This window comes from Virgibacillus sp. LDC1, assembly GCF_025792345.1.
GTDB lineage: Bacteria > Bacillota > Bacilli > Paenibacillales > Paenibacillaceae > Paenibacillus_AQ > Paenibacillus_AQ lautus.
This window is the reverse complement of the sequence record NZ_JAOXLZ010000006.1, coordinates 1-230,686: the sequence shown is the minus strand read 5'-3', so window position 1 is coordinate 230,686 and position 230,686 is coordinate 1. Positions and strand designations below refer to the sequence as shown.

The following is a 230,686-nucleotide window of genomic DNA, read 5'->3' as shown; positions in this document are numbered from 1 at the left end:
TCTTGTTTAAAATTATGTTAATCGAAGACGACGTGACCCTATTCCATGAAGTGCAGGAGCGCCTTGCGCAATGGTCGTATGACGTTTACGGCGTCCGCGATTTCAGCGCCGTACTTCAGGAATTTACAGCGGTTCAACCCGATCTGGTCATTATCGACATCCAGCTGCCGAAGTTTGACGGGTTCCATTGGTGCCGAATGATTCGCTCCCACTCGAACGTGCCGATTATCTTCTTGTCTTCCCGCGATCATCCGACCGATATGGTTATGTCCATGCAGCTTGGAGCCGATGATTTCATTCAGAAGCCGTTCCACTTTGATGTCCTGATTGCCAAGATCCAGGCCACTCTGCGCCGGGTATACAATTACAACACCGAACGGACCGAGCTAAGAACATGGCGTGGAGCCACCGTCGAATTCGGTAAAAATACGATTAGCAGCCCTCAGGGGACCGCTGAACTGACTAAGAATGAAATGTTCATTCTGAAAATCCTTATGGAGCGAAAGAATCAAATCGTCAGCCGGGAAGATCTGATCAAAAGCTTATGGGACAACGAGCATTTTGTCAGCGATAATACCTTAACGGTCAACGTCAATCGGCTGCGCAAGAAGCTGGAGCCCCTCGGTCTTGATCCTTACATCGAAACGAAGGTGGGACAAGGTTATATCGCCACGGAAGAGGCCCATGCATGATGATGGTCTACATCCGGGAAAGACTAAGCTGGATTCTGTTCTTCCTGTTTCTGCAGCTGCTGTTTCTGTTCATAGCCGCCGTGGACTCCCAGATCCCTTTTCTGTCCATCCTCTATATCGTTTTTTTGTCGACATTGTTCTTCATCGTGTTTCTGGTCGTCAGATACAACCGGGAAACCAAGTTCTACAAAAGCCTCCGGGCGTGGGATGACACCTACGATTTAGCCGCCATCAGCGAACCGGAGCGTCCCTTTGAAGCGATTGCCATGGATATTCTCTCCCTTCAGACCGAGCGCTTCAAGAAGGAATCCTCCACGCGTCTGACGGAGATGCAAGGGGAGAAGGACGAGCTGTTATCCTGGATTCACGAAGTGAAAACGCCGCTCACCACCATGCAGCTGATGATCGAACGCATGGAAGATGAGACGTTAAAAGCGCAGCTCCAGTATGAGTGGCTCCGCATCCATCTGCTGCTTGACCAGCAGCTGCACCAGAAGCGCATCCCCTTTATCCGGAATGATCTGTTGATCGAGGTAGCCGCGCTGGAGCCGATCATCTTCCAGGAAATACGTGCGCTCAAGTCCTGGTGCATGCAGAAGGGCATCGGATTTGACGTTTCCCTTGAGGTAACGGAAGTGCTCAGCGATGCGAAATGGCTGGGCTTTATCGTCCGCCAGCTGTTGACCAACGCGGTCAAATACAGCAACGCTTCGGACATCATCATCGAGAGCGATCTCAAGGATGATCATGTCAGGCTCACCATCCAGGATGCCGGACGCGGCATTGATCCGAAGGACATGCCCCGGATTTTCGACAAAGGCTTCACGTCAACCACCTCGCATCAGGACAGCGCCGCAACCGGCATGGGGCTCTATCTGACGCAAAAAGTAGCCGATGCCCTGCTGATTCGCATCCAGGTGGAATCGAAGCCGGGGATCGGCACCACCTTCACCTTGATCTTTCCGAAACGGAATGATGTCGTAAGCATTACCGGCATGTGACAACAATGTCACATGCTTTTGAGCTTTGTTCGGCGAATCGAAGGAAAAGGCCCCTCGACTCCTTTATGATAAGGACAGATAACAAAGGAGTGAGTGAAATTGGCAATTCTTGAAGCAAACCAAATTCATAAAAGCTACGGCAACAAATTCAATAAACAGGAAGTGCTGAAGGGCATCGACATCCGCGTGGACAAAGGCGAGTTCGTCAGCATCATGGGCGCTTCGGGCTCAGGGAAAACCACGCTGCTGAACGTGCTCTCCTCGATCGATAAAGTAAGCCTCGGCAGCATCAAAATCGAGGGCAAAGAGTTTACGGGCCTCAAGGAGAAGGAGCTGGCGGAGTTCCGGAAGCACCATCTGGGATTTATTTTTCAAGAGTACAATCTGCTGGATACACTAACTGTCAAGGAAAATGTACTGCTGCCGCTCTCCATTAAGAAGGTATCCAAAAAGGAAGCCGATCAGAAGTTCCAAAGAATCGCGACCGAGCTTGGCATCTATGAGCTCAAGGATAAATATCCCAACCAGATCTCGGGAGGACAGAAGCAGCGGACCTCCGCGGCCCGTGCATTCATCCATGATCCGAGCATTATTTTTGCGGATGAGCCGACGGGAGCGCTGGACTCGAAGTCTGCATCCGATCTGTTGAATAAGCTAAGCGAATTAAATCAGAAGATCGACTCCACGATCATCATGGTTACCCATGATCCCGTGGCCGCCAGCTATTGCACTAGGGTGGTCTTCATTAAGGACGGACAGATCTACACCCAGCTGAACAAGGGCGAGCAATCCCGGCAGGCCTTCTTCAATGACATCATCAAGACACAAGGCGTGCTAGGCGGTGTTCAGCATGAACATTAATTATCTGATCTACCGGAATTTGAAGAAAAATATCAAGAATTATTATCTGTATGTATTTGCGCTCATCTTCAGCGTGGGTCTGTACTTCGCGTTTGTCACGCTGCAATATGATCCGGCGATGGATGAAGCGAAAGGCTCCGTTAAGGGGGCGGCTGCGCTCGGCGCCGCCTCCGTGCTGTTAGTAGTCATCGTGGCGATATTCCTGCTGTATGCCAACACGATTTTCATTAAGCGGCGCAGTAAAGAGATCGGACTGTTTCAGCTCATCGGACTGACCAAAGGCAAGATATTCCGAATCCTTAGTGCAGAGAACCTGATTCTGTATTTCGGCTCGATGGTCATCGGCATCTTTGCCGGCTTCGCGGCTTCACGGTTAATCTTGATGATTCTGTTCAAGGTCACCGGCGTTGATACCGAGGCGGCTCTATCCTTCTCCAGCGAGGCGATGATCCAAACCATCATTGTGTTTGCCGTCATCTACGTGCTGATTATGATCATGAATTATACGTTCATCAAAAGACAGAGCATTCTGTCCCTCTTCCACGCGGTATCGACAACCGAGAACCAAATTAAGAAAATGTCCTTCGCCGAAATGTTGTTCGGATTGCTCGGCATCGGACTCATACTTCTCGGTTATTATGTGTCGACCAAGCTGTTCAGTGGTGATTTCACCACCATGAACGAGCTGTTCATGGCTATGATCCTAATCTTGGGATCGGTTATCATCGGGACTTATCTGTTCTATAAAGGGTCGGTCAGCTTTCTATTCAACGCCATCCGAAAGAGCAAGGGCGGTTATTTGTCCCTGAACGATGTGCTGTCCCTCTCCTCCATCATGTTCCGCATGAAATCGAATGCGCTACTGCTGACCATCATTACGACCGTATCCGCACTCGCGATCGGACTACTGTCACTCAGCTATATTTCTTACTATTCTGCGGAGAAATCGGCCGAGCAAAGCGTGCCCAACCATTTTGCGGTAGCGGACCAGAAGAATTTTTCTGCCTTTATCCGGGCACTTACGGATGAAGATATCGAATTTAAGAAGACCGAACGGGACGTAATCCAGGTAAATGCGGACCTATCCGACATTATCGGGGCCAGCCTGGAGATATCTGGGCAAGTGGATTCCAGTTCCATGATCATCCCGGTAATCAGTGATGCCAGCGTGAAGGGCAAGGATGTTTCCCCCGGAGAGACGCTGTTCACGGGATATAGTGACGCGATCCAGCAATTTATGGCGATTCAGACCACAGGAGAAATTGAACTTATAAGCCCTAAACAAAGCTTTAAGCAGAAGCTGATCGGCTTGGATAAGGAAGCCTACGTATCCTATTATTATGCAAGCGGCGGGCTGCCGACAGCAATTGTGGATCAGACCGTATTTGATAAGCTGGCTCAGGATTTGGATCCGAAGATCCAGAAGAAGACTAATGTCTATCTCGGCATTGATATTGTGGATCCAAACGCTGTAGATCAGGCCAATCAGATCTTTAAGAGCCTCGGCATTAGCGAGGAAACAGGGAACCTCTCTCAGACTGAAATGGCCTTCAACCAGAAGAGCAATATGGGCTTGATGATGTTCATCGTGGGATTCCTGGGACTTACCTTCCTGATTACTTCAGGATGCATCCTGTACTTTAAGCAGATGGATGAAGGTGAAGAGGAGAAGCCGAATTATACCATTCTCCGGAAACTGGGCTTTACTCAAGGAAACCTTCTGAAGGGGATTCAGATCAAGCAGCTGTTCAATTTCGGCATTCCGCTGATCGTCGGGTTGTCCCACAGTTACTTTGCCGTTAAATCCGGCTGGTTCTTCTTCGGAACCGAGCTGTGGCTGCCCATGGTCATGGTTATGCTGCTGTATACGGCGCTGTATTCCATATTCGGATTGTTATCGGTCATGTTCTATAAACGGGTAATTAAAGAAGCGTTGTAAGCGAGGTGCATGGTTGGGCCCAGAGATGATTCGGGTTCCATCCATGCATTTTTCGTGTGCAGGTGTAAAAAACCATAGATTACCATTCCAAAGCTTTACAGCTCTTCTGCAGCTTCCGGATATATACAATCTGACCGATATGATAGGCATTGTGTGTAGCAGCATTGCTCACGATCTCCCACCACTTGGCCGGCTCCGGAAATCCGTTCACTACCTGCTCCAGCTTGCTCTCTGTCAGCAGCTCCTGCCACTGTAATAAGACCGCTATCAACCGGTCTCTCAACTCTGTAAAGGTTGCGTTATCCGGAATGATAAAGCTTTGATGATTGTCTCCAATCGAGGGCACGGCATCGATCCGCGATTCGCGGTACCGGGACTGCCACGTTTCATTCCAATACAGCAGATGCTGTATGATCTCGACAATGCTGTGACTATCGTTGGCAGGTGTCCAGAACGCTTCATCCTCGGTCAGATGTTCCACGGATTGCTGGAATGGGATATGCCAGCTGGGATCATTCGCATTCGCTAACAGTTGATTCATTAGAACATCATTTGCATGCGCCATGGGTCATTCACTCCTTCATAGCCTTGTAACAAGCAGCATCACAAATCATGACTAATTTTACTATAGGTTGAAGCTCTGTGATTCGCAGAAAATGATTAAAACCATTCTTTCTGGGCTAGTCATGTCAGCAGAAGGAGTCTACCTTACATGGAACAAGTCCAAATAATACTGCGCCGTTGGCGTATCATTCTTGAAACGCAGCTCGATCTTCTCCCCGCTTCCCTTGCATAGGCCCACCGTAATCTCAAAATAGCTAGCCCCGTGCATCGCATCAACCGGACTTGCATGATGGTCATCCTCCGTCACCGTTGTCCGCTCGTTGATGGATAGAATCCGTTCGCAGCCAAAAGAAGGATAGGTCTCGTGCAATATATCCTGAAGTGCTGATCGGATAACCGGGTATAACTGCTGCAGCATGGCCTTCTCGAGCTGCTCCTCTCTAGGCTTTCCTTCTGGTTGTGCATGCGCTGGGCTTTCCGAGGCTGAGATGAGGAGGCCGCATAGAAGGAGCAGACAGAAGGTTAAACTTGACTTCACGTGCATTCACCTTTTTCGTTTTCTACTTAGGATTTCCTTCCTCATCTTATTTAGTCCACCTTGCCTATCTGTTCATGACTACACAAAAAAGACTGCCGCAAAGGCAGTCTTTCCTCCGTTTATATGGTTGATGATTGCACGACAGCATGCCCGTCGTTTCCGTCTTTTTCTGTTTTCCCAACCAAGAAGTGATACAGTACAATACCCGCAGCAAGTAGGATCGCCATCGCGATGTACATGCCCCGGAAACCGACAAGCGGCGTCAGGAAGCCGAGAATAAAGGGACCGAACCCGATGCCTACATCTACGAAAATATAAAAGGTCGACGTCGCAAGTCCGATCCGGTGAGCCGGTGAACGCTTGATGGCTAGCGCCTGAGCGCTGGACTGCGTCGTACCGTAGCCCAGACCGACGAATACGGCCGAGAGCAGCAAGGTCGGACCATGATGGGCTTGACTGAGCAGCACCATGCCAATCGCGAACGAAAGAATCGCGGGGTACATCACCACGTTGGCCCCTCTCTGGTCAAACCACCGGCCCGTGAACGGTCTCGACAGAATGACCACAATGGCATAGACAATAAAGAAATAACTGGCTACTTGAGCCAAACTGATCTGCCCGGCAAAGATCATGAGGTACGTTAAAATGCTGGAATATCCGAAACCCATGACGAAGCTGACCAGCGAAATCGGCAGTGCTTTCGGTTCAATAAAGTTGGATAGCTTCAAGCCTTGCAGATCCTTCTTTTGTTCAGCGGTCAGCATCAGTTTCGGTATATTCATAAAGAATGCGGACAGCAAAGAGAGAACACCCAGTACCGCGCACAGCGTGAAGTTAGCCGTCATCGAAGCATGTTCGTTAATCATCAGGCCAATAAAAGGGCCTATGGCCGATGCGATAATGATACTCACCCCATAATACCCCGTGCCTTCCCCCCTTCTGGAGTTCGGTATCAGGCTGGCGGCAATCGTGCCTGTAGCCGTTGAAGCGAGTGCAAAGGCCATACCGTGGAAGAACCGGACAATGAGCAGCACGCTCAAGCTGTTTACGATGAAATATAACCCGATAAGAACGCTGAAGGCGATCAGACCGGTAAAGAGAAGTTTATTGCGCCCGACCCTCTCAATGATGCTGCCCCCGATCAACCGTCCAATCAATGCGCCCACGACAAAAATGCTGGAAGCCAGGCCAGCCATTCCTGTTGATGCATGAAACTCATTTTTCGCATACGAGGACATAATCACCACTAATAAATAAAAACATAAAAAGAGCAGGAAGTTGACGCCAAACACAATCAAAAAATCCTTGCTCCACAATCGTTCTCGCGAGTCTGCTTGCTCCAAGTTAATCACCTTTTCTAATAATGTTGTCTCTGACCGTCTCCATCACACGGATAACCGTGGCCTGATCCTCCGTAGAGACGCCTTCCATAATCTCCTGTTCATATTGGTCGAACACCTTGCGGACTTGCTGGACAACGCCAGCTCCCGTCTTGGATAACTGAATGCGCTTCTCCCGTTTATCACGCACCGGAATTTGCTCCACATAGTCGAGTTTGATCAGCGCGTTCACGGTTCTGGTAACCGTGGGCTTCTCCACGTACAGCATTTTGGATAGCTCCACCAAAGTCATCGACTGGTAAACATCCAGATAGTACATAATGGACCACTGGGCATAATACAGGTTATAGTCTTCAAGCTTTCGGTTCAGCTCATTGACGAAAGGGCGATACAGCGTAAAGTATTTATGGAAAAAATGTCTGTGGGCGTCCATACGAGACCTCCGTTCAAAATGGTTACCTTAGGTAACTATTTATTGATTATAAAGAAGATCTTTTGCCTTGTCCATCCCAATTGATTTCCAATTACAAGTGCTAGCTGCTTGCGAATCAGCATAACGACGCTTATTCTCCCTGTTTCAGAAGTGATCTATTTGCTTCTTGCCGCCTTTCGGGAGCGAACATCGAACAACAAAAAAATCGCCCTTGGGCGATGGAAAACAAGCCAGCCATCTAAGGACGATTTTATGCAAGTGGATTGATAAGGTTCTAGCCAATATCACTGATCGAATCGGAGACAGTCCCCGACACATCGAACAGCCTGCCCATATAATCACTCAGCAGAATACCATCCGGGTCCAGCTCTTCCCGAACCGCACGGAATGCTTCCCACATCGGATACAGCTCCCTCAGGTGGGCAGCCTCAAGATGATGCATTTTTCCCCAATGCGGCCGGCCGCCATACCGGAGAAAGATGCGCTCCATCGCATGGAAGTAGTCTTCATACGGCATGCCTTTGTACATATGAATCGCAATGTAGGCGGAATCCCGGCCATAAGCGGGGCTTAACCAAATATCATCGCTCTTGGCATAGCGGCATTCCACAGGAAAATGCACGTGAAACTTGCCACGCGACAGTTCTGTACGCATGTCTTCAATAACCGCATTCATCGACTCTGCCGGAATGTTATACTCCATCTCGTTGAAACGAACGAGCCGCTGGGTCGCAAACAAACGATGGCTGTAATTCACTTTACGCCCGAGCGGAACCTGTGACGCCGAGAAACGGCTGACATACGGACTTGCCTTCGGTACCATCCGGCAAAGCTCCGAGATTAGACCGAAAAGGGTATTCTCCACCAACACTTCACTGATATAATCCCTGACCCGATGTTCCGTCACTTCTTGATCCGTCTTATTCATCAGCTTGATCTGGCACGGCTCCGCATAAGGGAACCAATAAAACTCGAAATGGCGGTTCTCCTCCGCTAATCGAGCCTGCTGTTCCAAACACTCGTCGAGGGTTACTCTCCGGCTTTCATATTCGATTTTGTAAGCCGGCTCCAGCCTCAACGTCACTTGCACGATAATGCCGAGAGTACCAAGGGAAACCTGCAGCGCCTTGAACTTATCGGGGTGCGACTCCCTACTGCACTCCAGCACCTCGCCTGTACCGGTCACCACCATAAGTCCGACAACCTGCGTTGATATATTCCCGAATTCCCGGCCCGTACCGTGCGTCCCCGTACTAATAGCCCCCGCAATGGATTGCACATCAATATCGCCGAGATTCTCCTGTGCCAGCCCATGCTGGAACAGCAGCTCGCCGAGCAGCTTCAGCTTCGTCCCCGCCCACACGGTGGCTGTTCCGGCTTCAGCGTCGACATGGACCAGTCCCTGCATGGCGTCCAGGGAGACCAGGCAGTCCTCGGATGCAGCAATGGGAGTAAAAGAATGTCCTGAGCCGGCCACTCGCAGCCGCCTGCCCTCCTGCCGGCACATCTGGACCATCTTCACGACTTCCGGAATGGATGCAGGATACAGCACCGTTCTTGGATTGGTTCGTACCGACCCTGACCAATTGGACCATTGGACCTGCTTCATAGAAAACACTCCCCCATTCCACGGTAGGTGGCATATTCACCCACGATACGACCTTGCGACACCGCATACAGCAGCTTGAATCGTTCGCACAGTTCCCCGGCCTTCGCATGACGGAAGAACACCGGATCTCCCAGGCCGAGCTTCACATGGGCAGGCAAGCGCAGCGGCGTTTGCACCTCACCGGCGCCCTCCAGCGAGAACAGCTCCAGTCCTTCAGGCAAATAAGGCTTCGCCAGCTTATCCTTATCCGCTGTTCCCGATGCCGTGTATCCCCCGCCCATACAGGTCACGATCCCTGCCTTCGGTATGCGCACCACCTCTATGGCATAAGCTGCTGCCGGCTTATAACGGAATGACGCGTAATGGTCGAACAACCCCGGCGCATAGAAGCCCGATCCGGCCGTAATCTCGGTTACCCACGCTTCCTTCCGGGAGCTGTCCAAACTTCCGGTTCCCCCTGCATTGACGAAACGGAGCCGGATTCCCATCGCGTTAAGCCGCTCCACAACTTCCTGCCTCCGCTTGGCAATCTCGATGATAGACCGGCTCTTCAGCCACCGGACCATCGTATTCTTTACATATTTTCCGGCGGCATGATCACCCACGCCCGCTACCTGAGCCTCGTAACCCATGATGCCGTCCAGACGAAGCCAAGGGGAGCGGATAATCCGTTCTACAATGGGATACATGCTCTCCCACGAATCGACGGGCGAACGCCATACACCGAAGTGGAGGCCGGGATAATGAACCGACATATCCAGATCGATGCATAGCGGAGTAACGGTTCTCTGTTGTTTGGCGAACTGTTCGATGTGCTCAACATGCTCCACACTGTCCACCATGAAGGTAATCGACCGACCTTCGCTGACCAGATTCACGAGGGATCGAATGGCTTCCGGCTGCCACTGCGGATAGCCAAGCAGCAAATCATCGAAGCCCTGCCCTGACAGAAATACGGCTTCCGCTGCGGTATAACACATAATCCCTTGAAACATGGAATCCGAATTCAGGATACGATGCAGCACGTCCACGGAGCGGATCGATTTGCTGGCCAGCCGTACCTTCTTGCCCCCAGCAGCCTGCGCAATCGCCCGTGCATTGTCATCCAGCATGTCCAGATCCACCAAGGCGAACGGCCTCGGGATTTCCGCGAATATCTTTTTATAATACTCGTATGTCGACATCCCTCTATCAACACCTTCCCGTTTCCCCTCACGCCTATGCCACATGATATTCTCGAAGGTTGCGGATTATCCTTCTGCGTACAACCATCAACACAAATAAAAAAGAGCCCAGCCGGTGGTTGGCTGAACTCCCCTTCTAATCTACTGCACCCTGTCTCAAAATCCTTGAGCTGCTTCTGCAGCTTGCCGCAGTCCCTGCTCGATAATCTCCTCACTCCGGTCGCGGAATTGATTATGCCCTTCAATCACAAGGGTCGTCACGTTCGTGATGCCGAATACATTCAGGTGATTCTTAACGAAGCTTACCGCCATCTCGGATGTGTCTCCTTCCGCATATACGCCGCCTCTAGCATTCAACAATGCCGCCTTTTTATCGGATAAGAGCCCCACCAAGCCTTGTTCCGTATACTTGAAGGTTTTGCGCGGATGGTGCATGTAGTCCAAGTACGAATGCAGAACGGCGGGAACGGTCAGATTCCATAGCGGAAATGCGAACACGACCTTGTCTGCGGATATGAACTGCTCCAGATGTTTTGTGACAATATCACTCATCGCCTTTTCTTCGGGTGTAAGGTCCATTCCCATAGCAGACTTGAAATTCCCGTTTATCATCACATCATCCAAGTACGGGATATGCTCTTTATACAGATCCACTTCAATTACCGTATCCTTCGGATGGGCCGCCTGATAGCTCTCCAGGAATGCGTCGTATAGTCTCCCCGTTACGGACCCTTGGCGGTTATTGGCTTTGATAAATAAGGTCGTTGTCATGTAAATCTCCTCCATAATGTATGATAATGTTGCATGAAATGCTTAATTTGGACTTTCCAATCCAATCCCCTTGGACTCTCTTTGACCGAACTGAACATAATAGAACAGCATGATGGCTATCAGCAGCACAGCCAAAGCGAGGTAGATGTTGCTATAGAGATTCCCCTCCGTGTAGAGATGGACGGGATTCCAGTGGATGCCGGACTTGATATCCAGCATCTTGCCGTACACGCCTGAGGCCATGCCTGCCGATATAAAATTCAGCATCTGCATCAGTCCCATCCCGACTCCCGCTTGTTCCTTGTGCAGGCTGAGCGAAACGGAATTGGATAACGCAATCATCACAAACGTCTGCCCCACATGTCCGAAGATTAAGAAGACCGCGATCAGAACAGGCGATATGCCAATGAAGGTAGACAGCAGCGCAAAGCATGCCAGCAATAATCCGACGGCCACAAGGAAGAGATACGTGTTCCCCCTCCCGTCCGCAAGTCTTCCGCCTGCCTTACCCAGCAAGGCTGATGCGATTGCAGCCGGTACCATGACAAACCCGATCCACCCCGGTGAAAGCCCCTGCACCTCCGACAATAACAACGGACTTAGAAAATGCAGAGAGAACCCGATGCCGCTGACGATAAACATCACGATTAAGCGGATGGTATAGCTTTTGTTCCGGAATAAGCCCGGATCTACAAACGGTGCGGCAGCCGTGCGAATGCGTATGATCAACAGCCCTATAGCCAGCACCCCAAGAAGAGGCTGCCACCAGGATCCGTTCGTGACGCCAAGCAGGAGAAAGGTGACCGCCGCCGCTAACAATCCGCCTCCTAACCAATCGAATGGGCCGGAGGACTGAAGTTCTTCTTCCTTCAAATATTTCCGATATAAAGGAATCGTAATTAAGATCAGCAGCGGAATACTGAATAACCAGCGCCAGTCCGCAATACTGGCTACAAGCGAAGACACAATGGGACCCAGCGCACTGCCGATGGACAATCCCACGAATGCCGTAGCCATAGCCGAGCCCCTTCGCTCGGGTGCAATGTAGCGTACCGGAATTAACATCGCCGTTGCCGGAATCGCCGCAGCTCCGACGGCCTGCAGACATCTGCTGACCAGCACCATCCAGAACACCTGCGAGAACAGGCCGACCAGCGATCCGACCGCGAACAGGAGCAGTCCGATCGTAATCAGATTTCGAAGTTGAATCCGCTCCGTGAGCTTCCCATAGAGGACCGTTCCGACGCCATAGATCAAGGAGTATGAAGAACTGACCCAGCTGACTTGAGCCGTCGTCAGGCCGAATTCCTCCCGCATGTCCGGGAGCACGAAGTTAAACATCAATCCGCTCATGGCGGACAGACATAATGTGAACATCACGACGCGCATTAATCTCTGTGTTTCCATCTCCTGAACCACCTCTCATTACCTTGTTATGAATTCGATAGGCAACCATATTGACCGTCAGTACTTACTGACATGATGCTTGAAAAAAATACTAGGGAGTTAACGCCCTAGCAAAAATCCGTACACTTTCCTCGATAAAGGCATCCAGTGTCACGGAAGAGAAGAGTTCCTCCGAGTCGAGCTCATTCATAAACGCCCCGAAGTTCATCATCATGAACGAAATGGCCCGCAGCTCCGGATCCCCTGCGATCACTTTGCCCTTCTCCGTCATCACGGTAAAATACTTCGTCAATACATCCATGTATTGTTTGGGATGTTTACTGGTAATCTCCCGCAAGCCCGGTAAATTATCGTTCTCCTTCACGCTGATCGTGATCAGCTTCCGATTCCGAATCATCAGCTCGTGATACGTCCGGCTGATAAGCAGCAGGTCTTCGCTTAAGTCTCCTACCAGCTTCTCTTCAAACAGCTTTGTCATTTCTTGACCATAATGATAGCGTTCAAAAGCCGTTTCCAGGAGGTTCTGCTTGCTGCCGAATTTACGAAACAAGGTTTTCTCGCTTAAGCCGGCAGCCGTAGCGATTTCCATCGTGGTTACCCCGTTGTAGCCCTTCCGAGAGATGAGGTCGATCGCGGCCAGCAGCAGCTTATCATCCGTGGTCAGGTTGTCACCATGCTCCATGAAGGCCCTCCCTCTTTCTACAGGAATGTCAGTACTTACTGTCATTTGATGAGCTTATCATATTCCTCTTGGGTATGCTCTGTCAAGCATTTAACAAAAAATAGCCCCCTTTCCCCCGGCATCTTCTTCTCGTTGCTCTTATCATGGCAGTTGATCGTATAATGAGAAGGACATTTGTCCAGAAGACAAAGGAGCAACCCAACGACATAGAGGGGGCTTCGAATGGTATCCGCTATGAATAGATCGCCCGGCTAAAACTTTTTTCTCAAGTTCTTGTAACGAATCGGCCACGGCCCAGTCATATAGGCAAGGAGGTGAACAGGTGGCGGATTTGCACCAGATATACCATCAACACTTTCAAGATGTGTATCTGTTCCTGCTGTCGCTTAGCAGAGATGAACATGTTGCGGAAGAACTCACACAGGAGACGTTTTTCAAAGCGCTGAAGCATATCGATTCGTTTCAAGGTACGTGCAAACTAAGCGTTTGGCTCTGCCAAATCGCTAAACATACATACTTCTCCTATCTTGATAAGCAAAAGCGATATGAGCCGGCCCCGCAGGTCGAGCACAGCAGCGATTTGGATATCGCATGGCAAACCATCGATAAAGCAGAGGCTTTCCGAATCCACCAGATTCTGCACTTGATGGACGAGCCGTATAAAGAGGTGTTCACGCTGCGGGTATTCGGGGAATTGTCTTTTGGCGAAATCAGTCAGCTGTTCGAAAAAACCGAGAGCTGGGCAAGAGTCACCTTCTTTCGAGCCAAGCAAAAAATTCAAAGCCTGTACAAGGAGGAGAACCGACCGTGAGCCGAGTTTCGTGTGATATTATTCAGGATTTGCTGCCCTTGTACTATGATGATGTGTGCAGCGCGGACACCAGGGTCCTGGTAGAAGGGCATCTAGCGGATTGCCCGGATTGCCGTGAGGTGCTGAGCCATATGAGTTCCCCTATGCCCTTGCCGGCCCAAACAATCGAGCAAAACAAACAGGAGGGAGCCGGTTTGCAGCAAGTTGCCGCCCAGTGGTCGCGCACCAAGTGGATCTCGTTTTCCAAGGGTTTATTGATTACTTGCCTAGCGGTTGGACTCCTGTTCCTCGTGTATGTCGGTCTGTTCAAATGGAACATTACGAGCGTGCCTACCCGCGTTATGCAAGTATCCGATATCAGCCAGCTGAAGGATGGGCGCATTGTCTATCATGTGAAGATGACCGACGGCTACAACGTCAATCAAGCTAGCATCGACTCGGATGCCGACGGAAACTTGTATATGACACCCAAGCGTCCCATCATCAAGTCGAAAAAGTTCGCGAATATGGGATTATCCAACATGTACTATTTCAATGATATTAAAGAGCAGAATGCCTATGAGAAGAGCTTTGGCGAAGGCGTTCAGATCAAGGCCCTTTATCTGGGGACGCCGGATGACCGGATTCTCATCTGGGAACAAGGCATGGAGCTGCCTGCGGCAAGCGAGTCCGTCGAGATGCAGTTTAATAGCGAGGAGATTGACAGCAAGAGACCGCCAGGGTAGCCCTTTGGGCCCCGAAGCGGTCTCTTGTTGAACCTCAAACCGTCGTAACAAATCTATGCAATAATCTCCACTCGATCCAAGCGTAGACCGAGCCGACCACCCCGAACAGAATAACTGCGGTGCTGACATGGAGCTCATATTCCTGTATGAATCGAACCTGATAGAATTCGTAAAACAGGAAAGCCCCAGCCCCGGCCCATAGCACGGCATACAGCAGAGCATACAGGATGAGAGAAGCCCTAACCCGTCGAATCATGCCGATTAGCCACGACAACGGGAGCGCGATCACCGGATATAGGATCGATGATAAGAAGATCGGGATGATCACCAACACCAAACCCATATTACGAAGGCCGTAATATTCCGTCGTTGCAATCTTATATCCTTCGATATACTCCAAGCCTACGATCGCACCGGTAAACATCCATATAAATACGAACCACAGCACAAAATATTTGGCCACCCGCAAGATGTACACCACCTTGTCCGTTTAAGTCATAAACGGTAGGGTCCGAAAAAAAGTTACGTTTATTTCCGTTTCATCGCAATAAAAGTGCTGCCAGCTTACTCCGCAGGTTCACCAGCCGCTTCCCAGCGGTCGATTTCCTTGCGCACCCGAGGGGCGACTTCCGTTCCCAGCAGTTCAATGGCCCGCATGACTTCATCATGAGGCATCGTTCCGACGGGCACGTGCAGCATAAAGCGGGTAATGCCCACATGCTTGCGCAGGTGAATGATTTTTTGGGCGACCGTCTCCGGGTCCCCCACATAGAGCGCACCTTCGAAGCTTCGTGCCGCATCGAATCTTGCGCGGTCATAGTATCCCCAGCCCCGCTCCCGTCCCAATACATTCATGCTGGCTTGGGTGGATGGGAAGAACTTGTCCGCTGCCAGCTCGGTTTCTTCCGCAATGAATCCATGGGAATGCGAGCCGATCGGCAGCTTCGATACATCGTGCCCGGCATGAGCTGCCGCTTCTTTATACAGCTTGACCAGCGGCGCGAACTGCAGGGGACTGCCGCCGATAATCGCCAGCACCAGCGGCAAACCGAGCAGGCCTGCCCTTACGACCGATTCCGAATTGCCTCCGCTGCCAATCCACACCGGCAGCGGATTCTGAACCGGCCGCGGGTAGACGCCTAAGTTATGAATCGCAGGGCGATGCCCGCCCTGCCAGGTTACTTTTTCCGACTCGCGGATTTTGAGCAGCAGCTCCAGCTTCTCCTCGAACAGCTCATCATAATGGCTCAGATCATAGCCGAATAACGGGAACGATTCGATGAACGAACCTCTGCCCGCCATAATCTCGGCACGGCCGTTCGAGATGGCATCCAAGGTGGCGAAATCCTGAAACACCCGCACCGGATCAGCGGAGGACAGCACCGTCACCGCACTGGTCAGCCGAATCCACTTCGTCTGCGACGCAGCCGCAGCGAGCACAACCGCAGGCGAAGATGCCGCATAATCCTTACGGTGATGCTCGCCTACCCCATACACATCCAATCCCACCTGATCAGCCAGCACGATTTCCTCAACAACCTCGCGCAGCCGCTGTGCATGGCTCATCACTTCGCCTGTCGTCACATCCGGCCAAGTCTCTACGAACGAGCTAACTCCAATCTCCATCATGATTTCCTCCTATTATGCTTTGCCGCAGGGTTAGAACTGCAGGCAAAAGATTATCGCTTTTTCATGCCTTAGGACAGTCAACATCGTTATCTATCATTCAATTATCTTTATATTGAACTTTTAACAGGGATTTTTCAAGTTACAAGTTAACTGATAACGAGAATCCTAGTGGATTCGATGCATAAGAAATTCAAAAATGGCCGGCATCCATGCGGATTCCGGCCATTTCATGTTTCCTTTTAACCCTGTATTTGAGCTTGGCTTATTGCTTTGCTGCCAAGTATTCCTCCAGGCGATCCCAAGTTTGGGTAATGCCTTCTTCCATTCCCATATCCAGCACGGTTTTGAGAGCCTCCGGAGAATCGTACACTGCCCGGTTGATCAGCTTGGTCTTCCCATCCTGCTCCACAAAGGTCATCGTAGAGATAGGGGCAGGCATTCCCTCAGCAATGGTGCCTTCTGCATCGGAAAAATAATCGATAAGAACAATTTTCTCCGGCTCTTCGATCTCCTGGTACACCGATTTGCCCCAGGATTCCATGCCGTAGAAATCCCCCTGGTTCTTATCCAAACACTTCATGCAGTAATGCCACGAGCCGCCCGGACGGAAATCCATATTGGATACGGTAACCTCCCATCCACGAGGCCCCCACCACTGCTTAAGATGCTCTCCATCCGTAAACACCTTGAATACCAGCTCCCTAGGTGCATTAAACTCACGCTCCAATACAAGTACTTCCCCTTCAACCCGCGTAATCATTTGGTTTGTCATTATCCATTCCTCCTCATATTAGGTGTTAATCCTGTTTCTTACCTGTTCCTTCCGATTGCAGTTTCTCTAAGTAGTTATCCAAGTTGTCAAAGCGCTCGTTCCATATGCTTCGGTAATTATGGAGCCAATGGTCCAGTTCTACAAACGGCTCCGACCGCAGCATGTAGTTCCGCCGGTTCGCCTCCGCCCTTACCTCCACCAGCCCGGCTTCCAGCAGCACCTTCAGATGCTTGGAGGCTTGTGGCTGCCGAATATCAAGACGTTCAGCGATTTCTCCAACCGTTAAAGGCCCCTTCAACAAGAGATCCACAATACGAAAACGGTTCGGTTCGGCTAAAGCGTTAAATGTTGTTAGTTCCATCTTGTTGTGATGACTGGTACAGACCCGCTGCTATAGCGTTTACGGTGATGGTCTGTTCTCTCTGTCCATGTCACCATCATCACCTCTTTTTTTTGCTGATTTAATGGTGCCGTACTTCCTGATAACAATATACCACGATAGGAATATTCCTGTAAAGGAATATTTAAATATTTCTTTAATTTTTTTTCACAACACAAAAAAAGCAATAAACGCGGGGCTTTACTCGGGCCACGTCTATTGCTTCTTGTTTTTTTATCCTTCGTATTCCTTACTTAAAAAACACCTTGTCTACATTATATTTGGCCTTGAATTCATTAATGATATAGGTTTCATAGATCTCTCGATGAACGGCGTCTTCAATGACGCAGACCTCGATTCTTGTCACCTCATCCCGATGCTCCTTCATCGGAGAGACGTTATCTTCAAAATGCTTCTTGATCCGCGGTCTTAGCTTTCTTGCTTTGCCAACAAACAGGAGTTCCTCCTTGCTGTTGTAGAACATGAAAATCCCGCCCCGATCTCTTGGAATCAGGTGAAAATCCGTAAATCCGTAAATGTGGCTCAACTCCGGAGCAGCCTGCTTGGTAATTGTAATGTCCACCTTGGGAATGGTTATATTGATCACGACTAACGCTCACTTCCTCAATTCATATATTGATCTAAATCGTATCACTAATCTGCTTATTTGCCCATGCGGGAAATTTAAGAGCACCCCTCTCTAGGCATCCGCATAGGATGGAAACTAGGTATGACTAATAACGATGGGGGTCTTTTTCAATATGAGCATTCAATATCCCGGACACCAGGAACAAACCTTGTATCAAGCTGAACCCAACATGATGCACAACATCAAATCGGTTCGCGATCATATTCACCGTCTTTGCAAGCAGCATGCGAATCAGATGGTTCGCGTCGAAACGCTCGACGGTGATGTTTTTGAAGGGACGATCATGCATTGCGAGAAGGGGATTCTGTATTTGAGTCTGTCCGGCTACGAAAACCAGCGCGGCTTCGGCCCCGGTTACTACAATAATGTCATCCTGCCCCTTGTCCTCTTCGAATTGCTTGTCATCACGCTGCTGTACACCTAAACCCATATAACCCGATTAAGGAGTGAACCCAATATGGCATTTATGCCGCCGCAAGGACCTCAGGGACCACTGCAAGGGCCCTTATCCCCGCCTCCAACCACGATCCCCCAACAACCTATGGCGAGTGCCTTTGCTGTTGACCCGGGAGCGATCAGAGGATGTTTGTTTCGCATCACCTATATTTGGCCGAGATTCGGGCCCGGCTTCTGGTTTTTTCCGACCTTCGTCGGCCGCACCTCGGTCGCCGGTTTCCGATGGACAGGAAGAAGATGGGTCTACTCGGGGTTCGATTTAAGAAGAATCCAGTCGTTCACCTGTTTTTAACCCTAATATTTAAGGGACGGAGTCGGCAGGTACGTTCAATGGCCCCAATGATCTGCCCGCTCATCACGAGAGTGCCCCTTCGGCGCTCTCGAGTTCTTGCATAATGGACAAGCTTTCCTCAGTAGAGGCTTCCCTTTTCAGGGTATCCATTTTCCCCAAAAAATAAAGTTCTTGATTATCCTCCGACAACATTAAATAATATGTAACAGTCCCTCTTTAAAACCGATAATGGAGATTGGGATTATAAATTTAACCAACACAGCAGAAAGGTTGACTTGAACACCATGGATCTATCGCAACACGCTACTGGGAAAAAAGGCGCCAGAGAGCCCTTTCCCATCTCTATACTGTCTCTCACCGTTGGCGCTTTTGCCATTGGCATGACGGAGTTCGTTATCATGGGAATACTCCCTAATGTCGCGGATGATCTGAATGTCAGCATTGCATCGGCTGGGCAGCTGATTACGATGTACGCTCTCGGGGTAGCCGTAGGAGCCCCTATTCTAACGGTTCTAACCCACCAAATACCACAGAAAAAACTGCTCCTGCTGCTCATGGGCCTGTTTATTCTGGGTAACGGCATTTCGGTCTTCGCTCCGAGCTATGCCGTTCTGATGGGTGCCCGAATGCTGACCGCGCTGACGCACGGTACTTTCTTCGGTGTGGGAGCTGTCATCGCTTCGAACCTGGTGCGGCCGGACAAGCGTGCCGGGGCGGTGTCCATCATGATGGCCGGATTAACGATAGCCAATATCATCGGGGTTCCGATCGGCACCTTCATCGGCCAGACGATGGGCTGGCGTGCTTCATTCGGCGCGATTGCCGTTATGGGGGTGTTGGCATTGATCGGCATCCTGATCTTTATTCCGAAGCTACGGCAGGAACAAGCTTCAAGCATCGCTCAGCAAATTACAGCCCTTATCAGACCACAACTCCTTCTCTTCCTGCTGATCGGAGCGCTTGGCAACGCCGGCCTGTTCGCCGTCTTCACTTATATTGCGCCGCTGCTGATTGAGATCACCGGCTTTGCCGAACCCAGCGTCACCTGGATTCTGATCCTGTTTGGTATCGGCGTAACCGTCGGTAATATCGTGGGCGGAAGACTGGCCGACTGGAAGCTGCTGCCCTCCATTCTCGGCGTTTACTTTGCGACGGCCGTCATTCTGACCATCCTTACCGTGACGATCCATAACCCGGTCACGGCTGTACTGACCATCGTGTTGTGGGGTGCTGCTTCTTTCGCCGTTATGCCGGGAATGCAGGTGCGTGTAATGAGTCTGGCCCAGTCCGCTCCCGCTCTTGCCTCCACCGCAACCCACTCTGCGGGCAATCTCGGAAATGCAGCGGGGGCTTTTATCGGTGGGTTGGTCATTACCCATCTAAGCTTAACGGCCCTGCCTTGGGTGGGCGCTGGATTGGTGGGACTCGCCTTCATTCTGGGAGCAGCCTGCTATATGTATGAGCGCAAGGCCGTAACGGCTAATGCTTAATTTCCAATAGCTGCAAAACTCTCGTTGCCATACGGAGCACGAACCATGTTGAAAAGGCGTAACCGGACATTGCACCCCGGTTACGCCTTTATTTATATATTCATTTATCCCTCTGCGATTACAGAGCTTTGATCTCCAGCAGCTCGTACTTGACGATACCCATCGGCGCCTCCACGTTGACTTGATCGCCTACCGCTTTGCCCATTAGTGCTTTGCCAAGCGGACTTTCATAGGAGACCTTATTGTTCAATACGTCTGCCTCGGCGGGTCCTACGACCTGATATTCAAGCTTCTCTGCAAACTCGATGTCGTTCAGGACGACATTCGAACCAACATTCACCGTTTTCGAGCTTACATGCTTGGCGTCGACAATCCGGGCGCTGTTGAGTGTTTTTTCCAGGATGATGATGCGCGTTTCCATAAACGCTTGGTCGTTCTTGGCCGAGTGGTACTCGCTGTTCTCCTTCAAGTCACCATAGCTGATCGCGAGCTTGATCCGTTCCGCTAACTCTTTGCGTTTTACATACTTGAGGTCATCAAGTTCTTCCTGGAGTTTATCATAGCCCTCCTGGGTCAAGATCAGTTCTTCTGCCATGTTCATCACATCCACTTTTTAATTTCTTATTTCTAGTGTACTCTTTATTTCGAAAATAAGCGAAAACTTTCTGAAAATCGATGGATGGAATATTTGGAATTTAATTACAATGACGGGGTTGCCTCTGCCAAGATTAAACCACTTGGACAGCTACATGAAGGATTATTTTGAACAAATCAGGATCGTTGTATACCCCGAGTTAGAACCATAATAGCCCCTGATTTCTCCACAAAGAGAACCAGGGGCTATATTAGATAGATAGAATGCCGTGGCCTATCGGCACGTGCATCTTACGAACTCGCTTCGATATCAGCCTTCAACGCTTCATACTGCTCCATCAGCTCACCCATAATGGGATGCTCACCGGCAATGCCGGTATATTGGGAAGCCGTGTCGCTTGCACCGATATCCCGGACCGATGCTTGCAGCTCCACGCTTTCGGGATCTTCCGGAACATCGAACATCAGAGCCGCTGCCATGGATTTCGCCAAGCTCTTGTACGCAAGCCCGCTTTCGAATGCCAGCATCGCTGGCGACACCAGGCGGTCGCCCGGGGACAGCTTCCGGATCGGAGAGCGGCCTACGCGGGACACCTCGTCAGTTAGTGCCGGGTTGCGGAACCGCTCCAGGATGGTATCGATATAAGCTCCATGCTCGGAAGGGTTGAAGCCGTGTTTATGCACGAGCGCAGCTCCCGTCTCCTCCAGCACAGCACGGACATGACTCGCTACCTCTTCATCCTTCATGGCGTCCTGGATCGTCTCATAGCCTTTTAGAAACCCTACATACGCGGCCGAGCAGTGTCCGGTATTCACCGTAAACAGCTTGCGCTCGATGTACGGCTCCAGACGGTCCACGTAGTGAATGCCTTCCACAGGGACATAATCCTCAAACATCTGCGAGCGATCCACCGCCCATTCATAGAACGGCTCCACCACGACCTTCAGACGGTCCTCATGCTGCTGCAGCGGCACAATCCGGTCTACGGCCGCATCCGGGAAAGCCACGCGCTGGTCGGCCTTCTGCTTCGTCTCGTCATCAAGCTTCCCGTAGACGTGCTCTTTCAGCTGCGTACTGCCGCCGATGGCATTCTCGCATGCAATAATATGAAGGGGGGCAGCAGACTCCGCTTGCAGCCGAAGCTTCAGCCCCTCGGCAATAGTGCCGGCGATAAACTTCAGAATGTTCACGCCTACCGCAGTCGTCACGAGATCCGCTTCCGCTACTGCACGTGCGGCAGCTTCGGGCTCCGAGGCGCTGTTGAGTGCGGTGATGCCTTTAACGATCGTGGTCTCCTGCCCTTCGCTGGCCAAGGTGACGGGATACTCCCCGCGTGCTTTCAGCTCCGATACCAGCTCTTCGTTCACATCGATAAAACAAACCTCATAACCGGCTTGTGACAGCAAGAGCCCTATAAAACCGCGCCCGATGTTACCTGCTCCGAAATGGACTGCTTTCATGCGCCCATTCCTCCTTCGAAGATCGCCAGAATCTCCTCTTCGCTGGAAGCGTTCATCACCTTCTCAATGCTTTCGTCATCCGTGAAGATCATCGCCACATTCGTCAGAATCTCCATGTGATCACCGCCGGCAGCCGCAATACCAATAACAATAAACGCAGGCTCATCCCCTCCGAAATCTACGCCTTCCGGGAAGCGGACGATCGACAATCCCGTGGAGAGGACCATGCCTTTCGCCTCTTTCGTGCCATGGGGAATCGCGAGTCCTCCGCCCATATAAGTGGACGCAATCTCTTCGCGTTCCAGCATTTTATCCACGTAATCCTCGGATACATGGCCTGCCTGTACAAGCAGATTTCCCGCCATGCGGATGGCTTCGCTCTTGCTGTCAGCCTTTGCGTTCAGTATGACTTTATCTTTGGACAGTATGTTATTCATGTTGATCTCCCTCTTTCTATGGTCTGTGATTGAAAAAATGCTGAAGCTCTTCCGCCAAATAGGATCGGATTTCTTCCTCGCTGCCCCGCTCCATCAGCTCAATCAGCTCGGAGTGAAGCAGCATTGCGCTGATTTCACTGAGCACCTCCAAGCTCTCCTTCGGAAGCTGCTTCGGTGCCAGCATCAGCAGAATGACACCCGCCTCCGCCCCGTCCTCCAGCGGCGCTCGGTGCGCCAGCCGGAACAAGGTTAGAGACGGCCAGGAAATATAGCGGCTGCGCGTATGGAACAAGGCCAGCGTCGTATCCGGAATGAGCTGGGTGCCCATCCGTTCGCGCTCAAGCAAACGCTCCTTCACCTTCTCCGCATCACGGACAGCCCCGCGTTCAACCACCTTAGCCAAGGCTTCGTTCAATGTGCCCTGCAAATCATCCTGCCGATTATCCAGGTGGTATACATGGAAGCCACCCAAAAGCGTTACGATCTCGTTCATCAGGGCAGCCTGCATGCGTAGACGCTCGAATGATGCGACCCTATGCTCTACCTCGATTCGCTTATCTGCAGCCATGCCTCCGGCCGGTGTCAAGGATGTGCTCTGGATGAATTGCAGCAGCGCCTCTTTATCATCCGCCGTGAGCAGCGGACTTAATCTCACATACCGATCCTTCGGCAGCGGAAGATCAATGGTCGAAATAATGAGATCATATTGCTCCTTCGGTATCCGGGCCGCTTCATACCACGAGACGTTGCCGAGCACCTCAATCTGCGGCATCTCCTTATTCAGTCGTGTCCCGAGAAGCCTTGAGGAGCTAAGGCCGCTGGAACATACCAGAATGGCCTTCAAATGGTGCCCCAGCTGGTTCAGACGTTCGCTGGAAGCACCGAAGTGCATAACCAGAAACCCGATTTCTTCATCCGGGATGGTCAAACCCAGCTTCAGCTCGTCAACCGAACGACGGACGATTCCAAACAGCTCCTCATAATCCTTCCGAATCGGGCTCAGCAAGGGATTCCGGATCCGGGTCCCTTCCCGAATCCGTTTCATGGCAGCCCCGATGTGTTCCACCAGACCTGCCCGCAGCGTGCGGTCCTCCTGATACGGAATGCCGGTGCGCCCCTGAACCCGTTCGATAAGACGTTGGGCGATCTCCACCATCTCCACATCCGTGTGAGCCAGTTCGCTGACCTCGGACATGTCCTTCGCAGATTCGAACAAATGAGCGATATATTTCATTTCAGGATCGTGAAAGTCAATCTTCAAGGTTTGGCCAAGGCGACTCGCGAAAGCCTTTGCCTCCTCCACTGAAGCGGAGGATTTGCCATATCCCGCAATATCCCTTGTCTCTATGCTCCGCCCCTGCTTGATCCTGTTTACGGAAACCGATAACGCTATGAGCATGGCAGTATAGGCACTTTCGCTAAGCCCCTCGGTCCAATCCCAGTTCATATCCCATAAACATTTCTCTACATCCAGCAGCACCGGTTTATCAATCATGGAGAGCAGACGGGCGGTCACAGGCTCGCTTTGATCACGATATCCATCCCCGACAAGATCGGAATAATCCAGATATTCCTCAACAAGCCGACAAATCGCCGATCGCCTTACACCTTCCGAGCCTTCAATCTCGATACCATAGCCTCTGCGGCGAATAAGGTTAAGATTAAACCGCTTCATCCATGGCTCCAGCTCATCCAGGTCATTACTGACGGTCGGCACGGTGACCTTTAAACTATGAGCCAAAGCAAACAGTTTGATGGGTTCATTCGCCTCAAGCAGGGCGCACAGCATAAGGATTTTGCGCTCTTCCACGGAATAATCGGCCGGCTTTCCTGCAAGCAGGCGCTTCCGCAGCTGAGCCATCTCCCCAAGCGTCTCCTCTTCCAGCCGGATACCCGTTCCCGACTTTTTATGAAGCAGAACGCCCGTACCCTGCAATTCCTTCTCAATCTCCTCCATTTCCCGGTGAACCGTCCTGACGCTGACCCCGACCTCAGCGGCTATTTCTGCAGCCGTCATGCCCTCGTTCCTGCTCATCAGGAGCAGAAGGATTTGTCGCTGGCGGGCAGTGATGTGTCCCAGACGCATGGCCCCCTTCTTCATGAAATGAAAGACAACGCCGGCGTAATACGCCAGCGTGTCATATGGTTTTAGGCTTATGTTAGTCTTTGAGTCGTTCCACCAGCTCATCATATCTCGGACTCTTCAGGAAGTTGTCGATGGAGATATGCTCCGCATTCGGATTCTTCGCGATGGCCCGCTCGGTGAGTGTCTTCTGGGTAATGACGATATCCGCGTCATCCGGTATTTCACTGACCGCCGAGTTCACAACCGTAATGTCGACGCCCGCTTGCTGCAGTTTCTTTCTTAATACCGAGGCGCCCATTGCGCTGGAGCCCATGCCGGCATCGCAAGCAAACACGATTTTATTCACATTCTCTTTGTCCAGATTAGCTACAGCCGCCGAAGCAGGGGCGACTTGGTCGTTCATGCCGCCGGTTTTCATTTCTCTCATCTTGGCGGATGCTTCTTCCAAATTCGGCTCTTCTTCGGTCTGTTTGCCTGTTTTTAGCAGTAATGCCGCTACAGCAAAGGAGACCACCGTTGCAACAATAACACCGGCCAGGACCTCAATCAGACCACCTTTAGGCGCCATGGCGAAGTAAGCAATGATGCTGCCCGGCGACGCAGGGCCCACCAATCCGGCTCCAAGAATCTGGAAGGTGAAGGTGCCGGCAACACCACCTGCAATAGCAGCCAGGATCAGAACCGGCTTCATCAGAATATACGGGAAGTAAATCTCATGAATACCGCCCAGGAAGTGAATGACAACCGCCCCCGGCGCGGAAGACTTGGCAGATCCGCGTCCGAAGAACCAATAGGCAAGAAGAATGCCTAGGCCCGGACCGGGATTCGACTCCAGCATATACAGAACCGATTGGCCGATACGTGCTGATTCCTCTGTGGCGATCGGACTGAAGATCCCGTGGTTGATCGCATTGTTGAGGAACAATACTTTCGCAGGCTCAACAATAATGTTGACCAGCGGAAGCAGGTTGGCATTGACCAATACGTCAACACCGGCTGACAGCGCTTGGGTAATGCCCTGTACAAGCGGCCCGATTCCGGTGTACGCCACCAATGTGAGCGCGCCGCCAATAATGCCGAGCGAGAAGTTATTCACCAGCATTTCGAAGCCGGATTTGATTTTGCCTTCAATCAGCTTATCGAATTGCTTCAATACCCATGCAGCCAGCGGACCGACAATCATAGCCCCGAGGAACATCGGAATCTCCGCTCCGACGATAACCCCGACCGTGGCAACCGCGCCGATAACCGCACCGCGTTTGCCGTGGATCATCTGCCCGCCCGTGTAACCGATCAAGAGCGGGAGCAAGTACTTGATCATCGGGTCAACCAGCGATCCCAGATTCTCGTTCGGGAACCAGCCGGTCGGGATGAACAGAGCCGTAATCAGACCCCAAGCAATAAACGCGCCGATATTCGGCATCACCATACCGCTAAGGAGACGGCCGAGCTGTTGTACCCTTACGCGAATGCCTTTGGAAGCGTTTGTATTTGTCTCGTTGGACATCGTATAGACCTCCTAGTCATATTTGAAAATAAATCGGAATGTTGTTGTGTCGCTATCATCTGACATCTCTATGTTAAGTCAGCCCGGCAAAAGGCTCAACGAAAGGAAAAGCGGGTTTCGTCAAGAATATTGTTGACAACTTTTAAAAGGATCATGTCGTTTTTTTGAAAATACCGCTGCACCGCGGTTTCATTCGTAGAGCAAGCCCAGCCCTTGATTCTGTAATTTCCAAGCTTTCACGCCTAAGCCACGTAATTTCACGGATTGCGTACATCCCCGTCATAAGTTCACAACATTCCTTCGGTAAACTGAACCTCATAACGGATAACAGCGTGAATCCGAACTTACAACGATGGAGGTTTTCCCGCAAAATGAACACCCCAGCAAGAAATCACATCGGCCTATCGATGTTTACTATCATTCTGTTGGCTTTGCTCGGTGTGCCCCGCGTGATTGCCCATGATTTGCAATGGGTCGATCCCCATGGGTTCATCAACCGGCTGCTTGTCTTTATTCCCCCGATCATCTGGATTCTTTATGTACTCGGGAAGCCACATAGCGTAAAACATCCTTCTGTACCCTTAATGGTCATCGGCGCAGTCTATGGATTGCTCTTGGGCATTACCCATCAGCTATTGTGGAATATGGCATTCGAAACGCCGCCGACCCTGGGCGGCAACCTGGCTGATCTACCGGCAGCAGCTAACAGCTTTCTGACCAGAGCCTTTGCCTTCATCAGCAGCATGGTGACAGGTACGGTGGTCGGCATCGTCTCAGGTATGGTAGCCACGGTGCTTCATCCGCTGGTGAAGGGGCGATCAAGACGCTAACCATGAACGGGTCGATACAAAAAAAGAAGCGTCGAGAATCTCTCGGCGTTTCTTTTTCTTTAGCATGCTTTATGCTTCTACACAAAATGAGATAACACGAACACAGCCGGCGAATTCCAATAGATGGCCACCTCGTTGGTAGAATAGCTGTCCATCACATCGGCAAAGGAGGCTGCGGGTGCCTTGCCGGCCAAGTGCTCACGCGCGTAATCGTCATGAAGTCCCTTGTTCGGACCGCCAGAGAGTAGACCCGGGACTGGATCTTCCACGCCATCGCCTTCGGAAGGACGATGATGCGGGTGCAGGATTGGCATAGCCCCATACCCTGTTACGTAGCTCATCCCCACCACGTTGGCCCCGAACACATAGTGTATGTGCTCGTGCACATGACGCTCATAGTCTTCAGAGCCAGACAGTCTTCCCGCCACCAGCAGGAGCATCGCATGATTCAATACCACCATATTGCTGCCCCAAATATATTGATCCGGCAGCAGCGAGATCCCATAACCGTCCCGAGCACTGACAGTGGCAAGCGCATCCGCACGCTGAAGCAGGCCCGTCATCAGTTCCTGCGCGAGCTCGGGCTCTTCTTCCCGCTCCGACATCAGATAGGCGAAGGTTCCATAGCCGCCCATGTCCGCCCATCCCAATTCGTATTTTTCGAAAGAGTCCTGCTTGGCTAAAGCTTGAAAAGCCTCATGATACCTCGCCTCCCCCGTTGTACGGTATAGCTCTGCCGCGGCCCAGTACCGTTCATCCTCATCCTGGGCGTCACCGTACTCACCTGTAGCGATATCAGCCGGATTGCGGAAGCCCGCCGCGTTCGGATGTTCCTCCAGCCATGCCCAAGCGCGCTCCGCTGCTCTCAGACAGCTCCCAGAGAAGGTTTCGTCGTAGGGAGAATATACCCGCGCCGACATCGCCATGGCTCCGGCAAAACAACCGGTTGCCGTTGCGGAGATTGGCGACAGGTACAGCGGGGCCGTATCGTCTTCCGGCATCACGTCTCCCGCCGGAAACCGCAAGGTGGTGAGTTTATGGAACACGCCTCCCGATGCCTCATCCTGCATGCGCTGCATCCATTCCAGCTCATACCGGCATTCATGAAGCACGTCCGGCAGGCGGCCGTCGCTTTCCGGCAGTGGGAGCGGCTGAGCAAACGCCTCCGGGTAAAACTCGAAAGCCAGCAGCAGGTCGGCTACCGCTTTGGCACCAGGCACGACATACTTGCCATAGTCGCCGGCATCATGCCATCCACCCCAGGCATCCACCTGTCGCGATTCGTCTCCATGAACGAAGGCAGGCGTAAGATGACATGCTCCGTGATGCCAGGGTCCGGCATGCAGCTCATCGAGTTTCGCCCCGCAGCGGAAATAATAAAACGCTTTCAATAACGCGCGGTGCGCATCCTCGTATACCTCGTCGGCTATGACAAAAGGAACGGACGCTTGCCCATTCTCCGCCTCGATCCGATAAGTGCCTGGCACTGCCCATGCGGTGAAATCTCCCCGGCTTACGATCTGCCCGCTGGCAGCATCCTCGATGGCCGGAGAGGTTTGCCCCTGCCAAACCACCTCGCCATTCAGGGAATCGACGACGTGAAACCGACCGCCCTGACCGGCAATAACGGCAATCTTGGCGTCCCGGCTCCGATAACCCAACTGGTTAACGGCAATGCCGTTTTGCTGTACGTGCTCCTTGTTCATCTCCTCTGCTCATCCCTTCCGATTGTCGATTCGAAATTTCCATGCTTTACAACTTCGATAGCTATGGTCATTTCCCTCTTATCCGCTGATAAATAGAACTGGAATGAAAGCAAGCCCTTCCTGCCGGTGAGGAAGAGCTTGTCTCTCATGTTTTCATCTTGAGTTCATCGTGTACTTACGATCACGTTTGTCCATCCGCTTGTGTTTGCAAAATATAACCCTTTCCCCGGATGCTTTCAATGTCCAGAATGCCTCGCGTCTTCTTACGCACCCGATAGATCAGCGCATTCAGCTCCTCGGAGCTGACATCGGGCACTTCATCCGTTCCGCAGCTTCGCTCGGGCCAAATGTATACCTTAAGCTGATCCTTGGACACGAACTGCCCCTGGTGGTTGACCAGCAGCTCCATGCATTTGTACTCTTTTTCCGAAAACGCGTACACATCCTCGCCGTATACCAGCTCCTGCTTGAAAGGATTCAGCCTAAGCCCGCCGGAGGCCTCAACCGCCGCGAGCTGCTTGATCAGCGGGGTAATGTCCATCGTCTCATCCATGCTGAGGATGGAGAAGGACAACACGATCAGATCTCCAGCGAGTACAATGGTGTCTCCATGCTGAAGGGGAATTTCATCATGGGGATCCAGCCGTTTCTGATTGACGAAGGTACCATGCTTGCTGTTTAGATCCTTGATGCTGAACTTCCCGTTTCGATACAGCAGCGCTGCATGCCGCCGGGATACAAAAATGTTATCAAACGCGATATCCGGATCAAAATGCTGGCCCTTGCGGCCAAGCACTGTTATGGGTTTGGTCAAAGCTATGACGTCTCCACGTTCATAGGGGTTCCCCCGCTCCACCATCAAAAAGGAGGATTTGTCCATCATGCTCCCTCCCGTTCTTATTATAACTGCTCATTGTGTTTATCAGTTCGCTATTATGGAATTGTTATGGTCCAGCTATTGAGTATGCGCCCAAAATCACTAAGATTTAGGAAAGAAGGATTTAAATAGAGAACTTAAATAGAGATATAGATAGAGATAAATATAATCTACTACTGCATATTGTATACGATTTTGGGGGATTGGATCATGCGAAAACTAAAAAGATGGAAGAAGATCATACTGTTTGTTCTTGTGCTGTTTGTATTTCTGTTTGTAAATAATACATCCCTGTTCACCAAAGACCGGGACGCCCAGCCGCTGCTGCTGGCGCACCGCGGGCTTGGCCAGACCTTCTCGATGGAAGGCATTCAAGCTGACACTTGCACCGCCTCCCGCATCTATGTGCCGGAGCATGCTTACCTGGAGAATACCATTCCGTCCATGAAAGCCGCATTCGAAGCAGGCGCCGATATCGTGGAACTGGACATCAAACCAACCAAGGACGGCCAGTTCGCCGTCTTCCATGATTGGACCCTGGAATGCCGCACCAACGTGGAGGGCTCGGTCAAGGATTATACCATGGAGCAGCTAAAAAACATAGACATCGGGTATGGCTACACGGCCGATCAGGGAGCAACTTATCCTTTTCGGGGAAAGGGATTCGGGCTGATTCCGTCGTTAGACGAGGTATTAGAGTCATTCCCTGACGGCTCATTCCTGATCCATATCAAAAGCACCGACCCCGAAGAGGGAAAACTCCTGGCAGAGTATCTCTCCGGACTGCCGGTGAAGCGTCTCAGCCAGCTGACCGTTTACGGAGACGATGAGCCGATTCGTGCTTTAAAATCACAGCTTCCCTCCCTGCGCGTCATGTCGATGGGTACGCTGAAGAGCTGTCTCGTATCCTACGCCGGAGCCGGCTGGAGCGGTTACCTTCCATCGGTTTGCCGAAACACCCAGCTGCATATACCGGAAAAATATGCCCGTTACTTGTGGGGATGGCCGGATAAATTTCTGAACCGGATGGACAGCATCAATACACGCGTCATCCTCGTCGCCGGGGACGGCGGCTGGTCGGAAGGCTTTGACTCCGCAGCGGATTTGGAGCGACTGCCGGAAGACTACAGCGGCGGGATTTGGACGAATCGGGTCGACGTTATCGCCCCCGAGCTGACCATCAAGAAGAATGAATAATCGAAGGGTCCCCTATGTCATTCAACTCATCCATACGGGCGTGTTGATAACCCGCGTAAACCGGAATATCCGCCCGCTAAAAAGCTCCTGCCCCGCTGCGGGGCTTTTTTTATTTTCACGGGGTGAAAGGCAAAGTTTTTGGGACGTTTTTACCGATTACTATTAATAGGGGTCTTTTAGCCTAATTACATACTAGAATCATTGAATATATAGGAGTTGATATTTTGGCCAGGGAAACAGAGAAAAAAGGAATGGCGTGGTTTAAGAGTGCCCGCTCGAATCAGAACCAGCCCGAGAAGAACAGTACCGAACAAGAGGATATTGCCGTAGCGGCAGAAGAAGATGCGGCTTATTCCGCGGAGCCTGAACTGCCCGCTGCAGAAGGAAACAAACAGCTATTCTCCAAGGATAACCAGGACAAGATCGGCCTCGATGTCATTGTTTCGATCGAGAACATGCTGAAGGAACGGCAACTGCTGACCTATAAGAATAGAGGCCTGGAGGATCAGCTCTTTACCGCGAACGAAACGATCAACCGGTATAAGCATGAGCAGATCAAGAGAGATCAGCTGGTTCAGGAGAAGAACAAGGAAATCCGCGAACTCGAGAACGTGCTGACTAACAAACAGATGACCTACGACCAGCTGCTGGAGGATTACAAGGAATACCAGCTAACGTCGAACCTGGCGTATGAGAAGCTCTCCAACCAGTTGGAAACCGAGACCGCCAAGTACAACAAGCTCTATGAGGAGTCTAACAATACGCAATATCAGAGCATGCTCAAGATCAACTCCCTTGAAGAGAAGGTCCGGGAGCTGGAGATTGCCAACCAGAAGTACGCGGAGCAATACCAGAACATTCTGGATGATAAAGCCAAGCTGATGCAGACCATCAATGATTTTACCGAGAAGATGTCCTTCTCCTTCTCACCGAAAACCACGGCTTCCAATACACCATCGGAATAATCATACCCGCATGAACAGCTAGAGAAAGGGGGGGCCATCATGTCAGAATCCTATGGCAAAATCATAGAGCTGCTGGCGATCGAGAGGGATACCGAAGCATTCGGTCTACGAATCAACCTATCCCTTATAGAATCGGCGGAGCTAATATGGTTAACCGATAACGAAACCATAGCGAATATAACAGCCGTGTCGGAGTTCGACGGGGTTCATAAATACCGATTATCCTTGCATACCGCATGGGATGCAAACAAACAGCAGTACATAGGTTCCATTACGCGTACATATCGTGATCATAGTGAGCGGTTTTCATTTGCCTGCTCCGTTCATTTCAGGAACGAATTAGAGTCCATCAAGAAGATCCGACATGTAGATGACTTGCACACGCTGCCCTTCCTGTCCACGCATCGATCCGAGGCGGATCAGCCCGAGGAGATGCAGGCCGAAGAGCACATAAAGACCTCTCGTTTCGCAAGGAAACGGCGCCATCTTCCGCTTAAGCTGGTAAGCGCCGTCATGATGAGCTTGATTTTTGTTGTATTATTAAGTTCATTTAACTACTCATATCCCGGTGACATACGTCCTCACCCTGCAGTAACGGCCACTGCGGAAGCAGAGACCGTCATCCAATTGCTTGCCGAGAACCGGAGCGCCCTCATCGCGAAACCCGTGGCAGCCTTGAGGGCGGAAGAAGCGGAGAGCAAACCGAAGGATATCAACCCCTCTGCCTCCCTTCCGCAGCTGGAGCTGGAGGATTTCATCTCGTTCGGCCTGCCCAAAGGCTACGTAGCCCTTACTTTCGATGATGGGCCATCCAAGCACTCCATCGATATTATGAACGTCTTAAAAAAATACAAGGTTGGCGGAACGTTCTTCTTCGTTGGCACCAACGTGAAAAAGCATCCCGACTATGTCAGGGCCATCCATGCGAACGGATACTCCGTCGGCAGTCATTCCATGACCCATAGCCAGATGCCAAGCCTTGCCTATGAACAGCAGCAGGCAGAGTTGACCCGTGTGGCCAACCTCATCGAGCATATTACCGACGAGAAGCTGGTCCTCTTTCGCCCGCCCTACGGGGCCTTTGACGATCGGACCGAGGCGTTAAGCCGGCAGCAAGGCAGTAAAATGGTGCTCTGGAACCGGGACCCCGAGGATTGGCTGACCCGCGACGAGGATAAAATCCTCGATTATGTCCAGCATATCGAGGCTTCCGGCTCCATCATACTCCTGCATGAATCGCAGGCTGTTGTGGACGCCTTGCCGAAGATTATTAAGCACCTGCAGGATCAGGGGCTCACTATCGTCAGTTTGCAATAATCAACCTATGCCTTAAGAAAAAACGTCTATCGGCGAACTTTCTCAGCAGACAGACCGCATTTAGTGGAAGTTTTTCTTGCGAGATAAGAATGGTTAGCCTCTGAAGCTTAATAAAAGGCCGTACCCGTTGTTCTGTAAACATCGGGTACGGCCTTTTATTATGGATAAACAAACGATGGTCCGAGAAGCTATAATTATTCGTCCCCCGGCCTTCTTAAAGGCTTTAGGAACAAAAGCGTAGAATAAGTATGTTCGAGGTGAACCTATGACAACCTGGATTTCTGACCGCAAGAAAGCCATTCTTGCTATCATCGCCGTTCTAGCTTTTACCGGCATCGTCTTCATAGCCTACTCTATCATCCACAGCAAGGAGAATCCCGACGTGACAGCAGCGTTCATTGAAGAGCATATGACCAACGATAATGGTACCATTGCCACCTATCTCAAGCCCGCTTCCTCCGAGCACCCGGACATCGTTGCCGGAAGGGAAGCTTTATCCGAGTCACTTGGGCTTTGGATGCAGTACGCCGTCATATCCGGTGATCGATCACGGTTCGACGATAGCGTCCAGCTTCTCATCACCTATTTTCTCCATCAGGAGCCGGAACCCTATATCCGGTGGAAGCTTACGCCGGACGGTGAATCCGAGGTAACGACCAATGCGCTGGGTGATGATCTTCGAATTCTCGACGCCCTGCTGAAGGCGTTCAAGCGCTGGAGCGATGAAGAATACCTTCAATTGGCACAGGAGATCGGCTCCACATTGCAGGCCTCCGCTCAAACTCAAGGATATTTAGTCGATTATCATGATTTTAAGCGAAATGAATCGGCAGCCGTGTTGAGCCTGGTCTACGCGGACATATCGGCACTGCGCGAAATGCAGAATAACGGAATCCTGTCCCGCCAAGAGTATGAGCAGTATCAGGATCTGCTCTCCCACATGCCTTCCGACGGTGTATTCTATCCCAAAACCTATCAGATCGGCTCCGGTCAATATGAGTATGACGCATCGGTCAATCTGATTGACCAGCTGATCGTTGGCATCCATCTGGCGGAGATGGATCAGCCGCCCAAGGAGCTCATGCAATTCCTGAAGGGAGAATTCCAGCAGAATCAGCAGCTGGTAGGCCGCTACAACCGGAAGACACGAAAGCCCGACGCGGCATATGAATCACCTGGCGTTTACGGCCTGGCTATTATCCTGGCGATGAAATCGAATGACCTCCCTTGGGCCCGGCAATTGCATGATCGAATGATCCAATTCCGAGGCCAAGATCCCTCATATCCAGGAGGGTATGTGTTTGATGGGAATACGCATGCTTTTGATAATCTGTTTCCTCTGCTCGCGGAGACGCTGTTAGAACCAACCGTGAAATAATCGCTCGTCGCTGGAACCTCTAGCGTCTTAACAGACTCTCGATGAGCATATACACACCCGTAAAGATTACAATGATATAGGTGAATATTTGGAATGCGTTCTGGTTATTTATATCTTTTTAACAAATTCCGATTTCAATTTCATAGCCCCGAATCCATCGATTTTGCAATCGATATCGTGATCGCCATCGACCAAACGTATATTTTTCACTTTCGTGCCTATTTTCAATACAGAGGAGCTGCCTTTTACTTTAAGATCTTTGATGACCGTTACGGAATCGCCGTCAGCCAAGACATTTCCGTTCGCGTCTTTGATGACCTTCGTATCTTCATCATGCTCCGCTTCGGACCCCAAGGCCCATTCATGAGCGCATTCCGGGCAAACCAGGAGGTTCCCATCCTCATATGTATATTCAGAATTACATTTCGGGCAATTCGGCAAAGTAGACATCGTTTCGTGTTCTCCATTCGTTTTATACTAACTATACCCTATATTAGAAACCTATGCTGGCCAAGTACTTGTCTTACACGAGGACTATTTCTTCCCGCAGACACCGTAGAAGAACATATGAACGATTCCCTCCAGGAAGCCGTCCATATCATCACTTTGCTGGGCCATAGCCAGAATCGATTCATATTGATTCATGAACAGCTGAATAAAAGCCAGGACTTGGTCCGTCGACACCTCCGGTGAAATCTCACCGCTGTCCTTGCCCTCCTCAATAATCTGGATGGTGAGCGGAATGGCTTTGTTCCTGTACTGCTCCTCCATATAACGGGCCAATTCTTCGTCATCGATTAACAACTCTTTGATCAATCCGGGCGGGAAATCACTGTAGGACTCCTTCTCCAGAAAAATAATGTGCTCGATCTTCTCCTTCAAGGAATGGCCTTCGCTCATATATTCCTCAAAATCCCGGATCGCCTTATCAAAATAGTTGCGAAATACCTCGCGTAGCAGCTCCTCCTTGCTGCCGAAGTAATTATAGATCGTCACCTGCGATACCTTGGCTGCCTTGGATATATCGGCAATCCGAATCCGCTTCAGCTCCGAGGCTCGGACCAGTTCCAAGGTGGTTCTCATAATCTTCTCTTTGATCAGATTCGCTCTTTTCTCAAAACCGTTCATTTCCCTTCATCCTAACTCCTAAGATTAATTATGTAATTAATGAAATTTATACGTAAATTAATTTCATAAAATCATTGACGATACCGCAAGCCAGGTATATTATAACATATGAAATATCCGATCTATAATATTTCATTTTTTATTTTCCGGAGGTGGCGGCATGTTAACCGTTCAACATTTGACGAAGACATTTTCCAACGGAAGGGGCATCTTCGATGTATCATTTTCGGTCGAGCCGGGCGAGGTTTTTGGTTTTTTAGGGCCGAATGGCGCCGGAAAATCAACGACGATTCGGCACATCATGGGTTTTATGAAGCCGGATCAGGGATACGTCAAGGTGAATGGACTAGATACCTGGAGGGAACAAGGGAAGTTTCAATCGGATGTAGGATATCTGCCAGGAGAAATTTCCTTTATCGAAGGGATGACCGGAAAGACCTTTCTGGATTTCATGGCCGATATGCAGGGGATCCGGGACTTGTCCAAGCGGAATCAATTGATCGATCGTCTACAATTCGATGTTCAGACCCCGATTCGTAAAATGTCCAAAGGAATGAAACAAAAGGTCGGGATCGTCGCTGCCTTCATGCATAATCCCAAGGTCATTATCCTGGATGAGCCCACTTCGGGACTCGATCCGCTGATGCAGAAGGTGTTTATTGAGATCGTTCTTGAGGAGAAAGCCCGCGGTACAACATTCTTGATGTCATCCCACAGCTTTCAGGAAATCGAGAGAACCTGTGACCGAGCCGCCATTATCAAGGACGGGGGCATCATAGCCGTTAAGGACATCCATGAGCTGCAATCCATGCAGCGGAAGCTGTTCGAAGTCAACTTCGTGCATCCAAGCGATGCCGAGGCCTTCCGGAGCTCGGGGCTGCTTATCGAATCTTATGAAGGCAATCGGGTGAGGGTAGCCGTCCAGGGCAACTACGATCAGTTTATCCAAGAGACGGGCAAATACCCTGTGCGCAGTATCGACGTCTTCACCCAGAACCTCGAGGATATTTTCATGAACTATTATGATCGGAAGGGGATATCGGAATGAATGTCACCTTATATAAACAGATGATGAAAGTCAATATAAAAAGCTTGATGAACTACGCTTTCGGGTCCGCTTTCTATATCCTCCTGATGTTCTGGTTATATCCCAGCATTGCCAAGAACACAGGAGCCATCGATGATCTGGTCGCGTCGATGCCGGAAGGCGTCGGAAAAGCCTTCGGCCTCAATGGCTTCGGTACAGCGGAAGCTTTTATCTCCGGGGAATATTACGGATTAATTCTGGTTCTTATCCTGGCTATCGTCTGCGTGCAGCTGACGACCCAGCTTATGGCCAAATTGGTCGATCAGGGCTCGATGGCCTATTTGCTGTCCGCCCCGACGACAAGAGGGAAAGTGGCGCTCACGCAGGCCATGGTTATGACGAGTGGGCTCTTCCTTATCTTGGCTGTCACGACGTTGGCCGGATTCGCCGGAAGCGCTTGGCTGCTGGGGGATTCCTACGAATTTAATACCGCCCGATTCATCCAGATGAACGCAGCGGCGTTCCTGCTCTTTTTTGCCATCTCCAGCATCTGTTTTCTCGTGTCCTCGCTCTGTAATGACGAGAAGAAGGCACGAAGCATTTCCGGGTTGATTACGTTTGGGTTCTTCAGTCTGGATGTGATCAGTAAATTCAGCGAGAAGATCGAATGGATGCGCAACCTTACCCTCTTCTCTCTCTATCAGCCTGGTGATATCGTAAACGGGACGGGGGATTTCACGGTAACCTCCCTCGTGTTAGCCGCCATCGGCCTCATCGCATTCGGTTTGGCCGTCGTGTTATTTCGAAAACGTGATCTGCCGCTGTAATCCAGCATATGTATTTGTACTGAAAGACAAGAAGGGCACCCTAATTGGATGCCCTCTCTATATTTATTCTGCTAGTATTCTATTATTCGCTTCCCCCGTGATAATGGACTTTGCCTGCTCCAATGCCGAAACGACCTTATCGCACCATAGATCAAACTCTTCGTCTTCCCTCTGATGCTCCGGATGCGCTAATATATAGTCCACCGTCTGCTTGATTCCTTGATCGGCGCGAGTGGTTGCTACGAAATCGGGCACCAGCCGCTTCAGCTTGCTGTTATCGAACACAACGGTATTCGCTTTGTCTCCCAATAACGAGCCGCGGAAGTCCTGCGTGCTCGTGGCATCCAGGAACTCGGAAGACACATGGACCGCGTTCAACTGCACGCCAAGGGCATCGGCAATCATTTGGTATATTTGATTCCAGGTGAGCGACTCATCCGATGTGATCTGCACCGACTCCCCAATGGCATGGATATTGCCCAGTAAACCAATGAAGCCTTTTGCAAAATCCGTGTTGTGCGTCAACGTCCACAGCGACGTTCCATCCCCATGAATGAGGACGGGTTTATTCTCCAGCATCCGCTTCACGACCTGCCAGCTTCCTTGGCTGCCGTGCACGCCGAGTGGAATGGACCGCTCATCATACGTATGGCTAGGCCTTACGATCGTTACCGGGAAGCCATGTTCCCGATACTGCTTCATCAGATAGTCTTCGCAAGCGATTTTATTCCTGGAATAGGCCCAGTATGGATTGGATAAAGGCGTGCCTTCCGTAATGCGATAATCGGATAGTGGCGTCTGATAGGCGGAAGCGGAGCTGATAAAGATGAATTGCTTGGTTTTGCCCGCAAACAGACGGTAATCTCTTTCCAGATCGGCCGGTTCAAAGGCAATGAAATCAGCCACCACATCAAATTCAAGATCCTGAATCAGCTGTGCTACACGACCCTCGTCATGGATATCGGCTTGCAAAATATGTGCACCTTCCGGCAGAACGTCATTTCGATTTCCCCGATTCAACAGGTAAAGCTCGCACCCCTGTTCCAGCAGTTGCCTCGTAATCGCCGAGCTGATCGTTCCCGTTCCTCCAATAAACAGCGCTTTCATAACCTGCACCTCCGGTAGCAATAATGAGAAGACTGCAACTTGACCTTCTATCCCTTACGATAGCATGGGCACGGGTGCATTACAATTTCCAAAAGGTTTGGACCGTACAGGATTTTTGCGCAGAGGGTGGAGTAGGAAGCATTGCAGAGGTCGTGCGTGAACCAGCATGAAGGCGAATGTATAAGCTGTTGTGACGTGCAGAAAGACTCCCGTCTGTTCGCGGCAGGAGGAAGTCTTTTCGTTTTCATAATATCGCATTCATTCTTATGTTATTTCACCCACTTATGCAGCAGTGGACCTTCCTCTCCAAAGACAGGATCCGTATCCGGCACAGGCACGCTTCGGATTTCGTTGATCGCCTGGGCCCGGTCCGTCGGGTTCCGCTCCCTCATATTCGGCGTATTCCCTTCGGGATAGGCACCGATCACTTCGAAGTCGGGCGTACTGGTAAGCTTCATATGTGCAGTGCCCGCCGGCAGGACGATCACGTCACCTGTAGCAAGCTCCAGCCGCTCCCCTGCATCGCCGCCCACAAGGACCGTCGCGCTTCCGGATCGCACGCCCAGGACTTCGTGCGTATTGCTGTGATAATGATGGTAATCGTATACGCCGCCTGACCAGCTGCCGCTCCAGTGATGCCGGTTAAAGGCTGCCTCCAGCCCGCTCGGGTCATCCGCGAATACCCCATTGTACACAATGACGGGCAGATCGGGATTGTTGGGAACCTCTCCATCATCATTCACGAAAAATGATCTGACATGTACCTCCACGACTATCCGCTCCTTTCGACTCATTGTTCACTCGTGTACCAGTACCCGGGCCGAGCGGGTCTCAAACCATATTCTTGCAAGAAAATTCCCGTATACGCCCCCATAAATGGGAAGGAATCGTCCCCGATTCTCTGTATTAGATTCACTAGTGCTTTAGTCTGGAAAAAGTGATTGCCAACCCAGAACCTGGAACTATATTATAGAATCACGAATCCAGCGAAACAGCTGGATTACAGTATTCATCAAAACAAGGGGGAACATGCTTGAAACACAAATTAATCGTAAAAATGATGACCACAGCGGCATTGCTGAGTGCTTGCGCCTTCCCAGCGTACGGAGCTCCGACATCGCTTAAGGACATCTCCAATTCCTATGCAAAGGATGCCATTCTGGAGCTGGTCGACAAAGGAATCATCAACGGGAAAGGCAATGGCACGTTTGATCCTACCGGTAAGATTCACAGACAGGACTTTGCCATTATCCTGGCCAAGGCGTTGTCCCTGGATGTATCATCGGTTCCTCCGTCACCAACATTCAGCGACATTCCGGCCACTCATTATTCTTACACATTCGTGGAGGCTGCAGCCAAAGCCGGCTTAATCAAAGGCCAGGGAAATGGGGAATTTGGCTTTGGTGAGAACCTGTCACGCCAGGATATGGCCGTCCTGTTCATCCGGGCTCTCGGCGTAGATGCAAGCGGAAAGGCTGCCGAGCTGGGTAATTTGAATTTCAACGATGCAGCCTCGATCTCAAACTACGCCAAGGATGCCGTTGCTGCGGCTATCGAGCTGCAGTTAATCAATGGCCGCACGGACGGCTCGTTTAATCCTGCAGGCAGTGCGGACAGGCAATCCGTGGCCTTAGTGACAAGCCGTTTCCTAAAAGCCAAGGAAGAGCTCCCTCAAACTCCCGATCCGGCCCCGAAGCCAGGCAATCCAACACCTCCTCCATCCACTGAAAAGCCTGTGCCACCACCATCTACCAACAACAATTCCGGCGGCGGCGTTCCTACCGCTCCAAGCAATCCGGGCACGCCCAGCCAATCCGATACGACACCGCCTACGGTGACCATGGTTTCAACCTCTCCGGTCATGACTGATCTGCACGTCGTCGTTAAAAGCTCCGAATCAGGCACCGTGTATCTCGTTCCCGCTTCACAGACGGCCAATACCAAAGCCCAACTGGAATCCTTGGTTGCCCAGAAGCTCGCTAACAAGGCAACCGTCATATCCGCCAATGCGGAAACCGCCATAGCTACCACCCATTTGGCCGTGGGCGACTATAAAGTCTACGCAGTGGATTCTGCAGGCAACGTATCTGCGGCTACCTCTACAATCGTGCTGCAGGCACGGGTTATGGAACAGCCTACCCTTTATTTTTCCGATCAACGCACCCTTGTATTTGCCTATAACGAAAACCTGAATCCTCTGTTCGTTCCTGCGGTTGAAGACTTTTCCGTCTATACCGAGGATGGAATTCTAAAATTCCCGAAAGCCATAGAACGTGTACGCATCATAGAGAATAAGGTGGAAGTCACGCTTGCGGAGACGTTGCCGCTGGGGAGATCCGTTAAGGCAGCTTTTAACCCTCTTGATTCTGGTGCATCAGTCCGCAGCCTCACGGGGAAAATTTCCCCCGTCGTAGGTCCCGCATCCGTTACCTATTTGCCGGACAACGTAAAGGAAATGCTGGACGATCTGATTGAGGAAGCCACGACACTCATGGAAAGCGCCGAGATCGGAAACACGTTGGGCAAATATCCGCAACATGCGGTCGAAAGCCTTAACGGGGCGATTCAATTCGCTTCTTCCGCAGCTGAAAATCCGGATGCAACGCCCCAGAGTCTCGCTGAAGGTTATAACGGTCTTTCTTCCTTTATGGGAGTTTTCCGGAGCCTTCAGGTTAAGCCGTTAACGGTATCGCTTGCCCAAGACGCATCCTTTGTTCTCAACCCCAAAATACAAGGCACCCATACCGTTATTTCCGGTTATACAAGCGTGGATGATACCTATAATAAACGGAGCATCCAGAAACTGATCCAGGTCAAACGTGACGGAAGCAACGCACAGATCGATTATCAATACAACCAAGGCAAATTAGAAATGAACATACTTCAAGACAATGAAGTTGTCGGCCATATCGAGATCGAGTCTTCGGATCCGTCCCTTGTACAGGTATCGGGCGAGTCTCCAAACGGTATAACGGTTAAACCGATCTTTGGCGCTCAGGAGAACTCCACGGCATCGCTTCGCTTTAAAATCATCGAGAGCGGCAAGGAAACCGGCAGCGTCGAATTGCCTGTTACATTCGACTTTACGCCACCAACGGTGACCCAAGCCACCTATGACAGCAGCCAGGGAACATTTACCCTCATGTCAAATGAACTTGTCTACTCATACAGTGACACGATTCCTTTGTCGATTCTTGTTGACTACTCAGGAAATAATGATTTTAGCAGCAACTCAATCGATATTTTCCCATTAATCCTTGGGGAGGATTTCATGTACAACATCATCAACGACAGAAGTGGAATCAGCATATCCCTTACCCCGAAAGGAGTAGCGAAACTGTCCACTCAGCTCCCAGGAGGAACGTTCCGACTTACCATCAATGGGATGAGTGATTTGGCAATGAATTGGCAGATGCGGATCGTATACGTTCCTGCTCGATAATTGCCTGCACCGGGTATCCATGTATGGAACGGGTCCTTTGTTATCCTGAGAGAACTGCCGCGGATCCAGCGTCTGGAGCCGCCCGGCGGATACCTGGCTATTCCACCTAAAAAGTCTTCTCCCAGCGTCACGTCCTGATATTCCACAGCCATAGCCTGATATGTCATCATACACGCTGCTGCTCTAAAGTCTGTTTTAACCGATTCAGCTGCCGAAAATGATGACGGTAGTGCATCTCGATGAGCAAAAACCACTCTTGGGCATGCAATCCTCCGAACCTCGGATGGGGGACGGTATGCAGCAGGGATGCTTCACCTAGCTTCGGCTCGGTTTGTCTCATTCGTTGGATGACGGTATCCAAACCTTGCATCAACTGCTCTTTGGTTGCAGGCTGCTCCGGCGTATATTGAGGAGACGGCGGAACCTGAATGCGGATCGGTGGGAAACTGCCCTGTTCGAATATCGCCATACCTTGTTCCGTTTTACCCGTTGGAGAGGCGGGTGCATCCCCGGTCGGGTTTAAACATAACTCAATATTTCGCAGATGCATGGATAGCGCAGATTGAATCAAGTGCTGATACATTTGCCCGATGGACCACTCGTCCGCTACCTGTCTGTACTTTAGCTCCTCCATGCTGAAGCCATCCAGCTCCTGCAGATAAACCTGCACCGTCTCTTCAAACCGCTGCAAAACTTCCGTTGTATTCATATCAACCACTCCCTTAATCGTCTTTGTACCCAATATATAAAAACGCTACTGACAACGTCATGTCAGTAGCGTTTTAACATCTTTTCCGCTTCGTTGCGGATCCGGTCACGGAAGGATTCCGGCTCAAGGACAACGACATTCGATCCCCAGCCGAGCACCCACTGCATGATCTCCTCCGGCCGGCGAATGCGAAAGCTCACAAGCAGCCCGTCCTCGCATTCTTCCACTGTCTCCATGTAATAATTGCCTGCTTCCTTAACTCGATCCGCAATCTCGGGATTTACCAGAATCCGAACCCACAGGTTACGGTCATCTGGAGGTCGATAGTCCTCCAAGTTAAAATGCGGCGGCATCTCAAAACGCTCCTCAAGGACCCTTAGTTCCTTCATACGGGACAGCCGAAAATGACGAATGCCTTGCCGGAGGTCACACCAGGCAACTAATGTCCATGAACCTTGAAGAAATGCCAGCCCATAAGGAGCTGCCGACCGAAAGCTCTTTCGGTCGCCTTTGGAATCGGGCATTTTCTTCACATAATGGAATTCAACCTTACGCTCTTCCAGTATGGCGCGGCGAACCATTCCAACATAATCCTTCTCTTCCCCTGAAGTTGCCTTGTTACCGGGAGTAATCAGCCGCATGGTCTTCCGAACCCGGGAGGCATCTGCACGGACAGGCTCCGGCAGAATAGACTCTATCTTTTTGCGGGAAGCCTGAGCTTTCAAACCATATCCTGCGTCAAAGCGTTGTTCGATGAAATCCGTTCCGATGAGCAGTGCCACCGCTTCCTCCGCCGTGAACATGACCGGCGGCAGAAAATACCCCGCCATTAACGAGTATCCTTGCCCGGGAGCTCCCATCACGGGTACACCTGCTTCGCTAAGGGCCTGAATATCCCGGTAGATGGTCCGGACGCTCGTCTCGAATATGGATGCCAAATCTTCAGCCCGCACAACCTTACGCTGCTGAAGCTCAAGCACGATAGCCAGCATCCGATCTGTTTTGTTCATGCTGCTGAACCTCCCGTTCCATGATGAAAGCCTGTAGTCTAGTTCGTTTCCGTTCCTGCGGAAGTTCTGCCAGAATAGAAGGTGTGGCTTAAACCTTTCCCCAGTACACCTTCGTCTCGTAATCAAAAAACACGCAGCCATCCTGCTCATTCCGTTCAAATATCGTGCGCAGTTCGTTCATCATCGGATCATAGCTCGGATGCCCCGGCAGCGGAGCGTAAGAGGATGAGTGCAAACGGCCGCATAATCCCTCATAATCAAACGTCTGCCGATTGAAGAATTTTGCCTCCTTCATGTCCCCTGCCCGGAAAAAAGCAGCCAGCGTTTCGTGCGCAATGTTCTTCTGATCCACTTCTTTATAATCGGTGCCATAGGTTAGGAGCAGCTGCTCATACGCTTCCAGGAACGGCGTTCCCTGCGTGAGCCTGGAATTCCATATCAGGGCAACCTTCCCGCCCGGTCTCAGGATCCGCCGGAACTCCGATTGGGCGGCGTCACGGTCAAACCAATGAAAAGCCTGGGCGCTCACGATATGATCCACCGATTGATCAGGCAGTCCCGTCGCTTCGGCTGAACCCGAGACCATTCGAAAGCCGGGCTCGCCTCCAAGGCCCGATTCGGCAGCTTCCCGCATCGCCTGATTGGGCTCCACGGCCGTAACGCGGCTCCCCCGTTTCAGCAGCAGCTTCGTGAATATCCCCGTCCCTGCGCCAATATCGGCGATCTCACCATGAAGTTCCACGGTGTCATACAGATAATCCATGACCTCCTGCGGATAACTCGGGCGAAACTTCGTGTACGAATCGACGCGATTCGAAAACCGTTCCTTGCTGTTCATCCTAAACCACGCTCCCATCCAAGTTATAAGCGAAATCCAGACTATGATTAACACAGTTTCATTAGATGAAACTCGATTTCATTTTCAATTCCATTTTATAATAACACTCGCTTAGTAGCCAGCATTTATTGTTGGGCAAGGCTTCCGCCAATTCATGTCATCCTGCACCAGCAACAAAAAAGCCCGATATCATCTGGTTACAGACTCAGGGCTCATACTCGCTCAGCTTCCCTTCATAGATCAGCTGCAGGCGCTCGCTTTGGCGGAAATCGTCCGGCGTCACCAAGGCGGGCAGCTTATCCCATAGTCTGACTCCGGACCGCTGCAGAATCTCCGCCACGAATTGCGAACAGAAGTAGGAATTGCTGAATTCGATCGGTTCCTTTAGCGCGATGCCCAGGACGCCCAATATATTATAAAAATATTTTTTGTCCTTTCGGATAAAAGCCTGCAGAACGCGCTTCATTTTCGCGATGTCGCGTTCCGATACCTGAAGCTCATAGATGACGCACGTCGTGTTGGGATATTTGCTGAACGTTCCCGTCTTCAAATCCTCCTTCACGAACCCGCCGTTCAGAGGGTTGTTCGGATTCTTTCTCCCGAAGCTATATAACTCCGACAGCTCCCGGTTAAAGGATATCGAAGCGTGGTTGTAAGGTGCTCTCGTGTAGCCCTGAATGACTTTCGTAAAGAGCGTTCCGGTATTGGTAAGCAGTATAAAGACCGATTGATCGTCTACCATTTACGAAATTTCCCCTTATTCATATTGAATTATTCCTTCATAATAACATATGATTCCTTTAGTAGAACAAGAATGATACCCGTGACAAGTTGGTGATGATAGGCATATGGACAGCTCGCTTTTAACCTTAATCCTGATATTCTCCGTCTTATCGGTCATCCAGCTCCTCTATTACGTGATGAGCAAGACGCAGCCGAATATCGACTATACCGAAGTCGGATTTCGCATCAAAACCTGGTGGGGCATGCTGGTCATCTTCTGCTTGGCGACGCTTCTGAATCCGGTGGTTTCCCTGCTATCCCTTATGGTGTTAACCTTCTTTACGCTTAAAGAATATTTCTCGATGATCAAAACACGAAAAGCCGATCGTCGCTTATTTCTGTGGGCGTATTTAACCATACCGGTCCAATTCTATTGGATCTACATCGAATGGTACGGGATGTTTATCGTGTTTATTCCGATCTATGTATTCCTGGTGCTGCCGCTTCCGCGATTGATCAATAAAGGCACTGTGGGATTTATGCGCAGCGTCAGCTCAACCCAATGGGGCCTGATGCTCATGGTGTTCGGTCTCAGCCACCTGGCCTATTTCCAGTTTGCCACGCCCCAGTATGGAGCAGGGCTGGTGCTGTTTCTCGTCGTCTTAACGCAGCTGAACGATGTGGTGCACACGATCGCCTCCCTTTATTTCGGCAAACGAAGAATCGTGCCGACCTCGAACCCGAATCTGACTTGGGAAGGCTTTGCCTGCGCGTTTATCGTAACCACCGCGAGCTCCTATCTCATCTATCCCTATCTGACGCCGCTCAGCCCGACATTTGGCCTTCTGTCCGGCATGCTGATCAGCCTCGGCGGCTTCTTCGGCAGCTTGACGGTTTCGGTGCTGAAGCGCGATTTGTTAATCGGGGATGACGGGCGATTCGATGCCTTGAAAAAAAGCTATTTGAGCCGGGTCGACAGCCTGACCTATACCTCACCGATCTTTTTTCATTTCATCCGTTACTTTTACGACTTTATGTAGTTACGTGCCAGACAACCTCTCTCTCAGGTGCAGCACGAGGCGCTGCAACCTTTAGAAGCCATAACCATGCGAGCTTAGGCTCAACTTGGTTATGGCTTTTTTCAATGCACGAAATCCTCCTATTAGTACGATACCCTTGAATCCTTGTTCTCCATGGGCTACCATGCCAAATCGCTTTAGCCTCCTAAAATATAGAAAGACGAACCAAAACAGAGACTGCTCTCGAAAAGCATCTATGTATTCGTTTTCTTGCTCCATAGAGCGGTTTTACATTTATGAGCCAATTACGATAGTTTATTACATAGAGTGTCATATGGATTTATATGTAATTAAAGGTTTTAAATGGATGATATTACCCCTTTAAACCTGAATTTTATCCCTTGACATTGCTTGCTATAGAAACAGCGCATACCTAATCCAAGTCCCATAGAGTAGGCGCACCATACTGGTCTTCATTACAAAGAGAGACAGAGAAGAGAGGAGTGAGGAGTTTGCAGTACTTTTTTTATGGATTAGCCGGCGTATTTCTCGTGTTTCAAACCCTGTATACGTTCATCCCGCTGTTATGCAGCAAGGTGAAGAAGCTGAATCCCGATCTCGCCGAAAAATCAATCTCTGTGCTCGTCCCCGCTTACAACGAGGAGCTGACGATCCGGAATTGCATCGATGCCATGGCCGGCTTGCATTACAGCAACTATGAAATCATGATCATCAACGACGGCTCCAAGGACGGGACGTTATCCGCGCTTGACGAACTCCTGGATTTGGAGCCGGATGCCAGGATGGCAGACCGTAAACTGACTTACAAGCCCATAAAAGGATTCTATCGCTCGAGTCGATACCGCCATATTTACGTTATTGATAAGGTCAATGGCGGGAAAGCGGACTCGCTGAATGCGGGCATCGATTATGCCGCCTCCGATATCGTGATCACCTTGGATGCGGACAGCATGCTGGAAGCCGATTCGCTCATGTACGTGAATCAATATTTTCACGATGACGACATCATTGCGCTGGGCGGTACCGTCAAAATTGTACAAGGTGCCGTACGGAACAAGAACGGTGCCATCGTTGAAAAGTTTCGCGGAAGAGGGCTCATTAAGAGCCAGATCATCAATTATACGCACGGCTTCTACGTCCGCAAGCTCACGCAATCGTATTTTAATTCCATCGTGGTGATTTCAGGCGCCTTTGGCGCCTTTTATAAAGACGTTCTCGTTCATGTTAACGGCTTCCGCAGCACGGTGGGGGAGGATATCGACATTACGCTGAAAATTCACGAGTACATCAAAGCCAATCAGTTGAAGAAAAAACTCGTCTACGCCCCCGAAGCGGTATGCTATACCGAATGTCCGGAGAATCTTCCGAATTTCTATAAGCAGCGCATTCGCTGGCAGAAGGCGTTCATTGACTGCATTCTCATCTATTGGTCCAGGCTGTCCCGGAAATTCAGCGTCAGCGTGAGCCTGTTCTTTGCGATTGACGGATTTATGCTGGGGACGCTCTCGGCGTTTACCACGATATTTTATCTGGGGCAGACCCTGATCGTTGGCGGGAACATCCTGCATGCGATCATCTTCCTGCTGATGAGCGTGCTGCTGAATGCCGCACAGATCATCATCGCCCTGTACTTATGCCGTAAATATGGCAGCACCTATACATTCTCCGATTATGTGAAGATGTTCTTGTTCAGCCAAGCGGAGCTGTTAACCTATCGAAATTTGCTGCTGTACATTAACATTGCGGGGACGTTCAAATATTTTGACAATGATGAGGGCTGGGGCTTCGTGGAGCGCAAAGGCGTAGCTGCCATCAGCCAGAACATTGCCGCAGGATCGAATTAACTTATGGTGAAGGAGGCTGCCTGAAACAGCATGGTTCCCAATAAAAGAATTATCTATGTCGATATTCTAAGAATTCTATCCATTGTTGCCGTCATTATCCTGCACTACACAGCGGAGGTGCTCACCAGCACGAATGATTTCCATTCCTCCTCCTGGTGGATCAGCAACGGGTTCAACTCCATATCCCGCTTTGCCGTTCCGGTCTTCTTCATGATTAGCGGAGCAATGATCCTGCGCACAAAGATTACATCCTACCGGGAGTTCTATACCAAACGCGTCGTACCGCTGCTCATTCCCCTTCTGACCTGGTCGCTTATTTATGGCTTGTACAATCAATACTATCTGATGCGAAGCAAGCTGAATGCCTATGAGTTCGTTGTTGACTTCGGCTATCGGCTGCTGACCGACCGGAATTATGTGCATCTGTGGTTCCTGTACGCCATTATTGCCATCTATATGACGGTGCCGCTGATGAGCAAATTCATCAAATCCTGCAGCGAAAAGGATCTGCGGTATTATCTGCTCCTCTGGTTCATCGTCAGTATCGCCTATCGCTTCATCTCGGATGCCGTATTCCGTGCAACGGATCAATACATCAACATTCCGATCATGAACATCCCGTTCTTCATGGGTTTCCTCGGCTATTTTATCCTGGGATACTATCTCTTCCATTTTGAGCTGCCGCTCAAAGCCAAAAACATCCTATACAATCTGGGCATCATCTCGTTTTTTATCACGCCGGTGGCCACCTATTTTGTCTCGCTGCGCAGCGGTGTCCTGGACGAGATGTTCTACGGGAACTATTCCGTCACCACTTTCTTCATGGCTGTCGGGTTGTTTATCTTCTTCAAGGAGAAGGAAGCGGCGATCAGCGATCACGTGAACCATAAAATCCAGAAATTGATCAGCTCGGTCTCCCGGGCCAGCTTCAGCATCTATCTGATTCACCTGCTGGTCGAGATGATGTTATCCGGCCGAACCGAGGTCGAGGCCACGTTCCTGGAAGCCTCCCTCAGTCTGATCGTGAATATCTCCATTATCTTCGCCATCAGCTACATCACCGTCAAGGTGCTGAACCTAAGCAAAACGGCAACCTACATTCTATTCGGCGGGCGGGGTTAAAGGACGATGCGAATAACGATATATACGAAAATATTCATTGTGGTGCTGCTTGCAGGTATGGGTCTCTATTTCTATCAGATCTCCGCGGCGGAAGACCGGAAAATCACGGCAGTATATGTGGAGGCCTGGCAGGATTACCGAAACATCAAACTATCGGAGAAAGGCGTGGATATCGCGTTTATCGCTTTTGCCAAGATCAAAGGAACGGATCTCTACTTCCATGAAGACAGTACAACCAACAACCAGATCAAAGAAAACGTCAAGCAGTTGAAAGCGGCGAATCCGAAGACCCAGATGGTCCTGGCCGTAGGCGGTTACGGGGCAGACGGCTTCTCCGACGCTTCGCTGGACGGCAACCGGTACCTCTTCACCGAGAGCATTATCAACCTGGTCAAGGAACTGGACCTGGACGGCGTGGATATCGACTGGGAGTATCCGGCGTTCCATGCCTGGAATACGCAGAAAGCGCGCCCGGAGGATACGAAGAATTTCACCAGTCTGATGAAGGAACTGCGGGAGAAGCTCTACAGGCTGCCTCACAAGAACAAGAAATATCTGCTGACCTTTGCTTCCGGAACGCAGGACTGGTACTTCCAGAACGTCGAGGTCAAAAAAGTGGAGAAATACGTGGATTACATCAACGTCATGACCTACGACCTGACAGGCAAGTGGTCCGACACCACAGGCTTTAACTCCAATCTGTATGGGGACAGTCAAAGGAAATCCAAACACTCCATTGATGGCATCATCTCGATGTATCTGGACCATGATATCGACAGCAAGAAGCTGCTGCTCGGCGTGCCTGCTTATTCGTACGGCTGGAAAAGCGTCAAAGAAGCCAAGGGTACCAAGGACGGCCTCTTCGCTCCCGGAACGCCTATCGACATCGACAAGGTGAACCTCAACTACAAGCAGATCGAGAAAGCCTACCTGAACAAAAATGGCTTCACGCGTTATTTCGACAACAAAGCCAAAGCCGCCTACCTCTATGATGGCCATACCTTCATCAGCTACGAGGATAAAGAAGCCTTGAAGGAGAAGGTGTCCTACATCCAGAGTAAGAATCTCGGAGGCGCGATGGTCTGGCAGTACTCCCAAGACGCGGAGGACGGCATCGTGAAGTATCTGGCGGAGCATTTGAACGAGAGGCAGCAAGCCGCCAAACGGTAACATACGGTGCCTGCCATTAAGCTCGGTCGCCCCCGTTGGAGGAGTGTAAATCCTGCAGCAACCCCTCCATACGTGAAAAAAGCCGGTGATCATCGCCATCGTATGCGGATCATCGGCTTTTTTATATGCAGCAAGACTCCCGCGGTGCTTACCCCCGGTCGTATCAAGGGGAGGGGTTGCCTTCGAACAGCATTAACGCCTGTTCAGGATCCCCAAATACTCGATCCAAGGCCCCACGTCATTCCGGTAGCGTTCGGCCAAAACCCGCACGATTTGAGACGTATGCGTTAAATCGTGCACCACCCAAGTCGACAGCAGCTCTCTCAGTTTCACCACACCGAATGCCGGGTGCAGGCCGGTCTGCTCGAGGCTAGGCTCGAATTCCATTAGTACCTTGAGCTTAGCCAGATTGTCAGCACGGATGGCCTTGAATGCCTGCAGCTTATCATCGATGGATCGCTCCGTATCCTCGTTTAAGTGAGCGTAACGGTCAAAGGGCGGGAACGGTTTGCCCTCGCCTTCCTGCAGCATGAATTCGAGCCGTGGTATCCAATTGGTCCGCTCTCCTTCAATGAGATGCTCGATCACTTCCATGGCATTCCAGGTGCCTTCCCCTTCATGGCTCTTAAGCCATCCTTCTGATAAACCGGATAACATGTGCTCCAGGGTGACAGGCGTTCGCTCCAGAATCTCAACGGCTTCCTTGATGTCAAAATTCATAAATCCTCAGCTCCCTTTCCATCCATTTCATATTCACCGTGCCACATCCAATGGAAACTCGAATCGTCTCGAATTAATAACGTAATCGATCTATTCTTAGTTCCACATGAATCCGTATCCTATATTTCCGTTTATCACACTTCACCAGTGATTCTTACAGCCTCTATGTGACTATATCGATTAAAATAAAGGGCTTTGTCCTTTTTGATCCATCTGATCACGATATGACAGAAGATAAAGAACCATAACAGACCTGTAAGAAAAACCACTCCAATTATAAAGAGGTTAGCTAGAAGATCTTCACCCATTTGATTAGAAAATATCTTCGACAATGCCGAACATAATAAAGGCATATAAACAATGCTGTAACGTCGGCTGAAGCTTCCTAACCCATTCCCCTTTTTCGGAAGTAATCTCATGCGAACGATCTTAGAGCCCACCGTATTTCCTTTCCAAATCACAGGGATAACGACCATAACCACAAAGAAAACAATGGCAAAGATGATCTCGTCAACAAGTACTCCTGGTCTCTTTAGCAGCCCGAATATAAAACTGGTTATCACTCTGGCAAAAATAATATTTAGAAGAACCTCCATGAGTTGGGCACCAAAGGTTGCTTTTCTCTGATTGTTAAAGAAATGGCTTTGTTCACTAAGGGTTTCCCTCGATGGAATTAACGCCAACAACATGGGAGCGAGTATAAAGCCAACGACAGTCCCCACCGTATTCGTCAACAAATCATCTACATCAAATATACGATAGGGGCATTCAAAATAGCCAAACAAAGCGGTTCGTTGAGTTATTTCAAAGAAAAGTGAAACACCAAATCCAATAAGCGCAGCATGAAACCATTTCGCTTTCCCCATAAACAAATACCTCAGAAAGACACCTAAAGGAAACAAGAGCAAAACATTAAAAAACATTTGATAAAAGGCCCGCGTTGTTAACAAATCGATATAACTTGAAGGGACCGTCCAATGAAATCCACTTTCACGTTGAATATCCCGTATAAATTGAAAAGGGCGATTTTGAATGAAAATCGTGCCGGGATCGATCGAAGTACAATTGCTCCGAGCACTGGGTATTGGAAAAATCACTAAGAAGAAAGCACTTAATCCATAAAAGATAAAACTTAAGATAAGTAATGTTTTCCAAAAGCTAAAGTACCCATGTTTACGATATTGATAAACAGCCCAAGGGAGCGTCAGAAAGAACGCTAATAAAAAACATATGGAGAGTGCAATGAAAACAGGCAATACATAGGCTTGCATTTCTTTCTCCCTTTCTAAAAGCAACTCTTCTCTTTTTATAAGTATTTCCAAAAGATTGAGCTGGCAATACCTTACGATCTATTTCACCAATGGGCACGAGAGCGTAAAATTCGATATTGACTTGGTGTTAACACCAAGTTGTACGATATTATGGCAACGGATTCCCTGTTGCAGAAAAGAGGTGAACGTATGGGAGACACATTCTCTATCAAACAAGTGTCTGAACGAACCGGATTGACCGAGGATGCCATTCGCTATTACGAGAAAATCGGGCTCCTCCCCTCTCCCAAAAGGAAAGATAACGGCCATCGTGTCTATCACATAGAGGATGCCGAAATGATGGAGTTGATCACGTGCCTGAAGAAGACCGGCATGTCGCTGGAGGATATGAAAGCCTATGTGCATCTTCCCTTTAAGGAAAATATTCAATCCGTTCCGGAACTGAACGCCATGCTCCAGAGTTACCGTCAGAAAATTACCGATCAGATTTCGGACCTGCAGCGCATACTGCAGTTCATCGACGACAAGTTGAACCATAATCAGTCCCTGCTTAAACCCGATAGGGCAACCAGCGAAGAATCTTAAGTAAAGGAGATATACACATGACACCTAAAAGAAATAATAGCGTCGCCCTAATCACGGGCGCAAGCTCCGGCATTGGCTTGGAGCTAACCAAGCGATTGTTATCCGAAGGCTGGCAGGTCCTCGCTTTGATCCGTTCTGCCTTTCCATCCGACGATTCCCTTGTACAAGAGGGCCTTAGATCACAGCAGCTGAGAGTATACACGGCCGATTTGTCGGATTTCATGGATCTCCAAGCCTCGCTGGATCAGATCAAGAAACACGAGGATCATATCGACCTGCTGTTTAATAACGCAGGTGTCTCCTTTGGCGAGTTATCCTACTCTAAACAAGGGCGCGAGATGCATTTTGAGGTAAACTCCGTGGTGCCATATGTCATCTTGATGGAAATGAAAGAGCTTCTAGAGAAGGGCAGCCTCAAGACGGTAATCAATACGTCTTCGAATGCGTTGTTGTATCTCAAACGGTTCGATCACCATACATTGGCGTCCCCTGCCGGGTTCAAGAAGCTGACTGGGCCTTATGCGGCGAGCAAATTAGCCCTATCGTTGTGGACTCAGGAGATCGCCACTGCCGTACAGAAGGATGGCATTACGATCCGAAGCGTCTGTCCGGGAGGGAATAAAACAACCATGACCAAAAACGCCGGGATGCCAAAATTTATGATCCCGATCCGTAACCTGTTCTTCTCCCATCCCAGTCAAGGAGCTTCACGTCTGTATGAAGCAGCGCTAGGTCAATCCCGACAATCGACGGGGGTCTTTCTCAACAAGGGTAAAGCAACGCCTTTGAAATTCTCAAGCCAAGGTGCAGAACTGCTTAGCACGATAGAGCTAATCTATAAGCAGGCGTTTGCAGCCATATCTTAAACCCATGCAGCAGAGTTAATGATGTTTTCAGCCCATCTCATGAAGGCCTGTTATCGGGTTTGCTGCCATTCCTCCATGAATCGCAGCGTGTTGCGTGCGTGATAATCGGCTAAATTTCGAGCAAATGCCTGATCCGGGAATCCACGGTGAAGCAGCTTCAGGCCGCCCGAGGTTAATGAGATATAGTGATGCAGACGGTAAAATAACATCCGATTCGGATCAAGTCCATCATGTCGCAAATACCGGTAATGCTCCCCGAATCGAAGCTCAAGAAAGGTATGCTCATGCTCGATGTCGAAGAATTGCGCACCTTCAATATCAATCAGATAGGGCTCTAAACGGTCTGTCACCAGGATATGATCGGGTCCCAGCTCGCCGTGGATAAAGCCATATCGCTTGCGGGAATCTATCCTGGATTCCAGCTCATGCAATACAGCGAGCAGCCTGTCGTGATTCTTCCGGATACTCTCGTTATGCAGGACGATGTAGGACAGCTGTTCCTTCGCATTTTTCAACTGCACATGATGGCATCGTTCCCGTTGATTCCCGCTTTGATCGGGCTTTCCATAGTTCTGTCTGTGGTTTGCATGCATGCGTTCGATCATGTGACCCAACCGTCCGAAGACCTCATCCTGAACCCGTTGATCCGGGTGCTGAAAGTAAGCTTCCGCCTTCTGTCCTTCTATATATTCAACAAGAGCATAGTCAAACGGGTAACGGTCCTGTTCCGTGTGAAGATCATATAGAGCAGGCGTAGAAATACCATGATCCCTTAACCATCGGTTATTGCTTTCGAACGAATGGCCCCCAAAGGACCGTTCCTGCATACTCCCGTTCGCTATTTCTTCCTGAAAATAATTCTTCGTCAAATCCCACACATACAACACGCATGGGAATCCATTTTGACATTGGATCCTATAGACAACCTTTTGCGCCCCGCCATGCATCTTCGTTACATCCGCCACCACATAACCGGTACCCAAAACCTTCCCGACATACTCCTGTACATCTGTTTCATCGAGGTGACAAGTCCAACTCATGAAACCACGCTCCATTTCATTTGTTTTTGCCGGCTCCCCCACTCTATGGCATTTCCGGGCAAAAATATAGACTGTTTCTTTCGGTTCTGCTATGATGTTGGATAAGGTCTCGAAAAAAATAGCCACGCGATTTATAGCCCTTGGACACCGGTCCAAGGGCTTTTTTGATGCATCTCGACTCATGAATGATGAAAAAGGCCAAGCAAGGTAATTCTTGCTTGGCCTCGTTGAGGTTCTTGGAGCATTCCTGTACCCTTACGTCCCGCAAAAGGTTCGGTAAGGACGGGACAGCTCAGGCACGATCGCATATTCCGTCTGTTCCGGGGAATGCGCATATGGATCGGACAGCGCGTGGAGCAGCTGCTCCATCACACTGTAGTCCCCTTCCTGCTCCGCTGCTTCCAGCGCTTCCTCCACCCGATGGTTCCGCGGAATGACCGCAGGATTGCTGCTGCGCATCAACTGATGGGATTGTTCCTTCGATTCCTGCTGGCTGTCAAGTCTCGCCTGCCAGCGCTCATACCAGGAAGCCAATTCCGGCGTGCCGTTTAGAGGCGTATCCTCCAGCTTGTCAAACGTTAACGCACGGAAGGTATTGGTATAGTCCGCCTGATGATCTTTCATCATCTTAAGGAGATCTTCGATCAGGGATTCGTCATCCTCCTCTTCATGGAAGATTCCCAGCTTGGCTCTCATGCCTGCAAGCCACTGCTCGTGATACAGATCAGTAAAGGCTCCGATCGCACCCTCGGCCAGCTTGACGGCCTGCTCCTCTTCTTCATGCAGCAGAGGCAGCAGGGATTCGGCCAATCTTGCGAGATTCCAAGCCGCAATATACGGCTGGTTGACATAAGCATAGCGGCCTTGGGAATCGATGGAGCTGAATACCGTATTCGGGTCAAAGGTATCCATGAAGGCACAAGGGCCATAATCAATCGTTTCGCCGCTGAGGGTCATATTATCGGTGTTCATCACACCATGGATAAATCCAACGAGCTGCCACTTGGCGATTAGAGCGGCCTGACGCTTGATGACCTCCTGAAGCAAGATCAGATAACGGTTGGCGCCGTCACTAAAGTCAGCCTCCGGGTAATGCCGCTGCAGAGTGTAGTCCGCCAGAATCCGCAAATCCTCGGTTGTGCCCGCTCCCCTTACATATTGAAACGTCCCCACTCTCACATGACTTGAGGCCACACGGGTCAGAATCGCACCCGGCAGCTCTCTCTCACGAGTGACAGGCTGGCCGGTGGATACCACCGCCAGGCTGCGGGTGGTCGGAATCCCCAGCGCATGCATCGCCTCGCTGATGATATATTCGCGCAGCATCGGACCCAGAACCGCTCGACCATCGCCTCCACGGGAGTACGGCGTCCGGCCTGAGCCCTTAAGCTGAATATCCATACGCTCACCCTGCGGCGTGATTTGTTCACCCAACAGAACCGCACGGCCGTCGCCCAGCATCGTAAAATACCCGAATTGGTGCCCGGCATATGCCTGGGCGAGCGGCTCGGCCCCTTCGGGTATCTCGTTGCCCCCGAGCATCGCTGCACCCTCTGGGCTCTTCAGCCCCTCGGCGTTCAAACCTAAAGATGCCGCCAGCGGCTCATTAAGGATTACCAACTCCGGTGAGCGCACAGGCGTGGGATCTTGTTTGGTAAAAAAGGACTCCGGCAGCTCGGCATAACTGTTGTCAAAATTCCATCCTATATCGATCATGGCTTTCTTATGGGTCATGGGATCTCCTTCTTCAAGCAGGTTGATGATGACAGTATCTACTTATTATTTAAACACAAGTCGCTCTTTGTAGGGTTTACTGAAGGAAATTTATTATTCTGCTGGTTTAAAGCTACGTTTCATGCCATAAGAAAAACGTCCATCGACGTACTTTCTCAGTAGTCAGACCGCATGTAGCGGAAGTTTTTCTTGCGAGATAAGGATGCTAAGCCTCGGATGTTTATACTTTCTTATCTCTTAAGAAAAACGTCTATCGACATACTCTCCAAGCAGAAGGACCGCGTTTAGCGGTAGTTTTTCTTGCGATATCAGGCAGCAGATCCTCCGAAATTTATACGTTCTGATATCTTAAAAAAATCGCTGTCGAGAATGCCTCGACAGCGATATTGCTCCTACCAATCCGGATATTAATCCCGATTCGCCAGCTTCGCCAGCAACCGGATAATTTCGATATATAACCATACGAGCGTAACCAACAAACCGAAAGAGCCGTACCATTCCATATATTTGGGTGCACCTTGCTGTGCTCCCTCTTCTATAAAGTTAAAATCGAGTATGAAATTCAGGGCAGCAATGATGATGATTACAACCGAAATTCCGATGCCGATCGGGGTGCTGTCATGCAGGTAAGGCACCGCCACACCGAAAAGGCCGAGAACCATACTAAACAAATATACAAGCGCAACGCCGATCGTTGCTGCAATGATCCCCTTTTTGAAGCCTGCGGTCGCCCGGATCAGACCTGTTTTATAAGCTAGCAGCATACCCAGGAATATGCACATCGTCAGTAAAGCCGCTTGCAATGTGATTCCATAATACAGATATTCATAGTGTGCGGATAATGCCCCGAGGAAGAATCCCTCCACAATCGCATAGATCGGTGCCAAGTAAGGCGCTGCCTTCGGCACAAAACTGATGATCAGCGCCAGAACAAAGCCGCCTATTGCTCCCCCGATCATGAACGGGAATACATCATACCCATTAAAATACATAACCCATGAAATGACCGCCGCCCCGATCAGCAGCGCGAGCAGCATGAACGATTTGTTCACCGTTCCGCCAATCGTCATCGTTTCCTGGCCGTTGTAATACCCACTCTTCTCAAATGTTTCTTCGTTTAGTGTCGGATTTCCACTGCGCCCTATCAATTAAATGCCTCCCTAACTTTCTTTTTTGTAACCATTTTAGCACAGGTTGGAATATTTTAGGATACGAAAAATATTGCATTACGGATGATCCGAATATGGGACCAATCCAAGGAGGAACTCTATGGATGAAGCCGATAAAATCCGTAGATCTGAAAGTCATGACGATCTTCTTCTGCAACCCACACCATTAGTCTTTTTTTTGCAACACATCGAACTTGCCTTTTGTTCCCGCAAACATCCATAAATGCAAGGATGGCTTCGTCCACTAGGTAATTTACTTTAACGATAAACAAATTGATGTGAAGGCTCCCAACGATGTTATTCATCAGACGATAAATCTCTTCACGAAGCTTTTTATTGACCTCTTCAGCTTCACGCTGAATAGCTGTAAGCAATACATAATCGATTCTTAAGCGCTCCCCATAGAAATATGCCTGATTCTCATCATCCAAAGGTTCTAACAACACATTCAGATATTGCATTCTTTGTGCACCTTATCCTTTAGCTAAAGTTAAATTAGAGATACTTGGATGTATAAGATCATTTTAGTGTATATAAGCACTTTTTACAATGAAATATCGAATATTATATTCTGTTTGTTCCCATACTACTTCTTTAATCTGGAATAGAGGTGGTAAAAGATGCTCCTGAAAATGATAGGTGAACGAATCAAGCAGCTTAGAAAAAAACAGGGAATGACACAGGAGGAATTAGCAGAGAAGGCTGGGATTAACGCCTCTTACATAGGAACGGTAGAACGTGGGGAACGAAATATATCCATTGAAACACTGGAAAAGATCATCGAGGGACTAGGAGTATCGTCAGCAGCTATGTTCCAGTTCCATGAGATAGAGAGTCTGGATACCGCAAGTGAGAAGGCAGCGGTCCTAGAATCCATTAGCTCGCTGCTTTATTCTCGTACATTGGCTGAAAATAAGCTGCTCTTTCGTGTACTTAAAGATATCGTGGATACGATGGATCATCGGGAGAACTAATATAAGCCCCTGCTTTACATATAATAGAAAAAGCATCTCCTACTCAGGAGATGCTTCATTCTTTTTACGAATCCATTAGAAGTGTGAAAAGTGGAAAACCCATGCTTATGTTATTTTTGCAATCCGCCAATAAATGCCTCAAAGTTCGTAGCAAGACGGGTAATCTTGTAATTATTAGCCTTGTCCACATGGATAACCTCGGGCTCCCCGTCATTTCCGGATGAACGGTAATCGAGCATCACAACCTCGGACTGGGAAGGACAATCGCAAATGACCACGCCAATCTCAGGGTATCCGCCATTCTCGATCATAAAGCGGCTGCCCAAGCTTCCGCACAATGATTTTTTCTTCTCTCGTCCGATGCCCAAAATGCCTGTGATTTCAATATAATCCTGCGCTCCACCCCCGATAGGGAATTTCCGGTTCCGGGGAATCCCGCCATTATGTAATTTCATCGCTTGAATATAAGATGCTGGCAGCTTGAAGACCAGTGTTTCCTCCACAGATTCAATCAATTCATCCGTAGGCGGAGCCAACACGTATTGGTCTGCCTCAAGCGCGCTATCATCCCAGAAATCCAGCACGTCGGGGTCTGTATAAGACACCGCAGTGGACTCCTTAACAGGTTTCGGAGCCGTTTTGTTCCGAATCCATTCCAGAAACTCCAGCGTATCCTCATCGCCGGGATCCAGGTGATCGGCCACTTCAAACGCTTTCCGAGCATCTTCATACCGCTCCAAATAGTAATAAGCAAGGCCAATGCGGTAATGCCACAAGGGATCATCCTTGCCCTCTTCTTGAATGGATAGGAATTGCTCAACCGCCTCTTCATAACGTTCGAGATTGTTCAGCGCCCTGCCCAAGTGACTGATCAGCTCATAATCCCGCTCTTCCTCAGGAATCTCCGTAATCGCATCCACGATTTCTTCAAACTCGTCCTCTTCGTGCCACTCTTCCAGCTGCTCCAAAAGCTCCTCATTCATCGTTCATGCCTCCCACTCTAATCATCCTTTCTGAGATTATACCATTCCAGCATGGCCCTCTCCAGCATGGAAGCCAGAGAACTGATCAAGTATATGCTGGCAAGCGCATACCTGCGGTTTATTACGTTCAATGCAAATACAGAGGGCACCATATGGTGTCCTCTGTATTCGTGCTAATCTTTATTTGGATTGACCTAACATGTTCATCAGAACGATTACGGCCTCTGCTCTCGTGGTTTGAGCGCTTGGATTAAAATCGCCTGCGCCTATTCCCTTAACAATACCAAGTTTCTTCAGCGCTTCAACAGAGCTTTTCGCCCAAGCAGGAATAGCCTTGTCATCTGAAAAAGAGGTTGTGGGGATGTCCTTGGTGGATAGCTCGAGCGCATTCGCAATCATTGCTGCCATCTCTGCGCGCGTCATTTTTGCATTTGGACGGAAAGAGCCATCCTGATAGCCTCGAATAATGCCAGCCTGGACGGCCTGCGAAACTGCCTTCTTAGCCCAATCCCCGATCCACGCTGTATCTGTGAATATTAACTCCGCTCCTGCATCTGTCGACTTCAGCGCATTCATCAGCATGACGGAAAATTCTGCACGCGTCACGGTGTTGCCTGGCTTGAACGTTTCATCCGGATATCCCGTCACGATACGCTCACGTACCGCTTCCTTAATGCTGACTTCGGCCCAGTGTCCCGAAATATCGGTAAAGGAAATTTCCGTTGTCGGGTCTGTTGTTCTGTCGACTACGGGCATTCCGTTTGCTTTATTTACTACGAGTGCTGCATACTTCGAAAAGTGATTGACCTCTACGGATATATCATTCGCCTGTATCATGCCGCCCTCGACTTTCACCCATGCCTTTTTCACTCCATCAAAATAAAAGACGGCCGCTGTTTGATCGCTCTTTAAGCTTGCAGCGTCGTAAGCTAAAGTCAGTTTGACGGGTTTGCTAAAGTTCCCCGAGACGTTTGTTAGAACGTCAAACACCGGGCTTGCCAAAACCTCGTTATTCTTTAAGAGAGCTTCGGTATTTCGTATTTTCTCTATCGATAATTTTAGCTCCTGAGATGTGGCGCCTGCCGGAATGGAGATGATGATTTCTTTCCCCAGGCTAACCAACCCAGGTCTTCCTGTTGGCAGCGTGATTTTTCCATCGGATGAGGTTACTGTATTGTCCATGGGTGCCGTTGGCGTAGACGAACCGCCATCGGTGGATGTACCTCCCCCATTAGAAGAACCACCACCGGTAGAAGAACTATTCTCACGGGTCACAGTGATTGTATAGGTTCTCGTCGATTGATCGCTTGCCGTTACAACAATCGCTATTGTATTCGATCCTACGTTCAGCAGTATATTGGAACTTGCTTGCCCGCTTATTACTAAATTACCGTTAACCGTAATCGTGGCATGACTATCGAGTGCAGTCGCGGTCACGGTCAGCGTGGAAACGGAATTAGGCACGCTTGACGTGTACACTTCAGTTCCAGAAGCAAAGACAGGACTTAGGGTCCCGTTTGATAACGTCATGCTGCTCAAATCCGCAGAGGCTGCCACCGTGAAGACTGCGTACGAATTGGATTCCGTCGTGCCCAACCCTGCATTCCCTGCGTAATCGGTCACCCCTGAGTTATCAAGCGTGATGGTATTCGTCGCCGCGTTTACATTGGAATTCGGCGTGAGCGTTGCTGTCCATGTCATATTGTCAGATGAGCTAACGCTGCTTAAGACACCGTTTGCCACCGTCAGGTCCCCATTGGTGAACCCACTCACCGCTTCCGAGAACGTTATGGTCACCAATGAAGTTTCTCCGATCGATAACGCCGTGTCGGCAACTACAATGGTGGCGGTCGGTCTCTGTGTATCGATTGCGTAATTGTTCGAATCGGTGGTACCCTTACCCGCATGTCCTGCCGCATTCTGGACGCCCGTGTTGTCGAGTGTAATGACATTGGTTGCAGCTGTGATGCCGGTGAATGGCGTCAACGTCGCCGTATACGTGATATTGTCGGACGTGCTCAAACCGCTTAATGTGCCATTCGCTACTGTCAGATCTGCTAGCGTAAAGCCTGTTACCGCTTCTGAGAACGTAATTGTTACCTGCGAGGTTTCGCCCATCGATAACGCCGTGTCGGCAACCACGATCGTGGCCGTCAGCTGCGTCGTATCAATCGCGTAATTGTTGGAACTAGTGATACCTGCTCCCGCATTTCCCGCCATATCGGCCACGCCCGAATTATCGAGCGTGATCACATTGGTTGCATCTACGATGCCAGAAGTTGGCGTCAACGTCGCCGTCCAGGTGATCCCGCCATCGGAGGAGTTCACGGCACTCAGCGTACCGTATGCCACCGTCAGATCTGCATTCGTGAAGCCACTTACCGCTTCCGAGAACGTAATGGTCACCAATGAAGTTTCGCCGTTGGATAACGCCGTGTCTGAAACTACAATAGCAGCCGTTGGTCTCTGTGTATCGATTGCGTAATTGTTCGAATCGGTGGTACCCACTCCCGCATGTCCTGTCGCATTCTGGACTCCCGTGTTGTCGAGCGTAATAACATTGGTTGCATCTGTGATGCCGGTGACTGGCGTCAACGTCGTCGTATACGTGATATTGTCGGACGTGCTCAAAACGCTCAATGTGCCATTCGACACCGTCAGATCTGTATTAGTGAAGTCTGTTACCGCTTCCGAGAACGTGATGGTTACCTGTGAGGTTTCGCCAATCGATAGTGTGCTATCGGCAACCAAGATCGTAGCTGTCAGCAGAGTCGTATCGATCGCATAATTGTTGGAGCTGGTGGTACCCGTTCCCGCATTGCCCGCCATATCGGCCACGCCCGAATTATCCAGCGTGATGATATTGGTTGCATCTCTGATGCCAGAAGTTGGCGTCAACGTCGCCGTCCATGTGATTCCGCCATCGGACGAGCTCAAGGCACTCAGCGTACCATTTGCAACCGTCAGATCTGCATTAGTGAAGCCTAATACCGCTTCCGAAAACGTAATAATCACCAATGAAGTTTCGCCGATGGATAACGCCGTGTCTGAAACTACAATAGTAGCCGTTGGTCTCTGTGTATCGATTGCGTAATTGTTCGAATCGGTAGTACCCGCTCCCAGATTGCCAGCCGCATTCTGCACGCCCGTGTTGTCGAGCGTAATAACATTGGTTGCATCTGCGATGCCGGTGACTGGCGTCAACGTCGCCGTCCATGTGACCCCGCCATCGGACGAGCTCATGGCATTAAGCGTACCGTTTGCCACCGTCAGATCTGCTAGCGTAAGGCCTGTTACCGCTTCCGAGAACGTGATCGTTACGTTTGAAGTTTCGCCAATCGATAGCACGCTATCGGCAACCACGATCGTGGATGTCGGAGACGATGCATAGACTATGCCGGTCGGCTTGAGAAACACCAGCCCCGCTACAATAGATACGATTAGAGATAACAGCCCTATTTTCTTGGCAAAATACATAATATTCCTCCCCTAATGTGTGGTTTTGTTTCTTGATCTATCAAATGATGTACATACCGGATATATCGCGGTTCACGCCATATTCCATAGGATGTGAACTACCTGTATCGACAAAATCTAACCGTCCTTCTAAATGTATATCGTCCATTTCTTTCAAAATCGTGACTCCTGTCATGAACATCGTCATTTTACATACCCATATCATTAAAATGACAGCTCCTATCGCTGTTAACGGAATATTCCCACGCTTAAAAACCAAAACACTGACATACTGCCGTCAGTCATCGCAGCTCATAATAGCTATAAAACCAACCATAACGGGTTATAGGAGGAAAATAAATGATGAGTACACACCCAACATTGCGAGGATTTGCGACCATCAGTTACTGGGCGGACGATATGGAAGCGGCAAAGGCTTGGTATTCGGATCTGCTGGGTATAACACCTTATTTCGAACGTTCGGGACCCGATGGTCAACTGGCCTATGCCGAATTTCGGATTGGAGACTACCAGCACGAGCTGGGTCTCATCGATCGCCGTTTTGCCCCTGCACAACCAACGTCCGGCCCCGGCGGTGCGATCATGTACTGGCATGTCGATGAGATAGAAGCCACCCTCAGCCAATTAAAATACATGGGTGCTGTAGAGTACGAACCTCTCGTACACCGGGGAGAAGGATTCATCACGGCATCTGTCACGGATCCATTCGGCAACGTGCTGGGAATTATGTACAATGCTCATTATTTAGAGATAGTGAATTCACGAAGCCGGGGGTGACCCAAAAACATGGAAATCGATAAGACGGTACACGTGCAGACTCGGCAGGATTGGCGGAAGTGGTTAAGCGATCACACGATATGAGGACCGAATCTTTTATACGTTGTGTATTCATCAACCGATTTACGGTTATAGTTATCTAAGGGCTTTTTCGTTCATGAATGTACCGATCCATATCTTTGGATTCAGATTATAATGGATGAGTATATGATAGATGTACGGTGGGAGTCTGTATATATAGATATTCGAATATATCGTAGAAGAGGTTAAAGATGAGTGAGAAGCATTTTACAGATTATCCTTTAAGTGAAGAGATTGTGAGAGCGCTCCATAGTTTGGGCTATGAGACACCAACAGAGGTTCAGACAAAAGTCATTCCTGTCGTGCTTAAGAAGAAGGATCTTGTTGTTAAATCGCAAACCGGCAGCGGCAAAACAGCTGCCTATGGAATTCCGCTCTGTGAGCTAGTGGATTGGAACGAGAATAAGCCGCAGGCATTAATCTTAGCGCCAACCCGCGAACTTGCGTTACAAGTCAGCGAAGACATTACGAATATTGGGCGCTTTAAGCGGATTAAGGCGACCCCTCTTTTTGGGAAGCATCCTTTTCATATCCAAAAGGCCGAGTTAAAACAAAGAACGCATATCGTTGTAGGTACACCTGGGCGTGTGCTGGACCATATTGAACGTGGCACGCTATCGCTAGAGCGGATGGCCTATCTCGTTATTGATGAAGCCGATGAGATGTTAAATATGGGCTTTATTGAGCAAGTTCAGTCGATCATTCAAGCCCTGCCTCGTGACAGGGTTACGCTGTTATTCTCCGCTACGTTTCCTGAGGATGTGGCCAAGCTGGCACGCAAATATATGGACAATCCTGCCCAAATAGAGATCGAGGCGAGCGGTATTACAACGGCAACGATTGAACACGCTCTTATTCAGGTGAAGGAGGCGGACAAGCTGGCATTGCTTCAGGATCTACTCATTGTTGAGAGTCCTGACAGCTGCATTGTTTTCTGCCGTACACAGGAGCATGTGGACAACCTATTCAGAGAAATGGCTAATCTCGGTTACTCATGTGATCGTATTCATGGTGGGATGGAGCAGGAAGAGCGATTCGAGGTCATGCATGCGTTCAGAAGGGGACAATTCCGTTACTTGATTGCGACCGATGTAGCCGCCAGGGGTATCGATATCTCGAATATTACCCATGTTATCAATTACGATATTCCACTTGAAAAAGAAAGCTATGTTCATCGGACGGGACGTACAGGTCGTGCAGGCAAGACGGGTAAAGCGATTACCCTCGTCACGCCGAAGGATCTCAAACGATTAGCCGAGATTGAGACGTATATTGGATTCGCGATTCCGAAAATAAAGGCTCCCTCCGAACAGGAAGTGGATCGCCATAGAGAAGATTTTGAACAGAAACTAAAATTTAAGCCTGAACCGAAAAAAGATAAGCGTGAGCAATTAAACAAGCAAATCATGAAGCTTAACTTCAATGGCGGCAAGAAGAAAAAGCTAAGAGCCGTAGACTTTGTTGGGACGATTGCTAAGCTTGACGGGGTAACTGCAGACGACATTGGGATTATTACGATCCTCGATTTTGTGACCGATGTTGAGATTCTGAACGGTAAAGGACCGCTTGTGCTTGAAATGATGCAAAACACGACGGTCAAAGGCAAACTGCTAAAGGTGCGCAAAGGGAATAAATAAAAAAGTTGAATTTGTCATAACAAGGGTGATCTTAACATTGTGCTGAGGTCACCCTTCTGTATGGGACTCGTGTAATCATTTATTTTCACAAATTTTTACAATTGATAGTCATATAGGATTAACAGAAAAATTTAGATACTGCTTTACTCTCCTACCTAAAAATAAGGAGCAGTGATAAGCTGCTCCCCCTTCTATTAATCTCAATTAACTCTGATCAAACAACATACTCCGCCATAATCTGCTCAATATCGTATGGAGTAACCCCATGTTCCACCGAAAAGATCGCTTCTGCCTGATCCGCTGCATCTACCGTCTCTCCTCTTGCTTTGGCATGCAGCATGAATAAATCGTAGAGGTCGGGTTTCCGTAGGGTTGTCATGGCTTTGCCCATCAAAACCATCCCTTTTTGATTCCCCTCTACATTATTGTAGTAGTGAGGATGTCTCGTCAGAGACAGATCGGTCCAGATGACCGTACGCTCCACCAAATCCAGGATGACCGGAATGGCGATCTGTGTATCTGCAGCGACATCGATTTTATTGGCCACCGTCGAAGGCTCGAATATCTCGCCGGAACCGGGTTTCTTGCGCATCATCCAGCCTACGAAGCACTCCGGCAGGTTGCAGTACGGTTGACTTGTATACGAATGAAGGGTCGCCACAATATAACGTCCGCCGTACTGGACGATGGATGGAATATGCAGATCAATGAATTCGCATGCTCCACAAGGAGCCGACACGATATCTCCGCTGTGTACGGCCTGGTATTTAGAAGATCGCAGATTCGTGTAAGAAATATGCTCAACATACTGCCAATCTTGATCATACATGACAGCGGACAGGTCAATATCCACGCGGCCCGTAGGCTCCCCGTCAACGCGTCCTTCCTTCCACCAGCTGAAGAAACGGATGGTATCCCCCTCCGTCATCGGCACGCGGCTTCCCCGAACAATTGTATGCAGCGTTTTGCTTGCCGATCTCTGGGAGAACGGCACGTGATAGTCCTTCAATCGTTCATCGACATAAACCTTCCCCAAGAGCGGCAGTGCGGAGAACCGCTGGATCAACACTTGTTCGCATAGCTGCACGATGTCCCGACATGCTGCTTCATCGATATCCGGGAGCGTATCGGGTACGGCAAAGGCTTTGGCCACGTTTCCTTTCGGAAAAAAGACGCGCAGCTCTTGAGGCTCATGACGGCGGGCAAAATGATTCTTCACTTGCAATAGTACCGGCGTCGATACTTGATTCGCGACCTCGCCAAATGCCAGCACGACATACTCCGTATGTTCGGTTGACCGCAGTAACTGATCCAATCTGCGTGCAAATTCGCCCGGGCGCTGCATCAACAAATCGATCAAATTCCAGGCTTGATTATATTGAAATGCAAGTTCAATACTCCCGTTATACGTGGTAAAGGGCTTGTTATTGCGCAAAATATCAAAAGCTTCTTCACAATGCATATATCGGTGCTTGTATTCGGATGGATGCAGGATTTCGCCTAATCGAATCCAGCGGTCCTTATATCTCAGCATATCCTCGGTTATCGGATGGCATCGCTCCAACAATCCGAGCAGCAGTCGTCTCTCGCGTCGCTTAAATTTGCGGAAACGCGTTGTCTCTGCCAGACTGACATCTCCATCTGACCAAGCCACAGCCAGACGAAGGACATCGGTTGCGGTTTTAAAATAACGTCCGATCCGCTCGATGTTCGCCTTATCATGCTTCAACAACGAAGCTGCCACGAATCCCGCATTCTCTTTGAACGGAATCTCGGACGGGAGAATGGCATCCAGTTCATCGGGATCCGCAAACTCGATAACAGCCTCAATATCATCTTTATCTGTCTGGGAGATGGCCCCCTTGGCTTGGATAAGCTGGCGTATCATGGCATAAAAATCCTCTGTGCTTCCAAGATCTATCACTTTCAGATTGACCTCATCCAGCAACGGAGGTCTTTCGGCAAGCTCATACTCAGGCAATTCCCATGTAAGATAATGATAGATGGCATTCAGATAGAGCTCCGCATCGTCCTCATCCATTACCTGCATTGGGAAAGCAGGATACATCGGTTCATATTTCACGTGTGCACCTACCAGCACCCTTAAATCGTCAATCAGTGGTTGATAAAACGCTTCGAACTGCTCCTTGGACAAGGTGCGCACCGCGTGTAATAGTGGATATGAAAACGCAAATCCAAGGTGTTCCATGTTTTTTATGGCCGCTGCCAAATAAGCTTTCGATAGCCGACCCGAGCCTTGGTCTTCATTTACAATCAATTTGTTCGCTCTTCGCAAATAAATGGTGTTAATCATCATAAAAGAGTCCAGGAAAGCCATATCCCTACTGGTTTAAGGAGTAAGAAGGAAGGAATATGATAGCCTGGACGCCTCCTCTCATAATAGAACTCCCTCAGGAAAGCTGTGACCCTAGGTTCGCCAAATGAAATAGAAGGAAGGATCGCAATAGCCTGAAGGCCAAAGGTTCAAAGTCCACGACCTCAAATCTTTGATGAACCCATCATCCCATACCTGATAGCCCGCCAACAGGGCGAAAGTATTACGACTTTGGAAAATGAGCGCCGAATTTGATCAGGAAAGACTGATCCATCGACTGGATGTCGCTGTATGACTCTGGATGCGAAATAAGATGTTTGATCAGGCCCGGGTGCGCAAAATGATCGTTCAAGCTCTCGTCGGTCATCGGAGGCGAAAGACACTGAGCTAAAATTTGAGGTTGTAGGTGCCCATGTGCCTTGAGATTGAGATTCGGTTACAACTCTCCCTCAAGAAAACGGATGAGGTACGATTCAGGCTGCGCGAGGAACTCGGTAAAGCTGCATAAATCGGCGTACGTCTGATGCTCCACATCGTAACAACCGATCGATCCTTTTTTCTTCGGATTCCATACGAGCTGCAGATCGGAGTAATTGTCAATGTCGGCTGACAGGCGCAGCAGCTTTTGCCGGGCGACTTTCATCTCGACCGTATCCGTCAGTGCAAAGAAGTCGATATACCCGATTTCATATTCATTCTGCGATAGCTCAAGCCGCAGCTGGTCTCCTGCCAGAAAGCGAACGAGTTCATCGGTCAATTTATATTTTTTCAGCGCATACTTCTTGTTCTCTATACTATGAAATTCGGCCGGCTCCAGCGATTTCAAGTAGTCCGCCAGGGCGGTATCTTTATTACTCACAGCAATCGTATAAGACCGTTCCCCATCCTTTTCCGCTATCGTCACGTCCGCGCCTCGCTCAATCAAATACTTAACCATGGCTAGATTCCCCATCCGCACAGCAACGGTTAACGGAGTCGCTCGATAAGGATAGACCATATCGGGCTGATTATAATTGATGTCCGCCCCATGATCGAGTAAATAATCGATGGTCTTATAGTCATGATCCGACACAGCTTGCCGCAGCACGGCGCTCCCATGCAGCTTGAGATCCAATCCCAGCTCTTGAATGAGCGGGATGTTTTTTTTGTTGCCGTAATAGGCCTGTGAATACGCGCCTGACCCGGTCTGATTGAGCTTATCCAATTCGGCGCCTTGCGCTGCGATATACCGAACGATATCTTCCTTTCCATAGCGAACAGCCTTTAAAAAAGCCGGATTATGATGGACATTCAGGTTAACGCCGTGCTCGACCAACAGCTTTACAACATCCATTCGCTGGGAGATCAGCGCCAGATCGAGCGGGCTTAGCGTCGTATATTTGCTTAGTACGATACCTTCTTCTATATTCCAACCAGCGGCGATTGCATCCTGCAATGCCGGAATTAGATGTGCATGGCTATTTCCGGCAGCTCCTCGAATTTGCCGATATCTTTCAGAACGATCATCTATACTCTCCCTCCCTGAGTAACGTGACTACCCCTTATGTATGAAATCATGCCAGGCAGCTCCAGACATAGTTGAGCAACTTCGCCTCATCATCACGATGGAGTAGGGTCTAAGCACCCTTTTGATAATAACCATTGCTCCATAACGGAAAATGCCAGCCCTGCATCCTCTTCATAGAAGACGGCTACCTCTTGCTGATAAGCATAATTGAATCGTACATATCCGCCCAGTTCCCGGTAGAACAAGCTGCATGTATATTCGTTTTCCACAGACAGATCCGACGGAAAGGACGCTTGACACATACCGGCTAGCTCAGGCAATGACAGCCCATCCTGCCCAGGAGGGAAGCGTAAGAAGATATGACTCCGCTTACCCGTCCACGGTTCATAATAAACGGCTTCCTCTTGGCTGCGCCCATACACCTGACGATATATTTCGTCCAGAACTTCTGCGTACAGGCCTTCATCGTCCTGCTCCCGTGACTGCAGCGAAATCGCCTGGACAAGCTCCGCATGCCGAGGCAGCCAGAGCAACTGAGCCGTCTTAGGATGCACGGCCAAAAAATCACCATCCACCGTTGTGCCTATTGCGATACACTCTGCAATCTGCTGCTCGGTAATCGGGCAGTCTTCGCCGTGCTCCCATAACCCGTACTCGGCAAAAGGTTGAAGCACTTCCATATCTGGCAGCTGGACATTCATCCACCCGCGGTAAGTCCCTTCGCCGAATCGCTGCAAAAACTTGGCGTAGCCCGGTGGATAAACAGTTGCTCCCTCTCTTCCAAACACTTGATTTTGGCCATCCGACAGCGGCCTTGGTTCCGATACGATGTACATGATCACTCCTCCTGTTTTCAAGCAGATTTTCTTCCGCCAATGAACCTCGATTCGCATGATCCTAAGCTGATTGGGTGCGGAAGCAACGGCTTCTCCTATTATTCCATAATTTTCAAATGGTGACGATATCCCCTTTTCCGCTCGCCCGATTCCCTTCCCCATATTTATGACACGTGTCATAAGGATCTCTTTACAGGTGTGAATGTTGCGTCAAACGGATCGATTCTACAATGAAACTACAAGAGAACCTAAGATGAAAGAGGGATACGGAGATGGAACAACGAAAGGACAGAATTCGCCTGCTGGACATTTTGCGAGGCTTTGCGATCCTCGGAACGCTCGGGACGAATATTTGGATCTTCGCGCATGCGGGGGATCTTCGCTACATTACAACCTTTGATCATTCCGGTTGGTGGGGAGCGGACGATCTTCTCCGGATGGTCGTCTTGTTCCTGGTGAACGGGAAGCTGCTCGGACTGCTGACGATCATGTTCGGCGTCGGTCTGGAAATGAAGTATCGGCAGGCCAAGCGGAAGGGAAAACCGTGGCCGGGCGTTTATTTGTGGGCGGTCCTGTTTTTGATCCTTGAAGGCCTGCTGCATTTTATATTGGTCATGGAGTATGACATCTTAATGAGTTATGGAGTTACCGCCATCATTGCGGCCTTTATCGTAAAGGGCGGCGACCGGCTCATTGCCCGCACGATGAACGTGATCGGCAGCGTCTTCGTCATTGCGATCCTCGCCCTTGCGGGGCTGATGCTGGCGAGCGGCGCAGAGGTATCGCTGGGCAGTTTTCATGATGTCGCTGTTCTTTATCAGGAAGGCACTTGGTTGGGGCAAGTTCAATATCGGCTGGCGAATTTCCTCCCGCTGCGAGCGGAGGCCATCCTCGTCATCCCGACGAACGTGTTTCTGTTCCTGCTGGGCGTTCGTTTCATGCGCGCAGGCGTATTCGCCCCGGACGAGAACGGCAAAAGACTGCGGAAAAGGCTATTCAAGCTGGGCCTATATGTCGGCGTGCCGCTCAACCTGCTCATATTCGTTCCCGGCGGCGCTTTCGATTTACCGGTACGCTATTTATTCGCCCCGCTGATGTCCATGGGGTATATAGCAATCATCGCGAGAATGATACAATATGCGAAATGGGAATGGCTGTGGCGCCGTCTGGAAAACGTCGGAAAAATGTCGCTGAGCTGCTACGTGCTCCAGAACATCATCGCATCGGCCGTCTTCTACGGCTGGGGCTTAGGGCTTGCCGGCAAGCTGAATTCGGCCGCGATTATCGCCGTCTGGCTGCTGATCTCCGCACTTCAGCTCGGCATGGCGTCCTTGTGGCTTCGCGGCTTCAAGCTGGGGCCCATGGAGACCGTCCGCAAACAGGCAGTAGGCTTATTCGAATCAAAATAGCCGGATTGGGGGCTAGATATGTTCTATAAGTTGTACCCGAGGGACCAGATCAAAAATTATTTGCTCATCGATGTCGTACTGACCGTATTTTTATGCTACTGTGTGTTTCGTTCAGATACGGCGCTGGGACTGTGGGGCAGCCTCTTGCTGCTCCTACTGTACTTCGTTTCGTTTTATTTCGCGCTGTGGTGCCGCGGCGGCCTGCTGCTGGCAGCCGTGCTGTCCGGTCTGTCGGCGATTGCCGTGTTCGGGGTGTATACCGAGCCGAGCGTCCTGATGTTCGGGATCGTTTTTGCCGACTTGCTGGGCCGGTCCAAATCCAAGGTACACATCGCCATCGGCAGTGGGGCCATTGCCATATCATACCTGCTTGTGTTCCTCATCCGGCAGGAACCGCTGCTCGAAACGTCCAACGCCATTTACCTTCCGGTCATGATCATTCAGACGGTATACCCGATCGTCATCTACATCAAGGAGAAAGCAAAAAGCCTGCAGGGGGAGCTGGACGAAGCCAACGAACAGATCGCAAAGTATATCCAGCAGGAGGAGCGGCAGCGGATCGCCAGGGATCTCCACGATACCTTGGGACAGACCCTCATGATGATCAAAATGAAGAGCGAGCTGGCGACGAAATGGGTGGATAAGGATTCTGCCCAAGCCAAGCGAGAGCTAAGCGAGATTCTGGATACCACCAGAACCGCCCTGAAGCAAGTGAGGGAGCTGGTATCCGATATGAAGTTCGTCTCACTGCCAAGCGAGCTGGAGCATTCGGCCAAGCTGCTGCATACGGCGGGCATTGCCCTGAGTATCGAGGATCTGGAGAAGCCCCCGCTGTTATCCAGCGTGGAAGAAACGATGCTTGCGCTCTGCATCCGGGAAGCCATGACCAATATTATCAAGCATAGCCGGGCTAAGCGGTGCACCATCAGGCTGGAAACGAAGGACCATGTCTACGGAATCCATATCGCGGATGACGGCATTGGGTTTACGGGGCAAGGCGACGGAAACGGTATCCCGTCGATCATGGAGCGGATGAAGACGCTGGGCGGGTCCTCCGCCATCGTCCCGTCACCTGAGGGGGGCACCAGGGTGTCCCTGAAACTCCCGCTTCGCCGGCATGAAAAGGAGGACGCTTCATGATTCGAATCGTCATTGCGGAAGATCAGAAAATGCTTCGCGGCGCATTCGCCTCACTGCTTAATTTCGAAGATGACATCGAGGTCGTGGCCGAGGTGCCCGACGGGCAGCGAGCCTGGGACGCGATCCGGCAGCATCAGCCGGACGTGTGCCTGCTCGACATCGAAATGCCTCATATCAGCGGCCTGGAATTGGCCGAGTCCATACGTCAAGCGGGTCTGCCCTGCAAAATCATGATCGTCACGACCTTCGCCCGCCCGGGTTATTTGCAAAAAGCGATGGATGCGCAGGTAGAAGGCTACCTGTTAAAGGACGAGCCGATCGATTTCTTGATCGAAGCCATCCGGCGGGTCATGAAGGGCGAGCGGGTTGTGAGCACCGATCTGGCGGCTGCGCTCTTCATAAAGGAAGAGAACCCGCTCAGCGAACGGGAAATCGAAATGCTTCGCTTAACCAAAGAAGGCATGACCACCGGCGATATCAGCAAAGCGCTGTTCCTGACGAGAGGAACCGTACGCAACTACCTCTCCTCTGCCATACAGAAGCTGGAGGCCGATTCCCGGCAGCAGGCCGTGGCGATCGCTGAGGATAAAGGATGGCTGTGAACATCTTCGGACGCCAGTGCACCTTGTTTATGACTTGAAGGAGGAGATCGGAATGCACGCTTTGGCCCAAACGGTAACCAGCGTACCGTGGCAGCGGTTGACGACCGCCTATGGAAGAGGAACGGATATTCCACGGCTCTTGGAAACAGGACAATATAAGGAATTGGCCAACCTGATCGAGCACCAAGGGACCCTGTGGCAGACGACGCCGTGGGCCCTGCTTATGCTCCTGCGGGTGCTTGCCAAACAGAAACCGGAGCAGGTCTCTTCGGAGGAAATGGAGCTATACTTATCCATAGCTTCAGCCATAACCATGGAATATATGGATTCGACACAAACGGTTGAGACGATGGATAAGCTGCTGGACGAAAAATACTTATGGCCAGAAGACGATGAAGAAGACGATTTGCGATGGGAAGAAGAGGAGCCACCGGGCTATGAAGCGGAGGCCTTTATCAGTTATTATAACTTCAGTTATGTACTGCTGCAGGAAGCGGTTCCTGTTTTCAAAACGATTATGAACGGCAACGATCAGCATGCCGACACCATTTCGGAGCTGCTGGCACTGCTTGAGCCGGAAGGTGCGGGTATATAGAGGCATACAGTTTCAGTAAAAAGCCCGGGCGTCCGGTACAGACACCGGGGAATCATACTAGAACAGTCCAGATTTAAACCATTTTTAAACGGAACTGCCCGTTCGTTTTAACCTTGATCCGTTACGATAAAAGAAATTGGCAGAATCAAGGGAGCGAACGTATGAGAGTATTGGAAATATTGTTAGTGGCATTCTCCGTTTTGGTGCTGATGGTCTTACTGTTCCGTAACATAATCAACCGGAAGGTTGGTGCTACAGCCAGCATCGCTTGCGGTTTACTGTTGGCCGCGCAGCTGCTGTTTGAAGGGTATAGGTGGCAGATGATTCCGACCTATATCGTCACCGCTTTGCTCCTTGCCTTTGTCTTATTCAGACGCAGAAAAGTCGGGCATCCGCTGCGTTACACGATATTGGCCCTATCTATTGTTTTGCTAAGCTTATCGGTTGCCTTATCGGTGCTGCTGCCCGTCTTTCATTTACCTAAGCCTTCAGGCGAGTTCAGTGTGGGGACGGAAATGTTCCATTTTATCGATGCCGACCGGGAAGAAACGTTCACCGAGCAGAAAGGCGACAAGCGAGAGCTTGTCGTTCAGGTATGGTACCCCGCTGCGGAATCTGGCCGGAGCGGCGAGAAATCTGCAGTGTTCCCTAAGGACAGAGAGCTCTTCCAAGCCTATATGCAAGCTTATTCCGGATATCTGGGACTTCCCGCTCCTGCCCTCGACTATTGGAAATACAGCCGGGCCAATGCATCTATCAATGCCGATCTGCAACCCGCGGACAATCCGTATCCGGTGGTGCTGCTGTCACACGGCATGGGGGTCGGCAGAATTTTACATACGTCGCAGGCTGAACATCTTGCCAGCCACGGCTATATCGTATTCGCCGTCGATCATACTTACAGTACCGTTATGACTTCCTTTCCGGACGGGCACGTGACCGGATTCCTTACGGAACAGTCTCAGGAGCGATTATTTGAAGACAGCCGCGCCATTTTAGATGTGTGGAACAAGGATACAGCATTTATTGTGGATCAGTTAGAGAAGCTGCATTCAGGCGCCATAGCCAGCAAATTCAAGGGAATGCTGGACATGGATAACATCGGCATGTTGGGTCATTCCTTTGGTGGAGCAGCAGCCTTTGAAGCCGTTTATTCCAACCCGCGGATCAAAGCCGGTGTGAATATGGATGGCACGTTGTTCATCACGAAGGACCGGAATGACATGAAGAAACCATTTATGTTCATGGAATCGGAAGATTTTATGCATGTGAACGAGCAGCAGGCGAAGTACCGCAAAACCCCAGCCACAGATGCTGAGCTCAAGGAGCTCCGGTTAACGCGAGAACAATTCGACACCATTCTGGCGAATCGGGAATCGGAACTGAAGCTGATGGACCGCCTATCGCAACAAGGATATGGACGGACCATTTATATCGAAGGAGCCGGACATTACAATTTCACCGATCTTCAGCTGTACTCCCCCCTTATCCGCCTGACCGGCATGACCGGAAGCATGAATGGAGCAAGGGGAGCGGAGATCGTGAACCGCTACGTGCTGGGATTCTTCAACCAGCATCTGCGTGGAATCGAGAGTAAGCTTCTGATCGGTCCCACTGAGGACTATCCGGAAGTGAAGTATCCGAACTCGGCTTTTCAAGGAGAATAGATGAATGAGAAACGCTCTTCGTATAACGGAGGGCGTTTCTTTATGGGTTTAGCTTTTAACAACCGCCCTCCCCTCCCATCATTCGTCCGGATTTTCATTTATGTGAGCAATTCATGCAAAATGCAACAGCCAATGTAGAGTTCTTGTAGAGATTTGCGTGATACAATTTCCATCAAATTCAGACCTACCTTATGGAGGAAAAATAACAACCGAGTAAAGACTATTAATTCCTTTAATAGGTTAGAGATCAGAGAAGAGAGGATGGGGAAATTGATCAAGCTTTTCAAGAAAAAACAGGCAGCATTATTCCTGAGCAGTATCCTGATCATTGGCGGTTTACCGGCAGGATTAGCTCCGAAAGTCGTGAGTGCTGCTGAACCGGTGGAGGCTTTAATCACCACATCGAGTGAAATCACCAGCTACAATTATATTGAAAATACAACGAAACCACTGGAAGTAGTTATAGATCCGGCAATTACGGTTTATGACTCGACGTACACTTTGGAAGCCGCTACAGTGGTTATTAAGAATTTCCAAAACGGTGATCAATTAGATTTCGATGATACTAATAAGATAACCGGGCTCTATAATGAAAAGAATGGTATTTTGACATTAAGCACCAATGCGTCGGCACAGTCTTCAGTTCAAGAATATACGGAGGCTTTATCTAATGTCAGATTCTCGACAACCTCCAATGTAACGACTGACAGAACAATTCAGTTTACGCTCGGAGATGCTCTTCCTTATGAAGCTAACGGACATTTTTATAAATATGTTAATAAAAAAACGTCAATTACTTGGGATGCGGCAAAGGCCGAGGCCGAGGGAAGTGAACATTTTGGACGGAAAGGGTATTTGGTTACTATAACGAGTGATCAAGAAAATACCTTTGTAAAGGAAAAGACCTTAGGTATCGGTTGGCTTGGTGCAAAAGATATCGAGCGGAATGCGGGTGTCCCTAAAAATACGGGCGACTGGCGTTGGGTAACGGGACCGGAAGGCTTGGAGAATGGCGGGCAAGGTACGCAATTCTATCAAGGTTATACAGGCAGCGGACAAAATATTTTATATACCAACTGGGATGCTGGCGAACCAAATGACTACGGTGGAACAGAATTCGTTGCCCATATCTTCGGACCCGGAACTCAAGCTGGGAAATGGAACGATTACTCCCCAACAAATAATACGGTAACTGGATACATTGTTGAGTACGGCGGCATGCCAGGTGATAACAATGTTCAGATCAGTGCCGAGAAGACCCTCTCTTTTGTAAATGTTACCGAGCTTACAAAAGCAAAAGCGGCAGCTGATCAATTAAAAGAAGAGGACTATGCTGAGACCGAATGGCTTGAATTCGAAAAAGCTTTGGAAGCTGCCAATACGGTCCTTAAAAATCAAAGTAAAACCCAAGGCGAGGTAGACGCAGCCCTGAAAGCGCTGAAAGATGCACAAGAGCAGCTGAAGCCCCGTGTAACAATCACGGAGCCGAGCGGCGATACAGTATATGTGGCAAAGCCTGAGTTTGAGGGGGTAGCCGCACAAGGCGCAAACGTCACAGCAGCTGTTTATGATAAAGACGGCAACCTTATCGGTACTCCTCAGGTCCAAGTAAATCCGGACGGTACATGGAGCTTTGCACCGGATCAAGAGCTGCCTGATGGCGACTATGTGGTTGAAGTGACTGCTGAAAAGGACGGCAAGACAAGCACGGAAAAGAAAAATGTGACGGTAGATACCACAAAACCGAATGTACAGATCACTGAACCAAGCGGTGAGAAAGTCAACGTGGCCAAACCGGAATTCAAAGGTATAGCTGACAAGGATGCCAAGGTCATCGTTGAACTGACAGATGAGAGCGGTAAGGTAATTGAGACCCGCGAAGTGGAAGTAGACAGCAATGGAAATTGGAGCTTCACTCCGTCCGAAGACTTAAAAGACGGAAAATATACCGTCAATGTAACGGCAGAGAAAAATGGCAAGGTGTCCAAAGACTCCAAGGTCGTTACGGTAGACGCAACAGATGAGTCACAGTTATCGGGTCTAGAACTAAAACGTGGGGATGGAACACCGATTGCGATCTCTCCAGCCTTTAACGGGGGAGTGACCCATTATCAGGCTTCGGTGACCCAAGATGTTTACAATACAACCGTAACGCTGGCGACTTATGACCCGAACGCCACGATCGAAATCTCGCTTAATGGCGGGGCATGGCAAGGAATTCCTAACGGCTCTGCAAGTGATGAATTGCCGTTAGCATTCGGCACCAATACGATTGTTGTGAAGGTAACGGATTCCCAAGGAAATGTGACGGAATATACGCTGACCATCACCAGAGGGTCCAATGACAATAATAATAATGGAGGCAACAGCGGAGGCAGCACAACTCCTTCTACGCCGCCTACGACTACACCACCTCCTGTAGACTCTGGCGTGAGCACGTCCGTTAACGGTAACGACGGTGGGTTTGCCACAGGGAAAACAACCACTTCGGAAGGTAACAAGCAAACTTCTGTACAGGTAAACAGAGATAAGCTTGGCGATATTTTATCGAATGGAACAGGTCAGAAGCTGTCCATTCAATCTCCGAATGACGGAAATATGCAGGTTGATGGTTTAACGGCTGCGGACATTCGTTTGTTAGCCGATAAGGGAGCAAGCCTTGACATCGGAAATCCGTTAGCCATCTATCCGGTGCCTAGTAAGCAATTGGACTTAAATTCAGTGTCCGGACAGCTGGGAAATGCGGCACTCAACGATATCGCTGTTCATATCGATATTAAGCGCTCCTCGGAGACTGTGAGAAACAATGCCAAGAACAAAGCAACATCGGCAGGCTACCAGCTGCTGGTTGATCCGGTCGACCTGGAAATGACTTTTAGCCAGAATGGTAAGACCGTAAAATCCGGACAATTGAACGGATACGCTCCTAAATATATCGCTCTTCCGGAAGGTATCGACCCGAATCGAATTACGACAGGCGTTGTGGTCAATCCGGATGGATCGGTATATCATCTGCCAACTGTAGTTACTAAGATTGGGGATCGTTATTACGCGCAGATTCATGATTTGCGCAGCAGTGGTTCGTACTCGGTTATCTGGAATCCGCAGGATTTCGATGATGTGAGAACTCACTGGGCTCAAACGGAAGTGAACAACATCTCTGCTCGCCTTGACCTGCAAGGAGATGGTGGCAATACGTTCGCTCCGAATCGAAATGTGACCCGGGCTGAATTTGCGGAGATTGTTGTATTGGGACTTGGCCTAATGCGTCAGGAAGAGCCAAAAACAACATTTGACGACGTTACGGCAACTGCCTGGTACCGCAATGCGATCTCGATTGCCAGTGAATTCGGCATCGTACTCGGTTATAACGACGGCGCGTTCCGTGGTAACCAGACGATTACAAGAGAAGAAGGAATGGCGATGATCGCTCGAGGTTATCAATTGATCAAGCCAGGCCATGCAATTAGCGAAACCGAAATTAGCAGACTGCTCGCAGGCTATGAAGATGCGTTCCAAGTAGCAAGATGGGCCCGACCTTCCGTAGCAACCCTGCTGTCAACAGATATCGTCCAAGGAAGCGGAGATAAGGGCTTGACTCCGAAATCCACGATGACGCGGGCTGAAACGGTAGCCTTGATGCAGCGTCTGCTGCAAGTTACGAATTTAATCGATTAAATCAATAAGTATGAGTCTATGACCGGCAAGAGGCACTTTGAAAAAAGTGACCGCTTGCCGGTCATTTTTTTCAGTAATTAAATGCCCTACTAGGAGGTAGATTATGAACGTTTCACTTGCTATGCTCATTAGGCGTAAGCTAACCGGTACCGACTTCATCGGGTACGTAGTTTCGCAAATGGTCGATGCGATTGCGGGCGCTGCTATTCTGTACGCCATCATCGTCTCAGCGGGCATGCCCACAACGGAGCTTCATGCGTACCCCAATTCCATGAATCAACGGCAACACGACAAGAAAGCCGGCATCGGCCCTCGAATAAAGGGCGCGATGTCGGCTTTTAACTTAACGGCCAAACTCTTTATTGAATATTTTATCGTGAGCCTCCGCAACTTCCGGGGCTACCGAGTTGATGGCTGTTACCAGTATATGCTTTCCGCCTACAGGTCCGAAGGCTCTCGTCTCAAATCCGAAAGTTCCGCCGGCATGCCCCCAATAGGATTGCCCGTCCGAAGTTTTTCCTTCGTAAATCCCTAGGCCGAATTTACCTATAGGTGATTCTACTGCCGTGAGCATCTGGTCCATCATCTCTTGATTCAGAAGCTCGCCGCCCAACAGCGCACTGAAGAAGGTGGTCAGATCCTTGACTGTTGAAACCATGTCACCCGCTGCATTTGCCCATGATTGATTCATTTCAGTCAAGTCATACATATGACCTGATCTGTCCATATTATATCCTCTGGCATGCTTACCCGGAATATAGGAGCTGTTTTCCATAACGAATGTCTCCGTCAGCCCGAGCGGCTCGATGAACCGTTTCCTGATCTGCTCCGCATACGTATCCCCGGTGACCTTCTGAATAATTTGACCGGCTAGCAGTGTATTGGTGTTGGAATAGTTCCAGCCTTTCCCTGGCGCATATACAGGCGGCTTTGCAAGTGCCAAGCGGAGGAGTTCGTCAACGGCATAATAACGGAATGGATTTTGAGGCAAGGTCATGTCTCGCATATCATCATCTGTATAGCTCGCAATTCCGCTTGTATGGTTCAACAGCTGACGAATCGTAATTTGGCTGCCGTCATACCCGTTCCCCTTTACGACCCCCGGCAGCCATTGTTCGACCGAATCATCCAGGTTTAATTGTTTCTCCTCAGCCAGCTGCAATACAACGGCAGCGGTGAACGTCTTCGTAATGCTCCCAATCCGGAATGAAAAATCCGGCTCTACTGGGCCTGGTACCTCGTAGCTGGCTGTACCGGTGGCATAAGACCAAGGTTTCCCGTCCTTTAGCCCACCTCCCACGACACTTGGGACTTGTTTATTGGTTACCACCTGATCCATGACGTGTTTGACTTCTTCCCTTCGCTTGCTTTTCTTTTCCTCCTCCGTGAGTTCCTTTTTGGCTTCTACTGCGAATTCAGACGCTAAAATTTCAGGGATATATTTATCCGCATCGCCCAGTACATTGATATTGATCGAAATGGTATGTTGACCGCCTTCGGTTCCGCCTGCAAAGTTGGTAAATCCGGGAATGCCGCCGCCATGTCCCCATACAATAGTTCCGTCCGGCAGCTTTGTTTGGTGTATGCCAAGCCCATACTTTCCAAGAAAGGAGTCGGCCGTGCTGGTCAACATTTCCTTCAGCATCTCCGGTGTCAACAGCTTACCGCCCAATAAGGCGCGGAAAAACGTGGTCATGTCTTCCCCGGTCGAGATCATCTCTCCTGCGGCGTTCGTAAACGATGGGTTCAGCATGGTGATATCCACTAATTGATCCCCTGTGTTCAGGTAGCCGCGGGCATTTTTCTTCGGAATATCCGCCGAGCTGCCGGGAAGGAACGTTTCTTTAAGTTGAAGCGGTTCAATAATTCTTTTCTTCATCTGCTCCGTATACGTTTCCCCGGTGACCTTCTGGATAATAAGCCCCATAATAACCGTATTCGTGTTTGAATATGACCAGCCTGTCACGGGCTTTTGCTCCAAGGCTAGGTCAATTAACTGTTTGGCTGTATAATTATTTCCTGGATTTGTAAGTAATTGAGTCCTGAGCTCAGGAGTCAAATAGTCTGGAAGTCCGCTTGTATGATTCAACAATTGGCGAATCTTAATCTTATTTCCATCAAATCCATTACCGTGCACAAGCCCCGGAAGCCATTTCTCCACCGTATCATCGAGGCTTAGCTTTTTTTCGCCGGCAAGCTGCAAGGCAACGGTAGCAACAAACGTCTTCGTTGTACTTCCGATCCGGAAAGCGGAGTCGGCGTCTACCTTATGGTTCCTTTTGATATTCGCTTCACCGGAGGCATATGACCAGCTCGCCGTTCCTTTCTTTACAGTAACAATAACGCCCGGAATATGGTCGGCATTGGCAGCTTTATCGATTGCTTGCTGGGTTGGTGTCTTAACTGCCGCATGTACAGTTCCATAAGCGGGGAATACCAGTGTACCCGCCAACATGGCTGTTAGAGTAAGCGCAGCTCCTTTTTGCGTGGTGAATGATTTCATAATGCATCGCTCCTATGATTTTGGAATGTTGTGTTCTTCACTCCTTCACCCTACCCCCGAGGTTGTTAAATCGGACAGTGATAAAACCGCCAAGCTTTGGATGACATCGTACTTGGACCTGTCACATATCCCGTATGACAAAGTGTCAACGGTTCATGTGACGTGCCGGCTGCAGCCAAGTTCTAACAACCTCCTCCATTGCTTGACGGATCGAGAAGTTATGGTGCATGATAGGTCTGAATTATTTGGAAATTGGTTTGCAAATAAATACAAGCAGGTGTACATCATCCGTGTTCTCCCTAATGAAAAAATGGTTCTGGTATGATTGGTTACTTGTAGCCATACGAACACTTTGGCTGGTTATTATCGTAAGCACTGCTATTGTCAATCCGTCATTGATCCATGCGCCGGTTTGGGTTGTACTTTCTTTTGCTCTGGCTCTTTACCTCATTCCCTTAACGGTACGCTATAGAAAAGAAGAACGGTATCTTGCAGTCGAAGTCACAACAGCAGGCTTGTTCCATCTCTATTTGGCCTACGCAGCACCGGAATTGTTGTGGTCTTTCATTCTATTCGTGATGATTATCAGTTTGACGAGCAGTCGAAGAAGCTATGTGTGGACAGGAATCCTCTGTGGAATCATATTCCCGATCTTGAACGGTTGGATGGCTAGTCGCCTCCCGTATGAGTATATCGTTAACTGCAGCCTTGGTTTTGCCATCGGCTTCGCGTTTAATATATTAATTCAGTCCCATAAGCAATCCCGAATTATCCAAGAGCAGAAGCTGCTGCTGGAGCAGCATATTAAGCGGATCGAGGAGCTTACGCTGATGGAGGAGCGCAGCCGGCTGTCACATGAGCTGCATGACACGATCGGCCATTCGCTTACCTCGCTCATCGTCGGCGTCGAATCACTCCGATCATCCGTACCGGATTCGCAAATCGAGAGAATTGATTCGCTTGTCGGTATCGCACAGCACAGTCTCGAGGATATCCGAAAGCATCTGCACAAGCTCTCTCATACCACGTTAAGCCATTCGTTAAGTGAGTCGCTGTGGCAGTTAAGCGATTCGTTTATGAAATCGACAGGGTTAACTATCCATTTCCGTGTGATCGGAAGTGAGACTCTCGTTATGCAAAAAATAAACTTTAGTCTATATCGCTGCCTTCAAGAGTCTCTAACCAACGCCGTTCGGCACGGCCAGGCGAGCGTGATAACCGTTCAGCTGCATTTCGATAGTCAGCAGCTTCGATTACAGATCGAAGATAACGGCATTGGAATGGATAACATCCAATTCGGTTTTGGGCTCCATGGGATGAAGGAACGCCTTGAATTATTTAACGGCACGCTGTCCGTCCATTCCGGGTCTGGGCAAGGCACTATCGTCATATGTAATATTCCGCTGCAGACTGAGCCAGTACATGACACGATCCGTCTGCTGATCGTTGATGACCAGACGATCATCACGGACAGCTTAAAGCATAATTTGGAACAGCATGCCGAGTTTATCGTTGTAGGTAAGGCTGGGGACGGACGGGAAGCATTGGAGCATTGTGAACGAACCCAAACGGATATCGTGTTAATGGATATTCGAATGCAGGGAATGGGCGGACTTGAAGCTTTACTTGAGATGAAACAGCGATGGCCTAATATGAAGGTTGTGCTCATGACAACGTTTGAGGATTCCTTGCAGGCTGCAACTGCATTGGAGCACGGGGCGGAAGGCTACATCCTGAAGTCAGTTCATCCGCGGGAAATGAAGGAAGCCTTGAAACTTATTTATAACGGAGGAACCTGGATCGACCAATCGGTCGCCGCACAAGTCTTCGAAGAGATGAAGCGTCAACGTGAGCAGCTGGAACGAATCGGCTCAAGTCAGGAAAACTACCCATACGGGCTTACGAAACGCGAGATGGAGATTCTGGAGAATCTCTCGAGCGGACTGCGCTACAAGTCGATCGCCGCCAAGCTATTTTTATCGGAGGGAACGATCCGTAATTACTGCTCGATTCTCTATTCCAAGCTAGGCGTCAATAACCGGGAAGAAGCCATACAAATGGCGCGCTCCGAGAATATCGTGTAGGTGCCATCTATACAAAATCTATGCATGCTGGGCTCGGGCCTTGACGGCGATTCTATGACGGGTCCTGACGATATGGGCAATCAAAAAAAGAGCGTTCCCCATTTAAGGGGAACGCTCTTTCAAGTCATCGGAATTATTTCAAACCCAGTACTTCAAAATCATAAATCCGCGCTGCCGTATCCCCGCCTTGTGTCGCCTTCTCTATTTGAAGACGCACATACTGTGCGGAGGTCAGTTCGATGGCATGGCTGCTGATCGCTTTCGTATTGTCCTTGACCGATACCGCATCCTTCCATTCCTTGCCGTCCAAGCTTACCTGAATGGAGAATGCCCGCGTGTTGAACGCGGCCGGCTCGCTTCCGGCTTCGGCATGCTTGATCACGAATTCGCTGATCTTATGCTCGGCTCCCAAGTCCACCGTCAGCCAGTGAGGCCCGTCTCCGACAGCACACCACTTGGAAGCGGCATTACCGTCCACCGCAAATGGAGGTGCTTCCTTCTCGTTCACGAAGCTGGATGCTGACGTTTTTTTGCCAAGGGCAAGGTTGCCAACGCCATTCTCCGCTTCCCGTGTAACCGTAATGAGCTTCTTCCGAACCAAGTCCTCGCCAACGCTATTTGTAGCGGTTAGCGTCACTTCGTACGTTCCTTCCTCCGGATATGTTACTTTTGGATTCTGCTCCGTGCTGGACGCTGGCTGTCCACCCGGGAAGCTCCAGCTCCAGGATTCCGTTACTTCCGAGGAAAGATCCGTGAATTGTACCGTTTCTCCTGGTGCGATCAGCGTTTTATCCGCCTCGAAGGCTGCAACCGGCTTCGGATATTCCGGCCAGTCAAAGGTTATCGACGATGCTTTTCCTTGTTCGTAATGACGGTTTACCGGAATCACGACCATTTGGGTTGCCTGCTCTTTCAGCTGCCGCTTCATTTCCGGCACATAATATACGGTATTCCCCGTCATGCCCATCAACTCGTACTTGCCGTCCGGATGAACACGGTATACCTGGTAATACATGACGTCCTCTTCCTGTTTGGGTGCCTTCCAAGACAAGCGCGCATCACCATAGATCCCGTCGCGGAAATCGTTGTCGATGACCTTCAAATCGGTCACCGCGTGCGGTTTCTTCGCCTTGTCGTTCACCTGCGTAACCGCCAGACGGCCGATGTTGGCCCGATAATCCGCCTGATCCGCCGCGGACTCGAATTGGAGCGAGATTCCGGCGATCGTACGGCCTTTATACTTGTTCAGCTTGACGCTACCCTGCTTCCAATCCTGATTCGCACCCGTGGCAGTCCACTTGCCAGGTTCGAAAAATTCGTACCGATCCGGCGCATCGGAGAATGCTAAACCAATCTTCACCTTGGCGTCCTTTGCATTGTCCGCATAGACGAGCGATACTTCGGTCGTCGCTTCTACCGGGATATTCGCCTTATACAGCTTAACATGGGTGGAGGAGTCTTTGCTTACGGCACCCACCACTTGAAGGGAGCTGCCTCCGTAGTAGGATTTGCTGAAATCAAATCCAGGCTTGAGGGCCTCGCCTTTACCGCTTAGCTCCGTGATCCAGCGCCAGGTTGGCAAAATATCCTGCAGGCTCCGATTGCTCCAGTCGCTGCTTCGCATCACTTTGCCGTCCACCGCAAACATGTGGCCGTTTCCGGTATTGAAATGGGTGACGAATTCGGAATCGGTGAGCACGGTTTTGGCAACCACATCATTCGCAATCCCTCTCCATGCGAGCGGATCGGTTCCTTCAGGCTGCGAGGTATTGGCCGGGTTCATTCCGGGTCCTACCCAGAAGATCTGCTCCTTTTTCAAATACTCCTCATGGGTCTCGGAGCTGTTGAACGCCCAATCGGGGCGGTAAATGCCGAGGGAGGTCGTAGCTTTCTTGCCGTCCGGAAACACAACCGGCCAATTGAACTTGCCTTCGTAGCCGTTCGCCTCCACATCGATGCCAGCGTAAAGATCATACGGGCTGCGGCCAAGCTCGGCCGCTTTGGCCGGGGAGTTCAAGAACGGAGTGATGTAATCGTATTTGCCGTTCTTCTCGTCTTTGAACTGCCAGCGGAAATCGATAAACATATTGTCGGAAACCCGCTGATTTCCCTTTTGGAAGAACATCTCGTTCTTGTCCGTCAAAGCCCCCTGCCACTTCACCGGTCCCTCCTTGATCATGGAATCGTACCAGATCACTTCCATGCCCGGCGCTTTTTTCTGCTGAAGATACGTTAAAAATTGGGCCATCTTGGCGGCATCCTCCGGCGTTCCGCCCTGGGTTTCCTGATTGATGAACCAGCCGTCAAATCCGTAATACGTAGCAACCTCAATCAGTTTGTCTGCAACCGGGAACGATCCGTCCTCCCGCTGCTTTAACAGATCATGCATCCATTGGATCTTGCCCCCATGCTCGGTTTGCGGCAAGAAAACGGTTCCAAAAACAGGTACACCATTCTTGTGGGCCGCGTCGATCACGTCAGCGCTTGGCGGAACGATCAATCCTTCGCCTGCCGAGCCGCCCCACATCACCAGCTTGTCGATATACTGCCAATTACTGAACGTATAGGTGTGGAACTTCTCCGAGCCTTGGGATGGAGCTCCGCTTGTACTTGGATACATGGAAGCAATCGATAGAACCTTCACTTCCTCCTTGGCATTACTGTTTACCTTATTGCCCTGGATACGCTGATCTTCCAGCTTCACCGTTCCCCGGTTAAAAAGTGCATCTTTATCCGTGGACGGCGACCATTCCAGCAGCGTGTTCGGATACCAATATGATGAGTATGGCTGTGCTGCTTCGGCTTCTCCAGCAAAACCTGCCAGGGACGCTGCCAGCACTGCTGTGCTCATCCATACCGTCATTTTCCGTTTCCACTGGGCTTTCGTTAAATAATCCGGTTTGATTCGTTTCAATGGAATAACCTCCTATATTTAAAGTTTCAAGGAATGACAGAGAGAAACGGCCGTGAAGACCAGCCGTTTCTACCCCTCATACCTTTTTGACGGATTACTTGTTTTGAGCTTTCCACTCATCAAACTGCTTTTGAGCTTCAGCGATAACTTTGTCAATACCAGCATCCTGGAACTTTTGTTTTGCTTTTGGCAAGTATTCTTCAGGATCGATGGAGCCGGTATACAGGGCAGGAATAAATTCCTTCGCTACGTTCGTGATAGCCGCAACCTCCGTTTTTACCGGAGCCGTGTCAAAGTTAAAGCCGAATGTAGGAGCTACTACAGCGGAGCTGTTAAACTTCTCGAACGCTTCCCACTTGTCTTTAGGCTCACCCTCATGAAGGTACGTCAGGAACATATTGCCGAGCGCAAATCCAGGCATGGCATAGCTCTCCTGCATAGCAGGCATATCCTCGATGTACGGCTCCTCAAGCTTCTTGTAGTGCGTACCTTCCAAACCGTATTGAATCATATTCCGGAGCTTCACATCGGTGTTAAGCAGGTTCAAGAACATCATCGCCCGCTCCGGATTTTTGGAGTACGAAGAAATCGCCATCATCGAGCCCGCTGCGGAGCTGGTGTAAATGACTGGATCGTGCATCGGTCTTGTCACAATGTCATATCCCGCGTTTCTGGACCAGCCGAGCTCCGCGTATGGCTGCGTAATCTCGCGGTCCACGAGCCATTTGCCGGTTTTGATGTTATCAATACCATCCAGCGTCGCTACGTCCTCGCGCACATAACCCGCTTTATAGTATTTGCGCATCGTGGTCAGCGCCGATTTCAGTTCAGGTGAATCCAGCAAATTCACAAATTTAAAGTCTTTGGTGTCCAGGTACATACCGATCGGAATTTCATCGCCAAGCGGGAAGTCGACCGGCAAGTACGGCTTAAAGCCTTTCGGTACGGCAAGCGGCGTAATATCCGCAGGCTCGTTCTCTTTAATCGTTTTCAGAAGCGGTTCGAGATCCTCAAGCGTCGTTACATTGGAAATGTCCAAATTGTACTTATCCAGATATTTCTTATTGAAGCGCCATACAAACTGCTGTGCCAGTTCCTTGTTGGCCGGGATGCCATAGTTCACGCCGTTGACCTTCGTTCCTTCCAAGAAACGGGGGTCCAATGTTTCCTTAATGCCTTTTCCATACTGATCAAGCAGGTCATTCAGCGGCTTAAACGCGCCCTTCGCGGCATTTGGAAGATAATCGAACGCCCATGAGCTTGTGAAGGCAATATCATAATTCTCGCCGGAGCTTGTAATCACCTGCATCCGCTGGCTGTAATCGCCCCAGTCGATCATACTGATCTCGATTGTTGCATTGATTTTTTCCGTCAAATATTTATTGATCTCCTCTTGAACCACGGGAAGATCCTTCTGGTTAGGCCCGATCATGTACATTTTCAGTTTGACCGGATCCAGCTTGGAAACATCAACCGTGCCGTCGCTCTGAACGGCTGCCTCTTCCTTCGCAGGCTCGCCGGAATTAGCGCCTTCCTTGCTGCCGCAAGCCGACAATACAACCGTCAGCAGAAGCACAAGAGCAAGGGACAGTATAGAAACCTTTTTCTTAAACATGTGTTTTTCCCCCTGTATCACTTAATGGTTAATGCTATATTGGCACCGCTTACACACTTGGAACATCAAAGCCGGATTTCTCCGGCCGTGTGTGATGCGGGTACAACCTTATGAAATTAGCCTTTGACCGAGCCTACCGTCAGGCCCTGGACAAAATATCGCTGGAAGAACGGATACGCCATAACAATCGGCAGCGTCGCCAATACGACCATCGCCATCCTTACCGTCTCTGTCGGCAGGCCGGCTGCTGCATCAAATGAACCGATATTCTGCGCATTCTGTGTCAGAAAGTCCATATTCTTCTCAATCTTCATGAGCATGAACTGCAGCGGTGGTGTCGCCTGTGGATTGTTGTAATACAGCAAGGCGTTAAACCAGTCGTTCCAGTACCCCAAAGAGCTGAACAAACCAATCGTTGCAATCCCCGGCAGCGAGACCGGCAGCACAATTCGGATAAAGGTCAGAAACTCGCCGGCGCCATCGATTTTGGCGGACTCGATAATTTCATCCGGAATCGTCGTTTGAAAAAAGGTTCTCATGACAATGATGGAGAACGCGCTCAAGGATAAAGGAAATATCAACGCCCAGATCGTGTTTTGCAGATGCAGGAACTGGGTCATCACGATATAACCAGGTACCATACCACCCGAGAACAGCATGGTAAAGAATGCGAGGAAGCTGAAAAACCCTCTAAATTCAAAATTTCGACGGGACAATGCATAAGCATAAGTCGTAACCAGCGCCAGACTCACCAGCGTCCCCAGTACCGTGACCAGGAGCGTTAAGCTGAACGAGGACAGCAGCTCGCCTCCCGTTTCGAAAATATATTCGTACGCCGCCGTACTGAACTGACTCGGCAGCAGCCTGAAGCCTTCCAAGACCAGAGTCTGTTCGTCGGTCAAGGAAATAATAATAACAAATAGAAACGGAAAGATACAGGAGAACGAGAAGATGCCGATCACGATATTGAAAATCGTATTCCACAATGGGGAGATGGCGTTATAGTCTCTCTTCTTTGAACGCTTTGCCGGCTGATTCGCGGTTTGCGTTGATAGCTGCGTCATGAACGGTACACCTCCCTCGGATTAGAAGATCGCATGATCTTTTTCAATTCGTCGAACGATATAATTGGCGACTAGAATCAGAACCAGCCCTACAAGCGATTGGTACAAGCCCGCTGCCGTACTCATTCCGATGTCCCCCATATTGATCAGTCCGCGGTAGACGAAGGTATCGATAACATTCGTTACCGGGTAGAGAGCACCCGAGTCTTTCGGAAGCTGATAGAACAATCCGAAATCGGAACGGAAGATGCCCCCGATTGCCAATATGGTCAGTATGATCATCAGCGGCTTCAAGAGCGGAATCGTAATGTACCGCGTTTGCTTCCACTTGTTGGCTCCATCGATAACAGCTGCTTCATAATAAGACTTGTCGATCCCTGTAATAGCTGCCAGGTAAATCACGCTGTTATAGCCCACGCCTTTCCAGATGCCGACAAAAACGAGAATGAAGGGCCAATATTTAGCTTCGGCGTACCAGCTGATCGGCTCTCCCCCGAAATAAGTGATGATTTGATTCAACGTCCCTTTGTCTACGCTCAAGAAGGTGAACGCAAAATAACTGATGATAACCCACGACAAAAAATGCGGCAGAAACATGCCGGTCTGATATACCTTGGCCGTCCGCTTGTTGACAAGCTCGCTTAGCATGATCGCAAAGCCCACCGCAATGATCAGGCCCAGGATAATAAAAGCCAGGTTGTACAGAATCGTATTCCTCGTAATGATATAGGCATCATTGGTTGTAAACAGATACTCGAAGTTTTTGAACCCTACCCATTCGCTGTTGAACACGCTGGCGAAAAACCCGTCCGGGCTTATACGGAAGTCCTTAAAAGCAAGAACGGTGCCGAACATGGGCAAGTAAGCAAAGATAAGAAACCATATGGTTCCGGGCAGTATCATCAACAGCATAAACCGGTTGCGTATGACCTTTTTGATGAACCCCGACATGAACACTCCTCCTCTTCCCTGTTAAATACAAGTGATGCGACTGTTGTAGAAGATCCCCCATGATCTTTGTCGATGCAGCTATTCTATCACTCGCCCTTTAACTACTATCATTGTGCCAAGTAAGCGCTATCGCGCTCAAGTTGAAAAATACTAGAACGGGATGGATAAATTAAAGAATCCCCTAAAAACAACAAAGAACAGGCCAAAGGTTATCCACCTTGAGCCTGTCGCAAATGGTTTATTGTTGATTTAGATCCGATACATGGACCTCATTTCAGTTGGAGACACGCCCGTATATTTTTTGAACTGCCTGTAAAAGTACGAGCTGTCCGTATAACCTACGCTGAACGCAATATCCGCCGTCTTTTGATCCGTATGTAAAAGGAGCTGCGTGGCTTTCTCGATGCGGTACTGGTTCAAATAATCCGAGAAGCTTGCGCCGACCTCCTGCTGAAAGAGCTGCCCCAAATAATTCGGATGCATCTGCAGCCGCTGGCTCAGCGTCTTCAGGGAAAGCTCTTCCGGATAATGGTGCTGCACCTGCTCCACTAGGAACGAGACATGCAGGCTGTAGCCCTGATCCGCTTCTTCCAGGCGCGTAAGGCAGCGTTCGACGATACGCCATACATGATTTCGGAGTCCCTGGAGCGTATTAATCCGGTGCATTGGCGTAAATACCTCGCTGTAATCGGGATTTTTCTCCATATCCTTCGCCGCGATCATCAATTGGACTGCCGCGTTCAAGCAGGTTGCCCGGGGTACCGTCTGCTCCCCGCTGCCACCGCCGAGAACGGACTCGATATAAGCCTGCAAGGAGGGGACGTCCCCCTCGATCAACAGCTTTGCAAACGTATCGGGACGAGCGGACGGCGAAGAAGCCTGAACGGTCTCCGGTTCCGCAGGCGGACTGAAGAGGGTCATGTCATCTCCGGCAATCAGGCAGGCGTTGAAATGGCCCTTCGCCTTCCTGTAGCTCTCCTGAATGTCTTTGAAATCATTGAAGCCCGCATTTCCTTCGGAGCACCACATGCGCAAGCCGGTCAACACCCGCAGCTTGGCCATGGCATTTCTCATGCCTTCCCGCGCCGCATCCTTCCGTTCATTCATCGCAACCGACATCACAACGATGTCGTCATCGGCATCAGGGAAACAGATCACCTCATGATCTCCCCCAAGCTCTTCCGAAAAAGCCCGGCAAAATTCATCGGCTAGACTGGTCAAGCGATAGAGCTGGGATACCGGGCGTTCGTCGGATATAAGCCGCAGAACGTAAACCTGGTAGGAGACATAATTCAGCGGAATTCCGAGAAGTTCGGCTCTTTGCTTTAATTCCGAGCTTTTGATTTCGCCGTTGACCCATCGCTGCAATATATTGCTGCGCAGGATCTTCCAATCCTCCTCGGAGCGAAACCGTTTCAATTCCTCGCGCTCCCAGTCCCCTCGGATATGCTTAATGGTCGCTTCCAGCTCCTCGATGTTGATCGGCTTCAAAATATAATTCTGAATGCCGAGCGTGATCCCCACCTTCACATATTCAAATTCTTCGTACCCGCTGAGCACAATGAATTTGGTGCGGGGATGCATTTCCTTTACCTTCTTGATAAGCTCGAGTCCGTTCATTCTTGGCATCATAATGTCCGTGATCAGCAGATCCACGGGCTCTTCCCTCAACCGCTCAAGCGCCTGCAACCCATCGTTGGCCGAACCTGACACATGCAGGTCGTAATTCTGCCAATCCACAATGGTGGCCAACCCCTGAGCGATCAAAGGCTCGTCATCAACAAAAAATACCTTCCTCATGTCGTCTCCCCCTTGCGAACCATCGGTATTTCCATGCGGACCTCGGTTCCCTGTCCCTCCGTGCTGTTTATGGCCACTCCGTAATCATTTCCGTAATTCAGCACGATTCGTTCATGCACATTCATGAGCCCGATCGAACGGTAACCCTTGTCGGGAGGCTGGAGAACCTTGTCCAGCGTGCCGCGGATTTGGGTAAGCTTTTCCTCCGGTATGCCCGTTCCATTATCCGATACGATGATCACGACCCGGTCCCCTGCCCGGCGGGCACGGACTGAAATTTTATTGTTATCTTCCAGCGGGCGAAACCCGTGAACGATATAGTTTTCCACGATCGGCTGGACCAGCAGCTTGATAATGCTGACACTTTGAATTTCTGGATCCACCTCGATTTCCGTCTCCAGCCGTCCGTCATAGCGGATGCGGAACAGGTCGAGATAAACAGAACACATGTCCATTTCCTCTTCAACGGTAACCACCGTGCTTTTTTTCACCATGTTCTTGAACATGACCGACAAGCTGTATATCATTTGCCCCACTTCCTTCGCCCCTTCGAAATACGCCTTCATGCGAATGGATTCGAGCGTATTATATAGAAAATGAGGGTTGATCTGGGATTGCAGGGCGACCAGCTCCGCATTTTTTTGCTTGATTTCCGAGGTATACATTTTATCGATATATTGCTCCAAACGGTCGCCCATGTCGTTAAACCGGCGGGAAATCTGCTGGAGCTCATCTTCGCCGGACATCTGAATGCGCGTCGACAGATCGCCTTCGCCGATCCGGTTCATCGAGCGGATAATCCGCTGCACTTTTTTGGAGAACTTTCGAATGATCGTAAACGTAATCGCAAAACTGGCCGCCATAAACACAAGCGTGACCAGGATCAGTCCGGTTCTTAAACTCTCCGTGCTCTCTTTGATCAGGGATTGCGACACAATCCCCACCACCGACAGGCCCGCGTTGCCGACATTCAATATGTTCACTTTAGAGGGTTCGTCCAGCTCCACCCAGTCCCCGGCTTTTTCCTGCTCCAAGTGGTAGGGATAGGTTTGACCGTAGTACTCATCCTCCGAATCGTAAATAACGGTTCCCTGTGCATTCAACACCAAAATCCGGCCTTTTACCGAAGCTCGGTTCTCCAGCCAAGATGAAATTTGCCGGGCGTCGAACTCCACATTCATCATCCCCACCCGATTCAGGGTCCACGGGTCCTTCAGCTCTCTCGAATAGGAATATGATCTAGGACCGGAACCTCCGGATGAACCCGAAGACTCGTTTTGAGGCATGGTATCCCAGCTGTGCTGCTCCCGGCGGGCAAACCAGGTCTCCCACTTGTTCTTGGAACCCGCTTCATTATTCAACTGCTGATTGGTCCGGCTGATATGCATGTAAAAATTGTTCGGATAGCTGTAGATCGACACGCTTCTGGCGCTTGACTCCTGCTCCAGGTAGTTTTTCAGCAAGGTATTAAAAGACCGTAAACGCTGCTCTCCCGTCCTGGTGTATAAATCCAGCCGATATTTCAGGTAACTCTCATATTCGTTGTTCAAAAAATAGATCAGCTCATCGCTCAGCGTGGCATCTCCATATATCTGCTGAAATATATTCTGTATGCCCTCGTACTGCCGGCTCAAATAAATATTCAGAACATGCGCGGATTTGAGATTCGCATCGGTCTGCTCGCGGAGTATGCGCTGCGTCTGATATTGATAAACCAGGGTTGCCGCAATCGCGAACAGCACGATCATGACGGTCGAATACAGCACAACGATTTTGTTGAACATTTTTCGCTTTAGATGATTTAAATAGAATTGGCGCAGTCTGAAAATATGAAACACACCCTGTTCTATAATGGTCACTTCGGCACCCAGTGTACACCCTTTCCGTAAACCCGGCAATTGAAATTTGCATCTTGATGAACAAGCGCCGTTTGACTAGAACAGCATTAACGGACTACGAAGGGTACGGGGGGCGACATGGCGTTCGTTCTGACCGAACGCGGCAAGGAACCCCTATGCTGCGAATTGCATTGAACAGCCAGGCCAGCTTATGCGCATGGATAGGCACGGGACCGCTGCTTTGAGGTATCGTCCATCTATTATGGACTAGAGGAATGCCCCGCTATATGTTGAATATCTATAAGGAAAAGAGTAGGAGAAGCGCCAAAACGTTAATAACGAGTTAAATCAAATAAGAGCCGAGGATAGACGAATGAAACTTCAATTACTATATAATGAATATCTTAATATTAAATTCAATAGAGGATTACCGTCCGTTCAAACGGACGGCTTTGAATACGGCCTTCTTGAGGATGACAGTGCAGCGTTATTCTTTGCCGAACGTAGCGTTGAGGCCTTTGTGGAGTGGGCGTATGAATTACAGCCAAGGGACCCCAATTATGTTGCGAGTCCGGACTGGAAGCCTGTGCTCTCGGACTCCTATAAGCAGCTGGATGTCTATGATGAATTGGTATTCTATTATTTGTTGTTTACGATCAATGCGACGACGTCCATTGCCAAGCTCAACCCGTATAATGCCATGAATGATATGATGAAGCACTACTGCTTCTTTCAGCTGGCCCAATTGACGGATGCCTCCAGGTTGAACGAGGAACAGAGACAGCAATTAAGAGATTTTTTCTTCTTTTTCTACCTATACGCGCACCCGGTGAATGAGGAGACCCTCTACGCCTTTTCATTCCGCGGGCTTGATTTGGTCCATACGAAAACCAACATTCATGTTGAGCAATATGTAACTGCTTATCACGATTACTACAGCAAGCATCACGACAAGTACAGAGATCAAATATCCATCGATCCACATCAAATCCAAACCTGCAAAAGCCTTACACTGGAGCTGTTAAGGTCCATCGAGGGCAAATCGGCCAAGCTGGAGATGCCCCTTGAAGAAGGGCTAGAGGCTGTATTGCAGCTGATTAATGACGTGGATGGTTTAATGCATATGTACTCCGAAAATAAAACAACATTATTCGGTATGATGAGAGACTTCCTCTCGGACAATCGCTCAACCCCCTATCGCGATCATTGTTTCCGTATGCTGCTTCAGAATTATGTCTGTTATATCCTTTATTTTAAGTTTGATGAAATTCATCATTTGGTGGATTATTTTAAAGACACGCCGGTATGGTGCGAGAGAATGATTAATTCCCTTTTTACGGATGCTATCTTTATCCAAAAGATCATGCGGCAACACCGGATCGACATTGCCGAGTATGAGAATGTGATCGCGTTCTTTAATGAGGAGGCGCGGAGGATTTATTTGTAATCCAATAGCAGGGGGAGAACCGACGCATGGAAAAGGAATTCATACTGACACATAAGCTGCTGACCCTGCTCGATTCCGAGTATCGCTGGTTCACCCTTGCCGAGATTGAAGAGCAGATTGGCGTATCGGACAAAACGATCCGTAAAATTATCGATGAAGCCAAGGAGGAGCTTCCTCCTTCGATTCATTTTGAGATTTCGCGTGGAAAAGGCGTCATTCTCCACTATGATAAACGGAATGTCGCGATTGGCGAGGTCATCTCTTCCATGTACAGGCAGAGAACCCTCTACCAGCTGCTCGATGTGCTATTTGCCGAGGGAGGGCGCTACTCGCTGGAAGAGCTGGCCGACAAGCTGTATATGAGCTCTTCTTCGCTGAAAAAGCTGATTATCCGGCTGAACAACCATGACCTGAAGCGATACCATTTGCGCATCGCATATTCCATGCCTGAGGTCAAAGGCAGTGAAATCGGTATCCGTTATTTTTACTGGAAATTATATTACGATGCCTATGAATTCTCCGGCTGGCCATTTGCCGACATCGACCAAGCCCAGATCCATGAGTATATTACGACGATCGAGTCGGAGAATGACATCGTGTATTTCCTGAACGCCAAGCGGAGCTTGTCTTTTCTGGCGGCGATCATGATTACCCGAGTGCTGCAGGGCAAATATGCGGATGTTCCCAACGGGCACTATGACTGGGAGAGCAGCATGCTTCACGCATCTGTTGCCGCATTGGCCAGAGCGCTGGAACAGCGGTACGCCATTCATCTGCCGCTGGACGAAATCCGGTTTCTGCAAGCCATGTTCAGCTTGGGCCAATACAATTATTATGATGATGCGAAAGTCAGCGCGATGATATCGAGGGAGAAAGCAAGCCTAGTGGAAATCGGGGAGGAAAAGTATCGACTCCTCAATCATTTCCTCATGCTGGCGCTTGCCGCGTTCCCTGCGATTGATATGAACGACCGGTTCATCTGGGAAATCGGCGATTTCTTCGAGAAGCTGCGGCTAGAAAATGCGCTTCCCGATCTGATCGCCATTTCGGCAAGCAGCTTGACGGAATATGTTCAAAGGGATTGCCGGCCCATGTACCAGAGCGTAAAAAGCTGCATGCTGGAATGGAGCCAGCGCTACCCGGGCATTCAGTATAACGACTATCATCTGACGAAGCTGACGCTGTTGATCAGCTCCAGCCTGCGCTATAACAGCAAAAAGGCTTTCCTGCTGATCGGCGAGGAATTCTCCATCCGCCATTACGTCGCCAAGCTCATCAAGAATGAAATCGGTGACGAGCTGATCATCAACACCTCCATTATGGAGGGGCTTACCGATGAAATGATTCGAAAACACGGCATCGATTTTGTGATCAGCACGTTTCCTGTCGAGCTGAATGCGGTACCCGTGGTCATCATTTCAACGATACCGACCAAACGGGATTTGGAAAATATCCGCAAGGAATTAATGCAACCATGAGACCTCATGGTTGCATTTTTCCGTTAGGCTCCGTAACTTTCTGGTCTTGGTTATCCCTCCGATTCTGACTATGATGAAGGCAGATCAATAATAAAGCGCTTTCTCAAGAGGGAGGCCAGTAAGCAGGAGGAGCAAGATGAGCATACATTTGGGAGCAAAGCAGGGAGAAATCGCTGAACGTGTGCTGCTGCCCGGCGATCCGCTGCGGGCGAAGTTTGTAGCAGAGCACTTTTTAGAGGAGGTATATTGTTACAACGAAGTGAGGGGCATGTACGGGTACACCGGCCTTTATAAAGGAGTTCCCGTTTCGGTCCAAGGTACAGGAATGGGCAACCCGACCATGAGCATTTATGCGACGGAGCTGATTCAGGATTACGGGGTTAAACAGCTGATCCGCATCGGTACGTGCGGGGCCATGCAAAAAGAGCTTCAGGTACGCGACATCGTACTGGCTCAAGCCGTATCCTCGGACAGCAATCTGATGGAAAAAATATTTTATGGCTGCAATTACGCGCCAACAGCCGATTATGACATGTTAAGCAAAGCCCATCGACTGGCTCAGGAGAAGCAGGTGAATGTCTTTGTCGGCAATATCTATAATTCCGATGAATTCTATAGAGAAACGTTGGACCGTCTTCATAAATTTATGGACTTCGGCGTGCTCGCGGTTGAGATGGAAAGTGCCGCCCTGTACACGCTGGCTGCTAAATACGGCGTCAGGGCCCTGTCCATATTGACGGTAGGCAGCCATCTGCTGACCAATGAACGTTCGTCCCATCAAGACAGCGAGAAATCCTTCCACGACATGGTCGAGGTCGCGCTCCATACCATCTTAGCGGACGAATAGGGATTGCTTGAAAACAAACTATGCTCTAGGGGGAAAAATCAATGGGAATCAAACGCGGATTTAAATATGATTTTTCGTTGTTGGCCATTTTGTTGATCCCGATTGGGATCGCAATCAACTTTGTCGGCGCGCAAATTATACTGCTGCTCAAGCTGCCGATTTACCTGAACACCATCGGGACGATTCTGACGGCCATGATCGCCGGTCCTTGGGTCGGTATGATTACGGGGGCCAGCACCAATCTTGTTGTCGGCATAACGAACCCGGTCTCGTTCGCATTTACGCCTGTACAAATGGCCGTCGGTCTAGTGGTCGGCCTGCTCTCCATGAGAGGCATGTATACGAAGCTCTGGAAAGTCATCTTGTCCTCATTCGCTGTCGTACTGACCGTTCTGATCGTGGCTTCTCCAATCCAGGTGCTGATGTTCGGCGGAGCGACAGGCAACTCTTCGGATGCCGTGGTTGCTACATTCCTGGCCTCCGGTCAGCAGATCTGGACAGCGGTATTCTCAACCAAAATCCTGGTGGAAAGCGTCGACAAAATCATCAGCAACGTCGTTGCCTTTGTCATCGTGATGAAGATGTCCCCAAGATACTTGTCCAAGCTCAATTACGGTGCAGCTTTTATCAAAAAGAAATGACGTGTAGTCCGTAATGGATACGCTTTCATAAAGGAGGGGTTCTTGTGAATAACGAACGGTCCTTATTGAGCCGTCTTTATCCAACAACCAAGTTTATGATTACCATGGCTTTATGCATGGCAGCATTTATCGTGCCCGGCTACGGGTTCAGTTACGCCGTCCTGCCGATTTGCATGGTGCTGGCCTACTTTGCCGGCAGCTTCAAGGAATTTTCCAATCTGGCGATCAAGGCACTGCTGATGATTGTTGTGTTCATCTTTATTCTGCAGAGCTTCTTCTATCCCGGCAACGACATTCTGTGGAGCTGGAGCATCTTCTCTATCAAGCGGGAAGGACTTGAATTCGCCCTGTTCCTGACATCCAAAATCGTGGCGGTGGCATCGGCCTTCATTCTGTTCTTCCGCATCACCAAGGTCAAGGATCTGGTCCATTCCCTGGAACAGATCGGCCTGCCGTCCAAAGTAACCTATGTCATCTTGTCCACCTTGCAGCTCATTCCGGAGATGAAAAAGCTGACCCACGTCATCATGGATGCCCAAAAAACAAGAGGCGTTGAAACCGAAGGCAAGCTGCTTGTCCGCATGAAAGCCTTCCTGCCGACCCTTAGCCCGCTCATTCTCGGTTCCGTGGCCAGCACGGAGGAACGGGTACTGACGCTGGAGTCGAGAGCCTTCTCGGCCAATGTCAAAAAAAGCAGCATCTACAAACTGGAGAAAACAAAGCATGACCGGCTGGTTCGAATTCTGCTGGTCGTACTGCTTGCCATCTTAATCGTCTGGAGAGTTGCGCTATGAGTATCATTACGATCAAGAATCTATCCTACCAATATCCGATCAGTGAGACCGATGCACTTAAGAACGTGAACGTAACGATCGAAAGAGGCAAGCTGTATGCGCTGATCGGGGCCAACGGAGGCGGAAAAACGACCCTGTGCAACGTCATTCGCGGGTTTATCCCCCACTTCTATAAGGGAGATCTGCGCGGCGAGGTGCTGATCGAAGGCAAGGATATCCGCGAATGGGAAATGGGCGAGCTCTCCCAAAAAATCGGCTATGTGTTCCAGAATCCTTTTACACAGATCAGCGGCGTGAAGGATAACGTGTTTGAAGAGATTGCATTTGGCCTTGAAAATCTGGGCATGGAGCCCGGACTTATCCGGGAGAAGGTGGATCAGGTCATCCACATGCTGGAGATCGATTATTTGCGGGACAAAAACCCGTTCGAGCTCTCCGGCGGCCAGAAGCAGCGGGTTGCGCTCGCCTCCATCATCGTCATGGAGCCGGATGTGCTGGTTATTGACGAACCAACCTCGCAGCTTGATCCGAAGGGGACGGAAGAAGTGTTCAAGATTATTGAGCTGATGAAGAAAAAGGGAAAAACCATCATTCTCGTCGAACATAAAATTGAGCTGATTGCTGAATATGCCGACAATGTCATTCTGCTGAGCGAGGGTGAAGTGGCGATGCAAGGCAGCTCACAGAAGATTCTTACCGATGAGCGCGCCCTGGCATTCGGAGCCGCGCTTCCCCAATATTCGCTGTTCGGCCTGGACATGCGCAAACGGGGGATGGATCTCGGCAGCATCCCCTTAACGGAAAAGGAAGCCCTCGAGGCCGTGCAGACATGGATGAAGAAGGGGGTTAACGCATGAGCTTTCTGACTTTGACGAATGTTTCCTATGCCTATCCGAACGGCTACAAAGCGGTGGATAGCGTCAACATGTCCTTCCGAAAGGGGGAATCCGTTGCCATTGTCGGCCAGAACGGGGCAGGGAAAACGACCACCGTCAAGATGATGAACGGGCTCCTCAAGCCTTCTGAGGGAGATGTCGTCATCGACGGCTGGAATACGCGGGATTATACCACCGCGCAAATATCGAGAAAGGTCGGCTATGTGTTTCAGAACCCGGACGACCAGATCTTTCATAACGATGTGTACAGCGAGATTGAATTCGGCCCCCGCAAGCTCGGCCTTCCGGAGGAACAGGTCAAAGCGAACGTCATGAAAGCGGCGGAGCTGGCAGGCGTCGTCCCGTTTCTTAAGGACAATCCGTACAATTTGCCCTATTCCATGCGTAAATTCGTAACGATTGCCTCCGTCATTGCGATGGATTCCAGCGTCATCATTCTGGATGAGCCGACGGCAGGCCAGGATCTTCCGGCTATGGCGCGGCTCGCCCATCTGATCGAGGCTTTAAACCAGGAAGGAAAAACCATTATCACCATCACGCATGATATGGAATTTGTCGTGAACAACTTCCATCGGGTCATCGTCATGGCGAACCGCCAGGTCATTGCGGATGACGACAAGCGGGCCATCTTCTGGAATCTGGATGTACTGGAGCAGGCGATGCTGAAGCAGCCGCATATTAGCAGGCTCTGCCACTCCCTGGATATCGGCCATAACATCCTGGCGATACCGGAGCTTGCGGACGAGCTTGCCAAGCATAAGTGATGGAATAAGGGAGTGACGATATGGAGCAGGTAAAGCACATCTTGTTGGATGTGGATACCGGCGTGGATGATGCCCTGGCGCTCATCTTTGCCGTAAAATCCAATAAGCTGCATATAGAAGGCATTACAACGGTGTTCGGCAATGTGGACGTGAAGCAGGCGACGGAGAATACGCTCCAGGTGCTCGAATTGGCGCAGCCCCGGTACGAAATTCCCGTTGCTATGGGAGCGGACGCCCCTTTATTTCGCCCTCGCCGCGAGAACGTAACCGCCATTCATGGAGCCAACGGCCTGGCCGGATATGAACTGCCGGAGGAGGCGCGCCAATCGCCGGTGAACGAGAGGGCATCTGATTTCATCGTGCGGAAGGTACGGGAACAGGCACATGACATTACCCTGGTATTCACGGGCAGGCTGACCAATCTGGCGGTGGCGCTCGCCAAAGACCCGTCGATCGCGCAGAAAGCCAAGCTGGTGCTGATGGGAGGCGCCATCAAGGTGCCGGGCAATATAACGCCCGTATCCGAAGCCAACATCCACGGCGATCCCGAAGCGGCGCACCGGGTGTTCGAGTCCGGGATTCCGATTACGATGGTAGGCCTGGACGTGACCGGAAAGGCCAAGTTCGGCGAGGCTCATTTTCAACAGCTTATGAACGGTTTCACGGATGAACAGGCAGAATTAAGAGCATTCATGCACCATATATTCACCTTCAGCTTTGAGGCAAGCGACCGCTTGAACGAGGGCAGATATCGGCTGATGCATGATCCGCTGGCGCTGGCTGTCGTCGAGGACGCTTCCCTTGTGGAGATGGAGGATTATTACGTCTATATCGAGACAAAGGGACTGGTATCTTCCGGTGCAACGCTGGTCGACTTCAGGCGTCCGCAGTCACGGACCAATGCCTCTGTCTGCATGCAGGTCCGTGAAGAGGCATTCCTACAGCATTACATTCGCACGGTGCTGTCATAACCGTCAAAGGAAGGAGCATGATTAATGCATCGAATCGTATTGGATGTGGATACGGGCGTGGACGATGCGCTGGCGATTGCCTATGCCGTCCGCTCTTCGGCTCTCGATATCCTGGGAATAACGACCTGTTTCGGAAACGTTCCGGTAGAGTACGCCACTCGCAATACGCTCCATGTGCTGGAGCGACTTGGCGCAGCCGGAATCCCTGTCGCCATGGGGGAAGCCGCCCCCTTGTTCCATCCCTCTATCAAGTCTTATCCCGTCCAGTTTCATGGCGAGAATGGACTCGGCAACCTAGCATTCCCCGATCCGGGAGCCAAGCCGGTCTCCACGTCCGCCGCGGCCTTTATGGTGGATCAGGTCCGGCGATATCCGAAGCAGGTAACGCTGATCTGCGTCGGCCCATTGACCAATCTGGCTGGGGCCATTCTGCAGGCGCCGGAGATATCGTCGTTGGTCCGTCAGATTATCATAATGGGCGGAGCCGTGGGCGTGCCGGGCAACCGCCGGATGCATGCGGAAGCGAATGTATACTCCGACCCGGAAGCGGCCCAGCTCGTCTTCCAATCCGGAGCTCCGATTATGCTGGTCGGCCTGGACGTGACCATGCAGACCGAGCTCAGTCTGGAGGATATTCAGCGCTGGAGAGACCTGGATTTTGACCTGACCCGCTTCTTGGCCGACATGACTTCCTACTATATCGGAGGCTACCGGGAAGCCTATGGCGACCGGACCGGCTGTGCCCTGCATGATCCGCTGGCGGTAGCCGTCGCGATCGACCCGAGCCTGGTTGAGGTTCAGCCGATGGTGCTGCAGGTCGATCTGGAAGGCATTCACTCCTATGGCAGAACCATTGCCGATCTGCGTCCGCGTTGTACCGCTCGGCCGAACGTCAACGTCTGCACCGGTGTCGACGCCAAGCGGTTCCAGGAGCATTTTATGAAGACCTTGATGAAATAGCTGCAGCATAAGGAGTGAACGCCGGGTGCGTTTCACTCCTTTTTTGATGAATGATCTATCCCCGCCTAAAACCCGAAATAATGGGACACAACCAAAAAAATGGTACCTATCCTTCTGATTATGAAATTCGATAGAATAAAGATGTTCTTAGGTGTAAGCGTTTTCCATTACGCGCATAGTCTGGGAGAATCCATAATGATTAAGGGAGGGTATTTATGAGGCGATCTTACATTACGGAAAGGCGGTTTAGGCAAAAGGGATTGAGTTTGTTCTTGGCGGTCCTGATGCTGGCTGGCATCGGTCTATGGCCGACCTCGAAGGTTCAGGCAGCTGAGGCTGCCGGGACTACCATTACCTCAATGTCTTACTTTTCGGCAGCAGACGGGCCTGTCATCACAAAATCAGGGGTTGATCAGGCTAGCTACGGTTTTGTCATGCCGATCTTCAACGGAGGCTCCGCCACCTGGAATGATGTTGCCCAGGACCTGGGAGTAAAGGTGAAAGTAAATGGCAGCTGGGTTGATATCGACAGTGTCAGCAGCTTTGTCTATAACCAGAATTGGGGTCACTGGAACGACGGCGGCTTTACCGGCTATTGGTTCACGCTCTCCGCAACGACCGAAATTCAGCTGCACTCCAAAGCCAATGGGGTCACGCTTGAATATTCACTTGTCTTTCAAAACATCAACAAAACAACCATCACGGCGATGACCCCGACGCAAGGCCCGCAAATTACGGCAGGTTTTACGGGCGGTGCCGGCTTTACCTATCCGACTTTCAACCATGATCCCGCCATAACCTATGCGGCCGTAGCGGATGATTTAAAGGTGTATGTGAAGCCTGTAAACAGCAGCCAATGGATCGATATCGACAACAATGCAGCCAGCGGCTGGATCTACGATCAGAACTTCGGCCAATTCACCGACGGAGGCGGCGGCTACTGGTTTAACGTAACGGAATCGATTAACGTCAAATTAGAGTCAAAGACCTCTTCGGCTAACATCGTATATACCATCACCTTTAATGAGCCCGTAAGAAATTCTTATGTGCTTACGCCTTATGAAGGAACGACCTTTACAGCCGATGCGAGCGGCGCTATCGGCATCCCACTGCCTAAAATTGATGGGGGTGCGCCAATCGGCACCGAGCTTGGCAATTTCGTATACCAGATCCATATCAACGGGCAATGGGTGGATTTGGACAATTCGAGTCAGAGCGGATTTGTATATGCCGCTAATGGCTACAACAACATGTCTGATGCCAATCAGTGGGGATATTGGGCCGACCATATCTATGGCCTGTGGTTTCAGCCGATCCAGGAGGATATGCAGATCCGTATCGGCTATCCGCTAAATGGGCAGGCAGGTGGAAGTGTGGGCAGCAATTTCGTCAACTATACTTTGATTGGCAACCCGGATGCTCCCCGCCCGGATGTAACCGATCAGGAGGATATTCCGATCGGAACGCCAAGCGACTCGGCCATCGAGGGCATGGATCTCATCTGGCAGGATGAATTTAACGGAACTGCGCTCGATCTCAGCAAATGGAATTATGAAACAGGTTATTATCTCAGCGACGATCCCAATACCTGGGGTTGGGGCAATTCGGAGCTGCAGCATTATACCGATCATGCACAAAATGTTTATGTGCAGGACGGAAAGCTTAATATCAAGGCCTTAAACGAGCCAAAATCCTTCCCGCAGGATCCAAATCGGTATGCACAATACTCCTCCGGCAAGATTAACACCAAAGATCATTTCTCCCTTAAGTATGGCCGAGTGGACTTCCGTGCAAAGCTGCCTACAGGCAACGGCATCTGGCCTGCGCTCTGGATGCTTCCGCAGGATAATGTGTATGGGACATGGGCATCCTCCGGTGAAATCGATGTGATGGAAGCAAGAGGACGCCTGCCTGGCGCGACGAGCGGCGCCGTACACTTTGGCGGGCAATGGCCGACGAACCGGCATCTTTCCGGCGAATATCACTTCCCTGAGGGGCAAACCTTTGCCAATGACTATCATGTCTACTCGGTCGTCTGGGAAGAGGACAGCATTAGATGGTATGTGGATGGCAAGTTCTTCTTTAAAGTAACCCGGGATCAATGGTATTCCGCAGCGGCGCCGAACAATCCGAATGCTCCTTTCGATCAGCCGTTCTACCTCATTATGAATCTGGCGATCGGCGGGACCTTTGACGGCGGCCGGACCCCGGATCCGTCCGATATTCCTGCAACGATGCAGGTGGACTATGTGCGTGTGTATAAAGAAGGAGAAGGCGGCGGCCAGAATCCGGGAAACGTGCCCGTTACCGGCGTAACGGTGAATCCAGCCACAGCACAGGTGGAAGTCGGGCAGAGTGCTCAATTAAACGCCAGCGTGGCACCGTCCAATGCAACGAATAAGCAGGTCACCTGGTCCGTTTCGAGTTCCAGCATCGCATCCGTGAGTCCGAGCGGTCTCGTGACAGGGCTTGCCCCGGGTACGACAACCGTCACGGCGACGACCGCTGACGGCAATAAAACAGCCAGCGCTACCATTACCGTTGTGCAGGCACCATCCACCGTGATTGTCATCGGCGATGAGGTGAAGGGCCTGAAGAAAATCGGCGATGACTTGCTGTTCTATGTCAATGGCGCGACCTTTGCCGATTTACACTATAAGGTCAATCATGGCGGGCAGCTGAACGTAGCCATGGCCCCAACGGGGAACGGCAGCTATACCTACCCTGTCAATAACTTGAAGCATGGGGATACCGTCGAGTACTTCTTTACCTATAACCCGGGGCAAGGAGCACTGGACACCCCTTGGCAGACGTATGTTCATGGGGTAACGCAAGGAACGCCGGAGTAACCCGGTAAGTCCGGGCGAACATGTAAATGGTTGAAAAACCGGTGTCTGCTCCGGGTTGCAAGTGCGCAATATCCAATAAATCAGGGCTCTCTCATCCATAAGAGGGCCCTGATTTTATGGAAATGGATTCAATACGGCAATTGCTTGCCCTATAACCCCTTTTATTTTGAAATTGAATTTTCTGCATACCACTTTCTTAATAGATTAATATGCGCTTGATGGTATCGGTTGTGGTCAGCCATATGCCATAATCCCCAGCGAATGGTTGCTTGCTTTTCATTCTCATGACCAAAGGTGACAACTCGGTCTAGATCATCATCTTGTAATTGGGTGCAGGTGTCTTTCAACATGTTTAACACATCTTCATACTCCGATATCAGGGTGTTGAGAGCCTTGCCTTTGACCATCGGAAGTCGGTTACTCGCATCAATCATGGGGCCATATTGTTCTTGTAAAGATTGAGGAAGAGGCTCCCCTTTCATTCGGTACACCCAATTCAAATCAACATACAGGATATGTCTTATTAATTGGGCGGTACTATTAAAGCTGCCATTGAGCCCCCTGTAATCGACTTCTTCCTGCGTCATCCCCTTCGTGATCAGTTGAAGTCGCTGGTTATTTTCTTTCACAGCCGAAAACAGCATGCCCACGATCGGTGACATATTCGCTTCCCCTTGTAAATCGCACAACATCGGGCTTTTCCTCCTTCCATATGGGTCTACATATAAATAAACTCGCTCTCCTTCATCCGCCATAAATATTCATATATCCCAGAACGCTACACCAAAGTTTCGAGGCCAAGTATGGAGGAAATTTTCAAACGGGTCCAGACTTATTGGTTTGGTACCAACCATAGGACCAAACCATACCAACAAACGGGCCTGCAACTAGCTTTATACATAATACGACGATGACCCACATCATAGGAATCACTTTTAGACTATCCATGTAAACTTCTTTACTGAACCCGCGTTCCAATCCAATAATAATCGGCGCGATCGTGTTTACTGAAATAATCGATATGATCAATAAAAATAATATACCCTCTTTTCCGTTTCTAGGCAGTCTTGTCTCTACGTACTTCTGGTTTGCCATCCCCTATCATCACCCCTCCAAGTAAATGTATCACCGTGTTATTTTAGCGATTTAGGGGTCTTCTTCATAAGTGAACATTTGATAACCTTTGATTTGTTCGGAGCCTATTTTCTGGATTTCTACGTCGAGGAGGCCCGAAGGATCTATTGGTAACGTAGCGGCTCTCTTTTCATAGAATTCGTTGATTTATGTTTCCCTTGCTGCCCTGTTCTCCCACTTCTCCTTCAAAGCTTTCAAGTCCTCAACAAAGAACCTTAGCAAATTGGGTCTTCTTCTTACTGCCAGCGGGTGATAGGTAAAGCCGATCGGTACCTCTTGGAACTCGTGCCAGCTTCCTCGAAGCTCCTTGACGGTGGCATTCTCCTTCTGCGGGAATAATCCTTCGGCCACGGCATTCCCAAAGCCAAATAGTACTAGCGGCTGCTTCTGAAGGATCTGCGACTGCAGATGCGGAAGACATGCCGCTCGGGTTGCAGGTTTATCGTAAGCACGGATTGGCCGGCGTTTCAGCAAATAGGTGACATAAACCGTATGTATATCCATACCCGCTTCCCTCATGCCGAGTTGGAGGGTTTCCCGGGTACCGCATAAGAACTCATTTCCTTCCCGGTCCTCCCGGGCTCCCGGATTATCCAGGATCATCATCAGCGAGCCTTGCGGATTGCCTTCCCCCCAGATGACGCGATTCCGCTGTTTGAACAGTTCGCAGCGCTCACAATCCTGAATACCTTCGGGCGCTTGCTCTTCCGGCAAGATGATGCAGGGATGATCCATTTCCGTAGACATGCCCATCCTTCCTTTCTGTCGCATGCAATGGTTCCATTATGCCCACCTAATGTAAAAACTTGCCTTCAACTATATACGGACTACCTTATTGTGTTGAAATCCCACTACTATCTCGGCAGAAACAAAATGGCTTTGAACACGTCAAGCACTCGGTATTCCTTCTACGTTAATTCTTCAAACATCATACCCAGAACCTCCCATTTCGCCGGACATTTCGGAATTTGGTGAAATAGTCCGGCGCTCCGATTCCGGTTTTCAGCCGTTTTCACCGTGAGCGCCGTTTTCGCTTCCCTGGAACTGAATTGCTTCCGTTTGCTGTGTAACTCCTTTTTGTATAGGCTGGGTGAGTGGCCTCGCGCAGCTGCCCCTATTTTGTATACTACTTACCATCAATCTTCAATTTTCGGTACGTATCGAACGCCACCATAGGCATTTGCAACGAACCCTGATAGCAGTCGCCCAGGAACTGAAATACCGCGCCTTCGGTCCGCAATCCTAACACCTGCTGGATTTCCTTGAACCGAATCTTTGAATCCATTCCTAAATCCACCATCTGTTGCTCCTGGTAATCCCTCAGATCGTTTTTTTCTTTCTCACTCCGGTGATAGTACGCCAAAAGCTTCTGAATCACTTCGTATTGAGTCTTTACCCGCAGCGTTTCGGACATTTCATTCAGTTCGTCCCGCAGTTCTCATGTCGTCATCTGTAGGTCGATGACGTCCTCTAAACGTTAAGCATGGTATGGTCCAAAGGATGATTATCCGAGAACAAATCCCGATTGTGCTTGAGCATTTCCGTTATGACATCCGCCACCGCGGCTGCATCGCATACGCGGACAACGGCATCGCCAAGATACCCCTTATGCATCGCACCCCGACTTTCAAGGACCTCATCGACTTTCCAAAAATGCTCCGACCACGACAACCCGCAATGTCTGCGTGAAGGTACGGGGATTTCCGTCCCATCCGGTAACACCGTGTACAGCTTCTCATGGTCATCCGTTAACCTGCCCGGTATGTCCACCCACTCCTCGACGCCATGAATAAAGGTGTTGCGCTTTAAATCGACACCCACTAACAAAATCGTCGCCTTGCGGTCAAGCAGCTTGCCCCAAGCGGATCCCCTAGCGCATGGCGTATCGAAACGATGATCGTCACTTGTGAACTCTTTGGAATCCCGACCTAATGCTGCCACGGAATGCGTGGGGTGCAGCGAACGCACCACATCCGGGCGTTTTCGAAAAAGCTCCGGCAGGACTCCGACACAAGATGGGGATTGGTCCACGTAAAATCTTGGATTATCCGCATTGATATAAGACCACGTGTGGGTGGGCAGCACCAGCAGCCCCTCTTTCATATACGCTGTTAGCGCATCGAGGACCGTGTCCGCGCCGCCTTCGACCGGCCCCATACTCTTCATGGAAGAATGGACCAACAGCGTCCCTTTGCCGTCAATGCCCAGCTGCTCTAATTGCTTCATTATGCTTTCCAATGTGTGCATATTCTTCTCCTCCTGGGCCAGGATATCAAAAACTGGCTGTCATAACTTTTATTGAAGATACGTCCATGATAAAGAGGACTGGGAATATTTTCAATGTTTCTATGCATATTGGTTCTAACGTTCCAAGCTTGGCCTCTTTGCGCCTAATCGGTTACAAATACTTTCTTCTATACATCAAGGTAATCTGATCCGCTATGTATTCAGCGCTATGCTCGGTACCATCCTTAATCCACCACATAATAATCCCGAGAAGGGATGATGCCACAATATCAACGGAGGCAACCCGACTCGTGGAATTGATGTTTCTAGCGTCTCTGCGCTGTTCTATCGTATTTTTCAATAGGTTCGACAAGTGAGTTTTGAAGCCCGTATGCTCAACCAATACGGCGAAAATTTTCCGGTATTCATAAAAATAATTTAAAAATGTAATCAGCTGCTCCCGTTCGTTTCGGCTCTTCACTTGTAATAGCGGCTCGACTTTCATGGACAGGTCGTCAAAGATCTCATGCACGATCTGGCGCAGCAAGTCGTTAATATCCTCATAATGCAAATAGAACGTGGCACGATTTAGGTCTGCACGGGTTGCAATTTTTTGAACGGTCAATTGGGAAATTTCCTGATTGTCGGCCAGTAATGAAAAAACGGCCTGTTTCAGCATCTTTTTGGAGCGAATGGCTCGTGGATCCACTCTTTTATGTTCAGCCATGTCATCCCTCGATTATCGTTTATTTGTCACTTCATCGACCAATCTTCCCATACTGTCGTTTAGTTGACAGTTTCAGCCGAATTGTAAATAGGAATCACTCTTCAATGCTGATAAGATATATTTTATTGACACTGTGTCGAAAAAGCAATGAAGAGAGGACAGCAGCCATGCAAGAAGACATAAAGAAAATAAATAAAGGGATATTACTGACCATCTTAATCCTTGGTTGTTTCTTATCCACGCTCAATCAGACGCTATTAAATGTCGCCTTAAGCAATCTAATGGATGTATTTAATGTCACGGCAGCAACGGTACAATGGATTTCAACGGGATTTATGCTGGTCAACGGGATATTGATCCCGATTACGGCCTATTTAATGAAACGCTTTACTACGCGGCAATTATTTATAAGCGCCATGTCGTTTCTATTAATCGGTTCGATCATTTGTGCGGCGGCGCCCAGCTTTATTGTGCTCTTGTTAGGACGGATGATCCAAGCAGCCGGTGCCGGCATTATCATGCCGCTCATGATGGGTGTTGTGCTCGCCATCTTTCCCGTTGAAAAACGCGGCAGCGCTATGGGGCTGCTGGGGCTGGCCATGATTTTTGCTCCGGCCATTGGGCCGACGCTCTCGGGATTTATTGTCGAATACCACTCTTGGCGCTGGTTATTTATCGGTCTCATCCCGCTTGTCATCATGGTCATCGCATTGGCATTCAAGTATCTCGTCAATGTATCCGAAACAGCCAAGTCGAGGCTTGATGTGGGAAGCGTTCTATTATCAACCGTCGGATTCGGCTTTATTTTATACGGCTTCAGTAGTGCAGGCAGTAAAGGCTGGGACGATGTAATGGTCATCTTATCCTTATGCATCGGGATCGTTGTAACGACCCTATTCTGTATTCGACAAGTCAAGTCCGATGATCCACTGTTGAACCTCTCTGTCTTCAAAAATAAAATCTTCACATTAACGTCTCTTATTAACGTACTAGTCACGATGATGATTTACGCAGACATGATCTTACTGCCTATTTATCTGCAGGATGGTCGGGGTTTTACAGCATTCGATGCAGGACTGCTTTTATTGCCGGGTGCGCTTGTAAATGCACTGATGTCACCCGTCACCGGTAAATTATATGACCGTTTCGGTGCGAGACCGCTGTTCATCATTGGTTTGCTGTTTATTATTCCATCCATGTGGGCGGTAACAGATTTATCGGAGTCAACAACGTATATGTATTTGATGATTCGTACCATTTGCCTGCGAATCGGATTAAGCTTCATCACCATGCCACTCAATACGGCCGGACTCAATGCGCTGCCTAAACATCTCGGTACGCACGGTACAGCCGTGAATAATACTGTTCGCCAAATTGCCGGTGCCATTGGTACAGCCGTCGTGATTACGATTTATACCGTGCAGGCAACCAGCCACGCAGCGGATGTGATGCAGAACAATCCTACAACGACTGCTGAGCTCCTTAAATCCCTTACATCCATTTTAGGGGCAAGCGACGCCTACTACTTCATGATGATTCTCTCCGTGATCGCATTGGTTATAACATTATTTATGCCTATGAAAAGCAAGACCATGATCGAACGAAAGCAAGCTCTATAAACCAAAAAAAGCTCTTCGAAGCCCGCCTGCATGCGAGAATCGAAGAGCTTTTCTTAGTGGCTTCTCAAGGCGTGCTCGATTCGCTTATCCGGCATGAACCAGATTACGGCAACAAGTACGAAAAAGAAGCCGGATATCCAAACACTCACATAAGCGGTCAAGGCCGCAGTCAAGTAGAGTAAAGGAGATAGTTTTCCCTTCCAGTCTTTTCCTATCGCTCCAATGAATGAGGAATCGCCGGAATGCTGGTTCATAATCATGCGCTGAAGCAGCCAGTACGAGAACGCCGCTAGCAATAAAATAATCCCGTACAGCGCCGTTGGAGTAGGTGCAAAATGGCTTTCCCCCATCCAAGCTGTCGTGAACGGCACAAGGGATAGCCAGAATAAGAGCAGCAAGTTGAGCCACATCAACCGTCCGTTCATCGTTCGAACCATATGCAGCAGATGATGATGATTGTTCCAGTAGATGCCGACATATACGAAACTGAAAATATAACTAATAATTTTTGGTCCCAGTTCAACTAGCGCATGCCAGTCATGGCCTTCCGGCACTTTGAATTCCAGCACCATGATCGTAATAATAATGGCCAACACACCATCGCTGAATGCTTCCATCCGATTTGCTTTCAAATCGTCTCACCTTTTCCCCTCGCATCATATGTCTCTTATTCCATTATAGAGATCGTTTGTCCTGAGTCTACCTACTTTTCACCTGAATTTTGGTTTGACCCTGCAAGGTTAGAAATGTGTAAAATTTTTCCCATTGGCATCTGTAAGCACCTCTATTTCGCTTTTAGTTTTTCAAGGTTTTGCTGGTGAAACCCCTTCGCAATGAACCAGACTGCTAAACTCATTTCATAAACACCCACAGGCAGAGCAAGGAAACCTTTTGCAGCGGAGAGAGGTTCGATCAGACCGAACATTTCTAATAGACCGGCTGCGAATACGAGTGCTGCTGTAATCATACCAAATAGCGCTAACGGTCTTGGCACCAAACCTGTTCTAAAGAGCAAATAACTATACAATGCCGTATTGATACCCAGCATAAAATTGGGGCCTAACGTCGAAGTCCAACGATGGAAAGCTTGCAGCATGTAGCCGATCTCGTGAAGATGGTCTTCACTTGCTATGCGGTTTGCTTCATAATGAATACTAAGCTGAACTAAACCTAATATACTCACCACTCCTATGGCAATAAGAACAGCCTCCATAAATCGAAAGCATAGGTACCCGAGGGCTAGATGTTCATTCCATCGACGAAGGTAAGGAAACAGCATAACCGCCGTCCCTACTGCAGTCAGGACGAGCAAAAGATCGTTAATAACACCGATCATAACCTGTGTTTTCAATCCATTGGCCGCGGACCTGTACCATTGTTCTGACAATACCGGCTCATAAGAAATAACAGCGATGACCGAAGTGACCGCAGCGGCAATATAAAAAATTCCGATCAGAATTCCATTCTTTCTGTCTTGCGTCATATAACGTTCCTCCTTTGGCTATTACCATGATTGCAATAAGTTACAGAACATTCTGTTCATGGATTGGGGATTATTATGGACCATTATGAAGTCATAGAGCGTGCTTTAATCCATATTGAGAACAATTTAGACCAGCCTTTATCACTTGAGTCTGTGGCTAACTCCTTCAACATGTCCAAATATTACTTTCACAGACTTTTTTCTGCCATGATGGGTTGTTCTTTAAACCACTACATACGATCCAGAAGATTGAACGCCTCCCTACAATTCATTCATACCGGTCACTTATCACTAACGGATATCGCCTATCAGCTAAACTTTGGAACTCCATCATCGTTCACCCGCGCTTTCAAAGACCAATACGGTATGGCTCCAAGCACTCTAAGAGCAGAAAATTCAACCATTTCCCAGACACCCATCCCTTCCGTGGTTAGAAGACCCATCAAAAACATTAATGGTGATATCGTTACCGATTTCACCTTAATGGACTTCGAATCCATCCGGGTGTGCGGCATAGCTTTTGAGGTTGACCTGGCAACGGATGATTACAAGACGAAGATCCGGTCTCATTCGCATAAACTGTTACATGACATTGATAAAACCGTACATGGCCCATGTTATGTCATTTATTCAAATTGCCAACCCGATTCAACCCAATTCAAGGTCCTGTTCGGAATTCCATATGACATTCAGATCCATAAACCTTTTTATTTTACCGTTGATGTCCCACAACTCTTCTGTGCCAAATTCAAATATTTTGGTGATCTTCTTGATATAGGAGATGTCCTCAAAACGGATTACGCAAGATTTCTAAAGATCTCCAAGCAGGAAACTGAACATTCACACATCGAGCTCATTCAAGCTTTTGATGATATTCACAATCTTGAATCGACCTACCACATCTATGCACCTATTAAAAAACTGCCTATTGATTCGGATTATGAATAGGTCTCTTCCGGCCACCCCTAATCTCCTTTAAGCCCTCCATTCTGATGCAATAATGATGGGATGCTCACAAGATAACATAATGGCTAGACCTGCACTTTCCCAATCTTGCTGTAACGAAAAAAGCACCTCTTTCGAGAAGCCGATTCATCAACGATGTGACCCGTTTTTCTCGTTAGTAATGTTATCTTTCAAATATCCGTCACTAGTTGTACGGTTCTCCTTAACGGGACTATAGGCAAAAAAAAACGAAAGGAGCTGCTGCGGCAGCTCCTTCGTTATTTCATTGAAATATTTATACTACCATAAGGGCCAGTAGGCATTGTCGTGGCTGTCGGGTCGTTACTGCCCGCCAGACCCTTACTTCGACTCAATACGCCCCAACGGGATGGCGCTCTCTTCCAGAGCCGCACGAGCTGCCGGCCAACTGGAATCGTCGAGGTCGAGCGCGTTGCGAAGGTAGGCCAACGTGAGCCGCTGGATCAGGGCTACTCGTTCAGGGCTCTCGTCCGTCGTCTCCGCGACGCTGTAACCGGAGATCCCGCCGAGCGAATGCTCTCCCCCGAAGAGGGTGAGCAGGCTCTTGCTGCCCGGGCTCAGAAAGTACGGGTCGGTGAACCAGTCGGGCCCCCGAGTGGACAGTTGAGAGTGATCATGGTCCCCCGCTACCACGAGGGTCGGCGTGCTCATCTCCGCAAAGCTCGGGTTCATGAAGGGGAAGTGCTCTGCCGCGAACGGACTCAAGTCAGCTCCACCCTTGCCAGTCGTGGCAAGCAGCAGGCCCGCCTTGATCCGCGAGTCGGACATGTCCTCTCCCGGCTCGCCGTGGTCATCGAGGACTCGCGCGCCGAGCAGCATGCTCACCGTTTGGCCTCCCCAGGAGTGTCCGGCTGCGGCGATGCGGCTTCGATCGAGGCGCCCACTGAGACCGGGAACGGAAGCTTCAATAAGATCAAGCTGGTCGAGGATGCGCTTCAGGTCCTCGACTCGGAAACGCCAGATCCGTGGCGTACGGGGATCGTCAGGAGGAAGGTTCAGCGTCCTCGAGTCGAGATGAGTGGGTTGAATGACCACGAAGCCGTGAGCAGCCCAGTAGTCGACCAACGGGCCGTAGCCGTCCAACGACCAGCCATAGCCGTGCGAGAAAACTATAATAGGCAATTCACTCCCAACCGCGGGCGCGGACACTCGCACTTGCAGATTCTCACCGCGATCTGGAGCTGGTAGCACTACCGGCTTCGCCGAGACGACTGGACTAGGCGAACTAATGTTGATATTCATCATAAATGTTCCTTTCTTGAAGAAAGATTAGCCAAACCGCTTCTGGAAGGAAGCGATCAAGCAGGTTCCCTGAAATAAGCCAGAACAATAGGTTGACACGTCAACTATAAGCAACTGTAGCATATTGTGGTTGACACGTCAACCATGCTATGATGTTCCTATGGATAAGAACGAGCTAAACGAAGAGGAAATGCGAATATGGCATATGTGGAAAGGCTCCTTTCAGAGCATTTTCGGTCGCGTAATAAAAGAGATGTCTGAACACACAGGACTATCAGAGGGTGATTATGGGGTATTGGATCGGTTAGTCCTTCTGGGGAACGGGAGCCTTCGCCAACAGGAGTTGGCCGACTCGATGGACTGGGATAAGAGTCGATTATCCCATCACCTGACGCGGATGGAAAAACGCAAACTTGTGATGAGGAAACCATTAGACACAGATCGCGGTGTTCAAGTCATCATCACTTCAGCTGGAAAATCGGCATTGGATGATGCCCGTCCCATAGTCTCTAAGGCAATACGCAAACATTTCCTTGATCAATTAACGGATCAAGACATTGAATCGATCACTAAGCTTGCGGAAAGGACAAAAACAGGGCCTTCAGCGTCTTGTGAAGCCCCGCCGACATGACTGCGTTTTTGATGTTATTCATGAAGTGAATAAGTGGATCGGTACTCAATGAAAAGAACTCTCCAGACTCGGAGAGTTCTTTCATTTTTATCCATATATTTTCCGGCAGCTCCTTCTTCTTCATTTACGTTCGCTATGCATCAAATTCCACTCCGTATTTATGGAAAATAGCCTTGTAACCTCAGACGAGTCCATTCACCACCGGTAAGCAGCCGAACGTAATGACGCCATTCAACAAAAGGAAAAATTTATAAATGTGGATATGCATTATAAAACGCCCGGCGCATATATGAATACAGTGATTGTTTACTGGTGAGCCAGGAAAATACGGGAGGGGACGCCATGATACCAAACGAAACGAAGCGTCAGACGCCTATCGGGAGCTATAGGAACGTTCCGCTTACTTTCACGGAAAATGTCGGTCAAACGCGAGGAGATATCTGCTATTTATCTCATAAACCCGGAGTTACTATCGGGTTCTCCTCCGCGGAGATTCAGTTTGTTCTTACGAAGAATACGCCGGATCGGCGGGAGGGGATGGCGCTCTTCCTGCAATTTCTCGGCGCGAACGCGGACGTGCAAATCGAAGGTCGTCGCCAAGACACGGGGAAATTCAATTATTTTATCGGCAACGATCCGGCGAAGTGGCATACCGCTGTCCCAACCTATCGGGAGATTGTCTATCGGGAGCTGTGGTCCGGAGTCGACTTAGTCCTCTATGGGGACAACGGAAAATTCAAATACGATGTCGTTGTTCAGCCCGGCGCCAGACTTGACGATATCCGGTTCGTCTACCGCGGTGCAGACGAGTTGTCCTTGAGTGAAGAAGGTAATCTTCAAATTCATACCTCTCATGGCGTTCTGACGGAGGAAAGACCCGTCAGCTATCAGGTGATTGATGACAGCAGGGTTCCGGTGGAAAGCCGATTTGTATTGCCTGAGGGCCAAGGGGATTGCGTCTTTGGCTTCGAAATCGGCGATGGATATCATCCGGGTCATCCGCTCGTCATTGATCCGTTTGTGCTGTTTTATTCCACTTATCTTGGCGGAAGCGACACGGATATCGGTTTTAGCATCGCGGTAGACAATCAGGACAATGCCTATGTGACGGGGCAAACCTTATCCCTTGATTTTCCGATCACCCCTGGCGCATTCCAACCTGGCAAAGACGGATCTTCCAGTGCGTTTGTCACGAAAATGAATTCCAGCGGCACCTTTCTCGAGTATTCTACTTTTATCGGCGGCAACAGCTTTGATCTAGGACGCGGTATTGCTGTCGATGATTCCGGCCACGCCTATGTAACGGGGCAGACCCTTTCCCCCGATTTCCCTACGACGCCGGGAGCTTTTCAGACATTCATCGGCGGAGCCCAGGATGCGTTCGTAACCAAGTTAAGTCCGGACGGCGGCTTCCTCATATATTCCACGTTTCTTGGCGGAGAGGGAGTTGATACCGGATTCGGCATTACTGTCGATAACGTAGGAAGTGCTTATGTTACAGGAGGTACATCCTCTGTCAACTTCCCCCTCATCAACGCATTTCAAGGGTTTATTGCAAATGAGCATGTTTTTGTTACAAAATTGAATCCTGGCGGCAGCGCTCTTGAGTATTCCACGCTCCTGGGAGGCCATGGCATCGAAACGGGGCGCGGCATTGCGGTAGACGGTGCAGGCCAGGCTTACGTGACGGGGCTGACGACCTCCGTGGACTTTCCTACCACACCGGGAGCGTTCCAAATCAATCTTACGGGCGTCATCGGCGCGTTCGTATCGAAAGTGGATCCCAGCGGGCTCGCGCTCGTGTATTCGACCTTCCTTACCGGTAATGGCGACGACGAGGGGCATGGCATCGCAGCTGATGAGTTCGGCCAGGCTTACGTGACGGGAAGCACTACTTCTTTTGATTTCCCGGTTACGCCGGGATCATTTCAGCCCTTCTATGGCGGCGGGTCTTCGGACGCCTTTGTAACGAAATTAAGTCCGAGCGGCGATTATCAAGTCTATTCCACCTTTCTTGGCGGGGGCGAGTCGGATGCAGGCAATGGCATCGCGGTGCGCACAGGCTTCGCTTATGTGACGGGAAGCACCACATCGTTCAATTTCCCCACTACTCCTGACGCGCTCCAGCCGTCCCTCCATGGCGGTAGCGATGGTTTTATTACGCAACTCAACATCATGGGCAACGAGCTTGTCTTCTCCACATACTTGGGCGGCAGCTCAAGCGACACCGGGAATGCCATCGCCGTTGACAATACAGGCTGCGTTTTCGTGACCGGTCAAACCTTCTCTTTCGATTTCCCGGTTACTGGCGTGTTTCAGCCGTTTTTACGTGGGGACAGCGATGCTTTTGTCATAAGACTCTGTTTAAGTCTGGGGACGACGATCAATAAGTTTCCGGACCGCTACGAGGTGCGTCGCGGCGAACCGGTGAGATACTTTATCGAAATCCACAACCCAAGCGCCACAACGCTTACGAACGTGGTCGTTGAAGATCCAACGCTCGGCATTTTCCAGGTCATTCCTGAAATCCCTCCCTTCTCGGTCCACATCTTGGAATTTGACTTTATTGTTCCTTTTGACGCGCCTTTCGGACCGCTCAGAAATATTGTCTCCATCACCTCGGATCAATTCGGCGAGCCGCTTACAGGCGAAGCGGAAATTCTCATAACGCCATCTCCTGCTTTGATAGCTACCAAGACGGTAAACCCGCCCGCCGCAGCTCCGGGGGAAACGGTCATCTTTACAATTACGCTCGTGAATCAAGGCGACGTCGAGTTATTCAATGTTCACATCGTCGATCCACTTATCGGACTGGATCAGTTTATCAACGTTCTTTACGTCGGAGAGGTATTCGTCATCGATTGGCCGTTCATCATTCCCAAGGATGCACAGGCAGGACTGACCATTTCCAATATCGTGACGATTACCGCAGACAATCTGCCTAATCCAGAGGAAGTTGGAACGGTGGTCGAGGTGCTGCCGGTTCCTAGACTGGATATCACGAAGACGGCAGATCGCAACGTCGTTTTTCCGGGCGAAACGGTAAATTATACGATTCAGGTCTTCAATACCGGAAATACGGACCTCTTCAATGTTCATGTGACGGACGATCTTACCGGATTCGACATCATCATTCCTTTTCTCCCGTTCGGACAAAGCGAGACTTTCGTAATACCGTTCTTTTTCCCGCTGGAAATGCCACCTCAGACGTATACGAATACGGCGGTTGCCACTAGCGATCAGACGGAGCCCGTATCCGACAGCACGGATGTGACGGTGCTAAGCGATCCGCGTCTTGGGATCAGCAAGGTTCCGGCGACGACCACCGCGGTGGTCGGGCAGACGATCCAGTATACGATCACGCTGGAGAATATCGGAAACGTGCCGCTGACAGGCATCCGGGTCTTCGATCCGCTGCTTGGATTCGAAAGATTCGTAGACATTTTGTTCCCAGGGGAAGTTCTAACTTTTGTATTTGATTTCACCATCCCGCAGGATACCCCAATCGGATCAGATATTTTCAATATCGTTAGCGTAACATCGAACGAGGGAGTAACCGAGGAAGCGGAATCGTCAGTCACGGTAACGGGTTTCGGGCTGTCGCTGACAAAGGTGCCGGATCTTCCGGCCGTTGCTCCCGGCGAGACGGTCACTTACACGCTGACCGTAACAAACTTGCTGGATGTGGCGCAGACGAATGTCGTGCTAATCGATGCACTGCTGGGGTTAAGCGAGGTGATAGACTTCCTCCCTGCGAATGCAACGGTTACCCGAACGGTGGTATTCACCATTCCTGTGGACGCTCAGATTAGCAGCGTCATTCAAAATACATTTACGGTCGCCTCCGATCAAACACCAGAGCAGGAAACGATCGCCGAGGTTGTCGTAATTCCGCCTCCGGGCCCGGCGCTTCGGATCCAAAAGCTTCCTGACCGCAATACGGCTTCCCCTGGCGAGACGATCACTTATACGCTAACTGTAACGAATTTGTTGAACATTCCTCTGACAAACGTCGTGCTGACCGACGCGCTGCTCGGGCTGAGCGAGACGATTCCCGTCCTGCAGGCAAACGAGACGATTACCCGAACGGTGACGTTCATCGTTCCCGCGGACGCCCAAATTGGCAGCATCATTCGAAATACGTTCACCGTCTCCTCGGATCAATCGCCGGATCTGGAGTCATCTGCCGAGGTTCTCGTGCAAACTCCCCCAGGGCCGTCGCTCCTAATCCAGAAGGTGCCTGACCGCAATACGGCCGCGCCGGGTGAGACGATTACGTATACACTGACCGTAACGAACTTACTGGATACACCACAGACGAATGTCGTGCTGACCGACGAACTGCTAGGGTTTAGCGAGACGATCGCAGAACTCCCTGCGAATGGTACGATTACCCGGACGGTGACGTTCACCGTTCCAACGGACACACCAAATGGCAGCGTCATTCGGAATACGTTCATAGCCGTCTCGGATCAATCGCCGCAAGTGGAGACGATTGCCGAAGTGAACGTCGAGATCGGTCCCGCTGTAGAAACGACTCTAGCGGTTCGCAAACTTCCGGATCGGACTACCGCGGAACCGGGCGAGACGATTCGTTATACTGTCGAAGTTACGAATACAGGCACAATTCCGGCGACCAACGTTGTCGTGCGCGACTCGCTCACCGGCCAACAGCTCACGATCCCGGTCATTGCGCCAAGTGCGACCGAGAGGGTGCAGTTCTCGTTCACGGTACCGGCAGGTACACCGCAAGGGCAAGTGATCGCTAACCGAGTCACGGTGACCTGGACCGAGCAGTCTCCCGATACACCGCCCGCAGAAGACGAGGTAAGGGTAGACATTGCTATTCCCGCTGAACTGCCGGATCTGGATGTCGAAGCTACGCCGGATTTGCCGAGTCCGGGAGAGACGGTAATTAAGACGATCACCGTAACGAACACCACGGACATCACGCTGACGAACGTGAACGTCTTCGACCAGTTGATTGGCTTCCAGACGATTATTCCTTCGCTTGCACCCGGGGAGAGTCGCGTGTTCAGTCTGCAGCTCCCGATACCTCCTGGCACGGTAGGCGGAACGGAGTTCCGAAACATCGTCACGATGCGCCCTGACCAGACGCCGCCTCAGCAGCAAGAGGTCACCGTAGAAGTGCAGTCGCTCCCGGACGCGTCGTTGACCAAAACGGTTGACCATCCGGTCGGAAAACCAGGGGATAAAGTAATTTTCACTATTCGGGCATGCAACACGGGCAATGTCCCGCTATTGAACGTGTTGCTGACCGACCCGCTGCTCGGCATACAAGTGCGAATTGTGCGATTCGAGGTCGGAGCCTGCGAGACACTGCAAGTACCGTTCGTGCTTCCGGATGTGGAGGAAGACACCCTCATCGTTAATTCAGTGAAGCTAACATCGGATAACGGACCAACTCGCGAAGCGAGCGCATCGGTCACGGTTATCACAGAGGAAGAGGAGTAAAAAAATCGCCCGCTCACCGATGGTGAACGGGCGATTTTCTATGAGTTTTTCCAGCTATGTCCTCGAACTTGCTTATTCTCTCCACGCCCCTATTTACGTCTCTCCAATCACCCGCAATGCGAGTGATCAGCGTAAGCATGACTTGTATGATATCAGCCGGAGGAGCGTTAGGCCGATCAATCTCGCATCATCATGGAGAACCTTCCTTCAGCACGAAGAGCTGCCTTGATAGAACTTCTTGCGATCGCAGATTTACTTGTCGACATATGTCTACAAAACTCACGTTATTTATGGTGCGGCACAGCATAACGGATCCATCGGCGATAAATAAGAGCACCTACACGGGTCCCCCTAAACTGGATCAAATAAAGCCTAAAAAAATCGCGTCCTCCAAGGGAGAACGCGATATAAAACAACTTGACTCTGTGTTTCAACATCGTCATTAACGCTTTCGGGCAACCACCGCTAACCGGCCGTTTTCGGTCGAGTACTCGCATGTGGACAGTACAATAAGCTGGTCGCCATACCGGGCTGATACGCCCGTGTCATAAAGAGCGAGTTTTTTGATGTTCTGAACATACGAATCGAACTCGGCGGGCGTACTTACATTCTCAATCTGGTAGTATTTAAAAACGTCCTCCGATTTGCGATAAACTTGTGACAGAATGACGGCAACAATCTCATACTCTTCCTTTTCGTAAAGCGTGCTGAACTGGAACGCAGCATGCTCTTTGTAAAAGCTTTCGTTCTTGTACTTCATTAAATCTTTGAACATCCAGCCGCTTTTCATGTGATGGCCATGAATCAGCAAAATGTCCGCACCGTTGGTCCGGCTATGCGCGTCCAAAAAGGGGAGGCCGCCTTTGTTTTCCTTTTTATCGAAATCATGATTGAGATAGTAATCCGCATCCTGTGGATTCTGCATGACCGGGTACTCAATTCGGGTGCCGTCCATCTTGAGCCAGCCGACGATGTCCGAGTTCCTCTCGTAAAGCTCTCGAAATTCGGTAAGCATGACCGGCACATTCGCCTTATGGAACAAAACGGAGGGGGATGCAGCCCCTCCGCCTTTGTCCGACCCTTCCTCCCAAGCTGTTGCCAGCTCTTCGATTTTCTGCTGCTCCACATAATCCCGCAAGAGAGCTCGCGAAAAATTGACGAGCGAAAATACCAATACAAGGAAAGAAACGGCGATAAGAATTTTTTTGGTTTTGCTCATTTTCTTACCGCCTTTCCGGTCTACTGGATGTGCGCTTTCTTCTTGTTACCGAGCAGACGGAGCACGATCGTCATCAAGGACATCAGCGCCAAAGCCAGATAGAAGATTGGCGATACGCTGTTGTCTCCGGTTTTCGGAGCATCGTCCAGCTCGTTATTTCCATTGCCTGCACCCTCATCAGCTAAGTCGCTGACATCAGGCACGTTGTCGATGTTGCCAGGTTGGTCAGGAGCAGGGCTGACAGGACCTGGATTCACTGGCTCTGGTGCAGGATTGACAGGGCCCGGATTCACTGGCTCTGGTGCTGGGTTGACAGGGCCCGGATTCTCCGGCTCTGGGGCAGGATTGACAGGACCTGGATTCACTGGCTCTGGTGCTGGGTTGACAGGGCCCGGATTCTCCGGCTCTGGGGCAGGATTGACAGGACCTGGATTCTCCGGCTCTGGGGCAGGATTGACAGGGCCCGGATTCTCCGGCTCTGGGGCTGGGTTAACAGGGCCTGGGTTCTCCGGCTCTGGAGTAGGGTTAACAGGGCCCGGTCCGCCTCCAGTGTTGATCGGCTTCATTGGCACGTCGTATCTTACAATGTCAAAATCGACAGAAATCGTATCACTCCTGTGCGTCTCGAATCCGTCCTTCGTTACGATCAGATAGTAATCCGCCTCAGGAAACACCATGTATGCATAGAAGCCATTGGCATCGCTATCCTGCCCCGGGCTCTTGTTGTCATGCGGCGCAAAATTCGGAACCGGAGGGAGCGTTACTTTCGTATCCGGAATGCGGCCGTTATCTCTATTCCGCTGCGTATCCGCATAATACAGCGTAACTTTGGCTCCAGCAATTTTCTTGCCAGTGGTGGCATTTCCTGTCGTTTCATCATAAACCGTACCGTAAGGGTCGACCAATGCCTCGGAAATATTCAGCTCTCCGTTAGCCTTCACGTCCAGCTGCGTCACTTTGAAGAGCAGTTCCTCGCCGTTTTCAGCTTGATAGCGAACTTCCATGGTGTATTGCTGCGCGCTCAGCTCTTCGTCTTCTATGGAGAAGGTGCCGTTCGAAGCCAGCGGGAACGCCTTAGGACGACCGTTCTCCTGAATATAATTGCCGTCCTTGTCCTTCAAATAGATACGCATCTGGCTGGTGAACGAATCGTTGAATAGCTCTGTTGTCCCATCCAACTGCTTGAACAGAATGATCCCTACCGCTGTAATGACCGCCGGAACGGTTTCGTCTGATACGCTGCTGTCCACTTTAGCCTTCTGCGTGAACTCGACAGGGACATCCTTCCCGCCTACCTGATACACCTTCGTATACGTGATCGTATAGTCGGTATCCGCTACGGCAGGGACTGAATATTCACCCTTCTCATTCGTCCAAATCTTCTGTTTTTCGTTGGTCTTTTTGTTCGTCACGATGATTTCCGCATTCGGAATGACTTCGCCTGTGTTGTTGTCACGCAGCACGCCTTCCAGATACGGGCGAGTATTTTCAAAGTGTGCCTCTGCCAATGTTTTCTCCGGAATGGTGCCTGTGTGTTCGAGACTCTCAGGATCCGTCACATAGCCGTTCTTCGAATAATCATCCTGGGTCACCGTATACTTGAGATACGTCGGAAGACCTTCTATAACAAGCGTCTGGCCGTCGGTAAGCTCGAAGGTGTCTCCGCTCGTGATTGTTCCCTTGCTGCCGTCCGATTTCTCATAGGCGAAGGATTTGTCCGATCCCTCGCCTGTGAAGGTGAGCGTGTACTGGAACGGCTTCGACTTGTCGTCGTCTTTGCCTTTAACCGTGTTGCCGATAAGCAGGCTGCCTTCGATAACTCGCACATTCGTGAACGGGGCAACTTCATCTTTCCCCACCATGACCCCGGTATACTGCCGTTCCTTAGGCGTGGTCACGTATTCGTCAGTTGTGTAGTCCTTCTGCGTCACCGTGTATTTCAGATCCTTAGGCAGTCCTACAATTTCCAGCGTCTCTTCATCCTTGAGTGTGAAGGATTCACCAGACTTGATCGTGCCCGGTGTACTTGTCGCGCCATCCGACTTCGTATACGCGTAGCTTCCATTCTTGCCTGCTTCTTCAAAGATGATGGTGTACTCGAACGCTTTCGTCTTGTCACCGCCGTTGCCCATGACCGTATTGCTGACGGTCAGCTTGTTGACGGTCCGTTCATTGATGAAGTCCGCCTTATGGTCGCCTTTATTCTCGATTGTGCCGGACAGCTCTCTTGTCTCCGGCGTGGTGATATAACCGTCAACCGTCGTATAATCGGCCTCGGTTACGGTATAGACTAGATCCGCAGGCAGCGTCGGGAGCGTCACAGATCCCCCGTGCTTGAGGGAAATCTTGCCTCCACTCTTGATCGTGCCAACCGTATTATCCGACTTCTTATAGTTATACTCTCCGTCCTTGCCTTCGCCGGTGAAGGTAACGGTGTATTCAAAATCCTTGGAAGCATCGCTGCCGTTTCCTTCCACCCTATTGCTGATGGTTAGCTTCCCTTGGGCCGGCGTAGGCACGACCAGCGGATTATCGGAGGTTACTTTTACGCCATCTACCCAGATAGGCTTGCCTGGCGTATTTCCTACATACACCTGATACACATGGGTGACCGGCAGCCAGGTATTCAGATCAATGTAGGTTTCCTTCAACTCATAATACCCCGGATCCGGGAACAGCAGATTCAGTTTCCCTCCGCTATCGGTTGTTCCTTTGGCGATTTGAGTTCCGTCGTCTTTCTTATAGAGCGTAAACTCTACGCCCTTTAGCGGATTGCCATCGGGATCTACCTTTTTCAGGGGCAGCAGGGCATTGGAGCTTGAACTGCCGGCTACGTCTGAATTGTCCAGCGTGCTTTCACTTTTGGCACTGACCGTTTTCAGCTTATCAGCGCCCATCAGCTTTACCTCGTTGCCCATTTTGTCGCCAGCTTTTGCTTTGGTGTTATCCACCTCAGTCTGGTACACAAACTGGTAGAAGTGGTTCGGATCGTCCATCTTAAAGGTTAGGATCGTCTTGCCATCCGCACCCGGTTTGGCTTCCACCTGAACTTCAGCATTCGGATCGCTTAGGTCGAGTGCCGAGCCCTCTCTTTCCAGAGCACCGCTGGCAGACAGTTTAGCACGATACACTGCCATACTAGGCGCGGTCAGCACAAGCTCTCCGTTTACGTCATAACGAAGGTTCATGTTGGCACCTATCGTATCCTGCAAAAACACGCCCTGTTCCATGTTGAATGGCGGGGTATAGTTCACCGTCCACTCCAGCACCCCTGGTACTGGCTTCGTTACCGACTTGCCCAGGGTCTGAATAGGTACAATAATCTTACGTTGTTCTGTGACGACCTTTTCCTCACTGCCCCATGTCATGTGAAGATCGGCTTTGTTATAAAGCACCTGCTTGTCTGTGCCGTTGGTGGTGTATTCCTCTAAATATTCCTCTAATGCCGCATTGGAGGGCCTTGCCTTCACCAGAATGACATAAGGGCCTTCCAATTTAGAGAAGGTGAAAGTTCCCACATTTCCACTATGAGAAAAGCTTACCACATGAGCATTAGTGCCTGGTTCGATAAGTGTTCTGGCATCGTTTCTGACACCATACTCTGTACCTCCCCCATTGTCCGAAAAACCTTTCCAAAGCTCAAAATCTTTGCCTTCAGAAATCGGCACGAATTCCCAACCTTCAGGTAGTGTATCCACTAGCTTGATGTTGCTAATTACTCGGCTACCGCCGTCCTTAGCCATTTCTTCTGTGTTGTATCCTGGCATATTCACACTTAGACGGAATGTGACAGTCTTAGTTGTTCGGTCATAGGCAGAAATCGTCCATGCTTCATTGTTATCGTTTCTAATATAACTGCTAACGTTATTCGGGCTAACATTTTCAGGCGTACCATCTGCTTGCAATGGCTTTGACGCAAAGAGCATATCCTTGTTCAGCATACGCAGATGCAGGTTGGTGCTGTTTTGTGCTTGTTTTACGGTGTCGCCGTCAATGAGCAAAGCCCGATTCCAGCTTGTTTTCCCTGCGTTGATATCCTGCCTGAAGAGGATGTCTGGGTTGGTCTCAAGTGCACGGAAGCTGAAAGATGCAGCTTTATCGGTATATCCGGTCACCTTGATCAAATCCGCCACCACTTTACCGTTCACGGTTAAAGGAATAGCTTTCAAGGTTAAGCCGTTTGCGCTCTTGAGGGTACCTTCGTGATATTGCTTCCAAAGCTGAGCAGTATTAACATTTGCCTTGATTTTCGCAATCGTTTCCGCGCTCACCTCGCCGGTTCCATCCACAGCGTTATCCAAGACGTTCAAATCCCCGCCATGCACCAACACATCGTATACGGCTGCATTTGGCAGGTCATACTGTGGCGTAAGATTAACGGTCCATGTGATACCGCCCAGGTTATAATCCTCCATCGAAATAGAGCCTGTTTTTGTAAACGAGTGCGCGCCGATGTTGACAATGGCCTCATCAGTCACTGCATTAGGTCTTGTACCGATCATGACATCGTTGTTCTGTATGCCATCTGGTGTATCCATATTCCAGTTGGCACGAGGATCAATTCTGAAGCTGGAACCGCTTGTTACCTTGCTCTTAATCACTAATTCTACTTTACCGTTAATATCCCCAAAGGAATAAACGCCGTTCGAATCTGGTGTAATTTGTGTTTCTCCAGATGCAGCGCCATCCTCCCATGTCTGCCATTCAGCTGATAAAAAGTCCAGCCCAGCAGGTAATACATTTGTGAGTGTAAAGTCCTTTAACCCTTTTTTGTTATATTGGTTAACAGTGACCCTCCATGTAATGGTTTCATTCGGATGGTCATAAGAGCCCGATGCTTGAATCCAGTCGGGTGCAACCCACGTTTCCCGTGTTGCACTGGCTTTTACATCAGCACTCGTATCCCTCAGTTCAACTTTTGGGTCAAGACGCTGTCCGCCACTTCGACCGGGATCGATTGCCACGCCCCGATACTCTTTATAATACAGATCCTTATGAAACCATGCTTGATACTCAACCTTTGGATCCACCCCCGTTCCTGCCGGGAAGATGTAGCTCAGACTGCCATCTACATCCATGGTTGGGTCTACCTTAGTGCCGTTTACCTTGAAGGATCCCGGTACATAGACCATACGGTAATCGGAAGGCTTCGTATAGAACGTCATTCCATCTAGCGGCAGCTTGCTTGCTTCATCAAGCACATCAAAAGAGGATGGAGTAGACTGGATAGACAAATAACCATCTTGATAAGCTGGGACGGTCACATACCACCAAGTCCAGCTCCCATTCTTTGGCCAGTTGTTTCCTGTCAAGTTGATGCTGTACGCCGGCGTAACATCCGGGTTCTTTAGCTCATACGCTCCCCCGAAAATCGAGATAGGCTTTGTATCGCCGTAATTCATGCCCGTTACATCCGCATTGGCAGTGGTTTCAAAGCCGAAGGTAACCGCTCGTCCAATACCATTGAAAAACCCATCGTCGCCATTAAATACAATCTTGATGCTTTCCGGAGTAAAATAGGCGATGCCAAGCTGTTTCTGACCCGTTTCAGTTGTTGCCATCAAGGTTTTGGTAGCTGTTGGCAATACCACTTCCTCGAAGTAGTCATCCCTTTTTAGTTCGATCCAGTCACCCTTCTGAATGTATAGACCTGGATCCGCATTAGTCGGATCAGCGTCATCACCATTCACCGGCACCTTGAGGCCCTCAGATTTAAGGGTAAATGCCTGTCGGCCCTGGATCGTACCGCCTGGAGCAATGTCCGTTCCCTGCGTCACCTTTAGCGGAAAGGTTGAATTTGCATCCATGAACACCAACGTTTTGTCCGTCGGTGCAGCCATCATCACTATGGAATCGTTCGGTACATCGTACACTGCCTCAGTTACTGACGGCGGTTCGTCCGCGCTCGGCAAATCGGCTTCGCTAACAGCCGCTGCCCCGGAATCGCTTGGCGCGCTATCCGCATACCCAGTGACAGAGAACGCCACCGTCTGCAAGACAAGCGTAATTGCCAGGCAGAAAGAGAGTATTGCTTTACCTATGCTGCGTTTTCGTTTCAAGACACATTTCTCCTCCATTCCCGAACCACTGAAAATTTTTAGCGACAGTAAGATTATCGACCCGATAACACTCAACCGGCCGAATAGACATCTTCTATTTGCTTGATCCCAGTAGCCCTTTGCATCAACGAAATCTTGCGGAGTTCCCTCCTTTTCACCTCCTACCTTAGTCCTAATCTCCACACTTTCTTTTTCATAGTTTAAAAACCTGATCTCTACAAAATCTCTACAATGTGAAGAATTGCCTTCTACCTTCTCCTTGCAAATCTCAATAATAGATTGGGAGTGATCATGAGGGAGGATATTCCTGAAGCGATCTCAGTTACCGGAAAGGGGGCTTGTTCAAAAAGTAACACGTTCAGTAATAAGTTCACTTGCGGACATAAATGAAAATGAGCCCGGCATCATGACCGGACTCATTTTCATTAAACTGCCTAATACATATGGTGCCATTCAAACGATCTCATGGTTGCTCCGCCATGAAGGTAGGAGGGTGCGGCTGGTTCGCAATCCACCACCCCCCGTTCCGATTAAGGCCGAAGAAGTGAATGTAAGCTTGACTTCAGAATCCATGCCTGGGTCGACTCTCTCCATATCGATCTGCTTCGGAGTCAAGATTTTCAGCTCATAGGATGAAATCAAGCCATCATACTCTGCCGTGATGAGTACGGCTCCTTCCGACTTTGCTGTTACTATACCGCTAGCGCTAATCTCCGCTATACTTGGATCACTGCTTGTATAGGTGACGTTTATCTCTACCTTTTCACGGCTTCCATCACTGTATACAGCGGTAGTCACCGTTTGATCACTCTCCCCAACGGCCAGCGTAAGCATCCCCTCGAGCTCAAGCTCAATCAGGCTAACCGGCTCGCCTTCGTTGCCTTCTATTACCGATTGTAAAACTGGCCGTTTAGCAATATCGTCCCATCTCCAGACAGCGTTAAAGTCCCAACCTAATCTGTCAGTATAGGTAGATGGAGCCTCTATTTCAGTTTGGGATATACCTAATCCTTTCAGGGTTGTTAAGGACCCTTCAGCAACACCTTCCCGATCCACCATCATGCCGTCAAATGCATAATTATTTTCGAGCGTGGCGGTGTGCCCCGCAAGAACTCGTCCCATCACCCGGTTTGCCATCGTTGGCGCCGTAACCGAAGGGCCAAGGGCAATGACATTTCTGACGACCGTATCATTGTATCCGTATCCAGTCACTCCGCCCGCATTGCTCGTCATCGCTCGAACGGTTCCAGACGCATACACGTTTTCTGTTAAGCTGCCCGAGTTCGTAATTCCGATTAGGCCACCGGCCTGACTTACCTGAGCGGTTACATCCGCGGTAGAATAACTGTTTCTTACGATACCATTGGAATAGCCTACTAGACCGCCGACTGTGCTGGAGCCTGTAATGGAGCCTGTTGAAAGACTATTCTCTAACTCGCCATTGTTCGTGTTGACGAGTATGCCTATTCTACTCCCGCCAGTGACGCTGGCATCTTTCATGGCTATATTTCTAATCACTCCGCCATTGAGATGGAATAAGCCGCCACTCGAAGAGTTAAAGTTAATTATTTTCTTCCCGTTGCCATCCAAAACTCCGGTGAACGAAACCACTTTAAAAAGTGACTCAGCCGGTTGTCCGGCGTAATCCAAATCATGGTCCAAAATATACTTTTCTGCCGGGAAGTTTTCCATAACGTTCAAATCAGCAATGGATTTGATTCTGTAATAACCGGCTTCGTTTCTTTCCAAAGGCACGGCAGGCTCGCTTGCCTCTTCAGGATTATTGTTCAATACCGGACGCTTTAAAGCATCATTCCACACCCAAACCGATTCAAAATCCCATTTCAATATATTGATATACGTATTGGAATCTTCAACCTGTTGCTGGGATAGCCCTAAGCCCTTTCTGTTGTCAGCAGCGGCAATACTTTCACCTTCTACATCCACAATCATGCCATCAAACGCATAATTATTCTCAAGCGTTGCGGTATGCCCGGCAAGAACTCGTCCCACCACACGGTTTGCCATCGTCGGCGTTACGACTGAAGGATTGAGAGCAATAACATTTTTAACAACCGTCTCATTATAGCCGTAGCCAGTTACTCCGCCTGCATTACTTCTAAGCGCCTGAACGGCTCCAGATGCATACACGTTTTCCGTTAAACTGCCTGAGTTTGTAATTCCGATCAAGCCGCCAGCTTGGTTCAGCTGGGCCGTTACATCTGCAGTAGAATAGCTGTTTCTCACGATGCCATTGGAATAGCCCGCTAGACCGCCCACCGTGCTGGAGCCTTCGATTGTGCCCGTTACATAACTATTCTCTACCGTTCCGTTGTTCGTGTTAACGAGTATGCCTATATTACTTCCGCCAGTGACGCTTGCATCTACCATAGCTATGTTTTTAATCGTTCCGCCATTAAGATGGAATAAGCCGCCGTTTTCTGATTTGACATTGGTTAACGATTTATTATTTCCATCAAATGTGCCGAGGAACGGCGTCCCCTTAAATAGGGGTTCAAATCGCTGCCCTTCAAAATCAAGATCGTTTTCCAATATATAATTTTCATTTGGAAATTCTGAAATGGTCTTTAATTCGCTAATCGCACGAATGATGTAGTACCCATTTTCGTTCTGATCAAGCTTCGGCTTCGGAATATGATCTTCGTTAATTTGCTCCAAATTACTTTGCAGTAATGGACGTTTGGCATCTTCATTCCAGATCCAGATCGAATCAAAATCCCAACCGAGGGTCTCCATGAAAAAAGATGGCTTCGTGAATGTGTCTGCACCCACCCCCTGTCCTTTTTCATTGTTTGGATCAGCAACCGTCACGTTCTCACTGCTAACAAACATATTTTCATCGGCGTAATTATTGACTAAAGTTGCCGTCTCCCCAGCTAAAACTCTGCCGACAATTCGATTCGATGCCGTACCTGTAACAATAGATGGATTTAATGCCATACTATTTTGAATGACCGTATGGTTATATCCGTATCCGCTGATGCCGCCAGCATTGGATTCATCTGCTATTACGGCTCCCATGGCATAGACCTGTTCGGTTATACTCCCCCGATTCGTAATTCCGATCATGCCGCCGGCTTGCTTGCCCCGTGCATGAACTCGAGCTGTTGAATAACTGTCTCTAACGATACCGTTCGAGTAGCCCACAAGACCGCCAACGGTAGAATTGCCTCTAATAGATCCGGTGCTGTAGGCATATTCCACGATCCCATCATTCTGATCAACCAGGATTCCAACATTGCTCCGGCGAACATCAATGTCAGCATGGATGATTCCTACATTACGAATCGTCCCTTCATTAATGGCAAAGAGGCCTGCGCCGCCTGAAGAGATAATAACGCCCGTAATCGTATGCCCTTGCCCATCAAACGTACCCGTAAATGGAGTGCCATTCGCGCCAATGGCCTCGAAAAACACGCCATTCCCATCAATGTCCCGATCTAAAACAAAATGTTTGTCCGGGAATTCATGCATTTTATAAAGTCCACTGGCACTTTTGATTTGATATGGGTTGCCTTCCGAACCATCGCCCAGCATTCCTTCTTTAGCTATGAACGGGTCCGTTAACGGCTCTTGATCGATTGGATTATTAACCAATCTTACGACGATCGTATGTTCATCGCCAAATGCAAGAGGGTTATCAAATAAGATGATTTGTTCACGTCCGAGATGTTCCAGCGTTGCTTCTTGAATAACCGTTTCCAACAGCTGTTCACCTGTATGATCCCGCTTTTCTCCGATAACGGTGACACGTTCAAGCGAGCTCGGGTAATTCAAGACCCCAACGCCCTTCAAGACGTTATTTTCTACAATTGCGCTCGTTAATTTCATATAATTGGCGGGTTGGTTCATCGTAAATGAATCAATTTCAACACCGTCGCTGTTGTAAGCTTTCAAGGTGAGAGATTGATCGTTTGATTCTAAAATAACACCCGTCTGCTTATTTTCATCATACACGATATGATCCCAGTCAAATGATTTGTTATCAAAGAACGTTGGACCTGATGAACCAACGGTAACAAAAGTTGTTCCTAAATTCATCGCTTCTTCCGATATATCTTTTACACCGTTTCGTATGGTTGTCCGTTTATACACATGATCATGACCGCCAATATACAAGCTAACACCAAGCCGTTCAAATGCTTGAGACAATTTCACTCTCATCATGTCCATACCGGTCTCATCGCCGGATTGACCGCCATAATAAGGATAATGCCCCATCACGATTTTCCACTTCTTGTCGGTTGCCCGCAAATCTTTTTCCAGCCATGACAGCTGCTTGTCGAAATCCAGCACAGAATTCAGAACAGCAATGTGCATATCGCCATAATCAAACGAATAATTCGTTTCCCGGTAACTGCCTTCGCCGTTCTTCGGCAGGTTGAAAAACCCGGAGAACGGCCCGATTTTCCGCTCCGTCGCACGTTCACGGTCCCCGACAATGTGAGCAGAAACGAGACCCATATCATTGTTGTAAATGTTGCTAAACACATCATCCCATGCATACATATTGCCGCCGTTCTCGACCAAGTCTCCGACTTGAATCACAGTCTGTCCGTTTGAATTTTTCTCCTGCAGAACATCCAGCATATTTTTAAACAGTCGGAAACTTTCCGGATTTCGATCTGGAACTTCAAGATCTCCCATCACATACAATACGTCTTCCTCTGAAGCCGGCGCGGTCCTAAAGCTATAATTGTCGCTCCAAGGTCCAGTCGGTGACATTCCATACCGATAGTCATACGTAGTCCCTAAGTCGAGACCTGTTATATTCGCTTCATGAGCTGCAAGCACGCGATAGTTACTTTTGGCAAATGTATCGCCATACGCGACTTGAAAATAAGAGACTCCCGCTTGTACTACTTCCGCATGGTCCCACGTCGCCTCTGACTCCGGTTTATACTGAACATATGACGTCTCTAAAGCCTTATCCGTCACCAAATTTATTCCTACTTCACGTTCATTCCCACCTACATTAACAATGGGTTGAAATTCATTTAAAATTTGTTCGGCATCCAGATTTTGTTGATCAACAAGGATTCGAATAAGTTCAACACGCGTATTTCCTTGAGCGTCGGTTGCTACATACTTAATGAAATATTCTCCATACATGTCGACCTTAAAATGCTGATTTGCTACGGCTACTTCTCCTTTATCATTTAAAACGATGGCTTCCACCGATAAAGATTGACCGCGGTTATCTGTCGCTGAAGCGCCCAGCACCTCCACTTGATCCCCAAGCTTAATCGTGTCGGGATATTGTCCATGAACCGTGATTTCAGGCGCGTGCACCGTGCCCCTCGTTTCATCACCAATCCAAATTGGAGCACTTATAGCTTCTTCACCGTCTGCTTGAAAAGCTCTAACGAGGAAATAATCCCCATCTTCACTTGCTAAGGTTACTTCCTGTTTAAATTGATTGCTGGCAATATTGCCGTACTCTTTGAGAATTTCACCACTGTTTTTGTAAATAATAACTTTATCCAAAATATCGCTAACATCAGGGTCATTTATCCGTATTTTAAGTTCTATTTCTTTTGTTTTGGCTGGAAGGATCGCCCCCATCATCTGACCTTTTGCTGAAACCGCCATTTCTAGGTTTCGATCAAATGATACATAGGTGCGGTGGTTTCGCATCGCCTCGTAAAGACCTTCTCTAGTAAGATTATCTCCCCACATACCGGTCACATGGGGCTGGACCATTCCCCAGTTTCCTTTGTGCTCGTCTCCGCCAAACACAGGTGAAACATGCCAGCCTTGATCTAACGCCTTGGTATAGACTGCAAAATCATTGGAGGATTTGTATTCCATCAGATTAAGGTTTTTGTCGACATCCCGGTTATAATGTTTAAATTCATTGAAACTCCAATTTCCTGACGCGCGTGGGTGATTAAATTGTGCAATCGCATTGGGATCTTGGGCAAGTCTTGCGTAGAAGGTTGGCAAATCATATTTGATGTCGCTCCAGCCCCAAGTGCCATCCGCACCTACTCCATGTGTTCTTGCAAACCATGGGGCATTAAATAAGTTGATATGGCCCGCTTCATCATACCAAGTCACTTCCGTACCCGGCAGCGTAATAAATTCGTGATCACGATTGTGAGCATCGGATTGCTCATGCAACATCTTGTATTCTTCTGAATAAGAGTCTTGAACATCCGTAATGAAATCACTGCCCGTACTGATGTCATAAGTCACGTCGTGTTCCGTCACTGCAAAAAAATCAAAATCTGTATTACTTTTCACAAAATGATAAGCATCATTAGGCAGCAATATCCCATCACTGAGAGAAGTATGGGAATGCATGTGACCTTTGAACAGTGAAGCTCCTAAATACTTAGCTCTATCTTTTTTAGAAACACCCTCTTCTTTATCTGAGGACGCGAATACATTGATGCCGTAACACAGACTAACAACCCCCGCAATAAAACAAGCCATCACAATAAAAGGCAGACTTCTTCTTTGGGACTTCAATTAAAATCCTCTCCTTTTTCGGCTTAATTGGTTAAGACAGTAAGACAGGTGTCTGACTGATAAACAAACAGCCCCTAAACCAAAAAATGCAGTCTGAAGGCTGTTCATATCATCTGTCTTGTTCATCACAGTCGCAACAATCGCTTAATGATAGGCGCAAGCGACTGTGCCATGCGCAAAAATCCAAGGTCCGTTGGATGTGTTCCGTCAACCGTACAATCATTGACGAAATCATCGCCTAGCAGCTTAAAACCGTCAATGAAATGAATATTTCGGTCTCCTTCTGTCCGCCTCTGTTCAACATTCTCGATCTGAATCAGCCTGCGGCGATCATGAAGCTCCCTCCTCTCCGTATAGAACTGGTCTTCGGCAGTGCAAATCCTAGAGACTACTAATATAGGAACTTCGGGATGCCGTTCTCTCAAAATTTGGATGAATACAGGCAGCGTTCGTGCGATGTTTCCGGACTCGCCCGTATTCCCTTCATAATCAAGAATGAATAGAGCCGGATCATCGATTTCCGACATGATATGAGCGAGCTCCGGCTCGCCCTTTCCATTCCCCGAGAAGCCAAGATTGACGAACTCCACCGGAATCATACGGCTGAGAATATTGGAATAAGCCATACCCGGCCGGGTGGCACATCCCCCTTGCGTAATCGAAGTTCCATATATAATGACGGGTTTACTGCTTGCATAGGCAGGTGCACCGCTTATGACAGCATCCTTATCTACACCGATCCATACCTCTTCTACCCCTTGGTAGAGCGGCAAGTTTAAGGTGACGGCCACATCTTTTTTTGTATCCCACTGATAAAGCTGGGATTCATATTCCCTTTCCGTTGGTTTGAATCTAGCCGTGGTGATAAAGCTCTGCTCTCCCGGCTCTCCAAGATAGCAGTCAACCCCGCACTGCCCTGTAGGCGGCATATGATACATATTCGCCGGTCCGGCAAGACGTACCCTTATGACCAGCCTTGAAGAATTGGTGCGAAAGCGAATTTGCCCGCCTGCCGTACAATAAGCAAGCGTATCAACCGCAGGCGGCAAGACAGCCCCGGAAGCCAAGGGCAGGCGTCTGTATACCCCATCCTGCGTGAGCCATGGGAAGCCTGCGATGTGAAAGGGCGCCTTAAGCGGAGAATGCCATTTCAGCTGTTCACCATTTTTTATCTCCGGGTATATGGTCCCGCCCAGTTGATCTAAGTTTATCTCTTTCGATTGAACGGCCATCTATATCCACTCCATCACAATATTTACTAAAATACGTTTGCTGCGTTTACTCCATCTGGAATACATATTTCCGAATCGCCTGAGCAACGCCGTCCTCGTTGTTGGTAGCCGTTATGACGTCCGCTATGGATTTGATATGCTCTTCACCGTTGGCCATCGCCACACCGAGACCTGCCGCCTTTAGCAGCTTCGCGTCATTATCACTGTCTCCCATAGCAATTACATCGGACATAGGGATTCCCAGCATCTGACAAACCTCGCTCACTCCGCTTTCCTTTGTAATGCCTTTAACTGAAATCTCCATATTAGTAGGGGCCGAACGGGTAACCTCAAGCGTACCCCAACTAAGCAGCTCTTCCTTAATTTCCGCGAGCCTCTGTTGATCATTGCTGCCGATGCCGAATTTCATCCAATCCCGTTTGAGCATCTCAGGCGTCCAATCCTTGTCGCCCGTCAGGCTTTCCACGCTGTAGCCCCAATACCACTCGCCCTGTTCAGAAGCAATGGCATGTATGCGGCTGATCGTGTCCCGAGGAATAAAGACGCGTTTATTAAGCCTGCCCGGTCCCTCCCAAACTTCTGCGCCATTGAGCAGCACCATGGGGGAATCGAGCCCAAGCTCATCCCAGAAGCCCTTGGCAGTTTGCAAGCCTCTCCCGGTGGAGAACATTACTTTAACACCGTGATCTACTGCATATTGAAGCCACTTTTTGGTCTCTTCCGTAATGTGCTTTTCATCCGTCAGAAGCGTCCCGTCCAGATCCAATGCAATCAGCTTATATTTCGCCTTCACTTGCTCTGCAGTATTCATCCCTTCACCGCCCCCATGGTCGCGCCTTCCATAAGAAGCTTTTGGAATAGGATATAAATAATAATGGACGGTACCATCGCAATGGTTACACCGGCAAACAAAGTCACCCAATCCGCAGTAAACTCCATTTGCTTATTTGCAGAATACATTTGCACCGCAATAGGATATTTTTTGGGATCGCTCAAATAGATGAACGGCGCTAAGAAATTGTTATAGTACCCTAGGAACTTGAATACGCCAACGGTTACAATTCCCGGTGTAGACAACGGAACGATAACACGCCAAAACTTTTGGAATAATGTAGCGCCATCCATCGTTGCGCTCTCCTCAAGCTCCATCGGCAAAGAGCTCATAAACCCTCCGAGCAGCATAAGATAGAACACGCTTTCACCCAGACTGGACAGAAGAATTAATCCGGTCAAGCTATTGGTCAAACTCAGTTCCCGCATAATGACATACTGGGGTACAAGCGCATTGATGCCCGGCAGGAACAGGGACAACATAATCAAGCCCCAAATCAATTTTCTTCCTTTGAACTGCATTCGAGTAAGCGCATAGGCGTTAATTGTCGTGAAGAACAGTCCAAGCACCAGACTTCCGCCAACATAATAAAGGGTATTTAAGAGTGATTGCCCAAAACCGTATTGATTCCAAGCCTTCGAATAATTCTGCCATCTTAGTTCCGCAGGCAGCGCCCATATATCTTTAAAAAACTCAGGATTGCTTTTTAACGATTCATAAATAACCCAGATTAAAGGAAATAATATAGTCAGCGACCAGGCATACAGCACCACACGCCACACAATGTCCATTAACGTTCGTTTTTCCTTCAACTATATCCCTCCGAACCTTCCTATGGAAACTAATACTCGTAGCCTTTGTTCGGCACGAATTTATCGATTAACAGCTTGGCTGTTACTAGAATGACGAACAGAATCATACCGACTGCGGAAGCGTAGCCGTAATTCCGATACTCTACGCCAAAAGCTAAGTTAAACATATAGAGGCCGATAACATCCGTCGACCCGAATGGCCCCCCATTCGTCATAATGAGGATGATTTCGAAGCCCTTCATCGTGCCGACGACGAGGAACAAAGCGCTGACGCGGATAATGGGCGTAACGAGCGGCATTGTAATTTTAAACAAGCGTGTCATATGTCCGGCCCCTTCAAGAATCGCCGCCTCGTACAATGACTTCGGAATTCCCAGCATCGCATTGGCAAAGATAATGACGTACAAGCCGACACCGCCCCAAACCCATGCCGGGATAATGGAGGCAAGCGCTGTGCTTTCATTGCCCAGCCAATAGAAATTCCCCATATCAATTCCGACGAACTTTAGAATCCCATTCAGCAAACCGTACGATCCGTCATAAATGAAGGCCCAGAGGAGAGCGACTACGACCGTAGATAACACGTTCGGAAAGAAAAACAATACCTTCAAAAATTTATTTTCTTTATACGTTTTATTGGTAATTAAATAGGCAAGGAGCAGGGAGATGACAATAACAAAGAAAGGCACGGTTATCATAAAAATCAAGTTGTGGGTAAGCGCACGCCACACATATTTATCTTGGAATGCGGTGACGAAATTGGACAGCCCGACAAACGTTGCATCCGTAAACCCATCCCAATTGAGCATCGCATAATAAACGGATAAAATGTTCGGAAACAACGTAAAGAGCAAATAGCCGCCAAAGGGAGGCACGATGGCTATGAACAGAAATATCCACTTCTGCGTATTCGCTTTGTCTAGACCCAAGCGCTTGCGCATAGGGGTCTTTAGTGTCGTCACAACGGTTGAATCAGACACAAGAGGTCAACTCCTATCTTACTGGACGTTTATAAGTCGCTTTCAGTGTGAAGCCTATAGGATCTCAGAAGTTAAAACGGAAGAGCGGAGATGAGTCCTCCCCGCTCCAACACGTCTTATTATTTCTTCTCAGCCTCTAGAGCTTTCTTCAGCAGCTCTTCGGCTTGCTCCAGAATCGGTTTCGGATCCTGCATACCCATAGCAAATTTCACAATATTCTCATTCATTAATTTTTCGGCTTGAGCAAGATTCGGATCGGAAATGTTGATAGACCGGCTTGCTTTAAATGTCTGAGCATTATTGTCTGCAATGTACTTCAGAACAGATTGAGCAGAGCTGGAAAGGTTAGCCGCCCTGGAGGGATCCTCCATCAAATCCTTGCGCATTGGCAAAGCACCTGCTTTTTCGGCTGCAAATTGTTGATTTTCCAGCGTAACCAGCCATGCGATCAATTCTTTGGCCCACTTTTTGTTCAGTTCCGGCTTAGCTGCCCAGATATAATTGAAGTTTGAAGTTCCGCTTCGAATCCAAAGCGTTTGATCCGTGTTATCTCTGAAAGGAACAGCCATGAAGCCCCAGTCGAAGTCCTCAGGCGTTGCTTCCTTCATCTCATTCTCGACATGCGTCCCTGTCGATACCATCGCAGCTTGCCCCTGAATAACCTGCATTTGCGATTGCGTATGGTTCAGTGCCGGGAGTCCTTCTGCAAAATATCCTAGCTTGCCAAGCTCATAGAAGCGCGTCCAGGTTTCAACCGTCTCTGGATTTGTGTATTGCGGCAGACCATAAGTTCTATAATCCTCGATAAATTCATCGACATGGCCATTGATATCAGCCAGCTCAAAATTTTTGGCCGTTCCGAAAGCCCAGTTATGGTAGCTTGGATGAATGCCCGGAAACGTAATGGGAGCAATGCCGTCCGCTTTAATGTCCGCTAGAAGTGCTGTAAATTCGTCCCATGTGTTCGGGTTTTGGTTCCAGCCATGCTCTTCGAATAGCTTTTTGTTAAAAAACAACCCGCCAAAGCTGCTCGCCGTAGTAAATTCATATCTTTTCCCATTGATCAGCGGTGTTGACTCGTACATGCCTGGCATCATAAGATCCTTGACCTTTTTGTCCGGTACGTCTGGAAGAGGGAATTCCCAAATGTCATCCATGGGTTCAAGCTTTCCGGCTTCAGCGAGCCCTATGATACCTCCAGACGGGTCTGTATTGAATAGATCAAACATGTCATTATCATTGCCTGCAGAGATTTTTGTAGAAAGAATCGTCTTCATATCAGCTGAAGCGGTGATGTCTACTTTGACATTGGGATACTTGGCTGTGAACGATTCAACTGCATAATCGAACCACTCCCGGCCATATCCTCCTACAAAGAAGCCTACCTTTAGCGTTACTTCCTCATTCTTCGGCAATCCATTCTCATAAACTTCTACTTCTGCAGATACACCCGGCTTATCCGAACCAGCAGGAGTAGTACTTGGATTAGCCCCGTTCTTTCCGCTGTTTCCACCGCAACCAGCCAGCATGGCTAAAGATAATGCCGCTGCAACACCCGTGCTCATGAATCGTTTCATTTTCCCATTAAACATTATTCCGCCCCCGTTAATTAATAAATAAATTGGATTAACTATTTAAGCATAACTGTGATTTGTTAATCAGCAATCAAATCCGGGTAAATAATTTGTAAACAACTTTTGGCTTATAGCCACTTAAGCCTCACCTCCCATATATTCTGTAAACGCTTACATTCTAATCACTTATCGGCCAATTGTCAACCTTTTTGTCAATCGATTTGATCATTGATGACCCTCTTAATAATGGGGAGAGTTAATCGAAATGCCCGAATCTCCAGAAATGTTAATTTAAGCTGGAATCCCACAATGCTTCTAAGACTTCGATTAGCGCAGAATCCGCCCTTTATGCCAAGACGATGCATAATATACTTCGTTCGGCGGACATGAAATAAATTGGTTATGATAACAAAAGATTTTAGGTGGTACTGCTCCATCAATTGCTTGCTAAAGATTAAATTTTGAACGGTGTTGTTTGACTTGTCTTCTTTTAATACTCTTTTTGCTGGGACGCCCTTCTCAACCAGGTACTTCTCCATCAGCTCCGCTTCCGAACGACGTGAACCAACCGCTCCCCCCGATACAATGATATATTCGTGCCCATACTGCCGAAATTGTTTGTAAGCCTCATCCAGTCTTTCTTTAAGCAAAGGGTGTATTCGGCCGTCTTTAGATACATAGCCAAGTACAATAAGTGCATCTGCTTTACCAGGTTGTAACATAACTGCATGCAGCCAGCATATGTAAGTCAGCACCGTCATCGCTGCTATTGCAATTATCCATCCAATCCATACCATTACTTACTCCTCTAGGCGTCAATTTGTTGTATTTAATCAAATCAGTTTACAAATATAATATCTTTTTTTATCACAATGTCAATACAATCCGTTGCGTTTTTTTAGTGTTTTTGAATTAAGAGTTTTCGTATAGACTGCATCATGCTGCATAAACCGCCATCTCTCGTCGTTTTTTAGAAATTTATAATAAATGTTAGTTGAATTAAACGAACTTGCAACTTTTATTCGCCTCGTATTAATGCTACACTTGAAGCAAAGTATGTTCCTAATTTGTCAAATGTTTTGAATCTATATTATATAAAACGTTGTTGGAAAGAGGATGCATATTGTGAGTGATTCGGTTAAACAAACCAGCCATATGTTATTAAAATCAATAAATCAGCAGAAGGTTCTTTTTCTCATTTATTCAGAGGGGCCGATCTCTCGCGTAGAGCTTGCGGAAAAGACTGGACTAAGCAGACAAACGGTAACCAATATCGTGAATCGCCTGTTGAAGGAAAAAATAATCGTGACAGGGGAGCTTATCGACTTGGAGGCAGGCAGCGGAAGGAAAAGAGTCGGCCTTCATATCAACAGCGGCCATTTTTATGCTATCGGGCTTGAGCTCGCCGGCAAATACATTCGCGGAAAAGTGTTCAACCTGCGTCAAGAAGCTGTCGCATCCGCAGAACGCACGAGTAACAAATATGGTTCTATAGATGTGCTGATGCAGCTGTTGCATGAAGTTATCGATGAGCTGCTCACCCAGGTGCCCAACACCTCCAAAGTAAAAGGGATCGGAATCAGTATGCAGGGCCTGGTCGATTCTCAGCATGGCATCGTTCTGCGGACACCCGGCATAGGCGTTCATCGCCTGCCGCTCAAGCAGCTGCTTGAAGACAAATATGACATACCCGTGTATATCGAGAACGATGTCAATCTTCTCTCTGTCAACGAGAATATGAACGGCTGCTTGAAGGATTCCAATAACAATATCACCATCAAGTTTGATTATGGTACAGGCGGCGCGATCGTCCATGATAAACAAATTATTGCAGGATCAAGCTTTGTTGCAGGTGAATTCGGGCATTATAAAGGCTTCTATGGAGAAGATGCCTATCCATGCCATTGCGGCAGATCCGGATGCTTAACGACGCTGGCTTCCAGCAGCGGACTTAGTGTCTCCATCAAATGCACACTAGAGGAGTTCGCAGAAGGCATAAGAACAGGAGATCCTAAGTTCCTTGGTTTATACGAAAAAATTGTTGATGGCATCGCGATCGCCGTTACCAATATCATTACATTTATAAATCCTGACAGTCTGCTTATAACGGGCCGAGTCATTCATACCATCAGTCCCGAAATGTTCAATGAGATTAGAGCCAGGGTGATGCACCAGTTGCCTGTAACAGTTAATAACGTACAATTGATCTATCTTCATAACAAACCGGATGAAACCAAGCTTGCTGCCGGGTTAGTTATTAAACGCGCATTTGAAATACCGCTGGATACTTTATCTCTTTAATTGACTCCGCTTTTGATGTCATGCCTAAAATGGATAAGTCGATCGTACTCAATAAACAGAACTCTCCAGACTCGGAGAGTTCTTTCTATGTTATCCATATACTTCGCCCATATCGACAGTACGCTGGTATTACCCCTAGTAGACGCTAGTGCGTCGATTCCGTTTTCGCATCCACTCGGCAAGTTAGATTAGCCAATCGTCGTATCTCATCGCTTAACCTTCGATTGACTGGATACACTTCTTCTATGAAGTCTAAAATGCGAAGTGCCGATTCGGGAACATGATCGTATCCCTGTATCATGTCTCCTATGATTTCCGCAAAACGGGGGTATCTCCTCTCTAACCGCCTCTCATTGCCGAATGGGTCGGGATAGTAGTCCACCTCTTGCTCCAGCAGATGGAGCACGGATAGAATCCTGTCCACTGCGTATCCTTGAACAAACCTCGTCGCGGATAGACGCTCCCCCCTAGCATAGCGACCGAGCCCCACGTATAGATTGGTTAAGGCTTCATTCAAAGGAAAGTCCAAGGAATCCACTTTTAGGCTGGGGACCGGGTTGGAAGGTTTGGCGATTGCCGTATTGGCATACATGGGGTCTTTCCAAATGACCCGGCCTTCCGTGTAGGTGGCGTTCGCCAGCTCCCATTCCTCGAATACAGCATATTCCCCGAAAATACCGTCCTCGAACAGTACTTTGCAGCCAACATCCGAATTCTTAAATGAATAGGCAAGAGGGTGTACGTCCTCGAGCCAATCCAACCGGTCTATATATCTGTTTTTCTCCCCGGGCTTTACAATGACAAAGAAATCTAAATCCGAATATTCATCCAGCCGTTCTGTCTCGACCCCAACGGAACCAACTCCTAATAATAAAAGAGCTCCCCCCTTGCGTTCGAGCGACTTACCGATCTCGCCCAGCCTCTGTAACAGTGATTCTGTTCTCAACATTACGAATCCTCCCCTGGTTTTGGAATGCAAAAAGGGTCCAACCCACTTCTCAGCGAGGTTGAACCCGAAGGTTGCATTGCCTTTATTATCCTACCGTGAAATTATCACGTATACTTGTTGCTGTCAATCGAAAAACTTGCCGTTACTTATGATAAGGTTCAGCTTAACGGGTCTATCGGCGAAAAATAAGAAGAGGAGCTGTCTTGCCACGAAAAAAAACTATCTCTGCAGCAACTCGTCCCGCGCTTCGGTCAGCGCGAACCCCAGCAGGTTTTGACCCCGCCATTTCACGGGATTCTCCGCATCTGGATTGGACTGGCCCATGCCGATCCCCCAAATGCGGTCCTGCGGGCTGGCTTCGACGAGGATGCGGTTCTTTGTCGACTTGAGATAATCGCCAAGCTCCCGATTCTGCGAAAACTTAGCCAAGCTGGCTTTTTTGACGATGCCGTAGCATTCCTTGTCCCAAGTATCCTTGTCAAAGTTTCGGACCGCGCGCCCATAAGCCTTCATCTCCTTGGGATGCTTAGCCGTAAGGATCGACTCCAGCATTTCGTTGTCGCCGAACAGCCTTGCCTTCTCGGCCATCATAAACTGCTCGGCACAGGAATACTCCGTCCCCTCTATCGTGAACGGGCACATCCACCACTGGCTGAAGCAGCTTTTGTCGACGCTCCCGTCCTTAGGGGGCGTATGGCCCCAAAAGAATACAAACTTGAACGTTTCCCCTTTGTTATAAGCTTTTCTTAGCTCATCAAGATTGTAAATCATCGTTATTCCTCCAGTTTTCTCCGATACAACCGGGATGGCCGATGCCCCGCATTTTCGGTGTAATGATCGGTCTCCGCCACGAGATCGGCCACCTTGCGCCGGAAGGCCGCCTTCAATAGCTCTTTATCCAGAATGACCTCATAAACCTGCTGCAGCTCCGTCAAGGTAAAAAGCTTTGGCATTAAGTGCAGCGCAATATCGGTATAATTCACTTTTCCCCGCAGCCGCTCGATAGCGCATGCTATAATCTTCGCATGGTCGAAGGCCAACCCGTTATTTGATACGATCTTATAATCCGTGCTAGTCGATGTCGTCTTCACGGTCAACGTCCTCGCCACGACCGCCGAAAGCTCCTCTTCACCGCTTAGCTTGAGTTCATACTCCAGCGTCTTGACGTACCCGTCCTCCATCAGCTCTTTCTGCTCCCGCAGCAGCCGGTAGGAGACCTGGAACCAGGCGGCGTTGGCCGCATCGTCTCCCGCCTTAAGCTCCAACTTGTCGCTATTGATCAGAGCCATGTAGCTGCAGCTCATCACCCAGGTTCGGGGATCTCGGCCGATATCGCTGAACGTATACAACTGTTCCAAATAAACGTCGTCCACGCCGGTTTCCTCGCGCAATTCCCTTGCCGCGGCCTGCTCAGACGTCTCGCTCGGCTGGACAAAGCCGCCCGGCAGCGCCCATTTACCCAGGAAGGGGTGACCCCCCCGGCGGATGAGCAGGATACGGAGCTCTTTTTCCGGTAATTTGCGATAGCTGTCAGCCTCCTCATCCGTAACCGTAAAGATCACCATATCGGCTGCCACCGAAGGCCGCTCGTAATTTCCTGCCCGGTACTGCTCCAAAAATTCGCGTTCCGTAAGTCCGTTCCGATCCAACAAATCCAATGGGGGCACCTCCTTGTTTTTTGATTCTACATTAGCTCCTTGCCTACATCTTATTCTAACCGTTCAGCTCTCCGAAATAGTTTCGATAGGGCTCAAACTTCGCCAGCACCTCGTCTACCTTGAGCATTCGTTCCTCCAAGCTTCCCCGCAGCGTAATGTAGGGAATTCGCCGCTCCTTCAAATCCGCGATGATCTGTTTATGAAAAACATGCCGCTTCTGATCCCCGCTTCGATCCCACGTATCGTCGTAAGGAATATCGTCGTCGCACAAGAAGAACAGATCGTAGCGCTGCGCATTCTGCAGAGCAATCCGGGTCAATAGCTCCGGGGCCCGGCCGTGGTAATCCATGGCGAACATATACGTCGTAATCGCATTGGTATCAACGAACAGAAATCGGTTCGCCGCAAGCAAAGCCTGCTCTTCGCGCTCGATATGACCCACAGCGATTTCATCAAATGCTTCAAGGCCGATTCTGCGGTCCACCTGATGCTCGGTCCAGTAATCGCGTCCGTATTCGCTCGCGTAGGTCGTGTTATACCGCCGTGCCAGCGCTTCAGTGATGGTCGACTTCCCTGTCGACATCGCCCCAACAAATACCACCTTCGTGATTAAGTCCCGGTACACGATATCACTTATGAACTCTCTGTACTTATATGGGTCGGAACGGATCATCGTTGCAGAGATCGGAACCCGCTCGCGGGCTTCATCGACCCGCCGGTCGACCGAGCCCAAAGCGAGACTCATATGCCTGCCGTAAAACTCGCTCGAGTAAAAATGCGTGACTTGCTCGCCGTTCAGTAAACGGAGGATATACCGTTCTTCCCGAATCTCATGCTCTCTGTCATCGGAATACCCGTCCGGTCCGTCCCAAGCTTCGATGACCCGGACTGCCGGGTATAGCCCCCGAATCCAATTCGCCCGAATATGAAGCGGGATCGGAGTGACCGTCGTCTCATAAATGACCACGATCAACTCATCGACCTCTTGCAGCGCCGTTTCGATCATGAACTGATGCCCTTTATGCAGCGGGGCAAACTTCCCCAGCGTTAATCCGAGCGTTTTCATGCCGCCACCTCCTTGGCCCCTTTGTTCCAATTGTAATAGCCGTATACCGCATTGACCAAATATGCGCTCCACATGACGATCATCAGCATGCCTTCGCTGCTGCCCTCCAGCAATCGAATCGCCCATAGCAGCACCGTAAACAAATTCAACACAATATAGACCAGCCATTGTTCCTTGAATCTGCGGACCATTAAAAAGGTGGCCACAACGGACAGCACTGTCGTTATAGCATCGATGTAAGGCGAGTTCTGCCCCGGGATGAATGAAAGCCCATATCCCAGCAGCAAACAGCCTAATATACAGACCACCCCAACGAGAAGCAGGCCTCTAAGCTCCATTTGACGCATGATCAGCTTGCCGTCTTGGCGGTTATTTTTCCACATGTAGAAGCCAATGACGTTCATCGGAACGAAGAATAGCAGATTCAGCATGACCTCTCCAAACAACCCGTTAATATAGGCTAGATAAGCGTAACCGACCGTATTGTACATGCCAAAAACATAGCTCATCAGGTTGCCCTTCGCCGCAAGCACCACGCATAGCACCCCAGTAATAAAAACGGTAAATCCGAATAAAGAGTCCTTGGAAATCACCGTAAACCCGACAGCGATCGAGGTAAACAGCACCAACCACGCTAACTCGAACAGGCTCCAGTCACTCGCAACCTTCTTCACATTGCATCCCCTCCGCTTTCTCCACTCATTTATAGAATGAAACACATCATTACACTTAGTATCATAATGTTAATAACATTTTGTTACTATCAAAAATAACAGAAAAGCCTGCGTAGGGCAAGTGGCAATCTCCCCATTTTTCCCAGGCTTGATCGTTTACCTTCTGTAGTCCCTTCAACAAATAGCGAAAATCATGGGAGAGGACGAACACCACTTGTTACAACGCGGAATATACAAATGAATAGGCACTTATCCCAATCATGCTTATTCTACAATCTTTGCGATTCGGAATAGGCACAAAGGAGTGTTTCAAGTTGGTAGTAAAATCATCTCACTATTTTGCCCACGGCAATACTGCACGCGGGGCTCATTTCTTGTATAACTCCGCATTTGATGGGCTGAACAAGATATTTGTCCTTACGGGGCCCCAAGGTACGGGGAAATCGACGGTCATGCATAGCTTGGCGGATAGCCTGCTGGATCAAGGCTTGCATGTGCAATGCTTCCACTCCCCTCTCCGTCCCGACGAACTGGATGGCATCATTTGCACGGAATTGAAGGTTGGTATTGTCGACGGGCGAGTCTGTAAAGGGATTTCGGATAGCGCGGCGGGTGAAATCGTCTTTATCGATTTTCAGGAAGCGTTTGATGACAGCCTTATTTTACCGGAACACTTCATCACGATAGAAGATCTTAAAGGCGAGCTTGAGAGAGCCTATTCAAAAGCGTATGAAACGTTCGAAACGGCATTGCGGATTCATGACGAGTGGGAAAAATTTTATATCGAAAATATGGACTTCTCGAAGGCCGACCAGCTTGCGCAGGATTTGATTCAAGAATTATACGCCGGTCATGAAAGCGATACGTCAACCGCTTCACGTCACGTATTTTTCGGAGCTGCGACTCCGAGGGGGGCGTTCGATTTTATTCAAAGCTTGACCGCTCAGCTGGAAAGACGGATTTTCATCAAAGGAAGGGCGGGATCCGGCAAATCGACGCTGCTGAAAAAGCTTGCCTCCGCTGCCGAACAGAAAGGAATCGACGTTCAAGTGTTTCATTGCGGCTTTGATCCTAACAGTCTGGATATGCTGATATTCCCGGAGCTTCGAACAGCGATCTTCGACAGTACCGCTCCGCATGAATACTTTCCCGATCGGGACGGGGATGAGATCCTAGATATGTATACACGGACTATAGCTCCTGGAACCGATGAAGCCCATGCTGACGAAATAGCTGGGATCAAAGCACGCTATTCGGCAAAAATGAAAGAGGCCACCTCCCATCTGGCGGAAGCTGAAGCCATCGATTCTCAAATGAAGGGCTACTATGTTGCGGCCACCGACTTTTCGATCGTAGAGAAACTCCATCTGCAATTACAGTCCGAATTAAATGAACGGATCGGCTCCATTCAGCTTTCAAAATAAGATACAACCCAAAAGCGTCAAGGACATTGAAATGTTCCTTGACGCTTCAATGAATGTGATCAAAACCACATACGATATAAAGCAGACATACTTACAGCCTAGTTCCTCCGGTGGCATCAATAAATTGCCCCGTGATCCATCGCGCCTCCTCAGATGCTACAAACGCAACCACATCAGCAACGTCTTTAGTGGTGCCCACTCTCCCGAATGCAGACATTGAAGCTGCTTCAGCATGAGCTTCTGGGTTGGCGAGCCAATCCTTATTCATATCAGTAGCCGTAGTTCCTGGCCTTACTGCGTTAACAGTAATACCTTTTGCTGCAAAAAGTGGAGCTAACGCCAAAGTAAGTGTCTCAATGGCTCCCTTGGAAGCCGAATAAATGGAATGCGTTGGACCGGCAACACGTGTAAAGCCAGTAGAAATGTTAATGATTCGTCCACCGTTCCGTATAAACGGACTAGCTGCTTGAGTAATAAAGTATGGAGCTTTAAGGTTAACATTAATGACATCTTCAAACGTTTCAATTGACGTTTCTTCAAAAGGAATGGCCGGTGCAATACCTGCGTTATTGATTAAGATATCCAATTGCACAGATCCGATTTCCGAGCGAACAGCATCTTCAAATGCGGCCCAAAGCTTTTTTACACCGGTAATACCAGTGGTTAATTCTGCTTCCAGAGCCACAGCCTTTGAGCCCAGCGCCTTAACCTCTTCAACAACTATTAAAGCAGCATCCCTATTACTGGCGTAATGAACGCCTATAAATTCCGCTCCGCCTGCAGCTAATTTTTTGGCTATTTCAGCCCCCATCCCACGACTTGCCCCTGTAATCAAAGCAACCTTACCACTGAATCTTCCTTCATTTGTCGACATATAATTGACTCCTTATAAGAGAATTTAAATGATATTTTGGCTAAAACTTCCTCAGCGCGAGTTTAAAATTATTTAGCTGGCGGTACCCCCATATTGTAAATAAACCTTCGCTTAGTCCATCAATGATTTCTACATGAAAAGAACCCCCTTTAACGTTTTCTGTATGATAAAGAATCTCTATGTACGTCGCTGGACGCCCTCGATCCGGTGATCGGCGGATTTTGTAACGACCATTACGTTAAGTTATATTATACCCTCATATTACCATTGTCAATATCATAACGAACATTATGTTAATTAATGTTATACATTTTTATTCACACTGTCATTCGTTCCATTACAGGGGCATCAGGCGGCGTCACGTTAGGACGATGCGTCGCGCTCTGACGAGATAGGCCATCAGCGCAGGCCGGGTATGGCGCCTGACACGTGACACTAGAACCAGACGGCCGAGATTTTGGCCGATCGTACACTGACGCAGGTCCTTGCACGGTGGACTGGCCGCATTCTGTAACGTGTGTTATGATAACGTGAAGTATGAAAATGAAAATTGGATAGGAACCGTTTTAATATCGACCGTTATAAAAAAAGTTGAGGTGATCTGACTGATGGGACGTAACCGCGAATTCGATGTGGATCAGGCATTGGACGCAGCGCTTTGCGTGTTTTGGCGCAAAGGCTACGAGGGCGCGTCGTACACTGACCTGACGCAGGCCACGGGTGTTGAACGCCCGGCGCTCTACTCGGCGTTTGGCAACAAGGAGGCATTGTTCCGCCGAGTTCTTGAGCGCTATTACGAGCACTATCATGATTTCTTCCCGGCGGCGCTGGAGCTGCCGACCTCGCGGGAGGTGGTCGCACACATCTTTCGCGGTGCGGCCGAATTGCAAACTCGTTACCCGGATCACAAGGGGTGTCTATATGTCCACGGTGACTTGGCCGGCTCGGACGATGCCGAACCTATTCGGCGTGCACTGATCGATGCGCGTGCGGACGGAGAGGCTTCGCTGCGTGATCGTTTCGAGCGGGCAAAGCAGGAGGGAGATCTGCCGGAAACCGCGAACTGTGCTGCGTTAGCTGCATTCGTGATGGCCGTGCTCCACGGTATGGCCGTTCAAGCCAAGGCCGGCTTCAGTCGCAATATGCTAGAGGCTGTTGCTGAGCAGGCGCTCTCCACCTGGCCTACCGGCAAATCCACACTTGCCACAAAGTCATCGTAAACCTTAGTGCAGAGGAATATCGTTATACAAAAACGCAAGCTTGGCTGTCATGAAACCGAAGTCTCTGCAAACGGACATAGTGCATAGGGTTCCATCAGGCATATGGCTCCGCCGACGAACAGGCGGACTAAAAACCATCCACTAGCTTAGCAAGGAAATACGAAATAGGCTCCCCGATATGTGGGAGCCTATTTGTTTTACTGAATTTCTGATTTCTGAAAATTGGACCACGCGATAATGGCCATCGACTTCCAATAACGCCTTAATGGATGGACTTCAATTCCGCTAGAGATAATTTGCCATCTTCCATCCGGTATACCTTGTCGCAGTAGGTAAGCAGCCGCTCATCGTGTGTGACCATAATCGCCGCTTTGTGGCGTGTTCTCACCTCATGGGCAATCAAGGAGACAACTTCATGGGCGCGCTTGGTATCCAGGCTTGCTGTAGGTTCATCCGCCAATATGACATTGGGATCGTTAATTAACGCGCGGGCAATGGCGGTACGCTGCTTCTCGCCCCCGGACAGCTCCTCCGGGTAGCTCTTCAGCTTAGTGCCTAGACCAAGCTCTTCAAGCAACTTTATAGCCATAGCTTTGTCTGCTGCATGAACCTTCCCTGACATCCGCTTCACGACAAGCAACTGCTCAAGAACGTTCAGGTATGGAACCAAATTCGAGGCCTGCATGATGAAACCAATCTCATGCAATCGGATATCGGATAGTTGTTTGCCTGACAGCTTCGATATGTCCTTGCCATTTAGTATGACCTCTCCCTCGGAAGCTTTAAGCAGTGCACCCGCGACGGATAGGAAGGTACTTTTTCCAGAACCGGACGGACCTACCACTGCGACGAACTCACCTGGCTCCACTTTTATGGACACTCGGTCTAATGCCGCAATACGATTCAATCCTTCGTTGTAATATTTGGAAGCTGCTGATATTTGCAAGCCTTTAGTCATTACTCAACCCTCCCAAGTGCCTTAAGCGGATCAATTTTCGAAATCGTGCGAACGGATACCAACGAACTAAGCAATGAGATCACCAGCAATACAATGGAATACGTGAACACCAGCTTCGTATCCAGCATGAACGGCATGCTTTTGGGCATGATTGCCGCTGTCCCATATGTCAATAAGATGCCAACGATAATGCTTGAGAGCGACAAGACGAACACCTGTGAGACGACGGCTTTACCTAAGAATCCATTCTTGGCCCCGATCGCTTTCATAATCCCGAACTGGTTGGACTTCTGCATCGTGAATACATAGAAGAATACGCCAATGATGAATGCAGAGATCGCAAGCAGGAACGCAAGCATCATCATGATTGTGCCATTCTCTTCTTTGTATCCAGGCATTCCCTGTACCGCTGCCGCACGAGTAACCGTATCGGTACCCGAAAGCTGTTCATTTATAGCATTCCGATCAATATCTTTACCTTGAACCATAATCGCATTGACGGGGTCCTTGACTCCCTTGTCCGAGCCTGGTGCCGCAAACGCAAGCTTACGCCACTCTTCAATAGGTGTAAATACAGCTGCTACGTGGTTATACGTCTGATTCTTGACAAAGCCGACAATCGTCAACGATTCCGTCGAGCCATCTAATTGGAAAGTGTCCCCTAGCTTAAATCCTTCGTCTTTCATCGTCTCATTAACGATGACCTTCGTCATCTGATCGGATGTCAGCCCGGTGCCTTCAATAATCGCCGGCTCAAGAAAGCTCCCCGGGTTAATTCCAATAATCGCTATATCTACTTTATCCTCATTCGACCTGCTACTCCCTTTGATTGCCGATGCCATGATGGTTCCCATAGGTGAAACGGCACTTACATTCGGCATCTCTGCTAATTTAGCTGACAGATCATTAGACAATAAAGACTTACTCATTGAAGCCTTCGACCCTTGTTCGAAAACCACATAATCAGCCCTCATCGTCTTAAACGTCGAAGCCGCAAGCGTAGATAACCCATTCCCCAAACCTGACAATATAAACACCAACCAAGAAATAAGCACAAAAATGATAGCAATCATCAAAAACCTTGTCTTGCTGTGTCTCAATTCCTTCAATGCCAAAAACATATGCTATTCCTCTCCTCAACACAAATAAATGACACGCGTGTCAAATTAATCACATCTCGTCCGGCACGTTTTCATTATAGGTTTTATGTGACACGCGTGTCAAATATATTTGTATTCCTTATCGTCTTCCTGCCCCTCCTAGCCACATTTGGTATAATAGCTTACTCCACTGAGGTGTAGGAATATTCATCATATTGGGCGTTTCAATCAGGTTAAAAAATACACCTATAATGGCAGGAAGTGGGATGCTTGTATTCAAGTGTCCCTCTTCCTGAGCACGAACAAACAATCGCTCCAGTTGATTTTTTAAAGTCACATGCGCTTGCTCAACAAATTCAAGATCATTGGCCGCAGCCGCAGAATTGGCTTTATTTATTTTATGAGCATATCCAAGCAATTGATGGAAACTAGCTTCCTCCAGATATACATCTAGCAGATGTTGAAGGGCATTCATGCAATCCGTTTCATCAATAGCTGATGCCTTCTGTAATACATTTTCCATTGATCGTTTCATACATGCAGCAACTATCTCTTCTTTGTTAGCATAATATTGGTAAATCGTGCTTCTTGCTCCAACCAGGCTCTTGGATAACAACTTAAGTTGAAAACCCTCATAACCGTATTCGAGAAGCACTCTCTTGGTTTGGTCAAGCAACTCCGATTTTGTAAAAGCCTGCTTTCTTCCCATGTTAATCACCGTCCCTAATTGCTAGCCGTAATCTACATTGTAACAAAAATTTCGCCCTATTTGTGGTACGGTTCCCCCCGATTAATCTTCACCGCCCGGTAAATCTGCTCCACCAGCACCAGCCGCATCAGCTGGTGCGGCAGGGTCATCCGCCCGAAGCTGAGCTTCGTCTGGGCCCGCTTCAGGACGTCCTCAGAGAGGCCGTTGGAGCCGCCGATAACATAGGCAACGTTACTGGACCCGTACGTGCCCAGCTTGTCCATATGGGCCGCCAGGTCCTCGCTGGACCACAGCTGGCCGCCGATCGCCAGGGCGATGACGTGGGTGTCCGGCTTAATGTGACCGAGAATGCCAGCGCCCTCCTTCTCCTGCACTTGGCGCATCTCCGCTTCGCTCATGTTCTCTGGGGCTTTCTCATCCGGCACCTCGTGCACGGTTAGGCGCACATACGGCGCAAGACGCTTGCTGTACTCCGCAATGCCCTGAACCAGGTACTTCTCCTTCAACTTGCCTACGCATACGATCTGTATATTCATGGCGCTGTTTCGCTCCTTAAACTCGACTGTTATGACGTCCATTCTAACATTGTACCGCTGCCAATTAAAGGACATACCCACCCATTGTCCTTTGCCTTCTCAGAACCCTCGCCCTCCTCCAATTTCAAGGGACTCAGACCCCAACATATAAAAAAGAGCCCTCTCCATCGAGAGCGACTCTTCTTGACTTCCTATCTATTTTAAAATGATCGGCAGCTCTCTCAGCGCGAACATCATCGTGCTATCCATCCGTGCCAGCTCTGCGGAGCGGTCGCGGCGGTATTCGGGGAAACGGTCCAGCAGGGTCTGCAGAGCGATCCGGGACTCCATGCGGGCTAACTGAGAGCCCATGCAGTAATGTATACCGCTTCCCAGGCCCAGATGCGGGTTCGGGTTGCGGTGGATGTTGAATACATCCGGCTGATCGAACACATCCTCGTCATGGTTCGCAGAGGCCATCCAGATATAAACGAACTGTCCCTGCTTCATCTCCTGCCCCCGCAGCACCGTGTCCTGCTTAACGCTGCGGAACATTACCTGAACAGGCGAGAAGTAACGGAATACTTCCTCTAATGCGCCTGGAAGCAGCGAGGGATCCTGAAGCACCTCCGCCCGGACTTCTGGCAGGCTGTCAAAGGCAAGCACCGCCGATGAGATCAGATTGGTTGTCGTTTCATTGCCCGCTACGAGAAGGAGAATACAGAACCCGATAATCTCCAGTTCGGTGAGGTGTTCATTGTCGATACGTGCCTCCACCAGCTTCGTAATCAGATCCTCCTGCGGATGACGACGGCGATCTTCCGCGATCTCAGAGAAGTATTCACTCATCTCCCGCTGACACTGATAATAAGCCTCCCCATTGTCACCCACCAACGCATCCGACCACGCCTTGAATCGTTCCCGATCCTCCATCGATACGCCGAGCATCTCGGCGATCACCGTAATCGGAAGCGGGCTTGCGAGATCGGCAACGATATCCATCTTTCCCTTCTTCTCCGCTTCGTCCAGCAGAGATGACGTGATCTCCTGGATCTTGGGGGCAAGCGATTCGATCATGCGAGGCGTAAAAGCATGGGATACCAGCTTACGCAGCTGACGGTGCTTCGGCGGATCCTGCCGCAGTACACTGGATTCGATGGGATCATCGGTTGAAGAGCCCCCTTGGGAAGAGAACACTTCGTAATTCGTGAAGACGGCTTTGACATCCTCGTATTTAAAAACATTCCAGGCTCCGTTACCATCCATTGCCGTCACCGGAGATTCCGTCCGCATCTGGCGGAACCATTCCAACGGGAGTAAACCGTTCTTATTCCATTCCATGCTTAACACCTTCGCTTTCCATCGCTAATTTTGAACTGACTGGTCAGTTATACACGCTTAAAAAAAGAAGGCCCTGCTTATTCAAGCGATATAAACAGGCCTTGAGTAATCATCGTGAAGGCAAACCGCTCCAGATCCTCACGCGAATACGTATCCTGATGATTCAGGTAATAATTACAGGTACTCTCCAGCGTTCCGACAATGCTGGCAGCGGCAAGATTAGGATCAACGGCACGGCACAGGTTCTCTTCGCACTGTCCTTCCTCGATAATGCTGGCCAGGAAGCTTAAATACTTCCGTTTCAGCTCCTTCAACTCATCCAAAACATCCTGCTCGATGCCGTTCGAAATCTCATTAAATACGATGTGCGAGAAATGTCGGGATTCGAGAAACAGATCCAGATGATGGCGAATGGTGCGCTCAATCTTCTCCTTCATCGGCAGGGAGGAATTCAGATCCGCCTCCGTCCGCTGCATGATATCTTCGAAGCCCTGCTTCACAACCGTCTTGAAGAGCTGGGATTTGCCAGGGAAGTTATAGTACAGCGTCCCCTTGGCAACCTGTGCGCGGGCGGCAATCTCGTCCATGCTTGCGCGGTGATATCCATTCTCGGAGAAGACTTCTATAGCTGCTTGGATAATTTTATCTTTGCTCACAATCCGATCGGCCCTTTCATAACAAAATTTCAGTTCACCGTTCTTATTCTGACTGGTCAGTTCAAAAATAAGATACCACGCTGGGAAAAATTAGTCAACCGAAAGACATGCCTATACCGACACCGGAATTCATGCCCATATATTTCGATTCTTATGCTGATTTCCGTGGTATCCTATACATATGGCCCAATACAGTGTATATTTCAACAGTGCTGGTAAACAATCAGCATATAGGTACAAGAATTTACCGTAACGGAGTGATTGATTGAGTAAATCCAAGGGCAAGGGCGGAACAGGCAGAGGCACGGGCAAGAAGGGCTGGAGCCGCTGGGATGCAAGTGCGCGAAGAGCAAAGAGCAAACCCAAACCTTATACCAGTAAAGGGGCCAAGCAGGCAGACGGTACATCGGAAGCCGAGAAACATAAAGGAACCCCATAATGAACATATGGTACAGATTGACCTGATACATCATTTTGAAGGAGATGAACGGATTGGATAATCAAGAATTGATAACGGATACGCCCGAGAATTATGAGGAGCTTAAAAGCTCCGCCAACCGGAACGCCAATTGGAGAGAACGGTTAGACGCGGTAGAAGCTTTGGGAAATTGGAAAAATCAGAAATCCATTGATATTTTGCTGCATAGACTGAATACGGATGCGGTTTATCAAGTGCGAGAGGCAGCCTATCGTAAACTCCTGGCCTTTGGCGAGGACGTCCAGATGCCGGAAAGACCTAAAGGCGAGCTGATGAAGGATGTTTCGAAGGTATTGCTCCGTATCAAAAAAAGCCTTCCCCGTGACCACACGTATGAAGACTTCAAAGAGAAATTAAAAAAGATGAGAATCGACATCTACGATACGTACGAAGGTGACAAAGGTGCTGACTTTGATCACTGGCTGGAGCAAACTTGGTCTTCGTTATTAAGAAGATAACAGCACGCCAAGCTTTCCGGATGCTGTCATGTATATGAGAAATCCGGTTATGTTATACTGAACACAAATATTAGTTATAGGAGTGGTACTCTGAGAAAGCAAAAGCCCATGTCGTTTGATGATCTGTTGAAGGAATTACAAGGCCAAAAATCGGTACAGGAGGATCCGGATAACATCTCTTTGGAAAAGCTGTTCAATGAATCGTTTATGCGTAAACATTCATCGCACAACAGTTTTGGAGATTTTGTCGTAAAAGGTAACTTCCAAGTGGAAACGCACGAAGATATCGATAACATTCCGGATGAACTGTTTGACCGTCATGTCTCTAGAGAAACCGATTTCCCGGATTGGAAATCGATGCTGGAGCAGGCAAAAGCCGATCACGCTGCTGCCATTAAGTAAATCATGATAATATCGCTGCTATCACGCAGCTATGATCAGGGGCCGATGGCCCCTTTTTCTATTCCATCGGTCATCCATGCTAGTATATGACAATTCTCATGCTCACTCGGACTTGGATTCCGTATCCGCCTCCGCCTTATCCCTGAACTTCTTGTAGAGTTTCGTAATATTCGCCGTATTGATCTCAATGTTGTGCTCGTAAGCGTATTTCACCGCATAACCAAGCGCCAGGGTGGTGGCACCCGCTACCGTCGCTCCCGCGACCGATCCCGCTCCAGGGAAGACTTTCACGATCTGCCGAAAAAGGCTCTTGCCGATATTCCCAAATATCGTGGCAATGACCAGTTCCTTCGCCGTCTCCTTGCTGATCGGCTTATTGTACAGCACCGCAAGCCTGGTGAGCAGACTTACCTGAATGCCGGTAATCGGAATGATGTCCGATCCCGGAATGGGTGATGCGCCTACCGCTCCTGCCGAGATCGAGGCTCCGATGATCCACCCGTTGGCGGTCGCCGACTTTTCCTTAATGCTTTTGGCAAAAAGGATGTCTTTAGACTTTTTTTTAAGCATCTCCAGAATGCTGCTCCGCAGCCGGTCGATGTTCTCGCCCGTCCGCGAGGATACCGGCGCAACCTCATAGCGCCCTCCGGTCTCCTTCTTGATCCGTTCCACCAGGCGGTCGATTTCATCCGCGGCGTCGATTTTGTTCAGCACGATCAAGATGTTCGGGTTTACGCCCTGAATCTTCTCCAAAGACTTCTTCTCCGCCTCGGAGAAGACCGTGCCTGCAGCGTTAAGAAAGAACAAAACGATATCTGCTTGTTTAAAGTATTTCAAGGTTATCTCCGAGTTCGCGGTATTCACATCATTCAACCCGGGTGTATCTATGAAGTATATATGTTCCTTGTACTTATGTGGTTTAATTTCCGTCGTTTCTCCAGGCTCTGCCCCGACGCCAGCGACCTCCTCACCCACGATCCGGTTCATGGTGGAGGACTTACCTGTGTTCACATCACCCATTAGAGCGATGAGAATTTCCTGCTTCAACTGACGGTTGATTTCATCCATTTCCTTCTCATAGGCCTCATCCGCTGCCCGCTTGATCTCCTCTTCCCATGATCTTCCGTAGTCACCCATTTCTTATCGTCTCCATTCACGATAGGTTATCACGCCTCGTTCCATCTATATATCCATCATACACTACGAAGGTCTGTACAACGAAGCCGGTTGCTCATTCCAGAGACAACGATCGGAATGTCGGCCGTACTTATTATTTACCTCTTCGTCCACTCCATGAAAAGGCGGATAAAGGATAGGATGAGTTTATTTAAATTTTTTTATAAAGTTTTTCTGATTCGTATGATGAATAAGGGTCTCGATCTTCTCTTTGCATTGTCTTCCGAAAATGTACGCAAAAAAAGCGTGAATTCATCACGCTTTCTCATCCGCATTATCTATTTAATTAAAATATTCACGTTACACAATTAAAAATTCAGCATGCTTCTCGCACTCCGCGCACTTCACCGGTGGGTCCCAGTCCGAAAACTCGGTCTCCTTCAGATCAACAATATCCGGGGCATCCTCATATTCATCCACGAAATTTTCGATCGCTAGTTCCACATGTTCCTTGCATACGACGTACATTCTATGCATCCTTTCTATCTTTCGCCTCATGTTGTGTTTATATCTTCAAACCAGTATAGCCACTCTTCTGTTCTACCACACTCTACGAGAAAAAGAAATGCTTTTAACCTATTTGCTCATCCCGGCCATATTTCAATCCACAAAAGCTTCCTATCCATCCATGGATTTCACATTAACAGTCCTTACACCCAACCCAATATCATTTCGATGCGAACAGCAAAAAAGAGCGTAATCCACGCTCTTCTTCGCGGCCGCTTCACGGCTCGTATCTAACCTTTTTCAAATCTCTCTATATTGGATACTATTCAACGCTAACGGTAATATATACCCATGAACGGCTGCATTAAACAATGGACAAGCACATGAATTTGAAAAAATCCACATTGCCTTGGGCCGACCAAGTCAGCCGATCCAGCCTGTATTACTCTCCAGGCTTCTCTTCCAGCTTTACCTTCAGGGACTGCAGCTTGCCGTCACGGTAGAAGGTCACGTCCAAGTCTTTGCCCACCTTCGTGTTGTAATAAAGGTGCTTGCGCAGCTCCAGCGTCGTCGTGATCGGCTTGCCATCCAGCTTCACGATGACGTCGTTCAGCTGCAGACCGGCATCGAGCGCAGGTCCAAGCGCATCCAGCACGACTACGCCTTCCGTTACCGTCTTCGGCAGCTTGAGGCCCTCCTTCTCCTTCTTACTCAACGGAGCATACGGATTACTCAAGTCTACGGTGTATACGCCAAGATAAGGGCGGGCAATATGCCCCTTCAGCATCAGCTCGGTTACAACCTCCGTAATTTCATTGACCGGAATCGCAAACCCAAGTCCTTCTACGCCGGTGTCTGCAATTTTCATTGTGTTAATGCCGATAACTTTACCGTTCAAATCCACCAAAGCGCCCCCGCTATTCCCCTCATTAATGGCAGCATCGGTCTGAATGACCTCCTGCTCCCAATCGTAGATGCCATCCTGGTTCAGGGATACGGGTATCACACGGTTCGTGTAGCTGACAATCCCGGATGTGAGCGTGTCGCCCAGGCCCAGCGGGTTGCCGATGGCGATGACGGTTTCGCCGAGGCGAAGCTTGGAGGAATCTCCAAACTCTGCAACCTCTCCGATGCCTTTACTGTCAATTGACAGAACGGCAATGTCGCTGACGTTGTCCGTGCCGACCAAGGTCGCTTTTTTCTTCTCGCCGCCTACCAGCACAACCTCCAGGGAGTCGGCGCCTTCCACCACATGGTTATTCGTAATCACGAAGGCTTTGCCTTCGAGTTTCTTGAAGATAACGCCAGAGCCCAGGGCGTCCTCCTGTGAACCGCCGAAATCTTCGCCGAAATCAAAATCTTCGCCGAAGTCGAACCCTTCCGGAAGCTCGAAGTCCCCTTCATCCTCAGGCAGCGTGCCGGATTCCTCCTCCAGACCTTCACCCTCGATACCTTCCTCTTCAGGCAGCACGGTCTCTTTATGCGTCAGCACGCTAACCACGGCCGGACGCACCTTCTGGGCAGCGCTAATAATCCGTTCATAGGGATCTCCATCGGACGTGGACAGCTGATGGCTGCCATTTATCATGGTAAGCGGTGAAGAGGTCGCTGGATGGCCCGTTATGAAGCTGAACAGCATCACCGCAATCAGAGCACTGCACACAGAACTGATCGCGGAAATCTGGAATGTAGATAAGCCCTTTTTACGGCGGGTCGTCCGCCACTTTGTTCGCTCAGGTCGGTCCTCGCTGGTATTTTTGCTCCGTCTGGAAATTTTAGTTGAATAGAAATCATCGTCAAATAATCCCATTGCGATCCCTCTCTCCCCTTGGTTGCTACGCGTCAAGATACTTTACCAGCTTCAGACTCTCCGCCATTACCGACTGACCTATTAAATCATCTTGTCGTCATAACAACCTGCCCTGCACCGAGTGTATCTAGCTTCCTATGAAAACGGCAGCGTGCCACCTGTTTAATATCTCTCTATTGTAATGACTCTTCAGCGGCTCAAAAAGTTGCATTTTTGAGCATTCTATTTGAACTTTTATCGAAATATCGCTCTACATCGAATATCTCAATCCATCGCCTGAAATCTAGTTCCATAAAAGGTATGTATTGCCACCCGACAGTTCAAAAAAAACCCTGTATTCTTCTATTACCACAAACAGGGCGACTTAAGCGCGAAACATCTGTTTTTTCTAAAAAAAGATGGGAAAACCTGGGCCATCCGTATTTTAAAAGTGCAAATGACCTGGTGCCTTGCTCGATGCAAGTGCTTAACAGAAGCATTCAGACCTTCCAGTGCTCCTATTGTACCACACGAACAGAGGTTCACGTCAGCATTCTTTAATAAAAACAAATGCCAAATTGATGGCAATTTTAAGAGGCTGTACAATGCGAGATTCTTCATTCGATAACAACGTATAGCCCGGATGAACATATTAACCTTGTATACGTGACGGACAACCGAATGGTTCCACTATTTAGGGATTTTCTTCAACGGTCCAACGCTTCTTTTCCGGCGTATCCGCTATTCCTAACCGCCTGCAACCCTCATTCGCGCATTCCCCCTTAAAAAAAGAATACCGGACAATTGTGTAAAGAAAATGGCAATATCGTCAGTCTCTCATGACCAAACGATCCCGTTCGGAACGCAACGTTAAAGGTGGCTCCGGCGACCCACACCTCATTCCTATTTGGCTTCCCCGCAACTTATTCTTCCTTAGCTGCCCATTGGAAAAATACTTTCTGTTCCCTTCCGCTTCGCCCCTTCAGACAAGGCCAGTCTATCCTGTTTCCTCATTCAATATGCCTCGGTTCCATTCTCTTCAGCCCTCCCCTAGGATTTGAACTGGTTAGGTTATCCATTCATCTGTAGGTGACCTGCAGGGAATGTTATGAAGGAGAAACCATTCTGCAAGGAGGGTTATGGGATGGCAAGAAGATCAAGGCGGCGCCGGAGTCCCGAAATGCAGCAGTTCATGACCGACATCATGCGGGACGAAGGCTATCAAGTGGACCCGCAGAGACAGCAGGACGTCAAATATGAGGTGGCCAAGTCACTCGGTGTACCCCTTAAACCGGGCGACAACCGAGATCTGACCACCGAGCAGGCCGGTAAAGTCGGCGGTGCGATTGGCGGTTCCATGGTCCGGGAGATGGTGCGTATGGCACAAGAGAGCCTGAGCAAGCGTTAGAACGAGCCTCATCTCTCCGGAACTCGGCATCCCTTAAACAGCAAAACAGCTCCACGTCATAGTTCCCTATGATCGTGGGGCTGTTTTGTTATGCCTATATAATGATAACGAATATATGATGGCTTCGAAAATAAAATCGTCAACGGTATACCTGTCGTTGCCTAAACCTATTCCCCCACCTTATCCCAAGGGGTCGGACGGTCATAATACGTATCGCATAATTTAAACTCGCTATCCTTGAAGAAGCAGCCGCGGTCCTCCATCGTATCGCGTACGGTCATTCTCGCCAGTTCCATCATGTTATGATCCAGGCTGAGATGGGCGAGATACGTTCGTTTGGTATCTCCCGTCAACAGCTCGCTTAAAGCATCGCCTGCCGAATTATTCGACAAATGCCCCATATCGCCGAGAATCCGACGTTTGGTATTCCACGGATAGCGTCCCATCCGGAGCATCTCGATATCGTGATTGGCTTCCAGAACCAGGACATCCGATCCATCCAGCGCTTTCTTCACCTTATCGCTGACATAACCGAGGTCCGTGGCAACGCCCAGCTTCTCGTCACCGTCATAGAAGCAATAACCGACCGGTGCCGCAGCGTCATGGGATATTTCAAAAGGCTCCACCCGCAGCGTGCCAAAATCCTTGACCTCATGACTCTCCAGCACAATCCGGTTCTCTTCCGCAATCTTGCCCAGCGACTTGCTCATTGCTTCCCACGTCTTCTCATTCGCATAGATCGGGAGATTGTATTTGCGCGCCACCGCGCCAAGCCCCCGGATATGATCCGAATGCTCATGCGTAACCAGGATCCCGTCGATTTCTTCCCCCATCATTTCGCGTTCCTTCAACAGCTCATCGATGCGCTTTGCACTTAAGCCCGCATCAATTAGCAATGTCGCATCCTCATTGCGGACAATGGTTGCATTGCCCGTTGAGCCGCTCGACAGCACGGAAAATGAAATCCCCATAGTCTTGTTACTCCTTTGTCGTATCGCTTTTTGGCGTCAGCACGTCCCCGCTAATGCCTTGTACATAGATCATCTCGCCATGATCCAATGTAAACCGCCAGGTTGGCGCTGCTAACTGATCCTCCGTATTAAACAACTGTCCATAATAGCCAAGCTGAATATCCCTGACCGCTGAATCAGGCGGGATGAAGTTACGTTCAATGAGCGTTTCCAAAGCCTTGGATGCGGGCAGAACCTTTTGTTCCTCCGTATCGTCGGTTGGCATAATCTCAAACACTGGCTCCCGGTACGCATGGATCTTCTGGGATTCGTAAATAAACTCCAGTTCCACATTGAACAGCGGCCATTCCTTCTTCACCAGCGGCCGGAATACGATGATGTTCTCTTTATCCGACTGCGGATCATGGCGATAATTCCCGAGATCCGTGATCTTGCCTTCCAGCGCATTCCGCAGTTCCTTCTCATCGGCATAAATCAGCTCCGTATCAATCGGCTGTTCCAAACCTACCGGCTCTCCCTGCGCTTCCGCGCTGTAGATATAATTAATCTTGGGCAGTTGCGGCGTTTCCGTCGGAATCGGACTCAGCAATTGAATCCGATTCTCCTCAATCACCTGCTGAGTGCTCTCAGAAAGCGAGGTGAAATCCAGATTGGAGCCGACCTGCTCGCGGTAATCCATCCAGAGCTGATAGCCCAGCACCAGATTTAACAGCAAAAACGCGTAAATCAATACATTTTTGGCACGGCCCCAATCCATGATTTTCCCTCCTTGTCATTCAATTGCCATCTTCCTCATTTATTCGAGTGTGATAACCGCCCCGTTCTGGAGCTTTAAGGCCCATACAGGCTTCAGCAGCAGCCCTTCTCCCGTCCGCACTGGTAAATAGGCGGGATCCAGACCCATAACCACGTTCTTCTCCTCGACATAAGGCTTCAGCTTCGCTTCCAAGGCCTCGCCCCCTGTCAGCTTCACCATCTGTTTCTTTAAGGCAGCAGACTCAAGATATAACAGCGAGCGCTCATACGAGGTTACCGTTCCCTGCTGTAGATCCAATTCCATGACGCCATACTGGAAGCCTGGCGTATTCAGGATCGGGAATCCGCCATAGTACTGCTGGAATTTTACCAGCGTCCGATCCTCGGATTCACTCGCCTTAGCCAGCCTATACGTGCCATTCCAGCCCCCGTGCTGATTCACGAAATCGATGGCGGACAGCACATCCTTGCCGGGGCTGCTCTCACCGGATGGCGGCGCAGCCGGATCGGTGTAACTGATCCATTTCTGCCCCTGGTCCACCTGCAGGCTCCGCTTACTGTCCGTATAAATCTCGGAGCCGTCTTTTTCCCGGATGTTGCGGGTGATGCTAGGGTCAAAGAACAGGCTTCTCTGCATTTGCTCTACCGTATATTCGCCAATCGGCAGTTCAATGCTGACCATATTCAGTTCCTTCTCCGGGGTATAATACCGGCCATCCACCATCTTATACGGCGTCCAGCTCAGCCCGAAGTCCACCAGTTGATCCACGTCCTGTACGGTCAAATCAGCCTGCGCGGCTTCATAGACGACATCGCCCTCCGTACTGAAAAACATGACATGGATCTTCGCTTCGCCTTCCACGCTGTACAGCCATATTTTATTGATGCTTTCCCCTTCAAACAGGGTGTCCGGGACGATCTGCATCACTCTCTGGAGCAGGGTAACCGGAATGCCGGAATCAAAGCTCAGCTCAATGCCCCGATTCTCGGAGCGAACCTTGGCCCAGTCGATGTTGTTGACCATCCGCCGCTGGAAATTATCAAAGGTCCGTCCTTTAAGCCGATTATACACAAGATTGTAGAACGTATCGTTCGGATAGAACACCGTATGTTTGTCTTCGCCTTGATGAATGATCATCTTGTCGGGAAAAAGCAGATTTTCGGGCTTTTCCTCCGGCCCCATTTCCTCGGTTCGGATATAGGCGTCCTTGGATTGCACAACCGAATCACTGCCCGGAAAACGGAAAATCAAAACGTAGCTCTGCAGCAAACTGCCAACGACCAACACGACCAGCAGAACGGTCTTCAATCGCTCCTTCACGTTAACGCCCTCCCCTCATTGTCCAGGGGCAAGGTGAAGGTCACCGTGGTGCCTTTCTCCAGCTCGGATTGAAGCGTGATAAAACCTCCATGTGCCCTGACAATTTCCCGGGCAATGGATAGACCGAGGCCCGTTCCGCCCAAATTGCGCGTCCGGGCCTTATCTACCCGGTAGAAGCGCTCGAAGATCCGGTCCAGGTCCTTCTTCGGAATGCCGATCCCGGTATCCTTTACCGATAAGGACAGCATGCCTTCCTCGGTTATGCTTGCATCCATGGTGATAGTGCCTCCGTCTGGCGTATATTTAAGGGCGTTGGAGATCAGGTTATCGAGAACCTGATCAATGCCATCCCGGTCCAGCATAGCTGTCGATACGCCCGGTTTCACCTCAATAATGGTGCGGATATGCTTTTGCTTCATTTGGAAAGAGAATCGGTCCTCTACGTCCTCCAGCATCTCCACAATGTCCGTCGGCTCCTTATGCAGCGCAGCCTCCTTGGAATCAAGCCGTGACAGATGCAGCAGGTCCGTTACCAGCCGGATCATCCGGCCGGTCTCATTCTGGATGACACCGACAAATCGCGGCCCCATCTGTTTATCCTCCAGCGCCCCATCCTCCAGCGCCTCGGTATAACTCTTGATGGTTGTCAGCGGCGTGCGCAGCTCATGAGATACATTCGCCACGAACTCCCGCCGGGATGCTTCCAGCTTCTCCTGCTCCGTAACGTCTTGCAGCACCGCAATCGTACCGGTGATGCCAATCTCCCGCCGGTGAATCGGAGTAAAGGTCACACGCATCATGAACGGATCGCCGTCCTCCCGCGGGACTATTTCCAGCAGCTTGGAGTCATGGCCTTCACTGCGCGCCAGCGCCTCCGATTCGGACTCCTCAAGCCCCAGCAGGGACACGATATCGTGTCCTGCCAGCTCTTCCCCCTCCACGCCCAGCATCTCACTGGCGCGCCGATTCATCAGGATGACACGTCCTGCTTCATCGGTTGCGATGACGCCGTCGCTCATATTGGTCAGAATCGAAGCAAGCTTCTCTTTCTCTTCTTCGTTCTGCGAAAGGGCTTCGCGCAGACGGCTGGTCATATAGTTGAACGCCTGGCTGAGCTGGCCGATCTCATCGCTCCCGAACACCGGCGTTTTCTCGGTAAACCGGCCGTCCGCGACGGCCCGGGCATGCTTGGTCAGCTCCTTGATCGGATGAGTGATCGTATGCGACAGAATGACGCCGAGCACCGCAGTCAAGCCGAGTGCGAGCAGAATGCCCGATATAAAAATATTGTTGATCCGCTGCATCGTGCTGTACAGCTCGCTCATGCTGGCTACAATGTAGATGGCACCAACGATTTTCTCGTTATACATGACGGGCTTGGCCACCACTTTTTTGCGGATATTATCATCATCAATAATGTATTCTTCATTATCCTGTATTCCCTGCAAGGCCCGGCTGACAACCGTCTGTGTATTCTTGGTGTTCACGTAGTCCGCATGGGAGGGCAGCGAAGTCGTGAGAACCCGCCCCGTGGAATCCAGCACCTGAATCTCGGCTCCGTTCAGATTGAACAGATTGTTCACCATGACGCGCAGGCTCTCAATCGGGTCCTCCTCCGTATCATTCTCGCCGCCAAGGGTCTTGGCCGCCAGAACCGACATCAGCTCGGCTCGCTCCTGCAAGTCCTTCGTGAAATTGCTGGTCAGCGAGTTCTTCATCGCACTCACAAAATACACCCCGATCAGCTGCATCGCGATCAGAATGAGAAGGACATAGATGATGATGACCTTCGCCTGAATGGTGCGGAAGAAGGACAGCCACTTCATTACAGGCCTCCGTTTTTAGCGCTGCGCATCAGGTAGCCCAGACCGCGCCGAGTCAGGATATATTCCGGCTTGCTCGGATTCTCTTCAATCTTCTCACGAAGTCGGCGAATGGTAACATCCACGGTCCGCACATCGCCAAAGTATTCAAACCCCCATACCGCCTGCAGCAAATGTTCACGAGTCATCACTTTGCCGGCATTACGGGCCAAATAATACACCAATTCATATTCGCGGTGCGTCAGGTCGAGCGCTTCCCCGCTTTTGTATACCATGTACATATCGGTATCAATAAACAGCTCAAACAGCCGCAGGCCTTGTCCGCCTGCACTTGTGCCGCCTGTGTTATCCGCTGAGTTGTCCGGCTTTTGCTGACGGCGCAGATGCGCCTTCACGCGTGCCAGTATTTCTCTGGTGCTGAACGGCTTCGTCACGTAATCATCCGCACCAAGCTCAAGTCCCAGCACCTTGTCGATCTCCCCGTCCTTTGCCGTCAGCATGATGATCGGGATCTGCAGGTTCGCGGCACGTACCTCGCGGCACACATCCATTCCGTCTTTTCCGGGCAGCATCAAATCAAGCAGCATTAAATCCGGCCGCTTCGTGAGTGCAATCTCTACCGCGCTAATGCCATCAAAAGCGCAGATGACCTCATAGCCCTCTTTTTCCAAGTTAAACTTTAAAATATCGGCGATGGGTTGTTCGTCATCCACCACCAGAATGGTTCCCTGCATCGTCCTGTTCACCTCATACCTTCACTTAAAGAGGATGTTCAAAAAGTCCCTCTTTGATCACGAAGTAGCACCGGTAGCCACTCGACATCGAATCTTGAATTCAGCCGGGCTTTCCGGTGCTCACGTACCCAAAACGTACGCTTCGCTCCTCAATCCCTAGCTTCATCCAACCTTCTCGGTGCTGAAAGTTTGACTTTTTGAACTCACACTTAAACGGTCTTCTTCCCATTTTACCACACCTGCCGCCGCTACACACCCAGAGCTCCTAACAGCTGACCCGATTCAGGGGGCGGCTACTTTAATGATAATCTTGAATGAATAACAGATCAGGCGTAAGAGAAGAGGACTCCTTTCGCTTTATGAGTGCGCGGATTAAAATGATGAAGATCGTGCTCTTGTAAAACCGTCTCGATAGTTGAAATTCATAACTTTTCTGGATTATGATGGAATCATCCTTTAAGGGAGTTTCATCCGTTTTATTTAAGTTAAGAATGAGAGCTCAATCTATAAATATAGGAAGGAGTTATATGGATGGAAAGTACAAATATAGTTACTCATTTTAGACCCATATATATTCTGTTTATCCTCATTCTGATAATCTCATTGTTCATCATGATTTTTCGGAATCGCCATAAAATAATCAATGGCTTTACAATCGCAATAATTACCCTTATTAGTTTGGCAGTATCCGCTCATCTGACCTATCAAATAGGTTACCTTGCAGATGAATTAGGAACCAGCGGCGACGCTGTTTCCTTTATGATGTTTATTGCAGTGGTGATACTATCGTTGGTTAATCTCCTAGTCTACGCCTACAAAAGAGAATAATTCTTATCGAGGGACACCACTTGCGCCCCCACTGCAGACACTTTCCCGTTCTGCCCCGCCCACACCGCCTCCCTACGACCGCCCCGATTCAGGGGGCGGCCACCCGCTTCGCAGCTTAGCCGGAATGTACGGGGATGGATTCGACAGATAAGGGAAAATATCTTGGAAGACGCCTTTGGGAGTCCTTTGTCCCCTCATAAAATTCAATTCAGACAAAGGGCAGACAACAGCGGCTGGAAAGATATTTCCCGTTCTGTCCCACATCCCCAAACACCGCCTGCAAGACGCAAAGATGGCCGCCCCCGTTAAGGAGCGGCCATCTTCACTATTATGATATATGAACCAATAATGGCTTATGTCGCATTGGTTTACCTAGTATAACACAGAACTACAGATAATTCATCGGATTTTGGGCAACTCCATTTTTTTGCACTTCGAAATGGAGGTGAGTTCCAGTAGAACGGCCCGTATTCCCCATGACGCCCAGCTTGGAGCCTTGTCCAACCGATTGTCCGTTGCTCACGGAAATCTTGCGCATATGCCCATACAGAGTGCGATATCCATTGCCATGATCGACAATGACGACGTTGCCGTAACCGCTCTGCTGACCGGCAAAGACCACTCTTCCCGAGGCGGCTGCCATAATCGTGCTGCCGCCAACCAGATCGACGCCCTCATGGCTTCTTCCCCAGCGATGACCGTAGGGGCTCGTAATCCGCGCGCCGCTGACCGGCCATGCGAACATGCTGCCGCCGGATTTCTGGGTCACCGTTACTGCTTTTTTCTTTGGCGTTACCTTGGTGCCTTTGTACACCACTTCCGGCAGCGATTCCTGAACCACCTGTTGGCCCGTCCATTGCTTGGAGATAACCTGCCCGTTCTCTTTGGTTACGATATAATCTACGGTTTTGACGCCATCCCGTCCGGGACGAACGACCTTTCGTTTCCCAAGCGGAAGCTCGCTGCTCTTGCGGACAATCGTTTCCGGCTTGCTTGGCTGCTTCTCCGACACCGTCTCCACCGTTCTTACCGTCAGCGGCGCTTCCGGCTTCGTTACTTGCAGCTCGGCCCCGATCTGAACGTATTTCTCCTCCAGCCCGGGATTCAGCGCCATAACGTCAGCCGACTTCATACCGAAATGCTGTGCGATGGAAGAGATCGTATCCCCCTCTTTCACCGTGTACACCACCGGCTTGTCCTTCGTGCCCGTAAGCACCTTCACCGCTTCCTCCACGTCCAGCACCTTGTTCGGGTCAGCCTTCGTGTTGGCCAGCGAGATGTTCTCTTTAATGTCCACGGACTGGAGCCCGCTTCCGTCACCGCTCTTCTTGCTCGATGCCGACGTCTTCGTGAAAGCGACCCTCTGCGTCTTCTCCTTCTGGGCAGCCGCCGGAGCGAACTTCAGCTTGGCTGCTTCGACGGCAGCCTTGGCCGTCTGCTGATCTTTCACGATCGCCACCGTCTTGCCGTTCACCTTCAGCTCCACGCCGCGGGCATATGCCTTCAGCAGGTTATCCAGCTTATGGAGTGTTTCCTCGCTGTTCACCTCCGGTTTATAGGAACGGTCAGCTTTAGTTGTAATGCCGTCGGTATTGAGCACCATAAGTACATCTGGGTACTCTTTTTGATATTCCTTCTGCTTCTCTTTAAGCAGCTGATCAAGCTGGGCATCATCTTGAATGGTGCCAATCGCTTTTCCATCTACATACACATGATAGAACGGAATCGTATTTGCGTTTACATACGCTTTTCCGCCCGTATATATTGATCCTGCTATGAGCAATGCCCCTGCCGAAATCCAAATCCACCTGCGCGGCGAAGTCCATCCCCGTTTTTGTGGATTCGACGGCTCCGAGGGCTCACGATTCGAGTTGTTGTTGTGGGCAGAATGGTCGGCTGCTTGCTTACGCAAGATGCTATCCATCCACCGTTTCCCCTTAGAACCTTTCATGTCTCTCTCCTTTAAGCCTTGTTCATATGTAAGAATCTGTTCATTTGAACTTGCTGACTTAGCATTGAATATGACACAACCTGTCAAAAGGTATCAAAATTTTAACCTTTTCGATCTTCGTATACTTTAACATAGCCTTAACAATCATTTCAAGTTTACGAAAACAGCGAAAAACCCGCGCCCAGCGCGGGTTTCCTCATTTTCCCTAATATATAACCTTAGCAAGACAGTGACAAAACAGTGACAGAACAGGCCTGAACGCCGTTATACCGTTATTCTTTGAGCATGGTGATCAGTTTATCGAATTCCTCTGCATTCAAATATTTGGATATGCCCTGCTCGATGTCTGCAAGTTCCGCTGCGGTCAGTCCGTCCTCCATCGCCTCGGAGATCTTCTGCATTTCCGATTGGGGCAGCTTATTCATCAGCATGGTAAAAATCTCTTCCTTCTCCTGTGTTGGCAAGCTGTCCTTCCGATCGACAATTTCCCCTGGTGTCATGACAATCTCTTGATCTTCCAGGGAGGACTCGTCAGGCAACTCTGTCGTGTTCGTGCCCATCACTGGCAAGGAATTATCCGGCGCCTCTTCATCTGCTGGTGACTCATCCGTCGTTCCCGCCGGGTTCGATTTCGCCTCGTTGTCCTCTTGTGCCCCTCCATTACGATCCGAGCCGGCTCCCGTTGCCGGTTCATCGGACGCAGCATCCTTATCTTCTGCTTGGTTGTTATCCTTTGCGGCGTTCACGCTGTCGATATCCGACTTTGGACCAGAGCCCATACCGAACATCGACTTCACAATACCTCCAACCCCCATCGGCTCCGTCTCCAGCTGAATGTTAAAACTGGACAACACCGATTGAATATAGGCATTGACCACGATGCCTGTTGTCACAATCGTGAGCGTGCTCACCAGGATGGCGGTCAGGCTGATTTTCAGCAGCCATTTCGTCCACTTCATACGAATTTCCTCCTATCTCATGCATGGTGAAATGACATGACAATAATTTCTTTCTTTTTCCAGTATTGACGGTTCGAAATCGCTTCAATCCCTTTTCCCTCTTTTTTTCTACTTCCATCTGATATATTTCATGATTCGGTTGGTTTTAGGCCACACTACTCCCGTGCTATAGAGAGTACAATCGACCGCACACGGGAATTTATGATACATATATAGTCAATCGGAACTGCACATGAAGGAGGTCAATCTAGCAATGATTCATATATTAATCGCGGATGACGACGCGCATATCCGGGAACTTCTGCAATATCATCTTCAAACCGAAGGGTACACGGTGTTTACGGCTGCTGATGGGGAAGAAGCTTCTGCTCGCTTGGCAGAGGAACAGGTTCATCTGGCAGTCGTGGATGTTATGATGCCGAACAAGGACGGTTATCAGCTCTGCGACGAAATCCGGCGTTATTATGATGTTCCCGTCATTCTGCTGACGGCCAAGGATCAGCTCGTGGATAAGGAAAAGGGATATGCCGTTGGCACGGATGACTACTTAACCAAACCATTTGAACCAAGGGAGCTGCTGTTTCGAATCAAAGCCCTGCTGCGGCGGTATCAAATGGTCAGCGCAGACAAAATCCGTCTGAACGAAACAACCATCGACCGCAAAAGCTACGAGGTTCAAGGACACGGAAAGGTACTGATGCTGCCGATGAAGGAGTTTGAGCTGCTCTCCCAGCTTGCGAGCTATCCGGACCGGACGTTCTCGCGCGAGGAGCTGATTCAGCTCATCTGGGGAACGGATTTTGACGGAGATGACCGGACCGTTGACGTCCATATCAAACGACTCCGGGAACGCTTCGCGGACCGAAGCGGCGATTTCCGGATACGGACCATCCGGGGCGTAGGGTATAAATTGGAGGCGGCGCCGCAGTGAAAACCCTCTATTCGCGCATCGTCCTCACCACCATCGCCATCATGGTGATCAGCAGCTTGATTGCTTTTGTGCTGTCTAATCTTTACTACCAGTACAATCTCAAGCCCTTTAACGATCAGAAGGTCACCACCATGGCCAAGGATATCGGGGACTTTTATGACAGCCACCCGGAGACGGACATCCATGATTATCTCCATCACATCGGACAGCTCGGTTATCAATTCTATTTGGTGAACGATCAAGGCAAGGAGTGGTTCTATGGCGGCATGTTCCGTGAACAGGACCTTTCGCCCGAAACGGTGCGGCAGGTGCTGAACGGGAAGGTGTACCATGGCATCGCGGAGTTTCCGTCGGAGCTGTTCATCACCGGCTTTTTCGACAATGTCCTAAGCAACTCCATCGGCATCCCCATACAGGTAGAAGGCAGCCCTCACGCACTCTTCATCAGGCCCGATATTACCGTCCAGTTCGGGGAGATGCGTATCTTCTTCTCCATCATCATGGTCATTGCCATCCTGCTGAGCATCCTGCTTGTCGGCATTATTACGCGCTATATCGTGAAACCGATCGTGATGTTAACCGAGGCCACCCAGAGCGTGGCGCAGGGCCAATATGACATTAAGCTGAACGTTACCCGGCGTGACGAGCTGGGGCAGCTTGCGGACCATTTTTCCCAGATGGCCAAAGGACTAGCGCAGTTGGAGCAGATGCGTCAGGAGTTTGTATCCAATGTCTCGCATGAAATCCAGTCGCCGCTGGCCTCCATTCAGGGCTTCTCGCAAACGCTGCAAACCAAGCGCTTGTCCGAGGAACAACAGCAGCATTACTTATCGATCATTGAGGCGGAAAGTCGCCGGATGTCCCAGCTCAGCAAACAGCTGCTTATGCTGGCGTCCCTGGATAAGGAAGAAAATATTCTCGATAAATCCACCTTCGACGTGGCCGAGCAAATCAAGCAGGTACTGTTCCACACCGAATGGAGCTGGCGCAGCAAAGATTTGACCATCGATATGTCGCTGCCGCCGACCTATGTCTATGGCGATCAACAGCTCCTGCATCAGGTATGGACGAACCTCATCACCAACAGCATTAAATTCACCGCACCTGAAGGCGCCATCTCCCTGCGTGTGATCAAACACAACACACAATGCCGCATCGAGATCTCCGATACGGGCATTGGTATTCCGCCAGAGCACCTGCCCCACATCTTCAACCGGTTCTACCGCGTGGATGAGGCTCGCGACCGCTCCGAGGGCAGCAGCGGATTGGGTTTATCCATTACCCAGAAAATTGTCGAACTGCATGGCGGACGTATTGAAGTCACGAGTCAGCCTGGAAAGGGAACCACCTTCACCGTGATCCTCCCTCACGTATAATGCAGCCTAATCTCAAGTTCATGCTCTGTTCATAATCCATTCCTATACTTGGGGCATATCCCGCAGAGATTAAAAACCGCGGGATGTGCTGCTTAATGATTAGGAATGGAGATGGGAAACATGTTTCTTGCACTGCGTGAACTTCAGCATGCGAAGCTGCGCTATCTGCTGATTGGCTTCATTATGGTTCTGATTGCCTGGCTTGTTCTGTTCGTCACGGGATTGGCCCAGGGGCTCTCCTCCGATAACGCCTCTTCCATACAAAATATGAAAGCCGACTACCTGGTGCTTCAGGAGGGATCCGATCATCGGATCAATCGTTCCGTACTAACCGGCGAGATCTGGAACGAAGTGCAGAGCCGCCCGGGTGGAAACCCGGCCACTCCGCTCGGCATACGCATGAACACCTTGACCAAGGAAGGCTCCGCGGCCAAATTCGATGCGGCCTTTTTTGCCATTGATGTGGAGAGCATGCTGGCACCCCGAGTCGTTGAAGGCACCATGATTAGCAATACGGATGCCGGCCTTGTGATGGCCGACCGCTCCTTGAAAGAGGACGGGTACCGGCTGGGCGACCGGATCGTGGATCAGGCTACAGGCGCCACGTTTACGATTGCGACCTTTACGGAGGGACAATCCTTCAGTCATGCCCCGGTCATTCACATGAACTTTGAGGGATGGAAGACGCTTCAACCAAACCCGGCAAAGCTAGTGCCTATCTATAATGCCATCGCTTGGAAAGGAACTCCGGAACAGAAGGAGGCCTTGGCCCGGGACGTATCCGGCATTGAGATTATCACGAAAGAGGAAGCCCTGCAGGGAATTCCCGGTTTTCAGGAGGAGCAGGGTTCACTTATCATGATGATTGTGTTCCTGTTTGTGATCGCAGCCTTCGTGCTGGCCGTGTTCTTCTACGTCATGACGATTCAGAAAATGAATCAGTTCGGCGTCCTGAAAGCCATCGGTGCGGGGACCGGCTATCTGGTGAGGAGTCTGATCTTTCAGGTCCTGACCCTTACCATCGTCAGTCTTGCGATCAGCATCGGCCTGACTTACGGGGTTTCGCTCCTGTTGTCCGGCATCGTGCCCTTTTCGTTAACGCCTTCGGTCGTTCTGCTCTGTTCCTTGCTGTTCCTGGCGGTTTCCCTGATGGGATCGCTATTGTCGCTATATCGGGTCATCAAGATCGATGCAATCGAAGCTATCGGGAGGGCTGCATAATGACATCATCCAAGCTGTTGATGGATCAGGTGAGCAAAGAATTCGGTGACGGGGACACCTCCGTTAAAGTACTGGACAACATTTCGCTGGATATCAAGGGTGGGGAATTCGTCGCGGTGGTCGGACCTTCCGGTTCGGGCAAAAGCACCTTTCTCTCCATTGCAGGGGCACTTCTATCCCCTACCCGCGGAAGAATATGGATGGGTGATCAGGAGGTTACAAGGCTATCCGCCAAAAAATTGAATGCGCTGCGGCTGAACCATATCGGATTTGTCTTTCAATCCTCCAATCTGATTCCTTATCTGGCTGTCCGCGATCAGCTCCTCTTGATTGCCAAACTGGCAGGACAGCACGGCCAGGAGCCGCAGCAGCGGGCGGATGATCTGCTTCATCGGCTGGGCTTATCGCACCGCAGGTTTCATTACCCTGAGAGCTTATCAGGCGGCGAACGGCAGCGTGTTGCCATTGCCCGGGCATGGATGAACAATCCGGAGCTCATTCTGGCAGACGAGCCAACCGCAAGTCTGGATTCGGAGCGCGGCCGAACCGTAGTTCAAATGCTCGCCGATGAGGTCAAGCTGCGCCAGAAAGCCGCCGTCATGGTCACGCATGACAAGCGCATGCTCGATTTATGTGATCGGATCATTTATATCGAGGATGGCAAGTTATCCGAACAGCGATCTCCCACTCTGCTATAGAATGAAAAAACCGGATTCATCCTAGCAACCTAGTAGATGAATCCGGTTTTTATTATGCTGGATCGTGTACCTCTCCAGCTCTCAAGAAGGCCATACGCCTCATGGGATTCGTATGGCTTCTGTCCCCCCTACGTTGATCTGACTGCATATACCCGCTGCCTTTAGCCCCAATTCCAAATGTTCAGCGTGCTGTCCTCTATGTCTCTCTCCATTATAGGGTGGATGGACATTCGACTAAGGGATAATATCCTTCAAATGAAGGGACAAATTCTTCCACCTTTAGGGTGTCACTGTTATCTCATGATACGCTCTGGTCTCCACTTTCTTTTTCTTTACCAAAAAGAAAAACCCGCCGATAATATCATCGGCAGGTTTATAGACTTATCTAAACGTTGAACTTCTAGTCTTTCTATTCATGGTCCAACCCTGATTATTTCTCGTAAATCGGAAGCACTTGATTCGTCTGCTCCCGGTTGCGGCCAACAGAGAAGATGGCAATCGGAATGCCGGTCAGCTCGGACACGCGCTCGACATAGCGACGGGTGTTCTCCGGCAGATCCTCCAGCGTTTTTGCTCCGGTAATGTCTTCGTTCCAGCCTGGCAGCTCTTCATAGATTGCTTCGCACTCAGCAAGCATTTTCAAGCTGGCCGGGTAGTGCGTAATCTCCTCACCGCGGAATTTATATGCGGTACAGATCTTAACGGTCTCAAGACCGCTCAGCACATCCAGCGAGTTCAGGGACAAGCCGGTAATTCCGCTCACGCGGCGGGCATGGCGTACAACTACGCTATCGAACCAGCCTACGCGGCGAGCACGTCCGGTTACCGTGCCGTATTCATGTCCTTTTTCACGAATGTACTCACCGATTTCATTGTCCAGCTCCGTCGGGAAAGGTCCATCCCCTACACGCGTCGTGTAGGATTTAGCCACCCCGATCACCTGCTGAATCTTCGATGGTCCTACACCGGAACCGATACATACACCGCCGGCAGAAGGATTCGAGGAGGTTACGAACGGATACGTACCTTGGTCGATGTCCAGCATGACGCCCTGCGCACCTTCAAATAATACTTTTTGATTCTCATCGATCGCATCGTTCAGGACGACGGAAGTATCACGCACATATTTACGAATAATTTCGGCATACTCCAGGTATTGCGTCAGAATCTCTTCAACATCGAGCGCTTCCCCGCCATATACCTGGGTAATCACTTGGTTCTTCTCCTTCACCATATGGCGAAGCTTCAGTTCGAACTCTTCCGCATCCATCAGATCTGCGATCCGGATGCCGTTACGTGCCGCTTTATCCATGTAGCAAGGGCCGATTCCCTTGCGGGTCGTACCGATTTTGTTCGGACCTTTACGGTCCTCTTCCAGAGCATCCAATACCATATGATAAGGCATGATAACATGAGCACGATCACTGATTACCAGATTATCCGTGCTGAACCCGTTATCATGAATATAATTAATCTCTTCAATAAGTGCAGCCGGGTTAACGACCATACCGTTTCCGATCACACAGGTTTTATCTTTATAGAATACTCCGGATGGAATCAAGCTAAGCTTGAATTTTTTACCGTCAATCAGAATGGTGTGGCCGGCATTGTTGCCGCCTTGGTAACGGGCTACCACGTCTGCGCTTTCCGCCAAATAATCCGTGATTTTCCCTTTCCCTTCATCTCCCCATTGTGTTCCCACAACGACTACCGTTGACATATTCATTCCTCCGCCCGGGCTGTTACACCCTTAATATTTCGCGAAACACTGATGAAATAACCTCTACATGATGATTAAAATTCAACCCCACTGCACTAAAGCAGCAATACCAGTGTAACAGTCCCCATTTTTAAAGTCAAATACAAAAACGAACAATCGCACATCAGTGTGTACGATTGTTCGGAATTAGGACGAGATTATCGAATGATTGCAGCATTATTCGGGGAATCTCCATAAGAAAACGACTGTCGACGTACTTTCTCAGAAGAGAGACCGCGGTTAGAGGTAGTTTTTCTTGCGATATCAGGAAGGCCCAAGCTTCGAGGTTTATACTTGATATCTTAAGAAATGCCCTTAACTTACAGCCAGCGGCAGGTATCTGCCTGATCTCCGAACTTTGTTAAAGAAGCCTCGTATTTCGTTAAGACACCCTAGAATCGCGGCTAATCTGTATCGTCGTCATCCAGCAGCGAAGGCGTCGGCATGCGTTCGCTCGTAATTGACGAATTTATTAAAGTTCTTCAAAAAGACCAGTTCCACGGTGCCTACAGGACCATTACGCTGTTTGGCAATGATGATCTCGATGATGTTCTTCTTCTCGGTTTCCTGATTGTAATAATCATCCCGGTATAAGAACGCAACGATATCGGCATCCTGCTCGATCGAACCGGATTCCCGAAGGTCACTCATCATCGGACGCTTATCCTGACGCTGCTCCACGCCCCGGCTGAGCTGTGACAGCGCAATAACCGGCACTTCGAGCTCACGGGCGATTTGTTTAAGCGTACGCGAGATCTCGGATACCTCCTGCTGCCGGTTCTCCCCGGCCTTGCCGCGTCCATGAATGAGCTGGAGGTAATCGATCAGGATCATGCCGAGCCCCTTCTCCTTCTTCAGACGACGACACTTCGCACGAATATCAGCAACCGTTACGCCCGGTGTATCATCAATGTAAATCTCAGCTTCCGACAGAGCGGCAATGCCCATCGTCAGCTTGGACCAATCCTCATCACCTTTGAAATCCCCGTTACGCATGACGCCGGCATCCAGGTTAGCCTCAGCACAGATCATACGCTGTACGAGCTGCGGCGCCGACATCTCCAGACTGAAGATAGCTACGGTTTCCTTGGCACGAATCGCCACGTTCTGGGCAATATTCAATGCAAATGCGGTTTTACCTACGGAAGGACGGGCAGCTACGATGATCAAGTCGTTGCGCTGGAATCCGCTTGTCATTTTGTCCAAGTCCACGAACCCGGATGGAATTCCCGTTGTGTTCCCCCGGTTCTGATGGAGAACCTCCACCTTCTCGAACACTTCCATCAGCACATCGCGGATCGCAATAAATCCGCTGCCTGTGCGTCGATTGGAAATCTCGAGAATGCGGCGCTCCGCCTCGCTGAGCATACCGGATACATCTTCCCCTCCGGTATATCCTTCACTGACAATTTGTGTTGCGGTTCGAATCAACCGCCGCAGCATCGATTTCTCTTCGATGATCTGGGCGTAATAATCTACGTTCGCAGCCGTCGGGACCGCATGAGCCAGCTTGGCTAAATAGCTGACGCCTCCGACCTCTTCCAGCTGCCCTTTATCTTGCAGGAGAGATGTAAGGGTCACCAGATCGATCGGTTGATTGCCTTCCCCGAGCTGCACCATAACTTCATAGATCATCTGATGCGTTTTGTCGTAGAAGTCCTCGGCCTGCACCCGCTCCATCGCTGTAATCAGCGCTTCACTTTGCAGCAGAATGGCACCCAGCACCGCCTGCTCTGCCTCAAGGTTCTGCGGGGGGACCCGATCGAAATAGAGTTCTCCTCCCATATTACTCCTCCGTAATTTGAACCTTGAGCGTCGCCTTGACGTCAGGGTGCAGCTTCACCGGAATCTGGGTAACACCCAGACTGCGGATCGGATCGCTAAGTTCAATTTTGCGTTTGTCGATTTTGATCTTCTGTCCTGCCAGAGCTTCAGCAATTTGCTTGCTGGTGATGGCCCCGAACAAACGGCCGCCCTCTCCAGCTTTAGCTTTCAGGACAACCGTCATCTCTTCCAGCTTTTTGCCGAGCGCCTGCGCCTCTTCCTTCTCCTGAGCCTTACGCTTCTCCTCGGAAGCCTGCTGCTGCTCCAGCGTCTTCATGTTGCCGTCGGTTGCCGGACGAGCGACTCCCCGCGGAATCAGGAAGTTCGTTGCGTATCCTTCCGAAACTTCCTTCACTTCGCCTTTCTTGCCTTGACCCTTCATATCTTTTATGAAAATGACTTTCATTCAAATAACCCCTCTTTCGCTTCGATGTCCTTCAGTACTTCCATCAACTTCTCCTCGGCTTTCTCAGGCGTCGTATCCAGTTGTACTGCGGCGTTCGTTAAATGTCCGCCTCCCCCGAGACGTTCCATAATCATCTGAACATTCATCTTGCCCATGGAGCGGGCGCTAATGCCAATCTTGCCGTCTGTGCGTTCGCTAATAACAAACGATGCCTGCACATCCGTCATATTCAGCAGCATATCCGCTACTTGAGCGATCAATAGCTGCGGCATGGGCTCCCCGCTCTTCGATACCGCAATGGCGATATGGTCATATACCATTTTAGCATGTTTCACGATTTCTGCCTTCGCTATAAATTCTGTCAGATCTTCCTTGAGCACCCGCTGAATCATCATCGTATCGGCTCCGTGACGCCGCAGGAATCCGGCAGCCTCAAACGTTCTCGAACCCGTGTGGAGGGCAAAATGCTTGGTGTCCACCGTGATCCCCGCCAATAAAGCCGTCGCCTCAACCGGCGTAAGGGATACCCGTTCATGAATATACTGCAGCACCTCCGTAACCAGCTCGCAGGTTGAAGAGGCATACGGTTCAAGATAGATCAGCACTGCGTCGTTAATAAACTCTTCCCCGCGTCGGTGATGATCCATCACAACGACCCGGCTTGCACGATGAACCAGCCGCGGCTCCATCGTCATGGAGGCTTTATGCGTATCCACAACAACGAGCAGTGTATGCTCTGTCATCATCTGCATCGCTTGTTCGGTGGAGATGAATCGGTTCATCAAGGCTTCGTCCTTCCGGACCTCTTCCATAAGCCTCGAAATGGACGGATTCATTCCCTCCATCACGATATAAGCCTCCACTTTATACATCTGGGCTGCCTTCAGCACGCCGATTGCAGCGCCGACCACGTCCATATCCGGCAGCTTATGGCCCATAATGATCACTTTGTCGCTCTCCTGCATCAAATCACGCAGCGCATGGGAGATGACGCGTGCTCTTACGCGCGTTCGTTTCTCCACGGCATTGGATTTACCGCCATAGAAAGAGAGCCTCTGACCCGCTTTGACAGCCGCCTGATCTCCGCCGCGGCCCAGCGCCATATCCAAACTGGATTGGGCCAGCTGCCCCAGCTCCGTAATGTCGTCTGAACCGAAAGCAAGACCAACGCTTAGCGTTAACGGTACCTTCAGATCCGCCGTCATCTCCCGGACCTCATCCAAGATGAGAAAACGGCTGTTCTCCAGTGCATCGAGCGACCTGTGGTTCAGCATCATCAAATAGCGGTCTGAGGAAAGTCTCCGCAAATAGACGTTAAATTCACGCGCCCAATCGGTGATCTCACTGGTTACCTTCGCAATCAATGCCGTCCGCTGTTGATCATCCATCCCCTGCGAGGCCTCATCGATGTTATCCATCATGATAATGCCCAAGGCCAATCGCTCATCCTCATACCGCTGCCTCAGCACGGCCAGCTCGGTAATCTCATCCAGATAGATCAGTCGCTCATCCGGAATGACCGTTGCTCCATAGAACTTATCCTCGTGGGAGATCTCCAGACGAATTTCCTTCGGCAGCTTCTCCTTGTTATCCTTCTTCTCTTGAGCTTCCCTTATCGCTACAACCAGTTGGGGAAACAACTCCTGTAAGGAGACGCCGACCAACGACTGATGCGGAAACATATTGACCACGAATTGGTTATGCCACTCCACTGTCTTGTCCTCGCTGTACAGCACAATGCCAAATGGCAGCACGCTGACCGCTTCGCCCTCTACCCGCTGAATTCGAAATGACAGATCTCCAATGTAATCCACCAGCTCGCGGCGGAATTTCATCTCCGTCTTCAGCATCGCATAGCCGCCTACCACCGCAAGCAGCAGCCCGACCAGCCCCAGAATGGTATTGTAGAACGACAGAAAAATAACAAGCAGAAGCACCAGCGCAAACGCCCAGACGGTATGATAGCCGTGCCAGCGCTTCTGCAGAAATTTAGGCATGACTCATCACCCTATCTTTTGGTTTTACTAAACGCCTGACGAAGTGGAAACGCCAAGTCCAGGATTCCGATAATCATAGCCGGCGGGAACAGCACAATCGGTATAGCCGTCAAAAGCGGTACAATCGGATGCCACTTCCGTTCGTGAGCGAGATAGTAGAAGAACCCCAGCGCTTGGATCATGAAGCAGATCTGCAGCAAAGGCGTGGCGTTTGCCACAATCATTTTCATGAAGGTATTGTCCGAATTGACGGTTGCCATGTTGATGAAAAAAATGAGCAAGTAGTACCAGATCAGGGAACGCGGCAGCATCCATTCTCTAGCCGGCTTCAGCCGCGGCACGGACAAGCCCATGCTGCCCAGTGTAGGACGAGCCAAAGCATGGGTTACCACCGTCATAAGGAACGAACTGATAATCATCGCAAATGGAACCAGGCGCATCGTTTGATCTTTAATGAACTGTGTATCGAGTTCGGTGCCAAGGAACTGTCCTCCCAGACCTCCTTCTACACCCATCTCAGTGAGCGGAGCGGTCGTCATCTTCACAATCTCATCCACATACTCCGACAGATTTAATTGGAAGAAGGCTGTGCTGATCATGAGCAGAAGGAGCATTTCCACCAGCATGACAGCCATGCCGTACTTCAATACCTGCATGGCTGCCTTCCGCTTCCGGTACAAATACCCCATGACAATTCCCGGAACGGCAAAATAGATCGCAAATAACACATAAATGGGATGAATCAGAAGCGCGATCAGCCATACCGGCACCACATGCATGATAAATGATTTTGTATTCAAAGCCGTAAACAGAATCGCAACCGGCAGAACTAACAAGAAAGCCGTTACGATCGAAAAGGGTGTGAGTAGTGATAGCAGCAGAAGCAAATAAATAACGCTCCATACCGCCGTGGTCCAGCGCAGTTTCAATATGTTCACCTCTTACGCAAATGTTCTTCGAGCGCGGAAATATCCTGGTACCAATCTTCCAGCTGATGTCCTTCCTGCTTATGCTTTTTCAATTTCTCTAACAAGAGATCATCCAAATCCCGATAGGTCAAGCCGAGCCTTCGGCCCAGTATGTATGAGCTCATCATCAGGCTTACCAAACTGTCTCCAACCTTTGTAGTGCTGCCTTCCCATAGAGCTTTGAATAACCGGGATACATTGTCAATTACTTCGGTTTTGAGCCATTCAATCACTTTGGCGCGTTTAGCTACATCCAAGTCCTTCGGCATATTTGGCATATCCATCTCTCCCTGAAAACAGCTTTATTCTCCATTATAGCATAAAAAAAAGCCGCCCACACAAAGGCCCAGTGCCCCCTGTCCATCCTTAGTCCCAGTAGGCAAACGATAACCCACCTTCTCTTTGTACTCCAATCGGACCCCGCTTATTCCTCCCCGCTCTTGCACTGCTGCCTCACTTCTACAAAAATAGGGCGTGTTATCCACATTGTGATCGTGGTCCCACGCCCTTGATTATTTTACAAGCCTACTTGATTATGATGCACCGTGGGACTCCACCGTCTCCTTGGAGACAAATCGTTCACAGTACTCAATAATGAGGCTTCTGCGTACAATGCCGATAAAGCGGTTCATATCGTCCACCACAGGCACAAAGTTCTGCACCTTGGCCAGATTAATCAGATCCTCCATCCGGGCGTCAATCGACACCGGCTTGATGTCCATACGAAAAGGAACATCCTTCAACAAAAATTTCGAAGCGTTCTCAAAAGTGATTTTGCCTTCTGAATTCTTCATGTGCCACAACAGATCACCTTCCGTGACAGTCCCTGCATACTGGCCGTTCTTATCCAGTACGGGCACGGCCGTATATCGGTGAAACTCCATCCGTTCCAGCGTCTGCCTGAGCGTAGAATCCAGTGTTAAACAGATCACTTCCTGCTTGGGTAATAGAAAAAAAGCGATATTCATAATGCATTATCCTCCTTATGACTCCAACTTCTGAAGTCATGTTAAGTAACCTTCCTGATTTAAAGCCTAGGTATGCAGGTTACTCCTTCCCCTATCCATACTCATACATACGTTAACTTCGTCGTTCTGATTCCTTGTATAGGGCACAAAATCAGCAGCCATCCGACTGCTGATTGAGATGAAGCAACGTACTATGACATCATCCGGGTGGACCGGTGTTTATTTATTTCAACTTTTGCTTCTCAGCATCTTTGGGCTGCAGCAGCTGGTCAGCCGGTGTATCCGGGTTCATCCAGCTGTCAATCAAATCCCGGGCCTCCTGCACGTCTTCCATGTCAGGCTCATTGTAATAGACGCCGCCAATTTTCATGCCTTCCCCCATGATCGTATAGCTGGTCATATCCACTTTGCCCCCGGTTAGCATCTGCTTTGCCAGGTCAATAATGAACTTAGGCTGCATATCGGTCTGGAAATTATCTCCCATGATCTCAATCAATTCAGGCACCTTGCCGATCTGATCAAGCTTCATCACCCGCTTGGCCGCTACGTCCAAAAACACTTGCTGTCTCTTCGCACGATTAAAGTCGCTATCTTCTCGATAACGGACATAATTCAAAGCTTCCTCGCCGTTATAAATCGGTTTGTTGGCTTCAATCGTGAATTTCTCATGGTCTCTGCCTTTATTGACGATATCCTTGCCGATCGGCAGCTCCACGCCCCCAATGGCATCAACAACATCCTTCAAGCCCTGAAAATTAATGGAAGCATAATAATCAAGCTCTTCTTCGAAAAATGCCTCCATCGTATCTTTGGCCATTTGATGACCGCCAAATGCAAACGCGTGGTTAATCTTGTCTTTCTTGTCCTTACCGATAATATCGACATACGTGTCCCTTGGAACCGAAATTAAGAGCACTTTGGACTCCATGGGGCGTACAACCGCATAGATCAGCGTGTCCGAACGCGCAGGTTCATCCTCCCGCTGGTCGCTCCCGAGCAGCATAACCGAGAACGGCTCGCTCTGGAGCACGACAGGTTCGGGTGTCTTGTCGCTTTGGAGCGGTTTATACGATTTCTGCAATGATTCCTCTACATCCTTTGCCATGAACAGATCAAATGCTACAACCGCTAGCTGCGTTCTGAACAGAAACGCGGTTGAGCCAAGCAGTATGACCAAAGCGAGAGTAATATATATTGATTTCCTCTTCATGAGTTCAATTCCTTCTTTATTATAAAATAAATTAATGGATAAGTCAGATCGTTAAAGGTCCTTGCTTGCACCCCAAGCTACTTGGCTCACCCTCCTTCCTTATTAAACGGGAACTCCTCCCGTTGACTCACTTCATATCAGTAGGCCAGTTTCACACATCATCTATTGTAAACCAGATTATTGTCAAATGTGAACCCTTCACGGGCAGTTCTATAAATCTACCAAATCTTCATCGATCCGCTAAACAGGTCTCTTATCACGCGTAATCGTGGCTGAGATTCCCGAATATTGAAACCAGTCATCCAGCCGCTCTTTCCATGTTAACGTTTTAGCGAATCCGTAGTCAAACAGCTTGCGTGTCTCTTCAAATCTTGCTTCTTTGGACTCAGTACCCATGACTACGGCAACAAGCCGACTGCCTTGTTTCTCCGCGGTACCCGTGAAACAGTATCCTGCATTCACCGTGTACCCTGCCTTTAATCCATCGGTGCCTTCATAGGAATAAGGGCCCCCTAGCGATGGCAGCATCCAATTGGTGTTGCTTAAATATAAATTCCGTCCACTTATCTTCGTTTGAGTCTTGCTGGAGGTGCTTAGAATATCGGGGTGGCTTCGAATCAAATGCGCAGCCAGTTTGGCTGTATCCTCTGCGGTCATCACCGTTTCTTCATCCGTTGTCCAGACTTGATCGTTGGCTGTGTCTCGCTCGACTCCCGACGCGTTTACGAATCGTGTCGCGCTGGATAAACCAATCTCTTTGGCCTTGGCATTCATCTTCCGGACAAACGCTTCCTCGGAGCCCGCAAAATGCTCGGCAAGTGCTACGGCGGCATCATTCGCCGAATACACCGTTATGCTCTGGAACAATTCGCGCACCGTCAAAATTTCGCCCGATTTCAGGGAAATCTTAACCCCTCTGACGTCCGCTGCGAGATCGCTTATTATGACTTCATCGTCCCAGGATCTCTTCCCGGTTTTGATATCATCCAGAATAACCAACTCGGTCATCAGCTTTGACATGCTTGCAGGCGGTAAGGGGATATCGCCATTTTTGCTAAGCAAAATACGCCCGGTGTTTAAATCCATTAAGACAACCGCTCGCGCGTCCACCTTCGGCTTAAACCCCGCTCGTTCTATATTTCCTATGACAACCGCCACAATCGGGACGATCATTAACAACATCATGACCAACCAAAGCCACCGTTTTTTCATAGAATTAGCCCTCCATAGTTATAGACGGTTGAAAGGGGCATTTGGTCTGCTTTTTTTTGAATTTATCGTATAGAAATTTTTGTAAAACAAAACGAATGTGCCCGGAAAACGAAAAAGACCTCCAACCGTCCGCAGACGATAGGAAGTCCTTCTATGAATGTGTAAATCTTCTAATCATCACGCTAATTGCTGTCAGAAAACCTAGATTTGAAGAGTCTTATTAAGCGTAGTGACAAGCAACAAAGTGATTATTGCCTACATCGCGGTATTCCGGCACTTGCTGTTTGCACAGGTCTGAAGCCAGCGGACAGCGAGTATGGAACTTGCACCCGGATGGCGGGTTCGCCGGGCTTGGGATGTCGCCTTTCAGTACGATCCGATCGCGCTTCAGCGTTGGGTCCGGTACCGGCACGGCAGACAGCAATGCTTTCGTATACGGATGCAGCGGGTTGCGGAACAGCTCTTCCTTGCTTGCCAATTCTACCATCGATCCCAGATACATTACCCCAATTCGGTTGCACAAATGCTCTACAACACTGAGATCATGAGAAATGAACAAGTAAGTCAGCTGCTTCTCGCGCTGCAAATCACTCAGCAGGTTAATGATTTGCGCTTGAATCGATACGTCCAATGCAGATACCGGCTCATCCGCTACGATAAAGTCGGGATTCAGAATCAACGCGCGGGCAATCCCGATCCGTTGACGCTGACCGCCGGAAAATTCATGTGGATACCGATCGTAATGATAGGCGGCAAGGCCGCAAATTTCCAGTGTTTCAATCACGCGGTCTTTCAATTCTCTACGATTAACTAACCCATGGTCAATGAGTGCTTCGCCGATGGCTTCGCCCACTTTGATTCTTGGGTTCAGTGAGCTGAATGGATCCTGGAACACGATCTGCATCTTCGGACGCAGGGCACGCATTTTCTCTTTGGATAATGTATGGATATCCTGACCATTAAAGATAACTTTACCTTCCGTTTTCTCCAACAAACGGAGAATGGTACGACCTATCGTACTTTTGCCGCAGCCGGATTCGCCTACAAGCCCAAAGGATTCCCCTTTATTGATGGTAAAGCTGACTCCGTCAACGGCTCTTACATTACCCACCGTCCGCTGCAATATGCCACCGGTGATGGGAAAGTATTTCTTCAAACCATCAATTTCAATCAATGCTTGACTCATTATGCTTTCCCCTCCTCTTCATACAACCAGCAGGCGACCTTGTGGCCGTTAGGATCCGTGCCGAGCGGAGGTGTCTTCTCTCTACAAATCTGCATGCACGATTCACAGCGATCATGGAAATGACAGTTGTCTCCAAGATCTACCGGATTGGGTACCTGTCCCGGAATCGAATACAGACGTTCTTGAGTCTGGTTAATGATGGGCTTAGCTTTCAAAAGTCCTTTGGTATATGGATGCTTCGGCTGCTTGAAGAGCTCAATGACCGGGGCTTCTTCAATGACTTTTCCTGCATACATAACAACAACATAATCCGCCATCTCCGCTACGACCCCCAGGTCATGCGTAATCAGCATAATGGATGTATTCAGCTTCCCCTTGATGTCGCGCATCAAATCCAAAATTTGGGCCTGAATCGTAACATCAAGTGCTGTTGTTGGCTCGTCAGCAATCAGAAGCTTGGGATTACAGCTGAGTGCGATCGCGATCATAATCCGTTGGCGCATACCGCCGCTGAGCTCATGCGGATAGGAGTCGAAAATCTTCTCCGCACGCGGTATTCCTACCAGATTAATGAGGTCGATGGCACGTTTTTTAGCTTCTTTACGGTCTACGAGCTGATGCAGCAGAATCGGCTCTACAATCTGTTCCCCGATCGTTAATACCGGGTTCAGTGAGGTCATGGGCTCCTGGAAGATCATGGCGATATCGTTACCACGGATCAAGCTCATCTCACGCTTGCTCATCTTCAGCAGGTCCTTGCCTTCATACAGAATTTCTCCTCCTACAGGAGGTGTATCAATTAAACGCATAAGTGACATGGCTGTCACGCTTTTACCACAGCCCGATTCACCGACCACGCACAGTGTTTCACCTTCACGGATTTTGAAGCTTACATCGTCGACGGCTTTTACGGTTCCTGCGGAGGTTTGAAAATGCGTTTTTAAATTGCGGAATTCAACTAATTCTTTTGCCATATTCGCATCTCCTACTTCTTCATTTTCGGGTCAAGTGCGTCGCGAAGCCCGTCACCGATCAAGTTGATCGCAACTACGGTAATCAGAATACACATGCCTGGCGGTATCCATAACCATGGTCTCTTCCGGAAATCAATCAAGTTGTTTGCCGCAGAAATCATGTTTCCCCAGGATGGTGTTGGTGGAACTACCCCGATGCCTAGGAAACTCAGCGCCGATTCATACAGGATAGCCCCTGCTACACCAAGCGTTGCAGATACAATGATGATTGGAATCGTATTAGGAAGCAGATGGCGGAAGATTTTTCGGCGATCTTTAAGTCCCAAGGCTTCCGTTGCTTGCATAAACTCCTGTTCGCGAAGCGTTAAGATTTGACCACGTACGAGACGTGAAATACCGCTCCAACCCAATATACCGATGATGAGCATCAAGAAATAAATGCGGTCTGAAGGTTCTACCTTCAAGTCAGACAATACCGCACCCAAGATGATCAGAATCGGAAGGCTCGGCAAAGCCATGAATACGTCGGCAATACGCATAATCAATGTATCTACCCATCTGCGATAAAAACCGGCCAATGCGCCAAGCGTCGCTCCAATAATAACGGAAATACCTGTCGCTACCAGTCCTACTGTGAGGGAAATCCTGCCTGCAAGCATCATCCGCAGGAGAATATCGCGCCCCAGTTTATCCGTTCCTAACCAATATTTCGAGCTTGGAGGCAAATTCTTATCAGCCACACTGTAATCAAATAGGGAATAAGGTGAAAAGACCGGGCCAATAAAACATAGCAAAAACATAAATACAATTATGAAAAGTCCGATGACAGCAAGACGGTTTCTGGAAAAACGGCGAATGGCCATTCTCCATGGAGAATCCGGCTGCTTCTTCGATACTGGTAGATTCGTTTTTAATGGTGCAGCCTCTGCGGACAAATGAATCTCCTCCTACTTTAAGCGAATTCTTGGGTCAGCGGCGCCATACAGGACATCAGATAACAAGTTACCGAGCAATGTCAATACGGAGATGAATATCGTGAAGCCGAGCATAAACGGATAATCCCGCATACTGATCGATTCCAGATATACCTGACCAACCCCAGGCCAAATGAATATCTTTTCCAAGATGATGGCTCCACCAAATAAGCTTGGCAATTCGAAGCCCATCAAAGTGATCGCAGGAAGCATTGCATTACGCAAAGCATGCTTGAAAATAACCGTACGTTCTTTTAAGCCCTTTGCACGTGCTGTCCGGATGTAATCCTGGCGGATAACCTCCAGCATGCTTGTACGGAAATACCGCGTCAAGCTGCCCGTGCTGAGCATTGTAAGTACAGTTACTGGCAAGAACATATGCCATGCGATGTCAATCAGTTGCTGCCATGTGTTTCCATTCAAGCCTGATGTTTTCATACTACCAACCGGGAACCATCCTAAATCCAAGGCAAAAATCTTGATGAGAAGGAGTCCGATAAAGAAAGAAGGCAGTGACATACACAAAAAGATAAATAAGGTTACGATCTTATCAAACAAAGAATACTGAAATTTAGCCGAGAATACCCCAGCAAAGATAGCGATTATCCAGCTTAATATCAACGAAAAAATAGCAATAAAAAAAGAGTTCCATACATAGTTACCCATAACGGTGGTAACCGGTTGTTTGTGCTGAAGGGAATCTCCGAGATTGCCCTTTAACATATTGCCAGCCCATGTAAAGTAACGCTCTACCGGCGGCTTATCCAAACCATAAATTTCCCGAAGCTGAGCTGCTTTCTCAGCAGTCATCGTCGGGTTATCCATTGCAGTGATATAATCACCTGGCACCATTGCTGATATTGCAAATATGAGAATCGAGATCCCGATCATTGTCGGGATAATCTGCAGCAGCCTCCGGATAATGTACTGCTTCATAATATTCCTCCCGGCTTATAAGTGGATATGCCCAGCTCTTGCGAGCTGAGCATATGTTTCCTGCTGTTATTGTTCAAGTTCGACTTTGTAAAGATCAATTACGAAGTCTTTATATGGAGTAATTTCCATACCATTAACTCGGCTGTTGATACCCCACATATCACGTCTTTGGTAAATCGGGAGATCCGGAACGTCTTGATTCAGCACTTGATATGCTTCTGCATATGCTGCTTTACGCTCTTCAAGATCGAAGGCTTTCAGACCTTTATCCATTGCTGCATCATAAGCAGGATTGGAGTATCCGATATCATTTTGCTGTCCATCCGTACGGTATACCGTGGATTCTGGATCCGGAGTCAAGCCCCATGCAGCAAAGAACATTTCGAAATCGCCTTTATCCTTCTTATCCATGATCGCATTGAAGTCTAATGTTTCTGCAACGATCTTAATGCCAAGCTCTTGGTAGTTCTGATTCATTACCGGAATCAAAGCATCTACAACCGGGTTATCAGCTGTTGCAGAGAAGTGAATCTCAAATTTCTGGCCGTCTTTTTCACGGATGCCATCAGCACCTGGAACCCAGCCTGCTTCATCAAGAAGCTGCTTCGCTTTCTCGATGTCGAATTCATGTGCGTCGATACCTTCAGTAGTGTATGCCCATGATACATTCGACTGTGGAATGTTGATTACGTTAGCATAAGGACCATAGATAATTTCAACGATTTCTGCACGGTTCAAACCGTATAATAATGCTTGACGAACTTTCGCATCTTGGAACTTAGGATTTTTATGGTTCATGGCAACATAACCGTACCCATTGGTTGGGAAGATGTTGATATCCAAGAAGCCCATGGATTTCAACTCTTCTACGGTATCTTCGTTAACGGTAACCATATCCATATCGATTTCACCGGATTGGAACATGGCCAATTTAGTTTCATCAGTAGTTGTTTTGTAAATTACGTTTTTGATTTTCGGAGCCCCCAGGAAGTAGTTCGGGTTAGCTTCCAATACAACCTCTTGACCAGGAGCGAAGCTCTTCAGTACATACTGACCACTACCGATTGGTTTAGTATGCAGGTTCTTCATGTACTCCAGGTTGCCTTGTTTGTAATCTTTACCGTAGTATGCTTCTGGTACGAAAGAAATGTCTCCCAGAGAATCCTTCGTCATAGCGTTTGCTTCAGTTACTTCAATCTCAATGGTGTGGTCATCGATAACTTTAACACCAGAGATGTCCGTTGCTTTACCATCATGATACTCTTGACCACCTTTTACATGTGTCGAGAAGATATCAGATTGACCGTCATAGCTAGCATCATGAAGAACTTTCATCGCAAATGCATAATCTTTTACTGTTACAGGTGTGCCATCAGAATAAGTTACACCCTGTTTCAATTTAAACGTATACTTTAATTTATCCTCGGAAACTTCAACGCTTTCTGCCAAACGGTTCGAATACGTTCCATCACCGTTCAACGTGAAGAAAGAATCAAAAATTGCTTCTACAACATATTTATCATATGCTGTTTGCCAGAAGAACGGGTTGAAAACACCTTTTGGTGAAGTCATACCAACGATCAGTGTATCTTTACGATTTTTAGCAGCTGTTGGATTCTTAGATGGATCTGCTGCTTCGAAATAACCTTGGCTTTCATCTCCAGTTTCAGCAGGCGGTTCTGTAGTATCTTTGTCGCCTTCAGCTGGTGGTGTTTGTTCCGTTTGCTCCCCTTGACTTGGCTGTTCTGCTGTTTCTCCGCCTCCACATGCTGCCAATACCGTCATGGCCAAAAGCATGATTGCAAGCAGGAGTGACATTCTTTTCTTCATGCGAATCCTCCTCTTAAAAAATGTTGTTGCATTATAAATTATCAGGACGAATATTGAAATCATCCTTAAATAATTTCGAACAGAATTCTTGTTCTCTAGGATGTCATTGCATGATGTGAAATAAATTGAAAGTTTTACAGAAAATATACCATTGGTCAATTAGTGCCAAAGTCTCTAGCAAAATCTTCTTGCCTATAAAATTAATGTTATGATACGTGTAAATTTAGGTAACGTCAATTACTTTTTTTCGTTTTTCTCAAAAATCATGTTTTTAACGTCATTTTCGAGGTTAATAATTAAGTTTATCTCCGTTGGATATCCTTAGTTTACTGAAAATGTATGTAATATCAAGATTTATTTACAATTTATAGCTATATTCGTTCATAGTTTTGCAGTGTTTATGTAATATTAAATCACATTTACTTCGGAGTTCAATTTTTTCTGTTAATTTTTTTGTCTACTAGGTAATGTATATGTTATTTAATTTAACACAACTTGGGTTTGTCTACCCTGAATACAACTAGGAACCATTTTTATGTAATATATTTTCCTTGCGATATGCTTCAATTCGTTATTAGATGACGCAGATTTATGGATCTACTTTTTCATAGTTTAGGCTCCTACAGCGTTAAAGCTTAAAAAAAGCAACCCTGGACTGTGATCCGGATTGCTTTTGCGTTAAATTCCATGTCAGATAAATCAACCTTGCTCTTTCATACTTGCGAACTATAGATTCTTTACCCAAGCGAGTTTTAAATCCATCTCTTCAATGCACTGCTGATGATCATGTGTATCATCAGCCACTAACGGCGTGACCGGATACATTCGCATCTCTCCGCGGTACGTATGAAGCAGCGGATGAACCGCATGTCTTCCTTGGATTTCCGGATCCAGCCACTTTGCCATATTTTCCTCAGACAAAATCGCCGGCATTCGTGTCTCGAACTCTCGAATCGCTTCATTGGCCTCTGTCATTAGAACCGTACATGTTCTCATTTCATTTCCTCTTGCATCTCGCCATGTCTCGTATAGACCGGCCATACCAAATATTTCATGATCTCCGATAACGGTCCGTACCGCATAACTCCGTTTGCCAACCGTTCTCCAGTAATATAAACCGTTACATGGGATCACACAGCGCCTTGTGTCAATCGCTCTACGGTAAGTGGGATTTTGATCAACCGTAGTAATATCAGCATTGACCGCATCTTTCCCCCAATAGGGCACTAGCCCCCACCGATACTCGTCGAGCACCCGCTCTCCCTGTTCCTGTACAATGACCGGCATGGTTTGAGTAGGGCTAATGTTGTATCGGCTTTTGTAGTAATACATTACCCGATTGATGCCAAAGCGTTGATTCACTTCATCGATCCCAGCGGACAGCGAGAATCGTCTGCACATACAACTACCTCCTTTTTCCTTTATCGTTTGGATAATGGAGGTGGAATATGCATAATAAGACTAACAACATGGAGCTTCCACTACTTGTACGCTTGTATCTCTGGAGTGGACATCATAAAATTGAAAGATTTCTGCAATTTTTATGTAATCACATTATTAAATTTTCTTTAGCGCTCTGACGTAGCCATCTTCTTATATTCTGTTTGTATACGATAGACATCTTCTTCGATCAGGCAAGCTTGAGAACTGCCTATAATCCTCTCTTTGGTAAGGCACCATTTTGATGGTACTTTATTTTCAATTTTGAGATCATTCCAGCTCTCATTTAATGAGCCGATACGTACCTATATATAATAGAAGAAATTTTTTCGGATAGCTTCTTTTCGTCTTCATCATCGTATTTCTATACCTTACAAGAGGAACTCCAATATGTTTAAAATTGTATTGTTTACAATAGACACTGTCCGTTTGAAGCAGACATGATTTCAAGGCTTTAAAACTGGAAAGCTTTACACCAGGCTTGTGTTTGTCGGTAGCTACTTTTCCTTCACAGTGTACACTCAGGGGAGACATGATTCTTCTGTGGAGACATTATATATCCCAACATTTGGATGATCACAAGTCATCCCGAAATGAATAATTTCCACATCAAGAGTATTGAGCTTTATACCTGTGAGGAACTCTTGGATTGTTACACTGGTAAGACTCTCGTCACTAAGAACTCATCCTAACATCCTACCCTACCCTTACCGTAATCAGGCTAGACTCTTCAATAATAAAAAAGCGGTCCAGCCTACAATTAGGCTGGACCGCTCTGACACAAATGATTACTCAGTTGTGTATGGAAGCAATGCGATTTGACGGGAGCGTTTGATCGCAATCGTCAGGGCGCGCTGATATTTAGCGCTAGTACCTGTTACACGACGAGGCAAGATTTTTCCGCGCTCGCTGATGAATTTCTTGAGCAGGTCTGTATCTTTATAGTCAATGTGAGTAATTTTGTTCACAGTGAAGAAACATACTTTACGACGCTTGTTGCGGCCGCCGCGGCGTGCCGGTCTTTTGTCGTTGTCTCCGCCTTCTCTTTGTTTAAAAGCCATGTGTTGTCAGTCCTTTCCGTATTAAAATGGCAAATCATCATCCGAAATATCGATCGGTTTTCCTTCATCGGAAAAAGGATCCTGATTGTTGTTTCGCGAGTAGTTATTGTTCCCACGGTTTCCGCCACTGCTATTGCTGTTGCTTCCTCCGCTAAACGATGATTCCTCACGATTTCCTCCGCCACCGCTTGTTTCACGGTTTGACTCCAAGAAGCGAACATTATCGGCAATGACTTCGGTGACGTATACACGCTTACCTTCGTTATTCTCGTAATTCCGCACTTGAATGCGCCCTTCTACAGCCGTCAGACGGCCTTTACGCAGATAGTTTGCACATGTCTCCGCAAGCTGTCTCCAGGTCACGACCGGAATGAAATCCGCTTCGCGCTCCCCGCCTTGTCCAGTAAACGGACGATCGACAGCAAGTGTAAATTGCGTTACAGCAACACCTGAAGGAGTATAGCGCAGCTCGGGATCCTTAGTCAGTCGGCCAATCAAAATGACACGGTTCAACAATCCAATCCCCTCCTTAGAACGAAATCAATTACAAAGTTTTTTTACGTATTAAGCAACGTCGTTCGTGATGAGATAACGAATAACTTCGTCAGAAATCTTCATGAGACGCTCAAGTTCAGCTACAACTTCAGGTGTTGCGTTGAAGTTTACCAGAACGTAGACGCCATCACGGAATTTCTTGATCTCATACGCAAGACGGCGTTTACCCATTACGTCATGCTTTGTAATTTCTCCGCCGTTGGAGATGATGCCTTGGAATTTATCGACTGCAGCTTGAACAGCTTCTTGTTCAATGTCAGGACGAATAATGTACATCACTTCATATTTGCGCATATGTTTCACCTCCTTATGGACTTCGGCCCTCAATCTCTGTTGAGAGCAAGGAGCGAGTCTAACTCGCACCATAATACTATATCAGAACGGGTGATCGGATGCAAGTTTCTTTTCGATGCTGAATATGCCCTCTTCCCTTTATTACCGCGCTTTTCTCACTTTCCCTGCGATGATTTGGTGTCCAATGGCGCATGATAATACATGCAGTCCATCCATCATAATGAGGAGGAATTCCACAATGGGAGAACAGTCCGAATTTCGTGCAGGTGACAAAGCTCCGAACAACGGCATTTATATGGAAGTTGGCGTCAGAGACCATATCATGGGCATCGAAAACCCGCGTCAAATTAAAATGAGCAAGGGTGATACCTTTCCTGAAACCCAAAATGACGATCGTGTATGGTTAAACAAGCGCCGAGTGCAGCCTAAGTAATCGCCTGAGTGATTAGCCCCAGGAGCTTTGTAGATCGTGACTACTGCATCCTATGCGAACGGTACGTAGTCAGGGTATTGCTTGAATAACCAACGACCAAGCCATGAATACTAAATGTTTAATATTGGGATTTTTTCACAGTTAAATTAGCATGTATACAAATGCACCTTTAGGCGCACATTATAATCAGGCGGTGCATGAGAGAGGTGTGGTTCCGTTGAACGTTGCAGCAGAACGACGCATGAGGTTTCTGATCGTCACACGGATTGCAAGCTGAGGAAATGAGCCGAATGCTTGACCTCTTGGACAAGTGAAGCTATTGACAAGGTTCGCAGAAGTGCTGATAAAATGATTCCAATTCACAAGCACCGCCTACCCAGAAAGAAGGGCCCAATCGGGCCCTTCTTTTTCGTTTAAATGCTCAGGACGAACTAATTTTGTTACAACGAAAAACACCCTCTGCAGGTCGTCTGCATCAGGGTGTTTTATTCAAAGGCGCTATACATCTTAACGCCTAACTTATGTATCTACATCGTTTATATCCATAACAGCGGAACTTTAACGATTGGTGGCGGAAAGGGTGGGATTCGAACCCACGCACGCCTTGCGACGCCTAGCTGATTTCGAGTCAGCCCCCTTGGGCCTCTTGGGTACCTTTCCACAGCAGAATTGATTATATCATGGAAACGTTATCTGGTCAATAGCTTGCCTTCAATCCCGCTATGCCGGGATTATTGGCTCCGTTAGCGCTCGATTTCCCTTCAAGCCTGCAAGATCTCTCCGATGTATCGGTATTCGTTAATAGAACGGATGATTCGTCTTGCATAACTTATAATCTCAAGCAACGTTCAACGACACGAGCCTTCCCGAATGGGGAGTTTTTTAGGGAGGAGATATTACGGTGTATCCCCTGCCCCTTCCGTCTCCTGAGCCGAACGCAATACCTTCTTCATATTCTTCTCAAACTTTACACGGGGGATCAACACGCTATGCTGACACTTGGTACATTTGATCCGAATATCCATCCCCATGCGAATAATCTCCATCTCATTATTTCCACAAGGATGAGGCTTCTTCATCTGAACGATATCCCCTAACTGAAATACCTTGCGCTCCATGGCTATCGCTCCCTTTTACTTCTATCACTTCTTCTATCTATTATATATCATTGGATTACCAATTAGATCAACCCTGAACGCGTTCTTGTCCCATTTCCCGTGCTTCAATAGCCTGTTTGATATCCGTAAAAATCTGGCGCTCCACGTGTTCCCTTGCATTCGGATTACATTCCGCCACAATACGAACAACATATTCGGAAGTACTCAATGACTGGATTCCTAACACATCCGGAGTCCGCTGTACCTCTGGGCAACGGTCCATGATTCCCGTTAGGGCTGCTTGAATTAGCGTTATCGTATCCTTCACCTGCTGATCGTTCTTTACCGGTAGATCTACAATGGCTAATGAGTTGGAAAGGGAATAATTTGTGACGCTGGTTATCATCCCATTCGGAATAATATAGGTCTCCCCATTCAATCCCTTTACACGCGATGTGCGAAGCCCGATCATTTCGACAGTTCCCCGGTACTCACCACTCTTGATTACATCACCTACTGCAAACTGATCCTCAAATATAATGAAGAATCCGGTGATAACGTCCTTCACTAAACTCTGTGCACCAAAACCTATTGCAAGCCCAAGCACCCCGGCACCGGCTAACAGCGGTCCTAACTTGAAGTTGAACTCTGAAAGAATGATCAAAATCATAACAAAGTTGCACACAACGGAGGTTACATTTTTTAATAACTCCCCTACCGTGACAAAACGTCTTGAGTTCACTTGAATTCGGCTCTTCTCCTGCCTAAGAAGAAACTGATCAATCATTTTATACACAACCCGTATCACAATACGCGTCAGAATAAAAATGATGATAACCCGAATGCCGGACGACAGGATATGCATCCACATCTCTTCATTCGTTAACCATCCCCAAACTTTATCTTTCAATCCCTCAGCCTCCTTAGCGAATCCCACTAAATCCACATCATCTGCATCCTCTGATAAGTAACCAAAGCCCCTCATCTTGATGTCCTCCCATTACTCTTCGATGTTGATGTACCTCTCGTTGCTATCCAGTGCAAAGATGCCCCGGATTTCCACATGCTCCTGCCGGATAATCTCTTGAACATCTTTTAACGCATCAGGTGAGAATTGAATCGATAATGCACAGCCAGCCGTAATCTCTTTTGGTGTAGGAAAAAGATCAATTTCGATATCCGCGTACTCCAACAGCATTTCCGCACGCAGCGCCTGCTGGGTGGAATCGAATGCAATCAACATTGCGCCTTCCACTTCCCCGTCCCCCTCCATCGTGCCTATCATTTCTATTTATGGTCTACTCATCATCATTCCCCATGATTGAGAGTTTTATATAAACCTTTTCATAGATCAACTTATTCATATAACTCATGCAGCCTAGTCACATATGCTGTTCCAAAGAACATCCTTCTGTGTTGAGTTGAATATAAATCACATTTTTAGCAAATCCCAAAGTATAAAAACAGTCTTTCATCCATATACTGATACTACCAAATGCAGACGAAAGGAAGATTCTATGAACCGTCTATCTAAAATCACGTCTCGCCCGGAGGCTTCCAGCTTAAAAATACCACACACGGACCCTAATATCCATTCTGCTATTATACATCGCTTGCTCTTCCATCTTTCTGACGCTCGTATTCAGCACCGTCCGCTGGTTATTGTCTGCATCGGTACCGATCGGTCCACCGGTGATTGCTTGGGGCCACTGGTCGGCACTTCACTAGCCCGCTACAACAGTCCGCTGTTCCATCTCTACGGCACGCTGGACGAGCCTGTCCACGCCATGAATCTGAAGGATACGCTGACCACCATATACGAGAAATTCGATAACCCTTTTGTGATCGGGATTGACGCCTGCCTAGGGCAATCATCAAGTGTAGGTTCTATTCAAATATCCGATGGTCCTCTAAAGCCTGGAGCCGGCGTACACAAAGAATTACCGCCGGTCGGCGATATCCACGTAACGGGTATCGTCAATGTCGGCGGCTTTATGGAATACTTCGTATTGCAGAACACTCGCTTAAGCTTGGTCATGCGGTTGTCTGATATCATTGCAACCTGCCTGTTTGCAGGTATCAAAGAGTGGAACCGTTCTTCCCTTCTTGCAGCGCAAGAGTGACGGCCTCCTTTTCTTCCGGAGACAATGGATATTTGGATTGCCCATCCTTCAATGGTTTGGCGTACACAAAGGAGCTCTCCCGGTTATGCAGACCGGTCAGCACGATCCCTTCCTCCTCTTCACTGAGAATAGCCAGGGAGAAGCTCATTTCATTTCCCCGCTCGCCAAACGCATTATATCGTACGATGCCAACCTTGGATTTCATCCCTTTCAAGCTGCCGCTGATCGTATCCAGCATTTTTTGATGACTGGCATGCCCTTCTTCAATTTCATCCATTTGGATTTTCAGCTGGACCAGCAGCGATTCGAGATCCTCTACCCCGCTGCCTGCCATCATCGCATCGTATCTGCGTCTCATTTTACGCAATTTTGCCCCTTGAACAATTAAGGTTATCCATAAGATCAAGATGATCATGACCATTCCGACGACAAACCAATGAAGCTGCTCCATGATCAATTCATTTAATTCAGACATGCTTTCTTCCTTCCTCTTCTCCATCTTGATCTGTTTATTTAACTGTGAATCTCCTTGATCGCTTTTCGCATGAATTCGATTTCATCACGGCTCGTAGAAATCCCCACGCTTGCTCTGATTGCACCCGTCTGTTCCGTGCCTGATGCCATATGGGCGAGCGGTGTGCAGTGATAACCGGCACGCACGGCAATCCCATATTCCCGGTCCAGTCGAAAAGCCAATTCAGACGCGCTGTATCGCTCCGACACAAAAGCAACAATGCCAGTCCTCGCCTGTCCAAGAGCAGGACCTAGTATACGAAAGCCTCCTACCTCTTGCAGACCCTCCATCATATACTGTGTTAACTCCCATTCATGCCGGTAAATATGCTGCGGTGTCCATTCAAGCACCTTCCTCACACCTGCTTGCAGTCCCGCATACCCAATCGTGTTAGGCGTCCCTGCCTCATATCGATCCGGACGTACCGTTGGCTGTTCAATAGCCTCCGATTGACTCCCTGTGCCTCCGTGCAGTAATGGTTCCAGATCAATATCAGGCGAGATATACAACCCGCCTGTTCCCTGCGGCCCCAGAAGCCCTTTATGCCCCGGAAAAGCCAACATGCCTATATGCATCTCCTCCACGTGAATATCCAGCATACCGGCACTCTGGGCAGCATCTACGAGCAGCACAGCCCCTTTTCTCTTCACCAGCTCTCCTATTTCAATAAGAGGAATAATCGAACCAAGAAGATTGGAACTTTGACTACATACAACAAGCCTAGTATTAGAACGAAAGGCGCCCTCCATTAGTTGCATATCAAGCTGACCTTCTTCATCGACAGGAATATAGTCTACTTGTATCCCTCGGGTGCGTTTCAAATACTCTAACGGTCTTCGCACTGAATTATGCTCAATCATGGTGGCAATGACATGATCGCCTTCACGCAAATACCCTTTGATTGCTAAGTTCAACGCTTCTGTTGTATTCGATGTCAATGCAATATCATTAGGGTTTTTTACCCCAAACAAATCTGCGAGCGTCTTCCGTGTTCCATAGAGTACTCGAGAAGCCTTCACCGCCATCCGATGACTCCCACGCCCCGGATTTGCAGCAGCCTCCTCCATCGCCTTTCTCATTGCCTCAAATACTTCAGGCGGCTTTGGCCACGAAGTGGCTGCATGATCCAGATAAACGATCGGGTCCATGATGTTTCCCCTTCATTTTCGCCGTATTGGTGTCTCTTAACAGAATATGTCCGAACATCTTTAAATTCCATCATCAAGGCTATGGGTTTACGCTTACGCTTACGTTCACGTTTAGTTAAATAAAGACATATCTCATTCCCTCACAGGAACGTCGACATGTCTTTGGTTTTTAATCGCACACATTTGCTTTCAATCCATCACGCATAAAACCATCTTCTTTAACAAACCCAGAATCTTTTATTGAAGAAGTTCCAACAACCGCTCCAGGTCCTGTCTACTATAGTAATTAAGCTCAATCTTCCCTTTATCCTTATTGTGCTTAATTTTGACAGTTGTTTTAAACCGTTCTCTCAGATCCTCTTCCAGATGATCGATATAAGGATCTCTATTCTTAGCCTTAGGCTTCGCTTTGTCAGCTGGTTTACGATCCAGGTTCTTAACAGCTTCCTCTAGTTCACGAACACTCCACTCTTGCTCCACACACTGTTTTGCCAACTGTTTAACTAGAATCGGATCCTTGATTCCAACAATCGCTCGGGCATGTCCCATGGATAATGTTCCACGTGAAACATTGTCCTTCACTTCTTCTGGTAGAGAAAGTAACCGCAAAAAGTTAGCGATGTGGGAACGAGACTTGCCCACCTTCAAGGACAGCTCTTCTTGGGTTAAGGAAAATTGTTCCATCAAGCCTTGGTAAGCTACAGCAATCTCCATGGCATTCAGATTCTCCCGCTGCAGGTTCTCAATCAAGGCAATTTCCATCACTTGTTGATCGCTAAAAGATCGAACCACCGCCGGAATGGTAGCTTTGCCGCAATATTGAGATGCCCGGAATCTGCGCTCCCCAGCAATAATCTCATACCCTTTCAGCACACTGCGGACGATAATCGGTTGTATAACTCCATGTTGACGGATCGACTCTGCCAATTCCTGGATTGCCTCATCGTTAAATGTCTTGCGCGGCTGATACGGATTCGCTCGCAATTGACTAAGCGGAATTTCCACTACCTTGTCATCATCATGAATAGACAAAGATGGAATAAGCGCATCCAGCCCTTTTCCCAATCGTTTACTCATACGAGATCACTTCCTTTGCCAGCTCCAAGTATACTTCCGCTCCCTTAGATCGAGGATCATAAGTAATGATCGACTGTCCATGAGATGGTGCCTCACTCAAACGAATATTTCTAGGAATAATCGTTCTGTACACTTTTTCCTGAAAATACTTTTTCACTTCTTCAATCACCTGAATGCCCAGGTTCGTGCGCGCATCCAGCATCGTCAACAATACGCCTTCAATCTTGAGAGATGTATTCAGATGTTTCTGAACAAGGCGAACCGTATTCAGCAGCTGACTCAGACCCTCCAGTGCGTAATACTCGCATTGGATCGGGATGATCACGGAATCGGCCGCGGTCAATGAATTGATCGTTAAAATGCCAAGCGATGGAGGACAATCAATCAAAATATAATCATACTGAGGCTTGATTAATTGGAGTGATTTCTTCAATCGTACTTCACGGGAAATCGTAGGGACAAGCTCAATCTCAGCACCAGCCAATTGAATGGTTGCCGGAATGATGTCCAATCCTTCTATGTTAGTCCCACAGATGGCGTCCTTCGGGTGTACTTCATTGATGATAATATCATATATGCAATTTGCAACATCGGCTTTATTAATGCCAACCCCACTCGTTGTGTTTCCTTGGGGGTCTATATCCACCAAAAGCACCCGTTTGCCTAGCGAAGCCAATCCAGCTCCCAGATTGACGGAAGTCGTCGTTTTGCCGACACCGCCCTTTTGATTTGCTATGGCAATTATCTTTGACACTCATTTCACCTCAATGTAGGAAGACTCTTCTAAGTAGTCGCAATAGATGATATACAGCGATAGGCTGTATATGTATTAAGTGAACGATCCCGGAACTTCGGAACGCCCAGGATAAGCGGCGATGAAAATGAGTAATAATACATTACATGTTTCTCATCTGTAACATCAAACCAAACCTCTTCGTTATACGAAATAGCCTGCTGCAGAGCATTATCTCTTGATCAACAGAAAAAGCGGTACGATGCATACCGCTTCACACCATATCCTAACGTTTAGGTATTTTTATAACGATTTCATAGTGATCTTCATGATCATTCTCAGTTGTTTTGATAGCCATCCCGGAACCGGAGACCATATCGATCGATTGGCGAATCGTGTTCAGAGCCAGGCGAACATCCTTACTATACGATATGCGCTTGGACTTCTTCATCGTTGTTACTTCTTTATAAAAGGCGATTCGTGCTTCCGTCTGCTTCACATTCAGTTCCTTGGTAATGATCTCATCCAGCACCTTGAGCTGGGTCTCTTCATTATCCAATGAAAGCAGCGCACGAGCATGGCGTTCCGTCACTTTACGTTCCATCAACGCCACTTTGACTGCTTCCGGTAGCTGCAGCAAGCGAATCTTGTTTGCAATCGTGGACTGGCTTTTTCCTAACCGCTGTGCCAAGCTCTCTTGTGTCAGTTGATGAAGATCAATCAGCTTTTGATAAGCAACAGCCTCTTCAATGGATGTCAGTCCTTCACGCTGCAAATTTTCGATTAACGCAATCGATGCCGCCTGTGAATCGTTGAACTCCCGAACAATGGCCGGAATCGTGTCCAGACCCAGCTTCTTAACCGCACGCCAGCGGCGTTCCCCTGCAATGATCTCATACATGCCATTACGGACACGAACAACGATAGGTTGAATGACTCCATGCGTTTTAATCGTCTGGAGCAGTTCATCAATCTTCTCATCATCAAAAATCGTCCGTGGCTGGTATGGGCTGCTGACAATCTCGTTTACCGGGATTTGTTTCACTTCATCCCCTTGGTTCCGCTCTGCCGCTAAGCCAAACAATCTCGAAAATTGTTCCTTCATTCCGTATATTACCACCTAATTTCATGATAGCACGGATAAGCCTCCGAAGATCCCGGAATCGGTTAAACGATTGGACAACCAACATATGGAGTCATACACGGATGCTTCCACCATCCATTGGCGCTAGAATCCATTGTGGTGCCAGGCATTTCCCTGCAAAAACAGATTTCATGCTGATCAGAGAAAAGACGCCTGTGGTGATCATAGCCGTATTACTCTGAATCAAACCGCTGCATGAAGCGGTTGCTTCTTGAGAGATATAACAGGAGGTTTATCATGATGCTTACTATCAATCGATATCTCACAAGTGGTATATATGTCTTCTACTTCGTATAAGGCCATGATTCCCTTCGGATCGCACGGCACTTTCCAAAAAACAGCAGCCACAACGATCAATGTTGTTGACTGCACGAAGCAAGGATGGAAAAGTGACCAAACCAGGATTTATACTCTTTCATCCTATTAAAGAACGGGCAAACCGGCCCTTCTGTCCAAATGGATACTACGATTCTATTCTACCACTTTTTGTCCTATAACTCTATTCTCCAATATCACCTTTTTTCCTTCATTTCTCGCTTGCTTTATACACGATTTGTACACAGTTCCAAAGTTTTTGCGTCGATATCATGTTATGAAGCCACATCACCCATCCTGCAGCCTATCTCGCGATCCTAACATTTAGAATAATTGTGGGATTTGCCAATAAATTAAATCTTCCCAACCAAGCAATATAATCCAAGCGTCGACACAATCTGAATCTCCAAACACAATAGATGTATCCGAACTATGCACAGTGTGCGTCAATGCTCCCTGTGTTCATATTGCATTGTCCAGCACATGATTACGATAGCTGCAGACTTTTTCTCCTTGGGGGAATCTTTCATTATGGAAGTTAGATGGCGTAGTTGATATCAAAAAAATCTGACAAGAGGAATATGCTTCCAAAGAGATGTCTACTTATATCAGACAGCATGCTTCAAATGTTTCACGTGAAACATTTGAAGTTTATATAGATACATCCACATAGTTGATTCCCTTCTTATTCAAAAAATCACATCCCCTCCCTTTTAGAGGTCAGCCTTGGTTCTGTTTAATAAAATCCGCTTAAAGGGTGAGCGCCGATCTAGTCGTAAAAATACTTTTAATGGGTATCCTCCCACTCGTTAATCTAAGTTAAATTTCATTATCTTATTTTTCTTCCCACCCGATTTAAAGAATAGATAAACGTGCTTATGGACTTAACCAATGAAATTCAAAAAACGATTTTTATTTCAATATATATCATATGTAAAAAGAAAAGGGTTGTTAAAGACTACCTTCCCGCTCAAGGAAATCTACACAGCCAATAAAAAAAGAGAAGGACTTCATAGAGTCCCTCTCTTTAATCGTTTGCATATCTTCCCCGATGCGCAAGAACCTTACACAATCGGCGTTTTGCTGGCCGTACCCGCCTTGCGGGGATACTTGGAAGGCGTGGCTCCCTTTTTATCGATCACCACGATATGCCGGCCAGATTCCTCTACGGGTAGGGAGAACGAATGAACCTTGTTCAAGGCCCCTCTCAGCTCTTTCAGGCTGCGGGCTGCCTCCTTCACCTCTTCCGTAGGATCACTGCCCTTCATCGCCGCGAATCGACCCCCTACCTTGGTGAAAGGTAGGCAGAACTCGTTCAACACAGCCATGCGAGCTACCGCTCTTGCAGTGACCAAGTCGAACCCGTCACGGTATCCTTGCTTACGAGCTACCTCTTCCGCACGCCCGTGAATCAGTTCAACCCCAGTTAGGCCAATCGTATCCACGACATGCTTCAGAAAGTTAATCCGTTTGTTGAGCGAATCTACAATCGTCAACTTCACATGAGGGAAACATATTTTCAGAGGAATACCAGGGAAGCCTGCGCCTGATCCGATATCCGCCAGATTGCCGATTTGGGTCATATCCACGTAAAAGGCGAGCGTAATCGAGTCGTAAAAATGCTTCGTATAGACTTGCTCCCGTTCCGTAATCCCGGTTAAATTCATTTTCTCGTTCCACTCTACCAGTATTTCGTAGTACATCTCGAACTGCTGGAGCTGTTTCTCATCAATCGTAATCCCGTGCTCCCCGAGCCGGTCAACAAAAGCCTTCTGAATGTCGTCCATTCCTTATCCTTTCGCTGCGGTTACCCGGTTATAATGCTCCAGGTAAACGAGAAGTATCGAAATATCCGCTGGCGTTACACCTGCAATGCGGGATGCTTGACCGATAGAGATCGGACGGATCTTGTTCAGCTTCTGACGGGCTTCCATGGCCAGTCCGTTGATTTCGTCATAAACGATATCCTCCGGAATGCGTTTTTTCTCCATCTTCTGCAGCTTTTCCACATGACCCAGCTGTTTCTCAATATAACCCGCATATTTGATTTGAATTTCGACCTGCTCCTTCATTTCCTCATCCAGCTCGTAAGGAGACGGGGAGAGCGACTCAATCATGGCAAACGTAATTTCAGGACGACGCAGAATCGTCAGCATATTGCTTCCGTCCACAATCGGTGCTGATCCGGCGGCTTCCAGCATCTCATTCACTTCAACCGGCTTCACCTTCGTTTGACGAAGACGTTCGATCTCCTGCTCAACGAGCTGCTTCTTCTGTACGAATTTGGCATAACGTTCTTCCGAGATCAATCCGATGTCATGACCGATTTCAGTAAGACGCAGATCGGCATTATCATGACGAAGCAGCAGTCGGTATTCTGCACGGGAGGTGAGCAAACGATAAGGCTCATTCGTCCCTTTGGTCACCAGGTCATCGATCAGTACTCCAATATAACCCTGGGAGCGATCCAGAATAACCGGCTCTTTACCCTGCACTTTCCGTGCCGCATTGATTCCCGCCATAATGCCTTGACCCGCTGCCTCTTCATATCCCGAGGTTCCATTGATTTGTCCGGCCGTGAACAGACCCGGCAGTTTTTTCGTTTCCAGAGACGGCCATAGCTGCGTTGGCACCATGGCGTCATACTCGATAGCATATCCGTTACGCATCATTTCTACCTTCTCCATTCCCGGAATGGAACGAAGCACCGCAAGCTGGACATCCTCAGGCATGCTGGTGGATAGCCCTTGTACGTAGTATTCTTTTGTATTTTTACCTTCAGGCTCCAGGAAAATCTGATGTTTCGGCTTGTCGGCAAAACGAACGATCTTGTCCTCGATGGACGGGCAATAACGTGGACCCGTACCTTCTATAACGCCAGAGAACATCGGTGCGCGATGAAGGTTGTCATTGATGATCTGATGCGTATCCACCGACGTATACGTCAACCAGCAAGGAAGCTGCTCATTGTCGGAGGATTTCGTTTCGTAAGAGAAGAACTTAGGCTTCTCATCCCCAGGCTGGATTTCGGTCTTGGAGAAATCAATCGTATCCTTATGCACCCGAGGTGGTGTACCTGTCTTGAAGCGAACAAGGTCGAATCCAAGCTCGCGCAGGTTATGCGCAAGTTTTACCGAAGGCTGTTGATTGTTCGGACCGCTCTCATACATCAATTCACCCATAATAACTTTACCACGCAAATACGTACCGGTTGTCAGCACAACGGCTTTCGCACGATATTCCGTGCCCGTCTGCGTCACGATCCCCACGCACACGCCATCTTCTACGATGAGCTGATCCACCATACCCTGACGAAGGGTAAGCTTCTCTTCCTTCTCCATCGTCTCTTTCATGGTATGCTGATAAGAAAACTTATCCGCTTGAGCACGCAACGCGTGAACAGCCGGACCTTTACCTGTATTCAACATTCGCATTTGAATGAAGGTTTTATCGATATTGCGTCCCATTTCTCCGCCCAGTGCGTCGATTTCGCGAACGACATGGCCTTTTGCAGGCCCTCCAATGGACGGGTTACAAGGCATAAAAGCAACCATATCCAAGTTGATGGTAACCATCAACGTTTCAGCACCCATTCGTGCAGATGCAAGTGCAGCTTCACAGCCGGCATGTCCTGCACCGACTACAATCACGTCATAAGTGCCACCCATATAGCTCATAGCTTACCCTCCTGTTCTTATTGTGTTATATACGTAATCAAAGGGCATCCACCTCGAATATCCCTGATATTGCTGAGCTGTTCCTACTATATATAGTAATCGTTGGAGCTTATTTACCCAAGCAAAACTGTGAAAAAATCTGATCAATGAGCGAATCGCCAACCGCTTCGCCCAATATCTCACTTAACTGCTCCCAGGCCATTCTCACATCAATTTGGATCATATCGATCGGAATGAGCTGTTCAGCCGCATCGTAAGCATCCTGCAGCGACTGCTTGGATTTCTTCAGCAAAGCGATATGTCGCACATTGCTCACATAGGTCAGATCTCCGCCTTCAATCCGGCCGCTGAAGAACAAGTTGGATATGGCCTCTTCCAACCGGTCAATCCCCTCTTGTGCCTTCACCGACATCGGAACAATCAATTCATCGGGGTAGTACCGATGCAGAATGTCCAGATCGAGATTAGACGGTAAGTCCATTTTATTCATAATGACAATACATTGTCTACCGCGTATTTGTTCCATCAATTCCAATTCGTCCTGATGCAGCGGTTCGTTGGCATTCAGCACGAGCAGAATGAGATCCGCTTCGTTGACCGCATGCTTGGATCGTTCAACGCCGATCTGCTCGACCACATCCATCGTTTCCCGGATGCCCGCGGTATCGAGCAGCTTCAACGGAATGTTGTTAATGGTGACAAATTCCTCAATCACATCGCGAGTCGTTCCTGGTATATCCGTGACAATCGCGCGATTATCCTGGGCCAGCGTGTTCAGAAGCGAGGATTTGCCCACATTGGGGCGACCGATAATCGCTGTCGTAATCCCTTCACGCAGGATCTTCCCTTCTTGCGCGGTCTTTAGCAGCTTATCAATTTCCCCCATAACAAGCTGGCTTTTCTCTTTAATGAATTCCGAAGTAAGCGACTCCACGTCATGCTCAGGATAATCAATATTCACTTCGATATGGGCCAGCGTTTCGACCAAGGTATGCCGCAGCTCGTTGATCTTACGGGATAACGTTCCTTCAACCTGCTTGAGGGCAACGGAAAAGGCGCGATCGGATTTCGAACGAATCAGGTCCATAACGGCTTCCGCCTGGGACAGATCAATCCGGCCATTTAAGAAAGCACGCTTCGTAAATTCACCGGGTTCCGCCAAACGGATGTTTAATTGAAGCAGCAGATCCATGACCCGCTTGACCGAGATGACGCCACCATGAGCGCTGATCTCGACAACATCCTCGGTCGTGAACGAACGAGGGGCACGCATCAGGGTCACGAGCACCTCTTCGAGGTTTTCCCCCGTTTTCGGATCCACAATATGACCGTAATGAACGGTATGGGACTCCACTTGCGTTAACTTGTTTTTGCTTTTGAATATACGCTCCACTTCCTGAACGGAGTCCGGCCCGCTGACGCGAATAATCGCGATGCCGCCTTCACCGACTGCCGTAGAAATGGCTGCAATCGTATCGCTAAACATCGTTTCCTTCACCTCTTTCTATTTAAAAAACCTCGGGATTACACCCATACGGTGTACTACCCGCTGCTTGATCTATTTTCTTAAGAAAAACCTCCTGCGAAAGTCTTTCCGTATAGGTCTCTTTAAAAAACAATGACTCCCTCTTGAAGCTTAAGGAGTCATTGTTTATATATACTCTTCAACTCATTTAGGACGACTTGGGTGTAATGACAACCCGCCGGTTCGGCTCTTCGCCTTTGCTGTACGTCTTCACGGCTCCATGCGACTGGAGTTTGGCGTGAATTACCTTCCGCTCAGCAGCAGGCATAGGCTCAAGCACAATCTCTTTACGGGTCTTCAGAACCCGTCCCGCTAACCGATCCGCCAGATCCTCCAGCGTCTTCTTGCGACGGTCGCGGAAGTTCTCGGCATCCAGTACGATGCGAAGATAGCTGTCGGAGTAACGGTTAGCTACAATATTCGCCAGATATTGAAGGGCATCCAGGGTCTGACCTCTGCGCCCGATCATTAGTCCAAGTCCGGCGCCGGAAATTTGAAGCGTGGTAAAGTCTTTTCCCTTCTCAACCTCAACCGAAATATCTAGCCCCATGGCTTGTCCGGTTTCAATCAGAAAGGTGATGGCTTCCTGGTAAGGATCCTTGCCTTCAAACGAAGCTGTGCCAGGGTTCTCTATCTCTGTCCTGACAGCAGCAGGTTCCTGCGTCATTACCGAGGTATTCGAGACCTGAACCACTTTGGCCGGAACAGCTTGCGCGTTCGTAGGAGGTTCTTCCTTCACAGATGAATCGCCGCCGGCACCGTCAGGCAGGAGCGTTAGTTCGACTTTCGCTTCCTTGACCCCGAACAGGCCCAGGAATCCTCTTGATGGCTGACTCAATACTTGAACCGATACACGGTCTTGACTTACACCCCATCGGGCCAGCCCTTGTGCGACAGCATCTTCAATGGTTTTTCCTGTTGCGACGATTTTACTCATCTCGACTTCTTGGCTCCCTTCGAACCTTTTTTCCCGCCTTTGCTGCCACTCTTTTTCCCGCCCTTGTTACCGCTCTTATTGCTCTTCTGACCGTCGGTTGCGCTGGCAACGCTTGCCACGACAGCAGCCTTGTCATTGTTGCGGTACAAGAAGTAGTTCTGCACGATCGTGTAGAGGTTACTGTAGAACCAGTACAACGGAAGTGCTGAAGGGAACTGGAAGGACATTACAAAGATCAGAATCGGATAAACGAACAGCATGAACTGCATCATCCCCATTTGCGGAGACGGGTTCATCTTCATCATCATTTTTGTTTGGAAATAAGTGGTTGCAGCAGCAAGCACCGGCAAAATAAACAGCTTGTCCGGTTGGCCTAATTGCAGCCACAGGAATTCGTGATCACGAAGGAGATTGTTATAGTAAATCGAATGATAGAGTGCGATAAATATCGGCATTTGTACGATCAGCGGCAAACATCCCGCCATCGGATTAACCTTATTCTCCTGGAAGAGCTTCATCGTTTCCATTTGAACTTTTTCAGGTTGATCTTTATATTTCTCGCGAATTTTCTGAATTTCAGGCTGAATGGCCTGCATTGCCTTCGAGCTTCTGACCTGTTTCAGAGTCAGCGGTAAAATCAAGGTACGGACGATAAGCACCATCACGAGTACGGACAATCCGTATTCACCGTTAAACCATGTAGCAAACGTATCAAGTGCCCATGTAAAGTAATAAACAACGTTGCTCTGCCAAAAGCCTCCATTTTTCAAATCTTCAATGGTACGCGTTTGGTCAGCTCCACCAGGCGCACAACCTGATATAACGGCCACTGCAAGTATTACAGCGGTGAGGAGGAACCATTTTCCTCGTCTTGTCTTCATGAACGACACTTCAAAACCCCTCTCTTCGCCATTCCATTCCACGGTAAATCATAACATATTTATATGGACAAATAAACACATGGTTCAGCCCCTCTTCGCTTTCAAAAGGGACGATTTCCTCAATACATGAAGCACGCTTTTCTCCAGCTCCTGATAAGACTTATCGAGCGCTCCCTTTCGAACGATGAAGATCAGATCAACATGCTCGATAATCTGATGCTGATGGAGCCTGACAATCTCTTTAACCAGCCGTCTCATCCGGTTGCGGACAACCGCATTGCCGATCTTTTTGCTGCATGAAACGCCAACGCGAAACTGCTCTACCTCTTTTTTGCGTGACCAATATACAACAAATTGATGATTGGCGAAGGACTTTCCGTGTCGATATACCCGGCTGAAATCAGCGCGGTTCCGTAAACGAAGTTTTCTATGCACAAGTTCTCCCGCCCTGCCGTTAATCAAGTTCATTACATCCTGCGCTGCATTGGCATATCTTCTATTATAATAGTATAGGCATGCCAAAACCGCGCTAAACACCTCAATTGCAATACGTTACCACTCAATGTAGCTTATATTCTGCCGGTTTCAAAGGAAACTCCTCACACTGCAGGAGATATTACGAAAAAAAGACCACCTCGGTGGTCTTCGTGGCACAATATTACGCGCTCAGTACTTTTCTGCCTTTTTGACGGCGGTTAGCCAATACTTTGCGTCCGTTCTTCGTGCTCATTCTTTTACGGAAGCCATGTACCTTTTTACGTTTGCTTACATTCGGTTTGAACGTCGGTCTCATGAATTAATGCACCCCCTTACAGGAATCTGTCTTACCCATATTTTAAGATCATAACGTCAATCGACGCACTTTCACGGAAGAATAGACCGCGATTTGTTGAACCGACGTCTATGGACGTATCTCTTGTAAACAGACCGCTAAATGGTAGCGGATAATGTTCTCATCTTCACAGAAAATGCCTTTATACATTTAATCACGTTCAGGCCCAAAAGTCAAACCTATCTTGACTTCAGCAAGCACTTAAGTTTTCCACAAGTAGTCATTATTGCTAGTTTTGAATTATCCACATGGGGATAACCTATTTAAATAGGTTGTGGATGTCATTTTTCGATCAATATAATCTCTTTCATCCCTCAAATGCCCCTTATTTACACAAGAGCTATAAAGGAGTAGTATAAATAATTGAATTTAAGTTGTATACAAGTATACACCCAAGAAGGAGCTGCATTGTTTTATGAAAATAGGCATGATCGGTCTGGGGAAAATGGGCCTCAATCTGGTTCAGAATCTGATCCATCATCAGCATCAGGTCGTAGCTTACGACTTAAATACGGAATTGGTCGATCAAGCTGCCCAGTGCGGTGCCGAAGCGGCAGCATCAACTGAATGGCTCGTTGCCAAACTGGAAAAACCCCGCATCGTATGGATGATGGTGCCAGCCGGAAATATCGTGGATTCCGTCATCGATTCCCTCACCCCACTCCTGGAGTCCGGTGACATTCTAATTGACGGCGGCAACTCGCATTATAAAGATTCCAAAGCCCGTGCAGCACGGCTGGCGGATCAAGGCATTCATTATTTTGATGCCGGCACTTCCGGCGGTATGGAAGGCGCTCATCATGGTGGCTGCTTTATGATTGGGGGCAACCGCGACGTATTCAACAGCATTGAGCCCCTATTTAAGGATATGGCTGTCGAGAACGGTTATTTGTATGCCGGTGAAAGCGGCAGCGGCCATTTTCTGAAGATGGTCCATAACGGAATCGAATACGGCATGATGCAATCCATTGCGGAAGGCTTTGAAGTATTGGAAAAAAGCGCGTTCGATTTCAACTATGAGGATGTCGCGCGGGTATGGTCCAATGGATCCGTCATTCGCAGTTGGCTCATGGAGCTGACGCAAAACGCATTTTCCAAGGATCCGAAGCTGGATGGCATCAAAGGCGTAATGAAATCGTCCGGCGAAGGTAAGTGGACCGTTGAAACGGCACTTGAGGTTCAAGCCAGCGCACCCGTCATCGCCATGTCGCTGTTCATGCGCTATCGCTCCCTTGACCAAGATACGTTCCACGGCAAAGTCGTTGCAGCCCTGCGTAATGAATTCGGCGGTCATGCGGTTGAGAAATCGGAATAACATTCATTTTCTTCTATTACCTGCTGTTTCTTAAGGGCATCGATGTCATGGCCTCATCATGGTCCCTTATCCTTTCGATGTGGTATCATTACCACTAGAGAAAATTAGAATCAGTAACGGATTGGAGAATTAGGCTATGAAATTTCCCTCAACGTGGCTTCAGGGAGCCTCTCTCGGAGAGGCCATCGCCAGTGAACTGAGATTGCAGATTATTAGCGGTACCATCAAGCGCGGAGAAATCCTGTCCGAGAACCGGATTGCAGGTGAATTCGGCACCAGCCGATCTCCTGTGCGGGAAGCAATGAAAACGCTGTCCAGCGAAGGATTGATCCAATTGGAGCGCATGGGCGCCGTTGTCATGGGCTTATCGCTTAAGGAAGTAGAGGAATTATACGATGTCCGTTTTCTTATCGAGAGCTTTGTTCAAGGCCAGGTGTTTGCGAATCCCCAGCCGGAATTAATCCAACATTTAAAACAAATCGTTGATCGGATGGAGCTTGCCGCCAAACATCAGGACCCGATTGAATTCTCCTATCAGGATTTGTCTTTTCATGAACGGATCATTACGGAAGCGAATCATAAAAGGATTCTTCATCTGTGGAAGAGCATTCGCCCTATCGTGATCACGGTCATGTTAATTACGACCCGTCAGGTGTTTGGTGGCGGAGGCATCAAGATTCGGTATGTCATGGACAAGCATCTTCAGCTTATTGCAGAGATGGAATCCCTGGATCCTGCACGGATTCAAACGGCGGTTCAGCATTACTTCGATGATTCCCGTCAGACGCTTCATCTTAGTTTTCCGGAGGGTTAGCTTAATCCTCCCTTCCTCCGCCCCGACATTGAATGTGCACGCTCTAACTTGTCGACAAGTATACAATAGAATTCGCTTTTGTTTTGGGTATACTACCGCAGAACAGCCCGATATTAACCATTTCCCAATTCAAATGGGTAATCTATAGGAGGAAGCAAGATATGAATTCACTATTCGGTCTCAGTCATAATGCTACCTTAATGATCTGGACACTGCTGACGATCGTCTTCCTGATCGTGCTGATTTCCAAATATAAATGGAATCCTTTCGTGACCCTACTGATCTCCGCACTAATCCTTGGTCTATTGACGGGCATGCAGCCTGCGGATGTTATTACTTCAATAACCGGCGGGCTGGGGGGAACGCTTGGAACGATTGCCATCGTAATCGCCCTTGGTACCATGCTCGGAAAAATGATGGCCGAATCCGGAGGCGCCGAGCAAATCGCGACCACACTCGTTGACCGCTTCGGCGAAAAGCGGGTCCATTGGTCCATGATGATTGTCGGTTTTATCGTCGGTATTCCCGTATTTTTCGAGGTGGGCGTCATCCTCTTGATTCCTATTGTCTTCACGGTTGCACGCAAAACGAAAATGTCTCTGCTGCACATCGGCATTCCAATTTTGGCCGGACTGTCCACCGTTCACGGTTTGGTGCCTCCGCATCCCGCTCCGATGATTGCTATTAAAGCATATGATGCGGACCTTGGCATGACAATACTCTACTCGTTCCTGGTTGGGATTCCCGCAGCGATACTGGCTGGCCCGGTGTTCGGTAAATTCATCGGCAAACGAATCCGAACCGAGCCGCCCGAGGAGCTTGCCGAGCAGTTTTCAAGCCAAGCCGATCGCCGATTGCCCGGTTTCGGCATCACGTTGTTTACCATCTTGCTGCCGGTCATTCTGATGCTCATCGGTTCCGCAGCTGATATTATCGATCCGGAATCCACAAGCATGATATCCGTGTTCTGCAAATTTATCGGTCATGAAATCATTGCATTGCTCATAGCTGCAGTCTTCTCCTTCTACTCGCTGGGATTCGCACGCGGCTTTAATAAACATGATCTATCCCGCTTCACCAGCGAATGCCTTGCTCCGATTGCTACGATCATTCTGATCATCGGTGCGGGCGGTGCATTCAAACAGGTTCTGATCAACAGCGGCGTCGGCAATGCCATTGCCGAAATTGCAACCGGTGCAAATATCAATGTCATCCTGTTCGCGTGGCTTGTGGCTGCACTCATTCGGGTTGCAACCGGTTCCGCTACCGTAGCCATGACGACCGCCGCAGGGATTGTCGCTCCTGTGCTTGCCATGACGCCTGGCGCCAACGTAGAGCTTGTCGTACTCGCTACCGGGGCAGGCTCCATCGTACTGTCACATGTAAACGATGCCGGCTTCTGGATGGTAAAAGAATTCTTTAACATGACGGTAGCCCAGACGCTGAAATCCTGGACCGTGATGGAGACGATCCTATCCCTGACCGGACTGGTGTTGGCTCTGGTTCTCAATGTAATTGTATAATGAAGCAATAAGACACATGGGGGCTCCTTGGAATGCTGATATTTTAAACAGCGAACCGGGTGCCCTTACGTAGAAAGAAGGTATGTCTCATGAGTACTCAGAACTATATGATCGGTGTCGATATCGGAACAACCAGCACCAAGGCCGTGCTATTCAAGGAGAATGGTGAGGTTGTTGCTAAAGCCGGTGGTGAATATCCACTGCTCACCCCCACTCCCTCTACGGCGGAGCAAGATCCGGAGCAAATCTTTCAGACCGTCATTTCCTCTGTCCAAGGGGTTATGACGCAGAGCGGGATTGATCCAGCTCAAGTACTATTTGTTTCTTTCAGCGCGGCCATGCACAGCGTCATTGCCGTAGATAGCCAAGGTACCCCTTTGACTCGCTGCATTACTTGGGCCGACAACCGCAGTGCTGCCTGGTCTGCAAAGCTCAAAAAGGAACTCGGCGGCATGGAGCTGTATCTTAGAACCGGAACTCCGATTCATCCGATGTCCCCTGTGACCAAGCTGATGTGGATGCGCCATGAGCTGCCCTCCCTCTTTCATCAAGCAGCCAAATTCATTTCGATTAAAGAATATGTTTATTTCAAACTATTTGGCCAGTATATTGTAGACCACTCCATTGCCTCCAGTACCGGTATGATGAACCTCGAAGCCCTGGCTTGGGACCAGCAGGCACTGGAGCTCGCTGGCATCACGGAGGACCATTTATCTACGATCGTACCAACTACACATATCATGGAAGGCCTAAAAAGTGAGTATGCCGCAGCCATGGGGCTCTCCACTTCCACCCCTTTCGTGCTTGGAGCTGCCGACGGCGTGCTGTCGAACCTCGGCGTGAATGCCATAAAGCCGGGAGTCGTTGCCGCTACCATCGGTACGAGCGGTGCCATCCGTACGGTTGTTGACAAGCCGGTGACCGATCCGAAGGGACGGATTTTCTGCTACGCATTAACGGAGAAGCACTGGGTCATCGGGGGCGCGGTCAACAACGGCGGCATGATTTTCCGCTGGGTTCGCGATGAATTTGCCGCCTCCGAGGTTGAAACGGCCAAGCGGCTCGGCATCAATTCGTATGATGTACTCACCAAAATCGCGGACCGTATTCCGCCAGGCTCGAACGGACTGCTATTCCACCCGTACCTGACAGGAGAACGCGCGCCGTTGTGGGATCCGAATGCCCGTGGATCGTTCTTTGGTTTAACCCTGAATCATAAAAAAGAGCATATGATCCGCTCCGTGCTGGAGGGCGTGATCTTTAATATGTATACCGTTTTGCTAGCGATGGAGGAACAAATCGGCCGGCCGGCCAAAATCCATGCCACCGGCGGTTTCGCCCGTTCACCGATCTGGCGGCAGATGATGGCGGATATTTTTGACCAGCAGGTGATCGTGCCGGAGAGCTACGAGAGCTCTTGCCTTGGCGCAGTAGTCCTTGGTCTGTATGCTACAGGAAGAGCGGATTCACTCGACATTGTAGAGACGATGGTCGGCGGCACCCATGAACACCAGCCTGTGAAGGAAAGTTCGGATGTTTATAAGTCTCTGCTGCCGATCTTTATCCGCATTTCGCGGAAGCTGGAGGAAGATTATGAAGCCATTACCGAATTCCAGCGCCGATTCGAGCAATCGTAAGCTTACTATAGTAAGAAAAACGTCTATCGACGAACATTCCAGAGAAGACAGACCACGTGTAGATGTTGTTTTTCTTGCGATATCAGATAGGCCATGCTTCGAATTTTATACTTCTGATACCTTAAGTAAAAGCCCGTTTTCGATGGATTCGATCCATGGCGAAAACGGGCTCTTTTTGTCATAATGCCTGCGCAAAAAATATCCACAACGCGAATCCCATACCGAAAATCCCCCCTGCCTTACACATAAAGAAGTAGAAATCGCTGGGCTCCGGATGATCAATCATCAGATTCGAGGGCGACATATGAAACATAAAGCGTTGAAAGGCTTCATAACGGAATCCGCACCAGGCATAGATCAGCATCACGAGCGCCAATATGAAGAATCCTACGCTGCCATTAGGGTCATGAAACTGCTCGTCGGCAGCCTTTGCAAGCTCTGTCGGAAAATAGTGAGGCTCTTCCGGATCCAATCGATGAAGCTGGCCCGATCCATCGCTGATTCTGATGCCGGGCATCACCATCTCCCCCTTCTCGTTGTAAGCAAGAAAGCTCCGGTCTCCAAAAGATTTCACGAGGTAGGTCTTACCGTCAGGATAACTCACTTCATATGACGCAGAATGGCCGGATTCCTTTCCATATTTCCGGATTTCATATACCTCGCCCGCAATCTCAACCCGTTTATTTTCTGCATAAGTATGAACATAAATCGGCTCGCCGCGGCCAAATGATGTCCTATATTCGCTGCTCCCGCTTCCCGAATCGGCATATTTGGCGTACTTTAGTCCCTCCATATGAAACACTTTCTTCGAATAATAGTCTTGGGCCCACACGGTAATAAGAACCAATGTAGCGGTCAGAGCGAGTAGTCCCCCTATTCTTTTCCAATTCAAGACCTTCCCTTTCGTCTGCATCCGTGGTTCCCCCGTCCCGATTTTTCTAATCATACGGTCCCAGCGCAAAAAGGTTGCAAAGCGAACGTGTTGTCTGTCTATTTCCAACTTGAGTCCCTCAGATTAACCGCCGTTATACGACACCCATCGTGCGAGATAAGGATGCTAAGCCTCGGATGTTCATACTCTCTTATCTCTTCAAAAAAAGCCCTCAAATGGAATCGATAGATTCCATTTGAAGACTATCCACAGTCATTTTTCACCTTTGGTCGATTTATTGGCTGCTAGAACATTCAACCATAAGTTATGAACAGATGGTGAGGGAAGAAAATTCTGCTTGCGAATCGGACAACCTGTGAATAATTTTTTGCGTTTTGAGGCCAATGATGTCGAAGGCTAAACAAATTATAAACAATATATAGTGGTGTGAATAAAAATTATGCACAACGTATTGAATTTGTGGATAAATTAGCGACATACATTGAAAATAAGGCCTTCTTTTGCTATGATGATATTACTTTTGGTTGTGAATATGTGAATGAAGATATAATATTATCAACAGGCTGTGGATAAAGTTGTGAACAATTTCAATTTATCCATATTTTTTTGTTTCCACAGGAGTTAGTTCTGGGGATAATTAGACATCATTCATTTTCTTTCGACAATTCCACACATGGCTCTAGCCACATTTGGAAGATTTAAAGGAGTGACAGTTTTGGAAAGCCATACTTCCGAATTATGGCAAGAAATATTATCGATCATACAAACCAAGCTGAGTAAACCGAGTTTTGACACTTGGTTTAAAGCGACCAAGGCATTGACCATTAACGATCACTCCGTCGTCATTTCTGCACCGACAACGTTTGCTGTAGAATGGCTGGAGAGCCGATACACCAAGCTGGTTAGTGCAACCGTATTGGAGGTGGTGGGCAAACAGGTGGATGTCCGCTTCGTTATTGAAGAGGCTAAAGGACATGAACCTGTTCCGCAGCAGCCCTCGCCGCCGCTTGAAATATCCGGGGAAGAAATTCAGTCCCATATGCTGAATCCGAAGTATACGTTTGATACCTTTGTCATCGGTTCGGGCAACCGGTTCGCGCATGCTGCCTCGCTCGCTGTTGCCGAAGCTCCGGCTAAGGCGTATAACCCATTATTCCTATATGGTGGAGTTGGACTTGGAAAGACGCACTTAATGCATGCCATCGGCCATTATATTTTGGAGCACAATCCCAGCAGTAGAGTCGTGTATATTTCCTCCGAGAAATTCACCAACGAGTTCATCAACTCCATTCGGGACAACCGCGCTGAAAGCTTCCGCAACAAGTACCGTAGCGTCGATATTCTGCTCATTGACGATATTCAGTTCTTGGCAGGCAAAGAATCGACGCAGGAGGAATTTTTCCATACGTTTAACGCCCTGCACGAAGAGCGGAAGCAGATTATCATATCCAGTGACCGTCCGCCCAAGGAGATACCGACGCTGGAAGAACGGCTCCGTTCCCGGTTCGAATGGGGATTGATCACCGATATTCAACCGCCGGATCTGGAGACGCGGATCGCTATCCTTCGCAAAAAAGCGAAGGCCGAGAATCTGGATATTCCGAACGAAGCCATGATGTATATCGCCAATCAGATCGATACGAACATTCGTGAGCTCGAAGGTGCCCTTATCCGTGTCGTTGCCTATTCCTCCCTGACCAATCAGGACGTAACAACGCATCTGGCAGCCGAAGCCCTGAAGGATATTATTCCGTCCAGTCGGCCGAGAATGATTACGATTCAGGACATCCAGCAAAAGGTCGGCGAGTATTACAACCTGAGGCTGGAAGACTTTAAAGCCCGCAAGCGGACCAAAGCCGTCGCGTTTCCGCGGCAAATTGCCATGTACCTATCCCGCGAATTAACCGACTATTCCCTTCCCAAGATTGGAGAAGCATTCGGAGGCCGGGATCATACCACTGTCATCCATGCCCATGAGAAGATTACCCAATCTCTGAAAAATGACCAAGAGCTGTTCAAAGTGGTCAATAATATTACGGAGAAAATCAAAAATCCAACCTGAACAAGTTCAAAGCCTATGCACAATCTATACACATGTGGATAGGCTTAATTTTATGCCTTTTCTGGGGCTTATCCACATATTCAGTGCCCCTATTACTATTACTAATAATAATTAATAAATAATTTAACCATAAAGAGGGGGATCCTCTTGGCCTTCGCCAAGTGAAAAAACCCCTCTCATTTTTCCGTAAGGAGTGAAATTGATGAAAATCAGCATATTAAAAAATGTATTAAACGAATCCATTCAACACGTATCCAAGGCGATTTCCAGCCGAACCACGATTCCGATCCTCAGCGGCATTAAACTGGATGTCACGTATTCGGGTGTCACACTAACGGCTAGCGATACTGATATTTCCATTCAATCGTTTATTCCTGCGGAAGATGAGAAGCATACCATCGTCCAAGTAGAGCAGCCTGGTAGCGTTGTGCTGCCAGCCAAATTTTTTGTTGAAATCATCAAGAAACTCCCTTCCCAAGAAATCCAGATGGAGGTAAAGGAGAACTTCCATACCTTTATTTCTTCGGGAGCTACGGAAATTCAGATGGTCGGCTTGGACCCGGAAGAATTCCCGGTATTGCCTAACATTGAAGACAGCCAAACGGTTTCTTTGCCTGGAGATCTGCTGAAAAATATGATCAAGCAAACGGTATTCTCCATTTCCACCCATGAAACAACGCCTATTCTGACCGGGGTATTATGGAGTCTGAACGACAATGAGCTGAAATTTACCGCTACAGACCGTCACCGATTGGCAACTCGCTCCGCACAGCTGGACAATGCGCAGGACATTTCGTTCAACAATGTCGTCATTGCGGGTAAAACGCTGAATGAGCTGAGCAAAATCATTCCGGATCAAAATACGCTGGTGGATATCGTTGTGGCCGATAATCAGGTATTATTTAAAATTGACCGTGTTCTGTTCTATTCCCGTATACTGGACGGCATTTATCCCGATACTTCTAGAATTATTCCAACATCGCATAAAACAGAACTCGTTTTGGACACAAAAAAATTAAGCGAGTCGATCGACCGCGCCTACCTGCTCTCCAAAGAGGAGAAAACGAACATTGTTCTCCTGCAAACGATGGAACATGGCGGCATCGAGATTTCATCCAGCTCCTCCGAGCTTGGTAAAGTGCGTGAAGAATTGGATCTGATCGATTTCAAAGGGGATCCGCTGCGCATCTCGTTCAACTCGAAATATATGCTGGACGTGCTAAAGGTGGTTGAAAGCGAACAGCTGATGATCGCTTTCATGGGGGTTATGAGCCCGATCATTCTTAAACCTCTCGACGATAGCAAGAGCCAATATATTATCCTGCCGTACCGTACGGCCAATTAAAGTTATCCCCATGTTGATAGGGATGAAAGGACGAAGTCATGAAACAAATATTTATCCACAGTGAATATATCAAGCTGGATCAGTTCTTGAAGCTTTCAGATTGCGTATCCACAGGTGGGATGGCGAAGGCCCTGCTGCAGGAAGGAGCAGTTCTGGTCAACGACGAAAAGGAAGAGCGGCGCGGACGCAAACTGGTTCCTGGCGACATCGTTAAGGTGGAGGACTGCGGAACGTTTCAGGTGGCAGCACAATAGACAGCCTCCCGCAGCCGCTTTGGCGCTAAGCGCGGAAGACGAGGGAGAGGATAAGCTTGTTTGTCAAAAATGTCAGCCTGCAGCACTATCGAAACTACGAGAAGCTGCAGCTTGAGGCGTTTGGTGACGTTAATTTGATTATCGGACGCAACGCTCAGGGAAAGACGAATTTGATGGAGGCGCTCTTCGTGCTTGCTTTAACGAAGAGCCACCGTACCTCCAAGGATCGCGAATTGATTGGATTTGAGCAATCCAGTGCCCATATCTCGGCCGAGATTGATCGCAAGTACGGGGCTTTGAAGCTGGAGCTGAGCTTGTCCCAGCAGGGGAAGAAAGCAAAAATCAACGGACTTGAGCAGCGGAAGCTTAGCGATTTCATCGGCTCGCTCAATGTCGTGATGTTTGCACCCGAGGATCTGGAGATTGTCAAAGGCACGCCGGGGGTTCGCCGCCGGTTTCTTGACATGGAGATCGGGCAGGTGGCACCAAGCTACCTGTTTCATCTGCAGCAATACCAGAAGGTGCTTGTGCAGCGCAACAATCTGCTGAAGCAATTATGGGGGAAGGGCAGCGCCGAACAAGCGATGCTGGACATTTGGAACAGCCAATTGGCAGAACATGGTGTTAAAATCGTCAAGAAGAGGAAACAATTTATAAAAAAGCTGCAAAAGTGGGCTGAAAGCATCCATCAGGGAATCACAAACGGTCTGGAAGAGCTCTCTTTACACTACCTTCCGTCCTTTGCTGACGCGGAGGAAGAAGATGAAGCTGTCTTATTTGAGACATTTATGATAAAATTATCACAAATGAAAGAGCAAGAAATACGGCGTGGTATGACATTGGCAGGTCCTCATCGAGATGATCTGGCTTTTTATATTAATGGCAAAGAAGTCCAAACGTATGGATCTCAAGGTCAGCAGCGGACGACGGCGCTATCTTTGAAACTGGCTGAAATCGAGCTGATACAGGAAGAGATCGGTGAATATCCGGTGCTGCTTCTGGATGATGTGCTTTCTGAATTGGATCCGTACCGGCAGACACAATTGATCGAGACATTCCAGAGCAAAGTGCAGACATTCATCACGGCGACGGGCATTGAGAGTTTGAATACCGACAAATTGAAGGGTGCCAGCATTTTTCATGTCCATGACGGACAGGTGGGCTCTTAAGGAGTGATTCCATATGTATATTCATTTGGGCGGAGAGAAGATCATCCGTTCGTCGGAGCTGGTTGGGATTTTTGATATCTCGATAGAGAAATCTTCAAAAATCTCCAAGCAGTTCGTCACGCATGCCCAGCAGCATAAAGTCGTGGAGATGATTGGCGAAGAAGATCCGAAATCCATTGTGGTGACGAAATCGATCGTCTATTACTCTCCGATCTCCTCTGCAACGCTTAAGAAGAGAGCAAATCATTTTGTAGCTCAGGCATAACAGAATCTGTAGAAGTAGGTGAAGGCATGTCTATGAATCAACCGACATATGATGAGAATCAGATTCAGGTACTGGAAGGATTGGAAGCCGTTCGTAAACGTCCGGGGATGTATATCGGGTCTACCAGTGCCAAGGGTTTGCATCATTTGGTATGGGAAGTTGTGGACAATAGTATTGACGAAGCGATGGCGGGAATATGCGACCATATCGAAATCATTGTCCATGAGGATAACAGTGTTACCGTTGTCGATAACGGGCGCGGAATTCCGGTCGGCGAGAACGCCAAACTGAAGAAGTCGACGCTGGAAGTCGTTATGACCGTCCTTCATGCCGGCGGTAAATTTGGCGGCGGCGGATATAAAGTATCCGGCGGTCTGCATGGTGTTGGTGTCTCGGTTGTGAATGCACTGTCTTCGAAAGTCGTGGTTCAGGTCAAACGTGACGGGCATATCTATCAACAGGAGTATCATCGCGGCGTACCTCAATATGATATCAAGGTCATCGGGGATTCCGACGATACCGGTACAACCGTAACCTTCCTGCCGGATCCGGAGATTTTCACGGAAACAACGGAATATGATTACAACACGCTGCTGACACGGATTCGTGAGCTGGCGTTCCTCAACAAGGGCATTGCGCTTACGCTGACGGACGAACGTACGGGTGCCTCCGACTATTTCAAATACGAGGGCGGAATCATCGAATACGTCAAGTTCCTGAATGAGAAGAAGGAAGCGCTGCACGAAGACCCGATCTATGTTGAGGGTTCACGGGATAATATTCAGGTCGAAGTATCGCTTCAGTATAACGACAGCTATACCGAGAATATTTATTCGTTTGCAAATAATATCAACACGCATGAAGGCGGAACGCATGAATCCGGTTTTAAGAGTGCGCTCACTCGAATCATCAATGACTATGCCCGCAAAACGGGACTGATCAAAGATAACACCAACAACCTGTCGGGTGACGATGTCCGTGAAGGATTGACGGCAATCATCTCGGTCAAAGTGCCGGAGCCGCAGTTTGAAGGGCAAACCAAAACCAAACTCGGCAACAGTGAAGTGCGCGGTATTGTGGAATCCTTGTTCGCTGAGAAGCTGCAGGAGTTCCTCCAGGAGAATCCGTCGGTTTCCCGTCGGATCTTGGAGAAGGCGCTCCAGGCATCACGTGCTCGTGAAGCGGCGCGTAAAGCCCGTGAGATGACACGCCGGAAGAGTGCGCTTGAAGTCAGCGCATTGCCGGGTAAACTGGCAGACTGCTCTTCCAAGGATGCCTCCATCAGTGAGCTGTACATCGTCGAAGGTGACTCTGCCGGCGGATCTGCCAAGCAGGGCCGCGATCGACATTTCCAGGCCATTTTGCCGCTTCGGGGTAAAATTCTCAACGTGGAAAAGGCGCGGCTAGACCGCATCCTCTCCAATGCGGAGATCCGGGCGATCATTACGGCGCTGGGCACGGGGATTGCGGAAGATTTCGATCTGTCCAAGGCCCGTTACCACAAAATCATTATTATGACCGATGCCGACGTCGACGGTGCGCATATTCGTACCTTGCTGCTGACGTTCTTCTACCGTTACATGCGTAAGCTGGTAGAAGCGGGATATATCTATATCGCTCAACCGCCTCTCTTCAAGATCGAGCGCAATAAGGTGATCCGTTATGCCGGCAGTGAGAAAGAACGCGACGAGATCATAAAGGAATTCGGTGAGAACGTCAAAATTAACGTACAGCGCTACAAAGGTCTCGGCGAGATGAACGCCGGACAGCTGTGGGAAACGACAATGGATCCGGAGAGCCGCACCATGCTTCAGGTGACAATCGAAGATGCGATCCTGGCCGATACGTTGTTTGATACCCTGATGGGCGATAACGTGGAGCCGCGACGGGATTTCATTCAAGAGCATGCGAAGTCGGTCCGTAATCTGGACGTGTAAAATTGCAAGCCAAAAAGGGCATCCCAAGGTCTGTTGAAGGCCTCAGGGTTGCCCTTTTTTAGTATGGCACCATGGAGGGCCGAGGTCGTTCACATAAACGGGTCTCAATGGTTCCGAACTGGCTAACCCGTTTTTTTGGCTTTTTTCTTGCTGGATAAATCACGCCCGTAAGCATTGGCGTATTTTTTCACCTGCTTGTAGATGCTGGAATCCTTGAAGAATTTCTTGAACGGAAACAGGGCAGGTTTGGTGTTAACCTCCAGGATCCAGATGTTCCAGCGTTCGTCAATAGCTACATCCAGTCCGATTTCTTTCAGGTTCGGATAGGATTTTTGCAGCTGCCCAGCGGCGTTCACTCCAAGCATGTTCAGTTCTTTTCGGATGTTTTCCGCTTCTTGTGCCGTCATATGCTCCAGCATGAGCGGTTTATAGTGATGAACCACACCGCCGCTGTGATGGTTGGTAATGATTTTATTTTTGGCTGCCACCCGTCCGATTATTCCTGTACTTACCCATTGACCGGAAGGACTCTTCTGTGTCAGCACACGAAGATCGAAAGGGCGGTCCTTATGGCGAAGCAGGTGGATGCCTTGCTGAATGAGATACTCCTTCCCCTGAAATAATGCGCTCAGTGTTTTATCGAGACTCTCCAGGGAGGTAAATATTTCGGTTTTCTGTTCATAACGAAGCTTGTAGGAAGTAGTCGGGGTTTCGTCGGCATCAGCGTTTTGGGAATGGAGCTGCTCGACTGACACGACGCCGATGCCATAGGTCCCCCGGTCAGGCTTGATATACACAAGCGTATGTGTGCCCAGCATGTCGCCAAGCGCCTCCAAAGAATATTGGCGGGTAGCGGGAACATAAGAGGCGAGACCTTTATTTTTCAAGAGTATTTTCGTTTTCGCCCACTTGCTTGCAACGCGTTGAATAGTCAACCATCTTCATCCTTTCCAGCTGTATGATGGGAGTGACAGGATTTGGCCTGTCTCGTAATACAAACTCGTGTCGATCCGGTTGATTTGAAAGAATCGGGTCATCTCCAGCAAGAGAGCTTATACCCGGAAAACATAGGACAAGTATGACAAACAGTGGTATAATATAAAGATGTGATGATACGAAAAGTCCTGTGCAATGCATTGTATGTGAAAAGGGGCACGGAGGACAGGGCGTATATCCCGGTTTCCGGGCAAAAATCATTCTTTCACTTGATCCATCCCGTGTTTAATTGTGCACGGTTTGTGAAAGTAATATAATAAAGGTTAGTGCGTTTTTAGGTTTCTGATCACTATTCTGCTTTTTTCACATAGATCAAGGCATGGTTGATAGGAAAATGAAGGAGGTCCAGCATGGCGGAAGAAAATTTCTCCCAAATCAAAGATCGTGACATTGGTACCGAGATGCGCGAGTCCTTTATGGACTACGCAATGAGCATCATTGTCAGCCGGGCTTTGCCGGATGTACGGGACGGAATGAAGCCAGTACACCGTCGTATTTTATATGCGATGTCTGAACTTGGAATGGCCCCGGATAAACCGCATAAGAAATCGGCAAGAATTGTTGGCGAGGTTATCGGTAAGTACCATCCTCATGGTGATTCCGCAGTTTATGAATCCATGGTTCGGATGGCGCAGGACTTCTCCATGCGTTATATGCTTGTTGATGGACACGGAAACTTCGGTTCCATTGACGGCGATATGGCAGCGGCTATGCGTTATACCGAGGCTCGTTTATCGAAGATTGCGATGGAAATGCTGCGTGATATTAATAAAGAGACTGTAGACTTTGCTCCTAACTATGACGGTGAGGAACAGGAACCGGTCGTTCTTCCTGCGCGTTATCCTAACTTGCTGGTCAACGGCGTATCCGGGATTGCAGTAGGTATGGCTACTAATATTCCGCCTCATAATCTCGGAGAAGTTATAGATGGGGTTCAGGCAATGATTCGAAACCCGGATATCACACCGATGGAGCTGATGGACTATATTCAAGGACCGGATTTCCCGACAGCGGGATATATTCTGGGACGTGAAGGGATTCGTCAAGCCTACCGCACGGGGCGAGGGTCCGTTACGATGCGGGCAAAGGCCACCATTGAAGAGAATAACAACAAGGCGCGCATTGTCGTTCACGAGATTCCGTACCAGGTGAACAAGGCTCGTCTGGTTGAGAAGATCGCGGAACTGGTTCGCGATAAGCGGATTGATGGCATTACGGATCTTCGCGATGAGTCGGACCGTAACGGTATGCGGATTGTTATTGAGCTGCGCCGGGACGTCAATCCGAATGTCGTTCTGAATAACCTGTACAAACATACGGCCATGCAGTCTAATTTCGGTATTAACATGCTGGCCATTGTAAACAATGAGCCGAAAATTTTGAACCTGCGTGACGTGCTGTTCCACTATTTGGAGCATCAGGTCGTCGTTATCCGTCGCCGGACCGAGTTTGAACTGAAGAAGGCGGAAGCTCGTGCCCATATTCTCGAAGGTTTGCGGATTGCGCTGGATCATCTCGATGAGGTTATTGCCCTCATTCGCGCGTCACAAACCACAGAGGCTGCTCGCGAAGGCTTGATGGAGCGTTTCGGTCTTAGTCATGAGCAGGCGCAGGCCATTCTGGATATGCGTTTGCAGCGCCTGACCGGACTCGAACGCGAGAAGATTGAGAACGAGTACCAAGAATTGCTTGCCAGAATCGCGGAACTGCGCGAGATCTTGGCTAATGAGCATCTTGTGCTTCAGATTATCAATGATGAGCTCCAAGAGATTAAGGAGCGCTTCTCTGATGAACGCCGTACCGAAATTACGGTCGGGGAAGACAGCATCATGGACGAGGATCTGATTCCACGGGAAGAAGTGATCATCACCATTACGCATACCGGTTACATCAAGCGTCTGCCTGCGAACACCTATCGCAGCCAGAAGCGAGGCGGCCGCGGCGTTGTGGGGATGGATACGAAGAGCGAGGACTTTGTCGAGCATCTCTTCGTCACGAATTCTCACCACTACCTGATGTTCTTCACGGACAAAGGGAAGGCGTACCGGTTGAAAGCTTATGAGATTCCAGAGCTTAGCCGTACCGCCCGCGGAACGCCGATCATCAACCTGATTCAGATTGAACAGGGCGAGTCGATCAATGCCGTGATCCCGGTGGAGAGCTTTGACAGCGATAATTTCCTATTCTTTGCAACGCGCCAGGGTGTCGTTAAGAAAACCCCGCTTGAGGATTATGTCAATATCCGCAAGGGCGGTCTGATTGCGATTAACCTGCGCGAGGATGATTCCCTGATCGAGGTTAAGCTGACAGATGGTCAGCAGGAGATCATTATGGGAACGGCACAGGGAATGTCCATCCGCTTCAAGGAGAGCGATGTTCGCTCGATGGGAAGAAGCGCGACGGGGGTTAAAGGGATTACGCTGGATGACCATGATGAAGTCATTGGCATGGATGTAGTGGACCAGGAACTTGATATCCTCATTGTAACGACCAAAGGTTACGGCAAGCGGACGCCTGCAAGCGACTATCGCAGCCAGACCCGTGGCGGTAAAGGGATCAAGACCATCAATATTACGGAGAAAAATGGACCGGTTGTGGCGCTTAAGGTCGTGAAATCGGAAGAGGATCTCATGATCATTACGGCTAGCGGCACCATCATCCGTACGAGCATGGAGGGCATCTCTACCATGGGCCGTTATGCTCAGGGCGTGAAGCTAATCAACATCCGTGAGGATGATTCCGTAGGTACCGTGTGCCGTGCGGATAAGAGCGATGAGCCTGAAGCGGGCGAAGAGGAAGAAGAAGGTCAAGACGGCACGGAGCCGCTTGAGCCGACGGAAGACTAAACGATAATAGCGGGCATGGATGCAGATTTGCATTCATGCTCTTTTTTTGCTTACCGGATTACAAATTCAGGGAATTGGTATTGTACAGGCCGCGAAAGACGAACTATAATATGTATAATATAAGGTGAAGTTTGCTGCGATGACGCAGCTTAATAGATGGAGAGGGTTGATCATGACGATCAAAGCCGTGAATGAAGTGGTGGCTGGAGTAAAGCTGGCCAAAGATGTGCATACGCCTCTGGGAGGCCTTTTGCTTCAAAAAGGGAAGGTTTTACTTCCCCGGGATCTAGAGGTACTGAAAGCTTTCATGGTGGACCATGTTACTGTAGAATCCGTTGAAGCAGACAGCACTAGAATACCGACCATAAAATCTGCCGGACAGAAGCCGTCGCTGATCTTTACGGGGAATCAACAGGGGAGTGGGAACGAAGAGGCACCTGTCCGAAAAGACTTGGCCTTGCATGAGGAATACGACAAGACCATGACCCTGATCAAAAACTGTTACCAATCCGCCATAACGGGCGAGCTGCGAATGTATGAAGTTCGTAATCAAATGGACAACTTATTAAAACACCAACATGAGTATCATATCCTTAAATTTATTCCACGCATGACCAATCGCCATGATTATCGGTATCACAGTGCAGTGCTATGTGCCCTTTCCTCCTATAAGCTGGCACAATGGGTGGGGCTCCCGCAGAAAGATTGGATGCAGGTTGCCTTTGCAGGACTGCTGCATGATATCGGAAATGCCAAGATTGATCCGATTGTGTTGAACAAACCTTCCAAACTTACCGAAGAAGAGAACGAAGAAGTACGTCAGCACACGACCTACGGTTATCAGATTCTCAAGAATGTTGCGGCGGTGAATGAAGGAGTTCGGCTCGCAGCTCTCCAGCATCATGAGAAAGTGGATGGCACGGGGTATCCACTGCGGCTGGAGGGGAACAAGATTCATATCTACGCCAAGATCGTTGCTGTTACAGATATCTTTCATGCGATGACATTGGATAAGTTCTATCGGAATGCCCAATCTCCTTATGTTGTGCTGGAACAAATCCAACTGGAGGCCTTTGGCAAGCTGGATCCAAAGATCGTTCAGACTTTCATCCAAAAGGTAACAGCCTTGCATTCAGGTACTCGAGTGCGGTTGAGTAATGGCACTTCGGGAGAAATCGTATTTACGGACGCCCAGCATCCAACGAGACCGATGGTATCGATTCAGGGAGAGATCATTAATTTGATGCAACAGCGCCAACTCTATATAGAAGAAGTCATTTATTGATTTTAAAAAAGGGTTGACCTACATAGGAATGCTGTGATATATTATTTCTTGCCGCTTCTGAGCGGATATATATCGCAGCTTTCAATGAAATAAAAGTTTTTCAAAAAAAGCTTGCTAAGTAATTGAGAGTGTGATATATTATAAGAGTTGCTGGTGCGAACGAGATTCGCCGGTAACGAAGAAGTTGATCTTTGAAAACTGAACAACGAGTGAGTAAAACGAACCACTTTGGTGGGACGTTGAAATAGAGAATTGAACAAATTCTCGTCAGTTAAGAAATGAGCAAGTCAAACTTTATTGGAGAGTTTGATCCTGGCTCAGGACGAACGCTGGCGGCGTGCCTAATACATGCAAG

Annotated in this window: 195 protein-coding genes, 1 tRNA gene, 1 rRNA gene and 1 pseudogene; 74 read left to right on the top strand and 124 right to left on the bottom strand. The window is 49.0% G+C overall.

What is annotated here, in order from left to right; translation table 11 throughout:
* Positions 1-2: 2 nt before the first annotated feature.
* From OHJ21_RS28925 to OHJ21_RS28910, 4 genes are all read left to right on the top strand, one after another.
* Positions 3-692, top strand: coding sequence for a response regulator transcription factor (locus OHJ21_RS28925; protein ID WP_100541364.1), 690 nt, complete (start codon positions 3-5; stop codon positions 690-692).
* The gene (locus OHJ21_RS28920; RefSeq protein WP_486021870.1) at positions 689-1,693 is read left to right on the top strand and encodes a sensor histidine kinase; all 1,005 of its coding nucleotides are present in this window, start codon (positions 689-691) and stop codon (positions 1,691-1,693) included. Before OHJ21_RS28925 ends, OHJ21_RS28920 begins: the two co-directional genes overlap by 4 nt.
* Before the next feature lie 99 nt (positions 1,694-1,792).
* Positions 1,793-2,554 carry an ABC transporter ATP-binding protein gene (locus tag OHJ21_RS28915; protein WP_100541184.1) on the top strand — a complete coding sequence of 254 codons (762 nt, stop codon included), beginning with the start codon at positions 1,793-1,795 and terminating at the stop codon, positions 2,552-2,554.
* The gene (locus OHJ21_RS28910) at positions 2,544-4,493 is read left to right on the top strand and encodes an FtsX-like permease family protein (protein ID WP_486021868.1); all 1,950 of its coding nucleotides are present in this window, start codon (positions 2,544-2,546) and stop codon (positions 4,491-4,493) included. Before OHJ21_RS28915 ends, OHJ21_RS28910 begins: the two co-directional genes overlap by 11 nt.
* A 79-nt stretch (positions 4,494-4,572) precedes the next feature.
* Here the strand turns inward: OHJ21_RS28910 and OHJ21_RS28905 are convergent, their stop codons facing one another.
* From OHJ21_RS28905 to OHJ21_RS28865, 9 genes are all read right to left on the bottom strand, one after another.
* The gene (locus tag OHJ21_RS28905) at positions 4,573-5,058 is read right to left on the bottom strand and encodes a DinB family protein (RefSeq protein ID WP_100541186.1); all 486 of its coding nucleotides are present in this window, start codon (positions 5,056-5,058) and stop codon (positions 4,573-4,575) included.
* Positions 5,059-5,196: 138 nt separating this feature from the next.
* A complete protein-coding gene (locus tag OHJ21_RS28900) occupies positions 5,197-5,595 on the bottom strand; it encodes a hypothetical protein (RefSeq protein WP_243390994.1) in 399 nt (132 codons plus the stop codon).
* A gap of 119 nt (positions 5,596-5,714) precedes the next feature.
* Positions 5,715-6,947, bottom strand: a complete 1,233-nt coding sequence (locus OHJ21_RS28895; protein ID WP_486021865.1) for an MFS transporter — start codon at positions 6,945-6,947, stop codon at positions 5,715-5,717.
* Positions 6,940-7,368 carry a MarR family winged helix-turn-helix transcriptional regulator gene (locus OHJ21_RS28890; RefSeq protein ID WP_326118587.1) on the bottom strand — a complete coding sequence of 143 codons (429 nt, stop codon included), beginning with the start codon at positions 7,366-7,368 and terminating at the stop codon, positions 6,940-6,942. Before OHJ21_RS28890 ends, OHJ21_RS28895 begins: the two co-directional genes overlap by 8 nt.
* A 274-nt stretch (positions 7,369-7,642) precedes the next feature.
* Positions 7,643-8,977 (bottom strand): D-arabinono-1,4-lactone oxidase, encoded by a 1,335-nt coding sequence (locus tag OHJ21_RS28885; protein WP_486021863.1) that lies wholly within the window; start codon positions 8,975-8,977, stop codon positions 7,643-7,645.
* Positions 8,974-10,161: an amino acid deaminase/aldolase gene (locus tag OHJ21_RS28880; RefSeq protein WP_486021861.1), complete on the bottom strand. Its 1,188-nt coding sequence runs from the start codon at positions 10,159-10,161 to the stop codon at positions 8,974-8,976. Before OHJ21_RS28880 ends, OHJ21_RS28885 begins: the two co-directional genes overlap by 4 nt.
* A gap of 156 nt (positions 10,162-10,317) precedes the next feature.
* A complete protein-coding gene (locus OHJ21_RS28875) occupies positions 10,318-10,932 on the bottom strand; it encodes an FMN-dependent NADH-azoreductase (protein ID WP_486021859.1) in 615 nt (204 codons plus the stop codon).
* 42 nt (positions 10,933-10,974) lie between these two features.
* Positions 10,975-12,339 carry an MFS transporter gene (locus OHJ21_RS28870; RefSeq protein WP_486021857.1) on the bottom strand — a complete coding sequence of 455 codons (1,365 nt, stop codon included), beginning with the start codon at positions 12,337-12,339 and terminating at the stop codon, positions 10,975-10,977.
* 91 nt (positions 12,340-12,430) lie between these two features.
* Positions 12,431-13,021 carry a TetR/AcrR family transcriptional regulator gene (locus OHJ21_RS28865; RefSeq protein WP_486021856.1) on the bottom strand — a complete coding sequence of 197 codons (591 nt, stop codon included), beginning with the start codon at positions 13,019-13,021 and terminating at the stop codon, positions 12,431-12,433.
* A 322-nt stretch (positions 13,022-13,343) separates the two neighbouring features.
* Here OHJ21_RS28865 and OHJ21_RS28860 point away from each other — a divergent pair, with 322 nt between their 5' ends.
* Together OHJ21_RS28860 and OHJ21_RS28855 are read left to right on the top strand one after the other, a co-directional pair.
* Positions 13,344-13,832 (top strand): RNA polymerase sigma factor, encoded by a 489-nt coding sequence (locus tag OHJ21_RS28860; protein WP_326118582.1) that lies wholly within the window; start codon positions 13,344-13,346, stop codon positions 13,830-13,832.
* Entirely contained in the window at positions 13,829-14,557 is a 729-nt protein-coding gene (locus OHJ21_RS28855) for a zf-HC2 domain-containing protein (RefSeq protein ID WP_486021854.1), read from the top strand. Before OHJ21_RS28860 ends, OHJ21_RS28855 begins: the two co-directional genes overlap by 4 nt.
* Positions 14,558-14,591: 34 nt before the next feature.
* Here the strand turns inward: OHJ21_RS28855 and OHJ21_RS28850 are convergent, their stop codons facing one another.
* The 5 genes from OHJ21_RS28850 to OHJ21_RS28830 form a co-directional block, all read right to left on the bottom strand.
* Positions 14,592-15,020: a hypothetical protein gene (locus OHJ21_RS28850; protein WP_486022064.1), complete on the bottom strand. Its 429-nt coding sequence runs from the start codon at positions 15,018-15,020 to the stop codon at positions 14,592-14,594.
* 101 nt (positions 15,021-15,121) lie between these two features.
* Positions 15,122-16,183, bottom strand: coding sequence for an LLM class flavin-dependent oxidoreductase (locus OHJ21_RS28845; protein ID WP_127592800.1), 1,062 nt, complete (start codon positions 16,181-16,183; stop codon positions 15,122-15,124).
* Positions 16,184-16,448: 265 nt separating this feature from the next.
* Positions 16,449-16,958 carry an SRPBCC domain-containing protein gene (locus OHJ21_RS28840; protein ID WP_326111186.1) on the bottom strand — a complete coding sequence of 170 codons (510 nt, stop codon included), beginning with the start codon at positions 16,956-16,958 and terminating at the stop codon, positions 16,449-16,451.
* A 25-nt stretch (positions 16,959-16,983) separates the two neighbouring features.
* Positions 16,984-17,319: an ArsR/SmtB family transcription factor gene (locus OHJ21_RS28835; RefSeq protein ID WP_100541199.1), complete on the bottom strand. Its 336-nt coding sequence runs from the start codon at positions 17,317-17,319 to the stop codon at positions 16,984-16,986.
* A 268-nt stretch (positions 17,320-17,587) separates the two neighbouring features.
* Positions 17,588-17,944, bottom strand: coding sequence for a nucleotide excision repair endonuclease (locus OHJ21_RS28830; protein WP_100541200.1), 357 nt, complete (start codon positions 17,942-17,944; stop codon positions 17,588-17,590).
* Between the two features lie 154 nt (positions 17,945-18,098).
* Here OHJ21_RS28830 and OHJ21_RS28825 point away from each other — a divergent pair, with 154 nt between their 5' ends.
* The 3 genes from OHJ21_RS28825 to OHJ21_RS28815 all read left to right on the top strand — a co-directional run bounded on the left by OHJ21_RS28825 (position 18,099) and on the right by OHJ21_RS28815 (position 20,224).
* Positions 18,099-18,410, top strand: a complete 312-nt coding sequence (locus tag OHJ21_RS28825; RefSeq protein WP_100541201.1) for a hypothetical protein — start codon at positions 18,099-18,101, stop codon at positions 18,408-18,410.
* Between the two features lie 33 nt (positions 18,411-18,443).
* The gene (locus tag OHJ21_RS28820; protein ID WP_100541202.1) at positions 18,444-18,734 is read left to right on the top strand and encodes a transporter; all 291 of its coding nucleotides are present in this window, start codon (positions 18,444-18,446) and stop codon (positions 18,732-18,734) included.
* A gap of 284 nt (positions 18,735-19,018) precedes the next feature.
* On the top strand, positions 19,019-20,224 hold the full coding sequence (locus tag OHJ21_RS28815) for an MFS transporter (protein WP_326111189.1): 1,206 nt from the start codon (positions 19,019-19,021) through the stop codon (positions 20,222-20,224).
* 118 nt (positions 20,225-20,342) lie between these two features.
* Here the strand turns inward: OHJ21_RS28815 and greA are convergent, their stop codons facing one another.
* From greA to OHJ21_RS28790, 5 genes are all read right to left on the bottom strand, one after another.
* Positions 20,343-20,819, bottom strand: a complete 477-nt coding sequence (gene greA, locus OHJ21_RS28810; protein ID WP_100541204.1) for a transcription elongation factor GreA — start codon at positions 20,817-20,819, stop codon at positions 20,343-20,345.
* A 290-nt stretch (positions 20,820-21,109) separates the two neighbouring features.
* Positions 21,110-22,279: a mannitol-1-phosphate 5-dehydrogenase gene (locus OHJ21_RS28805; RefSeq protein ID WP_486021851.1), complete on the bottom strand. Its 1,170-nt coding sequence runs from the start codon at positions 22,277-22,279 to the stop codon at positions 21,110-21,112.
* A complete protein-coding gene (locus tag OHJ21_RS28800; RefSeq protein ID WP_100541206.1) occupies positions 22,276-22,716 on the bottom strand; it encodes a PTS mannitol transporter subunit IIA in 441 nt (146 codons plus the stop codon). The genes OHJ21_RS28805 and OHJ21_RS28800 overlap by 4 nt, the downstream gene beginning before the upstream one ends.
* 16 nt (positions 22,717-22,732) lie before the next feature.
* Positions 22,733-24,802: a BglG family transcription antiterminator gene (locus tag OHJ21_RS28795; protein ID WP_486022063.1), complete on the bottom strand. Its 2,070-nt coding sequence runs from the start codon at positions 24,800-24,802 to the stop codon at positions 22,733-22,735.
* Positions 24,803-24,875: 73 nt separating this feature from the next.
* Positions 24,876-26,309, bottom strand: a complete 1,434-nt coding sequence (locus OHJ21_RS28790; protein ID WP_486021849.1) for a PTS mannitol transporter subunit IIBC — start codon at positions 26,307-26,309, stop codon at positions 24,876-24,878.
* A 371-nt stretch (positions 26,310-26,680) separates the two neighbouring features.
* Here OHJ21_RS28790 and OHJ21_RS28785 point away from each other — a divergent pair, with 371 nt between their 5' ends.
* The gene (locus OHJ21_RS28785) at positions 26,681-27,139 is read left to right on the top strand and encodes a hypothetical protein (RefSeq protein WP_486021847.1); all 459 of its coding nucleotides are present in this window, start codon (positions 26,681-26,683) and stop codon (positions 27,137-27,139) included.
* Between the two features lie 77 nt (positions 27,140-27,216).
* Here the strand turns inward: OHJ21_RS28785 and OHJ21_RS28780 are convergent, their stop codons facing one another.
* The 3 genes from OHJ21_RS28780 to OHJ21_RS28770 are packed head-to-tail and all read right to left on the bottom strand — an operon-like array spanning position 27,217 to position 29,725.
* A complete protein-coding gene (locus tag OHJ21_RS28780; RefSeq protein WP_486021846.1) occupies positions 27,217-28,845 on the bottom strand; it encodes a glycoside hydrolase family 9 protein in 1,629 nt (542 codons plus the stop codon).
* Entirely contained in the window at positions 28,842-28,994 is a 153-nt protein-coding gene (locus OHJ21_RS28775; RefSeq protein WP_164817418.1) for a hypothetical protein, read from the bottom strand. Before OHJ21_RS28775 ends, OHJ21_RS28780 begins: the two co-directional genes overlap by 4 nt.
* 32 nt (positions 28,995-29,026) lie before the next feature.
* Positions 29,027-29,725, bottom strand: coding sequence for an FHA domain-containing protein (locus OHJ21_RS28770; RefSeq protein WP_326092024.1), 699 nt, complete (start codon positions 29,723-29,725; stop codon positions 29,027-29,029).
* A 207-nt stretch (positions 29,726-29,932) separates the two neighbouring features.
* Between OHJ21_RS28770 and OHJ21_RS28765 the strand changes: the two genes are divergently transcribed.
* The 4 genes from OHJ21_RS28765 (at position 29,933) to OHJ21_RS28750 (ending at position 34,579) form a co-directional block, all read left to right on the top strand.
* Entirely contained in the window at positions 29,933-30,919 is a 987-nt protein-coding gene (locus OHJ21_RS28765; protein ID WP_486021843.1) for a glycerophosphodiester phosphodiesterase family protein, read from the top strand.
* 224 nt (positions 30,920-31,143) lie between these two features.
* Positions 31,144-31,884 carry a hypothetical protein gene (locus OHJ21_RS28760; RefSeq protein WP_326111202.1) on the top strand — a complete coding sequence of 247 codons (741 nt, stop codon included), beginning with the start codon at positions 31,144-31,146 and terminating at the stop codon, positions 31,882-31,884.
* Positions 31,885-31,923: 39 nt separating this feature from the next.
* Positions 31,924-33,201 carry a polysaccharide deacetylase family protein gene (locus tag OHJ21_RS28755; RefSeq protein ID WP_486021841.1) on the top strand — a complete coding sequence of 426 codons (1,278 nt, stop codon included), beginning with the start codon at positions 31,924-31,926 and terminating at the stop codon, positions 33,199-33,201.
* Between the two features lie 265 nt (positions 33,202-33,466).
* Positions 33,467-34,579, top strand: a complete 1,113-nt coding sequence (locus OHJ21_RS28750) for a glycosyl hydrolase family 8 (protein WP_486021839.1) — start codon at positions 33,467-33,469, stop codon at positions 34,577-34,579.
* 108 nt (positions 34,580-34,687) lie between these two features.
* On the opposite strand, the gene OHJ21_RS28745 is transcribed toward OHJ21_RS28750, so the two are convergent.
* Together OHJ21_RS28745 and OHJ21_RS28740 are read right to left on the bottom strand one after the other, a co-directional pair.
* A complete protein-coding gene (locus tag OHJ21_RS28745; RefSeq protein ID WP_100541215.1) occupies positions 34,688-35,029 on the bottom strand; it encodes a zinc ribbon domain-containing protein YjdM in 342 nt (113 codons plus the stop codon).
* 84 nt (positions 35,030-35,113) lie between these two features.
* Complete coding sequence (locus OHJ21_RS28740; protein ID WP_486021837.1) at positions 35,114-35,707, bottom strand: TetR/AcrR family transcriptional regulator; 594 nt, start codon at positions 35,705-35,707, stop codon at positions 35,114-35,116.
* 160 nt (positions 35,708-35,867) lie between these two features.
* Here OHJ21_RS28740 and OHJ21_RS28735 point away from each other — a divergent pair, with 160 nt between their 5' ends.
* Both OHJ21_RS28735 and OHJ21_RS28730 read left to right on the top strand, forming a co-directional pair.
* Positions 35,868-36,755 (top strand): ABC transporter ATP-binding protein, encoded by an 888-nt coding sequence (locus tag OHJ21_RS28735; RefSeq protein WP_100541217.1) that lies wholly within the window; start codon positions 35,868-35,870, stop codon positions 36,753-36,755.
* Positions 36,752-37,561 (top strand): ABC transporter permease subunit, encoded by an 810-nt coding sequence (locus tag OHJ21_RS28730; RefSeq protein WP_486021835.1) that lies wholly within the window; start codon positions 36,752-36,754, stop codon positions 37,559-37,561. Before OHJ21_RS28735 ends, OHJ21_RS28730 begins: the two co-directional genes overlap by 4 nt.
* Positions 37,562-37,624: 63 nt before the next feature.
* Here the strand turns inward: OHJ21_RS28730 and OHJ21_RS28725 are convergent, their stop codons facing one another.
* Together OHJ21_RS28725 and OHJ21_RS28720 are read right to left on the bottom strand one after the other, a co-directional pair.
* On the bottom strand, positions 37,625-38,668 hold the full coding sequence (locus OHJ21_RS28725; protein ID WP_100541219.1) for an SDR family oxidoreductase: 1,044 nt from the start codon (positions 38,666-38,668) through the stop codon (positions 37,625-37,627).
* 269 nt (positions 38,669-38,937) lie between these two features.
* Positions 38,938-39,438 (bottom strand): cupin domain-containing protein, encoded by a 501-nt coding sequence (locus OHJ21_RS28720; protein WP_100541220.1) that lies wholly within the window; start codon positions 39,436-39,438, stop codon positions 38,938-38,940.
* 263 nt (positions 39,439-39,701) lie between these two features.
* On the opposite strand from OHJ21_RS28720, the gene OHJ21_RS28715 reads away from it, so the two are divergent.
* A complete protein-coding gene (locus OHJ21_RS28715) occupies positions 39,702-42,110 on the top strand; it encodes an S-layer homology domain-containing protein (protein ID WP_486021832.1) in 2,409 nt (802 codons plus the stop codon).
* Positions 42,111-42,248, top strand: coding sequence for a hypothetical protein (locus tag OHJ21_RS28710; protein WP_486021831.1), 138 nt, complete (start codon positions 42,111-42,113; stop codon positions 42,246-42,248). It abuts the gene before it with no gap.
* A gap of 28 nt (positions 42,249-42,276) precedes the next feature.
* Here OHJ21_RS28710 and OHJ21_RS28705 read toward each other — a convergent pair whose 3' ends face one another.
* The 4 genes from OHJ21_RS28705 to OHJ21_RS28690 form a co-directional block, all read right to left on the bottom strand.
* Positions 42,277-42,819 (bottom strand): DinB family protein, encoded by a 543-nt coding sequence (locus tag OHJ21_RS28705; protein ID WP_486021829.1) that lies wholly within the window; start codon positions 42,817-42,819, stop codon positions 42,277-42,279.
* Positions 42,820-42,881: 62 nt separating this feature from the next.
* Positions 42,882-43,829: a helix-turn-helix transcriptional regulator gene (locus tag OHJ21_RS28700; RefSeq protein WP_326118567.1), complete on the bottom strand. Its 948-nt coding sequence runs from the start codon at positions 43,827-43,829 to the stop codon at positions 42,882-42,884.
* Between the two features lie 88 nt (positions 43,830-43,917).
* Positions 43,918-44,667, bottom strand: a complete 750-nt coding sequence (locus OHJ21_RS28695; RefSeq protein ID WP_486021827.1) for a class I SAM-dependent methyltransferase — start codon at positions 44,665-44,667, stop codon at positions 43,918-43,920.
* A gap of 205 nt (positions 44,668-44,872) precedes the next feature.
* Complete coding sequence (locus tag OHJ21_RS28690) at positions 44,873-45,409, bottom strand: hypothetical protein (protein WP_009591201.1); 537 nt, start codon at positions 45,407-45,409, stop codon at positions 44,873-44,875.
* A 106-nt stretch (positions 45,410-45,515) separates the two neighbouring features.
* Between OHJ21_RS28690 and OHJ21_RS28685 the strand changes: the two genes are divergently transcribed.
* The 4 genes from OHJ21_RS28685 (at position 45,516) to OHJ21_RS28670 (ending at position 50,566) form a co-directional block, all read left to right on the top strand.
* Positions 45,516-46,430, top strand: coding sequence for a phosphatidate cytidylyltransferase (locus tag OHJ21_RS28685; protein WP_100541225.1), 915 nt, complete (start codon positions 45,516-45,518; stop codon positions 46,428-46,430).
* 491 nt (positions 46,431-46,921) lie between these two features.
* Positions 46,922-48,274, top strand: coding sequence for a glycosyltransferase family 2 protein (locus OHJ21_RS28680; RefSeq protein ID WP_100541226.1), 1,353 nt, complete (start codon positions 46,922-46,924; stop codon positions 48,272-48,274).
* A 30-nt stretch (positions 48,275-48,304) separates the two neighbouring features.
* Entirely contained in the window at positions 48,305-49,396 is a 1,092-nt protein-coding gene (locus tag OHJ21_RS28675; RefSeq protein WP_100541227.1) for an acyltransferase, read from the top strand.
* A gap of 6 nt (positions 49,397-49,402) precedes the next feature.
* The gene (locus OHJ21_RS28670; RefSeq protein WP_100541228.1) at positions 49,403-50,566 is read left to right on the top strand and encodes a glycoside hydrolase family 18 protein; all 1,164 of its coding nucleotides are present in this window, start codon (positions 49,403-49,405) and stop codon (positions 50,564-50,566) included.
* A 192-nt stretch (positions 50,567-50,758) separates the two neighbouring features.
* Here the strand turns inward: OHJ21_RS28670 and OHJ21_RS28665 are convergent, their stop codons facing one another.
* Positions 50,759-51,286, bottom strand: a complete 528-nt coding sequence (locus OHJ21_RS28665) for a DinB family protein (protein WP_100541229.1) — start codon at positions 51,284-51,286, stop codon at positions 50,759-50,761.
* Positions 51,287-51,420: 134 nt separating this feature from the next.
* Positions 51,421-52,608, bottom strand: a complete 1,188-nt coding sequence (locus OHJ21_RS28660) for a VanZ family protein (RefSeq protein ID WP_243390997.1) — start codon at positions 52,606-52,608, stop codon at positions 51,421-51,423.
* Positions 52,609-52,746: 138 nt separating this feature from the next.
* Between OHJ21_RS28660 and OHJ21_RS28655 the strand changes: the two genes are divergently transcribed.
* Positions 52,747-53,142 (top strand): MerR family transcriptional regulator, encoded by a 396-nt coding sequence (locus OHJ21_RS28655; RefSeq protein WP_100541231.1) that lies wholly within the window; start codon positions 52,747-52,749, stop codon positions 53,140-53,142.
* Positions 53,143-53,159: 17 nt separating this feature from the next.
* Entirely contained in the window at positions 53,160-54,008 is an 849-nt protein-coding gene (locus OHJ21_RS28650; RefSeq protein ID WP_486021823.1) for an SDR family NAD(P)-dependent oxidoreductase, read from the top strand.
* A gap of 50 nt (positions 54,009-54,058) precedes the next feature.
* Here the strand turns inward: OHJ21_RS28650 and OHJ21_RS28645 are convergent, their stop codons facing one another.
* From OHJ21_RS28645 to OHJ21_RS28630, 4 genes are all read right to left on the bottom strand, one after another.
* The gene (locus OHJ21_RS28645) at positions 54,059-55,048 is read right to left on the bottom strand and encodes a phosphotransferase family protein (RefSeq protein WP_486021822.1); all 990 of its coding nucleotides are present in this window, start codon (positions 55,046-55,048) and stop codon (positions 54,059-54,061) included.
* A gap of 255 nt (positions 55,049-55,303) precedes the next feature.
* Complete coding sequence (locus tag OHJ21_RS28640) at positions 55,304-56,782, bottom strand: protein adenylyltransferase SelO (protein WP_486021820.1); 1,479 nt, start codon at positions 56,780-56,782, stop codon at positions 55,304-55,306.
* Between the two features lie 407 nt (positions 56,783-57,189).
* Positions 57,190-57,930, bottom strand: a complete 741-nt coding sequence (locus tag OHJ21_RS28635) for a Bax inhibitor-1/YccA family protein (RefSeq protein ID WP_100541234.1) — start codon at positions 57,928-57,930, stop codon at positions 57,190-57,192.
* 119 nt (positions 57,931-58,049) lie between these two features.
* Positions 58,050-58,412 carry a hypothetical protein gene (locus tag OHJ21_RS28630; protein WP_100541235.1) on the bottom strand — a complete coding sequence of 121 codons (363 nt, stop codon included), beginning with the start codon at positions 58,410-58,412 and terminating at the stop codon, positions 58,050-58,052.
* Positions 58,413-58,571: 159 nt separating this feature from the next.
* Between OHJ21_RS28630 and OHJ21_RS28625 the strand changes: the two genes are divergently transcribed.
* Positions 58,572-58,925 carry a helix-turn-helix domain-containing protein gene (locus tag OHJ21_RS28625; protein ID WP_100541236.1) on the top strand — a complete coding sequence of 118 codons (354 nt, stop codon included), beginning with the start codon at positions 58,572-58,574 and terminating at the stop codon, positions 58,923-58,925.
* 110 nt (positions 58,926-59,035) lie between these two features.
* Here the strand turns inward: OHJ21_RS28625 and OHJ21_RS28620 are convergent, their stop codons facing one another.
* Both OHJ21_RS28620 and OHJ21_RS28615 read right to left on the bottom strand, forming a co-directional pair.
* Positions 59,036-59,908 carry an SMI1/KNR4 family protein gene (locus OHJ21_RS28620; protein ID WP_100541237.1) on the bottom strand — a complete coding sequence of 291 codons (873 nt, stop codon included), beginning with the start codon at positions 59,906-59,908 and terminating at the stop codon, positions 59,036-59,038.
* Positions 59,909-60,088: 180 nt separating this feature from the next.
* A complete protein-coding gene (locus OHJ21_RS28615) occupies positions 60,089-63,385 on the bottom strand; it encodes an Ig-like domain-containing protein (RefSeq protein ID WP_100541238.1) in 3,297 nt (1,098 codons plus the stop codon).
* A gap of 342 nt (positions 63,386-63,727) precedes the next feature.
* Here OHJ21_RS28615 and OHJ21_RS28610 point away from each other — a divergent pair, with 342 nt between their 5' ends.
* A complete protein-coding gene (locus tag OHJ21_RS28610) occupies positions 63,728-64,162 on the top strand; it encodes a VOC family protein (protein ID WP_100541368.1) in 435 nt (144 codons plus the stop codon).
* A 272-nt stretch (positions 64,163-64,434) separates the two neighbouring features.
* Positions 64,435-65,880: a DEAD/DEAH box helicase gene (locus tag OHJ21_RS28605; RefSeq protein WP_100541239.1), complete on the top strand. Its 1,446-nt coding sequence runs from the start codon at positions 64,435-64,437 to the stop codon at positions 65,878-65,880.
* 214 nt (positions 65,881-66,094) lie between these two features.
* On the opposite strand, the gene OHJ21_RS28600 is transcribed toward OHJ21_RS28605, so the two are convergent.
* The 3 genes and pseudogenes from OHJ21_RS28600 to OHJ21_RS28590 all read right to left on the bottom strand — a co-directional run bounded on the left by OHJ21_RS28600 (position 66,095) and on the right by OHJ21_RS28590 (position 70,558).
* Positions 66,095-68,197, bottom strand: coding sequence for a TerD family protein (locus OHJ21_RS28600; RefSeq protein ID WP_100541369.1), 2,103 nt, complete (start codon positions 68,195-68,197; stop codon positions 66,095-66,097).
* 454 nt (positions 68,198-68,651) lie between these two features.
* Positions 68,652-69,721, bottom strand: a pseudogene (locus OHJ21_RS28595) (ankyrin repeat domain-containing protein).
* A 93-nt stretch (positions 69,722-69,814) separates the two neighbouring features.
* Positions 69,815-70,558 (bottom strand): hypothetical protein, encoded by a 744-nt coding sequence (locus tag OHJ21_RS28590; RefSeq protein ID WP_100541241.1) that lies wholly within the window; start codon positions 70,556-70,558, stop codon positions 69,815-69,817.
* Positions 70,559-70,830: 272 nt separating this feature from the next.
* Here OHJ21_RS28590 and OHJ21_RS28585 point away from each other — a divergent pair, with 272 nt between their 5' ends.
* The 6 genes from OHJ21_RS28585 to OHJ21_RS28560 all read left to right on the top strand — a co-directional run bounded on the left by OHJ21_RS28585 (position 70,831) and on the right by OHJ21_RS28560 (position 79,649).
* Entirely contained in the window at positions 70,831-71,967 is a 1,137-nt protein-coding gene (locus OHJ21_RS28585; protein WP_394059231.1) for a DUF418 domain-containing protein, read from the top strand.
* Between the two features lie 18 nt (positions 71,968-71,985).
* Entirely contained in the window at positions 71,986-73,107 is a 1,122-nt protein-coding gene (locus tag OHJ21_RS28580) for a sensor histidine kinase (protein ID WP_394059229.1), read from the top strand.
* Positions 73,104-73,709 carry a response regulator transcription factor gene (locus OHJ21_RS28575; protein WP_100541244.1) on the top strand — a complete coding sequence of 202 codons (606 nt, stop codon included), beginning with the start codon at positions 73,104-73,106 and terminating at the stop codon, positions 73,707-73,709. The genes OHJ21_RS28580 and OHJ21_RS28575 overlap by 4 nt, the downstream gene beginning before the upstream one ends.
* Positions 73,710-73,761: 52 nt before the next feature.
* Positions 73,762-74,304 (top strand): hypothetical protein, encoded by a 543-nt coding sequence (locus OHJ21_RS28570; protein WP_394059227.1) that lies wholly within the window; start codon positions 73,762-73,764, stop codon positions 74,302-74,304.
* Between the two features lie 161 nt (positions 74,305-74,465).
* Positions 74,466-75,971, top strand: coding sequence for an alpha/beta hydrolase (locus OHJ21_RS28565; RefSeq protein WP_486021815.1), 1,506 nt, complete (start codon positions 74,466-74,468; stop codon positions 75,969-75,971).
* Between the two features lie 261 nt (positions 75,972-76,232).
* On the top strand, positions 76,233-79,649 hold the full coding sequence (locus tag OHJ21_RS28560; RefSeq protein ID WP_486021813.1) for an S-layer homology domain-containing protein: 3,417 nt from the start codon (positions 76,233-76,235) through the stop codon (positions 79,647-79,649).
* Positions 79,650-79,992: 343 nt separating this feature from the next.
* Here OHJ21_RS28560 and OHJ21_RS28555 read toward each other — a convergent pair whose 3' ends face one another.
* Complete coding sequence (locus tag OHJ21_RS28555; RefSeq protein WP_486021812.1) at positions 79,993-82,152, bottom strand: serine hydrolase domain-containing protein; 2,160 nt, start codon at positions 82,150-82,152, stop codon at positions 79,993-79,995.
* Positions 82,153-82,442: 290 nt separating this feature from the next.
* Here OHJ21_RS28555 and OHJ21_RS28550 point away from each other — a divergent pair, with 290 nt between their 5' ends.
* Positions 82,443-84,236 (top strand): response regulator, encoded by a 1,794-nt coding sequence (locus tag OHJ21_RS28550; RefSeq protein ID WP_486021810.1) that lies wholly within the window; start codon positions 82,443-82,445, stop codon positions 84,234-84,236.
* A 133-nt stretch (positions 84,237-84,369) separates the two neighbouring features.
* Here the strand turns inward: OHJ21_RS28550 and OHJ21_RS28545 are convergent, their stop codons facing one another.
* The 6 genes from OHJ21_RS28545 to OHJ21_RS28520 all read right to left on the bottom strand — a co-directional run bounded on the left by OHJ21_RS28545 (position 84,370) and on the right by OHJ21_RS28520 (position 94,439).
* Positions 84,370-87,150 (bottom strand): endo-beta-N-acetylglucosaminidase, encoded by a 2,781-nt coding sequence (locus OHJ21_RS28545; RefSeq protein ID WP_486021808.1) that lies wholly within the window; start codon positions 87,148-87,150, stop codon positions 84,370-84,372.
* Between the two features lie 94 nt (positions 87,151-87,244).
* The gene (locus OHJ21_RS28540; RefSeq protein WP_486021807.1) at positions 87,245-88,765 is read right to left on the bottom strand and encodes an ABC transporter substrate-binding protein; all 1,521 of its coding nucleotides are present in this window, start codon (positions 88,763-88,765) and stop codon (positions 87,245-87,247) included.
* A 116-nt stretch (positions 88,766-88,881) separates the two neighbouring features.
* Complete coding sequence (locus OHJ21_RS28535; protein WP_194540187.1) at positions 88,882-89,829, bottom strand: carbohydrate ABC transporter permease; 948 nt, start codon at positions 89,827-89,829, stop codon at positions 88,882-88,884.
* A gap of 21 nt (positions 89,830-89,850) precedes the next feature.
* The gene (locus tag OHJ21_RS28530; protein WP_071219420.1) at positions 89,851-90,780 is read right to left on the bottom strand and encodes an ABC transporter permease; all 930 of its coding nucleotides are present in this window, start codon (positions 90,778-90,780) and stop codon (positions 89,851-89,853) included.
* Positions 90,781-91,029: 249 nt separating this feature from the next.
* Positions 91,030-92,580: a response regulator gene (locus tag OHJ21_RS28525; protein WP_486021804.1), complete on the bottom strand. Its 1,551-nt coding sequence runs from the start codon at positions 92,578-92,580 to the stop codon at positions 91,030-91,032.
* Positions 92,577-94,439, bottom strand: coding sequence for a sensor histidine kinase (locus OHJ21_RS28520; RefSeq protein WP_486021802.1), 1,863 nt, complete (start codon positions 94,437-94,439; stop codon positions 92,577-92,579). Before OHJ21_RS28520 ends, OHJ21_RS28525 begins: the two co-directional genes overlap by 4 nt.
* A 352-nt stretch (positions 94,440-94,791) precedes the next feature.
* Between OHJ21_RS28520 and OHJ21_RS28515 the strand changes: the two genes are divergently transcribed.
* The 10 genes from OHJ21_RS28515 to OHJ21_RS28470 all read left to right on the top strand — a co-directional run bounded on the left by OHJ21_RS28515 (position 94,792) and on the right by OHJ21_RS28470 (position 106,065).
* On the top strand, positions 94,792-95,865 hold the full coding sequence (locus tag OHJ21_RS28515) for a hypothetical protein (protein WP_486021801.1): 1,074 nt from the start codon (positions 94,792-94,794) through the stop codon (positions 95,863-95,865).
* Positions 95,866-95,891: 26 nt separating this feature from the next.
* The gene (locus OHJ21_RS28510; protein ID WP_486021799.1) at positions 95,892-97,343 is read left to right on the top strand and encodes an AcpB/EbpR/MafR family transcriptional regulator; all 1,452 of its coding nucleotides are present in this window, start codon (positions 95,892-95,894) and stop codon (positions 97,341-97,343) included.
* Between the two features lie 136 nt (positions 97,344-97,479).
* Positions 97,480-98,190 (top strand): purine-nucleoside phosphorylase, encoded by a 711-nt coding sequence (deoD, locus tag OHJ21_RS28505; protein ID WP_100541255.1) that lies wholly within the window; start codon positions 97,480-97,482, stop codon positions 98,188-98,190.
* Positions 98,191-98,231: 41 nt separating this feature from the next.
* Entirely contained in the window at positions 98,232-98,831 is a 600-nt protein-coding gene (locus OHJ21_RS28500; protein WP_326118530.1) for an ECF transporter S component, read from the top strand.
* A gap of 44 nt (positions 98,832-98,875) precedes the next feature.
* A complete protein-coding gene (locus OHJ21_RS28495) occupies positions 98,876-99,625 on the top strand; it encodes an energy-coupling factor transporter transmembrane component T (protein WP_326118529.1) in 750 nt (249 codons plus the stop codon).
* Positions 99,622-100,482, top strand: a complete 861-nt coding sequence (locus OHJ21_RS28490) for an energy-coupling factor ABC transporter ATP-binding protein (protein ID WP_486021797.1) — start codon at positions 99,622-99,624, stop codon at positions 100,480-100,482. Before OHJ21_RS28495 ends, OHJ21_RS28490 begins: the two co-directional genes overlap by 4 nt.
* On the top strand, positions 100,479-101,285 hold the full coding sequence (locus tag OHJ21_RS28485; protein ID WP_486021795.1) for an energy-coupling factor ABC transporter ATP-binding protein: 807 nt from the start codon (positions 100,479-100,481) through the stop codon (positions 101,283-101,285). The genes OHJ21_RS28490 and OHJ21_RS28485 overlap by 4 nt, the downstream gene beginning before the upstream one ends.
* Before the next feature lie 20 nt (positions 101,286-101,305).
* Positions 101,306-102,256: a nucleoside hydrolase gene (locus OHJ21_RS28480; RefSeq protein WP_326118527.1), complete on the top strand. Its 951-nt coding sequence runs from the start codon at positions 101,306-101,308 to the stop codon at positions 102,254-102,256.
* Between the two features lie 24 nt (positions 102,257-102,280).
* A complete protein-coding gene (locus OHJ21_RS28475) occupies positions 102,281-103,216 on the top strand; it encodes a nucleoside hydrolase (protein WP_486021793.1) in 936 nt (311 codons plus the stop codon).
* A gap of 215 nt (positions 103,217-103,431) precedes the next feature.
* Positions 103,432-106,065 carry a family 16 glycosylhydrolase gene (locus OHJ21_RS28470; protein WP_486021791.1) on the top strand — a complete coding sequence of 878 codons (2,634 nt, stop codon included), beginning with the start codon at positions 103,432-103,434 and terminating at the stop codon, positions 106,063-106,065.
* A gap of 161 nt (positions 106,066-106,226) precedes the next feature.
* On the opposite strand, the gene OHJ21_RS28465 is transcribed toward OHJ21_RS28470, so the two are convergent.
* The 5 genes from OHJ21_RS28465 to OHJ21_RS28445 form a co-directional block, all read right to left on the bottom strand.
* On the bottom strand, positions 106,227-106,757 hold the full coding sequence (locus tag OHJ21_RS28465; RefSeq protein ID WP_486021789.1) for a DinB family protein: 531 nt from the start codon (positions 106,755-106,757) through the stop codon (positions 106,227-106,229).
* Positions 106,758-107,346: 589 nt separating this feature from the next.
* Positions 107,347-107,946 (bottom strand): uracil-DNA glycosylase, encoded by a 600-nt coding sequence (locus OHJ21_RS28460; protein WP_486021788.1) that lies wholly within the window; start codon positions 107,944-107,946, stop codon positions 107,347-107,349.
* 379 nt (positions 107,947-108,325) lie between these two features.
* A complete protein-coding gene (locus tag OHJ21_RS28455; RefSeq protein ID WP_100541265.1) occupies positions 108,326-108,613 on the bottom strand; it encodes a hypothetical protein in 288 nt (95 codons plus the stop codon).
* A gap of 56 nt (positions 108,614-108,669) precedes the next feature.
* On the bottom strand, positions 108,670-109,446 hold the full coding sequence (locus tag OHJ21_RS28450) for an AAC(3) family N-acetyltransferase (RefSeq protein ID WP_100541266.1): 777 nt from the start codon (positions 109,444-109,446) through the stop codon (positions 108,670-108,672).
* A 151-nt stretch (positions 109,447-109,597) separates the two neighbouring features.
* On the bottom strand, positions 109,598-110,152 hold the full coding sequence (locus tag OHJ21_RS28445) for a TetR/AcrR family transcriptional regulator (RefSeq protein WP_100541267.1): 555 nt from the start codon (positions 110,150-110,152) through the stop codon (positions 109,598-109,600).
* A gap of 167 nt (positions 110,153-110,319) precedes the next feature.
* Between OHJ21_RS28445 and OHJ21_RS28440 the strand changes: the two genes are divergently transcribed.
* Positions 110,320-111,771: a DHA2 family efflux MFS transporter permease subunit gene (locus tag OHJ21_RS28440; RefSeq protein ID WP_486021784.1), complete on the top strand. Its 1,452-nt coding sequence runs from the start codon at positions 110,320-110,322 to the stop codon at positions 111,769-111,771.
* 53 nt (positions 111,772-111,824) lie between these two features.
* Here the strand turns inward: OHJ21_RS28440 and OHJ21_RS28435 are convergent, their stop codons facing one another.
* Both OHJ21_RS28435 and OHJ21_RS28430 read right to left on the bottom strand, forming a co-directional pair.
* Positions 111,825-112,403 (bottom strand): TMEM175 family protein, encoded by a 579-nt coding sequence (locus tag OHJ21_RS28435; RefSeq protein ID WP_100541269.1) that lies wholly within the window; start codon positions 112,401-112,403, stop codon positions 111,825-111,827.
* 152 nt (positions 112,404-112,555) lie between these two features.
* Positions 112,556-113,254, bottom strand: coding sequence for a DUF4386 domain-containing protein (locus OHJ21_RS28430; RefSeq protein WP_486021782.1), 699 nt, complete (start codon positions 113,252-113,254; stop codon positions 112,556-112,558).
* A 75-nt stretch (positions 113,255-113,329) separates the two neighbouring features.
* Here OHJ21_RS28430 and OHJ21_RS28425 point away from each other — a divergent pair, with 75 nt between their 5' ends.
* On the top strand, positions 113,330-114,202 hold the full coding sequence (locus tag OHJ21_RS28425; RefSeq protein WP_100541271.1) for a helix-turn-helix transcriptional regulator: 873 nt from the start codon (positions 113,330-113,332) through the stop codon (positions 114,200-114,202).
* Positions 114,203-114,559: 357 nt separating this feature from the next.
* Here OHJ21_RS28425 and OHJ21_RS28420 read toward each other — a convergent pair whose 3' ends face one another.
* The gene (locus OHJ21_RS28420) at positions 114,560-115,480 is read right to left on the bottom strand and encodes an alpha/beta hydrolase family protein (protein WP_486022062.1); all 921 of its coding nucleotides are present in this window, start codon (positions 115,478-115,480) and stop codon (positions 114,560-114,562) included.
* 160 nt (positions 115,481-115,640) lie between these two features.
* Here OHJ21_RS28420 and OHJ21_RS28415 point away from each other — a divergent pair, with 160 nt between their 5' ends.
* A complete protein-coding gene (locus OHJ21_RS28415; RefSeq protein WP_394059186.1) occupies positions 115,641-116,111 on the top strand; it encodes a MarR family winged helix-turn-helix transcriptional regulator in 471 nt (156 codons plus the stop codon).
* Here OHJ21_RS28415 and OHJ21_RS28410 read toward each other — a convergent pair.
* Positions 116,050-116,235 (bottom strand): hypothetical protein, encoded by a 186-nt coding sequence (locus OHJ21_RS28410; RefSeq protein ID WP_394059553.1) that lies wholly within the window; start codon positions 116,233-116,235, stop codon positions 116,050-116,052. The genes OHJ21_RS28415 and OHJ21_RS28410 overlap by 62 nt on opposite strands.
* A gap of 218 nt (positions 116,236-116,453) precedes the next feature.
* On the opposite strand from OHJ21_RS28410, the gene OHJ21_RS28405 reads away from it, so the two are divergent.
* Complete coding sequence (locus tag OHJ21_RS28405; protein ID WP_486021780.1) at positions 116,454-121,586, top strand: DUF7507 domain-containing protein; 5,133 nt, start codon at positions 116,454-116,456, stop codon at positions 121,584-121,586.
* Positions 121,587-122,028: 442 nt separating this feature from the next.
* Here the strand turns inward: OHJ21_RS28405 and OHJ21_RS28400 are convergent, their stop codons facing one another.
* From OHJ21_RS28400 to OHJ21_RS28360, 9 genes are all read right to left on the bottom strand, one after another.
* Positions 122,029-122,805, bottom strand: a complete 777-nt coding sequence (locus OHJ21_RS28400) for a sortase domain-containing protein (protein WP_486021778.1) — start codon at positions 122,803-122,805, stop codon at positions 122,029-122,031.
* 20 nt (positions 122,806-122,825) lie between these two features.
* Positions 122,826-128,864, bottom strand: a complete 6,039-nt coding sequence (locus OHJ21_RS28395) for a DUF7601 domain-containing protein (protein ID WP_486021777.1) — start codon at positions 128,862-128,864, stop codon at positions 122,826-122,828.
* A gap of 453 nt (positions 128,865-129,317) precedes the next feature.
* Entirely contained in the window at positions 129,318-135,359 is a 6,042-nt protein-coding gene (locus OHJ21_RS28390) for a CehA/McbA family metallohydrolase (RefSeq protein ID WP_486021775.1), read from the bottom strand.
* Positions 135,360-135,484: 125 nt separating this feature from the next.
* On the bottom strand, positions 135,485-136,591 hold the full coding sequence (locus tag OHJ21_RS28385) for an SGNH/GDSL hydrolase family protein (RefSeq protein ID WP_326118512.1): 1,107 nt from the start codon (positions 136,589-136,591) through the stop codon (positions 135,485-135,487).
* 46 nt (positions 136,592-136,637) lie between these two features.
* The gene (locus OHJ21_RS28380; RefSeq protein WP_326111281.1) at positions 136,638-137,402 is read right to left on the bottom strand and encodes a Cof-type HAD-IIB family hydrolase; all 765 of its coding nucleotides are present in this window, start codon (positions 137,400-137,402) and stop codon (positions 136,638-136,640) included.
* Positions 137,399-138,235 carry a carbohydrate ABC transporter permease gene (locus tag OHJ21_RS28375; protein ID WP_009591560.1) on the bottom strand — a complete coding sequence of 279 codons (837 nt, stop codon included), beginning with the start codon at positions 138,233-138,235 and terminating at the stop codon, positions 137,399-137,401. Before OHJ21_RS28375 ends, OHJ21_RS28380 begins: the two co-directional genes overlap by 4 nt.
* 29 nt (positions 138,236-138,264) lie before the next feature.
* On the bottom strand, positions 138,265-139,215 hold the full coding sequence (locus OHJ21_RS28370; RefSeq protein WP_326111283.1) for a carbohydrate ABC transporter permease: 951 nt from the start codon (positions 139,213-139,215) through the stop codon (positions 138,265-138,267).
* Positions 139,216-139,334: 119 nt separating this feature from the next.
* The gene (locus OHJ21_RS28365; protein ID WP_486021771.1) at positions 139,335-140,807 is read right to left on the bottom strand and encodes an ABC transporter substrate-binding protein; all 1,473 of its coding nucleotides are present in this window, start codon (positions 140,805-140,807) and stop codon (positions 139,335-139,337) included.
* A gap of 194 nt (positions 140,808-141,001) precedes the next feature.
* Complete coding sequence (locus OHJ21_RS28360) at positions 141,002-141,586, bottom strand: YdcF family protein (protein ID WP_100541281.1); 585 nt, start codon at positions 141,584-141,586, stop codon at positions 141,002-141,004.
* A 328-nt stretch (positions 141,587-141,914) separates the two neighbouring features.
* Here OHJ21_RS28360 and OHJ21_RS28355 point away from each other — a divergent pair, with 328 nt between their 5' ends.
* Complete coding sequence (locus OHJ21_RS28355) at positions 141,915-143,090, top strand: ROK family transcriptional regulator (RefSeq protein WP_009591546.1); 1,176 nt, start codon at positions 141,915-141,917, stop codon at positions 143,088-143,090.
* A gap of 145 nt (positions 143,091-143,235) precedes the next feature.
* On the opposite strand, the gene OHJ21_RS28350 is transcribed toward OHJ21_RS28355, so the two are convergent.
* From OHJ21_RS28350 to pnuC, 5 genes are all read right to left on the bottom strand, one after another.
* Positions 143,236-144,039: a hypothetical protein gene (locus OHJ21_RS28350; RefSeq protein ID WP_486021769.1), complete on the bottom strand. Its 804-nt coding sequence runs from the start codon at positions 144,037-144,039 to the stop codon at positions 143,236-143,238.
* Between the two features lie 219 nt (positions 144,040-144,258).
* On the bottom strand, positions 144,259-144,810 hold the full coding sequence (ybiA, locus tag OHJ21_RS28345; RefSeq protein WP_486021767.1) for a riboflavin biosynthesis intermediates N-glycosidase: 552 nt from the start codon (positions 144,808-144,810) through the stop codon (positions 144,259-144,261).
* A gap of 2 nt (positions 144,811-144,812) precedes the next feature.
* On the bottom strand, positions 144,813-145,697 hold the full coding sequence (locus OHJ21_RS28340; RefSeq protein ID WP_486021765.1) for an NUDIX hydrolase: 885 nt from the start codon (positions 145,695-145,697) through the stop codon (positions 144,813-144,815).
* A 55-nt stretch (positions 145,698-145,752) separates the two neighbouring features.
* Entirely contained in the window at positions 145,753-146,763 is a 1,011-nt protein-coding gene (locus tag OHJ21_RS28335; protein ID WP_486021764.1) for an AAA family ATPase, read from the bottom strand.
* Positions 146,760-147,437 carry a nicotinamide riboside transporter PnuC gene (gene pnuC, locus OHJ21_RS28330; protein ID WP_486021762.1) on the bottom strand — a complete coding sequence of 226 codons (678 nt, stop codon included), beginning with the start codon at positions 147,435-147,437 and terminating at the stop codon, positions 146,760-146,762. Before pnuC ends, OHJ21_RS28335 begins: the two co-directional genes overlap by 4 nt.
* Before the next feature lie 314 nt (positions 147,438-147,751).
* Here pnuC and OHJ21_RS28325 point away from each other — a divergent pair, with 314 nt between their 5' ends.
* Positions 147,752-148,861, top strand: a complete 1,110-nt coding sequence (locus OHJ21_RS28325; RefSeq protein WP_486021761.1) for a PRK06851 family protein — start codon at positions 147,752-147,754, stop codon at positions 148,859-148,861.
* Between the two features lie 91 nt (positions 148,862-148,952).
* Here the strand turns inward: OHJ21_RS28325 and OHJ21_RS28320 are convergent, their stop codons facing one another.
* Positions 148,953-149,735, bottom strand: a complete 783-nt coding sequence (locus OHJ21_RS28320) for an SDR family oxidoreductase (protein ID WP_100541289.1) — start codon at positions 149,733-149,735, stop codon at positions 148,953-148,955.
* 608 nt (positions 149,736-150,343) lie between these two features.
* On the opposite strand from OHJ21_RS28320, the gene OHJ21_RS28315 reads away from it, so the two are divergent.
* Positions 150,344-150,955, top strand: coding sequence for a TetR/AcrR family transcriptional regulator (locus OHJ21_RS28315; protein WP_100541290.1), 612 nt, complete (start codon positions 150,344-150,346; stop codon positions 150,953-150,955).
* A gap of 262 nt (positions 150,956-151,217) precedes the next feature.
* Here OHJ21_RS28315 and OHJ21_RS28310 read toward each other — a convergent pair whose 3' ends face one another.
* The 6 genes from OHJ21_RS28310 to OHJ21_RS28285 form a co-directional block, all read right to left on the bottom strand.
* Positions 151,218-151,913, bottom strand: coding sequence for an ABC transporter ATP-binding protein (locus tag OHJ21_RS28310; protein ID WP_486021758.1), 696 nt, complete (start codon positions 151,911-151,913; stop codon positions 151,218-151,220).
* Positions 151,913-153,034, bottom strand: coding sequence for an ABC transporter permease (locus OHJ21_RS28305; protein WP_486021756.1), 1,122 nt, complete (start codon positions 153,032-153,034; stop codon positions 151,913-151,915). Before OHJ21_RS28305 ends, OHJ21_RS28310 begins: the two co-directional genes overlap by 1 nt.
* Before the next feature lie 118 nt (positions 153,035-153,152).
* Complete coding sequence (locus tag OHJ21_RS28300; protein WP_100541293.1) at positions 153,153-153,722, bottom strand: TetR/AcrR family transcriptional regulator; 570 nt, start codon at positions 153,720-153,722, stop codon at positions 153,153-153,155.
* A 56-nt stretch (positions 153,723-153,778) separates the two neighbouring features.
* Positions 153,779-154,258, bottom strand: a complete 480-nt coding sequence (rlmH, locus tag OHJ21_RS28295) for a 23S rRNA (pseudouridine(1915)-N(3))-methyltransferase RlmH (protein ID WP_486022060.1) — start codon at positions 154,256-154,258, stop codon at positions 153,779-153,781.
* 195 nt (positions 154,259-154,453) lie between these two features.
* Positions 154,454-155,578, bottom strand: a complete 1,125-nt coding sequence (locus tag OHJ21_RS28290) for a cytochrome P450 (protein ID WP_243391000.1) — start codon at positions 155,576-155,578, stop codon at positions 154,454-154,456.
* Positions 155,579-155,655: 77 nt separating this feature from the next.
* Positions 155,656-156,234, bottom strand: a complete 579-nt coding sequence (locus OHJ21_RS28285; RefSeq protein ID WP_076326611.1) for a TetR/AcrR family transcriptional regulator — start codon at positions 156,232-156,234, stop codon at positions 155,656-155,658.
* Positions 156,235-156,499: 265 nt separating this feature from the next.
* On the opposite strand from OHJ21_RS28285, the gene OHJ21_RS28280 reads away from it, so the two are divergent.
* The 3 genes from OHJ21_RS28280 to OHJ21_RS28270 all read left to right on the top strand — a co-directional run bounded on the left by OHJ21_RS28280 (position 156,500) and on the right by OHJ21_RS28270 (position 157,572).
* Positions 156,500-156,673, top strand: coding sequence for a DUF3934 family protein (locus OHJ21_RS28280; protein ID WP_100541298.1), 174 nt, complete (start codon positions 156,500-156,502; stop codon positions 156,671-156,673).
* 44 nt (positions 156,674-156,717) lie between these two features.
* Positions 156,718-157,170 (top strand): HEAT repeat domain-containing protein, encoded by a 453-nt coding sequence (locus tag OHJ21_RS28275; RefSeq protein WP_164817421.1) that lies wholly within the window; start codon positions 156,718-156,720, stop codon positions 157,168-157,170.
* 108 nt (positions 157,171-157,278) lie between these two features.
* The gene (locus OHJ21_RS28270; protein ID WP_100541300.1) at positions 157,279-157,572 is read left to right on the top strand and encodes a hypothetical protein; all 294 of its coding nucleotides are present in this window, start codon (positions 157,279-157,281) and stop codon (positions 157,570-157,572) included.
* A 102-nt stretch (positions 157,573-157,674) separates the two neighbouring features.
* On the opposite strand, the gene OHJ21_RS28265 is transcribed toward OHJ21_RS28270, so the two are convergent.
* The 3 genes from OHJ21_RS28265 to OHJ21_RS28255 form a co-directional block, all read right to left on the bottom strand.
* On the bottom strand, positions 157,675-158,709 hold the full coding sequence (locus OHJ21_RS28265) for a GTPase (protein WP_486021752.1): 1,035 nt from the start codon (positions 158,707-158,709) through the stop codon (positions 157,675-157,677).
* A 339-nt stretch (positions 158,710-159,048) separates the two neighbouring features.
* Entirely contained in the window at positions 159,049-159,216 is a 168-nt protein-coding gene (locus OHJ21_RS28260) for a CxxH/CxxC protein (protein WP_007129186.1), read from the bottom strand.
* Between the two features lie 421 nt (positions 159,217-159,637).
* Positions 159,638-161,005, bottom strand: a complete 1,368-nt coding sequence (locus OHJ21_RS28255; RefSeq protein ID WP_100541303.1) for a S1C family serine protease — start codon at positions 161,003-161,005, stop codon at positions 159,638-159,640.
* A gap of 1,123 nt (positions 161,006-162,128) precedes the next feature.
* Here OHJ21_RS28255 and OHJ21_RS28250 point away from each other — a divergent pair.
* Entirely contained in the window at positions 162,129-162,392 is a 264-nt protein-coding gene (locus OHJ21_RS28250; protein ID WP_486021750.1) for an alpha/beta-type small acid-soluble spore protein, read from the top strand.
* A 167-nt stretch (positions 162,393-162,559) separates the two neighbouring features.
* On the opposite strand, the gene OHJ21_RS28245 is transcribed toward OHJ21_RS28250, so the two are convergent.
* From OHJ21_RS28245 to OHJ21_RS28215, 7 genes are all read right to left on the bottom strand, one after another.
* A complete protein-coding gene (locus OHJ21_RS28245; RefSeq protein ID WP_394059163.1) occupies positions 162,560-163,363 on the bottom strand; it encodes an MBL fold metallo-hydrolase in 804 nt (267 codons plus the stop codon).
* 7 nt (positions 163,364-163,370) lie between these two features.
* Positions 163,371-164,120: a two-component system regulatory protein YycI gene (gene yycI, locus OHJ21_RS28240; RefSeq protein ID WP_100541305.1), complete on the bottom strand. Its 750-nt coding sequence runs from the start codon at positions 164,118-164,120 to the stop codon at positions 163,371-163,373.
* A gap of 39 nt (positions 164,121-164,159) precedes the next feature.
* On the bottom strand, positions 164,160-165,440 hold the full coding sequence (locus tag OHJ21_RS28235; protein ID WP_486021747.1) for a YycH family regulatory protein: 1,281 nt from the start codon (positions 165,438-165,440) through the stop codon (positions 164,160-164,162).
* Entirely contained in the window at positions 165,437-167,191 is a 1,755-nt protein-coding gene (gene walK, locus OHJ21_RS28230) for a cell wall metabolism sensor histidine kinase WalK (RefSeq protein ID WP_486022058.1), read from the bottom strand. Before walK ends, OHJ21_RS28235 begins: the two co-directional genes overlap by 4 nt.
* Positions 167,192-167,265: 74 nt before the next feature.
* Positions 167,266-167,997, bottom strand: a complete 732-nt coding sequence (gene yycF, locus OHJ21_RS28225; RefSeq protein WP_071219355.1) for a response regulator YycF — start codon at positions 167,995-167,997, stop codon at positions 167,266-167,268.
* Positions 167,998-169,213: 1,216 nt separating this feature from the next.
* Positions 169,214-170,776 carry a peptidoglycan DD-metalloendopeptidase family protein gene (locus OHJ21_RS28220; protein ID WP_486021745.1) on the bottom strand — a complete coding sequence of 521 codons (1,563 nt, stop codon included), beginning with the start codon at positions 170,774-170,776 and terminating at the stop codon, positions 169,214-169,216.
* Between the two features lie 272 nt (positions 170,777-171,048).
* Complete coding sequence (locus tag OHJ21_RS28215; RefSeq protein ID WP_486021744.1) at positions 171,049-171,735, bottom strand: hypothetical protein; 687 nt, start codon at positions 171,733-171,735, stop codon at positions 171,049-171,051.
* 253 nt (positions 171,736-171,988) lie between these two features.
* Between OHJ21_RS28215 and OHJ21_RS28210 the strand changes: the two genes are divergently transcribed.
* From OHJ21_RS28210 to OHJ21_RS28195, 4 genes are all read left to right on the top strand, one after another.
* A complete protein-coding gene (locus OHJ21_RS28210) occupies positions 171,989-172,666 on the top strand; it encodes a response regulator transcription factor (RefSeq protein WP_100541311.1) in 678 nt (225 codons plus the stop codon).
* Positions 172,663-174,042: a sensor histidine kinase gene (locus OHJ21_RS28205; RefSeq protein WP_486021742.1), complete on the top strand. Its 1,380-nt coding sequence runs from the start codon at positions 172,663-172,665 to the stop codon at positions 174,040-174,042. The genes OHJ21_RS28210 and OHJ21_RS28205 overlap by 4 nt, the downstream gene beginning before the upstream one ends.
* Before the next feature lie 120 nt (positions 174,043-174,162).
* Entirely contained in the window at positions 174,163-175,263 is a 1,101-nt protein-coding gene (locus OHJ21_RS28200) for an ABC transporter permease (RefSeq protein ID WP_486021741.1), read from the top strand.
* Positions 175,263-175,961, top strand: coding sequence for an ABC transporter ATP-binding protein (locus OHJ21_RS28195; RefSeq protein WP_326111314.1), 699 nt, complete (start codon positions 175,263-175,265; stop codon positions 175,959-175,961). The genes OHJ21_RS28200 and OHJ21_RS28195 overlap by 1 nt, the downstream gene beginning before the upstream one ends.
* Before the next feature lie 430 nt (positions 175,962-176,391).
* On the opposite strand, the gene OHJ21_RS28190 is transcribed toward OHJ21_RS28195, so the two are convergent.
* The 18 genes from OHJ21_RS28190 to rpsF form a co-directional block, all read right to left on the bottom strand.
* The gene (locus OHJ21_RS28190) at positions 176,392-177,681 is read right to left on the bottom strand and encodes an adenylosuccinate synthase (RefSeq protein WP_100541315.1); all 1,290 of its coding nucleotides are present in this window, start codon (positions 177,679-177,681) and stop codon (positions 176,392-176,394) included.
* Positions 177,682-178,140: 459 nt separating this feature from the next.
* Positions 178,141-179,505: a replicative DNA helicase gene (gene dnaB, locus OHJ21_RS28185; protein WP_071219350.1), complete on the bottom strand. Its 1,365-nt coding sequence runs from the start codon at positions 179,503-179,505 to the stop codon at positions 178,141-178,143.
* Between the two features lies 1 nt (position 179,506).
* Positions 179,507-179,950 (bottom strand): 50S ribosomal protein L9, encoded by a 444-nt coding sequence (gene rplI / locus OHJ21_RS28180; protein ID WP_071219349.1) that lies wholly within the window; start codon positions 179,948-179,950, stop codon positions 179,507-179,509.
* On the bottom strand, positions 179,947-181,947 hold the full coding sequence (locus OHJ21_RS28175; protein ID WP_100541316.1) for a DHH family phosphoesterase: 2,001 nt from the start codon (positions 181,945-181,947) through the stop codon (positions 179,947-179,949). Before OHJ21_RS28175 ends, rplI begins: the two co-directional genes overlap by 4 nt.
* 11 nt (positions 181,948-181,958) lie before the next feature.
* A complete protein-coding gene (locus tag OHJ21_RS28170) occupies positions 181,959-182,885 on the bottom strand; it encodes a DUF2232 domain-containing protein (RefSeq protein WP_326118484.1) in 927 nt (308 codons plus the stop codon).
* Positions 182,882-183,184 carry a MazG-like family protein gene (locus OHJ21_RS28165; RefSeq protein ID WP_174819218.1) on the bottom strand — a complete coding sequence of 101 codons (303 nt, stop codon included), beginning with the start codon at positions 183,182-183,184 and terminating at the stop codon, positions 182,882-182,884. Before OHJ21_RS28165 ends, OHJ21_RS28170 begins: the two co-directional genes overlap by 4 nt.
* Before the next feature lie 264 nt (positions 183,185-183,448).
* A complete protein-coding gene (locus tag OHJ21_RS28160; protein ID WP_100541318.1) occupies positions 183,449-183,883 on the bottom strand; it encodes a CBS domain-containing protein in 435 nt (144 codons plus the stop codon).
* Positions 183,884-184,106: 223 nt separating this feature from the next.
* Positions 184,107-185,093 (bottom strand): LCP family protein, encoded by a 987-nt coding sequence (locus OHJ21_RS28155; RefSeq protein WP_127592766.1) that lies wholly within the window; start codon positions 185,091-185,093, stop codon positions 184,107-184,109.
* A 240-nt stretch (positions 185,094-185,333) separates the two neighbouring features.
* A complete protein-coding gene (locus OHJ21_RS28150; protein ID WP_486021738.1) occupies positions 185,334-186,305 on the bottom strand; it encodes a D-alanyl-D-alanine carboxypeptidase family protein in 972 nt (323 codons plus the stop codon).
* Between the two features lie 220 nt (positions 186,306-186,525).
* Positions 186,526-187,491, bottom strand: coding sequence for an ABC transporter ATP-binding protein (locus OHJ21_RS28145; protein ID WP_100541321.1), 966 nt, complete (start codon positions 187,489-187,491; stop codon positions 186,526-186,528).
* Complete coding sequence (locus OHJ21_RS28140) at positions 187,491-188,465, bottom strand: ABC transporter ATP-binding protein (RefSeq protein ID WP_100541322.1); 975 nt, start codon at positions 188,463-188,465, stop codon at positions 187,491-187,493. Before OHJ21_RS28140 ends, OHJ21_RS28145 begins: the two co-directional genes overlap by 1 nt.
* A gap of 11 nt (positions 188,466-188,476) precedes the next feature.
* Positions 188,477-189,400 (bottom strand): oligopeptide ABC transporter permease, encoded by a 924-nt coding sequence (gene opp4C, locus OHJ21_RS28135; protein ID WP_100541323.1) that lies wholly within the window; start codon positions 189,398-189,400, stop codon positions 188,477-188,479.
* Positions 189,401-189,412: 12 nt separating this feature from the next.
* Complete coding sequence (locus OHJ21_RS28130) at positions 189,413-190,375, bottom strand: ABC transporter permease (protein WP_100541324.1); 963 nt, start codon at positions 190,373-190,375, stop codon at positions 189,413-189,415.
* Between the two features lie 66 nt (positions 190,376-190,441).
* Positions 190,442-192,205, bottom strand: a complete 1,764-nt coding sequence (locus OHJ21_RS28125; protein WP_100541325.1) for an ABC transporter substrate-binding protein — start codon at positions 192,203-192,205, stop codon at positions 190,442-190,444.
* 726 nt (positions 192,206-192,931) lie between these two features.
* Positions 192,932-193,606 carry an SOS response-associated peptidase gene (locus OHJ21_RS28120; RefSeq protein ID WP_100541326.1) on the bottom strand — a complete coding sequence of 225 codons (675 nt, stop codon included), beginning with the start codon at positions 193,604-193,606 and terminating at the stop codon, positions 192,932-192,934.
* Between the two features lie 827 nt (positions 193,607-194,433).
* Entirely contained in the window at positions 194,434-194,706 is a 273-nt protein-coding gene (gene rpsR / locus OHJ21_RS28115) for a 30S ribosomal protein S18 (protein ID WP_006207333.1), read from the bottom strand.
* Between the two features lie 21 nt (positions 194,707-194,727).
* Positions 194,728-195,222, bottom strand: a complete 495-nt coding sequence (gene ssb, locus OHJ21_RS28110) for a single-stranded DNA-binding protein (protein ID WP_071219337.1) — start codon at positions 195,220-195,222, stop codon at positions 194,728-194,730.
* A gap of 48 nt (positions 195,223-195,270) precedes the next feature.
* On the bottom strand, positions 195,271-195,555 hold the full coding sequence (gene rpsF / locus OHJ21_RS28105) for a 30S ribosomal protein S6 (protein WP_009591503.1): 285 nt from the start codon (positions 195,553-195,555) through the stop codon (positions 195,271-195,273).
* Positions 195,556-195,793: 238 nt separating this feature from the next.
* On the opposite strand from rpsF, the gene OHJ21_RS28100 reads away from it, so the two are divergent.
* Positions 195,794-195,988, top strand: a complete 195-nt coding sequence (locus OHJ21_RS28100) for a YjzC family protein (protein ID WP_071219336.1) — start codon at positions 195,794-195,796, stop codon at positions 195,986-195,988.
* Between the two features lie 569 nt (positions 195,989-196,557).
* Here OHJ21_RS28100 and OHJ21_RS28095 read toward each other — a convergent pair.
* The 4 genes from OHJ21_RS28095 to OHJ21_RS28080 form a co-directional block, all read right to left on the bottom strand.
* Positions 196,558-196,648 (bottom strand) — tRNA-Ser (locus tag OHJ21_RS28095).
* Positions 196,649-196,884: 236 nt separating this feature from the next.
* Positions 196,885-197,106, bottom strand: a complete 222-nt coding sequence (locus tag OHJ21_RS28090; protein WP_071219319.1) for a DUF951 domain-containing protein — start codon at positions 197,104-197,106, stop codon at positions 196,885-196,887.
* Positions 197,107-197,173: 67 nt separating this feature from the next.
* Positions 197,174-198,070, bottom strand: a complete 897-nt coding sequence (locus OHJ21_RS28085; protein WP_100541327.1) for a mechanosensitive ion channel family protein — start codon at positions 198,068-198,070, stop codon at positions 197,174-197,176.
* 15 nt (positions 198,071-198,085) lie between these two features.
* On the bottom strand, positions 198,086-198,340 hold the full coding sequence (locus OHJ21_RS28080) for a putative Se/S carrier protein (RefSeq protein ID WP_486022055.1): 255 nt from the start codon (positions 198,338-198,340) through the stop codon (positions 198,086-198,088).
* Positions 198,341-198,602: 262 nt separating this feature from the next.
* Here OHJ21_RS28080 and yyaC point away from each other — a divergent pair, with 262 nt between their 5' ends.
* Positions 198,603-199,208 carry a spore protease YyaC gene (gene yyaC, locus OHJ21_RS28075; protein ID WP_326111320.1) on the top strand — a complete coding sequence of 202 codons (606 nt, stop codon included), beginning with the start codon at positions 198,603-198,605 and terminating at the stop codon, positions 199,206-199,208.
* On the opposite strand, the gene OHJ21_RS28070 is transcribed toward yyaC, so the two are convergent.
* The 12 genes from OHJ21_RS28070 to rpmH form a co-directional block, all read right to left on the bottom strand.
* On the bottom strand, positions 199,165-199,683 hold the full coding sequence (locus tag OHJ21_RS28070) for a DUF4446 family protein (RefSeq protein ID WP_486021732.1): 519 nt from the start codon (positions 199,681-199,683) through the stop codon (positions 199,165-199,167). The genes yyaC and OHJ21_RS28070 overlap by 44 nt on opposite strands.
* A 38-nt stretch (positions 199,684-199,721) precedes the next feature.
* Complete coding sequence (locus OHJ21_RS28065; protein ID WP_486021731.1) at positions 199,722-200,870, bottom strand: aminotransferase class V-fold PLP-dependent enzyme; 1,149 nt, start codon at positions 200,868-200,870, stop codon at positions 199,722-199,724.
* Positions 200,871-201,107: 237 nt separating this feature from the next.
* Positions 201,108-201,947, bottom strand: a complete 840-nt coding sequence (locus OHJ21_RS28060; RefSeq protein ID WP_100541332.1) for a ParB/RepB/Spo0J family partition protein — start codon at positions 201,945-201,947, stop codon at positions 201,108-201,110.
* Complete coding sequence (locus tag OHJ21_RS28055; RefSeq protein ID WP_076326292.1) at positions 201,940-202,701, bottom strand: ParA family protein; 762 nt, start codon at positions 202,699-202,701, stop codon at positions 201,940-201,942. The genes OHJ21_RS28060 and OHJ21_RS28055 overlap by 8 nt, the downstream gene beginning before the upstream one ends.
* A 265-nt stretch (positions 202,702-202,966) precedes the next feature.
* Entirely contained in the window at positions 202,967-203,785 is an 819-nt protein-coding gene (noc, locus tag OHJ21_RS28050; protein ID WP_076326293.1) for a nucleoid occlusion protein, read from the bottom strand.
* A 1,418-nt stretch (positions 203,786-205,203) separates the two neighbouring features.
* Positions 205,204-205,926 (bottom strand): 16S rRNA (guanine(527)-N(7))-methyltransferase RsmG, encoded by a 723-nt coding sequence (rsmG, locus tag OHJ21_RS28045; protein WP_100541333.1) that lies wholly within the window; start codon positions 205,924-205,926, stop codon positions 205,204-205,206.
* Between the two features lie 3 nt (positions 205,927-205,929).
* Positions 205,930-207,816, bottom strand: coding sequence for a tRNA uridine-5-carboxymethylaminomethyl(34) synthesis enzyme MnmG (gene mnmG, locus OHJ21_RS28040; protein WP_486021727.1), 1,887 nt, complete (start codon positions 207,814-207,816; stop codon positions 205,930-205,932).
* A gap of 109 nt (positions 207,817-207,925) precedes the next feature.
* Positions 207,926-209,302 (bottom strand): tRNA uridine-5-carboxymethylaminomethyl(34) synthesis GTPase MnmE, encoded by a 1,377-nt coding sequence (mnmE, locus tag OHJ21_RS28035; protein WP_486021725.1) that lies wholly within the window; start codon positions 209,300-209,302, stop codon positions 207,926-207,928.
* Positions 209,303-209,489: 187 nt separating this feature from the next.
* A complete protein-coding gene (gene jag / locus OHJ21_RS28030) occupies positions 209,490-210,278 on the bottom strand; it encodes an RNA-binding cell elongation regulator Jag/EloR (RefSeq protein WP_100541336.1) in 789 nt (262 codons plus the stop codon).
* Positions 210,275-211,168, bottom strand: a complete 894-nt coding sequence (locus tag OHJ21_RS28025) for a YidC/Oxa1 family membrane protein insertase (protein ID WP_127592782.1) — start codon at positions 211,166-211,168, stop codon at positions 210,275-210,277. Before OHJ21_RS28025 ends, jag begins: the two co-directional genes overlap by 4 nt.
* Positions 211,169-211,243: 75 nt before the next feature.
* Positions 211,244-211,594, bottom strand: coding sequence for a ribonuclease P protein component (gene rnpA, locus OHJ21_RS28020; RefSeq protein ID WP_100541374.1), 351 nt, complete (start codon positions 211,592-211,594; stop codon positions 211,244-211,246).
* A 223-nt stretch (positions 211,595-211,817) separates the two neighbouring features.
* The gene (gene rpmH, locus OHJ21_RS28015) at positions 211,818-211,952 is read right to left on the bottom strand and encodes a 50S ribosomal protein L34 (RefSeq protein ID WP_006207379.1); all 135 of its coding nucleotides are present in this window, start codon (positions 211,950-211,952) and stop codon (positions 211,818-211,820) included.
* A 454-nt stretch (positions 211,953-212,406) separates the two neighbouring features.
* On the opposite strand from rpmH, the gene gnd reads away from it, so the two are divergent.
* From gnd to gntK, 4 genes are all read left to right on the top strand, one after another.
* Complete coding sequence (gnd, locus tag OHJ21_RS28010) at positions 212,407-213,306, top strand: phosphogluconate dehydrogenase (NAD(+)-dependent, decarboxylating) (RefSeq protein WP_100541338.1); 900 nt, start codon at positions 212,407-212,409, stop codon at positions 213,304-213,306.
* Positions 213,307-213,442: 136 nt separating this feature from the next.
* Positions 213,443-214,120: a GntR family transcriptional regulator gene (locus OHJ21_RS28005; protein WP_486021722.1), complete on the top strand. Its 678-nt coding sequence runs from the start codon at positions 213,443-213,445 to the stop codon at positions 214,118-214,120.
* 161 nt (positions 214,121-214,281) lie between these two features.
* Complete coding sequence (locus tag OHJ21_RS28000) at positions 214,282-215,643, top strand: GntP family permease (protein WP_100541340.1); 1,362 nt, start codon at positions 214,282-214,284, stop codon at positions 215,641-215,643.
* An 89-nt stretch (positions 215,644-215,732) separates the two neighbouring features.
* Entirely contained in the window at positions 215,733-217,280 is a 1,548-nt protein-coding gene (gene gntK, locus OHJ21_RS27995) for a gluconokinase (RefSeq protein ID WP_100541341.1), read from the top strand.
* A gap of 178 nt (positions 217,281-217,458) precedes the next feature.
* Here gntK and OHJ21_RS27990 read toward each other — a convergent pair whose 3' ends face one another.
* Complete coding sequence (locus OHJ21_RS27990; protein ID WP_486021719.1) at positions 217,459-218,172, bottom strand: DUF6199 family natural product biosynthesis protein; 714 nt, start codon at positions 218,170-218,172, stop codon at positions 217,459-217,461.
* Between the two features lie 715 nt (positions 218,173-218,887).
* On the opposite strand from OHJ21_RS27990, the gene dnaA reads away from it, so the two are divergent.
* The 6 genes from dnaA (at position 218,888) to gyrB (ending at position 225,204) form a co-directional block, all read left to right on the top strand.
* On the top strand, positions 218,888-220,234 hold the full coding sequence (gene dnaA, locus OHJ21_RS27985) for a chromosomal replication initiator protein DnaA (RefSeq protein ID WP_076326303.1): 1,347 nt from the start codon (positions 218,888-218,890) through the stop codon (positions 220,232-220,234).
* 202 nt (positions 220,235-220,436) lie between these two features.
* A complete protein-coding gene (gene dnaN, locus OHJ21_RS27980) occupies positions 220,437-221,579 on the top strand; it encodes a DNA polymerase III subunit beta (protein WP_100541342.1) in 1,143 nt (380 codons plus the stop codon).
* Positions 221,580-221,617: 38 nt separating this feature from the next.
* Positions 221,618-221,833, top strand: a complete 216-nt coding sequence (gene yaaA, locus OHJ21_RS27975; protein ID WP_076326305.1) for a S4 domain-containing protein YaaA — start codon at positions 221,618-221,620, stop codon at positions 221,831-221,833.
* A 56-nt stretch (positions 221,834-221,889) separates the two neighbouring features.
* The gene (gene recF, locus OHJ21_RS27970; RefSeq protein WP_076326306.1) at positions 221,890-223,002 is read left to right on the top strand and encodes a DNA replication/repair protein RecF; all 1,113 of its coding nucleotides are present in this window, start codon (positions 221,890-221,892) and stop codon (positions 223,000-223,002) included.
* A gap of 13 nt (positions 223,003-223,015) precedes the next feature.
* On the top strand, positions 223,016-223,267 hold the full coding sequence (gene remB / locus OHJ21_RS27965) for an extracellular matrix regulator RemB (protein ID WP_071219299.1): 252 nt from the start codon (positions 223,016-223,018) through the stop codon (positions 223,265-223,267).
* 26 nt (positions 223,268-223,293) lie between these two features.
* The gene (gene gyrB, locus OHJ21_RS27960) at positions 223,294-225,204 is read left to right on the top strand and encodes a DNA topoisomerase (ATP-hydrolyzing) subunit B (RefSeq protein WP_100541344.1); all 1,911 of its coding nucleotides are present in this window, start codon (positions 223,294-223,296) and stop codon (positions 225,202-225,204) included.
* Between the two features lie 122 nt (positions 225,205-225,326).
* Here gyrB and OHJ21_RS27955 read toward each other — a convergent pair whose 3' ends face one another.
* Entirely contained in the window at positions 225,327-226,139 is an 813-nt protein-coding gene (locus tag OHJ21_RS27955; RefSeq protein WP_486021716.1) for a YheC/YheD family protein, read from the bottom strand.
* A gap of 411 nt (positions 226,140-226,550) precedes the next feature.
* Here OHJ21_RS27955 and gyrA point away from each other — a divergent pair, with 411 nt between their 5' ends.
* From gyrA to OHJ21_RS27940, 3 genes are all read left to right on the top strand, one after another.
* Positions 226,551-229,046, top strand: coding sequence for a DNA gyrase subunit A (gene gyrA / locus OHJ21_RS27950; RefSeq protein WP_486021714.1), 2,496 nt, complete (start codon positions 226,551-226,553; stop codon positions 229,044-229,046).
* 172 nt (positions 229,047-229,218) lie between these two features.
* Entirely contained in the window at positions 229,219-230,331 is a 1,113-nt protein-coding gene (locus OHJ21_RS27945) for an HD-GYP domain-containing protein (protein ID WP_486021712.1), read from the top strand.
* Positions 230,332-230,625: 294 nt separating this feature from the next.
* A 16S ribosomal RNA gene (locus OHJ21_RS27940) occupies positions 230,626-230,686 on the top strand; the annotation flags it as partial.

What these genes read in the sequence shown, in the direction of transcription:
- OHJ21_RS28250 (WP_486021750.1), top strand. Translation starts at nt 162,129, where the DNA reads ATGGCAAGAAGATCAAGGCGGCGCCGGAGTCCCGAAATGCAGCAGTTC.
- OHJ21_RS28090 (WP_071219319.1), bottom strand. Translation starts at nt 197,106, where the DNA reads ATGGAGCGCAAGGTATTTCAGTTAGGGGATATCGTTCAGATGAAGAAG.
- OHJ21_RS28320 (WP_100541289.1), bottom strand. Translation starts at nt 149,735, where the DNA reads ATGTCGACAAATGAAGGAAGATTCAGTGGTAAGGTTGCTTTGATTACA.
- OHJ21_RS28725 (WP_100541219.1), bottom strand. Translation starts at nt 38,668, where the DNA reads ATGAAAGCGCTGTTTATTGGAGGAACGGGAACGATCAGCTCGGCGATT.
- OHJ21_RS28570 (WP_394059227.1), top strand. Translation starts at nt 73,762, where the DNA reads ATGCACGCTTTGGCCCAAACGGTAACCAGCGTACCGTGGCAGCGGTTG.
- OHJ21_RS28145 (WP_100541321.1), bottom strand. Translation starts at nt 187,491, where the DNA reads ATGAGTCAAGCATTGATTGAAATTGATGGTTTGAAGAAATACTTTCCC.
- OHJ21_RS28000 (WP_100541340.1), top strand. Translation starts at nt 214,282, where the DNA reads ATGAATTCACTATTCGGTCTCAGTCATAATGCTACCTTAATGATCTGG.
- OHJ21_RS28155 (WP_127592766.1), bottom strand. Translation starts at nt 185,093, where the DNA reads ATGAAGAGGAAATCAATATATATTACTCTCGCTTTGGTCATACTGCTT.
- rsmG (WP_100541333.1), bottom strand. Translation starts at nt 205,926, where the DNA reads ATGGACGACATTCAGAAGGCTTTTGTTGACCGGCTCGGGGAGCACGGG.
- OHJ21_RS28755 (WP_486021841.1), top strand. Translation starts at nt 31,924, where the DNA reads ATGTCAGAATCCTATGGCAAAATCATAGAGCTGCTGGCGATCGAGAGG.
- OHJ21_RS28865 (WP_486021856.1), bottom strand. Translation starts at nt 13,021, where the DNA reads ATGGAGCATGGTGACAACCTGACCACGGATGATAAGCTGCTGCTGGCC.
- OHJ21_RS28600 (WP_100541369.1), bottom strand. Translation starts at nt 68,197, where the DNA reads ATGATGATTAACACCATTTATTTGCGAAGAGCGAACAAATTGATTGTA.
- OHJ21_RS28485 (WP_486021795.1), top strand. Translation starts at nt 100,479, where the DNA reads ATGAGCTTTCTGACTTTGACGAATGTTTCCTATGCCTATCCGAACGGC.
- OHJ21_RS27945 (WP_486021712.1), top strand. Translation starts at nt 229,219, where the DNA reads ATGACGATCAAAGCCGTGAATGAAGTGGTGGCTGGAGTAAAGCTGGCC.
- OHJ21_RS28805 (WP_486021851.1), bottom strand. Translation starts at nt 22,279, where the DNA reads ATGAAAGCAGTCCATTTCGGAGCAGGTAACATCGGGCGCGGTTTTATA.
- dnaN (WP_100541342.1), top strand. Translation starts at nt 220,437, where the DNA reads ATGAAAATCAGCATATTAAAAAATGTATTAAACGAATCCATTCAACAC.
- OHJ21_RS28275 (WP_164817421.1), top strand. Translation starts at nt 156,718, where the DNA reads ATGAACGGATTGGATAATCAAGAATTGATAACGGATACGCCCGAGAAT.
- OHJ21_RS28735 (WP_100541217.1), top strand. Translation starts at nt 35,868, where the DNA reads ATGTTAACCGTTCAACATTTGACGAAGACATTTTCCAACGGAAGGGGC.
- OHJ21_RS28790 (WP_486021849.1), bottom strand. Translation starts at nt 26,309, where the DNA reads ATGTCCAACGAGACAAATACAAACGCTTCCAAAGGCATTCGCGTAAGG.
- OHJ21_RS28415 (WP_394059186.1), top strand. Translation starts at nt 115,641, where the DNA reads ATGGATAAGAACGAGCTAAACGAAGAGGAAATGCGAATATGGCATATG.
- OHJ21_RS28445 (WP_100541267.1), bottom strand. Translation starts at nt 110,152, where the DNA reads ATGGCTGAACATAAAAGAGTGGATCCACGAGCCATTCGCTCCAAAAAG.
- OHJ21_RS28745 (WP_100541215.1), bottom strand. Translation starts at nt 35,029, where the DNA reads ATGTCTACTTTGCCGAATTGCCCGAAATGTAATTCTGAATATACATAT.
- OHJ21_RS28220 (WP_486021745.1), bottom strand. Translation starts at nt 170,776, where the DNA reads ATGAAAGGTTCTAAGGGGAAACGGTGGATGGATAGCATCTTGCGTAAG.
- OHJ21_RS28265 (WP_486021752.1), bottom strand. Translation starts at nt 158,709, where the DNA reads ATGGGTGACTACGGAAGATCATGGGAAGAGGAGATCAAGCGGGCAGCG.
- OHJ21_RS28650 (WP_486021823.1), top strand. Translation starts at nt 53,160, where the DNA reads ATGACACCTAAAAGAAATAATAGCGTCGCCCTAATCACGGGCGCAAGC.
- OHJ21_RS28425 (WP_100541271.1), top strand. Translation starts at nt 113,330, where the DNA reads ATGGACCATTATGAAGTCATAGAGCGTGCTTTAATCCATATTGAGAAC.
- OHJ21_RS28590 (WP_100541241.1), bottom strand. Translation starts at nt 70,558, where the DNA reads ATGTACATCGTATCGGAACCAAGGCCGCTGTCGGATGGCCAAAATCAA.
- OHJ21_RS28655 (WP_100541231.1), top strand. Translation starts at nt 52,747, where the DNA reads ATGGGAGACACATTCTCTATCAAACAAGTGTCTGAACGAACCGGATTG.
- gntK (WP_100541341.1), top strand. Translation starts at nt 215,733, where the DNA reads ATGAGTACTCAGAACTATATGATCGGTGTCGATATCGGAACAACCAGC.
- OHJ21_RS28775 (WP_164817418.1), bottom strand. Translation starts at nt 28,994, where the DNA reads ATGAGAGACAAGCTCTTCCTCACCGGCAGGAAGGGCTTGCTTTCATTC.
- OHJ21_RS28835 (WP_100541199.1), bottom strand. Translation starts at nt 17,319, where the DNA reads ATGGAACTAACAACATTTAACGCTTTAGCCGAACCGAACCGTTTTCGT.
- OHJ21_RS28380 (WP_326111281.1), bottom strand. Translation starts at nt 137,402, where the DNA reads ATGAATACTGCAGAGCAAGTGAAGGCGAAATATAAGCTGATTGCATTG.
- OHJ21_RS28060 (WP_100541332.1), bottom strand. Translation starts at nt 201,947, where the DNA reads ATGAGTAAACGATTGGGAAAAGGGCTGGATGCGCTTATTCCATCTTTG.
- OHJ21_RS28555 (WP_486021812.1), bottom strand. Translation starts at nt 82,152, where the DNA reads ATGAAATCATTCACCACGCAAAAAGGAGCTGCGCTTACTCTAACAGCC.
- OHJ21_RS28740 (WP_486021837.1), bottom strand. Translation starts at nt 35,707, where the DNA reads ATGAACGGTTTTGAGAAAAGAGCGAATCTGATCAAAGAGAAGATTATG.
- OHJ21_RS28910 (WP_486021868.1), top strand. Translation starts at nt 2,544, where the DNA reads ATGAACATTAATTATCTGATCTACCGGAATTTGAAGAAAAATATCAAG.
- OHJ21_RS28070 (WP_486021732.1), bottom strand. Translation starts at nt 199,683, where the DNA reads ATGTCTGAATTAAATGAATTGATCATGGAGCAGCTTCATTGGTTTGTC.
- OHJ21_RS28605 (WP_100541239.1), top strand. Translation starts at nt 64,435, where the DNA reads ATGAGTGAGAAGCATTTTACAGATTATCCTTTAAGTGAAGAGATTGTG.
- OHJ21_RS28385 (WP_326118512.1), bottom strand. Translation starts at nt 136,591, where the DNA reads ATGGCCGTTCAATCGAAAGAGATAAACTTAGATCAACTGGGCGGGACC.
- dnaB (WP_071219350.1), bottom strand. Translation starts at nt 179,505, where the DNA reads ATGGGAGGAGAACTCTATTTCGATCGGGTCCCCCCGCAGAACCTTGAG.
- OHJ21_RS28140 (WP_100541322.1), bottom strand. Translation starts at nt 188,465, where the DNA reads ATGGCAAAAGAATTAGTTGAATTCCGCAATTTAAAAACGCATTTTCAA.
- OHJ21_RS28800 (WP_100541206.1), bottom strand. Translation starts at nt 22,716, where the DNA reads ATGAATAACATACTGTCCAAAGATAAAGTCATACTGAACGCAAAGGCT.
- gnd (WP_100541338.1), top strand. Translation starts at nt 212,407, where the DNA reads ATGAAAATAGGCATGATCGGTCTGGGGAAAATGGGCCTCAATCTGGTT.
- OHJ21_RS28120 (WP_100541326.1), bottom strand. Translation starts at nt 193,606, where the DNA reads ATGTGCAGACGATTCTCGCTGTCCGCTGGGATCGATGAAGTGAATCAA.
- OHJ21_RS28065 (WP_486021731.1), bottom strand. Translation starts at nt 200,870, where the DNA reads ATGGACCCGATCGTTTATCTGGATCATGCAGCCACTTCGTGGCCAAAG.
- OHJ21_RS28335 (WP_486021764.1), bottom strand. Translation starts at nt 146,763, where the DNA reads ATGAAAACGCTCGGATTAACGCTGGGGAAGTTTGCCCCGCTGCATAAA.
- OHJ21_RS28580 (WP_394059229.1), top strand. Translation starts at nt 71,986, where the DNA reads ATGTTCTATAAGTTGTACCCGAGGGACCAGATCAAAAATTATTTGCTC.
- OHJ21_RS28510 (WP_486021799.1), top strand. Translation starts at nt 95,892, where the DNA reads ATGGAAAAGGAATTCATACTGACACATAAGCTGCTGACCCTGCTCGAT.
- OHJ21_RS28820 (WP_100541202.1), top strand. Translation starts at nt 18,444, where the DNA reads ATGGCATTTATGCCGCCGCAAGGACCTCAGGGACCACTGCAAGGGCCC.
- OHJ21_RS28920 (WP_486021870.1), top strand. Translation starts at nt 689, where the DNA reads ATGATGATGGTCTACATCCGGGAAAGACTAAGCTGGATTCTGTTCTTC.
- OHJ21_RS28465 (WP_486021789.1), bottom strand. Translation starts at nt 106,757, where the DNA reads ATGTTGTGCGATTTACAAGGGGAAGCGAATATGTCACCGATCGTGGGC.
- OHJ21_RS28420 (WP_486022062.1), bottom strand. Translation starts at nt 115,480, where the DNA reads ATGAATATCAACATTAGTTCGCCTAGTCCAGTCGTCTCGGCGAAGCCG.
- OHJ21_RS28195 (WP_326111314.1), top strand. Translation starts at nt 175,263, where the DNA reads ATGACATCATCCAAGCTGTTGATGGATCAGGTGAGCAAAGAATTCGGT.
- OHJ21_RS28905 (WP_100541186.1), bottom strand. Translation starts at nt 5,058, where the DNA reads ATGGCGCATGCAAATGATGTTCTAATGAATCAACTGTTAGCGAATGCG.
- OHJ21_RS28460 (WP_486021788.1), bottom strand. Translation starts at nt 107,946, where the DNA reads ATGTCTACGGAAATGGATCATCCCTGCATCATCTTGCCGGAAGAGCAA.
- OHJ21_RS28405 (WP_486021780.1), top strand. Translation starts at nt 116,454, where the DNA reads ATGATACCAAACGAAACGAAGCGTCAGACGCCTATCGGGAGCTATAGG.
- OHJ21_RS28305 (WP_486021756.1), bottom strand. Translation starts at nt 153,034, where the DNA reads ATGTTTTTGGCATTGAAGGAATTGAGACACAGCAAGACAAGGTTTTTG.
- OHJ21_RS28290 (WP_243391000.1), bottom strand. Translation starts at nt 155,578, where the DNA reads ATGGAATGGAATAAGAACGGTTTACTCCCGTTGGAATGGTTCCGCCAG.
- OHJ21_RS28885 (WP_486021863.1), bottom strand. Translation starts at nt 8,977, where the DNA reads ATGAAGCAGGTCCAATGGTCCAATTGGTCAGGGTCGGTACGAACCAAT.
- OHJ21_RS28215 (WP_486021744.1), bottom strand. Translation starts at nt 171,735, where the DNA reads ATGAAGTGGACGAAATGGCTGCTGAAAATCAGCCTGACCGCCATCCTG.
- yycI (WP_100541305.1), bottom strand. Translation starts at nt 164,120, where the DNA reads ATGGATTGGGGCCGTGCCAAAAATGTATTGATTTACGCGTTTTTGCTG.
- OHJ21_RS28695 (WP_486021827.1), bottom strand. Translation starts at nt 44,667, where the DNA reads ATGAACAGCAAGGAACGGTTTTCGAATCGCGTCGATTCGTACACGAAG.
- OHJ21_RS28410 (WP_394059553.1), bottom strand. Translation starts at nt 116,235, where the DNA reads ATGAAGAAGAAGGAGCTGCCGGAAAATATATGGATAAAAATGAAAGAA.
- OHJ21_RS28130 (WP_100541324.1), bottom strand. Translation starts at nt 190,375, where the DNA reads ATGAAGCAGTACATTATCCGGAGGCTGCTGCAGATTATCCCGACAATG.
- gyrA (WP_486021714.1), top strand. Translation starts at nt 226,551, where the DNA reads ATGGCGGAAGAAAATTTCTCCCAAATCAAAGATCGTGACATTGGTACC.
- jag (WP_100541336.1), bottom strand. Translation starts at nt 210,278, where the DNA reads ATGAGTAAAATCGTCGCAACAGGAAAAACCATTGAAGATGCTGTCGCA.
- OHJ21_RS28795 (WP_486022063.1), bottom strand. Translation starts at nt 24,802, where the DNA reads ATGCGTCTGGGACACATCACTGCCCGCCAGCGACAAATCCTTCTGCTC.
- OHJ21_RS28360 (WP_100541281.1), bottom strand. Translation starts at nt 141,586, where the DNA reads ATGGTATGGATTGGATGGATAATTGCAATAGCAGCGATGACGGTGCTG.
- walK (WP_486022058.1), bottom strand. Translation starts at nt 167,191, where the DNA reads ATGCAGCTGATCGGGGTGTATTTTGTGAGTGCGATGAAGAACTCGCTG.
- OHJ21_RS28880 (WP_486021861.1), bottom strand. Translation starts at nt 10,161, where the DNA reads ATGTCGACATACGAGTATTATAAAAAGATATTCGCGGAAATCCCGAGG.
- OHJ21_RS28560 (WP_486021813.1), top strand. Translation starts at nt 76,233, where the DNA reads ATGGGGAAATTGATCAAGCTTTTCAAGAAAAAACAGGCAGCATTATTC.
- OHJ21_RS28270 (WP_100541300.1), top strand. Translation starts at nt 157,279, where the DNA reads ATGTCGTTTGATGATCTGTTGAAGGAATTACAAGGCCAAAAATCGGTA.
- OHJ21_RS28645 (WP_486021822.1), bottom strand. Translation starts at nt 55,048, where the DNA reads ATGAGTTGGACTTGTCACCTCGATGAAACAGATGTACAGGAGTATGTC.
- OHJ21_RS28585 (WP_394059231.1), top strand. Translation starts at nt 70,831, where the DNA reads ATGGAACAACGAAAGGACAGAATTCGCCTGCTGGACATTTTGCGAGGC.
- ybiA (WP_486021767.1), bottom strand. Translation starts at nt 144,810, where the DNA reads ATGATTTACAATCTTGATGAGCTAAGAAAAGCTTATAACAAAGGGGAA.
- greA (WP_100541204.1), bottom strand. Translation starts at nt 20,819, where the DNA reads ATGGCAGAAGAACTGATCTTGACCCAGGAGGGCTATGATAAACTCCAG.
- OHJ21_RS28210 (WP_100541311.1), top strand. Translation starts at nt 171,989, where the DNA reads ATGATTCATATATTAATCGCGGATGACGACGCGCATATCCGGGAACTT.
- OHJ21_RS28175 (WP_100541316.1), bottom strand. Translation starts at nt 181,947, where the DNA reads ATGCCTAAATTTCTGCAGAAGCGCTGGCACGGCTATCATACCGTCTGG.
- OHJ21_RS28625 (WP_100541236.1), top strand. Translation starts at nt 58,572, where the DNA reads ATGCTCCTGAAAATGATAGGTGAACGAATCAAGCAGCTTAGAAAAAAA.
- yycF (WP_071219355.1), bottom strand. Translation starts at nt 167,997, where the DNA reads ATGCAGGGAACCATTCTGGTGGTGGATGACGAACAACCCATCGCCGAT.
- gyrB (WP_100541344.1), top strand. Translation starts at nt 223,294, where the DNA reads ATGTCTATGAATCAACCGACATATGATGAGAATCAGATTCAGGTACTG.
- OHJ21_RS28780 (WP_486021846.1), bottom strand. Translation starts at nt 28,845, where the DNA reads ATGAACAAGGAGCACGTACAGCAAAACGGCATTGCCGTTAACCAGTTG.
- OHJ21_RS28455 (WP_100541265.1), bottom strand. Translation starts at nt 108,613, where the DNA reads ATGTCCGAAACGCTGCGGGTAAAGACTCAATACGAAGTGATTCAGAAG.
- OHJ21_RS28525 (WP_486021804.1), bottom strand. Translation starts at nt 92,580, where the DNA reads ATGAGGAAGGTATTTTTTGTTGATGACGAGCCTTTGATCGCTCAGGGG.
- yaaA (WP_076326305.1), top strand. Translation starts at nt 221,618, where the DNA reads ATGAAACAAATATTTATCCACAGTGAATATATCAAGCTGGATCAGTTC.
- OHJ21_RS28825 (WP_100541201.1), top strand. Translation starts at nt 18,099, where the DNA reads ATGAGCATTCAATATCCCGGACACCAGGAACAAACCTTGTATCAAGCT.
- OHJ21_RS28160 (WP_100541318.1), bottom strand. Translation starts at nt 183,883, where the DNA reads ATGAATATCGCTTTTTTTCTATTACCCAAGCAGGAAGTGATCTGTTTA.
- OHJ21_RS28770 (WP_326092024.1), bottom strand. Translation starts at nt 29,725, where the DNA reads ATGGACAAATCCTCCTTTTTGATGGTGGAGCGGGGGAACCCCTATGAA.
- mnmG (WP_486021727.1), bottom strand. Translation starts at nt 207,816, where the DNA reads ATGAGCTATATGGGTGGCACTTATGACGTGATTGTAGTCGGTGCAGGA.
- OHJ21_RS28450 (WP_100541266.1), bottom strand. Translation starts at nt 109,446, where the DNA reads ATGCACACATTGGAAAGCATAATGAAGCAATTAGAGCAGCTGGGCATT.
- OHJ21_RS28440 (WP_486021784.1), top strand. Translation starts at nt 110,320, where the DNA reads ATGCAAGAAGACATAAAGAAAATAAATAAAGGGATATTACTGACCATC.
- OHJ21_RS28700 (WP_326118567.1), bottom strand. Translation starts at nt 43,829, where the DNA reads ATGAACAAAACAGATCGGATGCTGGCTATCGTGCTTGAGCTTCAGCAG.
- OHJ21_RS28670 (WP_100541228.1), top strand. Translation starts at nt 49,403, where the DNA reads ATGCGAATAACGATATATACGAAAATATTCATTGTGGTGCTGCTTGCA.
- OHJ21_RS28500 (WP_326118530.1), top strand. Translation starts at nt 98,232, where the DNA reads ATGGGAATCAAACGCGGATTTAAATATGATTTTTCGTTGTTGGCCATT.
- OHJ21_RS28705 (WP_486021829.1), bottom strand. Translation starts at nt 42,819, where the DNA reads ATGAATACAACGGAAGTTTTGCAGCGGTTTGAAGAGACGGTGCAGGTT.
- OHJ21_RS28615 (WP_100541238.1), bottom strand. Translation starts at nt 63,385, where the DNA reads ATGTATTTTGCCAAGAAAATAGGGCTGTTATCTCTAATCGTATCTATT.
- OHJ21_RS28190 (WP_100541315.1), bottom strand. Translation starts at nt 177,681, where the DNA reads ATGTCAACGGTAGTCGTTGTGGGAACACAATGGGGAGATGAAGGGAAA.
- noc (WP_076326293.1), bottom strand. Translation starts at nt 203,785, where the DNA reads ATGAAGGAACAATTTTCGAGATTGTTTGGCTTAGCGGCAGAGCGGAAC.
- remB (WP_071219299.1), top strand. Translation starts at nt 223,016, where the DNA reads ATGTATATTCATTTGGGCGGAGAGAAGATCATCCGTTCGTCGGAGCTG.
- OHJ21_RS28685 (WP_100541225.1), top strand. Translation starts at nt 45,516, where the DNA reads ATGGACAGCTCGCTTTTAACCTTAATCCTGATATTCTCCGTCTTATCG.
- OHJ21_RS28730 (WP_486021835.1), top strand. Translation starts at nt 36,752, where the DNA reads ATGAATGTCACCTTATATAAACAGATGATGAAAGTCAATATAAAAAGC.
- OHJ21_RS28630 (WP_100541235.1), bottom strand. Translation starts at nt 58,412, where the DNA reads ATGCAATATCTGAATGTGTTGTTAGAACCTTTGGATGATGAGAATCAG.
- OHJ21_RS28490 (WP_486021797.1), top strand. Translation starts at nt 99,622, where the DNA reads ATGAGTATCATTACGATCAAGAATCTATCCTACCAATATCCGATCAGT.
- OHJ21_RS28565 (WP_486021815.1), top strand. Translation starts at nt 74,466, where the DNA reads ATGAGAGTATTGGAAATATTGTTAGTGGCATTCTCCGTTTTGGTGCTG.
- OHJ21_RS28690 (WP_009591201.1), bottom strand. Translation starts at nt 45,409, where the DNA reads ATGGTAGACGATCAATCGGTCTTTATACTGCTTACCAATACCGGAACG.
- rpsR (WP_006207333.1), bottom strand. Translation starts at nt 194,706, where the DNA reads ATGGCTTTTAAACAAAGAGAAGGCGGAGACAACGACAAAAGACCGGCA.
- OHJ21_RS28610 (WP_100541368.1), top strand. Translation starts at nt 63,728, where the DNA reads ATGAGTACACACCCAACATTGCGAGGATTTGCGACCATCAGTTACTGG.
- OHJ21_RS28785 (WP_486021847.1), top strand. Translation starts at nt 26,681, where the DNA reads ATGAACACCCCAGCAAGAAATCACATCGGCCTATCGATGTTTACTATC.
- OHJ21_RS28085 (WP_100541327.1), bottom strand. Translation starts at nt 198,070, where the DNA reads ATGAGGGGCTTTGGTTACTTATCAGAGGATGCAGATGATGTGGATTTA.
- OHJ21_RS28620 (WP_100541237.1), bottom strand. Translation starts at nt 59,908, where the DNA reads ATGAATGAGGAGCTTTTGGAGCAGCTGGAAGAGTGGCACGAAGAGGAC.
- OHJ21_RS28165 (WP_174819218.1), bottom strand. Translation starts at nt 183,184, where the DNA reads ATGCCGAAGGACTTGGATGTAGCTAAACGCGCCAAAGTGATTGAATGG.
- mnmE (WP_486021725.1), bottom strand. Translation starts at nt 209,302, where the DNA reads ATGTTTAGCGATACGATTGCAGCCATTTCTACGGCAGTCGGTGAAGGC.
- OHJ21_RS28575 (WP_100541244.1), top strand. Translation starts at nt 73,104, where the DNA reads ATGATTCGAATCGTCATTGCGGAAGATCAGAAAATGCTTCGCGGCGCA.
- OHJ21_RS28480 (WP_326118527.1), top strand. Translation starts at nt 101,306, where the DNA reads ATGGAGCAGGTAAAGCACATCTTGTTGGATGTGGATACCGGCGTGGAT.
- rplI (WP_071219349.1), bottom strand. Translation starts at nt 179,950, where the DNA reads ATGAAAGTCATTTTCATAAAAGATATGAAGGGTCAAGGCAAGAAAGGC.
- OHJ21_RS28750 (WP_486021839.1), top strand. Translation starts at nt 33,467, where the DNA reads ATGACAACCTGGATTTCTGACCGCAAGAAAGCCATTCTTGCTATCATC.
- OHJ21_RS28100 (WP_071219336.1), top strand. Translation starts at nt 195,794, where the DNA reads ATGGGAGAACAGTCCGAATTTCGTGCAGGTGACAAAGCTCCGAACAAC.
- OHJ21_RS28255 (WP_100541303.1), bottom strand. Translation starts at nt 161,005, where the DNA reads ATGGGATTATTTGACGATGATTTCTATTCAACTAAAATTTCCAGACGG.
- OHJ21_RS28365 (WP_486021771.1), bottom strand. Translation starts at nt 140,807, where the DNA reads ATGTTTAATGGGAAAATGAAACGATTCATGAGCACGGGTGTTGCAGCG.
- OHJ21_RS28005 (WP_486021722.1), top strand. Translation starts at nt 213,443, where the DNA reads ATGAAATTTCCCTCAACGTGGCTTCAGGGAGCCTCTCTCGGAGAGGCC.
- OHJ21_RS28540 (WP_486021807.1), bottom strand. Translation starts at nt 88,765, where the DNA reads ATGTTTAAGAAAAAGGTTTCTATACTGTCCCTTGCTCTTGTGCTTCTG.
- yyaC (WP_326111320.1), top strand. Translation starts at nt 198,603, where the DNA reads ATGAACCGTCTATCTAAAATCACGTCTCGCCCGGAGGCTTCCAGCTTA.
- OHJ21_RS28665 (WP_100541229.1), bottom strand. Translation starts at nt 51,286, where the DNA reads ATGAATTTTGACATCAAGGAAGCCGTTGAGATTCTGGAGCGAACGCCT.
- OHJ21_RS28815 (WP_326111189.1), top strand. Translation starts at nt 19,019, where the DNA reads ATGGATCTATCGCAACACGCTACTGGGAAAAAAGGCGCCAGAGAGCCC.
- OHJ21_RS28310 (WP_486021758.1), bottom strand. Translation starts at nt 151,913, where the DNA reads ATGACTAAAGGCTTGCAAATATCAGCAGCTTCCAAATATTACAACGAA.
- OHJ21_RS28150 (WP_486021738.1), bottom strand. Translation starts at nt 186,305, where the DNA reads ATGAAAAAACGGTGGCTTTGGTTGGTCATGATGTTGTTAATGATCGTC.
- rpmH (WP_006207379.1), bottom strand. Translation starts at nt 211,952, where the DNA reads ATGAGACCGACGTTCAAACCGAATGTAAGCAAACGTAAAAAGGTACAT.
- OHJ21_RS28300 (WP_100541293.1), bottom strand. Translation starts at nt 153,722, where the DNA reads ATGGGAAGAAAGCAGGCTTTTACAAAATCGGAGTTGCTTGACCAAACC.
- OHJ21_RS28875 (WP_486021859.1), bottom strand. Translation starts at nt 10,932, where the DNA reads ATGACAACGACCTTATTTATCAAAGCCAATAACCGCCAAGGGTCCGTA.
- OHJ21_RS28260 (WP_007129186.1), bottom strand. Translation starts at nt 159,216, where the DNA reads ATGTACGTCGTATGCAAGGAACATGTGGAACTAGCGATCGAAAATTTC.
- rlmH (WP_486022060.1), bottom strand. Translation starts at nt 154,258, where the DNA reads ATGAATATACAGATCGTATGCGTAGGCAAGTTGAAGGAGAAGTACCTG.
- OHJ21_RS28200 (WP_486021741.1), top strand. Translation starts at nt 174,163, where the DNA reads ATGTTTCTTGCACTGCGTGAACTTCAGCATGCGAAGCTGCGCTATCTG.
- OHJ21_RS28400 (WP_486021778.1), bottom strand. Translation starts at nt 122,805, where the DNA reads ATGAGCAAAACCAAAAAAATTCTTATCGCCGTTTCTTTCCTTGTATTG.
- OHJ21_RS28535 (WP_194540187.1), bottom strand. Translation starts at nt 89,829, where the DNA reads ATGACGCAGCTATCAACGCAAACCGCGAATCAGCCGGCAAAGCGTTCA.
- OHJ21_RS28125 (WP_100541325.1), bottom strand. Translation starts at nt 192,205, where the DNA reads ATGAAGAAAAGAATGTCACTCCTGCTTGCAATCATGCTTTTGGCCATG.
- OHJ21_RS28765 (WP_486021843.1), top strand. Translation starts at nt 29,933, where the DNA reads ATGCGAAAACTAAAAAGATGGAAGAAGATCATACTGTTTGTTCTTGTG.
- OHJ21_RS28840 (WP_326111186.1), bottom strand. Translation starts at nt 16,958, where the DNA reads ATGACAAACCAAATGATTACGCGGGTTGAAGGGGAAGTACTTGTATTG.
- OHJ21_RS28475 (WP_486021793.1), top strand. Translation starts at nt 102,281, where the DNA reads ATGCATCGAATCGTATTGGATGTGGATACGGGCGTGGACGATGCGCTG.
- OHJ21_RS28315 (WP_100541290.1), top strand. Translation starts at nt 150,344, where the DNA reads ATGGGACGTAACCGCGAATTCGATGTGGATCAGGCATTGGACGCAGCG.
- OHJ21_RS28640 (WP_486021820.1), bottom strand. Translation starts at nt 56,782, where the DNA reads ATGACCCATAAGAAAGCCATGATCGATATAGGATGGAATTTTGACAAC.
- OHJ21_RS28515 (WP_486021801.1), top strand. Translation starts at nt 94,792, where the DNA reads ATGAAACTTCAATTACTATATAATGAATATCTTAATATTAAATTCAAT.
- OHJ21_RS28530 (WP_071219420.1), bottom strand. Translation starts at nt 90,780, where the DNA reads ATGTCGGGGTTCATCAAAAAGGTCATACGCAACCGGTTTATGCTGTTG.
- OHJ21_RS28890 (WP_326118587.1), bottom strand. Translation starts at nt 7,368, where the DNA reads ATGGACGCCCACAGACATTTTTTCCATAAATACTTTACGCTGTATCGC.
- OHJ21_RS28430 (WP_486021782.1), bottom strand. Translation starts at nt 113,254, where the DNA reads ATGACGCAAGACAGAAAGAATGGAATTCTGATCGGAATTTTTTATATT.
- deoD (WP_100541255.1), top strand. Translation starts at nt 97,480, where the DNA reads ATGAGCATACATTTGGGAGCAAAGCAGGGAGAAATCGCTGAACGTGTG.
- OHJ21_RS28350 (WP_486021769.1), bottom strand. Translation starts at nt 144,039, where the DNA reads ATGTTGAGAACAGAATCACTGTTACAGAGGCTGGGCGAGATCGGTAAG.
- OHJ21_RS28245 (WP_394059163.1), bottom strand. Translation starts at nt 163,363, where the DNA reads ATGGGGATTTCATTTTCCGTGCTGTCGAGCGGCTCAACGGGCAATGCA.
- rpsF (WP_009591503.1), bottom strand. Translation starts at nt 195,555, where the DNA reads ATGCGCAAATATGAAGTGATGTACATTATTCGTCCTGACATTGAACAA.
- OHJ21_RS28845 (WP_127592800.1), bottom strand. Translation starts at nt 16,183, where the DNA reads ATGGAGATTGGAGTTAGCTCGTTCGTAGAGACTTGGCCGGATGTGACG.
- OHJ21_RS28675 (WP_100541227.1), top strand. Translation starts at nt 48,305, where the DNA reads ATGGTTCCCAATAAAAGAATTATCTATGTCGATATTCTAAGAATTCTA.
- OHJ21_RS28470 (WP_486021791.1), top strand. Translation starts at nt 103,432, where the DNA reads ATGAGGCGATCTTACATTACGGAAAGGCGGTTTAGGCAAAAGGGATTG.
- OHJ21_RS28870 (WP_486021857.1), bottom strand. Translation starts at nt 12,339, where the DNA reads ATGGAAACACAGAGATTAATGCGCGTCGTGATGTTCACATTATGTCTG.